Raw genomic sequence first — 230,686 nt, 5'->3', positions numbered from 1 at the left:
CTGCGTTTGCAGCCGGGCGATCCCCTTGTCGAACGCAGACTGATGTCGCCCGGCGCGGCGTGGATCATCCGGCGTATTTTGGCCGATGAAGCGCAGCCGCTGCCGGATAGCGCGCTTCCCCGGGTGGCCCCGCTGGCGTGGAAAACGGGCACCAGCTATGGTTATCGCGATGCGTGGGCGATTGGCCTCAATGCTCGCTATGTCATCGGTATCTGGACGGGCAGACCGGACGGTACGCCCGTTGCCGGACAGTTCGGTTATGCCAGTGCAATCCCGCTGCTCAATCAGGTAAACAACCTGCTCTTAGCCCGTGGCGCCTCGCTGCCGGAAGATCCGCGCCCGCAGTCGGTCACCCGTGGCGTTGTGTGCTGGCCTGGCGGGCAATCTCTTCCTCCTGGTGACAGCAATTGTCGGCGTCGTCTGGCCACCTGGCTGCTGGAAGACGTGCAGCCGCCCACGCTGTTGCTGCCGGAGCAGGAAGGGGTGAGCGGTATTCGTTTCCCGATCTGGCTGGATAAGGCAGGCCGACGCGTTGCCGCTGATTGTCCGCAGGCGCAAGAACAAATGCTGATTGTCTGGCCGTTGCCGCTTGAACCGTGGTTGCCCGCCGCTGAGCGTCGCCGTGCGCGCTTGCCGTTATCCTCAACGGTGTGTCCGCCGCACGGGCAGGATCCCGCATTACCACTGTTGCTGTCTGGCGTGCGTGATGGCGCAATCGTCAGACGTTTACCGGGGGCTACAGAGGCGAGCGTAACGCTTCAGAGCAGCGGCGGCACAGGAGAGCGCTGGTGGTTCCTTAATGGCGAACCGCTACAAGAACGTGGGCGCGGTGTCACGTTACGTCTGCGCGAAAAAGGTGACTATCAGCTACTGGCGATGGATGAGAGCGGGCAGGTTGCGACGGTGAGGTTTACGTTGCAGTAGACCAGGTTGACACTTTTTGTTGCTAATGCTCATCTTATTTTAAAAAAATGTTACCTTCATCCATATGCAATAGCCGGGATGCTCTTTATAATCCGCGCCAGGTAAAACACAACAGAACATCTTTCAGAGGTAATCATGGCTATTGAACGTACTTTTTCCATCATCAAGCCAAACGCGGTGGCAAAAAACGTTATTGGTAATATCTTTGCGCGCTTTGAAGCAGCAGGGTTCAAAATCGTCGGTACCAAAATGCTGCACCTGACCGTTGAACAGGCGCGCGGTTTCTATGCTGAGCATGATGGCAAACCGTTCTTTGACGGTCTGGTCGAGTTCATGACCTCTGGTCCTATCGTGGTGTCCGTGCTGGAAGGCGAAAACGCGGTACAGCGTCACCGCGATCTGCTGGGTGCAACCAACCCGGCTAACGCCCTGGCGGGTACGCTGCGTGCCGACTACGCCGACAGCTTCACTGAAAACGGGACTCACGGTTCGGATTCCGTGGAATCCGCCCAGCGCGAAATCGCCTATTTCTTCGGTGAAGGCGAAGTGTGCGCTCGCACTCGCTGATCCCTTCGGGAATAATTTTCGGTAAATGCCGCGTGCAAACGTGGCATCCTTGCGCCAGACTTTGTACAATGCAACGCCCCGGATGAGCACTGCTTACCGGGGCGTTTCTTTTCAACCTCCCATGGGCCATAACGTGTAACAACGAGGCCGGAAAAAATTATGTCTGAATTAGTTAACACTTCCGAAATCATCACCCCTGCGGTTCCTGCGAAAAATGGCAAAATCAACCTGCTGGATCTGAACCGTCAGCAGATGCGCGAATTCTTTAAAGAGATGGGTGAGAAGCCGTTTCGCGCTGACCAGGTGATGAAATGGATGTACCACTATTGCAGCGACAACTTTGATGAGATGACTGACATCAACAAAGTGCTGCGCAACAAGCTCAAAGAGGTGGCGGAAATCCGCGCACCGGAAGTGGTTGAAGAACAGCGCTCCTCCGATGGCACCATCAAATGGGCAATTGCCGTGGGCGATCAGCGCGTCGAAACGGTGTATATCCCGGAAGATGATCGCGCTACGCTGTGCGTCTCTTCGCAGGTGGGTTGTGCGCTGGAATGTAAATTCTGTTCAACCGCACAGCAGGGTTTTAACCGTAACCTGCGCGTTTCTGAAATTATTGGTCAGGTCTGGCGTGCGGCGAAAATTGTCGGCGCGGCGAAAATCACCGGTCAGCGTCCAATCACCAACGTGGTGATGATGGGGATGGGGGAACCGCTGCTCAACCTGACTAACGTTGTGCCAGCCATGGAAATCATGCTTGATGATTTCGGCTTCGGTCTGTCCAAGCGTCGCGTCACGCTGTCGACTTCCGGCGTCGTGCCTGCGCTCGACAAATTAGGTGACATGATTGACGTCGCGCTGGCGATTTCGCTGCACGCGCCGAATGACGACATTCGTGACGAAATTGTACCAATCAACAAAAAGTACAATATCGAAACCTTCCTGGGCGCGGTTCGCCGCTATCTGGAGAAATCCAATGCCAACCAGGGACGCGTCACTATTGAATACGTCATGCTGGATCACGTTAACGATGGCACAGAGCATGCGCATCAACTGGCAGAGTTGCTGAAAGACACGCCTTGTAAAATCAACCTGATCCCATGGAACCCGTTCCCGGGGGCACCTTATGGACGTAGTTCTAATAGCCGTATTGACCGTTTCTCTAAGGTGCTGATGAGCTACGGCTTTACCACCATTGTGCGTAAAACGCGCGGTGATGATATTGACGCTGCCTGCGGACAACTGGCGGGGGATGTGATTGACCGGACTAAACGTACTCTACGTAAGCGTATGCAGGGTGAGGCTATCGACGTTAAAACCGTCTGATGCACATTGCGCCAAAGCCGGATTTTTGTGCTGTGGCGCAATGTAATTTGCATGAGGGCCAGGGTTGTACTTGTCCGGTCAATAATAACGGTGCGTTTTTGTCGACTTTAAGGCAGTATGTACGGCGCGACAATAGTTTAGCCCTCAGGCTTAAGCTGTTTTTGTTAAGAGTCAGCAGAGAGGTTTATACTGTTTGACTCAGGTTGACTGAACCGATTTTCGCGGTGTGGGTGGGCATTGTGACTCACCGGCGCCTGAACCCTAATTTTCACCAGCAGCTGTAGCGAATGAATACTGAAGCCACTCACGACCAACATGAAGCACAATCCACCGGCGTTCGCCTACGTAATGCCCGTGAACAACTCGGACTCAGCCAGCAGGCTGTCGCTGAGCGACTTTGCCTGAAGGTATCCACCGTACGCGACATTGAAGACGATAAGGCGCCTGCCGACCTGGCATCAACGTTCCTGCGCGGATACATTCGCTCTTATGCACGTCTGGTCCATATTCCTGAAGAAGAACTGTTACCGGCTCTGGAGAAACAGGCTCCGGTTCGTGCGGCGAAAGTGGCACCGATGCAGAGCTTCTCATTAGGCAAGCGTCGTAGAAAGCGTGATGGCTGGTTGATGACGTTTACCTGGCTGGTGCTGTTTGTGGTGGTCGGCCTGACGGGCGCATGGTGGTGGCAAAACCACAAAGCGCAGCAGGAAGAGATCTCCACGATGGCCGATCAATCCTCTGCTGAGCTGAACGCCAACAGCGAAAACACACAAAGCGTGCCGCTGGACACCAGCGCGACGGCAACTCAGGACAACACACCAGCGGCAACCGGTCCGGCGGAGACGGTGCAAACGCCTGCGCCGACGACGGCACCTGCGGTTGACCCGCAGCAGAACGCCGTAGTCGCGCCTTCTCAGGCCAACGTTGATACCGCTACAACCTCTCCTGCGACACCGGCGACACCGGCAACGCCGGATGGCGCTGCACCGTTGCCGACCAATCAGGCGGGTGTGGAAGCCGCTGCGGATCCAAACGCGCTGGTGATGAACTTTACTGCCGATTGCTGGCTGGAAGTCAGCGATGCGACAGGTAAAAAGCTGTTCAGCGGAATGCAGCGTAAAGATGGTAATTTAAACCTGACCGGTCAGGCACCTTACAAGCTTAAAATTGGCGCGCCGGCTGCGGTGCAGATCCAGTATCAAGGAAAACCTGTCGATCTGAGCCGTTTTATCAGAACTAACCAGGTTGCGCGTCTGACCCTAAATGCCGAACAATCACCGGCGCAGTAATAGACGGGTAACGCGGGAGATTTTTCATGCATAACCAGGCTCCAATTCAACGTAGAAAATCAACGCGAATTTACGTTGGGAATGTGCCGATTGGCGATGGGGCTCCCATCGCCGTCCAGTCGATGACCAACACGCGGACCACGGACGTGGAAGCGACGGTTAATCAGATCAAAGCGCTGGAACGCGTTGGCGCTGACATTGTTCGTGTCTCCGTACCCACGATGGATGCCGCAGAAGCCTTCAAACTGATCAAGCAACAGGTTTCTGTTCCGCTGGTCGCCGACATTCACTTCGACTACCGTATTGCGCTCAAAGTGGCGGAATACGGCGTTGACTGCCTGCGTATTAATCCAGGCAACATCGGCAATGAAGAGCGTATCCGCATGGTGGTGGATTGCGCGCGCGACAAGAATATCCCGATTCGTATCGGAGTTAACGCCGGATCGCTGGAAAAAGATCTGCAGGAAAAGTACGGCGAACCCACGCCGCAGGCCTTGCTGGAATCGGCAATGCGCCATGTGGATCATCTCGATCGTCTGAACTTTGATCAGTTCAAGGTCAGCGTAAAAGCGTCTGATGTTTTCCTCGCCGTTGAATCCTATCGCCTGCTGGCGAAGCAAATCGATCAACCACTGCATTTAGGGATCACCGAAGCCGGTGGTGCGCGCAGTGGTGCGGTGAAATCGGCAATCGGTCTTGGTCTGCTGCTGTCCGAAGGGATTGGCGATACGCTGCGCGTTTCGCTGGCTGCCGATCCGGTGGAAGAGATTAAGGTTGGCTTCGATATCCTGAAGTCTCTGCGCATTCGTGCTCGCGGGATAAACTTCATCGCCTGTCCGACCTGCTCGCGTCAGGAGTTTGACGTGATCGGTACGGTCAACGCCCTGGAGCAGCGTCTGGAAGACATCATTACGCCGATGGACGTTTCCATCATTGGCTGTGTCGTTAACGGACCGGGTGAAGCACTGGTTTCGACGCTGGGCGTGACGGGCGGTAACAAAAAAAGCGGCCTCTATGAAGACGGCGTGCGAAAAGATCGCCTGGATAACAGCGATATGATTGACCAGCTTGAAGCCCGTATCCGCGCCAAAGCGACGATGCTCGACGAAGCGCAGCGGATTAACGTGCAGCAGGTTGAAAAATAATAACGTGATGGGAAGCGGCGTGCTTCCCGTGTATGATTGAACCCGCATGGCTCCCGTATCGCTCGGGGAAGCGCTGAGGGTTCATTTTTATATTCAGAAAGAGAATAAACGTGGCAAAAAACATTCAAGCCATTCGCGGCATGAACGATTATCTGCCTGGCGAGACCGCCATCTGGCAGCGCATTGAAGGCACACTCAAAAACGTGCTCGGCAGCTACGGTTACAGTGAAATCCGCTTGCCGATTGTAGAGCAGACCCCGTTATTCAAACGCGCGATCGGCGAAGTGACCGACGTGGTTGAAAAAGAGATGTACACCTTTGAGGACCGCAATGGCGATAGCCTGACGCTGCGTCCGGAAGGCACGGCGGGCTGTGTACGCGCCGGCATCGAGCATGGTCTCCTGTACAATCAGGAACAGCGCCTGTGGTACATCGGGCCGATGTTCCGCCACGAGCGTCCGCAGAAAGGGCGCTATCGTCAGTTTCATCAGTTGGGTGTCGAAGCCTTTGGTCTGCAAGGGCCGGATATTGATGCCGAACTGATTATGCTTACCGCGCGCTGGTGGCGTGCGCTGGGTATCGCTGAACATGTCAATCTTGAGCTGAACTCCATCGGATCGCTGGACGCGCGTGCAAACTACCGCGATGCGCTGGTGGCATTCCTGGAGCAGCATGTTGAGAAACTGGACGAAGACTGCAAACGTCGCATGTACTCCAACCCGCTGCGCGTGCTGGATTCAAAAAATCCGGACGTACAGGCGCTGCTCAACGATGCTCCTCAGCTTGGCGACTATCTGGATGACGATTCCCGCGAACACTTTGCTGGCCTGTGCAAACTGCTGGAAGCCGCAGGGATTGCCTACACTGTCAACCAGCGTCTGGTTCGTGGCCTCGACTACTACAACCGCACCGTGTTTGAGTGGGTCACCAGCAGCCTGGGCTCACAGGGCACCGTCTGTGCGGGCGGTCGTTATGACGGACTGGTTGAGCAACTCGGCGGTCGCGCGACGCCGGGAGTGGGCTTTGCAATGGGCCTGGAACGCCTTGTTTTACTGGTTCAGGCAGTTAATCCGGAATTTAAAGCCGATTCTGTTGTCGATATATACCTGGTCGCTTCAGGTGCGGATACGCAGTCTGCGGCAATGACACTGGCTGAGCGCGTGCGTGATGAAATCCCGGGCGTGAAGCTAATGACAAACCACGGCGGCGGCAACTTTAAGAAACAGTTTGCCCGAGCTGATAAATGGGGTGCCCGCGTTGCACTGGTGCTTGGCGAGTCCGAAGTGGCTGCCGGTACTGTTGTAGTGAAGGATTTGCGCTCCGGTGAGCAAACTGAAGTTGCACAGGATAGCGTTGCAACGCATTTGCGCACGTTAATGGCTTAAGGAGAAGGACTGCGTGGAAATTTACGAGAACGAAAACGATCAGGTTGAGGCGATTAAACGCTTCTTTGCCGAGAACGGCAAAGCCCTGGCTGTTGGGGTTATTTTAGGTGTTGGTGCGCTGGTAGGCTGGCGCTACTGGAACAATCATCAGATTGAGTCCGCACGCTCTGCTTCTCTGTCATATCAAACCGTGGTGAGTTCGCTCAGCGCGGGTAAAGCGGAAGACCTGTCAGCCGCAGAGAAATTTGCTGCCGACAATAAGAACACCTACGGCGCGTTAGCGTCGATGGAACTGGCGCAGCAGTTTGTCGATCAGAATCAACTTGAGAAGGCCGCAGCCCAGCTTCAGCAGGGACTGGCCGCCACGAGTGATGAGAATCTTAACGCAGTGATCACGCTGCGTCTTGCTCGCGTTCAGATTCAACTCAAGCAGGCGGATACGGCGCTGAAAACCCTGGAGAGTGTGAAGGGTGAAGGATGGGCGGCGATTGTTGCCGATCTGCGCGGCGAAGCGCTGCTGAGCAAAGGTGATAAACAAGGTGCGCGTAGTGCGTGGGAAACGGGCGTGAAAAGTAACGCCTCCCCGGCACTGAGCGAAATGATGCAGATGAAAATCAATAATTTGTCCATCTGAGAGGGACCCGATGCAATTGCGTAAATTACTTCTGCCAGGGCTGCTTTCCGTTACCCTGTTGAGCGGCTGTTCACTGTTTAGTGGCGAAGAAGACGTTGTTAAAATGTCCCCATTACCGGTGGTTGAAAATCAGTTTACCCCGTCTACGGCCTGGAGCACGTCTGTAGGCAATGGTATCGGCGATTTCTATTCCAACCTCCACCCGGCGTATGCCGATAACGTGGTCTACGCAGCCGATCGCGCTGGCGTGGTGAAAGCGTTAAATGCTGATGACGGCAAAGAAGTCTGGTCGGTGAACCTGGGTGAGAAAGATGGCTGGTTCTCGCGTTCGTCAGCGCAGTTGTCTGGCGGCGTAACGGTTGCAGGCGGTCACGTCTATATCGGCAGCGAAAAAGCGCAGGTTTATGCGCTGAACGCAGCGGACGGTACGGTTACGTGGCAAACCAAAGTGGCTGGCGAAGCGCTTTCCCGTCCGGTAGTCAGTGACGGCATGGTGCTGATTCATACCAGCAACGGTCAGTTGCAGGCACTGAACGAAGCCGATGGCGCCATTAAGTGGACCGTGAACCTGGATATGCCTTCGCTGTCACTGCGTGGCGAATCTGCGCCGGCAACCGCCTTTGGTGCGGCCATTGTCGGTGGCGATAACGGCCGCGTGAGCGCCGTACTGATGCAGCAAGGCCAGATGATTTGGCAGCAGCGTATTTCTCAGGCGACCGGTTCTACAGAGATTGACCGTCTGAGCGATGTGGACACCACCCCGGTCATCGTCAATGGCGTCGTTTACGCCCTGGCTTATAATGGTAACCTGACCGCGCTGGATCTGCGCAGTGGTCAGATCATGTGGAAACGTGAACTGGGCTCGGTGAATGACTTTATCGTCGACGGCAACCGTATCTATCTGGTGGATCAGAATGACCGCGTACTGGCGTTGACGACCGATGGCGGCGTTACGCTGTGGACGCAAAGCGATCTGCTGCACCGTCTGCTGACTTCCCCGGCGTTGTATAATGGCAACCTGGTGGTGGGTGACAGCGAAGGGTATCTGCACTGGCTTAACGTCGAAGATGGCCGTTTTGTGGCTCAGCAGAAAGTAGACAGCTCCGGCTTCCTGACTGAACCGGTCTCAGCCGATGGCAAGCTGCTGATCCAGGCCAAAGACGGTACCGTGTATTCCATTACACGTTAATCGTCCTGGTCGTACGCTTTAAAAAACGGCTCCTGGTGCAGGGGCCGTTTTCCTGTTTTTAACAACAGCGCAAAAATCGCGTCTGTTGTCTGATGATTTTTAAAATGAGGCTTTAAACATGGTACCTGTGGTCGCGCTTGTCGGGCGCCCTAACGTCGGAAAATCCACGTTATTTAACCGTCTAACTCGCACCCGAGATGCGCTGGTGGCGGATTTCCCGGGTCTGACTCGTGACCGTAAGTACGGTCGTGCGGAGATTGAAGGCCGTGAGTTTATCTGCATTGATACCGGCGGGATTGATGGCACCGAAGATGGCGTAGAAACCCGTATGGCGGAACAGTCGCTACTGGCAATTGAAGAGGCGGATGTGGTGCTGTTCATGGTGGATGCGCGCGCTGGCCTGATGCCTGCCGATGAAGCGATCGCCCAGCATTTACGCTCTCGTGAAAAACCGACGTTCCTGGTCGCCAACAAAACGGACGGACTCGATCCGGATCAGGCTATCGTTGATTTCTACTCGCTGGGCCTGGGTGAAATCCATCCGATCGCCGCGTCTCATGGCCGTGGCGTGCTCAGTCTGCTGGAACACGTTCTGCTGCCGTGGATGGACGATGCCGCGCCGCAGGAAGAGGTGGACGAAGACGCCGAATACTGGGCACAGTTTGAAGCTGACGAGAACGGTGAAGAAGAGCCTGAAGATGACTTCAATCCGCAGGATCTGCCGATTAAGCTGGCTATTGTCGGTCGTCCGAACGTCGGTAAGTCCACACTGACTAACCGTATCCTGGGTGAAGACCGCGTGGTCGTTTATGATATGCCGGGCACCACGCGTGACAGTATTTATATCCCGATGGAACGTGATGAGCGCGAATACGTGCTGATCGATACCGCCGGGGTACGTAAACGCGGGAAAATCACCGATGCGGTAGAAAAATTCTCCGTTATCAAGACGTTGCAGGCGATAGAGGACGCTAACGTGGTGTTGCTGGTGATTGATGCCCGCGAAGGTATCTCTGACCAGGATTTGTCGCTGCTGGGCTTTATCCTCAATAGTGGGCGCTCACTTGTTATCGTAGTGAACAAGTGGGATGGCCTGACTCAGGAAGTGAAAGAGCAAGTGAAAGAGACGCTGGACTTCCGTCTGGGCTTTATCGATTTCGCGCGTGTGCATTTTATCTCTGCGTTGCATGGCAGCGGTGTCGGCAACCTGTTTGAATCCGTCCGCGAAGCCTATGACAGCTCCACCCGTCGCGTTAGCACGGCGATGCTGACCCGAATCATGACGATGGCGGTTGAAGATCATCAGCCACCGCTGGTCCGTGGTCGTCGCGTGAAACTGAAATATGCTCATGCGGGGGGCTATAACCCGCCGATTGTGGTGATTCACGGTAACCAAGTCAAAGACCTGCCGGATTCCTATAAGCGCTACCTGATGAACTACTTCCGTAAATCGCTGGAAGTGATGGGGACGCCGATCCGTATTCAGTTTAAAGAGGGCGAGAACCCGTATGCCAACAAGCGCAATACGCTGACCCCGACTCAGATGCGCAAGCGTAAACGTCTGATTAAGCACATCAAAAAAAGCAAATAATTCATTACGCCCTCTCCCGGCGGGGAGGGCGCCATCAACAGGAATATGAGGAGAAAGTGTGGAACTCATTTGTCCCGTTTGTCAGCATCCGCTCGATCGTCATGGCGATAACGCACATTGTGAAACCTGTCAGACAGACTTTAGCGTAGAAGCGCGTTGCCCGGACTGTCATCAGCCGCTCCAGGTTTTAAAAGCCTGCGGCGCAGTCGATTATTTCTGTCACAACGGTCACGGACTGATTTCGAAAAAACGCGTTGAGTTTGTGCTGTCGCAGGATTAATCGCAGATACAGGCTTCGCCCTTTTGCCAAAGATCGACCAGTGAGGCTGGCGCATCGTTTTCCGGTACCAGTACGATGATGTCGGTAACGCCTGCCTGATTATGCTGTGTCCAGATGATCTGTATGCGAAAGTAGCGCTGGTCGCCGCGACCCGGCGATCCCGTCTGTCCCGGAGGCATACCGACGGTCAGGCTCTGCCGGAGAATGTCGGCCACGCGCTGACGCTGAACAGTCGATAAGGTCGACAGCGCAATTTTGCGCTGCCGTGCCAGTTTGGGCATAAACGCGACGCCACCTTCCCGGGCCAGTTCTACCACGGCGTCATCAGTTAATTCTGGGATCTCCATTCACATCACTCCTGTGGCTTTCCAGGCCGCTTCTATCGCCTTCGCCGTTTCCGCGCCGCTGCGCTTGTCGCCGTGATAAACGGTTAAGCGGGCAAAATCAATGAAGTCTGCATCCTGTGCCAGTTGTCGATCGCAGACCGTATCATACCAGGCATAACCTGCTTTTTCCCATGCGTAGCCGCCGAGCGCGGTGGCTGCCAGATAAAACGCCCGGTTCGGGATGCCAGAGTTAAGATGAACACCGCCATTGTCTTCGCGTGTCTTAATAAAGTCCCGCATATGCGCAGGTTGTGGGTCTTTCCCAAGCAACGGGTCGTCATAGGCTGTGCCCGGTGCTGACATGGAGCGCAATCCCTTGCCATTAATGCTGTCCGCCAGCAATCCTTGCCCGATAAGCCAGTCAGCCTGATCGGCGGTTTGTTTGAGATGATACTGTTTAACCAACGCACCAAATACATCGGAAACCGATTCGTTGAGCGCCCCGGCCTGTTCAAAGTAAATCAACCCTGCTTCTGATTCGGTGATCCCGTGTGCCAGCTCATGAGCCACGACATCAATGGCAATCGTAAATCGATTAAATATCTCACCATCGCCGTCGCCAAAGACCATCTGCTGACCGTTCCAGAACGCATTCTGGTATTCATGCCCGTAATGCACGGTCCCGGTGAGAATTAAGCCTTTGTTATCCAGCGAGTCGCGGCGCCAGTTTTTCCAGAAAAAGTCATGCGTGACACCGAGGTAATCATAGGCTTCGTCCACTGCAACATCCCCGTTTGAGGGATGGCCTTCATAGCGCACCTGCGTGCCGGGTAATTCCTGCCTGTTTTTCGCATCGTAGATATCACGTTCAAGTTGACCGGGTTGATTCACATGCGGCGCCGCTGGTTTTCCGGGCATGTGCGCCATCAGGGTTTGTACGTGAGTCAGCGTCTGGCGTGCGCACTGTTGCTGCATCGCCGAACCGCTTTCAATAATGCGTCGCAGGATATAGGGCGGGATCACACTGTAAGCATGGGACATAAGGCTCTCCTGAGTCTGGCAATGCCGAAAAAGTAAGCATGTTAAGTGTAAATCATAGAAGCAAACCTGCAGGAAAGTCGGACAAATCAGCGCTGCTGAAAGTGGCGCAACTGACTATCAGGGTTTACGTTTTTAACGACGCATAAGGTGAGGGGAACAATGAATAAACATGTCGCGCTGGGGATGACGGGTTTCTCACTGATTGCTGTGACTTACGGAATGGCGCGATTTTCATGGGGAATCATGCTGCCTGATATCCGTCAGGCGATTCCCTTCACGCCAGAAGTTGCCGGGATAATTGCGGCCTGCAGCTATGTTGCCTACTGTTTATCCGTTTTTTTGGCCTCCTTTCTGACGGATCGCTTTGGTCCACGACTCCCGGCCGTTCTGGCGGGGATCACCGCAGCAATTGGATTAGTTATCCTGGCGTTGGCGTATTCCCCCCTTATTCTGGCGACTGGTCTTTTTATCGCCGGGCTCAGCTCCGGGCTAGCCTCACCGTCCCTTGCCGCAGCGGTGAGTAAGCGAATCTCAGCGGAACGGCAAACCCAGGTAAATACCCTTATCAACGCTGGAACGAGTGGGGGGATCATCCTGTCGGTTCTGGTGTTACGGGTTATGTCGGGCAACTGGCGCATGGCATGCATCGTCTTTGCAGTCATGGCGCTATTTTGCCTGTTTGCAGTACTGCGTACGTTGCCAGGGGAACGTGCGGAACAACTCCGATCGCCGCCGCGCTGGCGCGTTGTCCTTGCGAAATCGGGGATGTTTCGCCTGCTGGTGATAGCCTTTGTTAGCGGTGTCGCCAGCGCGGCATGGTGGAGTTTTGGCCCCGAATTGCTGCAGCGCCATACCGGGCTGGACAGTGCCATCACCCATATGCTGTGGCTGGTCAGCGGTGGTGCAGGAATTGCCGCTGTATTTACCGGAAGTGCGGCAAAGCGTATCGGTATGCGCGGGGTTTACTGTTGCTCGCTGGTGTTTATGGCGGTTTCGCTAGTGTCCCTGGCGCTAAGCCACGGTTTCGCCTGGTGGTTGTTTCCGGTCGCGGCGCTAAACGGGGCGGGATATGTCATTTTATCCGGTGTGCTGTTGGTGCGGGGCGCCGCGCTGGCGGAGCCTTCACCGGCGGCGGGCGTCAGTCTGGCTTTCCTGATGCTGGCCGTTGGGCAAATTGTTGGCTCAGTGGCATTTGGTCAGCTTTATGGCGCGATTGGCGCGGCGGGGGCACTGGTTGTTTTTTCTGGGCTGTCGGGGGCATTGCTGTTCATTTCACCTGAAGACGAACGCTAGCCTGATGTCAGGCTTTTTTTCGCGCGCGTTTTTTCACCGGCGTTATGCTTTTGACTTCACTTTCTACCCAGCCGTCTTCCAGCCGGGTCGTCATCACATCACCGGCTTTCACTTGTGTCACTTTTTTCAGCACTTTGCCGTCGGTGGCCGTAGAGACGCTGTAACCACGCGCCAGGGTCGAGAGTGGGCTGACCGCTTCCAGGTGGGTAACTGCGTTGCCAAAGCGTTCCCGCGTGGCGCTCAGACGGGAACGCACACTCTCCGCCAGACGATATTCCAGTTGCTGAATGCGGGTTTGCGCACGATGAATGCGTGGCTGCGGATTTTGCTGGTTCAGGCGTTGCAGCAGACGGGATTGCCGCTGGCTGGTGCGCTTCAACTGGCCGTCGATGGCCACGTTCATACGCTGATGCAACCTCTCCAGTGCCGTCTGCTGGCGAGCGAGACGCAACTGCGGATGTTGCTGTTGCAGGCGATGATAAATCTGAGTGAATCGACGACTGCGGTTCGCCAGAAAGTAATCCATCGCCATGCCGAGACGCTGCTGTGCAGACAGGATCTGACGCAGCAACTCCTGCTGATTGCGACTGACCATTTCAGCGGCGGCCGAAGGCGTCGGCGCACGCAGGTCGGCAATAAAATCGGCAATGGTGACGTCCGTTTCATGGCCGACGGCGCTGACCACCGGAATCGCGCTGGCAAAAATAGCCCGTGCGACACGCTCGTCGTTAAAACTCCATAAATCTTCCAGCGAACCGCCGCCGCGACCGACGATCAGGACATCACACTCCTGGCGCGCATTCGCCAGTTCGATTGCACGGACAATCTGTCCCGGTGCGTCGTCACCCTGGACGGCGGTCGGATAGATGATAACCGGTAAAGAGGGATCGCGACGTTTCAGAACATGGAGAATATCGTGCAGTGCGGCCCCGGTTTTCGAGGTAATCACCCCCACGCAGTGGGCGGGAGAGGGAAGTGACTGCTTATGCTGCTGATCAAAAAGCCCTTCAGCCTGCAGTTTAGCTTTTAACTGTTCATACTTTTGCTGGAGCAGACCTTCACCGGCAGGCTGCATGCTTTCGACGATAATCTGATAGTCGCCGCGCGGCTCGTACAGGGTGATATTGGCGCGAACCAAAACCTGCTGGCCGTGCTGGGGGCGAAAGGTCACCCGACGATTGCTGTTGCGGAACATGGCACAGCGAACCTGTGCCGTGTCATCTTTTAGCGTGAAGTACCAGTGCCCCGATGACGGCTGTGAGAAATTGGAAATCTCGCCGCTGATCCAGACCTGTCCCATTTCCTGTTCTAACAGCAGACGAACCGTCTGATTAAGGCGGCTAACAGTAAAAATTGCGGAGGTCTGAGAGGATAACATGTGAGCGGGATCAAATTCTAAATCAGCAGGTTATTCAATCGATAGTAACCCGCCTGAGCAGGAGCGCAAGCATTATTTGCAAAAAAGTGTGGATGCAACCGATTACGCTCTGTATAATGCCACGGCAATATTTATCCACCCCCAGGTTAGAGATATTGCCCATGCTACGTATTGCTAAAGAAGCTTTGACGTTTGACGACGTCCTCCTCGTTCCCGCTCATTCCACCGTTCTGCCGAATACTGCTGACCTCAGCACGCAGTTGACGAAAACGATTCGTCTGAACATTCCTATGCTCTCCGCAGCGATGGATACCGTGACTGAAGCGCGCCTCGCGATTGCACTGGCACAGGAAGGTGGCATTGGTTTTATCCACAAAAACATGTCGATTGAGCGTCAGGCAGAAGAAGTCCGCCGCGTGAAAAAACATGAATCTGGCGTAGTAACTGACCCGCAAACCGTTCTGCCGACGACTACCCTGCGTGAAGTGAAAGAACTGACTGAACGCAATGGCTTTGCAGGTTATCCTGTCGTGACCGAAGACAATGAGCTGGTTGGGATCATCACCGGTCGTGACGTGCGTTTTGTCACCGATTTGAGCCAACCGGTCAGCGTTTACATGACGCCGAAAGAGCGTCTGGTCACCGTTCGCGAAGGCGAAGCGCGTGACGTCGTGCTGGCAAAAATGCACGAGAAACGCGTCGAGAAAGCGCTGGTTGTTGATGACAGCTTCCATCTGCTCGGTATGATCACCGTAAAAGATTTCCAGAAAGCTGAACGTAAGCCGAACTCCTGTAAAGATGAGCATGGCCGTCTGCGCGTTGGCGCTGCGGTTGGCGCAGGCGCTGGCAACGAAGAGCGTGTTGATGCGCTGGTCGCGGCAGGTGTTGACGTGCTGCTGATTGATTCTTCTCACGGCCATTCTGAAGGTGTTTTACAGCGCATTCGTGAAACTCGTGCGAAATACCCGGATCTGCAAATCATTGGCGGTAACGTGGCGACCGGCGCGGGGGCTCGTGCCCTGGCGGAAGCGGGCGTGAGCGCGGTGAAAGTGGGTATTGGCCCTGGTTCCATCTGTACCACTCGTATCGTGACTGGCGTGGGTGTGCCGCAGATCACCGCAGTGTCTGATGCTGTTGAAGCGCTGGAAGGGATGGGGATTCCCGTTATCGCTGACGGCGGTATCCGTTTCTCTGGCGATATCGCCAAAGCCATCGCGGCTGGCGCAAGCGCGGTGATGGTGGGTTCCATGCTGGCGGGCACGGAAGAATCCCCGGGTGAAATCGAACTTTACCAGGGCCGTTCCTACAAATCCTACCGCGGCATGGGCTCTCTGGGCGCAATGTCCAAAGGTTCTTCTGACCGTTACTTCCAGAGCGATAACGCCGCAGACAAACTGGTGCCGGAAGGTATCGAAGGCCGCGTTGCCTATAAAGGCCGCCTGAAAGAGATTATTCACCAGCAGATGGGCGGCCTGCGCTCCTGTATGGGGCTGACCGGCTGTGGTACTATCGACGAATTGCGTACTAAAGCGGAATTCGTACGTATCAGTGGTGCGGGTATTCAGGAAAGCCACGTTCACGACGTGACCATCACCAAAGAGTCCCCGAATTACCGTATGGGCTCCTGATAAGTTTCCGCGCCCGGTTTTAACCGGGCGTTTTGTTATTGTTTCACTTGCCTCGGAATTAGCGTCAATGACAGACAATATTCACAAGCATCGCATTCTCATCCTTGATTTCGGATCGCAGTACACACAACTGGTTGCACGTCGCGTACGTGAACTGGGCGTTTACTGTGAACTGTGGGCGTGGGATGTAACTGAAGCACAGATTCGCGAGTTTAATCCTAGCGGCATCATTCTTTCCGGTGGCCCGGAAAGCACCACGGAAGCAAACAGCCCACGTGCACCGCAATACGTTTTCGAAGCCGGCGTTCCGGTCTTCGGCGTGTGCTACGGCATGCAGACGATGGCGATGCAGTTGGGCGGTCATGTTGAAGGGTCGACTGAGCGTGAATTCGGCTACGCGCAGGTTGAAGTTGTAACCGACAGCGCGCTGGTTCGCGGTATCGAAGACTCCCTGACCGCTGACGGCAAACCGCTGTTGGATGTGTGGATGAGCCACGGCGATAAAGTGACGGCAATTCCGTCCGACTTCGTCACCGTTGCCAGCACCGAAAGCTGCCCGTTTGCCATTATGGCGAACGAAGAAAAACGCTTCTACGGCGTTCAGTTCCACCCGGAAGTGACCCATACCCGTCAGGGGATGCGTATGCTGGAGCGTTTTGTCCGCGATATCTGCCAGTGTGAAGCGTTGTGGACGCCGGCAAAAATCATCGACGACGCCGTTGAGCGTATCCGCCAGCAGGTTGGCGATGACAAAGTGATCCTCGGCCTTTCCGGTGGCGTGGACTCTTCCGTCACGGCGATGCTGCTGCACCGTGCGATCGGTAAAAACCTGACCTGTGTCTTCGTCGATAATGGTCTGCTGCGTCTGAATGAAGCCGGGCAGGTGATGGATATGTTCGGTGATCACTTTGGTCTGAACATTGTGCATGTTCCGGCTGAAGATCGTTTCCTGACCGCGCTGAAAGGCGAGAACGATCCGGAAGCGAAACGTAAGATCATTGGCCGCGTTTTTGTTGAAGTCTTCGACGAAGAAGCGCTGAAGCTGGAAGATGTGAAATGGCTGGCGCAGGGCACCATCTATCCTGACGTTATCGAATCTGCCGCTTCTGCGACCGGTAAAGCGCATGTCATCAAATCTCACCATAACGTAGGTGGTCTGCCTAAAGAGATGAAGATGGGTCTGGTTGAGCCGCTGAAAGAGCTGTTCAAAGACGAAGTGCGTAAAATTGGTCTGGAACTGGGCCTGCCGTACGATATGCTCTACCGTCACCCGTTCCCGGGACCAGGTCTGGGCGTGCGCGTGCTGGGTGAAGTGAAGAAAGAATATTGCGACCTGCTGCGTCGTGCGGACGCTATCTTCATTGAAGAACTGCACAAAGCCGACCTGTACAACAAAGTGAGTCAGGCGTTCACCGTGTTCCTGCCGGTTCGCTCTGTTGGCGTGATGGGCGATGGCCGTAAATACGACTGGGTGGTTTCTCTGCGTGCGGTTGAAACCATCGACTTCATGACCGCGCATTGGGCACACCTGCCGTATGACTTCCTGGGCCGTGTGTCTAACCGCATCATCAACGAAGTGAACGGCATTTCCCGCGTCGTGTATGACATCAGCGGTAAGCCGCCAGCTACGATCGAGTGGGAATAATATCCCCACACGTCACTGACGTATAATCGACAAAACCCTCTGTTTAGACAGGGGGTTTTTGCTTTATTTGGGCGTATAAAAGACCAAATGGCGTCTGTCTGAAATAACAGGATTAACGTTGAGCAGGCGTTTCGACAGAAAGAGTAGACTGTTGCGCGTCTTTTTTGTCCTGATGATGATGCCAGGCGCCGATAGAAGAGTAGACAAAACGTCCAAAAAAGAAGATAAAGCTGATAAGCAATACGATACGGGTCATGCGACTGTTAAATCGATGTCGTTTTCGCATACTGGTTGCCTGACTCACAAAAGGTTCCTTAAGGGATGCCCATACGGGCGATAGATACATTAAGGCACACTGTGTCAGGCGGGTCAATTCTTGATTATGTAAAATTGCGTCAGTTGAATCATATCTCGTTGTTATGAAGAATAATGATATTATTTACATTAATAATATGAGAATGATAACACCGTGAAATAAAGGTAATAATTGATTAATGGGGACGGAATTATTTGATATACGTCAAAAATAACTTCCCGTTGATAACTAAAATCTGTGCGACATGTATGGTGAGTTTTTCATCTTAATTTTGACGTCAGGTGGGATGCCTGTCTGATTCACCCCTTAAGGATCCAGGGGTTCCGCTGAGCGTCTATGCGACTGAATAAAACTTATATTGCAATCAGAGATAAGTGGTGGGGACTGCCTCTGATTTTGCCTTCCCTGTTTTTACCGCTCGTGAGCCATACGAATACCTATGCGCATGTGGCCACCGGGGATGTCATCCTTTTCTACTTACCGTTATCACTCATGATGAGCCTGATGATTTTTTTCGGTTGGGCGGCATTACCCGGTATTGTTCTGGCGGTTTTTATTCGCAAATATCCGCAGGTAGGTCTGGCGGAAACATTGCCTGTTATTGCGCATTTTCTTATTGCTGTCGTGCTCAGCTGGGGCGGTTACCGTGTTTTTACGCCCCGACGTAACAACATCTCGCATGGTGACGCGCAGCTGGTCTTCCCCCGCATTTTTTGGCAAGTTTTTTGCCCCGCAACGCTATTTCTGGTGCTTTTCCAGTTCGCAGCCTTTGTGGGGTTGTATGAAAGCAAGTTGAGCTTAATGGGGGGAACACCATTTAACATCAACGCATTAATAAACTACCAGGGTATTCTGGTGGGCAATTTGATTGGTGTACCGCTCTTCTACTTTATTATTCGCGTTATTCGTAACCCGCTACATTTACGCGGCTATTATTCGCAATTAAAGTTACAGTTTGATGCCAAGGCCTCGCAAAAAGAGATCATTATTTGGTTGCTGGTATTGTCCGCTTTAATGTCTTTGCTTTGTATGCCACTGAATGAAAATAGTTCCATATTCAGCACGAACTATACTATGTCATTATTACTCCCGGTTATGTTATGGGGAGCGATGCGTTATGGCTATCGATTCATATCACTGCTATGGGCGCCAGTTTTAATTATTGCGATCCATAATTACAGAAGCTATACGCCCTATTATTCAGGTTACGATGTACAACTGGCGATTACCTCTTCCAGTTTCCTGGTTTTTTCTTTTATTGTGAATTACATGGCGGTGCTGGCGACGCGTCAGCGGATTGTGAGCAGTCGTGCCCGACGGCTTGCGTTTCTTGATCCGGTTGTCCATCTTCCCAATCTTCGTGCGCTCAACCGCGCGCTGAGAAATACGCCCTGGTCTGCGTTGTGCTTTCTGCGCGTTCCTGAACTCGAGTTTCTCGTGAAAAATTACGGAATAATGCTGCGTATCCAGTACAAGCAACAGCTCTCCCACTGGATTGCCGAAAAATTGGGTCCTGATGAACATGTTTACCAAATGTCCGGGCCTGACCTGCTGCTACGCTTAAATACAGAGTCACATCAGCAACGCATTGACGATCTGGATGAGCATATCAAGACGTTCCGGTTTGTCTGGGATGGCATGACGTTCCAGCCACAGGTGGGGATGAGCTATTGCTATGTGCGTTCCCCGGTAAATCACATTTACCTGTTGCTGGGGGAGTTGAGCACGACGGCTGAGCTGTCCATCATGACCAACACGCCGGAAAATTTAGAGCGTAGTGGTGCGATGAACATGCAGCGTAATCTGCGAGACAAAGTCGCAATGATGAACCGGTTACAGCATGCGCTGGAGCATGACCGTTTTTGTTTGATGGCGCAGCCAATCGAAGGGCTTCGCGGCGATGTTTATCATGAGATTTTACTGCGATTGCTGGATGATGACGGTGGCATGATCAACCCTGATGCCTTCCTGCCCGTCGCGCATGAGTTTGGTCTCTCCTCGAGAATTGATCTCTGGGTTATCGAACACACGTTACGCTTTATGGCGGAGAATCGTGCGCAGATGCCTGCCCGTCGCTTTGCGCTTAACCTGTCGGCGTCCTCGGTCTGTCGGGCCAGGTTTGCGCAGGATATCAGCAAACTGCTGAGCAAATACCAGATCGAAGCCTGGCAATTGATATTTGAAGTGACAGAAAGTCAGGCGCTGATGAATGCCGGACAGGCGGAGGCAACGCTGCAAAACCTGCAACAACTGGGCTGCCAAATCGCTATTGATGACTTCGGTACGGGTTACGCCAGTTATGCAAGGCTGAAAAACGTTAACGCCAATATTCTGAAGATTGACGGTAGTTTCATCCGCAATATCGTTTCGAATAGCCTCGACTATCAGATTGTGGCCTCAATCTGTCATCTGGCGCGTATGAAGAAAATGCAGGTGGTCGCTGAATTTGTCGAAAGCGAGGAGATTCGCCATGCCGCGATCTCTCTGGGGATTGACTATATGCAGGGATATTTAATCGGGGTGCCGCAGCCGTTAAGCGACACGCTGAAAGAGCAGGTGCCAGTGACTGGCACCTGAGTGTGCTTCACGCGGCGATTTCCGGTGAGCGTTCTTCTTCAATTTTCAGACGCCAGCCGGTCACCGCTTCCCAGTATTGCTGTTCTTTTTCCAGATCGAGCAAAACCAGCGCGTTCTGGCTGAACCAGTCGTGAGGGAAACGCAGGGTCCAGTGGTTGTCATCGGTGATGAGCGTCAGCGTAGGCGGTGTGGTCGTGGCCTGGCGCTGGTTGTTCAGCAGTACGCCAAGACGCAATAGCTGAATGAGCGGCAGGAACTGCTTCTTCTTAAACAGCGTAAAACGGGGGAGATCGTCCAGCTTCACCGCCTTACGATGGTAGCGAACCAGCGTGGCCATCATGGTTTGCTGCTCCTGATTAAAACCAGGCAAATCGCTGTTTTGCAGGATATACGCCGAGTGACGGTGCAGGCCGCTGTGATTAATGTTCAGTCCAACCTCATGCAACATCGCTGCCCATTTCAGCAACGCTTCAAGCTGCGGATGCGCCAGCTTCGGCTGCTGCGTTTGCCATTGGTCATACATCTGCATCGTGGTTTCCAGCACGCGTCGCGCCTGTTCGCTGTCGATATTGTACTGATTCGCCAGGCTGCTGGCGGTGCGACTGCGGACATCCTGATGGCGGAAGCGACCTTCCATTTCGTACAGCACGCCTTCGCGCAGCGCACCATCGGAAAGGCGTAACTCGCGGATCGCCAGCGCATCAAAGACACCGCATAAAATCGCCAGACCTGGAACAAAGACCGCTTTTCGCTCTTCAGATAACCCCGGCAGGCTTAGCGACTCGAAACTGCGGTGTTGCAGCAGTTCGGTTACCAGTCGGTCCAGACGTTCTGGGGTGATGAACCCGTCTTTCTCGCCCATTTCTAAGAGTACTTCGTGCGCGGCTTTGATGGTGCCAGAGGCCCCCAGCGCAACGTTCCAGCCCTGAATACGGAATTGCCAGGTCAGGGTTTCAAGCTTCTGCGCCGCCGCCATTCTGGCACGCTGGAAGTTTTCCTTGCTGATGACGCCGCCGGGGAAATAGATCTGGGCAAAACTGACGCAACCCATACGACGGCTTTCAACCAGCTTCGGTTCGAAGTTTTCGCCAATGACCAGCTCCGTCGAGCCGCCGCCAATGTCGATGACCAGCTTGCGGCCTTTTTCCGGTTGCGTATGTTCTACGCCCATAAAGATCAGACGCGCTTCTTCATTACCGGAAATGATCTCGATCGGATAGGGGATAACCTTTTCCGCTCGTTTGAGAAAATCGGTGGCGTTTTGCGCCTGACGAAGCGTATGGGTACCGACAATACACACGCTGGAGGGGGCGAACCCCTGAAGACGTTCAGCAAACAGTGACAGGCAGCTTAGCCCGCGCTCCATTGCCTCTTCGCTCAGCATGTTGTCTTCGCCGAGACCATCCGCCAGATGCACGCGCTGTTTCAGGCGACCGATAATCTGCATGGCGCCATCCACCACACGGGCAATCACCATGTGAAAACTGTTTGAACCGAGGTCGACCGCCGCAAACTCCTGCGGTCGTGGGGTCTTATCATGTATTGGCATAGCGTTAGTCAGATTGCTCGAGTGATTTGATATAGTCGTAAATAGCCAGTTGCGACTGCACTTTGCGGCGGTTTCCACGCGGCACGTAGCGATTACTCAGTTCTTTATCGATGTAGCGGGCTTTTACCGTATCGCTGAACAGGATGTCAATAATATCCAGCACCCGCTGCTTCAGGCGCGGATCAAGCAGCGGCGTCGCCACCTCAATGCGGTAGTCGATGTTACGCGTCATCCAGTCGGCGGAAGAGAGATACACCTGCTTATCGCCGCCGTTTTCGAAGATATACACCCGGTCATGCTCAAGATAGCGGTCCACAATACTGATGACGCGAATATTATCGCTGATACCTTCCAGATTCGGAATAAGCGAGCACATACCACGAATCAACAGATTGACCGGTACACCTGAGCTGGAGGCGGCATACAGCCGATCGACCAGCCCTTTGTCCACCAGGTTATTCAGTTTCAGTGTGATGCCGGAGGGGAGTCCCTGTTGAGCGTTGGCGATTTCACGATCGATCATCTCATACAGCAGGCGGCGCGAGTTTTGCGGCGAGACCAGCAGATAATCAAACGTCACCGGGCGATACGGGTTCTCGATAAAATTGAACACCCGACGGACTTCGTTAGTGATTCGCGCATCGGCGGTCAACAGCGAATAGTCGGTATACAGACGCGCGGTTTTTTCGTTGAAGTTACCGGTGCCGATATGGGCGTAACGCACCACCTCTTCGCCTTCTTTGCGCGAAATCAGGAACAGCTTGGCGTGAATTTTTAAGCCGGGCGCGGAGAAGATGACATGCACGCCCGCTTCCGTCAGGCGTTTCGCCCAGTGAATGTTGGCCTCTTCATCAAATCGTGCCTGTAACTCCACCACAACGGTCACTTTTTTACCGTTATGGGCGGCGTGGATCATTGAGTCGATGATCCGCGAGTCTTTTGCCACGCGGTAGATGTTGATTTTGATTGCCAGCACGCTCGGGTCAAACGAAGCCTGGCGCAGCAGTTCCAGAACGTGCTCAAAGGTGTGATACGGATAGTAAAGCAACACATCGCGTTCACGAATGGCGTCAAATCCGTTACGGAACTTCTCTTTATCAAACCAGATATGGCGTAAGCGCGGCAGCGGCTTATTCACCAGATTGGCTTTGCCGACATTAGGGAAGTTAATGAAATCTTTGAAGTTGTGATAACGCCCGCCGGGAACGATAGAGTCATAGCGTGAAATCGTCAGCTTCTCGCGCAGCACTTCGACCAGTGCATTAGGCATGTCGCGCTGATAAACAAAACGCACCGGCTCGGCGGTCAGACGCTGTTTCAGGCTGGAGGACATCAGCTCCATCAGGCTGGATTCCATCTCGTGCACCAGATCGTACTCGGCGTCACGGGTCATCTTCATGGAATAGGCATTCAGTGCGTCATAATCAAAGAAGCCCTTAAAGATGTCGTCCAGACAGTAGCGCAGAATGTTATCCAGCAGGATCATTGGTTTACGGCGACGCGGGGCTTCCGGCGGCAGATTCACAAAGCGTGGAACCTTGTCAGACGGAATTTCCAGCAGCGCATAGCGAATGGTGTCGCCGCGAATAATTTCGACTGCCAGATAGGTGTAGTCATCCTTCAGGAACTGTACCAGATCCGTTTCGCGGTTAATTAAAATAGGGGTGATGTGCTGGCGCAGATACTGCTTGAAATAGTGGCGCAGCCAGCTTTGCTGATTGACTGACAGTTGACGCTCGTTGATCAGGAAGATCTGATTACGCGCCATCTCCAGCAGCAGTTCGTTATACAGGCCATCGAATTCCTGGTCGGCTTTCAGTACGCGGGACTGGATTTTGCCTAACAAGTGGCGAGAATGTGAATTTGAACCCTGTTCTTCGCTGATGATGATGCGGCGTTTGAGCTCTGCGAAGCGAACTTTGTAGAATTCATCCAGGTTATTGGAATAGATGCCTAAGAAACGCATCCGTTCAATTAGCGGGTTTGATTTATCCGCGGCTTCCTGAAGCACACGTTCGTTGAACGCTAACCAGCTGAGCTCTTTCTCGATATAAAGCTTTTCCTGACCCATTAATACTTATACTCCGTTTTATTCACGGGACACTGCCTGATTATTATGGCGAGCATTGCGCTCAGATGTCCAACTGTGCCAGAAAAATATGACAATAAACCGTCTGATCGCAAAGGGGAAGGGGGACTGGAGGTCTGAAGAGAAGCGCTGGCCGGATAAGGGATGACATCCGTTATCCGGCACCGTTTTTACTCGTCGGCAGCGTAGCCCTGTGGCGGCAGGCGAACACCGTCCAGCCAGGCGGCGTTATCGCGCATTTTCAGCCGTCCGTCCACAAACCAACTGACGACCAGCGGGTAAATGGCGTGTTCCTGAACCTGAACGCGGGCGGTGATTTCATCTTCGTCATCGCCCTCAAAAACCGGAACTTTGGACTGCAAAATGACCGGTCCGCCGTCGAGCTCGTCAGTGACAAAGTGGACCGAGGTGCCGTGTTCCTCATCGCCGTTTTCCAGCGCCTGACGGTGGGTGTGCAAACCGGGATATTTGGGCAACAGGGAAGGGTGAATATTCAGCAGTCGACCGTTGTAGTGCGCGACGAACGCCGGGCTCAGAATGCGCATAAAACCGGCCAGCACCACCACGTCAGGCGCATACGCGTCGATCTCAAGGATCAGCTCGCGGTCAAATGCTTCACGGCTGGAAAACTGATCCGCAGTCAGCGTATGGGCCGGGATTGCCGCTTTTCTGGCACGCTCAAGGCCGAACGCGTCGGCCTTGTTGCTGAATACTGCCCGCAGGGTGCCGTTGATTTTCTTCTCTTTGCAGGCATCAATAATCGCCTGCAAATTGCTTCCGTTACCGGAAATAAGCACCACAATATTCATTATTCAATAACCACGCGCTGCGCGGAATCGGAAGCCTTGATGACGCCGAGCTTCCAGGCTTTTTCACCTTTTGCCTTCAGCAGGGTAAGGGCGTTGTCTACTTCTGCCGCCGGAAGAGCAATGACCATGCCGACGCCGCAGTTAAAGGTACGATACATTTCATGCTGGCTGACGTTGCCGGCGCTTTGCAGCCAGTTAAAAACAGCTGGCCACTGCCAGGAGGATTCATCGATCACCGCCTGCGTGTTGTCCGGCAGTACGCGCGGAATGTTTTCCCAGAAGCCGCCGCCGGTCAGGTGCGCGATAGCGTGCACATCAACCTTTTCAATCAATTCCAGAATCGATTTCACGTAGATGCGGGTCGGCGCCAGCAGGTGGTCGGCCAACGGTTTGCCTTCCAGAACCGTCGTTTCTGGATCGCAGCCGCTGACTTCAACAATTTTACGTACCAGTGAGTAACCGTTGGAGTGCGGACCGCTGGAACCCAGTGCAATCAACACATCGCCATCGGCCACTTTGGAACCGTCAATGATTTCTGATTTTTCGACCACGCCGACGCAGAAACCCGCGACGTCATAATCTTCACCGTGATACATCCCCGGCATTTCAGCGGTTTCCCCGCCGACCAGCGCGCAGCCGGATTGCAGGCAGCCTTCGGCGATACCGTTAATCACGCTGGCTGCGGTATCCACATCCAGTTTGCCAGTGGCGTAGTAGTCGAGGAAAAACAGCGGCTCAGCACCCTGAACGACCAGGTCGTTGACGCACATCGCCACGAGATCAATGCCGATGGTATCGTGACGCTTCAGATCCATCGCCAGACGCAGTTTTGTCCCGACGCCATCAGTACCGGAAACCAGCACTGGTTCACGATATTTTTGCGGCAATGCGCACAGCGCACCGAAGCCACCCAAACCACCCATCACTTCCGGGCGGCGAGTTTTCTTCACTACGCCTTTGATTCGATCCACCAGAGCATTACCCGCGTCAATATCAACACCGGCATCTTTGTAGCTAAGAGAGGTTTTATCGGTCACTGCCTGGTTCCCCACGTTTTCTTACGGTAAAAGTAAAATTCGGCGCAATTCTAGCAGGGAAAGCAAACGTTTGCGAGCCTGTGTTGCATCCGTTTTTATCTGTCGAGATTTGCTGCATTTTCTCCGCGGCGCGGTGTTTTTATGACCTGAACCACGAAAATGAAACCGGGTTCAGTTTCACCCTTGAAAGCAGTGCCGGGATTGCTCAGTATCATACTGAAACCGGTTTCTGTTTTGTCATAGCAAATTAACGAGGGAAACTATGTCTGGATTTAACGCGAATTTCATGTGGGGCGGGGCGGTCGCCGCTCATCAGCTTGAGGGCGGCTGGCAGGAAGGCGGAAAAGGGATCAGCGTTGCTGACGTCATGACGGCGGGCGCTCATGGCGTGGCGCGAGAAATTACCGATGGCGTGCTGCCCGGCAAAAACTACCCTAACCACGAGGCGATCGATTTTTATCATCGCTACAAAGAAGACATTAAGCTTTTCGCGGAAATGGGCTTTAAATGTTTCCGGACGTCCATTGCCTGGACGCGCATTTTCCCACTTGGGGATGAAACGCAGCCAAACGAGGCGGGACTGCAATTTTACGACGATCTGTTTGATGAATGCCTGAAGTATGGCATTGAACCGGTGATTACCCTGTCGCATTTCGAGATGCCTTACCATCTGGTGACGGAGTATGGCGGCTGGCGCAACCGGAAGCTGATCGACTTTTTTGTCCGCTTTGCGAAGGTCGTCTTTACCCGCTATCAGGGCAAAGTGAAGTACTGGATGACCTTCAATGAGATCAACAACCAGGCCAATTACCATGAGGATTTTGCACCGTTCACGAACTCCGGCCTGAAGTATCAGCCAGGTGAAGATCGTGAACCGGTAATGTACCAGGCGGCGCACTATGAACTGGTGGCCAGTGCGCTGGCGGTGAAGGCGGCACGAGAAATTAACCCGGCATTGCAGATCGGCTGCATGATCGCCATGTGCCCCATCTACCCACTGACCTGTGCGCCAAACGACATGATGATGGCGATGAACGCCATGCACCGTCGCTACTGGTTTACCGATGTGCATGTGCGGGGGAAATATCCGCAGCATATTCTCAACTATTTTACGCGCCGCGAGTTTGACCTCGATATCACGGAAGAAGACCGTGTTGCTCTGTCCGAAGGCTGCGTCGACTACATCGGTTTTAGCTATTACATGTCGTTTGTCACCAAAGCGACAGACGATAACCCGCAACTCGATTATGACGAGAGCAAAAGTCTGGTCTCCAATCCCTACGTACAGAAATCGGACTGGGGCTGGCAGATTGATCCGGTGGGATTGCGCTATTCGCTGAACTGGTTCTGGGATCACTACCAGTTGCCGTTGTTTATCGTTGAGAACGGGTTTGGTGCGATTGATGTTCAGTTGCCTGACGGCACCGTGGATGACAGCTACCGTATCGAGTATATGGCGGCACATCTTCGTGAAATGAAAAAAGCGGTGGAAGAGGATGGCGTGGATCTCATGGGGTACACGCCGTGGGGATGTATCGATCTGGTTTCTGCGGGAACGGGAGAGATGAAAAAACGCTACGGGTTTATCTACGTTGATAAAAATAATGACGGCAGTGGGACGCTGGCGCGCAGTCGTAAGAAATCTTTCGCCTGGTATCAGCAGGTGATAAAAAGTAACGGTGAATCCCTCTGATTTCAGCCACTTGATACTTGGCCCCGCACAGAATGCGGGGCGTGTTTTATACTCATCACCCAAACGTATACTACTTTGCTTGATCCAGGTCATGCATACGTTATGTTGCGCCAGAGAGGAAAAGCGGTATAATCCGGCGATTTTTTTTGTGGTTGCCACTCGTCTGAGGAAAGGAGAAGAGTATGAAGATCGTGGAAGTCAAACACCCACTCGTCAAACACAAGCTGGGTCTGATGCGTGAGAACGATATCAGCACCAAACGCTTTCGTGAACTCGCCTCGGAAGTAGGCAGTCTGCTGACCTACGAAGCGACTGCGGGCCTGGAAACCGAAAAAGTAACCATTGAAGGCTGGAATGGTCCGGTCGAAGTGGATCAAATCAAAGGCAAAAAAATTACCGTTGTACCTATCCTGCGTGCCGGTCTGGGCATGATGGAAGGCGTGCTGGAAAACGTACCCAGCGCACGTATCAGCGTGGTCGGCATGTACCGCAACGAAGAAACGCTTGAGCCGGTCCCGTATTTCCAGAAGCTGGTGTCCAATATCGACGAGCGCATGGCGCTGATCGTCGACCCGATGCTGGCAACCGGGGGTTCTGTTATCGCCACTATCGATCTGCTGAAAAAAGCGGGCTGCAGCAGCATCAAAGTGCTGGTGCTGGTGGCGGCCCCGGAAGGGATCGCCGCGCTGGAAAAAGCGCATCCGGATGTGGAACTCTACACCGCGTCGATCGACCAGGGCCTGAACGAGCACGGATACATTATTCCGGGGCTGGGTGATGCCGGCGATAAGATTTTTGGTACGAAGTAAGTGAATAACTGATAAATAGCCGACTTTAAGAGTCGGCTTTTTTTTGAATAAAACAACTCAACGATTCATAACAAACACACTCAGAGGAAAACACTATGACGCGCCGTGCTATCGGGGTGAGTGAAAGACCGCCACTTTTACAGACAATCCCGCTTAGTTTGCAACACCTGTTCGCCATGTTTGGCGCAACCGTGCTGGTGCCAGTTCTGTTTCATATCAACCCGGCTACCGTTCTGTTGTTCAACGGGATCGGGACCTTGCTGTATCTCTTTATCTGTAAAGGAAAAATTCCTGCCTATTTAGGTTCAAGCTTCGCGTTTATCTCACCGGTTCTGCTGCTGTTGCCGTTGGGATACGAAGTGGCGCTGGGCGGCTTCATCATGTGTGGTGTGCTGTTCTGCCTGGTTTCTTTCATTGTCAAGAAAGCGGGAACCGGCTGGCTGGACGTGATGTTTCCTCCTGCGGCAATGGGCGCAATCGTTGCCGTCATCGGTCTTGAACTGGCAGGCGTGGCCGCTGGTATGGCTGGATTGCTGCCTGCGGAAGGACAATCTGCGGATTCGAAGACCATCATTATCTCGATGGTGACGCTGGCGGTGACCGTGTTTGGCTCGGTGCTGTTTCGTGGTTTCCTTGCGATTATCCCGATCCTGATTGGGGTACTGGCAGGTTATGCACTGTCATTTGCGATGGGCGTGGTTGATACCACACCGATTGCCGAGGCGCACTGGTTTGCGCTGCCGACCTTCTACACGCCGCGCTTTGAGTGGTTCGCCATTCTGACTATTCTGCCTGCGGCGCTGGTGGTGATTGCCGAACACGTCGGTCACCTCGTGGTCACAGCGAATATCGTCAAAAAAGATCTGGTTCGCGACCCGGGCCTGCATCGCTCGATGTTTGCCAACGGTTTGTCGACGGTGATTTCTGGCTTCTTTGGCTCCACGCCGAACACCACCTACGGTGAGAACATTGGTGTAATGGCAATCACCCGTGTTTACAGTACCTGGGTAATTGGCGGCGCGGCGATTTTCGCGATTCTGCTGTCCTGCGTCGGTAAACTGGCGGCGGCGATCCAGATCATTCCGCTACCGGTGATGGGTGGGGTGTCATTGCTGCTGTACGGGGTGATCGGGGCATCCGGTATTCGCGTGCTGATTGAATCGAAAGTGGATTACAACAAAGCGCAGAACCTGATCCTGACCTCTGTCATTCTGATCATTGGCGTCAGCGGCGCGAAAGTGCACATTGGCGCGGCGGAGCTGAAAGGAATGGCGCTGGCGACGATCGTTGGGATCGGTCTGAGCCTGATCTTCAAGCTGATTTCTGTCCTGCGCCCGGAAGAAGTGGTGTTGGACGCGGAAGATGCGGATACGCCGAAGCCGTAAAATGGGATCCGGGCAGTGATGCTGCCCGGTTCTAACGCGACGGAATTCTGTGGTAAACTCATCACGATTTTAATGAAATCTGGGTTGAGGTCTCTCTGAACACACCGGCACAGCTCTCTTTGCCACTTTATCTGCCTGACGACGAAACGTTTGCAAGTTTCTGGCCGGGAGATAACGCCTCTTTACTGGCCGCACTGCAAAACGTGCTGCGCCAGGAGCATAGCGGATACATCTATCTCTGGTCGCGTGAAGGCGCCGGCCGCAGCCATTTGCTGCATGCTGCCTGTGCTGAATTATCGCAGCGTGGTGATGCCGTGGGCTATGTGCCGCTGGACAAGCGCACCTGGTTTGTACCGGAAGTGCTCGACGGGATGGAACACCTGTCGTTAGTCTGTATCGACAATATTGAATGTGTCGCGGGTGATGAAGAGTGGGAGATGGCGATATTTGATCTCTACAACCGCATTCTGGAATCCGGAAAAACGCGGTTACTGATCACCGGCGATCGTCCTCCACGGCAGTTAAAGCTGGGGTTGCCCGATCTGGCCTCGCGTCTGGATTGGGGGCAAATCTACAAGCTGCAACCGCTGTCGGATGAAGATAAGCTGCAGGCGCTACAGCTACGCGCCCGACTGCGCGGATTTGAACTCCCGGAAGACGTGGGGCGCTTCTTGCTCAAACGGCTCGACAGAGAAATGCGCACGCTGTTTATGACGCTCGATCAGCTTGATCACGCCTCCATCTCCGCGCAGCGCAAATTGACCATTCCGTTCGTGAAAGAAATTCTGAAGCTCTAGTCGAAATACAAGGTTACGCATCGCAGTCGGTCTGATAAGCGTAGCACCATCGGGCAGAACGGTACGGATGCCGGAGGGCGACGTCGCCTTATCCGGCCTGATTACCCAAACAAACGCCCTCACTCAGAGGGTGACTCCTCAACTGCCAGATCGTTAAGTAAATGCTGCATCAGCAGTGGAATCGGCCTGCCCGACGCCACGCTTCTTCCTCCTTCGCGCCACAACGCCGTACCGCTGACGTCGAGATGCGCCCATGGAATCGTCGCCGGACAAAAATGATGAAGCAGCCAGGCCGCCGATGCGCTGATTGCCGCGTTGTTAGTCGGCGTATTGCACAGATCGGCAATCGCGCTCTCCGTTTGTTTTTTCAGGTGAGCGTCCAATGGCAGCGACCAGACTCTATCTCCGCTCTGCTCACCGGCAACGGTTAACGCCGCACGCAGCGCGCTATCCTGGGTCATCAATCCACTCAGCTCATAGCCCAGCGCTTTCACCACGGCGCCGGTCAGCGTTGCTAAATCAATGATATAGCGAGTCTCTTTGTGGCGCTGGCTGGCCCAGGCAATGGCGTCAGCAAGTACCAGTCGTCCTTCGGCGTCGGTGTTGTTGATCTCCACCGTCATCCCGTTACAGGCGCGTGCTACGTTACCCGGTTGCATGGCGTCGGGACCAATGGCGTTTTCCGCCAGCGCCAGTACGCCCATGACTCGAACCGGCAGCGCCAGCCCGGCAATACTAAGCATCAGCCCAAGCACGTTGGCTGCGCCGCACATGTCGTACTTCATGGTGTACATGCCCGCGCCTTCTTTCAGCCACAAACCGCCGGTGTCGAAAGTGATGCCTTTCCCGACATAGCTGCGCACCGGGCCGCTGCTGACGCCGTCGTAATGAATCGCCAGCAGGCGGGACGGGCGGCTGGAGCCTTTCCCCACGGCGTGCAGCAAGCCAAGGCCTTGCGCTACGATGGCCTGTTCGTCCAGCACTTCGCAGCGCAGGTCAGGGTAAGCCGCGCATAGACGTTGGGCCTCTTCGACAACGACCTGCGGCGTACACTGCTCGGATGGCATATCCGCCAGGCGGCGGGCGGCGACCATGCCGTTGGCAATGGCCTGCTGCCGACGGAAAATTTCCTCTAACGCTTCCCGCTGTTCGAGTAAACAAAGCGCCGTTATGTGGTCGAGTCTTATCGTCGCGTTGTCTGTAGTTTTCAGTTGCAGGTCGTCAAGGCGATGTACCTGATTGAACAGAAAACGCAGAACCTGAAGCAGCACGGTTTCGTGTATTTCGCGAACATCAATGATCACGTGAGAACTGACCGGAGTGGTGAACAGTGGACGTAATGCGTTCAGCAAACCGTCGGTCAGGTTGTCCTGCCACAGTGCTAATGGAATGAGGGTGATGCGTTTGTAAGGGGCGCAGCCAAAACAGGTATCCGCCATGTTACCCGTGGCACGCATTTCGTTTATCAGCGCGGTGTCTGGTAACTGTTGGCTTGTGGGACGGGCAATCAGGTGCGCGTTGGGTTGCGCCTCTGAAAGGGACTGAATCAACTGATATGTCATCATTATTCTTCCTCTATTGGCGCACGGATCCGTGCCGCATAGGCCTGCATCCACGCCTCATCGACTGGCTGGTAATACGTCTTTTCGTGCCGACGTTCCGCGAGATAGACGGTAAGTGGATGACTGGCGGTGGCAACGGTAAACGAGAAGGTTTTGATATTAGTCGCCGCGCCAAATTCTCCCCGGTGATTCATACACACGACGGATAAATCGCCCACCCTGCCAAAGCGGGACATCAGGTTGTCCTCCAGTTCAAAAACCACTGAGTCCGCAGCCTGCTGCGGCGTCATGCCCTGTGCCATACGGCGAACGATTTCGTAGCTGGCGCACCCCTTCATCAGGTCTTCGCCAACGCCAGTGGCGGTCGCGGCGCCGATTTGACTGTCGCAGTAGAAGCCGGAACCAATAATCGGGGAATCTCCCAGACGACCGCGTTTTTTCATAAACAGACCGCTGGTGGAGGTCGCCACGCTCATCGAACCTTGTGTGTCCAGTCCGATAATGCCGACGGTATCATGGCCGTCATAAGGACTCAGTCCCTTATCCAGCGTCTCGCGGCAGCGTTTGCGATAGTGTTGGATGGCGCGGTCGGTAAGCATGGTTTTTTCTGCAAACCCCTGGCTTAACGCCCATTCTCGGGCACCCTGGCCGACAAGCAGGCTGTTATACCGTTGACGACTCAGGGCGTGCGCAACGCGTACCGGATTGGCGATATCCACGAGATTGCCCACGGCGCCGAACGCCAGCGTGTCGCCATCCATGAATGCGGCATCCAGTTCCACCTCACCCTTTTCGGTTGGCAGTCCGCCGTAGCCAACGGACTTGTATAATGGGAAGTCCTCAACTGCGGCAACGGCATCGACTACCGCACTGGCCGCTGTTTGGCCTGCAGCCAGCGCGGAAGCGGACTCAGTAACGCCTTCAAGCGCCATTCGCCAGGTGGCGATAATTCCCCACATGTTTTACTCCTGTTTAACGGGTGTACTCTCGTTTTGTGCCAGCGTGGTGACTTCCGCCGCGCGGTACTGTTTATCGACAATGCGCATAAATGGCAGATAGAGCATTGCGCCAATCAGTAAATTGATGATCTGCATGACGCTACCGCTGAGATGGCCTGTGACGATAAAACCACTGATAACCGGCGGCAGCGTCCATGGAATAAACACGCCCGTCGTGACGGCAACAGCGCCAATTTTCATTGCGACGTACTGGATGGTGACTAACACCAGAGGCACCAGGTTGAACGGTATTAGCATGATGGGGTTCATGATGACCGGCAGACCGAACAGAATGGGTTCGTTGATATTGAAAATCGATGCGCCAGCTCCCAGTCGGGCCACTTCCCGCATGTTTTTACTGCGGGCAAAAATCAGCATTGCGATAACCAGCGATAAGGTTGCGCCAGCGCCCCCCATCCAGATCATGTCAAAAAACTGCTCGGTGATAATATGCGGTGGCGTAACGCCCGCCTGAATGGCGGCGATGTTATCCGTCTGGTTCTCCATCCATAGTGGCCGGATAATGCCGTTGATCATTGAGCCAGAGTTAATCCCTACCGACCATAAAATCGTGATGCTGAAAACCGTCATCAGCGCGCCAAAATAGGAGGTGCCATAGTGACGAACCGGCGTCGCAACCACTTCATAGATAAAGCGGTGAATTGTCTGGTAGTGGGTATTTTCAAACAGGATGCGAATAATCAGCACCAGGATCATTACCAACAGGGCGGGGATCAGCGCGGCAAATGATTCCTGCACGGCAGGCGGAACCCCTTCGGGCATCTTGATAACCAGTTTTTTGCGTTTCAGCCAGCAGAACAATTCCGTCCACAGCAACGAGCCAATCATTGCCACAAATAGCCCTTTAGTGCCGATCCATTCTACTGGTATCACGGTGATGCCGCCGTTATCCGCAACTTTGATAAACGGGGTGAGGATCAGGAAGCAGACCAGCGCCAGGATGCCGCAGGAGATACGGTCTTCACCGTAATGTTCCGCCAGACGGTAGGCAACCAGGAAACTGATGAACAGTGACATCGTTGAGAACACCGCGTTAAACGGGATCTCGATAATACTGCTCCAGCTTTCACCAAACGCGCCAGACATAAATTGCTGATAGGTCTGGTTCGGAAAGGAGGAAATAACCAGCAGAATGGAGCCGACGATAATGAACGGCATAAAGGAAACATAAGCGCCGCGGATCGCGCCCAGGTGACGCTGCTGCGCCGTTTTGGCCGCAAGCGGCATCAGTTTTGCTTCAAGAAATCCCAGAACATTGTTCATTGTGAACTCCGTACAAGATCGGATGAGAGTATTTATGGTATGCCAGAGGATTATCAGGGAAGCTCCGCAGTCGAAAGGTGAATCTGGTCACAATGTGTTCGCCTTATAAATATAAATCTCATATCATTAGTTATCTCTTTGGAAAAGGATTTGGCGATGGAAATAAAACTGCATGCCAATGCCACCACGACACCGCGCATCCGTCGTTATCTGCAGCAGTCGGATAAAAGCGACAGAGCGCTGGCCGCTGAGCTGGGGATTTCCGTCACCACGGTCAGGCGCTGGCGACAACGTGAGCAGACTGCCGATCGGCAAACTACGCCGAAAGTGATACACAAAGCGATGAGACAAGAGCAGATTGCGCTGATTAACGGACTGCGGGATGCGACCGGCGCGCCGTTAGATGAGCTTTTGTTACTGGTCAATGAAGGGCTGGGCATTCACGTTTCCCGTGCGACGCTAAATCGTTATCTTAAACCTGCAAGGTTGATGCGTCAGGGGACACCTTTGCAGGGGAAAAAGGCACTGAAGGCCGGGCATTTCCCTCATGTGCTTGAGGTGCATCACCTCCCGCTTTCACTGCATATGGAGGATAGCGGGGAGCATCATGTGCTCTGGGCTCGTGAACCGGTGAGCGGCTGGTGCTACGCGCGACTGTATGCCGGGATTTCGCCGCATCTGGTAATGAAATGGCTGGATGCGCTGCTGACAGCCTGTCCGGCTGATATACAATCTATTGAGACATTCTTTTCTGACACCTATCTTGATGGGCTGGAACAGGGGCTGATAGCTCGAGGGATGACGCACAACATAAACCATAACGTGCAGAATGCGATTCAGGTTAACCTTCCGCTGGCGGCGATTGTGCCGCGGGTAAAGGACGTATCCGCCAGTCAACTGCTGGCAGAGATTTGCGAAAGTTATAATACCGGCAAGGCGCAGAAAAAACTGGGGGAGATGACGCCGCAGGCTTTTCTCGAAGCACTACGGCGGGAGTGATTAGCCGATGATTTCCAGCACGTGTTCCGGTGGACGGCCAATACGCGCCTGGCCGTTCGCCACCACAATTGGACGTTCCATCAGTTTCGGGTGTTCCACCATCGCCTGAATCAATTCATCTTCACTCAGACTGCTGTCAGCCAGGTTGAGCGACGCGTAGAGATCTTCTTTTCGGCGCATCAGTTCCCGGGCGCTTTCCATGCCCAGCATCTTCAACAACTGACGCAGCGTTGCGGCATCGGCAGGCGTTTCCAGGTAAAGCACCACTTCTGGCTCCACACCGTGCGATTGCAGCAGGTTCAGCGTTTCGCGGCTCTTGGAGCAGCGCGGGTTATGGTAGATTTTTACGGCCTTTGACATGGAGAATCCTTTTTACATTTTCGTGTACGGCTTAAAGCGTTCCTGCAACTGGCGCAGTTGGTCGATGCGCGCATCGTAACGCGCCTGTTGTTGGCTGCCCAGCTTCACTTGCGAACTGGCGCTGCTCAGTAACGAGATGGCCTGATCGAGACGGCCCGCCAACGCATACCCTTCCGCACGCGCGGCCAGTTCCTGATCGCGGTTATACAACGCGGCTTCCGCCTGCGCCAACAGATCCCAGCCGTTGGCGTCGTCCTTGTTGTTAAAGGTATAACGGTTAAGGATGGTTGCCGCTTCTTGTGGCTGACCGCCCTGTAGCAGGGCGTTCGCAAGGTTAAGTTGCAAAACCGGGTTGATTCGCAAATCACGCGCTTTTTTCAGTCGGGCAATCGCGTCACTGGTTTTCTTTTGCCCGAGGTCGATGTCGGTGGCCAGATCCAGATACCAGGCGTTATTGGGCTCTGCGGACAGCAGCGGTTGCAGCGCTTTGCGAGCCTCGTCGTATTTATTGGCTTCCATCGCCTGTAACGCACGACCGTACTGCGCCGCGCGCTGCTGTCGGACGTTACCTTTTGCCCACTCGTCGAGCATGTCGCTGGTCAGTTGGTTTCGCCCGGAGTTATACATCCCCAGAGTTCGCACTTTCGCCAGATAGAAATCTTCAGAGGATTGCACCACCACCGGACGCATCTGGTTTGCGCGATTGCGGGTATCTGAAAGACGACTTTCCGGCAGGGGGTGGGTCAGCAAAATTTCAGGCGGACGCGAGGAGTAACGCGCCTGGTCGAGCAGTTTTTCCAGGAAGGTCGGCATCGCCTGCGGATCGAATCCAGAACGTTGTAAAACCTGAATGCCGATACGGTCTGCTTCCTGTTCATTCTGCTGCGTGAAGCTAATCATTCCTTGACGCGATCCCGCCAGCGTGCCGGTGAGCGCGGCCATCCCGGCCTGAGGGCTCGCCATCGCCAATAGAATGGAGCCTAACGCGCCAACCCAGGTCAGCGGCGCGCTGCGTTTCTGATCTTCCATGGCGCGCGCAAGGTGGCGCTGGGTGACGTGCGAGATTTCGTGCGCCATAACTGAGGCGAGCTGACTTTCGTTATCGGAATAGCGAAACAGGGCAGAGTGCAGCACGACGTTACCGCCAAAAAAAGCAAAGGCGTTGATTTCGTCATTGTTAATCAAAAAGAAATGGAAGGGCGTCTTGACCGAATCGGCGTGTGAAACCAGACGCATACCCAACCCATTAATGTACTGAACCAGCAGCGGATCGTTAATCAGCGGCGCGCTGCCACGCAGCTGGCGTACATAATAATCGCCCATCTGCATTTCCTGGCCGATGGAAAGCGTACTTGCCGCCGAGGTTCCCATGTCTGGCAAGCTGTCCGCGGAGTTTGCGAACGCGGGAGCCACCTGACTCAGGGTCAGCGCGGCAATGAGGGTAGCAACCAGGTTCTTCTTAAACTGCCTGAACATAACCTCTGTCCTGTTTTCTTTGAGATAGTCATTTGACCGATGCCGGGTCGTATCGTTCCGTGTCTGCCGACACAGGCAGTGTAACGGCGAAATTTGTCGATGAATACCCTGCACAAATGACTTTTCAGTTTCCAGAATCAGCAATAAAAAGCGAAGTCTTTTTTGTGACATTTCGATACAATTCGGGATCGCAATCCCGCTATTGAGGTTCAGGGAAGGTTTTATGCTCGAAATGTTGATGCAATGGTATCGCCGTCGCTTTAGCGACCCCGAGGCGATTGCCTTGCTGGTTATTCTGGTTGCCGGGTTTGGCATTCTTTTCTTTTTTAGCGGATTACTGGCACCGCTGCTGGTTGCCATTGTGCTGGCGTACCTGCTGGAATGGCCAACGGTGCGCCTCGAAGCCATCGGCTGCTCGCGCCGCTGGGCGACCTCTCTCGTGCTGATCGTATTTGTCGGCATTTTGCTGTTGATGGCCTTTGTGGTGATGCCGGTGGCATGGCAACAGGGGATCTTACTGATTCGCGACATGCCAGGCATGTTGAACAAACTGTCGGATTTTGCCGCCACGCTGCCGCGTCGTTATCCAGCCTTAATGGATGCGGGCATCATCGATGCGATGGCGGAAAATATGCGCACCCGCATGCTGACGATGGGCGATTCGGTAGTGAAATATTCGCTGGCCTCTTTGGTCGGACTGCTGACTCTGGCGGTCTATCTGGTGCTGGTGCCGCTGATGGTGTTCTTCCTCGTCAAAGATAAAGAGCAAATGCTGAACGCCGTGCGTCGTGTGCTGCCGCGTAATCGCGGGCTGGCGGGGCAGGTCTGGAAGGAGATGAACCAGCAAATCACTAACTACATCCGCGGCAAGGTGCTGGAGATGGTGGTGGTGGGCGTGGCGACCTGGCTGGGCTTCCTGATGTTTGGCCTCAACTACTCACTGCTACTGGCCGTGCTGGTGGGGTTCTCGGTACTCATTCCCTATATTGGCGCTTTTGTAGTCACTATTCCTGTGGTAGGCGTTGCGCTGTTCCAGTTCGGTCTGGGGACCGAGTTCTGGAGTTGTTTCGCCGTCTATTTGATTATCCAGGCGCTGGACGGCAACCTGCTGGTGCCGGTGCTGTTTTCTGAAGCAGTCAATTTGCATCCGCTGGTGATTATCCTGTCAGTGGTGATCTTTGGCGGCCTGTGGGGATTCTGGGGCGTGTTCTTCGCCATTCCGCTGGCGACGTTAATCAAGGCCGTTGTCCATGCCTGGCCGGATGCGCAGGTCGTTGACGAGTCCTGATGCGTTTATGTAACAGGGAAGTGGTGAACTGTGTGTTAGTCGATGCGCTCTGAGCGAAAGGCAAAAAGGTAGCGCGAGATAAAAAGGCGAGTGTAAAAAAGGACGCTTAAACAGACAGCCGATTACCCGGCCTACACACGGTAGGCCGGACAGGGCGTCAGCCGTCATCCGGCAGCGTGAAAGTCAGGCGTTTTCTTTCAACCAGTTCAGCACCACATCGTGGTGATTACTGGTTTTGAAATCATCGAAAACGTGTTCAATCTTACCGTCAGCGTCAATCAAGAAGCTGATGCGATGGATCCCATCATAGGTTTTCCCCATAAAGGATTTCTCGCCCCAGACGCCAAACTGCTCGCAGACCTGATGATCCTCGTCGGACAGCAGGGTAAAGTTAAGCAGCTCTTTTTCGGCAAAACGGGAAAGCTTTTCAGGCTTGTCAGTGCTGATGCCCAGCACGTCTACACCTGCTTTTTTCAGCTCATCCATGTTATCTCGCAGGCCACAGGCCTGAACGGTACAGCCTGGCGTCATGGCTTTCGGATAGAAATAGACCAGCACACGCTGTCCCTGGAAGTCGGTCAAATTTACTTGTTCTCCGTCTTGATCCGGCAAGCTAAATTTCGGTGCGATGTCACCGGCTTTCAGTGGATTCATTACTTAACTCCATCCTGTTCATCATGTTGTGAATAATTAACAACGTTAATACTGCCTTGTGCATTGAGTTCTGTACATAGTGCTTTAAAGGCCTGTTCAATATTTGCGGCATCATCCGATGCCGGACTGTGGGCGGTAATCTGGATGTATAACTGCGCCGCCTTATCATTTTCAGCAGGTTGCGTGCGCGAAACCAGTTCCGCAATGTTCATTCGATGGTTATCAAACAGGGCTGTAAATCGTTCAATTAAATGTGGCGAATCCGGTACATCAACCTGAACCCATACCGTTGCCGGCATTGGCGGACGGGGATGCGCCGTCGTACGCTTCATCACAATCAGTAAATCCAGCTCTGCACCTTTCAACGGCAGGGTCGATTCGATCAGGGTGATGGCATTCCAGGTACCCGACAGCAGCATGATAAACGTAAACTCATCGCCCAACATGGCCAGGCGACTGTCTTCGATATTACAGCCGCAACTGCTGACATGGCGGGTGATCGTGTTCACAATTCCAGGGCGATCGGCACCCAGCGCAGTAATAACCAGATAATGTTGCGATGAAGGTGTCAAACCTGTTCTTCCTTTGAGAGGTGGGGTAATCATAAGGAAAGCATAAAAAAAACCTGCATACAACAATCAGAAGGGCTCTCGTCGCTTGCTTTTATTGTCGTACCAAACGTAACATTGAGACACTTGTTTGCACAGAGGATGGCCCATGTTCACGGGAAGTATTGTCGCGCTTGTTACACCGATGGATGAAAAAGGTAATGTCTGCCGGTCAAGCCTGAAAAAACTGATTGATTATCATGTCGCCAGTGGCACCTCGGCGATCGTTTCTGTTGGCACTACCGGTGAGTCCGCTACGCTGAGTCATGATGAACATGGCGATGTGGTGATGATGACGCTGGAGCTGGCTGATGGGCGTATCCCGGTGATTGCCGGTACGGGCGCGAACGCGACCGCAGAAGCCATTAGTCTGACGCAGCGTTTCAATGACAGCGGAATTGTCGGCTGCCTGACGGTAACGCCTTACTACAACCGTCCGACTCAGGAAGGTTTGTTCCAGCATTTCAAAGCCATCGCGGAACATACTGACCTGCCCCAAATTCTGTATAATGTGCCATCCCGTACCGGTTGCGATATGCTGCCGGAAACCGTTGGTCGTCTGGCGGAATTAAAAAATATTGTCGCAATTAAAGAGGCGACAGGGAACTTAAGTCGGGTTCACCAGATCAAAGAGCTGGTTTCCGATGATTTTCTGCTGCTCAGCGGCGATGACGCGACCGCGATGGACTTTATGCAGTTAGGCGGTCATGGCGTGATCTCCGTGACGTCTAACGTTGCGGCGCGTGATATGGCGGAAATGTGCAAACTGGCGGCGGAAGGGCGTTTTGCCGAGGCGCGTACCATTAATCAGCGTCTGATGCCGTTACATAACAAACTGTTTGTCGAACCCAACCCAATCCCAGTGAAATGGGCATGTAAGGCGTTGGGCCTTGTGGCGACTGATACGCTGCGCTTGCCGATGACACCCATCACAGACAATGGTCGTGAAATTGTCAAAGCGGCGCTCAAGCATGCCGGTTTGCTGTAAAGTTTAGGGAGATTTGATGGCTTACTCAGTACAAAAGTCGCGCCTGGCCAGGGTTGCGGGTGTTTCGCTTGTTTTGCTGCTCGCGGCCTGTAGTTCTGACTCGCGCTACAAGCGCCAGGTGAGTGGTGATGAATCCTATCTGGAAGCCGCACCGCTTGCTGAACTTCATGCGCCTGCCGGTATGATTCTGCCGGTGACCACGAGCGACTACAACATTCCGGTCACCAACGGCAGCGGTGCTGTTGGGAAAGCGTTGGATATCCGTCCGCCGGCACAGCCGCTGGCGCTGGTTTCCGGTGCCCGGACCCAGTTTGCGGGTGATACCGCCACGCTGCTGGTGGAAAACGGGCGTGGAAATACGCTGTGGCCGCAGGTGGTCAGCGTGATTCAGTCTAAAAACTACACGATTGAAAAACGTGATGATGCCAGCCAGACGCTGACAACCGGTTGGGTTGACTGGAACCGTCTGGACGAAGACGAGCAGTACCGTGGCCGTTATCAAATCTCGGTTAAACCGCAGGGCTATCAGCAGGCGGTGATGGTGAAACTGGTCAACCTTGAGCAGGCCGGTAAGCCTGTGGCGGATGCCGCTTCACTGCAGCGTTATAGCACTGAGATGATGAACGTGATTTCTGCGGGCCTTGATAAGACCGCGACTGACGCCGCGAATGCTGCACAGAACCGTTCTGCCGCCACGATGGATGTGCAGAGCGCCGCGGATGACACCGGTTTACCGATGCTGGTGGTGCGTGGCCCATTCAACGTCGTCTGGCAGCGCCTCCCGGCAGCACTGGAGAAAGTCGGCATGAAAGTGACCGACAGTACCCGTTCGCAGGGGAGTATGGCTGTTACCTACAAACCGCTGTCCGATAGCGGCTGGCAGGAGCTGGGCGCTCGCGACCCAGGGCTCTCTTCCGGTGACTACAAACTGCAGGTCGGTGATTTAGACAACCGCAGCAGCTTGCAGTTTATCGATCCGAAGGGGCATACCTTGACGCAGAGCCAGAACGACGCGCTGGTTGCTATCTTCCAGGCAGCGTTTAGCAAGTAAAAAACAGGGCTGGAGAAATCCGGCCCTTTTTATTTCCGTGCTACGCAAACGTGTGCGTGGCATAATATTCCCCGTTTTGAATACAAATGATCACACCCAGGAGTAATGAAGATGCAAAAGCAAGCTGAGTTGTATCGTGGTAAAGCGAAGACCGTATACAGCACGGAAAACCCGGACCTGTTGGTGCTCGAATTCCGCAATGATACGTCAGCAGGGGATGGCGCGCGCATTGAGCAGTTTGATCGTAAAGGTATGGTGAATAACAAGTTCAACTATTTCATCATGACCAAACTGGCCGAAGCGGGTATCCCGACGCAGATGGAGCGACTGCTCTCTGATACCGAATGTCTGGTGAAAAAGCTGGATATGGTGCCGGTCGAGTGCGTGGTGCGTAACCGTGCGGCAGGCTCTCTGGTTAAACGTCTGGGTATTGAAGAGGGCATCGAACTGAATCCGCCGTTATTCGACCTGTTCCTGAAAAACGATGCAATGCATGACCCAATGGTCAATGATTCCTACTGCGAAACCTTTGGTTGGGTGAGCAAAGAGAATCTGGCACGAATGAAAGAGCTGACCTATAAAGCGAACGATGTGCTGAAAAAAATGTTCGATGACGCAGGACTGATCCTCGTCGACTTCAAACTGGAGTTCGGTCTGTACAAAGGCGAAGTGGTGCTCGGCGATGAATTCTCTCCGGACGGTAGCCGTCTGTGGGACAAAGAGACCCTCGAGAAAATGGACAAAGATCGTTTCCGTCAGAGCCTGGGTGGTCTGATTGAAGCCTATGAAACCGTGGCGCGTCGTCTGGGTGTGAATCTCGACTAACTTACCTTTCGGGTCGGGGATGCTCTCCGACCCGCTCTTCGCACTTCAATCTTGTTTTCCTGTGGTAATCTTCCGCTGAACCGCCTACGATCATCATCATAACGAATAGAATGTTGAGGTAAGTATGCGCTGGCAAGGGCGTCGTGAAAGTGACAATGTGGAAGACAGGCGCAGCAGCTCAGGCGGTGGTCCCTCTCTGGGCGGGCCAGGATTTCGTCTGCCGAGCGGCAAAGGCGGGATTATTCTGCTCATCGTCGTGCTGGTTGCCGGGTATTACGGCGTCGATTTAACCGGACTGATGACGGGACAACCGGTCTCTCAGCAGCAGTCTCAGCGTTCCATCAGCCCGAATGAAGATGAAGCGGCAAAATTTACCTCGGTGATTCTGGCAACGACAGAAGACTCCTGGGGACAGCAGTTTGAAAAAATGGGGCGTACCTATCAACCGCCAAAGCTCGTGATGTACCGTGGTGCAACGCGAACTGGCTGCGGTACCGGACAATCCATCATGGGGCCGTTTTATTGCCCGGCGGATAGCACGGTCTATATCGATCTCTCCTTCTACGATGACATGAAAGACAAACTGGGCGCGGACGGTGATTTCGCTCAGGGGTATGTGATTGCTCACGAAGTCGGTCATCACGTCCAGAAACTGCTTGGCATCGAGCCGAAAGTGCGTCAGATGCAGCAGAACGCCTCGCAGGCGGAAATCAACCAACTCTCTGTCCGTATGGAACTACAGGCGGACTGCTTTGCCGGTGTCTGGGGCAACAGCATGCAGCAGCAGGGCGTACTGGAGTCCGGCGATCTGGAAGAAGCATTGAATGCCGCCGAAGCGATTGGCGACGATCGTCTCCAGCAGCAAAGTCAGGGGCGCGTCGTTCCGGACAGCTTCACCCACGGGACGTCAGAGCAGCGCTATCGCTGGTTTAAGCGCGGTTTCGATAGTGGCAATCCGGCGCAATGTAATACCTTTGGTAAAGGTTTTTAACTTCTGAGGCAGGGATGTCTGGTTACACCGCGCTGAATGCGTTAACCGCGCAAATGACCCGGGAGGGGATTCGCCGCCTGCTGGTGCTGAGCGGCGAGGCGTCCTGGTGTCATGAACAAGTACAGCACCTGCGCGACACGTTGCCCGGCGACTGGCTATGGGTTTCCCCTGATGCCGCCGCCGAACCCAGTTGCACGCCGCTGGCGCTGCAAACGTTACTGGGACGTGAATTCCACCATGCCGTTTTCGATGCTCTGGCCGGGTTTGATGCGGCGGCTTTTGCTGCCTTAAGCGGAACGCTGCGCGCGGGCAGTTGGCTGGTGTTACTCACGCCGCCACTGGCGCGCTGGCATCTCTGTCCTGATAATGATTCGCTGCGCTGGAGCGACTGCGCGCAACCTATTGCGACTCCCCATTTTATCCACCGCATTCGTCGCCTCATCGCGGCGGATGAACAGACGCTGTGCTGGCAACAGTCGCAGCCGTTTTGCGTACCGTATTTTTCAGAACGTCCTCACTGGCAGTCCGCAACCGGTGCGCCGCTGCCGGAACAGGCCGCTATTCTGACGCAACTGCTCCGGATGCCCGAAGGGATCGCCACGGTGACCGCCGCGCGTGGACGTGGGAAATCGGCGCTGGCCGGTCAGTTGATTTCACGTATTACGGGCAACGCCCTTGTGACGGCACCGGCGAAAGCGGCAACGGATGTGCTGGCGCAATTTGCCGGTGACCGTTTCCGCTTTATGGCGCCAGATGCGCTGCTGAGTGCGGAGGTTGATGCCGACTGGCTGGTGGTGGATGAGGCGGCGGCGATCCCTGCGCCGCTCCTTCAGCGTCTGGTTTCCCGTTTTCCGCGCGCCCTACTGACAACGACCGTACAGGGCTACGAAGGCACCGGACGCGGCTTTTTGTTAAAATTTTGCGCCCGCTTCCCGGAACGACAGCGTTATGAACTTCAGCAACCCGTCCGCTGGGCGCAGGGATGTCCGCTGGAGAAATGGGTTAGCGACGCGCTGGTTTTTGATGATGACGATTTTGCGACTACCCCGCAGGGCTGCATGGTGATTAGGCCTTTCGAACAGGACGCCTGGCAGACGCAACCGGAAATGCCTCTGGCGGTCTATCGGCTGCTTTCCGGGGCGCATTATCGTACCTCTCCGCTGGATCTACGCCGAATGATGGATGCGCCGGGGCAGCATTTTTTCCACGCCACCTGTGACAGGGAAATCGTCGGGGCACTCTGGCTGGTTGAGGAAGGCGGTCTTGCTCCCGAACTCAGCCAGGCGGTCTGGGCGGGATTTCGGCGACCGCGGGGGAATCTCGTCGCGCAGTCGCTGGCGGCACACGGTGGCGATCCGCTGGCGGCTACCCTGACCGGTCGTCGAATCAGTCGCATTGCCGTCCATCCGGGACGTCAGCGTGAGGGGATTGGACAACAGCTGATCGCGCAGGCTCATACGGCACACTGTGACTATCTTTCCGTGAGCTTTGGCTATACGCCGGAGCTGTGGCGCTTCTGGCAGCGCTGTGGTTTTATCCTGGTGCGGGTAGGCAACCACAAGGAGGCCAGTAGCGGCTGCTATACCGCAATGGCGCTCTTACCGCTAAGCGCGGCAGGCAGGCACCTGGCCGAATATGAGCACCACCGTTTGCGTCGCGATGCGGATATTCTTGCGCGGTGGAATGGGGAGGCGATCCCGGTTGAACCGCTGAAAGCGACTACGCTTAATGAAGATGACTGGCAGACGCTGGCAGGGTTTGCTTTCGCGCACCGTCCGTTGTTGACCTCTCTCGGTGGTCTGAACCGCCTGCTGTCGACCAGCGCGTTGCCGCTACCGGCGCTGCGGGGCAGCCTGCAAGCACGCCTCAGCGATGCGGAACTCTGTGTGACATTGCGCCTTTCAGGGCGCAAAGCACTGCTGAAGCGTCAGCGGGAAGAGGCGGCGCAGGCGTTAGCCGGGCTGGATCCCGCACGGACTGAGCATGACCGTAATCGCATTCTGCAATGGCAATTTTTTCACTAACTCCTTCAATTTTCTGGCATGGTCATTGCGATTGAGCAGCGTAGAATTAACGACATCAGTTAAGGAGATCGCCATGAAACATGACCATTTTGTTGTTCAAAGTCCGGCCCAACCTGCTCAACAGCTGTTGCTGCTGTTTCATGGCGTGGGTGATAACCCCGTTGCGATGGGAGAGATTGGTTCGTGGTTTGCCCCTCTCTTCCCGGACGCGCTGGTGGTCAGTATCGGCGGCGTTGAGCCGAGCGGACCGGCATCCGGGCGGCAGTGGTTTTCCGTGCAAGGGGTGACGGAAGAGAACCGTCAGGCACGGATTGACGCTATCATGCCGGTGTTTATCGAAACCGTACGTTACTGGCAAAAACAGAGTGGCGTAGGGGCAAATGCCACGGCGCTGATTGGTTTCTCGCAGGGCGCGATTATGGCGCTGGAGAGCATCAAAGCCGAGCCTGGGCTGGCCTCGCGGGTGATTGCGTTTAACGGACGCTACGCCAGCCTGCCGGAAACGGCATCGACCGCCACCACGATTCATCTGATTCACGGTGGGGAAGATCGGGTCATTGAGCTTTCGCATGCGGTAGCCGCCCAGGATGCGCTGTTAAGCGCAGGTGGGGATGTCACGCTGGATATTGTGGAAGACCTCGGTCACGCGATTGATGACCGTAGCATGCAGTTTGCACTCGACCATTTGCGCTATACCGTGCCGAAGCACTACTTTGACGAAGCGCTCAGCGGCGGTACGCCGAACGATGATGACGTAATTGAGATGATCTAAAAGACAAAGCCGGAATGGGGAAACCCCTTCCGGCTCTGGTTTATTTCTTCGGTTGGTCTTTCTTCGGCCAATCGTCGTCGTCATCCCACTTATCGTTAAAATCACGATGCGGGGGAAGTTCCGGTTTATTCGCGAGGAATTTTTTGTGGTCGACGCGTTTGAGATCCTTGATCACATTCAGCAGCACACCTACCAAAAACACCAGCACCAGAATCCACCAATATTTTGCCAGCCAGTCCATGCGCGTTACCTCTTGCAGGAACCTCGTCAGGCGACGAGTTGTTCCATTATACGTTGATACATACGGGCAAGCAGTTGCAGGTCGGCGGCGTTCACACATTCATTAATTTTATGAATCGTGGCATTCACCGGACCGAGCTCTACGACCTGCGCCCCCATACGAGCGATAAACCGTCCATCGGACGTACCGCCCGTGGTCAGTAACTGCGGTTTAATTTCATTATAGTGCTCGATGGCGTTCACGACTGCATCCACCAGTTTCCCGCGATCGGTCAGGAACGGCTGGCCAGAGAGCCACCAGTCAACGGTATAGCGCAACTGATGTTTCTCGAGCAGCGCGTGCACCCGCGCTTTGATCATCTCGTCAGTCAGTTCGGTACTGAAACGGAAGTTGAACTGCACAAACAGTTCACCGGGGATGACGTTATTGCTACCGGTACCCGCCTGGACGTTGGCAATCTGCATGCTGGTGGCCGGGAAAAACTCATTGCCCTGATCCCACTCAATATTCACCAGTTCATTGAGCATCGGCGCGGCGCGATGTACCGGGTTATCCGCCAGGTGTGGATAGGCGACGTGACCCTGCACACCGTGGATAGTCAGGTTACAGGTGAGCGATCCGCGACGGCCGTTTTTCACCACGTCACCCACGACTTCGGTACTTGAGGGTTCGCCAACCAGACAGTAATCCAGGCGCTCATTTCGCGCCATCAGCGCCTCAACCACCTTAACGGTGCCGTTTTTCGCGCTGGCCTCTTCATCGGAGGTGATCAGGAACGCCAGGCGCCCTTTGTGGTTCGGGTGCTGAGCGACAAAACGCTCTGCCGCCACCACCATGGCCGCCAGCGAACCTTTCATATCCGCCGCGCCGCGGCCGAACAACATCCCGTCGCGGATGGTTGGCTCGAAAGGTGGGTTGATCCAGCGATCGGCATCGCCCGCCGGCACGACGTCGGTGTGACCGGCAAACGCCAGCGTCTCACCTTGTCCGCGCCATGCCCAAAAATTCTGTGTATCCGCAAAATCCATGCGCTCAACGGTAAAACCGATCGCGCGCAGGCGTTCAATCATCAACGCCTGACATCCGGCATCATCCGGGCTCAGGGAAGGGCGGCGAATAAGCTGTTGTGTCAGCTCAATAACCGGGCACGACATAGACTACACCTCGTCAAAAAACTGCTGATAACTGGATTCACTAAAACCCAGCAGCATAGGCTTCCCGGGCGCACAGAGCAATGGGCGTTTGATGATTGCCGGCATTTCAGTCATTAATGCGGCGGCGGACGCGGCATCCGTGATGTGACTGCGTGTGGTTTCATCCAGTTTTCGCCACGTCGTCCCACGGGTGTTGAGAAGCGGTTCCCACCCTAATTCATTGATAAATGAAGTGAGAAGTGTGCTGTCCAGACCATCGACACGGTAATCATGAAAACGGTAGTCAATGCCGCGCGCTTCCAACCAGCGGCGGGCCTTTTTAATGGTGTCGCAATTTTTAATACCGTAGAGGGTAATCATGTGCATCCTTATTAACGTAAACTGATTATATAATCATCAATATCGTTACGTCCGATAATACATCTTGTCATTTAATCGTGATCGGTAAATATAACATTGTTGAAGTAATGTGAATAATAATTCCTGAATTTGTTGGAATTTTCTTCTTAATCAAAATTCGGAATTTTCTCCGACGCAGTCACTTGTTTTTAATCGAAATTGAAGAAGTACCAGATAAGGTATGATTGTTGCGAATTATTGCAGTAAGTCACATAAAATTTATGGTGACCGCGCCATAGTAATCACATCAACCACACCCCGGAGGATGTAATCACAGCAATCGGTTAATTTGTCTTCACCAGATGAGAATGTTTTTGTAGAATACCCATAATAAGAAGCAGAGGTTGTTATGATTGAACGCGAACTGGGGAACTGGAAAGATTTTATCGAAGTTATGCTTCGCAAATAAATTTCTGGAAGGATGACCAAATAACAGAACATACCGTGTGAGATTCATCACACAGAAAGGGCGACCCGTTGGCAGGTCGCCTTTTTTGTCTGTTATTCCGGACGCGGCTTCAGTGGGAAGCGGCGACGCACCAGCACGAAAAACAGCGGCACGAAGTAGATTGCCAGCACCGTTGCCGAGATCATCCCGCCCATGACGCCCGTCCCGACGGCGTGTTGACCGCCGGAGCCTGCGCCGCTGCTGATCGTCATCGGCAGTACGCCAAAGATAAACGCCAGTGAGGTCATCAGGATCGGACGTAAGCGCTGTCGACATGCATGTAGCGTCGCATCCAGCAGATCGTGTCCTTTCTCATTCATCTCATTGGCAAATTCAACGATCAAAATGGCGTTTTTCGCCGAAAGCCCAATGACCGTCAACAGCCCGACCTGGAAATAGACATCGTTTTCCAGGCCACGCATCCAGGTCGCAAGCAGCGCGCCGATGACCCCCAACGGCACCACCAGCATCACTGAGAACGGTACTGACCAGCTTTCATACAGCGCAGCCAGGCACAGGAATACCACCAACAGTGAAATGGCATACAGGGCCGGAGCCTGCGCTCCGGAGAGTCGCTCCTGGTAAGACATGGCGGTCCATTCCAGTCCAAATCCGGTCGGCAACTGACGCACCAGCGACTCCATCACATCCATCGCTGTCCCGGTACTCACTCCTGGTGCGGCTTCACCGACAATTTCGACGGCGGAATAGCCGTTGTAGCGCTCCAGACGTGGAGAACCCGTCTCCCAGCGAGAGGTGGCGAAGGCGGAGAAAGGCACCATACCGCCGCTGTTATTGCGCACGTACCACAGGTTGATGTCGTCTGGCAGCATACGGTATTTCGCTGCCGCCTGGACGTAGACCTTCTTGACGCGGCCACGGTCCATAAAGTCGTTGACGTAGCTCGATCCCCATGCGGTCTGCAACGTATCGTTGATGTCGTCAATGGATACACCCAGCGCCTGCGCTTTGCGTTGGTCGACATCAATTTGCAACTGAGGACTGTCGTCCAGACCGTTGTGTCGTACACGAGTCAGGGCGCTATCCTGCGACGCCAGGCGAAGCAGTTGGTCACGCGCGGCCATTAAGGCGTCATGACCGGCGCCGGCGTGATCTTGTAGTTCCATATCAAAACCTGCGGAACTGCCGAGACCGCTGATGGCAGGCGGACTGCTGGCGAACACGCGCGCCTCTTTGATTTTGTTAAACGCCTTCGTCGCACGTTCGATAATGGCAAACGAGGTGCCAGTCGTCGGGTCGCGTTCGCTCCAGTCTTTCAGGCGTACAAACATACGCGCCACGTTCTGACCGTTGCCCCCTGGGCCGGAACCGACCGTCGCAAAGACGGACTGGACGGTATCCTTTTCCTGGGTGAAATAATATTTCTCGACTTCCTGTACCACTTTTAAGGTTTGTTGCTGCGTTGAGCCGCTTGGCAACTGAACCGAGGTGATAAACATGCCGCGATCTTCCAGCGGCAGGAACGAGGTCGGCAGACGCAGGAACAGAACCACCATCGCGCCAAGCAGCAGCACATAAATCAGGAGCCAGCGCAGGCTGCGATGCAGAATTTTGGCAACGCCTTTTTCGTAGCGTTCGGCGTTACGGTTGAAGGTACGGTTAAACCAGCCGAAGAAACCGGTTTGCCCGTGATGCTCGCCTTTATGCAGTGGTTTAAGCAAAGTGGCGCACAGGGCAGGGGTAAGGATCATCGCCACCAGAACGGAAAGCACCATCGCCGCCACAATGGTAATGGAGAACTGACGGTAGATTGCCCCGGTGGTTCCGCCAAAAAAGGCCATCGGTACGAAGACGGCTGACAGCACCATCGCGATACCGACCAGCGCACCCTGAATTTGTCCCATCGATTTTCGCGTCGCCTCGCGCGGCGTGAGGCCTTCCTCACTCATAATACGCTCGACGTTTTCCACAACCACGATGGCGTCATCCACCAGCAGGCCGATTGCCAGTACCATCGCAAACATCGTCAGGGTATTGATGCTGTAGCCGAAGGCATAGAGCACCGAAAACGTCCCCATCAGCACCACCGGTACGGCAATGGTGGGGATCAGCGTGGCGCGGAAATTTTGCAGGAACAGGTACATCACGAGGAACACCAGCGCGATGGCTTCCAGCAGTGTTTTCACCACGTCTTCAATCGAGGCTTTAACGAAGGAGGTGGTTTCATAGGCCACCTTGTACTCAAGACCATGTGGGAAGTATTGCGCCAGTTCATCCAGACGCTTAATGACCTGGGTCGCGGTGGCCATTTCGTTGGCCCCCGACGCCAGTTTCACTCCAAGACCGGATGCCGCATTGCCATTGAAGCGGCTGAGATAGTCATACTTCTCAGCCCCCATTTCGACGGTGGCGACATCGCCCAGGGTTACTTCTGAGCCATCCTGATTGACACGTAGCGTAATGGCGCGAAACTGTTCCGGCGTTTGCAGCAGCGACTGGGCGTTAATGGTGGCATTCAGCGCCTGGGTATCAATGGAAGGGGTTCCGCCAAGCTGTCCGACGGCGATCTGCGCGTTCTGCGACTCAATGGCGTCGGTGACATCTTTCGCCGTCATCTGGAAGCTGTTGAGCTTTGCCGGATCCAGCCAGATGCGCATGGAATATTGCGAGCCGTAGGCATCGATGTCGCCGACGCCGCTCACCCGGCTGAGCGGATCCTGAATATTACTGGCGACGTAGTCCGCGATATCCTGCTTATCCATCGACCCGTCGGTGGAGACAAAAGCAATCGTCAGGATGTTGGTATCCCCGGTCTTACGGACCGTGACACCCTGGTTCTGTACCGCCTGCGGCAGTTTACGCATCGCCGACTGTAACTGGTTCTGGACCTGTTGTACGGCTTCATCCGGATCGGTGCCCGCCACGAAGCTCAGTGTAACTGACGCTTGCCCGGTGCCGCTGCTTTGCGATGACATGTACATCAGATTATCGAGGCCGGTCATGTTCTGCTCAATGACCTGGGTGACGGTGTTTTCCAGCGTTTGGGCGGAAGCGCCGGGATAGTTTGCCGTGATGCGCACGTTTGGCGGCGCCAGATCAGGATATTGCTCCACCGGCAAAGAGAAAATCGCCAGGGTACCTGTCAGACACAACAGAATAGCCAGCACCCAGGCAAATATGGGGCGATCGATAAAGAAATTCGCCATCAGAAAGAGGACCTCATTATTCTACATATCTTTATAGGTATGACTTGCTTCACTGTATCGGGAAGGTACGAGCCAAACGTGGAGAAAAAAAGGAGATAATGTAAATTATCATGCCTGATTACAGTGTTTGTCAGCTTCCCACATGCTCACGTCCGGTTTAGTGCGATTTTATGCCAGATGACTCGCATCCTCTTCTGATTCTGTCGAGCGAAAGCTAATGCTCACTAACGTCCCACCGCCGGAAGGCTGCGAAAAACTTAACGTGCCGCCAAGACGTTCCGCGCGCTCGCGCATAATGTTCAGGCCGTAATGCCCCGCCGGTTCTTTAGGTTCGCCAATGCCCACGCCGTTATCGCGAATATACACCGTGTGATTGCCATCCGGCGCTGTCACACAGCTGACGGCAATCTCACTGGCACTGGCGTGCTTCATCGCGTTGAGCACCGCTTCCCGGATAATCTGTAACAGATGGACCTGCATCTGCGCATCGAGCGCCAGCGTCGGCAACCGGCAGTCCAGAGTGAGTTTAGCGGCAGTTTGCCCTTGTAGCGCTTCGAGCATTTCATGCAGTGCGGAAGGTAAATCAGCCTGTTGCAGGGTCAGGCGGAAGGTGGTCAGCAGTTCACGCAACTGACGATAGGCGTCGTTCAGCGCCCGCGAGAAGTCATCCATAATGGCCTGCGCCGGGGCGTTATCCTCAGGAATGGCGCGTTTGAGCAGCGTCAACTGAATGCGCAGATACGAGAGCACCTGCGCCAGAGAGTCATGCAGTTCACGGGCAATAGTGGCGCGTTCTTCCATCAGCAACAGTTGCTGGAAGTGTTTCTGCGCATGGTTGAAGTACAGGCCGCGCCCCAGCATTGTCGATACGCTGTTTAACAGCGGGATCGCGCTGGCGACATGCTGACTTTGCCAGTGCAGCTCGCCGTAGACCGTCTCCTGCATGGTCACCGGCAGGATTTGCATCGGCAGGTCGGCCTGTTTTTCACCTTCACTGATACGCCAGTTTTCGCCGACGGTAAGCTCCAGAAATAGTGCCGCTTCATTATCACGGACAATCTGCAAAATATGGCGGAAGCAGTGCACATCAATCTGACTGGTATTTAGCGCCTGAGAACACTGGTACAGCACTTCCAGACGTCGCTTGGCTTCATGGAGATCGTGGGTCTTTTCTTCGACCTTCGCTTCCAGCGAGCGGTACAGCTTATGCAACTCGCTCGACATCTGATTAAAGGTCTTCGCCAGTAGCCCCAGTTCGTTGGGAAGGTGCGTATCCAGCGGCGGCGAATCAAACTGACCGTGTTCGATGCGCTGGCTGGCCATTACCAGTTGGTTCAGCGGGCGCACAACCTGATGACGAATACGGCGCAGGGTGAAAAAGACGAGGGTAAAAATCCCGATACCGCCCGCCAGCGAGATCCCCACCACCAGCATCACTTTGCGCTCGGCATAGTGCTGCAAGGCCAGCACGAAGAGATCGATCTTATCGACGTAGGCGTTAATGTTGTTCTGATACCACTGTAGATCCCCATCAATCAGGCGGGCATTCATCTCCAGCCAGTTGGCATGCAGTTGCGCGTAGCGACCTTTCACCGCCTGAGGCACATACCAGGCATTCAGATTGCTTAACGCCGATGAGTTGAGGGCCTGTTGAAAGAGCAGACGATGGGCGTTTAATTGCGGGCTGTGGCTTTGCAGATCGTACCCCAGACGATAGCTCTGCATACGTAATGAACCCGCCACGTTAATGGCTTCGGCATCCCGCAGGCTGCTGGCCAGCGTCAGTAACGCCACGCCGGTTGAGAGAATCGAGAGCAGGACAATGTAAAAAAAGGCCCGGGCCAGGCTGGCCGAGACGGGGCGTTTGACGATCACACGCGTAATTTCCTTTAAAAGTGCTTACGGTAAAAATCTCTCGCAGATCTGAAACGTAATTTCACTCTGGCTGAAATAAATTGATCTGCCACAGGTTCTGTAGAAATAGTTGTGCTTCCTGGGCAAATGAACATTGCCGACGTGTGGTCAGTCGGTTAATAACAACACTTATATAAAGAATAAGGTTTTTACAACCAAAAAAGAAGGTCGCCATGAACCGTTTTATTATGGCCAACAGCCAACAGTGCCTGGGATGCCATGCCTGTGAAGTCGCTTGCGTTTTGGCCCACAATGAAGAGCAACATGTCCTTAGCCAACGTCACTACCAGCCCCGGATCACGGTTATCAGGCATCAGCATCAGCGAAGTGCAGTGACCTGCCACCATTGCGAAGATGCGCCCTGCGCCCGCAGTTGTCCGAATGGAGCGATAAGCCACGTCAACGACAGCGTGCAGGTCAATCAGCAAAAGTGTATCGGCTGTAAATCCTGCGTGGTGGCTTGTCCGTTTGGCACCATGCAAATCGTCCTGACCCCCGTCGCCAACGATCAGGTCAAAGCCACAGCACATAAATGCGACCTCTGTCAGGGGCGGGAAAAGGGGCCGGCCTGCGTGGAGAACTGTCCTGCGGACGCACTGCAACTGGTGACGGAAGGGTCGTTAACCCGGCTGGCGAAAGCGCGACGTTTACGTACTGCCCGGCAGGAGAATCAGCCGTGGCATGCCGATGCCACAGCGACCGCTTTCCCCGCAATGAGCAAAATTGAGCAAATGCACGCGACGCCGGCGCGCGGTGAGCCGGATAAACTGGCTATCGACGCGCGAAAAGTCAGCTTTGATGAAATCTATCTGCCGTTTCGCACGGCTCAGGCGGAGCGGGAGGCCTCACGCTGCCTGAAGTGTGGTGAACACAGCATTTGCGAATGGACCTGCCCGCTACATAACCACATCCCTCAGTGGATTGAACTGGTGAAAGCCGGAAATATTGATGCGGCAGTGGAGTTGTCTCACCAGACGAATTGTCTGCCGGAAATCACCGGGCGCGTTTGTCCACAAGACCGACTGTGCGAGGGCGCCTGTACGGTGCGCGACGAGCACGGCGCGGTGACGATCGGCAACATTGAACGCTACATTTCTGACCGTGCGCTGGGTAACGGCTGGCGGCCGGATCTGAGTCATGTCCAGAAGGTCGATAAGCGTGTGGCGATTATTGGCGCCGGTCCGGCAGGGCTTGCCTGTGCCGACGTGCTGGCGCGTCACGGCGTCAGCGCCACGGTTTTTGATCGTCACCCTGAAATCGGCGGACTGCTGACCTTTGGCATCCCGGCCTTCAAACTGGATAAATCACTGCTGGCGCGTCGTCGGGAAATTTTTAGCGCGATGGGGATCCATTTTGAGCTGAACTGCGAAGTGGGCAGGGATGTGAAAATGGAGGCGCTGCTCGAGGATTACGATGCCGTATTTGTCGGCGTGGGAACCTATCGTTCGATGAAGGCCGACCTGCCTAACGAAGAGGCTCCGGGCGTCTATGACGCGCTGCCATTCCTGATCGCCAATACTAAACAGGTGATGGGACTGGACGAATGTCCTGAAGAGCCGTACATCAACACCGCCGGACTTAACGTGGTGGTGTTGGGCGGTGGCGACACGGCGATGGACTGTGTCCGTACCGCGCTGCGTCATGGCGCAAGCCAGGTCACCTGCGCCTATCGCCGTGACGAAGCCAACATGCCGGGTTCGAAGAAAGAGGTGAAAAACGCGCGTGAGGAAGGGGCGAAGTTCGAGTTCAACGTCCAGCCGGTCGATCTGGAACTGAGCGCGGACGGGCGCGTTTGCGGCATTCGTTTTCTGCGTACGCAATTGGGTGAGCCGGATGCCCAGGGACGCCGCCGTCCGGTGCCAATTGCTGGCAGTGAATTTGTGATGCCGGCAGATGCCGTGATCATGGCGTTTGGTTTCCATCCGCACGGGATGCCGTGGCTGGAGAGCCATGGAGTGCAAGTGGACAGCTGGGGTCGCATCGCGGCAAACGTGGAGAGTGCATACCGTTACCAGACCACTAACCCGAAAATTTTTGCCGGCGGCGATGCTGTTCGCGGCGCCGATCTGGTGGTCACCGCGATGGCGGAAGGGCGCCATGCGGCGCAGGGGATCATCGACTGGCTGGGGCGGTAAACGTTCGATTATCCCGTAGGCCGGATAAGGCGTAGCCGACATCCGGCTTGATAGCGCTGCGCTTATCAGGTCTACAATTCACCTCTGTCTGGCATAAATCAGCCTTATCTTACACAGACAAATCCGGCTTCACGGCGTAGTATAATTTCTCTTCTTACGCTGTGGAGTCGATATGTCGCAAAAAATCACCCTCGTTAAAGACAAAGTCCTTTCTGATAACTATTTCATCCTGCGCAATATTACCTACGATCTGACCCGCTCGAACGGCGATGTCATCCGCCACAAACGTGAAGTGTACGATCGCGGCAATGGGGCAACGATCCTGCTGTATAACGCAGAGAAAAAGACGGTGGTGCTGATTCGTCAGTTCCGCGTAGCGACGTGGGTGAACGGTAACGAAAGCGGGCAGTTGATTGAAACCTGCGCCGGATTACTGGACAACGACGAGCCGGAAGCCTGCATTCGCAAAGAGGCCATTGAAGAGACAGGCTATGAAGTAGGTGAGGTGCGCAAGCTCTTTGAGCTGTACATGTCTCCCGGCGGTGTGACGGAGCTGATTCACTTTTTTATCGCCGAATACAGCGAAAGCCAGCGTGCTAACGCGGGGGGTGGTGTGGAAGACGAAGACATCGACGTGCTGGAATTACCGTTTACTCAGGCACTGGAGATGATTAAAACCGGTGAAATACGAGACGGTAAGACCGTGTTATTGCTCAACTATTTACAATCCTCCCATTTAATGGACTGATAAATAAGGTTTATATTTCTTTACGAATGATTGAATCTATCCGACAAATCCGATTGAGCATGGTCAACAGCACAACGAAGATACGACCTGTGTTGTTCGTTTGACTTCTGGGGTTATTACCGTCCATGCGCTATCGCGTTATTTTCCTTTTCCTGCTCGGCCTGATTCCGGCCCGCTTGCTGTGGGCCGCGCCCGCGCAACAGGCCTTTTCTGACTGGCAGGTAACGTGTAATAACCAGAATTTTTGCGTCGCGCGTAACACCGGTGAACATGGCGGGCTGGTGATGACGCTGAGCCGCAGTGCCGGGGCGCATACCGATGCCGTCTTGCGCCTCGATCTTGGCGGACTGACCGCGCCCACCAACGAAGCGGATATCGCGCCACGCCTGTTGCTGGATGGCAAACCGTTGGCGCTGAGCCCAGATCACTGGAGAATGACGCCGTGGCACCTGATGACAGACGACCCGGCGACTATCGCTGAATTTCTGCTGACGATTCAGGACGGGAAGGCGATTACCCTGCAAAAGGGCAATCAAACCATTTCGCTGGCCGGGCTGAAAGCGGCGCTGTTGTTCATCGACGCGCAGCAGAAGCGGGTGGGCAGCGAAACGGCGTGGATTGAAAAAGGGGACGATCCTCCACTGAGCGTGCCACCGGCACCGGCGCTGAAAGGCGTAGCCGTCGTTAACCCAACACCCACACCGCTCTCCCTCGACGAACGCAACGACCTTCTTGATTACGGCAACTGGCGAATAAACGGCATTAAGTGTTCACTCGATCCTTCACGCCGTGAGGTGCGGGTGACCGCCCTTACCGATGACAAAGCCCTGTTGATGATCGCCTGCGAAGCCGGAGCGTACAACACCATCGATCTGGCGTGGATCGTGTCGCGGAAAAAACCACTGGCCTCACACGCCGTACGCCTACGTTTACCGTTTAACAGCGGCGCGGAAAGTAATGACATGGAGTTAATGAACGCCGTGTTTGATGAGAAGTCGCGTGAACTGGTTACCCTGGCAAAAGGGCGGGGATTAACGGACTGCGGCATCCAGACTCGCTGGCGTTTTGACGGTCAGCGTTTTCGTCTGGTGCGTTATGCCGAAGAGCCGAGCTGTGATGGCTGGCATGGGCCAGATGCCTGGCCCACGCTGTGGATCACGCGTTGATTTTTTATCGGATGACGACGCAGTCGTCATCCGGCGTTGCAGACATCAGGCGTTCAAAACCTTGTGTGCTTTTTCCACAATGTTCTCCACCGTAAAGCCGAAGTAAGGGAACAGCTTCTCTGCTGGCGCGGATTCACCGTAGCCGGTCATCCCGACAATCGCCCCTTTTAAGCCCACATATTTGTACCAGTAATCGGCAATACCGGCTTCGACCGCGACGCGCGCGCTGACGTTCGATGGCAGCACCGACTCGCGGTATGCCTCGTCCTGGGCATCGAAAATATCCGTTGAGGGCAGCGATACCACGCGGACGTTACGCCCTTCGCCGGTCAGTTTCTCCGCGGCCTGCAGGGTAATCTCCATTTCTGACCCGGTGGCAATCAGAATGATATCCGGTTTGCCGCCGCTGTCTTTCAGCACGTAGCCACCGCGGGCGATCGCTTTCACCTGCTCCGGCGTGCGTTCAACCTGTGCCAGGTTCTGTCGTGACAGGATCAGCGCCGTGGGACCATCATGGCGCTCGACCGCCAGCTTCCAGCCCACTGCAGCTTCAACCTGATCGCACGGACGCCAGGTGCTGAAATTGGGCGTCAGACGCAGGCTGGCCAGTTGTTCCACAGCCTGGTGGGTCGGACCATCTTCCCCCAGACCGATGGAGTCATGGGTATACACCATGATTTGTCGCGCTTTCATCAGTGCCGCCATGCGCGCGGCATTACGCGCATATTCAACGAACATCAGGAAGGTGGCGGTATAGGGCACGAATCCGCCGTGATGGGCGATGCCGTTGGCGATGGCGGTCATACCAAATTCACGCACGCCATAGTGAATGTAATTGCCCGCCAGATCCTCTTTCAGTGAGGTGGAACCTTTCCAGATCGTCAGGTTGCTCGGCGCCAGATCCGCCGAACCGCCTAACAGCTCCGGCAGAAGTGGGCCGTAGACGTTGAGAGTATTTTGCGATGCCTTGCGGGTGGCGATTTTGGCGGGGGTCGCCTGTAACTCGTTGATGTATTTCTGTGTGGTTTTTTCCCAGGACTCTGGCAGACCGCCGGTCATGCGGCGCGTGAACTCTGCGGCCAGTTGCGGGTGCGCTTTCTGGTAAGCGGCGAATTTTTCGTTCCAGTGCTGTTGCGCTTTCTCGCCTTTTTCGCGGGCGTCCCAGGCGCGATAAATCTCTTTCGGGATCTCAAATGCCGGATGGTGCCAGCCGAGTTTTTGGCGGGTCAGCGCCACTTCTTCTTCGCCCAGCGCCGCGCCGTGGGATTCCTCTTTCCCTGCTTTGTTCGGTGAGCCAAAGCCGATCACCGTGCGGCAGATAATCAGCGACGGTTTGTCCTTCACGCTCTGCGCTTCCTGAATCGCTCTCTTCACCGCTTCCGGGTCGTGGCCATCAATCTCGTGGACGACATGCCAGTGGTAGGCCTCAAAGCGTTTGGCGGTATCATCGGTAAACCAGCCGTCGGTTTCACCATCAATGGAGATACCGTTGTGATCGTAAAAACCGATCAGCTTGCCCAGCCCCAGCGTTCCCGCCAGCGAACAGACCTCATGCGAAATGCCTTCCATCAGGCAGCCGTCACCCATAAACACATACGTGAAGTGATCGACAATCTCGTGGTCCGGCTGGTTAAACTGTGCCGCCAGCGTGCGTTCGGCAATGGCTAAACCGACGGCGTTCGCCAGCCCCTGGCCCAGCGGCCCGGTGGTGGTTTCCACGCCTGGCGTATAGCCGATTTCCGGGTGGCCTGGCGTTCTGGAATGCAACTGGCGGAAGTTTTTCAACTCTTCAAGCGGCAGGTCATAGCCTGACAGATGCAGCAGGCTATAGAGCAGCATAGAAGCGTGACCGTTCGAAAGAATAAAACGATCGCGATCGTACCAGGTTGGATCGGTCGGGTTGTGCTTAAGAAAATCGTTCCACAGCACTTCGGCGATATCCGCCATTCCCATCGGCGCGCCGGGGTGACCGGAATTGGCTTTCTGAACAGCGTCCATACTGAGCGCACGAATGGCATTGGCAAGGTCTTTACGGGACATAGAACACTCCGTGGCAAGGTTTAGAGTTTGGCCGCAAGCAGGTCTTCCAGTTTGCGTTGGTCAACGGCGAACAGACGGATACCGTCAGAGAGTTTCTCTACCGCCATCGCATCCTGGTTATGCTCCCAGCGGAATTCAGCTTCGCTCATGGGGGCGGGACGATGGAAGGTTTGCGAAGACGGCACCAGCTTGCGCACGACCGGTTCTTCTTTTTCCTGTAATTCTTTCAGGAGATTGGGGGCAATCGTCAGGCGATCGCAGCCGGCCAGCGCGAGGATCTGCTCAGTGCGGCGAAAACTGGCGCCCATGACGATGGTGTCATAACGATGCTGTTTGAAGTAATCGTAGATATTGCGCACCGACTTCACGCCGGGATCTTGCTCGACAACGTACGGGTCCATCGGGCTGCGCGCCTGATACCAGTCATAGATGCGCCCGACAAACGGAGAGATCAAAAAGACGCCCGCTTCAGCGCAGGCGCGGGCCTGAGCAAAGGAAAACAGCAGCGTCAGGTTGCAGTTAATTCCCTCTTTCTCTAACGCTTCTGCCGCGCGAATGCCTTCCCATGTGGAGGCCAGTTTGATCAGTATGCGGGATTTATCGATCCCCTGCTGCTGGTACAAATCCACCAGGTGGCGGGCCTTGTCGATACTCTTTTGTTGATCGAAGGAGAGGCGGGCATCCACTTCGGTCGACACGCGTCCCGGAATGCTTTTAAGAATTTCCGCACCAAAATTGACCGCCAGTTTGTCGCAGGCTTCGGCAACCTGCTGTTCCTGGGTTTTACCCCGCTGCTTTCCCCAGCGGATCGCATCGTCAATCAGATGCGCGTAGTGCGCCAGGCCAGCGGCTTTCAGCAGCAGGGAAGGGTTGGTGGTGGCATCCTGGGGTTGGTAATGACGAATAGACTCAATATCGCCGCTGTCGGCCACGACAGTGGTGAATTGTTTGATGCCGTCTAACTGGTTCATAGGAAATACTCCTTGAAAAGTAACGTGTTAGGTGAGTGCTTAAAATCACACTTCTGAGAAATTCATGATGTGCACCACAAAAAAGCATAGCAGACAGGCATGGTATTGCTGGCTTAAGCAGGTAACATGGTTGTTATGAGTTGATTACGAAATCTTTATTTAAGTCGTGATAGTTTGGGGACCTTCAAAGTTTGCGTCCCGCAGTGCGGTGATAATGTGCGACGCACCTGGCTGCGCGTGACTTTTTTGAACGATACGTGAAAGGAACAACAAGATGGATGACCAGTTAAAGCAAAGCGCCCTTGATTTCCACGAATTCCCGGTACCTGGTAAAATCCAGGTTTCTCCGACCAAGCCCCTTGCCACGCAGCGCGATCTGGCGCTGGCCTACTCGCCGGGCGTCGCGGCACCTTGTCTTGAAATCGAAAAAGACCCGCTGGCTGCGTATAAATACACCGCGCGTGGCAACCTGGTTGCCGTTATCTCTAACGGGACGGCGGTGCTGGGCTTAGGCAATATCGGTGCGCTGGCCGGTAAACCGGTCATGGAAGGCAAAGGCGTTCTGTTTAAGAAATTCGCCGGTATTGATGTGTTCGATATCGAAGTCGATGAGCTCGATCCGGACAAATTTATTAACGTCGTTGCCGCGCTGGAACCGACGTTCGGCGGGATCAACCTGGAAGACATCAAAGCGCCGGAGTGTTTCTACATCGAACAGAAACTGCGCGAACGCATGAATATTCCGGTGTTCCATGACGATCAGCACGGCACCGCGATCATCAGTACCGCCGCCATTCTTAACGGCCTGCGGGTGGTAGAGAAAAATATCTCCGACGTGCGGATGGTGGTATCCGGCGCGGGCGCGGCGGCGATCGCTTGTATGAACCTGCTGGTGGCGCTGGGAATGCAGAAGCACAACATTGTGGTCTGCGACTCCAAGGGCGTTATCTACAAAGGTCGCGAGCCGAATATGGCTGAAACCAAAGCGGCCTACGCGGTAGATGATGACGGCAAACGGACGCTGGATGACGTTATTGACGGCGCGGATATTTTCCTTGGGTGTTCAGGCCCGAAAGTGCTGACCCAGGAGATGGTCAAGAAAATGGCCCGCGCGCCGATGATTCTGGCGCTGGCTAACCCGGAACCGGAAATTCTGCCGCCGTTGGCAAAAGAGGTGCGTCCGGACGCCATCATCTGTACCGGCCGTTCCGACTACCCGAACCAGGTCAACAACGTCCTGTGCTTCCCGTTCATTTTCCGTGGCGCACTGGACGTTGGCGCGACGGCAATCAACGAAGAGATGAAGCTGGCTGCGGTCCATGCCATTGCCGAACTGGCGCATGCCGAGCAAAGCGAAGTCGTGGCCTCGGCCTATGGCGACCAGGATCTGAGCTTCGGCCCGGAATACATCATTCCAAAACCGTTCGACCCGCGTCTGATTGTTAAAATCGCACCAGCGGTTGCCAAAGCAGCAATGGATTCCGGCGTGGCAATGCGTCCCATTGCCGACTTTGACGCTTATGTCGACAAGCTGACGGAATTTGTCTACAAAACTAACCTGTTCATGAAGCCGATTTTCTCGCAGGCACGCAAAGCACCGAAGCGTGTCGTGTTGCCGGAAGGGGAAGAGGCGCGTGTGCTGCACGCAACGCAAGAACTGATCACGCTGGGTCTGGCGAAGCCGATCCTGATCGGCCGTCCGGGCGTAATCGAAATGCGCATTCAAAAACTGGGGCTGCAGATCAAAGCAGGCGTCGATTTTGAGATCGTCAACAATGAATCCGATCCGCGCTTTAAAGAGTACTGGAGCGAGTACTACCAGATTATGAAGCGTCGAGGCATTACCCAGGAGCAGGCGCAGCGTGCGGTGATCGCCAACACCACGGTGATTGGGGCGATCATGGTACAGCGCGGTGAAGCGGATGCGATGATCTGCGGCACTATCGGTGATTACCATGAACACTTCAGCGTGGTGAAAGCGGTGTTTGGCTACCGTGAAGGCGTCCATACCGCCGGGGCGATGAACGCGTTACTGCTGCCGAGTGGCAACACCTTTATTGCCGATACCTACGTCAATGACGATCCTGAGCCGGAAGAGCTGGCGGAAATCGCCGTGATGGCGGCGGAAACCGTGCGTCGCTTTGGTATCGAACCGAAAGTGGCGCTGCTGTCGCATTCTAACTTTGGTTCGTCCAACTGTCCGTCTGCCGGCAAAATGCGCGCCGCGCTGGAGATTATCAAAGCACGTGCGCCTGACCTGATGATTGACGGCGAAATGCATGGTGATGCCGCGCTGGTGGAAAGCATTCGTAATGACCGGATGCCGGACAGCCCGCTGAAAGGCTCGGCCAATATTCTGGTGATGCCGAATATGGAAGCGGCGCGTATTAGTTACAACCTGCTGCGTGTTTCCAGTTCGGAAGGGGTCACTGTTGGGCCGGTACTGATGGGGGTCTCGAAACCCGTTCATGTATTAACGCCGATCGCCTCTGTTCGTCGAATTGTTAATATGGTCGCGCTGGCGGTGGTTGAGGCACAAACACAGCCGCTGTAATTTTACTTTAATTAATTCCGGCGCGGGTTTTTCCCGCGCCTTTTTATTTTCCGCGTATTAGTGATCCACTTCACCTTTTAAATCACCTTGCCGAATTTTGTTATTTACCCTGACAAAAAATTGCCACGATAAGCCCAGTCTTAACACAGGCGGTGAGCAATGGATAAAGAACGCATCATTCAGGAATTTGTGCCGGGCAAACAGGTCACGCTGGCGCATCTCATTGCGCATCCAGGTGAAGAACTGGCGAAAAAGATCGGCGTTCCCGAAGCAGGTGCCATTGGCATTATGACCCTGACGCCGGGTGAAACCGCCATGATTGCTGGCGATCTGGCGATGAAGGCGGCTGACGTACACATCGGTTTTCTCGATAGGTTCAGCGGCGCGCTGGTGATCTACGGCTCCGTTGGCGCGGTAGAAGAGGCCTTATTGCAAACGGTCAGCGGGCTGGGTCGGTTATTACATTTCACGCTCTGCGACCTGACGAAAAGCTAATTTTGAGGTGCTCATGAAACGTATTGCGTTTGTTGGCACTGTCGGCGCGGGAAAAACAACGCTTTTTAATGCATTACAGGGAAATTATTCCCTCGCCAGAAAAACCCAGGCCGTGGAATTTAATGAAAATGGCGATATCGATACGCCGGGGGAATATTTTAGTCATCCCCGCTGGTATCACGCCTTAATTACCACGCTGCAGGATGTAGATACGTTGATTTATGTCCATGCGGCCAATGACAAAGAAAGTCGCTTACCTGCCGGGCTGTTAGATATCGGTGCCAGTAAACGACACATCGCCGTGATCAGCAAAACGGATATGCCGGATGCCGACGTAACCGCAACGCGGGAATTACTGCGCGGAATTGGGTTCCAGGGGCCGATTTTCGAGCTCAACAGCCATGACCCGCAAAGCGTGCAGCACCTGGTGGACTATCTGACTGAGCTCAGCCAAAAGGAGGAAGGGGCAGGTGAAAAAACTTATCACAGCTAACGATATACGTGCGGCGCACGCACGAGGCGAACAAGAGATGTCGGTGGTGCTGCGCGCCAGCATCATCACTCCGGAAGCCCGTGAAGTCGCGGAGTTACTGGGCATCACGATTGTGGAGCGCGAGGGAGCCGCGCCAACGGCAGCCTGCAGTGTCGACGAGGCCAAATCTGAAACTCAGCGCATTCGTGAAACTATCATCGCGCAACTACCAGAAGGGCAGTTTACCGAAAGCCTGGTTTCACAGCTGATGGACAAGGTGCTGAAGGAAAAACAGTCGCTGGAACAGGGCGGGATGCAACCGGGATTTACCTCGGTGACCGGCAAAGGCGGTATCAAAGTGATCGACGGCAGCAGCGTTAAGTTTGGCCGCTTCGATGGCGCGCAGCCACACTGCGTAGGCCTGACCGATCTCGTCACCGAGCAGGACGGCAGCAGTATGGCCGCCGGGTTCATGCAGTGGGATAACGCATTCTTCCCATGGACGCTGAACTACGACGAAATCGACATGGTGCTCGACGGTGAACTGCATGTGCGCCATGAAGGCGAAACGATGATCGCTAAAGCCGGGGACGTCATGTTCATCCCGAAAGGCTCGAGCATTGAATTTGGCACGCCGACGACCGTGCGCTTCCTGTACGTTGCGTGGCCTGCGAACTGGCAATCGGTATGAAAGATTTCATCACCGAAGCATGGCTCAGAGCGAACCATACGCTCAGCGAAGGGGCGGAAATCCATCTCCCCGCTGACGCTCGCCTGACGCCCTCTGCCCGCGAACTGTTGGAAGGCCGTCATCTGCGCATCAAGTTTCTGGATGAGCAGGGCAGTCTGTTTGTCGACGACGAGCAACAGCAGCCGCAGCCGGTGCACGGGTTAACCAGTAGCGATACGCATCCCCAGGCCTGCTGTGAACTGTGTCGCCAGCCGGTGGCGAAAAAGCCTGACACCTTGACCCACCTGACGGCGGACAAAATGGTCGCCAAAAGCGATCCGCGTCTGGGCTTTCGCGCCGCGCTGGACAGCACCATCGCGCTGGCGGTGTGGCTGCAAATCGAACTGGCGGAGCCGTGGCAGCCCTGGCTGGCGGATATTCGTTCGCGGCTGGGCAACATTATGCGCGCCGATGCGATGGATGAACCCCTGGCGGCACAGTCCATCGTTGGGCTGAACGAGGATGACCTGCATCGTCTTTCCCATCAACCGTTGCGTTATCTGGAGCACGATCATCTGGTACCTGAAGCCCGTCATGGTCGTGAGTCCGCGCTGCTGAATCTGCTACGTACCAAAATTCGCGAGACGGAAACGATCGCCGCCCAGGTCTTTATCACCCGCGGATTTGACGTCCTGCGCCCGGATATTTTGCAGGCGCTGAACCGTCTCTCCAGCGCGGTCTACGTGATGATGATTCTGTGTGTCACCAAACACCCACTCACCGTCAACCAGATCCAACAGCGACTGGGAGGTGAACAATGATCATTGAACGCGCCCGTGAACGGGCTCAGCAGGCGCCAGCCCGGGTGGTCTTTCCGGATGCGTTAGACGAACGCGTGCTGAAAGCAGCGCACTACCTGCAACAGCACGGTCTGGCGCACCCCATTCTGGTGGCCAGTCCGTTTGCACTGCGCCAGTTTGCCCTTACGCATCGGGTGGCGCTGGACGGTATTCAGGTTATCGACCCATACAGCAATCTGGCGATGCGTGAAGCGTTCGCCCAGCGCTGGCTCGCCCGGTCTGGAGAGAAAACGCCGCCGGATGCCCTTGAGAAACTCAATGACCCGCTGATGTTTGCAGCGGCGATGGTAAGCGCAGGCCAGGCGGATGTCTGTATCGCTGGCAACCTTTCATCCACAGCTAACGTGCTGCGTGCGGGCTTACGCATTATTGGCCTGCAGCCGGGATGTAAAACGCTGTCGTCCATTTTCCTGATGCTGCCGCAGTATGTCGGACCCGCGTTAGGGTTTGCCGACTGCAGCGTGGTGCCGCAGCCGACGGCGGCGCAACTGGCAGATATCGCGATCGCCAGCGCCGACACCTGGCGCGCCATCACCGGTGAAGAACCGCGTGTGGCGATGCTGTCATTCTCCAGTCAGGGTAGCGCCCGTCATCCCTGTGTGGCGAACGTGCAGCAGGCAACGGAGATTGTTCGCGAACGTGCGCCCACGCTACTGGTGGATGGCGAATTGCAGTTTGACGCCGCCTTTGTGCCGGAGGTCGCTGCGCAAAAAGCGCCCGCCAGCCCTTTGCGCGGTAACGCCAACGTGATGGTTTTTCCGTCACTGGAGGCTGGCAATATTGGTTACAAAATCGCCCAGCGTCTGGGAGGGTATCGTGCCGTCGGGCCGCTGATTCAGGGGCTTGCCGCACCGCTTCATGACCTTTCGCGAGGCTGTAGCGTACAGGAAATTATCGAACTGGCGTTGGTGGCAGCCATGCCGCGCCAGACTGACGTGAGACGCGAACGTGACTCACAAACCCTGGTTGTATAAATGGTCCCGTTCTGGACCCCATGAGAGGAAAACACAATGGAAGCTTTAGGAATGATTGAAACCCGGGGCCTGGTTGCACTGATTGAGGCCTCTGATGCGATGGTAAAAGCCGCACGTGTGAAGCTGGTTGGTGTGAAACAGATTGGCGGCGGTCTGGTGACTGCGATGGTTCGTGGCGATGTCGCGGCCTGCAAAGCAGCAACAGATGCCGGTGCCGCAGCGGCACAGCGTATCGGCGAACTGGTCTCCGTTCACGTGATTCCGCGTCCGCATGGCGATCTGGAAGAAGTCTTCCCGATCAGCTTCAAAGGCGACAGCAACATCTAAGCAGGACTGGGGGCCGGATGGCGCTGCGCTTATCCGGCCTACAGGATCGCAGCACAACGTAACCCACGGAGGCGGGTATGAAACTGGCAGTCGTCACAGGACAAATCGTTTGTACCGTACGCCATCAAGGACTGGCACACGATAAATTGCTGATGGTGGAGATGATCGATGCCCAGGGAAATCCCGACGGGCAGTGTGCCGTCGCCATTGACAGCATCGGGGCGGGAACCGGGGAGTGGGTGCTGCTGGTTAGCGGCAGTTCTGCTCGCCAGGCGCATCGCAGCGAAGCGTCCCCTGTCGATCTGTGCGTGATTGGTATCGTCGATGAAGTGGTGGCTGGCGGTCAGGTGATATTCCACAAATAGGACTGAACATCATGAATCAACAGGATATTGAACAGGTGGTGAAAGCGGTACTGCTGAAAATGAAAGACAGCAGTCAACCTGCGACCGCCGTTCATGAAATGGGCGTCTTTGCCTCCCTGGATGATGCGGTGGCGGCAGCAAAAGTCGCTCAGCAGGGGCTGAAGAGCGTGGCGATGCGCCAGCTTGCCATTCACGCCATCCGTGAAGCGGGCGAAAAGCATGCCAAAGAATTAGCGGAACTTGCCGTCGCAGAGACCGGCATGGGACGCGTCGACGATAAATTTGCCAAAAATGTGGCACAGGCTCGCGGGACACCGGGCGTGGAGTGCTTATCGCCGCAGGTACTCACCGGCGATAACGGCCTGACGCTGATCGAAAATGCGCCGTGGGGCGTCGTCGCCTCAGTGACGCCATCTACTAACCCGGCGGCGACAGTGATTAATAACGCCATCAGCCTGATTGCCGCGGGTAACAGCGTCGTGTTCGCTCCTCATCCGGCGGCGAAAGGCGTTTCACAACGCGCTATCACACTACTTAACCAGGCGGTGGTGGCGGCAGGTGGCCCGGAAAACCTGCTGGTGACCGTAGCGAACCCGGATATTGAAACTGCGCAGCGGTTGTTTAAGTACCCAGGCATTGGTCTGCTGGTCGTCACCGGCGGCGAAGCGGTGGTCGACGCTGCCCGCAAACACACCAATAAACGTCTGATTGCCGCCGGTGCCGGTAATCCGCCGGTGGTCGTCGATGAGACGGCGGATCTGGCGCGGGCTGCACAATCCATCGTCAAAGGCGCTTCTTTCGATAACAACATCATTTGCGCGGATGAAAAGGTACTGATTGTCGTCGATAGCGTGGCGGATGAGCTGATGCGCCTGATGGAAGGCCAGCAGGCAGTGAAACTGAGCGCCGCACAGGCCGAACAGCTCCAGCCGGTGCTGCTGAAAAATATCGATGAACGCGGCAAAGGCACTGTCAGTCGTGACTGGGTCGGACGCGACGCGGCAAAAATCGCCGCCGCCATTGGCCTGCAAGTTCCGCCGCAAACCCGTCTGCTGTTTGTTGAAACGTCAGCCACGCATCCTTTTGCCGTCACGGAACTGATGATGCCGGTTCTGCCGGTGGTGCGGGTGGCAAATGTCGACGAGGCGATTGCGCTGGCGGTGCAACTGGAAGGCGGCTGCCACCATACCGCTGCGATGCACTCACGCAACATCGACAACATGAACCGGATGGCGAACGCCATTGATACCAGCATCTTTGTCAAGAATGGACCGTGCATTGCCGGGCTGGGGCTGGGCGGTGAAGGCTGGACCACCATGACCATCACCACGCCAACCGGGGAAGGGGTGACCAGCGCGCGTACGTTTGTGCGTCTGCGTCGCTGTGTATTGGTGGATGCGTTTCGAATTGTATAAGGGATGAATGATGGCGCACGACGAAGAAAATTGGCTCACGCCAAGACTGCAAAAAGCCGCTGACCTGTGTAATCAGGCGCCTGCGACGAGCGATTCCGCGCTGTGGCTGGGTGTTGATCTCGGCACCTGCGACGTGGTGTCGATGGTTGTCGACGGTGACGGACAGCCGGTCGCGGTGTGTCTTGACTGGGCTGACGTCGTGCGCGACGGCATCGTCTGGGATTTCTTCGGTGCGGTCACTATTGTGCGCCGCCATCTCGATACGCTCGAACAACAGCTCGGCAGCCGGTTTACCCACGCGGCGACGTCGTTCCCGCCGGGCACCGACCCGCGCATCTCCATCAACGTGCTGGAATCTGCCGGGCTGGAGGTCAGCCATGTGCTGGATGAACCAACCGCGGTCGCCGATCTGCTGCAACTGGATAACGCCGGTGTCGTGGATATCGGTGGCGGCACGACCGGGATCGCCATCGTCAAACAGGGCAAAGTGACGTACTCGGCGGATGAAGCGACGGGCGGCCACCACATTTCGCTGACGCTGGCCGGAAACCGGCGCATCGAACTGGAAGAGGCCGAGCAGGTCAAGCGCAGCAACGCGCAGGAGATTTGGCCGGTGGTGAAACCGGTCTACGAAAAAATGGCGGAGATCGTTGCTCGTCATATCGAAGGACAAGAAATAGCCGATTTATGGCTGGCGGGCGGCTCTTGTATGCAACCGGGCGTAGAGGCGTTGTTTCGCCAGCGCTTTCCTGAACTCCAGGTACATCTGCCCCGGCATAGCCTGTTTATGACACCGCTGGCGATCGCCAACAGCGGGAGAGAGAAAGCGGAGGGAATCTATGCAAGCTGAATTGCAGACGGCGCTCTTTCAGGCATTCGATACCCTGAATCTGCAACGCATGAAAACGTTCAGCGTACCGCCGGTCACGCTGTGCGGGCTCGGGGCGCTCAGTTCCTGCGGACAGGAAGCGCAATCGCGAGGCTTAAGCCATCTGTTCGTGATGGTCGACAGTTTCCTGCATCAGGCGGGGATGACCGCGTCGTTAGAGCGCAGTCTGGCGATGAAAGGCGTGGCGATGACGGTCTGGCCGTGTCCGATGGGTGAGCCGTGCATCACCGACGTCTGCGCAGCGGTCGCCCAATTGCGCGAGTCAAAATGCGACGGCGTTGTTGCCTTTGGCGGCGGTTCGGTGCTGGATGCGGCAAAAGCTGTCGCCCTGCTGGTGACGAATCCACATCAGACGCTGGCCCAGATGACGGAATACAGCAGCTTACGCCCGCGACTGCCGTTGATTGCTGTCCCCACCACCGCCGGAACCGGATCGGAAACCACTAACGTAACGGTGATTATCGACGCGGCGACAGGACGCAAGCAGGTGCTGGCACATGCGACGCTGATGCCGGACGTGGCAATCCTTGATGCCGCGCTGACTGAAGGCGTACCGCCTCATGTGACGGCAATGACCGGGATTGATGCGCTGACGCACGCGGTTGAGGCATACAGCGCGCTGAATGCCTCGCCGTTTACCGACAGCCTGGCGATTGGCGCAATTGCAATGATTGGCAAATCGCTGCCGAAAGCGGTGGGCTACGGTCACGACCTCGCCGCACGGGAGAGCATGCTGCTGGCCTCCTGCATGGCAGGAATGGCGTTTTCCAGCGCCGGGCTGGGGCTGTGTCATGCGATGGCGCATCAGCCTGGTGCCACATTGCACATTCCGCACGGCCAGGCGAACGCCATGCTGCTGCCAACGGTGATGGGCTTTAACCGTATGGTGTGTCGCGAACGCTTTAGCCATATCGGACGCGCCTTGACCAATAAGAAAGCAGACGATCGCGACGCTATCGCCGCCGTCAGCGAACTGATTGCGGAGGTGGGCCTGAACAAACGGCTCGCTGATGTCGGCGCAAAACCAGAACACTACAGCGTCTGGGCGCAAGCCGCGCTGGAGGATATTTGTATACGCAGCAACCCACGCACCGCCACGCAGAGCAACATTATCGAGTTGTACGCGGCGGCACAATAAAAGCATACCAGGACGTAGGCCAGATAAGGCGTTCGCGCCGCCATCCGGCAAAACGCGACATCATTGCCTGATGACGCTGCGCTTATCCGGTCTACGAAAAACCTGGCAAATGGAGATAAGGGTATGGGAATTAACGAAATCATCATGTACATCATGATGTTCTTTATGCTGATTGCCGCCGTGGACAGGATCCTGTCGCAGTTCGGCGGGTCGGCGCGTTTCCTCGGGAAGTTCGGCAAAAGTATTGAGGGATCCGGCGGTCAGTTCGAAGAAGGGTTTATGGCGATGGGCGCTCTGGGACTGGCGATGGTCGGTATGACCGCGCTGGCGCCGGTGTTAGCCAAACTGCTCGGGCCGGTGATTATTCCGCTGTATGAAATGCTTGGCGCGAACCCATCCATGTTCGCCGGAACGCTGCTGGCGTGCGATATGGGCGGCTTCTTCCTTGCCAAAGAGCTGGCGGGTGGCGACGTCGCGGCGTGGCTCTATTCGGGATTGATTCTGGGGGCAATGATGGGGCCCACCATCGTGTTCTCTATCCCCGTTGCGCTGGGCATTATTGAGCCGTCTGACCGCCGTTATCTGGCGCTTGGGGTGCTGGCAGGCATTGTCACGATCCCTATCGGCTGTATTGCCGGTGGTCTGGTCGCGATGTATTCGGGCGTTGAGATCAACGGACAACCGGTCGAATTCACCTTCGCGCTGATCCTGATGAACATGATCCCGGTGATTATCGTCGCCGTGCTGGTGGCGCTGGGATTGAAATTCATCCCGGAAAAAATGATCAACGGCTTCCAGATCTTCGCCAAATTCCTCGTTGCGCTGATCACCATTGGTCTCGCCGCGGCAGTCATCAAGTTCCTGCTGGGCTGGGAGCTGATCCCCGGTCTCGACCCCATCTTTATGGCACCTGGCGACACCCCCGGTGAAGTGATGCGCGCCATTGAAGTGATCGGTTCTATCTCCTGCGTGCTGCTCGGGGCGTATCCGATGGTGCTGTTACTGACCCGTTGGTTTGAGAAACCGCTGATGCGCGTCGGAAGCCTGTTGAAAATCAACAATATGGCAGCAGGCGGCATGGTGGCGACACTGGCGAATAACATCCCGATGTTCGGCATGATGAAGCAGATGGATACCCGCGGCAAAGTGATCAACTGCGCCTTCGCCGTCTCCGCAGCCTTCGCGCTGGGTGACCACTTAGGCTTCGCGGCGGCCAATATGAACGCCATGATCTTCCCGATGATTGTCGGCAAATTGATTGGCGGTGTTACGGCGATTGGCGTGGCCATGATGCTGGTGCCAAAAGATGAAAACGTTCCGGCAGAAACGGAAGTGGAGGCGCAATCGTGAACACGCGCCAGCTATTGAGCGTCGGTATCGATATCGGCACCACGACCACGCAGGTGATCTTCTCGCGCCTGGAATTGGTTAACCGTGCGGCAGTGTCGCAGGTGCCCCGTTACGAATTCATCAAACGCGACATTAGCTGGCAAAGCCCGGTCTTCTTTACCCCCGTCGATAAGCAGGGCGGGTTACGGGAGGACGACCTTAAAGCGCTGATCCTCGCGCAGTATCAGTCGGCGGGGATCGCGCCGGAATCGGTTGATTCAGGAGCCATCATCATCACCGGCGAGAGCGCGAAAACCCGCAACGCGCGCCCGGCGGTGATGACGCTCTCCCAGTCGCTCGGTGACTTTGTGGTTGCCAGTGCCGGACCGCATCTGGAATCGGTGATTGCCGGTCACGGCGCCGGGGCGCAAACCCTGTCTGAACAGCGGATGTGCCGGGTGCTGAACATCGACATCGGCGGCGGCACTTCGAACTATGCGCTGTTTGATGCCGGAAAGGTGAGCGGCACCGCCTGTCTGAACGTCGGCGGGCGTCTGCTGGAGACCGACGGTCAAGGGCGCGTCGTACATGCCCATCAACCCGGTCAGAAGATTGTCGATGAGGTATTCGGGGTGGGTACCGATGCCCGTTCACTGACCGTCGCGCAGTTAGGGCTGGTGGCGCAGCGGATGGCGAGTCTGATCGTAGAAGTGATCGACGGCGCGTTGTCGCCGCTGGCGCAAACGCTGATGCAAACCGGGTTACTGCCAGCGGACGCGAAGCCGGAGGTCATCACCCTGTCCGGCGGCGTGGGAGAGTGCTATCGCAATCTGCCTGCCGATCCGTTCTGCTTTTCTGATATTGGGCCGCTGCTGGCGACGGCGCTGCATGAGCATCCGCGTCTGCGTGCGATGAACGTGCAGTTTCCGGCGCAGACCGTGCGCGCCACGGTGATTGGCGCAGGGGCGCACACGCTGTCGCTCTCGGGCAGCACCATCTGGCTGGAAGGGGTTCAGTTGCCGCTGCGCAATCTGCCGGTGGCGATCCCGATGGATGACGCCGATCTGGTTGGCGCGTGGCAACAGGCGCTGATGCAGCTCGATCTGGATCCACAGACTGACGCATACGTACTGGCGCTTCCCGCCTCGTTGCCGGTGCGTTACGCCGCATTACTTACGGTCATCGACGCGCTGCTGGCCTTCATCGCGCGTTACCCGAATCCGCATCCCCTGCTGGTGGTGGCCGAGCAGGACTTTGGTAAAGCGCTGGGCATGCTGTTGCGCCCACAGTTACAGCAACTCCCGCTGGCGGTCATTGACGAAGTGATTGTCCGGGCGGGCGACTATATCGACATTGGTACGCCTTTGTTTGGCGGATCGGTTGTGCCGGTGACGGTGAAATCACTCGCATTTCCTTCCTGAGGGAACGACTTATGAAACTAAAGACCACATTGTTCGGCAATGTTTATCAGTTTAAGGATGTAAAAGAGGTGCTGGCAAAAGCCAACGAACTGCGTTCGGGGGATGTGCTGGCCGGCGTTGCGGCGCAAAGCTCGCAGGAGCGTGTCGCGGCGAAACAGGTGTTGTCGGAAATGACGGTGGCGGATATTCGCAACAACCCGGTGATTTCCTATGAAGAGGATTGCGTCACGCGCCTGATTCAGGACGATGTCAACGAAACGGCCTACAACCGCATTAAGAACTGGAGCATCAGCGAGCTGCGTGAGCATGTGCTGAGCGATGACACCTCGGTTGATGATATTGCCTTTACGCGTAAAGGACTGACCTCGGAAGTGGTGGCGGCAGTGGCGAAGATCTGCTCTAACGCCGATCTGATCTACGGCGGCAAGAAAATGCCGGTGATCAAAAAGGCCAACACCACGATCGGTATTCCGGGCACCTTCAGCTGTCGTCTGCAGCCGAACGATACCCGTGATGATGTGCAGAGTATTGCCGCGCAAATCTACGAAGGGCTCTCTTTTGGTGCCGGCGATGCGGTGATTGGCGTCAACCCGGTGACCGACGATGTGGAGAACTTAAGCCGCGTACTGGACACGGTTTATGGGGTGATCGACAAGTTCAACATCCCGACCCAGGGCTGTGTGCTGGCGCACGTTACCACGCAGATTGAAGCGATCCGTCGCGGTGCGCCGGGTGGACTGATCTTCCAGAGTATCTGCGGCAGTGAAAAGGGCTTAAAAGAGTTCGGCGTAGAGCTGGCAATGCTGGACGAAGCGCGTGCGGTAGGGGCGGAGTTTAACCGGATCGCTGGAGAAAACTGCCTGTATTTCGAAACCGGACAGGGCTCGGCGCTTTCCGCCGGGGCGAACTTCGGGGCGGACCAGGTAACGATGGAAGCACGTAACTACGGCCTGGCGCGTCATTACGATCCATTCCTGGTGAACACCGTGGTGGGCTTTATCGGGCCGGAGTATCTCTACAATGACCGCCAGATTATTCGTGCCGGTCTGGAAGATCACTTTATGGGCAAGCTGAGCGGCATCTCGATGGGCTGTGACTGCTGCTACACCAACCATGCCGATGCCGATCAGAACCTCAACGAAAACCTGATGATTCTGCTCGCCACCGCGGGCTGTAACTACATCATGGGTATGCCGCTTGGCGACGACATCATGCTCAACTACCAGACCACTGCCTTCCACGATACGGCGACCGTACGCCAGTTGCTGAATCTGCGTCCGTCGCCGGAGTTTGAACGCTGGCTGGAAACGATGGGCATTATGGCAAACGGTCGCCTGACCAAACGGGCGGGCGATCCGTCACTGTTCTTCTGATGACGCGGGGATGACAAACAATGGATCAAAAACAGATTGAAGAAATTGTACGCAGCGTAATGGCGTCAATGGGACAGACACAGCCGCAGACCGCCGCCCCGTCGCAGTCCTGCGACAAACCTCAGTGTGCGGCACCGTCGACTACAGAGAGCTGCGCGCTGGATTTAGGCTCCGCTGAAGCAAAAGCCTGGATTGGCGTGGAGAACCCGCATCGCGCAGAGGTGCTGACCGAACTGCGGCGCAGTACCGCAGCGCGCGTTTGCACCGGGCGTGCCGGTCCGCGTCCACGCACTCAGGCGCTGCTGCGTTTTCTCGCCGACCACTCACGCTCAAAAGACACCGTACTGAAAGAGGTGCCGGAAGAGTGGGTAAAAGCGCAGGGACTGCTGGAAGTGCGTTCGGAAATCAGCGACAAAAATCTCTACCTGACGCGCCCGGATATGGGCCGCCGTTTGAGTCAGGAAGCCATAGAGGCGCTGAAATCGCAGTGCGTCGCAAATCCGGATGTTCAGGTGGTGGTGTCTGACGGCCTGTCTACCGATGCGATCACCGCGAACTATGAAGAGATCCTGCCCCCGCTGCTGTCCGGTCTGAAGCAGGCCGGACTGAAGGTCGGGACACCGTTCTTTGTCCGCTATGGCCGCGTGAAGATTGAAGACCAGATCGGCGAGATCCTCGGAGCGAAAGTGGTGATTCTGCTGGTCGGTGAACGTCCAGGACTGGGGCAGTCGGAGAGTCTCTCCTGCTACGCGGTCTATTCACCGCGCGTGGCGACGACGGTGGAGGCCGACCGTACCTGTATTTCCAACATCCACCAGGGCGGTACGCCGCCGGTAGAAGCCGCTGCTGTCATCGTGGATTTGGCCAAACGCATGCTGGAGCAGAAAGCGTCCGGCATTAACATGACCCGTTAAGGAGGCATCATGCCAGCATTAGATTTGATTCGACCGTCGGTCAGCGCGATGCGCGTGATTGCTTCCGTGAACGACGGGTTTGCACGCGAACTTAAATTACCGTCGCATATACGTAGCCTCGGTCTCATCACGGCAGATTCTGATGACGTGACGTATATTGCCGCAGACGAAGCGACAAAACAGGCGATGGTTGAAGTGGTGTATGGCCGTTCGCTGTACGCCGGGGCGGCCCATGGGCCATCGCCGACAGCCGGTGAAGTGTTGATTATGTTGGGCGGTCCAAACCCGGCGGAAGTGCGCGCCGGGCTGGATGCGATGGTGGCGCATATCGAAGGCGGCGCGGCGTTCCAGTGGGCGAACGATGCGGAAAACACCGCGTTCCTGGCGCATGTGGTGTCGCGTACCGGCTCTTATCTGTCGTCAACGGCAGGGATCGCGCTGGGCGATCCGCTGGCTTATCTGGTGGCACCGCCGCTGGAAGCAACGTATGGCATTGATGCGGCAATGAAATCCGCCGATGTTCAACTGGTGACCTACGTGCCGCCTCCGTCAGAAACTAACTACTCGGCGGCGTTTTTGACCGGTAGCCAGGCTGCCTGTAAAGCTGCCTGTAATGCCTTTGCCGATGCGGTTCTGGACATCGCCCGTAATCCTGTTCAGCGCGCGTAACGGAGGTCATCAATGATCAATGCACTGGGGTTACTGGAAGTGGAGGGCATGGTTGCCGCCGTGGACGCGTCGGATGCCATGCTGAAGGCGGCTAATGTCAACCTGCTGAGTCATGAAGTGCTTGACCCGGGCAAAGTGACGCTGGTGGTGGAAGGCGATCTGGCGGCGTGTCGTGCGGCGCTGGATGCCGGAAGCGCCGCAGCACAGCGGACAGGCCGCGTCATCAGCCGCAAAGAAATTGGTCGGCCAGAAGACGACACCCAGTGGCTGATCGGCGGATTTAAGCGCGCGTCGAAATCCCCTGAGCAGAAGATAGCGCCGAAGCCTGAAGCACCTGTACGGTCTGAATACGCCGACGCGCTGCTGGCGCAGCTCGCTACAGCGCGTCAGGGAATGACGGCAGGAGAGGTCGCCGCGCACTTTGGCTGGCCGCTTGAAGAGGCCAGAAACGCACTGGAACAGCTCTTCACTGACGGGGCGTTGCGTAAACGCAGTAGTCGCTATCGCTTAAAAAATTAACCTGTCGGAGGGCCGGGCGTCTTACCAGGCGTCCGGCATAAAAGATCATGAAAAAGACCCGTTCAGCCAGTTTGCACCATCTTTATCATGAAGCGTTACCCGAAGACGTTAAACTCACGCCAAAGGTGGAAGTGGACAACGTTCACCAGCGGCGGACCACGGATGTTTATGAGCACGCCCTGACCATCACTGCCTGGCAGCAGATTTACGATCAACTGCATCCGGGGAAGTTTCATGGTGAATTCACGGAAATCTTGCTCGATGACATTCAGGTTTTTCGCGAATACACCGGACTGGCGCTGCGTCAGTCATGCCTGGTGTGGCCGAATTCGTTCTGGTTTGGCATTCCGGCCACGCGGGGCGAGCAGGGATTTATTGGCGCACAGTGTCTCGGCAGCGCCGAGATTGCGACCCGCCCGGGCGGTACGGAGTTCGAGCTGAGCACGCCGGATGATTACACGATTCTCGGGGTAGTGATTTCAGAGGATGTGATTTCCCGTCAGGCACAGTTTTTACATAATCCGGAAAGGGTGCTGCATATGCTGCGCAACCAGTCGGCGCTGGAGGTCAAAGAGCAGCACAAGGCGGCGCTGTGGGGCTTTGTCCAGCAGGCGCTGGCGACTTTTAGCGAGAACCCGGAGAATCTTCATCAACCCGCAGTGCGTAAGGTGCTGGGGGATAATCTGTTGTTGGCGATGGGCATGATGCTGGAGGACGCGCATCCTATCAACTCGGCGGAGAGTATCAGCCACCAGGGCTACCGCAAACTGCTCTCCCGGGCGCGTGAGTATGTGCTGGAAAATATGTCGGAGCCGCTGACGGTACTCGACCTCTGCAACCAGCTTCACGTCAGCCGTCGTACGTTGCAGAATGCATTTCACGCCATTTTGGGGATTGGACCGAATGCGTGGCTGAAAAGGATCCGCCTGAATGCGGTGCGACGGGAATTAATCAGCCCGTGGTCGCAGAGTACCACGGTCAAGGATGCGGCAATGCAGTGGGGGTTCTGGCATTTAGGGCAGTTCGCCACCGACTACCAGCAATTGTTTGCCGAGAAGCCGTCGCTGACGTTGCACCAGCGTATGCGCCAGTGGATGTGATGAACGCAGGCTGCAATGGATTGTAGGCCTGGTAAGGCGTAAGCCGCCATCAGGCAATTACACCCACTCACGCACCTGAATAAAATCGCTGAGAGCGGCCTCCGGGCTGCCAGCGTCCGGCTGCCAGTCGTATTCCCAACGCACCAGCGGCGGCATCGACATCAGGATGGATTCCGTGCGCCCGCCGGTCTGAAGCCCAAACAGGGTGCCACGATCCCACACCAGATTAAACTCCACGTAACGACCGCGACGATAGAGCTGGAAGTTACGCTCACGTTCACCCCAGCTCATCGCCTTGCGGCGCTCAACGATCGGCAGATACGCCTCGGTATAGCCTTCGCCGACGGCCTGCATGAAGGCGAAACAGTGGTCAAAATCTGGCGTGTTCAGATCGTCAAAAAACAGCCCGCCGATGCCACGCTGCTCGTTGCGATGTTTGAGGAAGAAATAGTCATCGCACCACTTTTTGTAACGTGGATAGACATCGTCGCCAAACGGCTGACACAGATCGCGCGCGGTGCGATGCCAGTGAATGGCGTCTTCTTCAAAGCCGTAGTAGGGCGTTAAGTCAAAACCGCCGCCAAACCACCAGACCGGGTCGGCACCCGGCTTTTCGGCAATAAAAAAACGCACGTTGGCATGGCTGGTGGGAATATAAGGGTTAAGCGGGTGCACGACCAGCGACACGCCCATCGCTTCAAAACTGCGTCCTGCCAGTTCCGGGCGATGAGCCGTGGCCGATGCTGGCATGGCGTCACCGTGTACGTGAGAAAAATTGACGCCAGCCTGTTCGAAGATGCCGCCGTTACGCAGCACCCGACTCCGTCCGCCGCCGCCCGCGTCACGCTGCCAGCTATCTTCGACAAACTCCGCGCCGTCAATGGCGGTGAGCTGCTGGCAAATGGCATCCTGCAAGTTCAGCAGGAACTGTTTTACGCGTAGAGCATCGGGTTTCATGATTACCGTTTCTTCGAATGGGCTTTCTGATTATCAAACCAATGGAAATAGCTGATCACACCATTAGCGATGGCGGTGGCGATCTTCTGACGAAATGCCGTGGTGCCCAGCAGTCGCTCCTCTTCCGGATTGGTGATGAACGAGGTTTCAACCAGTACCGACGGGATTGACGGTGATTTTAGCACCACAAACGCCGCCTGTTCCGTATTCCGGCTGTGCAGTTTATGTACCGGTTTGATCTTCCTGAGAATATGTGACCCCAGCGTCAGGCTGTTTTTGATGGTATCCGTCTGTACCAGGTCAAAGAGCACCTGTTGCAACAGGTGATCCTTGTCGGTCGTTTTCTTACCGGCGACTTCGTCGGCGCGGTTTTCGCGGTCGGAAAGGTATTTCGCCATGGCGCTACTGGCCCCGCGATTGGAGAGGGCAAACACCGACGCGCCCGCCGCACTGGGATTGGTAAAGCCGTCCGCGTGGATTGACATAAACAGATCCGCGCCGTGCTTGTGGGCGATTTCGACGCGGTCGTACAGGGGAATAAAGGTATCGCCCGAACGCGTCAGGCGGCAGTCGATCCCCTGACTGCGTAAAATGGAACGCACATTTTTCGCAATCGCCAGCACAACATGCTTTTCTTTGGAGCCGTTGCGGCCAATGGCGCCGGTGTCGATACCGCCGTGGCCAGGGTCCAGCACGACAATGCGCTTGCCACCTGATTTTTTCGTGGCAGGCTGACTGTGACCATTGCTGGTTTTCAGTGGGGCTTCTTTGGCTGTGGCATTCGCCATCCCTGTTAATGTCAGCGCCGCCAGTCCGGCTTTCAGCACCTGACGGCGCGATGTGAGAGTTTTTAGCGGTTTAAAAGTGCTCATACGGCCTGAGTTGTAAAAAAAAGAGTCCTGATGTTATATCGTATCGCGTAATCCGTTACGACGCTTGATGTTGAGAATTGTTTTACTTTTCATTTCAATACGTGACAATCCGCTATTATGCCATTTTTTCCGCCGTTTCGCGTCAGATATTGGCTAAATGGGGCGTTCGCGCCATAATCGGAGTTTTAACCTTGAAAAGGGCCTCAATACCATGGAGATACGCGTTTTTCGCCAGGAAGATTTCGAAGAGGTGATCACCCTCTGGGAGCGCTGCGATTTGTTGCGTCCGTGGAATGACCCGGAAATGGATATCGAGCGGAAGGTGAACCATGACGTTAGCCTGTTTCTCGTTGCGGAAGTAAACGGGGAAGTGGTAGGGACGGTGATGGGCGGCTACGACGGTCATCGCGGATCGGCCTATTATCTTGGCGTGCACCCGGAATTTCGCGGTCGCGGCATCGCCAATGCGCTGCTTAACCGGCTTGAGAAAAAACTCATTGCGCGCGGTTGCCCGAAGATTCAGATCATGGTGCGTGAAGATAACGACGTGGTGTTGGGGATGTATGAACGACTCGGCTATGAGCATTCCGACGTGCTGTGTCTCGGAAAACGCCTGATCGAAGATGAAGAATATTGAGTTTCATCCTGCAGATTACGATGGCCACGGCCATTTGCGTCTGCCCTTTTTGTTCTGGCTTGTGCTGCTGCTTCAGGCGCGGACCTGGGTGCTGTTTGTGATTGCCGGTGCTTCTCGCGAGCAGGGCACTGCGCTGCTGAATCTGTTTTATCCCGATCACGACAACTTTTGGCTGGGGCTGCTACCCGGCATTCCTGCCGTGCTCGCATTTTTACTGAGCGGGCGACGTTACACTTTTCCGCGTTTATGGCAGGCATTGCGACTGCTATTGATTGTTGCGCAGGTGGTGCTGCTCTGTTGGCAGCCCGTTCTCTGGTTCAATGGCGATCCTGTCAATGGCGCGGGTCTGGCGCTGGTGGTGGCGGATATCGTGGCGCTTTTGTGGCTATTGACCAACCGACGGATGGGCGCCTGTTTTACTCTGGAGAAAGAATAACGGAACTTTTTGGTGAAGCCGGACTCCAGGTAACGTTGATCATTAATGAAAGGAAGTGAGATGAAATCGCTGCGTGTAGTGTTATGTGCTATGCCGCTGGTGCTGGCCGGCTGTTCGACGCTGTCGTCGGTAAACTGGTCTGCCGCCAATCCGTGGAACTGGTTTGGTTCATCGACAGAAGTAACCGAACAGGGCGTTGGCGCACTCACGGCATCGACGCCGCTAAATGAACAGGCCATTGCCGATGCGCTGGACGGCGACTATCGCCTGCGCAGTGGCATGAAGACCGAGAATGGCAATGTGGTGCGCTTTTTCGAAGCCATGAACGGCGACAAGGTGGCGATGGTCATTCACGGCGAGCAGGGAAACATCAGCCGCATTGATGTCCTGGATAGCGGGATTCCTTCCAGCGCGGGCGTTGAAATTGGCACACCGTTTAGCGACCTCTACAGCAAAGCGTTCGGCAATTGTCAGCCTGCCAGCCACGCTGAGCAGAGCGCAGTAGAATGTAAAGCCGAAGGCAGTCAACACATCAGCTATCTCTTTACCGGTGAATGGAAGGGGCCTGAAGGGTTAATGCCGCCGGACGATACGCTGAAAGCGTGGAAAGTGAGCAAAATTATCTGGCGTCGTTAATTTGCGTCTGAACAAACCCTCGAACGTAAAAACAGGGTAAAATAACGCCCATCAATGCCACGATTGCGTGGCATTCTCATTTTTCAGGAGGAATGATGTCTCAGGTTCAGAGTGGCATTTTGCCAGAGCATTGCCGTGCGGCGATTTGGATTGAAGCGAATGTAAAAGGCGACGTTGATGCCCTGCGTGGTGCCAGCAAAGCGTTCGCCGATAAACTGGCGACCTTCCAGGCGACATTCCCGGACGCCCATCTGGGTGCGGTCGTGGCCTTCGGCAATAACACCTGGCGCACCCTGAGCGGCGGAGTGGGGGCTGAAGAGCTGAAAGACTTTATCCCTTACGGTAAAGGCCTGGCCCCGGCGACCCAGTACGATGTGCTGATCCACATTCTTTCTCTGCGTCACGATGTGAACTTCTCTGTCGCTCAGGCGGCGATGGAAGCCTTCGGCGATTGCATTGAGGTCCAGGAAGAGATCCACGGTTTCCGTTGGGTGGAAGAGCGTGATCTCAGCGGCTTTGTCGACGGTACGGAAAACCCGGCAGGGGAAGAGACGCGCCGCGAAGTGGCGGTCATCAAAGACGGCGTGGATGCGGGTGGCAGCTACGTCTTTGTTCAGCGCTGGGAACACAATCTGAAGCAGCTCAACCGCATGAGTATTCACGATCAGGAGATGATGATCGGGCGTACCAAAGAAGCCAACGAAGAGATCGATGGCGACGATCGCCCGGTAACGTCGCACCTGAGCCGTGTGGATCTGAAAGAAGATGGCAAAGGGCTGAAAATTGTTCGCCAGAGCCTGCCATACGGCACCGCCAGCGGCACTCATGGTCTCTATTTCTGCGCCTACTGTGCGCGTCTGCATAACATTGAACAGCAACTGCTGAGCATGTTTGGCGACACCGACGGCAAACGTGACGCCATGCTGCGCTTCACCAAACCGGTGACCGGCGGGTATTACTTTGCGCCGTCGCTGGACCGTTTGCTGGCACTGTAATTTTCCGCTTACGCACGTCGCTACGACCAGCATAAAAATAGTGTCCCCGCCCCGGCGGGGATGATTTTTATCTAAGATTTACCTTAATTAGTGAGCTGTTCCTCAGCACGTATCCTTTTTTCCTGTATTTTCAATGTTAATGGAGTGTGAGACTTCATATTCACAAGGAGAGCATTGAAATGGGTAAACTCACGGGCAAAACAGCATTGATTACGGGCGCATCACAGGGCATTGGCGAAGGCATCGCCAAAGTGTTTGCCCGGCATGGGGCGAACTTAATCTTGCTGGATATCTCCGATGAGATTGAAAAGCTGGCGGATGAACTCGGTGGCCGCGGGCATCGCTGTACGGCGGTGATTGCGGATGTGACCGATCCCGCCTCCGTGGCGGCGGCGTTGAAGAAAGCGAAAGAGGTGGAAGGCCGCATCGACATTCTGGTCAACAATGCAGGCGTCTGCCGTCTGGGCAGCTTCCTCGACATGAGCGACGAAGATCGCGACTTCCACATTGATGTGAATATCAAAGGCGTCTGGAACGTGACCAAAGCGGTCCTGCCGGAGATGATTAAGCGTAAAGACGGACGCATCGTGATGATGTCCTCGGTCACTGGCGATATGGTCGCCGATCCGGGCGAAACGGCCTATGCGTTGTCGAAGGCCGCGATTGTCGGGCTGACCAAATCGCTGGCGGTGGAGTACGCCCAGTCGGGGATTCGCGTGAATGCGATTTGCCCGGGCTACGTGCGTACCCCGATGGCGGAAAGCATTGCGCAGCAGTCTAACCCGGACGATCCGGAAGCAGTGCTGACCGAAATGGCGAAGGCGATCCCGCTGCGTCGACTGGCCTGCCCGCTGGAAGTGGGTGAACTGGCCGCCTTCCTGGCGTCGGATGAATCCAGCTATCTCACGGGCACGCAAAACGTGATTGACGGCGGCAGCACGTTACCGGAGACCGTCAGCGTCGGAATCTGACGACCACACAACCCCTTCTGACCATCAGGAGGGGTTTCTCTTATTCCCTTTTCAACTTTCAAATCAGTAAACGGTATATAAAACCGTTACTCCTTTCACACTCGTTATAAATATTATGGCTATTAGAAAGTCATCAAATTTATAAGGGTGCGCAATGGCCGTTAACTTACTGAAAAAAAGATATCTGACGCTGGTGGCGTCGTTGTTACTGGTCGGTCAGGCGCAGGCGACGGAGCTATTGAACAGCTCGTACGACGTCTCCCGAGAACTGTTTGCCGCCCTCAACCCGCCGTTTGAACAGCAGTGGGCGAAAGATAACGGCGGCGATAAGCTGACGATTAAACAGTCGCACGCGGGCTCCTCAAAGCAGGCGCTGGCAATTTTACAGGGACTGAAAGCCGACGTCGTGACCTACAATCAGGTGACCGATGTGCAGATCCTGCATGACAAAGGCAAGCTGATTCCGGCTGACTGGCAAAGCCGTCTGCCGAACAACAGCTCACCGTTTTACTCCACGATGGGATTCCTGGTACGTAAAGGCAACCCGAAGAACATTCGCGACTGGAACGACCTTGTCCGTTCTGATGTGAAGCTGATCTTCCCGAACCCGAAAACCTCCGGTAACGCCCGTTACACCTATCTGGCTGCCTGGGGCGCCGCCGATAACGCGGACGGCGGCGATAAAGCCAAAACCGAACAGTTCATGACCCAGTTCCTGAAAAACGTCGAAGTGTTTGATACCGGCGGTCGCGGTGCGACCACGACGTTTGCTGAGCGCGGACTGGGCGATGTGCTGATTAGCTTTGAGTCCGAAGTGAACAACATTCGCAAACAGTATGAAGCGCAGGGTTTTGAAGTGGTTATCCCGAAAACCAATATTCTGGCTGAGTTCCCGGTTGCCTGGGTGGATAAAAATGTGCAGGCCAACGGCACCGAGAAAGCGGCGAAAGCCTATCTGAACTGGCTGTACAGCCCGCAGGCGCAAACCATCATCACGGACTACTACTACCGCGTGAACAACCCGGAGGTGATGGACAAGCTGAAAGATAAATTCCCACAGACCGAACTGTTCCGCGTGGAAGAGAAATTTGGCTCCTGGCCTGAGGTGATGAAAACCCATTTCACCAGCGGTGGTGAACTGGACAAACTGCTGGCGGCGGGGCGTAAGTAATGTTTGCAGTCTCCTCCCGACGCGTATTGCCTGGCTTTACTTTAAGCCTGGGCACCAGCCTGCTGTTCGTTTGCCTGATTTTGCTGCTGCCGCTCAGTGCGTTAGTGATGCAACTGGCACAGATGAGCTGGGCGCAATACTGGGATGTGATTACCAATCCGCAGGTGGTTGCTGCCTATAAAGTGACGCTATTGTCGGCGTTTGTAGCGTCGATTTTTAACGGTGTGTTTGGCCTGCTGATGGCGTGGATTTTAACCCGCTATCGTTTCCCGGGGCGCACGTTGCTGGATGCGTTGATGGACCTGCCGTTTGCGCTGCCGACGGCAGTTGCCGGTCTGACGCTGGCTTCGCTGTTTTCCGTTAACGGTTTCTACGGCGAATGGCTGGCAAAATTTGATATCAAGGTGACATACACCTGGCTTGGCATTGCGGTGGCGATGGCGTTCACCAGTATTCCGTTCGTGGTGCGTACCGTGCAACCGGTACTCGAAGAGTTAGGCCCGGAATATGAAGAAGCGGCGGAAACCCTGGGCGCCACGCGGCTGCAAAGCTTTCGCAAGGTGGTCCTGCCGGAACTGTCACCTGCGCTGGTGGCCGGTGTCGCGCTGTCGTTTACCCGCAGCCTTGGCGAGTTCGGCGCAGTGATTTTCATCGCCGGTAACATTGCCTGGAAAACGGAAGTCACCTCGCTGATGATTTTTATTCGTTTGCAGGAGTTTGATTACCCTGCCGCCAGCGCGGTTGCCTCGGTGATCCTCGCGGCATCGTTATTGCTGCTGTTTTCAATTAACACCCTGCAAAGTCGCTTTGGCCGACGTGTGGTAGGTCACTAATGGCGGAAGTTACTCAATTGAAGCGTTATGACGCCCCCCGCATCAACTGGGGAAAATGGTTTCTGATTGGCACCGGCATGCTGGTGTCGGTGTTCATCCTGTTGGTGCCGATGATCACCATTTTCGTCCAGGCGTTCAGCAAAGGGGTGATGCCCGTGCTACAGAATCTGGCCGATCCGGATATGCTGCATGCCATCTGGCTGACGGTGTTGATCGCCCTGATTGCGGTGCCGGTGAACCTGGTGTTTGGCGTTCTGCTGGCCTGGCTGGTGACCCGTTTTAACTTTCCGGGCCGCCAGTTGCTGCTGACGCTGCTGGATATTCCTTTTGCCGTCTCGCCGGTGGTGGCGGGGCTGGTGTATCTGCTGTTTTACGGTTCCAACGGCCCGTTGGGCGGCTGGCTGGACGAGCATAATCTGCAAATTATGTTCTCCTGGCCGGGGATGGTGCTGGTGACCATCTTCGTCACCTGTCCGTTTGTGGTACGTGAACTGGTGCCGGTGATGCTCAGTCAGGGCAGTCAGGAAGATGAGGCGGCGATTTTGCTGGGCGCATCCGGCTGGCAGATGTTCCGTCGCGTGACGCTGCCGAACATTCGCTGGGCGCTGCTGTATGGCGTGGTGCTGACTAACGCCCGTGCGATTGGCGAGTTTGGCGCGGTGTCGGTGGTTTCCGGCTCAATTCGCGGCGAAACCCTGTCGCTGCCGTTACAGATTGAATTACTGGAGCAGGACTACAACAGCGTCGGCTCTTTTACCGCTGCGGCGCTATTGACGCTGATGGCGATTATTACCCTGTTTTTGAAGAGCATGTTGCAATGGCGCCTGGAGAATCAGGAAAAACGCGCGCAACAGGAGGAAAATCATGAGCATTGAGATTGCCAATATTAAGAAGTCTTTTGGTCGCACCCAGGTGCTGAACGATATCTCACTGGATATTCCTTCAGGTCAGATGGTTGCCTTGCTTGGGCCGTCCGGTTCCGGTAAAACCACACTACTGCGCATTATTGCCGGGCTGGAACACCAGTCCAGCGGACATATTCGCTTCCATGGTACCGACGTCAGCCGCCTGCATGCGCGCGATCGTAAGGTGGGATTTGTCTTTCAGCACTACGCGCTGTTCCGCCATATGACGGTGTTCGACAACATCGCCTTTGGCCTGAGCGTCCTGCCGCGTCGTGAGCGTCCCAATGCGGCGGCGATTAAAGCCAAAGTGACAACACTGCTGGAGATGGTGCAACTGGCACACCTGGCGGATCGCTTCCCGGCGCAGCTTTCAGGTGGGCAAAAACAACGTGTCGCGCTGGCCCGCGCGTTAGCGGTTGAACCACAAATTCTGTTGCTGGATGAGCCGTTTGGTGCCCTTGATGCGCAGGTGCGTAAAGAGCTGCGCCGCTGGCTGCGTCAACTGCATGAAGAGCTGAAATTCACCAGCGTCTTTGTCACGCATGATCAGGAAGAGGCCACTGAAGTGGCGGACCGCGTGGTGGTAATGAGCCAGGGGAATATTGAACAGGCCGATGCGCCGGATCAGGTCTGGCGTGAACCGGCGACCCGCTTTGTACTGGAATTTATGGGTGAAGTGAACCGCCTGCAAGGCACCATTCGTGGTGGGCAGTTCCACGTTGGCGCACACCGCTGGCCGCTGGGCTATACGCCTGCGTATCAGGGGCCGGTCGATCTGTTCCTGCGTCCATGGGAAGTCGATATCAGCCGCCGTACCAGTCTGGATTCGCCGTTGCCGGTTCAGGTTATTGAAGCCAGCCCGAAAGGTCATTACACCCAATTGGTCGTGCAGCCGCTCGGGTGGTATCACGACCCGTTGACCGTGGTCATGCAAGGGGACGATGCTCCGGTACGCGGCGAGCGTCTGTTTGTAGGCCTGCAAAACGCACGCTTGTATAACGGCAATCAGCGTATTGAACGTCATGATGATGTTGTTTTCGCAGAAATAGCGTAATCTCAGAGCGTTTTTTATGTAGGCCGGATAAGACAGTTATGCTGCCTCCGGCAATACACATTTGCCTGATGGCGCTGGGTTTATCAGGTCTGGGTTGTGGACTGAAATTGTGAACACATTAGAACAAACTATTGGCAACACGCCGCTGGTGAAGCTGCAGCGGTTGACGCCGGATAATGGCAGTGAAATTTGGGTCAAACTGGAAGGCAATAACCCGGCGGGGTCGGTGAAAGATCGTGCCGCGTTATCGATGATTGTTGAAGCGGAAAAACGCGGGGAGATTACGCCTGGTGATGTATTAATTGAGGCTACCAGCGGGAACACTGGCATTGCGCTGGCGATGATTGCGGCCCTGAAAGGCTATCGTATGAAGCTACTGATGCCGGACAACATGAGCCAGGAACGCCGCGCCGCGATGCGCGCCTACGGTGCTGAGCTGATTCTGGTGACCAAAGAGCAGGGGATGGAAGGGGCGCGCGATTTAGCGCTGGAGATGGCTCAGCGCGGCGAAGGCAAGCTGCTGGACCAGTTCAATAACCCTGATAACCCATACGCGCATTACACCACTACGGGGCCGGAAATCTGGCGGCAAACGTCCGGACGTCTCACCCATTTTGTTTCCAGCATGGGGACGACCGGTACTATCACCGGGGTTTCTCGTTTTCTGCGCGAGCAGGCCCGCGCGGTCACTATTGTGGGTCTGCAACCGGAAGAGGGCAGCAGCATTCCGGGGATTCGCCGCTGGCCAGCGGAATACATGCCGGGCATTTTTAATGCTCAGCTTGTCGATCAGGTCGTCGATATTCACCAGCGAGACGCGGAGAACACTATGCGTGAACTGGCGGTACGTGAAGGGATCTTCTGTGGCGTCAGCTCTGGCGGCGCGGTCGCCGGTGCAATACGGATTGCGAAAGCCAATCCGGGCGCGGTGGTAGTGGCGATTATTTGCGATCGCGGCGATCGTTATCTCTCTACCGGCGTGTTTGGCGAAGAGCACTTCAGCCAGGGCGCGGGGATTTAACCCCATTGCCCGGCGATGACCGGGCATGCGGATTAACCCTGACGTTTTTTCACCAGCAGATCCAGGAACTGCCAGAGTTTTTCATTCATTTCCTTATAATCCCATTCGCGCATTTCCGCCTTCGAGCGAATAAAGCGCTTCCCTTTGGCTTCCGCCAGCTCTTGCTCAGAATGTTGAATCAGTCCTTCCACCGCCTCGGCAGTAAATTCCATATGGCACTGGAAGCCGTAGACAAAATTGCCATATTGCACGATCTGTCGTGGACAACCGACGCTTGTGGCAAGCACCGTGGCCTGATCGGTAAGCCCTGGCATGTCGTTATGCCAGTGGCCGACCGTCAGCGGAGAGCCGAAGTGGGCAAGCAACGGATGCTGTTTTCCTGCTTCGGTCAGCGTAATGGGATAGTGACCAATCTCTTTTTCTGGACTCTGGCAGACCCTGGCTCCCAGCGCTTCGCCAATCAACTGTGAACCCAGACAGATCCCGACCACGATCCGACCCGCCGAGATAGCCTGGTTGATCAGGTGTTGTTCAGCCTTTGAGTCAAAATAAGGGCACTCTGCTAGCGTGGTGCGCGGTGACTGCGGGCCGCCAAACACGACCAGCATATCAAAGCCATCGGCGTTGGCCGGAACCGGTTCGCTGTCATAGACGCGGGTCCAGGTGATGTGATGACCGCGCGTTTCAGCCCACGGCAAATAAGCGCCTGCCGATTCAAATGATTCGTGAATAATAAAATGGACGTGCACGGATACTCTCCTGTTATTGGCTCAGCGCCTGATGAAGATGGGCGGCCAGGCGGTTGATGTCGTTGTCATTGAGTGTGGAAAGGGTGATACGCAGACCCTGTGCGGGCGTGTTAACGCCGAAAGCGTCGCCTTCACGCACCAGCCAACCGGATTTCGCCAGCGCGAATGCAACATTCTGGCTGGCTTCGGCAAGGGGTAGCCACAGGTTCAGACCATCGCCGGGGAAAATGTTGTTGATGCCTTGTGCGTGCAGTGCCTGCGCCAGTTTGCGCTGCTGATCGGCGTAAAACTGGCGGGATTCGGCGAGCGTTTGCTGCCAGACGGGGTCTGCCAGACAGGTGTAAACCAGATCCTGCAAAATGTGGCTGACCCACTGACTGCCGGCGTTTAGACGCAGGCGTAATTTTGCTGACGTCGCGGGATCGCTGGCGACAATGGCAAGACGCAGGTCTGGCCCCAGCGTTTTCGACATTGAGCGAACGATCGACCAGTGGAGTGTTTCTGCCGCAATCACCGGATGCCACGCGCAGGCGGAAAGCAGGGCAAAGTGGTCGTCAACAATCACCAGTACCTGTGGGTATCGTGCAAGGATGGCCTGTAATGCGCCAGCGCGTGCGGCGCTTAAACTGCATCCCGTCGGGTTGTGCGCTCGAGGTGTAACGATCACTGCCCGGGCGCCTTTACTCAGCGCCTGTTCGAGCCCCTCTGGTCGCATCCCTTCACTGTCGACGCGCACCGGGCTGGCGCTGAATCCGGCGTATCGCAGCATATTGATACTGCTTAAAAAGCAAGGGTCTTCAACCACCACGCTATCGCCGGGCAGCAGATGGACGCTCAGCAGGCGTTCAATGGCGTCAATTGTGCCGCTGGTGATATCAATTTCACCCGCAGCGGGAACGGCATCCTGCATCCACTGCGTGGCCCAGCGCTTTAGCTCCGGGGAAACCGGCGTGTCACCGTACAGGCGGTGGTCGTGATGACATTTTGCAAAGTAACGGCTCAGGTCCGGCAGGCGAGTCGGGTCAGGATTTCCGCTGGAGAGATCGTGAAGCGGCGTGTGGGGGTCGCCGCCTTCGCGTGCGATGGGCGTCGAGGCGCTTTTAATAACGGTGCCATTGCGGCCACGACTTTGCGCCAGTCCGGATGTCACCAGGCGTTTGTAGGCCGCTGCAACAGTATTGCGATTTACATTGAGTTGCGCAGCCAGTTCCCGTACCGGCGGCAATGTTTCACCTGCAGACAACACGCCGCTGGTGACGTGCTGCCGTATACTGTCAAAGATTTCGCTGGCGGTTTTTCCGTCGATCATTATTGACCTATGACAAAATGAATTTTAGCATATGACGATAATAGTGAGGCACCCGCCCGCTGTCCAGTGAGAGGAGAAGTTAATGGAGCAGGAGAGTGATATTCAGTCAGTGCTCTTCGACGATAAGCATCGGGCGTTGCAGACCGATATTGTCGCCGTTCAGTCACAGGTGGTGTATGGCAGCGTCGGCAATAGCATCGCTGTGCCAGCCATCAAAGCAAAGGGTTTGCGGGTGACGGCGGTGCCTACCGTCCTGTTCAGTAATACTCCGCACTATGACACGTTCTACGGGGGCGTTATTCCGGCCGACTGGTTCCGCGGTTATTTGCTGGCGTTAAGCGAGCGTGATGCGCTGCGCGAGTTAAAGGCTGTGACCACCGGTTATATGGGCAGCGCAGAACAAATCGTGCTGCTGGCGCAATGGTTGCAAAACGTTCGTCAAACGCATCCTGACATTCCTGTTCTGGTCGATCCGGTGATTGGCGATACCGACAGCGGAATGTATGTGAAAGCCGAGATACCGGATGCCTATCGACATCACCTGCTGCCGCTGGCGCAGGGGCTGACGCCGAATGTCTTCGAACTGGAGATGCTCAGCGGTATGCCGTGCCGCACCCTGGAGGAGGCTGTTATCGCGGCGAGATCGCTGCTGACCGACACGCTGAAGTGGATTGTCATCACCAGCGCGCCAGGACAGGACAGTGAAACCATCAATGTGGCGGTGGTCACGGCCCAAACGCTGGATGTGATTGAGCACCCGCGGGTAGAAACCGATCTGAAAGGGACCGGCGATCTGTTCTGTGCCGAGTTGATTAGCGGCATTGTGTTGGGGAAATCGTTGACGCAGGCAACGCAACAGGCCGCGGAACGCGTACTGGCGGTGATGACCTGGACGCAGCAATGCGGATGTGACGAACTGATACTGCCTCCGGCAGGGGAGGCGCGATGAAGAGTTATCGGTTAGTGGTTCGTCAGCAGGGACGTATCGTGGGACATTTTGAAACCAGCGGGCTGAATGCGCTGGAAGATATCTGCGTGGCGCGCGCAATGTTTGGCATCACGGGCGGCTATCAATGTGAACTGTTGGTTTCTGATTCAGAAAAGCGGATGCTGGAGAGCGGGCCGGAAGGGATGAAAATCCTGATGCGTGAAAAGTGTTATCGCCCGGTGACCTCACCATTGTAACCGCGAACTGATGCCGGATGGCGGCGTATGCGCCATCAGGCGGGTTTTGCCATCCGGTAGATAAAAAAATGGCGCCAGAAGGCGCCATTTTTCTCTGCGGCAAGAATTATTTCTTGATGCGGATAACCGGGGTTTCACCCACAGTCACGCTACCGGACAGTTTGATCAGTTCTTTGATTTCGTCCATGTTGGAGATAACAACCGGAGTCAGGGTTGACTTGGCTTTTTCTTCCAGCAGCGGCAGATCGAATTCAATTACCGGGTCACCCACTTTCACACGCTGGCCTTCTTCAGCGATACGCTTGAAGCCTTCGCCTTTCAGCTCAACGGTGTCGATACCGAAGTGAACAAACAGTTCGATACCGCTATCGGATTCGATAGAGAACGCATGGTTGGTCTCAAAGATTTTGCCGATGGTACCGTCAACCGGTGCAACCATCTTATTACCGGTTGGTTTGATAGCGATGCCATCACCCACGATTTTTTCAGCAAAAACGACATCCGGTACGTCTTCGATGTTGACGATCTCGCCAGAGAGCGGTGCAACAATCTCAATAGTTCCGGTGTCTTTCTTATCATCAGAAACCAGAGACTTCAGTTTATCGAACAAACCCATGATCTTCTCCTAAGCAGTAAATTGGGCCGCATCTCGTGGATTAGCAGATTGTTTTTTCTTCAATGAACTTGTTAACCAGCGTCATTAACTCGTCCGTTGTCGGTTGAGCAAGAGCCTGCTCTGCTAACACCTTCGCATCTTCGAAGTTCGTGTTACGGATAATCTTCTTAATGCGCGGGATAGAAATGGCGCTCATAGAGAATTCGTCCAGACCCATCCCCAGCAACAGAAGTGTAGCACGTTCGTCGCCTGCAAGCTCACCACACATGCCAGTCCATTTACCTTCAGCATGAGAAGCATCAATAACTTGCTTGATCAATGTGAGGACAGATGGCGACATTGGCTGGTAGAGATGTGAAATCATATCATTACCACGGTCAACTGCCAGAGTGTACTGCGTTAAATCATTGGTGCCGATACTAAAGAAATCAACTTCTTTGGCTAAATGACGAGCAATCGTTGCCGCAGCCGGTGTTTCCACCATCACGCCAATCTCAATGGTCTCGTCAAAAGCTTTACCTTCGTCACGCAGTTCCTGTTTGTAGATTTCGATCTCTTTACGCAGTGCGCGAACTTCTTCAACAGAGATGATCATCGGGAACATAATGCGCAGTTTGCCGAAAGCAGACGCGCGCAGGATAGCGCGAACCTGATCGCGCAGGATCTCTTTACGATCCATCGCGATACGCACAGCACGCCAGCCCAGGAACGGGTTTTCTTCTTTCGGGAAGTTCATGTACGGCAGCTCTTTGTCGCCGCCGATGTCCATGGTACGCACGATCACCGCCTGAGAGCCACACGCTTCAGCCACGGCTTTGTAAGCTGCAAACTGTTCTTCTTCAGTCGGCAGCGCGTCGCGATCCATAAACAGGAATTCAGTACGGTACAGACCCACACCTTCCGCACCGTTGCGCTCTGCGCCTTCAACGTCACGCACGGTACCGATGTTGGCGCACACTTCAACCTGATGGCCATCCAGGGTGATGGCAGGGAGATCTTTCAGTTTAGCCAGTTCCGCTTTTTCAGTGGCAACTTGCTCCTGAACGGCGCGCAGTTTTTCAATTTCTTCGTTGGTCGGGTTGACGTAAACCTGGTTGTTTACGGCATCCAGAATCAGATAATCGTCGTTTTTCACCTGAGAGGTGACGCTACCGGTACCCACGATGGCTGGCAGTTCCAGAGAACGCGCCATGATAGAGGTGTGGGAAGTGCGGCCGCCCACGTCGGTAATGAAACCCAGCACCTTTTTCAGGTTCAGCTGTGCGGTTTCTGACGGGGTCAGGTCAGCGGCAACCAGGATGACTTCATCCTGAATTGCGCTCAGGTCAATAATTGCCAGCCCGAGGATGTTGCGCAGCAGGCGCTTACCGATGTCACGTACGTCAGCCGCACGTTCTTTCAGGTATTCATCATCCAGTTCTTCCAGGGCAGTGGCCTGACCTTCGATAACTTCATGCGCAGCTGCGTCAGCCGTCATGTGTTTATCTTTAATCAGGGCTATGATTTCCTGCTCCAGCTCCTCATCTTCGAGCAGCATAATATGCCCTTCGAAAATGGCTTCTTTTTCTTCACCGAACGTTTCACCAGCTTTCGTTTTGATCGCTTCTAACTGTGCAGATGCCTTGGCACGACCGCTCAGAAAACGTTCAACTTCCTGATCAACCTTGTCGGCAGAAATTTTTTTCCGGTCAATGACGATTTCGTCTTCTTTCAGCAAAAGTGCTTTGCCGAAAGCGATACCCGGGGATGCTAAAATGCCTGAAATCATAACCCTACCTTACTTGTGACTGATTTTTAAAAGAACCCGGAAAAACTTATTCCAGTTCCGCCATCAGCTTGACCAGATGTTCTACGGCTTTCTGCTCGTCTTCACCTTCTGCAGAGATGGTCACGACGGTACCCTGAGTCAGACCCAGAGTTTGCAGTTTAAACAGGCTTTTCGCGCTGGCGCTTTTGCCGTTGGAAGTCACAGTAATCTCAGAAGTGAAGCCTTTCGCTTCTTTAACAAACTGAGCAGCAGGGCGGGTGTGCAGACCGTTCGGAGCGGTAATGGTAACTTCTTGCTGGAACATTGTATTTCCCCAACTTATAGGTTTAGTGTTGTGGAACTAAAGTCTAGCCTGGCGGTTTGACTTTAGCCTGTATTGTTAGCGCCGGCGTAAACGGGCGCGACACACCAGGTGTTTTACGCCATCCGTTGCTGTCAACCTCTGGCCGCTGACGTTTCGCTCGTCATTAAACATTATGCCGCTAAATCAATACTTGAACCAAATCATAAAATCGATTCAGCTAGCAGTTTTCCTGTAACGATTAATTTCGCGCTTCAAAATAATTAATCAGGTTAAATACCAGACCTGGCGGGGTGAAGCAATGGCAGGTGGGGTGAAAGTTTGAAGCAGGCCACAAAAAAGCACCTGAAAAGGTGCTTTTTTACGCGTTTTTAACATGCTGGCATTACTGTTGCAATTCTTTCTCTGTGAAGAGATCGGCAAACAGTGCAGTGCTCAAATAACGCTCACCCGATGACGGTAGGATAACCACAATATTCTTATTGGTAAAGGTTTCATCTTCCTGAAGCTTAAGCGCGGCAGCCACTGCGGCTCCGGAGGAGATACCGGCAAGAATGCCTTCCTCTTCCATTAGGCGGCGGGCGGTGGAGATCGCCTCTTCGTTGGTGATGGCGACCACTTTGTCGATCAGTTTCAGATCCAGGTTACCCGGAATGAAACCGGCGCCGATACCCTGAATTTTGTGCGGACCTGGCTTCAGCTCTTCGCCTGCCAGCGCCTGAGCGATGACCGGGGAATCCGTTGGCTCAACGGCAACGGTAATCAGGTCGGTTTTGCCTTTGGTGCCTTTAATATAGCGGGTGACGCCGGTTAGCGTCCCGCCAGTCCCCACGCCGGAGATGAAAACGTCAACCTGGCCGTCGGTATCTTCCCAGATTTCCGGACCGGTGGTTTTTTCGTGGATTTCTGGGTTTGCCGGGTTGCTGAACTGCTGAAGCAACAGATATTTCGCCGGATCGCTGGCGACAATCTCTTCTGCTTTCTGAATGGCGCCTTTCATGCCTTTTGCACCTTCGGTCAGCACCAGGTTGGCACCCAGCGCTTTCAGCAGTTTACGACGTTCGATACTCATGGTTTCCGGCATGGTCAGCGTCAGTTTGTAACCACGTGCCGCCGCGACATAGGCCAGCGCGATACCCGTGTTGCCGCTGGTGGGTTCGACCAGCTCGACGCCCGGTTTAAGCACGCCGCGTTTTTCAGCATCCCAAATCATATTGGCACCGATACGGCATTTCACGCTGAAGCTCGGGTTACGTGATTCCACCTTCGCCAGAATGCGTCCGTTACCGATACGGTTCAGTCGAACCAGCGGCGTATGACCGATAGTCAGCGAGTTGTCTTCAAAAATCTTACTCATGGCCTGTCCTTAACTGTATGAAATTGGGATACCTTCCCAGCATACCCTTCAGACGAATATGGGGAAGTAAGGATTTCGCATATCTATATGCTATGAAGAAATAATGGGTATCAGTATGGAATAAGAGGCGTTATAAACAACCTCTTATTTACACAAACTTTCGTTATTTCCATAACGCGTGCTTAGCACGATAGCAATCCACCCACATCGCCGTGGCGCCACAGACTGCCACTGGCATGATGAAGAGATTAAGAACCGGGATCAGGGTAAACAGGCTGGTGAGCGAACCAAACTGCATATTGGTGACCTTACGGCTGCGCAGAGCAGTGCGCATCTCTTTAAACGGCACTTTATGGTTGTCAAAAGGGTAATCGCAATACTGAATGGCCAGCATCCAGGCGCTGAACAGGAACCACAGTACGGGGGCGACGGTTTGCCCGATGCCGGGAATAAAGTAAAGGATCAGCAGTACGATGGCGCGTGGCAGATACCAGGCCAGCTTTTGCCATTCGCGTTTCATAATCCGCGGCACATCTTTCATGATCCCCAGAATGCCCGTGTCCGGCGGCGTTGCGCCGGTGAGTCGCGCTTCCAGTTGCTCCGCCAGCAGCCCGTTAAACGGCGCGGCAATCCAGTTGGCCAGGGTCGAGAAAAAATAGCCAAACACCAGCAGCACAGAGATGACCGCGACAGGCCACAGCAGATAGCTCAGCCATTGCAGCCAGTCCGGGACGTGACTCATAAGCGACGGGATCCAGACATCCAGCTGTGTGAACAGCCACCAGAACGCACTGCCCATTAGCAGGATGTTGACCAATAGCGGTAAAATGACATAGCGACGGATCCCTGGTTGCGAAACCAGTTTCCATCCCTGAGCAAAGTAGTAAAAACCGCTGCGTGGCGCAGTGACAGATGATGACACCATAGTCAGGACATGCTCCTTTTCGTATAAGTCCTAAGCGAACACGGGTATCTTACCGGGTTATCGCACACAGAACAGTTCGGAAATGTTCGAAAAAACAGCAAAAAGCACGATTTCGTTCATCTTTATGCTGTGAAAGCTAAGAGTACACTTGCACTTGACGTAATCGGCAAATACTCTTAGTGAGTAAATGTTTGCCGTGGTGGCAAGGTGTTAGAACAACAGAGAATATAATGATGCAGGATTTGCGTCTGATATTAATCATTGTTGGCGCGATCGCCATAATCGCTTTACTGGTACATGGTTTCTGGACCAGCCGTAAAGAACGATCTTCTATGTTCCGCGATCGTCCACTGAAACGCATGAAATCAAAACGCGACGACGACTCGTATGACGATGATGTCGAAGCAGACGAAGGCGTGGGTGAAGTTCGTGTTCACCGCGTGAATCATGCCCCTGGCAACCCGCAGGAGCATGAAGCTCCTCGCCAGTCGCCGCAACACCAGTACCAGCCGCCTTATGCGTCGGCACAACCGCGTCAGCCGGTTCAGCCATCGTCTGAAGTGCCGGTACAGCCGCAGCATGCCCAGCGTCCGCCGCAGCAGCCGGTACACCAGCCACAGCCTGCGCCGCAGCAATCCGCTCAGCCGCAGCCGGTGCATCAGCCTGCGCCACAGCAACCTGTGCATCAGCCGCAGCCGGTTCAACAACAGCCCGCCGCGCCGCAGATTCAGCCCGTTCAGCCGACTGCACCGCAGCCGTCGCCACAGGCTTTCCAGCCTGCAGAACCCGTGGTCGAGCCACAGCCTGAGCCCGTCGTTGAAGAAGCACCAGCCCCGGAAAAGCCTCAGCGTAAAGAAGCGGTGATCATCATGAACGTCGCCGCCCATCATGGCAGCGAGCTTAACGGTGAAGTGCTGCTCAATAGCATTCAGCAGGCCGGATTCAAGTTTGGCGACATGAATATTTTCCATCGTCATCTGAGTCCGGATGGCAGCGGCCCGGCGTTATTCAGCCTGGCGAATATGGTTAACCCGGGTACGTTTGATCCAGAAATGGTCGACTTCACCACGCCGGGCGTGACCATCTTTATGCAGGTGCCGTCTTACGGCGATGAACTGCAGAACTTCAAACTGATGCTGCAATCCGCACAGCATATTGCCGATGAAGTCGGTGGTGTGGTGCTCGACGATCAGCGTCGGATGATGACGCCGCAAAAATTGCGTGAGTATCAGGACCGTATCCGCGAAGTGAAAGACGCGAACGCCTGATACACTCAAGGCACGACAACTTCCTTTCTGAACCCCCGCCTGTCGGGGGTTTTTTATCATTGATGGTGCGATATGGAATCAATCGAACAACAACTGACCGAACTGCGAACCACGCTTCGCCATCATGAGTATCTTTACCATGTGATGGATGCGCCGGAAATCCCCGATGCAGAATATGACCGCCTGATGCGTGAGCTGCGTGAACTGGAAGCGCAACACCCGGAGCTGATTACTCCGGACTCTCCGACCCAGCGCGTGGGCGCTGCGCCGCTTGCGTCTTTCAGCCAGATTCGTCATGAAGTGCCGATGTTGTCGCTGGACAACGTCTTTGATGAGGAGAGTTTCCTGGCGTTTAACAAGCGCGTGCAGGACCGTCTTAAGAGTAGCGACAAGCTCACCTGGTGCTGTGAGCTGAAACTGGACGGTCTGGCGGTCAGCATTCTCTATGAAAACGGGGTGCTGGTGAGTGCAGCGACGCGTGGTGATGGTACGACCGGTGAGGACATTACCTCAAACGTGCGGACTATTCGCGCCATTCCGCTGAAACTCCACGGCGATAACATTCCGACGCGTCTGGAAGTGCGAGGCGAAGTTTTCCTGCCGCAGGCGGGTTTTGAAAAGATCAATGAAGATGCTCGCCGCACGGGCGGAAAGCTGTTTGCTAACCCGCGAAATGCGGCAGCGGGCTCGCTGCGCCAGCTCGATCCGCGTATCACCGCGAAGCGACCACTCACTTTCTTCTGCTATGGCGTTGGCGTGCTGGAAGGCGGCGAACTGCCTGATACTCATCTGGGGCGTCTGCTGCAATTCAAAGCATGGGGGTTGCCGGTCAGCGATCGCGTGACGCTGTGTGACTCGCCGGAAGCGGTGCTGGCGTTTTACCACAAGGTGGAAGAGGACCGTCCGACGCTGGGTTTCGACATCGATGGGGTGGTGATTAAGGTCAACTCGATGGCGCTACAGGAGCAACTGGGTTTCGTCGCACGTGCGCCGCGCTGGGCGGTGGCCTTTAAATTCCCGGCGCAGGAACAGATGACCTTTGTTCGTGACGTGGAGTTCCAGGTCGGACGCACCGGAGCAATTACTCCCGTTGCGCGTCTTGAACCGGTACAGGTCGCGGGTGTGCTGGTGAGTAACGCCACGCTGCATAATGCCGATGAAATCGAACGTCTTGGCCTGCGCATTGGCGATAAGGTGGTAATTCGCCGTGCTGGCGATGTTATTCCGCAGGTGGTCAACGTGGTGCTTTCCGAACGTCCGGACGACACGCGTCCGGTAGCATTTCCGACGCATTGCCCGGTATGCGGTTCAGACGTTGAGCGCGTGGAAGGTGAAGCGGTTGCTCGCTGTACCGGCGGTTTGATTTGCGGCGCGCAGCGTAAAGAATCGCTCAAGCATTTCGTATCTCGTCGGGCGATGGACGTGGATGGGATGGGCGACAAAATTATCGACCAACTGGTCGAGAAAGAGTATGTCCACACGCCGGCGGACCTGTTTCGGCTGACAGCCGGGAAACTGACCGGTCTCGACCGAATGGGGCCGAAGTCGGCGCAAAACGTGGTGGAGGCGCTGGAAAAATCGAAATCGACCACCTTTGCGCGCTTCCTGTATGCACTCGGTATCCGGGAAGTTGGAGAGGCTACGGCCGCCGGTCTGGCCGCTTACTTCGGTACTCTGGAAGCGCTGGAAGCGGCGTCTATTGACGAGCTGCAAAAAGTCCCCGATGTGGGCATTGTGGTCGCCACCCATGTGTTCAATTTCTTTGCTGAAGAGAGCAATCGCGAAGTCATCGGGCAACTGCTGGCGGAAGGCATTCACTGGCCTGCACCGGTAGTGATCAATGCGGAAGAGATTGACAGTCCATTTGCCGGGAAAACGGTAGTGCTGACGGGAAGCCTGAGCCAGATGTCGCGCGATGATGCTAAAGCGCGGCTGGTGGAGCTCGGTGCGAAAGTGGCGGGCAGCGTCTCGAAGAAGACCGATCTGGTTATTGCTGGCGAAGCGGCCGGTTCCAAACTGGCAAAAGCGCAGGAGCTGGGGATTGCAGTGATTGACGAAGCGGAAATGCTCCGCCTGCTGGGTGTCTGAGATGGAGAAAGAGCAGCTCGTTGAGATTGCCAACACGGTGATGCCGTTTGGTAAATATAAAGGGCGTCGGCTGATCGATGTGCCAGAAGAGTATCTGCTGTGGTTTGCCCGCAAGGATGAGTTTCCGGCGGGTAAACTGGGCGAGCTGATGCAAATTACGCTGCTAATCAAAACCGAAGGGCTGAGCCAGCTGGTTCAGCCCCTGAAGCGCCCGCTTTAAGCTTTGGCGGCGCGGCTGTCCTGCTGCGCCTGTAACTGTTCGGTCTGGCGCTTATAGCGGCGCGCCAATACCGCACAGACCATCAACTGAATCTGGTGGAAGATCATCAGCGGCAGCACCATCATCCCAATGACGGACGTCGGGAAAAGGATGTTGGCCATGGGGACGCCGTTTGCCAGACTCTTTTTCGACCCGCAGAAAACAATCGTGATTTCGTCGGCTTTGTTGAAGCCGCATTTGCGCGCCACAACGATGTTTACAGCAATCACGATGGCGAGCAACACGATGCTGACCACGACGATAAACAGCAGCGATCCCCAGCCCACTTTGTGCCAGATCCCGTTCACGACGGCTTCGCTGAAGGCGGAATAAACCACCAGCAAAATTGACGTTTGATCAGTTTTCGCAATCCATTTTTTATTTCGTGCGACCCACTTGCCGATCCACGGGCGGGAAAGGTGCCCGAGCACAAACGGCAACAGCAGTTGCAGCATGATTTTCCCGACCTGCTCCAGACTGCCTTCTGCGCCATGAATATTCATCACCAGACCAACCAACAGCGGGGAGAGGAAAATCCCCAGCAGGCTGGAGGCCGAGGCTGAGCAGACCGCCGCCGCAACGTTACCGCCCGCCAGCGAGGTAAAGGCAATCGCCGACTGTACCGTAGCGGGCAAAATGCACAGATACAGAAAGCCGGTGTACAGCATCGGATCAACGTTGATCGGCGCCCACCAGGCAAACAATACGCCGAGCACCGGGAACAGAATGAAGGTGCTACACATCACCCACAGGTGTAACCGCCAGTGACTGCCGCCCGCGATAATGGCTTCGCGCGAAAGCTTTGCTCCGTGCATAAAGAACAGGAGCGCGATGGCCGCGGTGGTGATGCCTTCAACAACAGGCACAAAATCTCCCTCAGCGGGGAAAAATGAGGCCAGCAGGACGACCGTAATCAGGGTCAGCGTAAACGGATCGAGGATACGAAAAATATTCATAAATACTCCAGGAATTCGGTGTCCTTATTTTGCGTTTTTCATTTTGAGAAATAAAATTGATTTATTGCATCTATATATGAATCGAATCGATGAATTATTCACTGCGTCAACTTCGGGTGTTTGTCACTGTAGCCCAGGAAAAAAGTTTTAGCCGTGCAGGCGAGTGCATTGGCCTGAGTCAGTCGGCAGTGAGCCACAGTATTAAAGAGCTAGAGCGCCAGACGGGCGTTAAACTGCTGGATCGCACGACGCGAGAAGTGGTGCTGACGGACGCCGGTCAACAACTGGCGGGTCGTCTGGAGCGACTGCTGGATGAACTACACATCACGCTGCGTGAAGCGGGTAGGGTGGGCACGCAACTCACCGGGACGGTCCGCGTGGCGGCAAGCCAGACGATCTCCGCCCATCTCATTCCGCAGTGCATTGCGCAAAGTAACTTGCGCTATCCGGCGATCGATTTTGTCCTGCACGATCGACCGCAGCAGTGGGTACTGGAGAGTATCCGCCAGGGAGAAGTGGATTTTGGTATTGTGATTGATCCGGGGGCGGTGAGCGATCTGCAATGTGAAGCTGTGCTCTCCGAACCTTTTCTCCTGCTTTGCCATGAGTCACACTCGCTGGCGACACGGGAATGGGTGAACTGGCAGGATCTCCGGGAGGAACGACTGGTCTTACAGGATTATGCATCGGGGAGTCGACCGCTCATTGACGCGGCGCTCGCGCACTTTGCGATAGAGGCCAATATTGTGCAGGAGATTGGTCATCCGGCGACGCTGTTTCCGATGGTAGAAGCGGGAATAGGTATCAGTATTCTGCCTGCGCTGGCCTTACCGTTGCCGCAGGGGAGCCACTTGCAGGTGAAGCGACTGACGCCGGTGGTGGAGCGGCAACTGATGCTGGCGCGTCGCAAGAATCGCTCGCTGTCGACAGCCGCCCATGCGCTGTGGGAAGTGGTCCGCACCCAGGCGAATGCATTAACAAATTTACGTGCGCAGGATCCGCTTTATCAGATATAAACATCAATCTGATGGTCGTCGGAAGGATGATTAACGCCTTGCGCGTTTACCTGGGCTTGTTCCTGCTTTTGCTGAGCTTCTTCGGCCTGCTGGTGCTGTAACTGCGCCAGTTGTGCCTGCAACACTTTGATCTGTGTCTGGAGCATTTCTTGTTGTTTTTTCTTCTCTTCCGCGCTGCCAGTGCTATCCGGCACCTCTTTGAGCTTCTGCGTCAGTTGGGTGATTTTCTCCACAATCTGGGCGATCTGCGCGGCGGTACTGTTACCTGAAGCGGTTTTTGCGCTACTCCCGCCGCTTTGAACGGAAGGGGTTGAGACGTTGATGGTGGTCATCGTGGTTTCCTTTTGCCATTAAACCTACGATATCGGCATAGAAAGACAGACCTTCAGTGCATCCTCCTATTTCTGGCAGGGACAATTAGCCTTCATTCGCGCCTGCCGGGCCCAGGATTGATATACATTTGCTATCGATCATCCGGGAAAACTGTATTGGTAATCGATTGCGTACTCTCGCTATAACCATTACCTCCCTCACTCAATGAGTGACTAGCTGATTATAAGGACATCTCATGACCGACTCCCACTTTTCCCAGAATCCCTGGAACAGCGCTGATATTATCCGCGGCTATAAACCTGACTTCACGCCGCGCGTCGCTTTTATCCTTGGATCGGGTTTAGGCGCGCTGGCCGAGCAGATAGAAGATGCGGTGGCGATCTCTTACGAGAAGCTGCCAGGGTTCCCGGTGAGTACCGTTCACGGGCATGCCGGCGAGTTAGTGCTCGGTCATCTGGCCGGGGTTCCGGTCGCCTGTATGAAAGGACGCGGGCACTTCTACGAGGGTCGCGGCATGACCGTGATGACCGACGCTATTCGCACAATGAAGCTACTGGGTTGCGAACTGCTGTTCTGCACCAATGCGGCAGGGTCTCTGCGTCCGGAAGTGGGGCCAGGGAGTCTGGTGGCGCTGAGTGACCATATCAACACCATGCCGGGAACGCCGATGGTTGGACCGAACGACGAACGCTTTGGTGAGCGTTTCTTCTCGCTGGCGAATGCCTATGATGCCGATTATCGTGCGATTTTACAGACCGTAGCTGCCGACGAGGGTTTTACGCTGAGCGAAGGCGTATTTGTTTCTTATCCGGGACCTAACTTTGAGACGGCCGCGGAGATTCGCATGATGCAGATTATTGGCGGCGATGTGGTGGGGATGTCGGTGGTACCTGAAGTTATCACCGCCCGCCACTGCGGACTGAAAGTGGTTGCCGTGTCGGCGATCACCAATCTGGCGGAAGGGCTGGGGGATGTGAAGCTCTCGCACGCGCAAACCCTGGCGGCGGCTGAACTTTCACGTCAGAACTTTATCGACCTGATTTGCGGGTTCCTGCGTAAACTGGCCTGAAACCGATAATAATAATGACCCCGCCAGCAGGCGGGGTTCGTACTCTACGGCAAGGAAGAAAAAAATGGGTATTGCGTCCCGATTAAAGATCATGTCGTTTATGCAATATTTTATCTGGGGAAGCTGGCTGGTCACCCTGGGTTCATACATGATTAACACCCTTCATTTTACCGGTGCCAACGTGGGTATGGTGTACAGCTCAAAAGGGCTGGCGGCGATTATTATGCCCGGCATTATGGGGATTATTGCGGACAAATGGCTGCGGGCAGAGCGTGCTTATATGCTTTGTCATCTGCTCTGTGCGGGCGCACTGCTCTACGCGACGACGGTGACCGATCCGGACACCATGTTCTGGGTGATGTTGATCAACGCAATGGCCTTCATGCCGACGATTTCGCTTTCCAACAGTGTCTCTTATTCCTGTCTGGCGCAATCAGGGCAGGATCCGGTGACGGCATTTCCGCCTATTCGCGTTTTTGGCACGATTGGTTTTATCGTTGCGATGTGGACCGTCAGCCTGATGGGCCTGGAGCTGAGCAATGCGCAACTGTACATTGCGTCTGGCGCATCGCTGCTGCTGGCTGCCTACGCACTCACGCTGCCGAAAATTCCGGTCGCCGAGAAGAAAGCGAGCGCGTCGTTTGCCAGTAAGCTGGGGCTGGATGCGTTCGTGCTGTTTAAAAATCCGCGGATGGCGATTTTCTTTCTGTTTGCCATGATGCTGGGTGCAGTGCTGCAAATTACCAACGTTTTTGGTAACCCCTTCTTGCACGACTTTGCCCGCGATCCGCAGTTTGCCGACAGTTTTGTGGTGAAATACCCGTCCATCTTACTCTCTGTCTCGCAGATGGCGGAAGTCGGCTTTATTCTGACTATCCCGTTCTTCCTCAAACGCTTTGGCATCAAAACGGTCATGCTGATGAGCATGCTGGCGTGGACATTGCGCTTTGGCTTCTTTGCCTTTGGCGACCCGTCTCCACTCGGATTTGTTCTGCTGCTGATGTCGATGATCGTCTACGGTTGCGCATTCGATTTCTTCAACATTTCAGGCTCGGTCTTCGTTGAACAGGAAGTGGATTCGAAAATTCGTGCCAGTGCGCAGGGGCTGTTTATGACGATGGTCAATGGCGTCGGCGCGTGGGTTGGCTCCATCCTGAGCGGTATGGCGGTGGATTACTTCTCAGTGGTTGGCGTGAAGGACTGGCAAACTATCTGGCTGGTCTTTGCGGCGTATGCCCTGGTGCTGGCGGTGATTTTTGCGCTGTGCTTTAAGTACAAGCATGAACCTGAAAAGCAGGCACAGCCCTCGCTAGCCCGTTAATCCCCCTTTGCGGCGGGCATATGTTGCCCGTCGTTCCTGTTCTGCGACGCAATGTGGTAATTTGGCGCATCAGTCCTCTCCCCAGGAGCGCATTACCCATGGAACGCACGCCTCGTATCGATCTCAAGTTACTGCGTTATTTTCTTGCTGTCGCCGAAGAGTTACATTTTGGACGCGCCGCCGCTCGTCTGAATATGTCGCAGCCTCCATTGAGTATTCATATTAAAGAGCTGGAACAGGAGCTCGGCACGCTGCTGTTTATCCGCCATTCGCGCAGCGTAGCGTTGACCCATGCAGGGAAAATCCTGATGGAAGAGTCACGACGTCTGCTTTCCAGCGCCAGCCAGGTGTTAGCACGCGTCGAACAGATCGGGCGCGGTGAGGCAGGGCGGATCGAACTGGGCGTGATCGGCACGGCGATGTGGGGAAAAATGCGCCCGGTAATGCGGCGATTCCTGAAGGACAATCCTAACGTTGAGGTGCTGTTTCGTGAAAATATGCCAGCGATGCAGATGGCCATGCTGGAGCGACGTGAACTGGATGCCGGTGTCTGGCGAATGGCGGTTGAGCCAGCGCCTGGGTTTACCAGCCTGCGCTTGCATGAATCCTCTTTTCTGGTGGCGATGCCAGAAGAGCATGCGCTGACTGTGCGGGAGGCCGTACCATTAGAAGCCCTGCGCAATGAATACTTCGTCACCATGCCTTCGATTCACACTGACTGGGCATTCCTGCAACGCGTTTGCCAGAGTGCGGGGTTCTCTCCGATGATCATACGTGAAGTGATGGAACCGCAAACGGTACTGGCGATGATCAGTATGGGAATTGGCATTACGCTGATTGCCGACAGCTACGCGCAGATGAACTGGCCGGGTGTGGTGTTCCGTCCATTAGAAGAGCGTATTCCGGCTGATTTGTACATTGTGTATGACCAGCAACAGGCGACACCCGCACTGGAACACATGATTAATGCCTTAACGGCGTAACGGGTACATCGCGTACTTTTTTGCTTCAACGTACCCGAACCGACCCCCGTTGTGGTGCCAGGACGTCTGGCAGTGGACCAATCATTGTATAGCATCACCAATTGATCCTATGCGGTTGATGGTGACGCTGGGAATATATGTTTGAACCAATTGCCGCAAGGATTATTCACAATTTCGGTAAATGAAAATGTAGCAATGTATATGCTGTAGGTGAAATTTAAATTTGTTCTTTTTTATTGAGTTTTTCCGTTCGGGGCGTATGCTGAAGTAAAATAAAAGGAGGTTGTTATGTGCGAAAGGATATTAAGAAACGCTTCTTTTGATCATGAAGGCACTATTCTGAGAGACTGTCAGGAACTATTCACAGAGCCAGAGTTATCTTCTGGGGCTGATCCTGTATTATTCAGATCGTTAACCTCCGGAGAGTTAAAACTGGCGCAAACTCTATTTAAGAATATCATCAACTACGACAGAGTAAAAATATATTGTGACCGCAATCATTCAAGGTATCAATCTAAAGTAATAACCAATACCAGAAATGGTGAGATTCTTTTGAGTGTAAACGAGTATAAATCTGATTTTTCAGCCGATTATACAAACTTCCATGATTCTGTAAAATATCCTCATTTGTTTATATTTGCCATGTCTTTTGTCTGGCAATATTATCGGCATGACTCTTCTTTTCATGATAATACCTATGCATCAACACGCTGGGATTCATATCATCTAGATGAGCCTCATTTTATTTTTTACTCTATGGAGCAACAGGCGGCAATGATTGCTGATTACTGGTTGCTGAAGAAACATGATTTTATGGAGTATGAAAAATTAAGCAGCTATAAAAAACATGAGCAATTTAATTTTAATATCAGAAAGGAGTTATTGGATAAATACCAATCTATTTTATGGATGCATATTCAAACTATGTAATCATCCTGGCAATTTAATAGGCATTTTGTTGGGACTATTACCTATCTCGTATGCATCCTTACCAAAACGTTCGAAAAACACTCTTATAGTTTTATTACTTTTCCACGCTTGCCACCGTCATCAATAAAATATGTTCCTAAACGCAATTTATCACTATCATCCTTTCTCATTAGAGTAAACTCCTCTACTAATGAATAATGTTTATAGGTTGAGCGATAAGTAAGCACCACCACATTAGAATTAATAACATTACTGGATATTAAATCAGACATTATGAAATCGCCTAGGATTTGTTTTTTTCTTCTCATCAACATAAAAAATCTTCTTTGCTTGTAATTTTCGGGAAATCATTAGCTCCATTTGCATACATATTGGAGAAATCATTTTTATTATATAAACTTTGAAAGTAAACAACCTTTTCTTGAGCCTCGTTTCTTACCTCCGCATACAATCTGTATACCATTATAAGCACTGCTCAATTTCTCATGAGATGCAAACTACCATAAAATCAGCGCTGCTATTATCAATCACCAAGACCACATTAATTTTATCTTTTCCTTAAGTGAATTGAGGAATACATGGATATTAAATTTATTACCTTTACATCATGCTAATCATAATTATCGATATATTGAGGTAGTAAAAAATTTATGCTACCAATCCATAGATTCACAAAGGATATCTGGCGGCAACGATGTTATGCTCTTATCTGTTCGGTGAACAAACTCATTGTGTATTTAAGCATGATACTGGATACGTTGTTTCCCAACAACCTACGGATTGGAGGTATAGCCGAATTCTTATTTTTATTCTCCGGTTCACAGGAGTACATTGTAATTCGAATTCAGGAATTTTTAATAAATTTGCACAGACAGTATATTCCCAACCGCTCAACAATCAAGACTGCCGACAAAAACCAAGCATATAATGCAATATATGGCAATAATGAACCAATTATAATACTCGACCACAAATCATTTATTACAACATGAGGTGATGTTTTTATAGAAACATAAAAAAACTTATCACTGATGAAATATAAGGGGTGATAACACAGAAAACCGCATCCATGAAAATAGTTTTCTTCAAAAAGGACACAATTCCAGAAATCAAAAACAAAACATAAAAAACCGTCAAGTAATCGTAAGTGTAATGATTTAATGTTTTAAACACATATGTCTTCACAATAAAGAAATGAATAATTATTGAGAAAATAAGTAGAGATAGGCGTGCTATTCTCATAATTAACACCGACTAATATGCTGGAGATATAAACCATGAACCCCATGGTTTATTTGGCTTAGGGTAACGGATATTTGACATAGCATCTTTCATTCCCCACGGCGTCTGAATTTTTCCCAGATTTTTAAAAGGGCCAATGCCATTTAAAACACTACTGGAACATGATGCACAAAAAAATGGTGAACATCCACCTTGTTCATCTATAGCCTCTCTAATTTTCCTGTCCTCATCTGGAGTTATTTCGAAACTATAAACGTTCACATCCGAACCATCTTCAAATTGATATTTTAAAAAATTATTCAAATTAGCGTCACTTCCCGAGAAAGTACCACCACTTCCCGAGAAAGTACCACCACTTCCCGATGGTATTCTTTCGGGGGTCATATAAGATCCACCAGGATCATATAATAACTCGTTATCACCACTTCCCATATGCAAACCAACATGACCTATCCCATTATTATTAACAATAACATCCAGGTTATTTAACCCATAGGGATCTATAACTAATACTGGATTCAGCGGATATTTATAAAGGTTCCACCCTCCCTGCAATCCAATCGGATCCTGCGTGATATACCTTCCCTGTGCAGGGTCGTAGTACCGGTGCCGGTTATAGTACAGCCCCGTCTCTTCATCGTATTGTTGCTCCGGCAGGCGAATAAGCTATTCCAGGTTCTGCGGGTTATCTTTTAGCAATAGGTTCCCACGCTCATCAAATTCTGCGAACGAATGATTAGCTGCACTTCCCTATAGGCGCAGTGGAGTTTTTTACTAACTTAACTCTGCCAGGCCAATTTGAACAATCAGCCTGGACTTTCTTTATTCTCATTTCTTACTTTTCGAATGTCGAAGTTTTCTTACTATTAGTGTGCATCCTCCTCCAATCCCACCTAAAGCAGCGCCAGTTGATATGCCTTCAAGAAGCAAAATATAGTCATTTGGTCCTACGCCTGAAAGTAAAAAAGTATACATAACACCTAAAGCTACGACTAATGAAGAATGAAATATACTTTTTTTTTGTATTAAATGGCCAGCAATGCAACCACACCAAAATAACATGGAGTAAGCTATTGCATTTGAAATTTTTATTAGCCAGATGTTTTGGAAAGAATCATTAAAAATATACCACATAATAATTCTAAAAGAGTTCCTCATAAATGCAATTAGATTTATACATATGATATAAGAAAGTGTCAATCCTATTCGTGATGGCAATTCAGAAATCTTGTTTATATATTTATTCATTATGGTTTTACTCAGTCTCTCCGCATAATTTATTCCCTAACTCTGGGGTCGCAACTGTATCCATGAAGCATTCATAACCATTTTTTGAACCGCACGTTAATGCCCTTGAATGAGCTTTTACGAGATTCTCAATGCAATCTGCAGCGGTGTTTACAGGAGCTGATTTACTTCCAATATTTTCGCTAGGGTCAGGTATCCCTTTCCCTGCTTCAATTTCATTCAACGGAAACAAACCGGTTTGAAAAACTTTTGCAGCAACAGACTTTGTGTTATCAAATTGATCCTTACACATTGCATACACATTTATATAATTAGTCCCGAGATGATTACTTCCTTTAACCACATTCCATCCGGAAAATTCCCATTCGGATATAGGTTTTGCAATTGAACCTTCGGCTTCACCTGCTGCATGATTATAAGCCTCTTTCATACCTGGCTGGCTGAGCCAATTGCCTAATCCATCCCAGCCAGATAACCCTAAAGGATCTATTATTTGTATCGGATCCAGCGGATATTGATACAAATTCCAACCTCCCATTAATCCAATCGGATCCTGCGTGATATATCTTCCCTGCTCAGGGTCGTAATACCGGTGCCGGTTATAGTACAACCCCGTCTCTTTATCCCACTGCTGCCCCGGCAGACGGATGAGCTGTTCCAGGTTATGCGGGTTATCTTCCCGCAGCACATTTCCCCATTCATCAAACTTTGCGTGCCACGCAACCCGTCCGTTAATGTCAATCAGCGCCAGCGGCAGTCCCCGGTGGTCGCAGTGGTACAGGTGGATTTTGCGTTCCGGCGTGTATTCCGGCTCCAGCTGATTTTTCATCTGTTCCGGCGTCAGCCCGCACTGTGTCAGCCACTGTTGATTTGCTTCGCTGAGTTCCCCGCGCCGTAGCTCTGCTTCCAGATTATCCACCCTCGCCACCAGTTCCGGCGGGAAGGTCACGTTTGCTTCCTGCTGAAATTTCTCGGCCAGCGTGCGGCGGGTGGCTCTGGTCAGTTCTCCGGTTGCCGTTTCAATACGGATGAGCGGCGTGAAGCTCCCAGGCAGGTACACAGTCTGAATGCGGGTTTCGTCCGTCTGCGTGGTGGTCAGCCGGTTGCCATCCCAGGCGTACCACACGGTTTCCTGCAGCGCTGGCTGTGAACACGAACCATCGTGAAAAACCGTACATGCCCACACCCGTTTGCTGATGCGGCGGCCCGGCGGGTCGTAAAGATAACGACTTTCCGTCAGCACGTTGCCCTGTTGCATCCGGCGGTAGTGCGTCAGCCGGTGCTGGTTATCATAGCGGTAATGATGCACGACGCTGCCGTGCGGGCGTATCCGGCGCTCGTCTTTCTCTGTCAGCCTGCCGTGTTCGTCATAATGGTAAAAATTCTCCACATCCTGGCTGATGCGGTTATCCGGGAAGCGTTCCGGCAGCATCGGGTATTTATCCCGTTGCGCTGTCCGGTTGCCCGCCGGGTCGGTGAACGTCCACTGCGCCAGGTCGTGGTGGGGCGACTGAATGTGTGTGCCGAGGAGCCTCCCGGCGTCGCCGTACTGATAATCCCGCTGCTCATGCTGCCCGCGGATGCGGACCAGCTGTCCGCCGCTGTTCCAGGTGTAGTCACGGTTAAGCTGGTGAATGTTGAGATGATGGCGCTGTAGCTGACCGGCCGGGGTGTATGCCGTGGTCAGGTCGTATTCGCCGAAGCGGCGCTGCGTTTCCCGGTGCAGGCGGTCGCGGGTGAACTCAACAAGCGGCGTGTCGCCGAGCTTCATGCCGGTCAGATAACCGCTGCCGTAAGTGAGCCATTCTACCGGCGGCAGATTATCGGGGATAGTCCGGGTCGCCAGCCCCTTCGTATAATCGTGCCGGGTGATGTGCTGCCACAGCAGCTCTCCCGTTTCGGGATGCTGCACCGTCTGGCGTTCAAGGTTCATCCGTCCCTGTTTATCGTACTCATACTGCACGGCGACGCGGTGGCCGTCGCTGAGATGGCTGACTTCGGCCAGCCAGCCGCGCGCGTTGTACTGCCAGCGTTCTGCCTCCTCGTCATTCACCGTTCGGTATGTCAGCCGGTCTGACGCATCGTAATGCCACAGGGTGATGAGGCTTTCGTCCTCACTGCGGATAAGCTGCCCGGTAATACCGTACTGATAACGCTGTGTTCTGCCGTCAAAGCCCGTTTCCTGTACCAGCCGGTCCAGCACATCATAAGCGAAGGTGGTGTGGCTGCCGTTTTCGTTGTTCAGTTGCGTCACACGGCCTGCGGCATCGTATTCTACCCGGCGAGTCAGGCCGCCAGTGGTGGTGCTCACCGGGTGTCCTGCGGCATCATACTGCGTCTCCGTGCGTACGCCGTCCGGGCCAGTGACCGCCATCAGGTCGCCCGCGATGCTGTACTCATAGCGGGTCTCATGGCCCTGTGCATTTTTCTGGCTGACCAGTCTGCCCCGGTCATCGTAAGCACGGTACTGGCTGAGGCCTTCTTCCTGATGAAGGGCAGTGACCTGACCGAAGCGGTCATATTCGTAACGGGTCTGGTAGCCTGAGCAGTCGGTGAAGGTGAGCAACTGCCCGTAGCGGCTCCACGTCATCTGCTTCCGGCTGCCGGTGGCGTCTTCGGTGGCAGACGGGTATTCGCTGTGCGGGTTGTCATAAAACCAGCGGGTGGTGCTGCCGTCGCGCAGGGTGTCGGCGGTGAGTCTGCCCTGAACGTCGTATTCCTGCCGGTTTTGCAGGCCGTCCGGGTATACGGTGTCCGTCAACTGGCGCTGGCTGTTGTAGTAAAACTCAGTACGCCTGCCGTCTGGCGCGATGATTTCTTTTAACTGGCCGGAGCCGGGACTCAGACGGTATTCCGTCTTACGGCCCGCCGCATCGGTCTGTGCAATAAGTCTGCCAGCCGGGTCGTATTCACTGTGGATGGCGCTGCCATCGGAGCGTTCCTGTCTGACCACCCGTTTCAGCCCGCCTTCGCCTTCGGTGTGCAGCACCTCGCGGCGGTTCAGGCTGTCGGTGATAATGACGCGGTTCTGTTCATACGCATAGGCATAGCTTAAGCCTTCCGGGTTACGCTGTTCCGTTACCCGCCCGGCGATGTCATAGCGATAGCGTATCTCTGGTCTGCCCGCATAACGGTGTGCCACCATGCGTCCCGGATGCGGCGGGTCATACGTAAAATGGCGTACTGCCGTGCCGCTGCGGTCGTATACCGTTGCCAGTTCGCCACGCGGGGAATAGTCGTATCGCGCCAGCGGCGCGGCGGGCAGAATATCCGGGTATTCCGGGTCGTGGGTCAGCCACACGGCCTCAAGACGAATACCGCTGTCTGCGCCGTACGCGGTGGCGGGCAGAGTGTCCGGGAAGGGCAGATGTTTTGTGCCAGCGGCGGCTGTCTGTTTCCGGTACTGTGCGGCCCGCTGCGCCTGCGTGGTCAGCACCAGCCGGAAGCGGCGGCCTGCACCGTCCGTCACGGCGGTGATTTCCCCGGTTGCATCACCGGTAGCGGCACGATGGAAGACCATTCTCCGCCCTAAATTGTCCACCAGAGCCGTCAGCGTCCGGTACGGCGGCAGCGGGGCAGGTAAGGGTTCCTCCGCTCCCGGTACGCGCGCAGACCAGCCCAGGATCCACCACGGCCCCTGTGCGCTGTTGGTTGCCAGATACACGTGTGGACTGGTGCGAATGTCTTCCGGCAACGACTGCCACAGTGTGTGCAGCGGATTGCTTTCATGCAGCACCGGCACGCCGCCCCGCGCCAGCCAGAGCGATTCGCTGCGGCTGAAGGCCGTTTCACCGGGAAACAGCGGCTCGAAATGAATACTGCGCCCGCCGTTGTCGTTGAGTATCAGTTCTTCATCGCGGATTTGTAAGCGGATATCGAAGGGCGCTTTCCAGCCGGGGCCAAAAATACCCACCGGTGCAGGCGTTTTCGTCCGGTAGCTGTTGTAAGTCCTCGAGAGCACAAACGGCAACGGGCCGGGCAGGGCGAAATCGGTTTCGCCGGGCAGCACCTTTGCACCCAGCAACGGATTGACCGGGTTACCGGAAGTCATCCCTCCCGGGCAGACCGAACAGGCCACACCGGTGGGTGCGCCAATCATCACACCCGCTGAGCCCTGGATTATCAGGCCACCCTTCATGGTGCCGTCGCCCTGACGCGCCGCTGGTTTTCCGCTCATAGACAAATCCTTCTGAAATGCTGAATGTACTGTTATCGTTTTACATAAACGCAAATGCGCAGCCGTTGACTCAGTACTTACGCATATCCGGCGGCTGACTGCTGCTTTCTTCCGGCACCTTCGGCGGGGCTTCCGCTGCGCCGCAGTTCCAGTTAATCATCAGCGCGTCGCCACTGAGTGTTTGCACGCCCTGAAGATTAATATCCGTGCCGTTAAGGAAGATTTTGCCGTCCTGCGTCAGCACCAGCCGCGCCTGTCCACAACGCAACTCCAGATGTTCTCCGGCAGAGTACACCGCCACCTTTCCGGCGCTTTCTGTCCGGGTTTTGCCTACCGTGAAGTTGACGTTTTCCCCCACGCTGACGTCATACCCTTTGCCAACTAGCAGGGATTTCTGAATACCGACCTGTGAGGACTGCATCAGCGCCACCGAGGTGTTCATCACCCCACCCACCGTAGTCTGGTATGCCACCCCCACGCTCAGGGCGCGGACAATCCCCACCGTTTCCGCCTGATTCATGCCCACGGTGACACTCTGATTCTGGCCCACGGTCTCTTTCTGGTTCTGCACCACTGTCTGTATCTGGTTTTGCTTCACGGTGATAAGCTGATTACCGCCGATCGTTTCCCGGTGGTTTGCCGTCACGTCAGTGGTGCGGTTATTCAGTACATCGGTGTCCATGTCTTTCTGCGCATGGATATACACCTGCTCCTGCCCGGTCGCATCCTCAAAACGCAGTTCATTAAACCCGCCGCCCTTATAGGTTTTTGAGCGAATGATCATCTGTGTTTTCGTGCCGGGCAGGCTGCCCGGGGAGCGGTTATCGTCGTGATAGGTACGGCCCATAATGATGGGCTGGTCGGGGTCGCCATTGAGAAAGTCCACGATGACCTCCTGACCCACGCGCGGAATGGCCAGATTGCCGAACCCGGCACCCGCCCACGCCTGCGACACCCGTATCCAGCAGGAACTGTCCTCATTGCTTTTATGATAACGGTCCCAGTGAAAGCGCACCCGCACACGACCATGCTCATCGCAGAAGATTTCTTCGCCCGACGGCCCAGTGACAATGGCACTTTGTGGACCATCCACTTTTGGCTTTATCAACGGCTGCGGTCGCCAGGTTCTGTCGGCGGGGATCACTTCAAACTGATTATTCAGCGTGGTGCCCATACCCTGTCCGCCTTTCATCGCCTGTGGCTGTTTTCCCGTCAGAACGCTGCTGACAACCTGCCACTTTTGGTTAAGCGTGTTTACCGGATGCCCGGTAAGTGAGAAGGTTGTGCCCGGCCACAGTAGGGGAGAGTTGCTGATACAGGCGGCGGTTTCCGCATTGTTACGCCAGCCCTCTATCTGGTAGCGGGCGAAATCCTGCCCGTGTTGTTCATCCTTAAAACGCCCCGGCCAGTCAAAGACTTCATACTGCTTCCTCTGTCCGTTCAGATTTTCACCAGAATGTCCGTAATACCCGGGCCACTGCGGCATTTTAAAGGTGTAGTCCTGAGTTTCTACGGAATAGGGGCGGATTTGCGCCTGGTAACTGAAGGTACTGACACTCGGAATGGTAATTTCTAATGAACAGTTTGGATTGAATGGCAGTTCACCGGCATCGGATAATCCGGCAACGTTATCGCATAGCGTCAGTGTCTGCGCCGGGCTGTCAGGAGCAAAACGATCAAAAAAGAAAATACCTTCCTCTGACCACAGCCTGGTAAGAAACGTAAGGTCCGTCTCACCATACTGAACGCAGAATTCTCGCGCCGGGTGGTCTTCATAAAACCAGGGCTTCCAGTCAGTAATGCCGTTCTCCTCCAACAAGGTGGCGGAAATGGTCTGAATGTCCTGTTGCTGGAAGATGCGAAAATTCTGTCGCAGCCCGCTGCGCCAGAGGGGCGGAGTGATAGTCAGGCAGTAGCACATCTGCCAGCCGTTGTACTCTTTCATCCCAAAACGGGTAACGATACCGCTGACATAGCGTTGAGGGGTATTGCCTTGCCAGATGGTCAGAGTGGCATTTTTCTCCAGTAGCTGTTCCGCGGTCTCTCCGAAAGAATCGCTGGCAACATCAATATCCAGCACAAACGGAAATGAGTGGCGCTGCCTCAATACAAAATTCACCACGGCGAAGGTTTTTGGCCCCAGCCCGTCCACGTCCAGCGTAAAACGCAGTCCTTTCAAAGACACAACGACCTCCCCTGATGCAGATAAAAGTATCCTGCGGGAACCGATAGTGCGGCGGAGGATAAAGCGAACCTGGCGACACAATACCGAACGGAATAATAACAACTGTTATTGTATGAAACGGAATACTCTCTTTCGGGACTGTTTTTTTTTGATGGATATCAATGGAATGGACAGACGGGGAAAGTATTTTCCCGAAACGGGCTATATTTTGCGCTATTTATTTTTATTCTGAATTTATATTATTTTTAATATTTACAGCGTGCTTGATTTGGCATGAAATTCCCCAGACTCGGTACAGGCTCGAATCTGACAAACAGTACATAGCAAAAAGGCGCCTTTAGGGCGCCTTTCTACATTGGTGGGTCGTGCAGGATTCGAACCTGCGACCAATTGATTAAAAGTCAACTGCTCTACCAACTGAGCTAACGACCCGAAGTGGTGGGTGATGACGGGATCGAACCGCCGACCCCCTCCTTGTAAGGGAGGTGCTCTCCCAGCTGAGCTAATCACCCACTTCGGTACTTCACAATAAGAAATTTAGCTGGCGAGAAAGTGGTGGGTGATGACGGGATCGAACCGCCGACCCCCTCCTTGTAAGGGAGGTGCTCTCCCAGCTGAGCTAATCACCCACTTCTCAATTTCTTATCGACACGGCGGAGACTACATAAAGTAGTTGGTGGGTGATGACGGGATCGAACCGCCGACCCCCTCCTTGTAAGGGAGGTGCTCTCCCAGCTGAGCTAATCACCCCCGCTGTGTGGAGTCGCATTATAGGGAGAGTTGAAAATGAGTCAACGCATTTTCTAAAGAAATTGTTTGTTCGTCGTAATTTTAAGCAAAACGATCGTGAAACGGTCTCTGGCGCATGATTTCTAAACAAAAAGGGTTCTGTACGGCGTTTACCCGGTAACAACATTGAGGATTTACTTCACAGTGATAGAATATCGGCCATTCCATTTTTCCCGGATTTGCCGGTTGTCGGCATCTTTATAAACGTAAGGCCATTTCATGAAAATCAAAACTCGCTTCGCGCCAAGCCCGACAGGCTATCTGCACGTCGGTGGTGCGCGTACTGCTCTCTATTCCTGGCTTTTTGCACGTAATCACGGCGGTGAGTTTGTGCTGCGTATTGAAGACACCGATCTCGAACGTTCCACGCCGGAAGCTATCGAAGCCATTATGGACGGTATGAACTGGCTGAGCCTGGAATGGGACGAAGGTCCATACTTCCAGACTAAACGTTTCGATCGTTATAACGCAGTGATTGATGAGATGCTGGAAGCGGGCACGGCCTATAAATGCTACTGCTCCAAAGAGCGCCTGGACGCACTGCGTGAAGAGCAGATGGCGAAGGGTGAAAAGCCGCGCTACGACGGTCGTTGCCGTCATGGTCATGAACATCACGCTGATGATGAGCCTTGTGTTGTCCGTTTTGCCAACCCGCAGGACGGCTCTGTCATTTTTGACGACCAGATCCGTGGCCCGATCGAATTCAGCAATCAGGAGCTGGACGATCTGATCATCCGCCGCACCGACGGTTCCCCGACCTATAACTTTTGTGTAGTGGTGGACGACTGGGATATGGAGATCACCCACGTCATTCGTGGTGAAGACCATATCAACAATACCCCGCGCCAGATCAACATTCTGAAAGCGCTGAACGCGCCGGTGCCGGTGTACGCCCACGTCTCTATGATCAACGGCGACGACGGTAAAAAACTGTCCAAACGTCACGGCGCGGTGAGTGTAATGCAGTATCGTGATGACGGCTATCTGCCGGAAGCGCTGCTGAACTACCTGGTGCGTCTGGGCTGGTCCAGCGGCGATCAGGAGATCTTCACCCGTGAAGAGATGATCAAGCTGTTCTCCCTTGGAGCGGTCAGCAAATCCGCCAGTGCGTTCAACACGGAAAAACTGCAGTGGCTGAACCATCACTACATTAACTCGCTGGCGCCGGAGTATGTGGCAACGCATCTGCAGTGGCACATCGAGCAGGAAAACATCGATACCCGTAACGGCCCGGAGTTGGCTGAACTGGTGAAACTGCTGGGCGAGCGTTGCAAAACACTGAAAGAGATGGCGCAGAGCTGCCGTTACTTCTACGAAGATTTTGCCGAGTTTGATGCCGATGCCGCGAAGAAACACCTGCGTCCGGTGGCGCGTCAACCGCTGGAAGTGGTGCGTGACAAACTGGCAGCCATTACCGAGTGGACGGCTGAAAACGTGCATCACGCGATTCAGGCTACTGCTGATGAGCTGGAAGTGGGGATGGGTAAAGTCGGTATGCCGTTACGTGTGGCGGTAACCGGTGCGGGTCAGTCTCCTGGCTTAGACGTAACGGTGCACGCGATTGGAAAAACTCGCAGCATTGAGCGCATCAATAAAGCTCTGGCTTTTATTGCGGAGCGTGAAGCGCAACAGTAAGCGATCGCCGCATTAATGAAACGGCAGGGGAGACTCTGCCGTTTTTCTTTGCATTACTCAGAATCGTTCAGACCCAGGCGTGTAAGGAAACCACGGATACCTTCACGTGAAAGGAATAGCGCTAACTTTTCCTGTTCCGCAGCGGACATATTTTCCACGGCATCAATAATTTGCCTATAGGCATGACTGCGTACGACGGGATTGTACTCGGCCAGCGGCTCTTCAGCCTGATAAAATGCAGAATGGTTACGAAACGCCGGGATGTTCAAAATAAACTCCCGCACGCGTGTATCGATATGAACGAGTCTTGCCCGACCACCTTTAACACCTGGAAATTTTTCCGTTTCCCATTTTTGTTCACGTATCCAACGATTCACGGTTTGCTTAGCGACACCGAGGCAATCTGCCAGTTCTTCGGTGGTCATTTTGCTGCGTAATCTTTTCATATTATTTGCTGTCGCGGATCCCTAAGCGTTGTAATAAACCGGTAATCCCTTCCCGCAGTAGCAAAGAGGTAAAGTGTTTTTGTTCGGCAGACGTCATCTCTTTCACCAGCTTGATCAGGAGTGCTTCCAACGAGGCATCGCCAGGGGGTGAAAAGGTGTCAGACAATCCTTCCGCTGAGCGTTCTGCGCTGCGGATATATTCACGAACCTGTTCGTTAACATGCACCAGTCGCGCTTTACCGCCCTGAACGCCTGGTTTTGGTGATGTCGCCCAACCTTCTTTTCGCACCCATTTATTAATAGTCTGTCGGCTGTAACCCGTCAGATTCGCGAGTTCTTCTGGCGTCATCCGTTCCTTGAACATAACGATTCCCTGAATAGTCGTGTGGTTAATTAGTGGTTCATTTTATAGCACCATTTTAGTGGAAACCGTGACGTGTTTAACTACTGAATGCGAGTTGTTGCGCATTGTTCTTCATTTGTCTGCTTTTTCAGCGATTAGAATCGGCGCTTTCAATTTGCCGTTGACACATGCGAAGGGAATTCATATGATGCCGCCCGTCAACTCGACAAGCTTTACGTAATGGGGCTATAGCTCAGCTGGGAGAGCGCTTGCATGGCATGCAAGAGGTCAGCGGTTCGATCCCGCTTAGCTCCACCAAAAATTGAACCCAACAATTTTGGTACGTAAACGCATCGTGGGGCTATAGCTCAGCTGGGAGAGCGCTTGCATGGCATGCAAGAGGTCAGCGGTTCGATCCCGCTTAGCTCCACCAAATTCAGAACCCTCGCTGCAAAGCGGGGGTTTTTTTATCTCTGCGCGCCTTTCATTTTTGTAATACAGTTTCTATTAAGCCAGAATCTGTGCTCACAAATTCGGTGGATTTATCTGGCGGGTATAGGTTTGCTTCGCGGTGCGAATAAACTTATCATTTATGTGACAAATAGTTCGTTCCGTGAGAGCAGTTAATTCATGCCACCCAAGCATAACCTGATAAATAATATAAGAATATTCGCTCTTGCGATCGTGCTCTCCATCGCAGCCATCCAGTTTTCACGTTTGATTTCCCCGCGGACCATAGTGGACTCCAGCGATATCTATCTTTCGTGGCTACCGCTGTGCGTTCTGCTGTCGATGCTGCTGCTGTTTGGTCGACGCGCTGTTCTGCCCATTGTGCTGGCGTTATACCTGACCAATCACTGGAATCTTCATCTGCCGTTTGCGCAAGGTATCGTGTTGCTCTTTTGTCAGATGTTTGCCGTACTAGGAACGAGCGCGCTTGTTCGCTGGCATATTGGACCGCGCTGGCGTTACGGCTTGCCCGATCGCAATATCTGGCGCAGGGTGATTTGGTTTGGCTTTGTGGCTCCTGTCGGGATGAAGATCAGCATGTATCTCGCCGGGCATTATCTCGACTTCCCGGTCGCGGTGTCGACATTCTTTGGTGCTGCGGCAGCCATCTTCACGATTGTCGATATTCTGAGTCTGATCTCGGCGGCGCTGATCTTCACCTTGCTGTTTTATTATCCGCTACGGATGATTGTGAATCCACGGTATGCCCGAACGTTCTGGCGCAGAGACATTGCCCCGTGTTTCGATAAAGAAAAGCGCTTATTTACCGTCAGTTGGCTGGCCTGTATTTCGGCCCTTCTTGTCATTATGTGTTCTCCCCTGGAGAGCGGATACATTGCAGGGTATCTGGTGCCGGTCTTCTTCATTATTTTTACCACCGGCGTGGGTAAACTCACCTATCCGTTTATTAATCTAAGCTGGGCGATTAGCACGCTGTTCTTGTTGACCTATAACCGCAATTTCTTACAAGGCGTGGGGTCGGAGTATTCGCTGGCGTTTATCCTGTCGGTTCTTGTTTCGTTCAGTATTTGCCTGATGTATATGATGCGCATCTTTCAGCGTAGTGAATGGCTTAATCGCCGCTGGCATATGCAAGCGCTTACCGACCCCTTAACTCGTTTACCGAATCTGCGTGCGCTGGAGCAGTTCCTGAAAAAAGAGTCAGGGCAGAGCGTCTGCTGTCTGCGGCTGGAGAATCTGGAGTTTCTGAGCCGTCACTACGGCATGTTAATGCGCGTGCACAGCAAACGCACGGTGCACCGTATGCTGCAACCGTTGATGCTTGAGAATGAAAAAATCTTTCAGTTGCCGGGGAGTGAATTATTACTGGTGCTTAACGGGCCGGAAATGGACGCCCGTCTGCAACATATGCTCGACCTGTTGAACAGTCGTAAAATTTACTGGAACAACACCGGGCTGGACATGGGCTACGGCGCATCCTGGGGGCAATGGGATGGGAAGCAGGAGACGCTGCAACCGCTGTTGGGTCAGTTAAGCTGGCTGGCGGAACAATCCTGCGCCAATCACCGGGTACTGGCGCTGACGCATAGCCAGGAAGTCGCGACGGGCCAGACGACCGAACGGGTGCTGCTGCTCAATAAAATTCGTAAAGCGCTCGATAACGGCGATCTCCTGCTTTATGCGCAGCCTATCCGCGACGCTCACGGCAAAGGGTACGACGAGATTCTTGCGCGGCTGAAAAGCGATGAAGGTATCATGACGCCGGATCAGTTCATCCCGCTGATCGCGCAATTTAACCTCAGCGCCCGTTTTGATTTGCAGGTGGTGGAAGCCTTGCTGAACTGGCTATCTGCGCATCCTTCTGGCGAGGCGGGACCGCTTTTCTCGGTGAATCTCATGCCGCTGACCCTGCTGCAAAAAGAGACGGCGCCGCGCATTATTCGCCTGTTCACCCGCTATGGTATCGCCCCGGAAACGGTGATCATTGAGATCACCGAAGAGCAGGCATTTTCCAATTCGGAAACCAGCATGCAGAACCTTGAACAGTTGCATAAATTCGGCTTCCGGATTGCGATTGACGATTTTGGTACCGGGTATGCCAATTACGAGCGCCTGAAGCGTTTGCAGGCTGACATCATCAAAATCGACGGCGTGTTTGTAAAAGATATTCTGACAGATTCACTGGACGCGATGATTGTGAAGTCGATAACCGATCTGGCAAAGGCGAAGTCGTTAAGCGTGGTGGCGGAATACGTGGAAACCCCTGCGCAGCGGGAGCTGCTGTTAAGCCTGGGCGTGAACTACCTGCAAGGATATCTGATTGGACGACCGAGGCCGTTAGGGGAATCACAGGTATAAAAAAACGGGGATGCGCTCCCCGTTTTGTGTGTCAGTGCTGTCTTACAGAACCAGTGCGGCGATAGAGGCAGACAAGACGCTCACCAGCGTAGAGCCGTAAACCAGTTTCAGACCGAAACGGGATACGACATTACCTTGCTCTTCGTTCAGGCCTTTAATCGCGCCTGCGATGATACCGATAGAAGAGAAGTTGGCGAAGGAGACCAGGAATACAGAAAGGATACCTTCCGCGCGCGGAGAGAGCGTGGCGGCGATTTTCTGCAGATCCATCATTGCAACGAATTCGTTGGAAACCAGTTTGGTCGCCATGATACTGCCTACCTGCAACGCTTCGCTGGACGGCACACCCATCACCCAGGCAATCGGGTAGAAAATGTAGCCCAGGATGCCCTGGAAGGAGATGCTGTAGCCGAACCAACCGGTGACGGTGGCGAACAGGGCGTTCAGCGCGGCGATCAGGGCGATAAAGCCGATCAGCATGGCGGCAACGATAATCGCAACTTTAAAGCCCGCCAGAATGTATTCACCCAGCATTTCGAAGAAGCTCTGGCCTTCGTGCAGGTTGGACATCTGGATGTTTTCTTCGCTGGCATCAACGCGGTACGGGTTGATTAGCGACAGCACGATAAAGGTGCTGAACATGTTCAGAACCAGCGCCGCAACCACGTATTTAGGTTCCAGCATGGTCATGTATGCACCGACGATAGACATGGAAACGGTGGACATTGCTGTCGCGGCCATGGTGTACATACGGTTGCGGGACATTTTGCCGAGAATATCTTTATACGCGATAAAGTTCTCAGACTGACCGAGGATCAGCGAGCTGACGGCGTTGAAGGATTCCAGTTTGCCCATGCCGTTGACTTTGGATAACAGGAAACCAATGGCACGGATGATAATCGGCAACACGCGAATATGTTGCAGAATACCGATCAACGCTGAAATGAAGACGATAGGGCAGAGAACTTTCAGGAAGAAGAAGGCCAACCCTTTATCGTTCATGCTGCCAAAGACGAAGTTCGTCCCTTCATTGGCGAATCCGAGCAGTTTTTCAAACATTTCGGAGAAGCCTCTCACGAAGCCGAGGCCGACGTCAGAGTTCAGGAAGAACCACGCCAGTAACACTTCGATAACAAGCAGTTGAACGACATAACGAATGCGAATTTTTTTACGGTCACTGCTTACCAGCAATGCGAGGATCGCAACAACGGCAAGTGCCAGGACAAAATGAAGGACGCGGTCCATATTTGCTCCAAATATGAGGCAGGTTAAGTTTTCGTGCACATTCTATGCAACGTGTACAAAGAAAACGAGATCTAACACACACTATAATCAGGACCTGTGACGAGATTCAAAAATAGTGATCCGGCATACACTTCTGTTATGTCTAATGCGAAAGTAAATAGTTAAGTTATTGTGCTAATATAATAACAATTATTAAACATGCCACGCGCATTCCTGTACCCACACTTTTATCGTTCCCGCCTATTAGAGAAATCAAGGTTACCTTTTTTACATGCACTTGATAACCATTCTCATCAGGCATACTATAAAACATAGCAAAGGCTATGTTTCCGAGGCAGAAGATGACAAACGATCGCGTTGAGAGTAGCAGTGGAAGAGCAGCGCGCAAGTTAAGGCTCACATTAATGGGACCTGCGTTTGTCGCGGCTATCGGCTATATCGACCCGGGCAATTTTGCGACCAACATTCAGGCCGGTGCCAGCTTTGGTTATAAACTGCTGTGGGTGGTGGTCTGGGCAAACCTGATGGCGATGCTGATTCAGGTCTTGTCTGCGAAACTGGGTATTGCGACGGGTAAAAATCTGGCTGAACAAATTCGCGATCACTATCCGCGGCCGGTAGTCTGGTTCTATTGGGTGCAGGCGGAGATTATCGCGATGGCGACCGATCTCGCGGAATTCATCGGGGCGGCGATAGGATTCAAACTGATCTTCGGCGTTTCGTTATTGCAGGGGGCGGTGCTGACCGGGATCGCCACCTTTCTGATCCTGATGCTCCAGCGGCGTGGACAAAAACCGCTGGAAAAAGTGATCGGCGGCCTGCTGCTGTTTGTCGCCATGGCTTATATCGTTGAACTGATCTTTTCCCAACCCAACTTTGCACAGTTGAGTAAAGGCATGATAATCCCTGACTTGCCCAACTCTGAAGCGGTATTTCTGGCCGCCGGGGTGCTGGGCGCTACCATCATGCCACATGTAATCTACCTGCACTCTTCGTTAACACAGCACCTGCATGGCGGCACGCGTCAGCAGCGCTATGCGGCGACAAAATGGGATGTAGCTATCGCCATGACCATTGCGGGGTTCGTCAATCTGGCGATGATGGCGACTGCCGCCGCCGCGTTTCACTTCAGTGGTCACACCGGTGTTGCCGATCTGGATCAGGCTTATCTGACGCTGGAGCCGTTATTAAGTCACGCGGCGGCAACGGTCTTCGGACTGAGCCTGGTGGCGGCGGGGTTGTCGTCAACGGTGGTTGGTACGCTGGCGGGGCAGGTCGTGATGCAGGGGTTTGTCCGCTTTCATATCCCCTTATGGGTGCGGCGTACCATCACCATGATGCCGTCCTTTATCGTGATTCTGATTGGCCTTGATCCGACGCGGATTCTGGTGATGAGCCAGGTGCTGTTAAGCTTTGGTATTGCACTGGCGCTGGTGCCGCTGCTGATATTTACCAGCGACAGCAAACTGATGGGCGATCTGGTGAATACCCGCTGGGTTAAACAGACTGGCTGGATGATTGTGGTGCTGGTGGTGGCGTTGAACCTGTGGTTGCTGGTCGGCACGGTGCTGGGGTTGTGATCTAACCCGCCGTGACACGCAACAGGTCACGGTTTTAGTCCTGGATTTCCGTTATCCTGCATCTTGCATTATCCACTGGCGAGCGTTCATGAATCACTTTGATCTCTCTTTCCTGAAGTATTTACAGGATAACAGCCCGCTGTCGATTGACGAGGCGGTTCAGCGTTTCGGTAAGACTCTCTCCACGCTAAAACGCACCATGAAAGAGCTCAATGAACTCTTGCCGGAAGACGTCCAGCTCCATCAGGATAATCAGTTTATTACGACCCGGATTGGCTATAGCGAATACCGGCAATTTTTAGCGCGTATACGTTTTAATCGCTATATCACTACGTCGGAAGAGCGTGTGAGGGATCTCCTCGTGGCGCTCTGTTTGCATGATGTGGTGAATAAAAACGAGTACTACAAAAAGTTTTATGTCAGCGCGGGGACGGTCAAAAATGATAATCCCGTGATGTTGCGTCTGGCGCAAGAACACGCCCTGACGGTACAAAGCATCCCACGTACCGGGTCGCGGCTTGTCGGCGATGAGTTCTCGTTGCGCCTGGCGGTGTGCATATTAATACTCAAAACCGTTGAGATTGGTGAACACCACCAGTTGATAGCCCATCAGGCGAATGAGCCCGTCAGTCGTTCGATTGCCGATCAGTTTCTGAGTGAATGTGCTTCGGAGATTACCCAGGCTGCACGTTGCTATGAAGACGTTATCCGGCCGATTAACACGCTGGGTTACAATGGTCGGAAATACTTGCTGGTGTATTTGAGCCTCGCGTTACATCGCATCCGCCGGGGACATGTAATCAAAGAGAGTACGACGACGCCGTTTTTGACGACGTTCCCTTTTGAGGCCATGACCAATCCGCAGGAAAACCGCTGTCTGGATCTCCTGATTGCTTCGCTGACGTTTACGTATCGCCCTTTCACCTTATATGACGCCAGCCTGGTGGCGCATGTGAAACGGACCTGTGAACGTTTAGCCGCTAGCCTGAACAACACCATTCACAATCAGCATGCCTGGTTTGCCGAGGTTTATCACTTTATCTATGCCGCCATCATCCAGAATAAATTTCATCTCTGGTTTGATGATAAAAAACTGCATAACGTCCAGAATCGTTACCCTGAACTCTGGGACGACGTTCAGTCTGCGGTGAGCGAGATTGAAAAAGGCTGGCAAACGACGTTTTCCGCCATTCATCTGGCGACACTGGTGTTGATCACGAAAAAATATGAGCTTAAAAACCGGGTAGTGAGTGAGCCGAAAAAGCGGGTCATTATTGTGACGAACTCTTCGGAAAGTAAGGTCGGGTATTTCAAAGAGGTCCTGTCCTCACGTTTTCATATCGATATCCCGGTATGTATTAATATCAATGAGATTGAACAGCTCCAGTCACGTGAGTTTGATCTGCTGATCACCTTTACCAATAAGATCTCAAGCCATTTGCGGTATGCCGGACTGGATTACGTCAAAGTTAACTTCTGGCTAACGCAGGATGACTTCCAGTTGCTTCGTGAGCGGGGACTTGCCTCCGCGCGCAAAAAAATACCTGCTGAGCAGTTTGTTCAGCAGGTACAGGGTATGAGTCCCGAGGCGCTCAGGGATTTCCTCGAACGCCATTATGGTGATGTGTTTATTTAGCCAGTGGTTGTAAGACGCCGCGACACCAGACGGCTTCAAGATCTAACGCCTCATCAAGGACCAGAATATCGGCATCTTTTCCGGGCGTCAGGCTGCCCTTACGCTGTTCAACACCGGCGAGAATCGCCGGATTCAGGCAGGCAATCTGCGCTACGGAAACCCAACTATCCTCCAGACGATCAACCACATTTTTCACTGAATCCAGAAAGCTCATCTCCAGTGTGCAGACGTCCGCCCAGTCATCAGGCGAGACCGTGCGGATATTGCCGTGGCGATCGGTAATTTCCAGAAGATGATGGCGAATACGAAACGTCTCCTGACGCAGGTAATGGTGAAATTCAAACCCTTCCGGGAAATCCACATATCCCAGACAGTCGCTGACCATGACCAGACGACGATCTTTTTTCAGACGATAGAGAATATCGAACACTTCCGGGCGCAGAGTGATGCCGCTTTGTTTTGCCACTTCGGCGAAGGTGTCCTGGTGGTACATCAGCGCGCCGACAACGCCTGGCTCACGATGATGTAATCCGCGCATGGCGCTGAAGGCGTGGGTAAAGTGGCATAGCCCTGCTTCAATCGCCCGGGTGGTTTCGTCAAACGTCGCATCGGTATGCCCTGCGGATACCGTGACGCCAGCCTGGTGCAAATGACGGATCAGCGGCAGCGCATCCGGCAACTCTGGCGCCAGCGTCATTAAGCGAATATGCCCCCGTGCAGCCTGCTGATAGCGTTCAAAGCCCTCAATGCTGGGGAGCTGAATAGACTCCTTGCGCTGCATCCCGCTGTATTTGGCATTGATAAACGGTCCTTCCATGTGAATGCCGACGGCTTCAGCCCCGTCTTCCGCTTTCGCGTGCGCAATCCAGTCGGCGGCCGTGGTCAGACTCTCCAGTAAGAACGCGTCCGGCTGGGTGGCGGACGTAGCAAGCCACGCGGTGACCCCGGCATTGACCAGATCCCGGCTCATCGCCTGTAAAGAGTGACGCTCCCCCTTCCAGGCAAACGAACCTCTTCCCCAACCGTGGACGTGGATATCGACAAAACCCGGCATCAGCATCGCATGTTGGTAATCAACCACCTGGCCGCGAGGAGAATTATCCAGGCCAACAATCTGTCCCTGTTTGATATGCAGATAACCGCGTTGTATCCCGTCGGGTGTGATGATTCGGTCGCTTGCCAGAGAGAGCAGGGGGTCAGACATCCTCTTTCTCCCATACGCGTGCTGCCGTTTCGGCGGCGATCTCCGCACACAAACCGAGGTAGTGGGCGGGATCGAGCAGGGCGTCGATTTCTGTATCGCTAAAATGCTGGCGAATCAGGGGGTCGGCGCGCAGCACGTCGGCATAGGGCAATCCCTCGTGGGTGCTGCGCATCGCCAACTGGTACACGCGCTCGTGCGCCGCGTCTTTGCCTAACCGCTCCACCAGTTGCATCATGATTTTTTCGCTATTGATCAAGCCATGGGTTAAGTGGACGTTCTGGCGCATACGTTCAGGATTAATCACCAGCGTACGGGTCAACTCTTCCGCGCGCATCACGATCTCCGCCATCAACTCCATGCTTTCCTGAATATTTCCGTCGAAGATAAAGTAGGCTGAACTGTCTGCTTCAAATGGGCGAGGGCTGACATACAGGCAGGAAGTGAGCACGGAATACAATTTTTGCGCGTTGGCGATAATCCCTTTAGCCAGTTTGGGGTTCACTTTTTGCGGCATAGTGCTGCTGCCAACCGTTCCTTTGGTAAACGCTTCAGAGACTTCAGCGAACTCTTCGCTGGAAGTCTGATACACCTCTTCGGCGATTTTATGCAGCGTGGTGGCGAGCAGGCACAAATTGCTGATGTATTCCGTGCGATAAACGCGGGAGTTACGCGAAGGGATCGCCATGGAGTGCATTCCCAACCGTTGTGCGACGCGATCCTGCACCCGACGTCCAGTTTCGCCAGTGGCGTGAAACGCCCCCACAGCCCCCCCCATCATCACCGTGAAAACGCGTTTTTCTGCTTCCTGCATGCGCTGTTGGGCACTCAACAGTTCGTCAATCCATACGGCAGCTTTATAGCCCCAGGTCACCGGTAAGGCATGCTTACCGTGGGTGCGACCTGGCATCAGGGTGGCCTGATGATCGGATGCCATTTTCGCCAGGTTGCGCAGAATATCATTCACAAAACCCTGCATGATGTCATCGAACTGCTTTGCCAGGTAAAGCTGTGCGGTTTGCTGGATATTCTGGGTGGTGACGCCATAGTGCACATACTTCCCGCTTTCGCTGTCGCAGGCTTTGACCAGTACTTTAATCACCGGGACAAAGCCGTGGCCTATCTCGCGGAGCAGGCGTTCCATTTCTGTCAGGTCGATTTTATCGACGCGACAGTTGGCGGCAATATTTTCTGCCGCACGGGTGGGAATCATCCCGTATTCAGCCTGTGACAGCGCCAGAGCAGCTTCGACATCCAGCCAGGACTGGACCCGCGCAGGTTGAGCGAGCAGCGTTTTCATTCCCCGATCGTCGATGGTTTTACTTTTTGAATCATACAATGCGCGCATTCCTGTCTCCTTAAGCTTATTTCGCGCCGACAAGGCGGTCATCTACCGCATTGCGGACAAATTCGACGTGTGGGCCAAAGACCACGTGGACATGGTTGCTGGAGGGGATAAAGGTACCCAGCGATCCCGATTCTTTCAGCACGGTCATGTCCATTTTTTTCTGATCCTTTACATCGACACGCAAACGCGACACGCAGTTTTCAACATGTTTAATATTATCGGATCCGCCTAGTCCCTGAATAACCAGTTCAGCGACCTTGTCGTACTCTTTATTATTCAGCAAGGTACTGTCTGACGTTTCACTTTCGCGTCCCGGCGTTTTTATATCAAAGCGAGCGATCGCGAAGCGGAAAACGACGTAGAAAACGACAAAGTTAATGGCGCCAAGAAGCAGTAAATTTACCCAGTGCGTCTGTTCATACATCAGACCAAAAATACCGAAGTCGAAGATCGTGCCGCGAATATAGCCGATGGACACGTCCAGCATTTGCAGTGGAATAGTCAGCAAGCCGCAAAGTATGGCGTAAACAATAAAGAGCTGTGGAGCAATAAACAGGAAGGAAAACTCCAGCGGTTCGGTGATATTCCCCAGCATGGCGGTGAGCACCACGGTCAGAATCATCCCTTTGGCAAATTTCTTATTCTTAAAATAGGCCATGTGATACATCGCCAGCCCAATCGCTGGCACGCGGAACAGCGTGGTGAGCATTTGCGACGACGCCAGATAACTGGTGAGCGTCGGCATATATTCCTTCCAGGCAGGATGGGAAGGGCCAAGCTCAAACAGGATCTTATTAATCGCAGGCAAAATGCCGACGTACGTTTGTCCGTCAATGAGATAGGTACCCCCAGCTGCGGTAAAGCGGACGGTAGAACTCAGGACATGGTGTAAACCAAATGGAATTAACAGACGGTTGAGCGTCATGTAAATCCCGGCACCGATATTAGGAGCCATCATAATGGTTGAAATGGCGCGCATACCGGCAGTAAACAGATCCCAGATAAAAGGGATAATTAACCCCACGGGAATCGAAAAGGCGATAGCCAGAATCGCTACGGATTTCTTACCGCTGAAAAAAGCAAAGGCGAGAGGAAGTTGCAATCGGTAAAACCGGTCGGTGACTTTGGCCGCCAGTAGCCCGGCAATAATGCCGCCAAGCGCTTCGATTTTCAGCGTCTGAATACCGAGTACCATTCCTTGCCCAACGAGCGCCAGCTCATCTTTTGCCAGTGTACCCGCCAGTTTGAGGTGAACATGCATGGCGATAAGTAGCGTCAGATAGGCCACCACGGAGGCAAAAACCGCAATCCCTTTCTCTTTTTTGGACATGCCGTACGCCACACCCATCGCGAATAATAACGGGATATTGTTGAATACGACGCTACTGATTAATCCCAGTGAAGAAAGAATGGCTTTAAATATATCGTTCCCGAGAAACGGGAGTTTTTCTATCATATAGCTCTGGCCTAACGCAGAGCTAATTCCCATGACCATCCCCACGGGCGCCAGTACGGCAATCGGCAATAACAGCGATCGACCGAATGTCTGAATTTCATTCTTAAAATTAGCATTCATAAGTTAATCCTGACGTGAATTCTCATGAGGATAAGATACGTTCAGGATATTTTTGCTCAAGGGCAAATGGTGCAGGATAAAAAGCGCAGGATTTGACCATAAAAAAGAGCCCGAAGGCTCTTTTTTTTAATGATGGTGACCGTGGCCTTTTTTCCCGCGCCCGCGATGGTCGTCGCGATCGCGCCAGCCTTCCCGGTATCCGCGCTCGTAAGCATTACGCTTATCCCAGCCACGGTGATAGCCATTGTCATGTCGCCACCAGCGATTTTTACGCCATTCATAATTGCGATGCCAGTAGTCACGGTCACGCCAGTGTCCGCCGTCCCAGTAGTTACCGTAATTATCGCGATCGCCAATTTGTAATTTTATCGATGGCAACAGGGTGATTTCGCCCGCGTTTGCGGCAAGCGGTGTAAAAGCCAGTAGGGCTGCCGCCAGAATCAGTGACCTGAACATTCTTTATCTCCTTCACGATCGAAGCCGTAGTCGGCCTGTTAACGTAATATTACGGGGCCGTAAAGCCCCATTTCATCGCCTTAACTCTTAAATCATGAATGAGAGCACGAATTGCTAAAAACGCTGCTCACGCTTACTGTTCAGAATGTTGTCGATATCGACGCATTCCTGGTCAGTGAAATGACGATTGGCCAGCATGCCGACCGCATCCTCAATCTGCGAGGTTTTACTGGCACCAATCAGGACCGAGGTGATGTTATCGTCGCGCAGTACCCATGCAAGCGCCATCTGCGATAATTTTTGTCCGCGCTTTTCAGCCAGTGCATTGAGCTGGCGAACGGTTTCCAGCTTTCCGGCGGTAAGTTGATCAGCATTCAGAAAACGGCTTCCGCTTGCCGCTCTGGAATCAGCCGGGATCCCGTTCAGATAGCGATCGGTGAGCTGTCCACCCGCCAGCGGGGAAAAGGCAATGCTGCCCACCCCTTTTTCCTGCAACATCGTCAGCAGTTCCTCCTCCACCCAGCGTTCAAACATCGAATATTTAGGCTGATGGATCAGACATGGCGTGCCCAAATCATTGAGGATATCGATAGCTTCACGAGCGCGATCGGCCGGGTAATTGGAAATCCCGACATACAGCGCTTTCCCCTGGCGTACGAGGTGATCGAGCGCTTGCATTGTCTCCCGCAGGGGCGTTTCAGGATCGGGACGGTGGTGGTAGAAAATATCTACGTACTCCAGCCCCATTCGCTTCAGGCTTTGATCAAGACTGGCAATCAGATACTTGCGGGATCCCCAGTCGCCGTAAGGGCCGTCCCACATGGTATATCCCGCTTTGGTGGAGATAATGAGCTCATCGCGCCACGGTAAAAAATCTTCCTGCAGGATGCGGCCAAAGTTGCGTTCCGCTGAACCCGGCGGGGGACCGTAGTTATTGGCGAGGTCGAAGTGGGTAATCCCCAGATCAAATGCGCGCTGAAGCAGTGCCCGGCTGTTTTCCACCAGGGTGGTATCGCCGAAGTTATGCCACAGGCCAAGCGAAATGGCGGGTAGCTTCAGGCCGCTCTGACCGCAACGGCGAAATGCCATTCTCTGATAGCGATTTTCATCAGGCTGGTAAACCATTGTCTTCCCTCGCAGTGAATTCAGCTCCCCAGTGTATACGTTTACACTGGTGATTTTTCAATGACATTTTCACTCCGGAAACTGTAAATCCTGCTTTCCACCCTCATCGCCGCCTCTTTCTGGACAGCCCCGACGCTTCTTCAATACTCAACATGAGGTTACCGTCAGAAGGAAAGCTGTCATGCAAACCCCTTACACCGTTGCGGATTACCTGCTCGACAGAATTGCCGGGTGCGGCATCGGGCATCTGTTTGGCGTGCCGGGTGATTACAATTTGCAGTTTCTTGACCATGTGATCGACCATCCGCACGTGCGCTGGGTTGGGTGTGCCAACGAGCTTAACGCTGCCTATGCGGCGGACGGTTATGCCAGGGTCGCCGGATCCGGAGCGCTGCTGACTACCTTTGGGGTCGGGGAGCTGAGTGCGATGAATGGCCTGGCGGGCAGCTATGCGGAATATGTCCCCGTTCTGCATATTGTTGGCGCCCCATGTAGCGGCGCGCAGCGTCGGGGAGAACTGATGCACCACACGCTGGGCGACGGCGATTTCCAACACTTCTACCGGATGAGCCAGTCCCTTTGTGCGGCCAGCGCAGTGTTGGATGCGCAAAACGCCTGTCATGAGATTGACCGTGTACTGAGTACGATGTTGACCGCCCATCGCCCGGGTTACCTGATGCTGCCTGCTGACGTGGCGAAACGTCCCGCGTTGCCTCCTTCAGCGGAACTGATCCTCTCTGCACCGGAATCGCAGGGGAGCGTGGTGACGGCATTTCGCTATCATGCCCGACAAAAGCTGATCAACAGTCCCCGCGTGGCGCTGCTGGCCGATTTTCTCGCCCACCGTTTTGGTCTACAACCGGTCCTGCAACGCTGGATGGCCGAGACGCCTATCGCCCACGCCACGCTGTTGATGGGAAAAGGACTTTTCGATGAACAACAGCCGGGATTTGTCGGCACCTATAGCGCGGGGGCCAGCAGTGACGACGTCCGTCAGGCGATAGAAGAGGCGGATACGACGATTTGTGTGGGTACCCGATTCGTCGATACGCTAACGGCTGGCTTCACCCAGCAACTGGCGCTGGAACGCACAATTGAGGTGCAGCCGCAGGCATCGCGGGTGGGAGGCATCTGGTTCAGTGGACTGTCTATGGAGCAGGCGGTTACCACGTTACGTGAGCTATGCCTGGAACTCTCCATTGCGCCGCCGCCCGTTAAACCTGCGACCGTACAGCTGCACATCGAACGAGGTCCACTGACCCAGGAGAACTTCTGGCATACCGTGCAGCAGGCGCTGGCACCCGGCGATCTGATCCTGGCCGATCAGGGAACGGCGGCATTTGGGGCCGCGTCCCTGTTGTTGCCTACGGGGGCGGAACTGATTGTCCAACCGCTCTGGGGATCGATAGGCTATTCGCTGCCCGCCGCGTTTGGCGCGCAAACGGCGGCGCCTGAGCGTCGGGTTATCCTGATAACCGGCGACGGCGCGGCGCAACTGACCATCCAGGAAATCGGCTCCATGTTGCGCGACGGGCAAACGCCGGTAATTCTGGTACTCAACAACGACGGCTACACCGTCGAGCGAGCTATCCACGGGGAGAAACAACGGTACAACGATATTGCTTCCTGGAACTGGACGCAGATCCCTCGGGCATTCAGCCTTGCGGATCAGGCTGAATGCTGGCGGGTGACTCAGGCCATCCAGCTCGAGGAAGTTCTGGCCCGGCTGGCACGTCCACAACGGCTCTCGCTGATAGAGGTCGTGCTGCCAAAAGCCGATTTACCCGTGTTATTACGTAAGGTCACCCAGGCGCTGGAGTCGCGTAACAGCGGATGACTATTTGTCCTCCCGGTTGGCGACCATCATGGGTTTGCCCGCCAGCAACAGCCAGGCCGGAAGCATCACAATACACAGCAGCGGCAGCAGGGTGGTATCCGGTACCACCACAGCAGCCATAAACAGGCTAAGCCAGCCGTCACGGGTGACGACCAGCACCAGGCCAAGAATAGCGCAGGAAACGGTAATCGCGGCCGGAACGGCTTCAACGTGGGCGTGTAGCATCAAACCTAATGCCACGCCGATAAACACGGCCGGGAAGATCCGCCCGCCGCGAAAACCACTGGCCGCAGCAATGACCAGCGCAGCGAGTTTTATCACCGCGAGCATAAAAAAATCTGTGGTGCCGAGCGTCTGACTGAACGCCATTTGCTGCATTTCATCCAGACCTTTAAACAGCGTCAGTGGTCCACCCATCACGCCGAGTAACCCTAACAGGAAACCTCCAACGCCGAGGATCAGCACCGGATTCTTCAGGCGATGCAGTAAAGCGTGCAGCCGGGGTAAGCACCAGACCGCCACCATCCCCGCGGCAATAGCAATCGCCGCCACCACGGCTCCAGAGAAAATGTCCACGATGCGCATCTGGGTGTAATGGGCGATCGGGAGCGAGAAATGCGGGTGAAAAAACAGGCTGGTGGTCAATGAACCTGCCGCCGCCGCCATTAACGGCGCAAAGAGGCGATCCCACAAAGGGGTATCGTTAGAGCCACTCAGGGTTTGCGAGAAAATCAGCGCGGCGGCGACCGGCGTGCCAAACAGGGCGCCGATGGTGCCGGCCGAGGCCAGAATGGTCCAGTCGAGGGCGCCAATCCGTGGGAAAAACCGACGTCCCAGCGCAACGGCTAGCGCGATGTTAACGGCCATAATCGGATGTTCGGGACCAAGGCTGACGCCACCCGCCAGACCCAGCACCAGTGCGATGATTAGGCCTGGCAATGCAACAGGAGAAATTGGCGCACCGATCAGCGGTTCGGTGGCCGGATCAGGGCCAGCGTGCCCGGTGCTGTAACGAATCACCAGCCCCACCAGAACCCCGGTTAACGTCAGGGTGAGCATGATCCAGAGCGGGGAATCGGCGGCAATCCCCACACTTCCCGGCAGACGTTGCCAGAGTATGCTCTGTAAGATGGAAGCAAACTTCATGACCACAATCAGGACTAAACTGGATGCAACCCCCAGAATCAGCGCGGGGATCGACAATAACAACATGGTTCTGGCTCGCGGATGGAGCATGTTTTTTTCCTTAATACCGTGTCTTACGTTCAGTTTGCCGCGTCAGCCAGATGGCATCGCTGCAAATGGTGCTGAAACGATAAAGTTATTGTGTGACCTGGATCGATATTTTCAGGGGACTCGCTTTTCTGAGATTGTTGTTATGCCCCCGTATATTTACAGTGTGGCAAAGACTTATTTTGACTTTAGCGGAGCAGTAGAAGAATGACAAAGTATGCTTTAGTAGGTGATGTCGGCGGCACCAACGCTCGTCTTGCTCTGTGTGATATCGACAGTGGTGACATCTCGCAGGCTAAAACCTATTCCGGTCTGGACTATCCCAGTCTGGAAGCTGTCGTGCGTGTTTACCTCGATGAGCACAAGGTGAAAGTGGACGCTGGCTGTATCGCGATCGCCTGTCCGATTACGGGTGACTGGGTGGCTATGACCAACCATACCTGGGCGTTTTCTATTGCGGAGATGAAAAAAAATCTCGGTTTCAGTCATCTGGAAATCATTAATGATTTCACTGCGGTGTCGATGGCGATCCCGATGCTGAAAAAAGAGCATTTGATCCAGTTTGGCGGCGCGGAACCGGTTGAAGGTAAACCTATCGCAGTGTATGGCGCGGGCACCGGTCTGGGGGTATCGCATCTGGTTCATGTTGATAAACGCTGGGTTAGTCTGCCGGGCGAGGGTGGTCATGTCGACTTCGCGCCGAACAGCGAAGAAGAGGCGATCATCCTGGAGGTCCTGCGCGCTGAGATTGGTCACGTCTCTGCAGAACGCGTGCTTTCTGGTCCGGGTCTGGTAAATTTGTATCGTGCAATCGTCAAATCTGACGGACGTCTGCCAGAAAATCTGCAGCCAAAGGATATTACCGAACGTGCGCTGGCCGACAGCTGCACGGACTGTCGCCGCGCGCTGTCGCTGTTCTGTGTGATTATGGGGCGCTTTGGCGGCGATCTGGCGTTAACGCTGGGCACCTTTGGCGGCGTCTACATTGCCGGTGGTATCGTGCCGCGCTTCCTGGAGTTCTTCAAAGCCTCGGGGTTCCGTGGCGGTTTTGAAGATAAAGGTCGCTTTAAGGCCTACGTTCAGGATATTCCGGTGTATCTGATTGTTCACGATAACCCCGGTCTGCTCGGTTCCGGCGCGCATTTGCGCCAGACGTTAGGCCAGATTCTGTAAGTCTCGTTCCACAGGAAAACCGCGTGTCCCACGCGGTTTTTTGGTCTCTGCTCTCTGCGTCGCACGGGTTCACAGTTTATGACCAGGCGGCATCCGTAACCCTGTCCGAGCATAACGAGACCCGTAAACCACGTCCACCAACTGGTATCGTCGCAAAAATTGCAGGTATAATCTCAGACATCATTCCACAGGTTTATAAGTAAAGATGACGAAACTTACCTTACAAGAGCAGATGCTAAAAGCGGGTTTAGTAACCAGCAAAAAAATGGCGAAAGTCCAGAGAACGGCTAAAAAATCACGCGTGCAGGCTCGTGAGGCAAGAGAGGCAGTTGAAGAGAATAAAAAGGCACAGCTTGAGCGTGACAAGCTGCTCAGTGAGCAGCAAAAGCAGGCGACGCTGGCGAAAGAATTTAAAGCCCAGGTAAAGCAACTGATTGAAATGAATCGTATCACTGTCGCAAAAGGCGACATTGGCTTTAACTTCACCGATAACAATCTCATCAAGAAAATCTACGTCGATAAACTGACCCAGACGCAGTTGATTAACGGACGTCTGGCGATTGCGCGTTTGTTTACCGATAACAGCGCCGAGAGCGAATACGCGATTATCCCGGCCAGCGTCGCCGATAAAATTGCGCAGCGTGACGCAACCAGCATCGTATTGCACAGCGCGTTGAGTCAGGAAGAGCAGGATGAAGACGATCCGTATGCTGATTTTAAAGTGCCTGATGATCTGATGTGGTAAGTCGTATTCAGAACGGCGCGGCGTGATGCACGTTGATGCGCTCCCCGCTAATGGGGTGAGTAAAGCGTAATTCGCTGGCGTGTAGCATCAGCCGTGCGGTTTGTTCTGTACCGGGCAGCAGGCGACCGCCATACAGGTCGCAACCCAGAATAGGGTGCCCCAACAGCTGGCAGTGAATACGTAGCTGATGCGTACGTCCGGTCTCCGGCGTGAGCTGGACCCGCGTCAACGGCAGTATAGTTCCGTCGTCCTGCGGTTGGTTAATACGTGCGACGACCTGATAACGTGACCGCGCGGGTTTGCCATTGACCGGGCTAATTGACATCAGCGGGAACCGTGCCGGATCGTTGGCTATCGGCGCATCAATCACTCCTTCGTCAGCGTTCAGATGGCCGCAGAGCAATGCGCTGTAGACTTTACTGACGGTGCGCTGGCTGAACTGGTGGCAGAGGGCGGCATTGACGGCCTTATTACGCGCCACGACCATCAGTCCGGACGTGCCGAAATCCAGACGGTGGACCAGCGTGCAGCCAGGATATTGCTGAACCAGCCGATAGTGTACCGAATCGAGATTTTGTGGATTTTTCCCTGAAAGACTGAGCAGCCCGCTGGGTTTATTGATCAACAGCAGGTGATCGTCCTGATAGAGCGTCTCTATCTCGTCGTTGCACGGTGGGGCAATAAAGGTATCAATAATCGTAGACATCAGGCTGCCCGACGGGAAAGTGGGTGCGGATGATAACCCATTTTCAGCCGACCGGCGAATGACGGCGGCTTTACTTTCTCTCATGTCGCTAAAATTTATCATCCAGACTTAAGCCAAAGACGTGGCCTGCGCAGGCAATGTGCTTTACACTGCGCGCTGCAAAAAATTGAGTGGATTAACCAGACGGTAATGGCGATGAACGGAACAATCACAACGTGGTTTAAAGATAAAGGTTTTGGATTTATCAAAGATGAGAACGGCGATAATCGCTATTTTCATGTGATTAAGGTTGCCAACCCTGAGCTTCTCAAGAAAGATGCGGCGGTAACCTTTGAGCCCACCACCAACAACAAAGGTCTTTCTGCGTATGCGGTGAAGGTCGTGCCGGACAGCAAATATATCTATATCGCGGGCGAGCGTCTTAAGCTCACCTCGATTAAGTCCTTCGTGGTATTCAGTGAAGAGATCCCGGCCGACACGCCGATTGATAAAGAAAATGCAGTGCTCTCTGTCGGGCTACTGATGAGCAACATCCGACCGAAAACTACGGCGACACCGGGTGAAATGCGCACGGTAAAAAAACTGGCGATCACCACTTTCCAGGGCACGACATTAATCTTCTCGGAAGATGAGATTGATATCGAGTCCACGGTTAAAATGCTCAAAGTTTGATTTTTTGTGCTGCCGCGCAGCAGCACAGTTCAGCCGACTACAGATGCATTAACTGGCGGAATTCTTTCACCTTACTGCGGCTTACGGGAATTTCAAATTCCAGATCCTTGAGCCGCAGAATATAGGTATTGTTGAACCACGGCTCGATCTCGCGAATCTTGTTCAGGTTGACGCAGAACGAGCGGTGACAGCGGAAAAAATGCGAAGGCGGCAGTTTGTTGCAGAACTCGGTGATGTTGATGGGCATCACGTACGATTCCCGCCGCGTATAAACAAACGTCATTTTCTCATGCGCTTCGGCATAATAGATATCGTTGATCGGGGTAACGATGATCCGCTCATCTTTAATTAGATTGATGGTGTCATTTTCACGCGCCACGGGCCCAACCCCAGCAGCGCCAGACTGTTGCTGCTGCCAGGCCGCCTCCAGTTTTTGCAGCATTCCGACAATTCGCGATTCCTGATACGGCTTGAGAATATAGTCAAACGCTTCCAGTTCGAACGCTTCAACCGCATGTTCTTTCCACGCGGTAATAAACACAATAAACGGCTTATGGGCGAACTGGCTGATATTTTGCGCCAGCAGAACGCCGTCCAGAGACGGAATATTGATATCGAGAAAAATGGCGTCAACGCGCTGATGCTGCAAAAACTTCAGCACATCCAGACCGTCGTCAAACGTCCCGACAATCTCCATCTGGCTATGTTCTTTAATCAGCCAACTGAGTTCCTGTTGGGCGAGGAATTCATCTTCAACGATGATGACTTTCACAGTGTTACTCCGGCTTAAAGCAATAACGTGGCGGGCGTAGCCGTTGCCGAACGCTGGTTGGGGACATAAAAGGCAATTTCGGTGCCTGGTTCCAGGCGGCGTATATGCAGGCCTTCACCAAATAACAGCTTAACGCGATGATGGACATTAAGCAGGCCAATTTTATTGCCCGGCATTTCGTTGGACTCCACGCGCTCGATCACTTTCGGATCGATACCGTGGCCGGTGTCCCTTACCGCAATGCGCACCCGGTTGCCGCACTCGGCGACGCTAATCGTTACCACGCCTTTCCCTTTGCAGGGCTGAATGCCGTGGACAATGGCGTTCTCCACTAACGGTTGTATCAACAGGCTGGGAATGGAGCAGTTGACCTCTTCATCAATATCATAAATCACGGTCAGCTTGTCGCCAAAACGGGCCTGTTCAATGGCAATGTAATCCTTGATTTGATACAGCTCTTTTTTGATGTCGATCTGCTCGTCGTCCTTTAACTCAATGTTATAGCGTAGATAACGCGACAAATTAAAAATGAGCTGACGGGCAGTGTCCGGATTAAGTCGAATCGATGACGAAATCGCGTTCAGGGCGTTAAACAGGAAATGAGGATTAATTTTGCTTTGCAGCGCACGTAGCTCTGCCTTATTTGCCATTTCCCGCAATTGCTCGGTACGGGAGACTTCGAGCTGGGTTGAGATAATTTGCGACAGACCCACCGCCATCTCCTGCAATGATGAGGTGATTTGATGGGCGTGACAATAGTAAATTTTTAGCGTACCGGTCACCACGCCTTTTTCCCATAATGGAATGACCAGCATGGAGTGGATCTCCGGCGTGCGGTGCGCTTCATCATTGTTTTTAATAATGATTTCACCGTGATTGATCGCCTGCTGAGTGGTCGGACTGACGAAGTCATCGTGGTTGCGGTAATTTGCTTCCCCGACGCCGACGTAGGCCAGCACATGCTGGGTATTGGTAATGGCGACCGCATCGGCGTGGATATCGTGACGAATGATGTCGCAGATCTGGCGCAGCGATTCGCTGTTGACCTTGCGAAACAGGGGCAGGGTTTTATTGGCGATATCCAGCGCCAGCTTGGCTTGCCGCGCGGCGCTCGCTTCTTTTTCCCCCTCAACGCTCTGAACCAGCAGCACGATAAACCCGATACAGACGCTACCGAGGATCATCGGAATACCGATTTTCGAGACAATATCCAGCCCCAGTTCAGTGGTTGGCGCCCAGAGGACCACCAGGATCATCGTCAGCGTTTCGCAAAGCATGCCGCCTAAAATCCCGGCGCGCCAGTGTTGGGCTTTGGGGATCCTGCGGTTAATCCAGCCCGCGAGGCAGCCCGCCAGAATGCTGGTAATAAAGCAGGGGATTGCCGTCACGCCGCCAATGTCGATCAGGTAACGGTGCGTTCCTGCGATCACCCCCGTAATAATGCCGACCCACGGACCAAACAGGATGCCGCCGGACATTACGGCAATGATCCGCACGTTCACCAGCGATCCTTCTACCGGTACACCAGACCAGGTACTGAACAACGCGAACATCGAAAAAATCGCGGTGACAGCAAGCAATTCCTTTGGCGTATGGGCAGATTTATGCAGCAGCTCGCGAAACAGGCGGATGCGGATGAGAAAGAACAGGCAAAATAGCATCAGCGCTGCGCGGTCAAACACGGCCAGCAGCATGGTAAATATTTCGTGCACGGGGGGACTCTTGCCAAAGGATTAAAGCCCTATGATAGGTAACCTCAGAGGGGATGACCAGCCTGCTGAGATCTTGCGGCTAATGAGGAAAAACCATAATTTTAAAAGGGGATTGATGGTTGGTTGGTGTATTTACAATACATCTCATAAAATGCCCGCTTTCATAGTTATCATCATGGCAACAAAATGTTATTGGAAGGTAATATTGAGCGGTGTCGAAAACCTGTTATTTCCCCTTTTAAAATTGTTATTCCTCTTTTGGTGAACGAAAAAATATTTTCCTTTCCCTCTCGACAGAAGGATTTTAATCAGGCTATTTTCTAAACGTGCCACCATCGTGGCAGCGTCGCTCGGACGGTCCGGGCGCTAACGTGAATCTGAGGAAATTATGGCTGACTCTCGCCCTGAACGTCGCTTTACGCGTATTGATCGTCTTCCCCCTTACGTTTTTAACATCACCGCTGAACTGAAGATGGCTGCGCGTCGGCGCGGCGAAGATATTATCGACTTCAGCATGGGGAACCCGGACGGCGCGACGCCGCCTCATATCGTCGAAAAACTGTGTACCGTGGCGCAGCGCCCGGATACGCACGGTTATTCAACTTCTCGCGGTATTCCGCGTCTGCGTCGGGCCATCTCCCGGTGGTATCAGGAACGTTATGATGTCGATATCGACCCGGAATCCGAAGCGATTGTCACCATCGGCTCAAAAGAGGGGCTGGCGCATCTGATGCTGGCCACGCTCGATCACGGTGATACGGTGCTGGTGCCGAACCCCAGTTATCCCATTCATATTTACGGTGCGGTGATCGCCGGCGCGCAGGTCCGTTCTGTTCCGCTGGTGGAAGGTATCGATTTCTTCAACGAGCTGGAACGTGCGATTCGCGAAAGTTATCCAAAGCCGAAGATGATGATCCTCGGCTTCCCGTCTAACCCGACGGCACAGTGCGTTGAGTTAGAATTTTTTGAGAAAGTGGTCGCGCTGGCGAAGCGTTACGATGTGCTGGTGGTGCACGATCTGGCTTATGCCGACATCGTTTACGACGGCTGGAAAGCGCCGTCCATCATGCAGGTGCCTGGCGCTCGCGACGTGGCGGTGGAGTTTTTCACCCTGTCGAAAAGCTACAACATGGCCGGCTGGCGTATTGGCTTTATGGTCGGTAACAAAACGCTGGTCAACGCGCTGGCGCGGATTAAGAGCTATCACGATTACGGGACGTTTACCCCGTTGCAGGTTGCGGCGATTGCGGCGCTGGAAGGCGATCAGCAGTGCGTACGGGATATCGCCGAGCAGTATAAGCGTCGCCGTGACGTGCTGGTGAAAGGCCTGCATGAGGCCGGATGGATGGTCGAAATGCCGAAGGCTTCGATGTACGTATGGGCGAAGATCCCGGAACAGTATGCCGGCATGGGGTCGCTGGACTTCGCGAAGAAACTACTGAACGACGCCAAAGTATGTGTATCGCCAGGCATTGGTTTTGGTGATTACGGCGATACCCATGTCCGCTTCGCGCTGATTGAGAACCGCGATCGCATTCGTCAGGCGATCAGAGGGATTAAATCAATGTTCCGCGCCGATGGCTTGCTGCCAGCCGGGACGAAATCACCCTCTGAGACACTTGAGTAAAACCCAGTCCTTCCAAACGCAAACAGGAGCCATCGGCTCCTGTTTTTTTGCTGCATTGTTGTCTTTAGATCATCAGAGCAAACGTACCGGCCCAAACGATGACCATAAAAGAAATGCCCATAAAGAAATATTTCACTTTCATCTCTCCGCGCAATAACTGATACGCCTGAATGAATTTCATCTCATCTGATTATAGAGAGCTGATACCGGTAAAAACGAAACCCAGAATATTCCTCATTTCGTTTACGGCACCACCTCAGAATTCTGTGCGTTGATTGCTCCAGACGGCGCTAATGTACGCCTAAAAATGAGGCGAGACAAGAGGGATTTTTTTATTTACTTTTAGTAACTTACAACTGTCGTGATTCGGCGACAGTATAATTGCAGAGGGTAATAAATCACTTTTGAGCGACGCGAGTGACGACCCGAAAAACGAGGATAAAAACCATAACATAATCAAGGTTATTAGCGGGTAACAGGCAATAAAAAAGGCCTTGCGGCCTTTTTTAAATGTAGAGTGAGGTTTCACCCATTGGACGGGTTTTAAAGCGGCGATGGATCCAGAGATACTGTTCGGGTGCGCGCATGATCTCTTTCTCGATAATCTTGTTCATATAGGCAGCAGCCTGATTTTCATCCGCCGGGTAGCCTTGCATCTCTGGTGAGATATACAGACGGTAGCCGCAATTACCGGCTTTTCTGACCATCGTTACGGTGAGCATCGCGGAACCTGACAGGCGCGACAACACATAGGTACCATTAGTGGTCGCTACGTTTTTAACGGCGAAGAACGGCGCGAAAGAACTGCCTTTCGGGCCGTAATCCTGGTCGGGGGCAAACCAGACGGCTTCCCCTTTTTTCAGGGCACCGACGATACCGCGCAGATTGTTTCTGCCGATCATCGCTTTATTCGAACGCATCCGTCCGCGGGTCTGTACCCATTCCATCAGCGGATTGTTGTGTGGACGATAGGTTGCCATCATCGGCTGGCAAAGCCCCATTACCCGGCCACCCAGTTCCAGTGACATAAAGTGAACGCCAACGACCATCACGCCGCGGTTTTGCGCCTGCGCGCGCTGTAGGTTTTCCAGTCCCTCAACATCAAACCATTTACGCACGCGACGGTCAGGCCAGAACCAGGCCATACCGGTTTCCAGCAGCGCCATCCCGAGAGAACGGAAATTCTCTTCAATCATCTTTTCTCTCTGTTCCGGAGAATAAGACGGGAAGCAGAGCTCAAGATTTTTGCGGGCAATAGACTCGCGACGTTTCAGTAAGGGGCGCGCCAGTGTGCCCGTCCGGGTGCCGAGAAAGCACAGAACAGGGTAGGGCAGTTGCACCAATAACCAAAGCACACCGAGGCCAAACCAGGTGAGCCAGTAACGCGGATGCAGAAACGCGCGGGAAAATTTGCATGTTGGGAACATAAACACCTTCTATAGATACCCATTTTTGTATCGCAGAAGATGAATTCTCCAACGCGGTACACTCAATGTCTTAGGCCATCATGTACGACAATGGTTCCTGCTAAGAGTGTAAAACTGCGTCAGGATAAAACCACGAGGGGCATGAATGCTGGACGTATAATGTACCATCAGGGGATTAATGTCAGCCACAAATAATTAATCAAGAAGCGTAAATATTTGCATGGCGTATAAAGGATAATGGCGTGTTTTTTAATTATTTGTTTTTAATAAGGTTAGAAAAGCACAATGCGGAATATTCGTATAATTAGACTTGTTATAAAAAAGTTGTGAAATTTGCTGGTGGTGGCGCTTTAGTTTATGATGAAAAGTATAAGGAGAGTAAGGATTTAGGTTTGGAGTTCACGCAAAAAGGAGGTACAGCGATGATCTTTTTTTTAGCCTTTCTGCTCGCGAGTATGCTGGGTGTCAGCGGGTATATCGCGCAGGTTTTAGGTTGGATATCAGCCATTAGCGCGCTTCTTGGCATGGTCGTTCTGGCAGTGCTGATATACTACACCACGATGTGGTTGACTGCGGGTGATGAAATGGTCACAGGATTGTTTCTTTTTCTTTCACCTGCCTGCGGCCTGATCATTCGTTTTATGGTGGGTTACGGTAAGCGTTAATTTGCACGGCAATAAATCATTATTATTGATGATTGCCATTTTTATATTGGGTTGTCGCGTCCTGTGGGAAAGTGCCAGCCAACTGGCACTTTCGTTGTCAGCCCCCCCGAAACGACCCGGTTAATCCTCTGTTCTTCCGTTCGTGCCTTACTCGGCGACTGACCACTCCTGTGGATAGCGTGCGGGAACGAAACGCACTGTGAGCGCCATCAGTCCGGCGATACAGAGGGCATGGAACGTCCAGTCAAGCCAGTAATTGCCGCTCAGACTGCGCAAGAGACCAGAGAGCCAGGGAGAGAGGCCAGCAATAATAAAACCAATCCCCTGCATGAAAGCGACTAATTTACCGGAGATTACCGGATGTCGGGCATGGTCGAGCGCCAGCACCAGACATAAAGGAAACGCGCCGCCCAGGCCGATACCGCACACCACCGCCTAGAGAATCGGCAATTGCGCAGGCCAGAGGATAAAACCACAAAAGCCGAGCATCTGTAGTGCCAGCGTGAAAAGCAGCAATTTACGGCGATCCTGATGATGCGCGAGCATAGGCAATATGAGCGCTCCCGCCGTTTGACCGACGGTCATCAGCGCCAGCAGCGTGCCGCTGAACTGCGCACTTTTGCCCAGTTGAATATAGTACGGCGGCAGCCAGGCAATCAGACTGCCGTAACCGCCATTGATCACGCCAAAATAAAGCCCCAGCGTCCAGGCACGCGGGTTGAGGACGACGCGCACGGCGGCACCTTTCGGGTGAGTGATCGGCATCTCTGCGGAGCGGCGTTGTGCTAGCCAGCCAACCAGAGCAATCAGCGCGGGCAAGGCCCACCATGCCAGCGAGCGATGCCAGAGTTCGCTGTGTTGCGCGATCCACGGCGTCAGCGCCGCCCCGAGTCCCCCGCCCCCCATCAATGCGGCCGACCAGAGTCCTATCACCTGCGGCATGCGGCGATGAAAAAGACGCTTAATCACCGTGGGCATCACCACCTGAATGATCCCGATACCAATGCCGCCCAGCAGAGCGCTGCTGAGCAGCACAACGCTGTGCGGCGCCAGTTCACGAAGCAACGCGCCGGTCATCACCATCAACAAACTCAAGGCGACACTGATATGCTCGCTGATATGGCGATTGATCCACCCGCCAGCCAGCGCCAACGCGCCCATGGCGATCATCGGTAGCGCCGTGAGCAGCGACGCCACGGCAAAGCTCATGCCGCTGGCGGCGCGCAGCTGTGGCAGAAGCGGGCCGACAGAAGTCAGCAGCGGACGCATGTTCAGGCCTATCAGCACCAGAACCAGCAGCATCAGGCCAACGCGGGGAGTTTTGTTCATGACTGTTTTTCAGCCCAGCGTTGATACACCGCCAGACCGTTAGGCTGCGGAAGATGATGAACGGGCAGGGTTTGCTGCTCGAGAGGCTGCTGTAGTTGCTGATAAATGGCAGCCGTAGAAAGACGGAACGTTTCGCCGTCGCCATTGCTGTTAGCGAACCAGACCTCTTTCACCCCGGTGAGATACATCGCGCTAAGGCACATTGGGCACGGTTGTCCGCTGGCGTAAACCACGCATTCGCGGAGCGCTGCACTGCCTGAATGGGCAGCAATCGCCCGAATGGCATTGAGTTCCGCATGTCCGGTGGGATCATCATCCAGGTGCAGCGTATTGACGGCTTCGGCGATCGCGACGTCGTTGCGGACAATGACCGCGCCAAACGGGCGTCCACCCTGTTCAACGTTACGGGCCGCCAGGGCCAACGCCTGTTGCAGATAGTTATCATGTGCAGACATGCTTTACTCCTGTGAGCAAATAAAAGAAGAACGATACGCCTGCGCGTACCGTTCTGATGGATTAAAAAGGCTTCGTTGGCAAGTACTTACCATCCAGAGTAATCACGGCGCGCTCGCCACCTTCTGGATCCGCCACTTTTTTTACATCCAGCCTGAAATTTATGGCGCTGATAATGCCGTCGCCAAATTTTTCGTGGACCAGCGCTTTTAGCGTGGTGCCGTAAACCTGCAACATCTCATAGAAGCGGTACATCGTCGGGTCTGTCGGTACGCGATCGTCAATACTGCCGCGCAGGGGAATGGTCTGTAACAACAGGACTGCATCGCTGTCGAGGGCCAGCTTCTCGCCGATGAGACGCGCAGCATCGGCCGGGAGGGCATGTTGACCGAGCAGTGCGGCGGTGACAAAGGCTTCGGATAAGCCGGTACCGTCCGCAAGCTGGGCAAATGTGAGATCCTTTTTGGCTTTGCTCAGCAGGATCTGGTCAGCCAGGACCAGGCGAATATCACGGTTAATTTGCGACTGAATCATGATGAATCCTCATTGATACGTTAAAAAATAGCTCAGGCTGCGGATGGCTGGCGGTAAGGCATCGCGCAGGTGTCTGGGTTTTTCGCCAAAGAGACGAACTGTCTGCTGGCACCGTCGTAAGCGGCAATCTCTGCACTTTCGATGTCGTAAACCCAGCCGTGTAGCGCGATGCGCCCCTCTTCGAGCGCGAGGCGCACGGAGGGATGGGTCTGGATGTTGGCGAGTTGCGCGATGACGTTTTCACGCACCATTGAGGCCGTTTTCTCAGCCAAAGAGGTGTGCATTCGTGACTCGTTAACGACGCGAGCGGAGTCCGCATAACGCAACCAGTGGTTGACGGCAGGCATATGATCCAGGCAGTGACAGCCGGCAATGGCGGTCATCGCACCGCAGTCTGAGTGTCCGCAGATCACAATGTCGCTGACGCGAAGCGCAGAGACGGCGTATTCCACCGAGGCGGTTACCCCGCCGGGCTCCGGCCCGTATGATGGCACAATATTTCCGGCGTTGCGGATCACGAACAGATCGCCAGGCTCGCGCTGCGTGACCAGTTCGGGAACTAGGCGGCTGTCCGAACAGGAGATGAATAACGCCCGGGGATTTTGCTGGGTGGCAAGGCGTCTGAACAATTCCGCGCGTTCAGGAAAGACCTTGCGCTGAAACTTCAGGAAGCCATCAATAATCTCTTTCACGAATAATCCTCTGTCTCGCTATGCGATGGACACAGGCTACGCACTTCATGTCATAAGATAAAAGACTCATTTATAATGGAGGCTATTGGAAAATCTTATAGGTAATGGCGATGCTGGATCGACACACTCACTATTTTCTTGCCGTCGCGGAACATCACGGATTCACTCGTGCAGCGGCGGCGCTGCACGTTTCGCAACCGGCGCTATCACAGCAAATCAGGCAACTGGAGGAGGCGCTGGGCGTTCAGTTGTTCGATCGTAGCGGGCGTTTGACCCGGTTGACCGATGCGGGAGAGGTTTATTTGCGCTATGCGCGTAGCGCGCTACAGGCGCTGGAAGAGGGCAAACGTGCCATTCATGATGTGGAGGATCTGAGCCGGGGGGCCCTGCGCGTCGCGGTGACGCCTACCTTTACCGCCTGGTTTATCGGCCCGTTACTGGCCAAATTCTATACCCGCTATCCTAATGTGACTTTACAGTTGCAGGAGCTCTCGCAGGACAACATCGAAGAGAGGCTGGTCAACGATAAACTGGATGTTGGCATTGCTTTTGATGAGATTCACTCTGCGGATATCGATGCACAGCCGTTGCTGACTGAAAATCTGGCCCTGGTTGTGGCAAATCATCATCCGCTGGCGGCACAAGCGTCGGTGGATTTAAGCGTGCTCAATAATGAAAAGTTGATTTTATTGAGCGCGGAGTTTGCTACCCGGGAACAGATTGATCGTTACTGTCGTCAGGCTGGACTGCAACCGCAGATCCACATGGAGGTTAATTCCATCAGCGCGGTGCTGGAACTGGTGCGGCGCACGGGATTATCCACGCTATTGCCTGCGCCTATCGCGTTGCAAAGCAACGATCTGCGGGCCATTTCACTGACGCCACAACTGCTCGAACGCACGGCCGTATTATTGCAGCGCAAAGGCGCCTGGCGAAGCGCCGCCGCCAGGGCGTTTGTCGCGATGGCGCAAGAAGGCGTTAAGACGGTGAAAGCGACACGCTAAGCGGCGTTTCGGCGAGGTAAGCCGCGGAGCAGATTGTGATTGCATAAGGAAAGTAGTTTGGGTATTTTTATGCAGTAAATGTGCATAAAAATAACAGGAGAAGGGAATGTTCAGTCAGTGGATAAAAGCAGGATGTTTGATGATGGCGTTGACCGGGGCCGCTTTTGCAGCACAAGAAACCTACGTGGTCGGCGCGGGTGGCACCTATCGCCCATTTGAATTTGAAAACAGCCAGAAACAACTGGAAGGCTTTGATATCGATATTATTAAAGCCATTGCTAAAGCAGAAAATTTTGATGTCAAACTGGTCAACACGCCGTGGGAAGGTATCTTTGCGACGCTGGGTTCCGGGGATCGCGACATCATTATCTCGGGGATCACCATCACGGATAAACGTAAGCAGATGGTGGATTTTTCTCTTCCTTATTTCCCGGCGGAGCAGTCCATTGTCGTTCCGGCTGATTCAAAAGTGAGTTCTCTGGACTCGCTGAAAACGGAAAAGGTTGGCGTCGTTAACTCCAGCACCGGCGACATTGTGGTTTCTGGCGTTCTCGGGAAAAACAGCACCGCAATTAAGCGTTTCGACAACACGCCGTTAATGCTGCAGGAATTGTTTGAAGATGGCGTCAGCGCGGCGGTTGGCGATGTTGGCGTGGTGAAATACTACATCAAGCAGCATCCGGAAAAACAGTTCAAGCTTGTGCCGGATGCCAAGTTTGAGCGCCAGTATTTTGGTATTGCGGTCGCCAAAGGGAATACCGAATTACAGCAAAAGATTAACGCGGGATTGAAGAAAATCATCGCTGACGGTACCTACGATAAAATTTATAAAACCTGGTTTGACAGTGAAGTCCCGACACTTCCGTCAGAGTAATTTGCATTATTAATTTATTTTTAGGCTGACACGCGGTCTGTGTCAGCTTTTTTGCAGGGGAAAACCATGACGGGATTTCGTTGGGAAATCATCCAGGAGTATGCGCCATTATTTATGGAAGGCGCGTGGATGACCATAAAATGCACCATCATCTGTGTCTGTCTTGGCACACTCTGGGGGCTGACGCTGGGGCTCGGCCGCATGGCGAAAGCCGAGCACGGTTTCTGGAAATACGCACTCCGCTATTTTGTTCAATATCCCGTTCGTTTCTACGTCAGCGCCTTTCGCGGAACGCCACTGTTTGTTCAGATCATGGTCGTCCATTTTGCGCTGGTACCGCTGTTCATCAATCCCCGTGACGGAATTCTGGTCACCAGCGGGCTGATGAGCGCCGATTTTGCCCGCGAATTGCGCTCGGGCTACGGGGCTTTCTTATCCTGTATTGTGGCGATCACGCTGAATGCCGGGGCTTATGTTTCTGAGATCTTCCGCGCGGGGATCCAGTCGATTGACCCCGGTCAGATGGAGGCCTCGCGAGCGCTGGGGATGCCGTGGTGGAAAACCATGCGCAAAGTCATTCTGCCTCAGGCTTTTCGCCGTATTCTTCCACCGCTGGGCAATAACGCCATTGCGATTGTCAAAGATTCCTCACTCGCCTCGGCGATCGGTCTTGCCGATTTGGCCTACGCGGCGCGTACGGTTTCAGGCGCTTACGCCACCTACTGGGAACCCTACCTGACCATTTCACTGGTGTACTGGGTACTCACCTTCCTGCTGGCGCAGCTGGTTAACCGTCTGGAAAAAAGGTTTGGTAAAAGTGATCCACATTAAAAATTTACATAAACATTTTGGTGACAACCACGTTCTGCGCGGGATTGACTGTGATATCAAACCGCAGGAAGTGGTGTGCATCATTGGCCCGTCAGGGTCCGGGAAAAGCACCTTTTTACGCTGTATGAATGCGCTTGAGACAGTCACCGAAGGCGAAGTGATGGTGAATGGTTTTGCCGTTCACGATCGCAAAACCGATCTCAATAAAATGCGCGAAAGCGTGGGGATGGTGTTCCAGCGTTTTAATCTGTTTCCGCACATGACGGTGCTGGACAACCTGATGATGGCACCGCAAATGTTGTTGGGGCTCTCGCGTCGCGATGCGACCAGCCGGGCAGAAATGTTGCTGGAAAAGGTCGGATTAAGCGATAAACGCGACGCCTGGCCTTCACGCCTGTCGGGCGGTCAACAGCAACGTGTGGCGATTGCCCGCGCGCTGGCAATGAACCCCTCGATCATGCTGTTCGATGAGCCAACCTCGGCGCTGGATCCAGAGTTAGTGGGGGATGTGCTGGAGGTTATGAAGAATCTGGCCAATGAAGGCATGACCATGGCGATTGTCACCCACGAAATGGGGTTCGCCCGTGAAGTGGCTGATCGGGTCATCTTCATCGATCACGGTATTATCCAGGAAGAGGGATCGCCTGACGTGCTTTTTACGTCGCCAGTGAATCCGCGAACGGCTGAGTTTTTAAGTAAGGTTCTTTAATATTAGAGGCCAGATCGGTATTTCCCGATCTGGCCAATTACGTCAAAATCCGATCTGCTCTTTTATCGTTTTGCTACTGCCGTTTGTTTTTACTGGCGCGATGCCCGCATCACGCGATTGCACGGAGGCATACATCTGGCTGGCGCTAATAATCTGATGATTACCTGCTTTCAATACAAAACGGAATTGATCGTTTGTACTCTTACTCAATTTAAACCAACCGGCCATCATTATCGCCTTTTTGAAAAGAGAGGAATTACCGGACCGTATTGAGCATCGTTTAGTGATAATTTATCAGGCACTATTCGAAGGGAACTGTAAAGTCTCAAACTAGTCGCGATGCAGAAGGAGAGAAATGAAACAGATCAATGTGCGTCTCGCAAAGCTCAGAAGTCGGTTTCCGCCGCCGGTCATTTTGTTAATCTTTGTGGTCGGGGATTGTTTGACCGCAAATCCGCGTTTTACCTTTGGCCTGGTCACCCAGGTGCTGAGTCTGGCGTTTGCTGCAGTCAGTCTCGGCGTCATTCTGACGACCGCGTGGCACATGCATGTGAGTCGCACTACCCTCAATCCACTACAGGCGGATAAAACAACGACGCTGGTTACGCACGGATGTTATGCCTGGAGTCGAAATCCTATTTATCTTGGACTGACCGGTGTGCAATTTGCCGTTGCGCTCTGGATGGGCAGTCTGCCTGGCATGATTGCCGTGCCGCTCTTTATGCTGGTGGTGGCCCGGTTGCATATCGATTTTGAAGAGTTCGAGTTACATAAGCGCTTTGGTGCACAGTGGGAGCACTACACTAAACAGGTTCGCCGCTGGCTATAAAGGCAGGATGTCGACTATCCGCAGACCGCGTCAACAAATGCGATGGCATCAGCGACAGCATGGCGCGCCTGCCACGCAAGGTATCCGGGGCTGTCTGCGTCACAAAAGCCGTGCTGTGCATCGTACATATGACATTGCACCAGGGGCAATGTTTCCAGCTTCTGTTGTAGCGCCGTAGGGTCGAATGACGGCTCATGGCGAGCCATGATCATCAGCGCAGGGCAGTGCGGTAACTCATCGCTGTACTGGCGAATGCGAGAGCCATAATGACAAATAACCCCGTCACACAAGCCGCTTCCTGCGACCCGCCATGCGAGCGTTGCCCCGGTGCTGTAGCCGATGACAATCAATTTGCGATGTTGCGCACGCAGTGTGGTAAGCAACGTTAAGATGGGTTGTGGATCAAAACCAACGTGGTTTGAAAAATAGCGATACGCCTCGTCCTGCTGAGCATAGCTGTACGGCGCGTCATGCGGAAAAAGTGCGGGGGCGTAGACATCGAAACCACGCGCCCGCCACATTTCCCTGGTGCGATGTATATGCGCATTGATGCCGTAGATTTCATGCAGGATCACGACGGCATCTGACCGTTGGGTTGGCATCGGCGGTTTAGTCGTCTGCTTTGTGTGCCCAGGCAGGCATGGATGTCAGGTAACGGATTGCGCGCTTACGTGACTCCTCAGGGCCCACTTTTTGCCAGGAATCCAGAAATCCTGCCAGACCGGAAACGGCGTCATCCCAGGGCTTCAGATTGCCTTCGGCATCGCTGCAATAGGCACAGTATTTATCGCTCGCCCCTTTGGCATCGGGTGCGGAAAGTGGCATTCCGCAGGCATGGCAAAACTGTTCTTGCTGTGACATTTCACGCTCCTTGTATCCTGTGGTTGATGAATGAATATACGGTTATTTTTCGAGAAGAATCCGATGCCAGATCAAATAACCCTGATAGTAGTGTCACAAATATTGATTTGATTTATGTATTGAGAGGCCTGGGGTCTGTTAGTCTTGCTGGCCTATCGGTAACTCAAGGGATTGTTGTGCTGGAAATCTTTTCTTAACCCACTGAAAAATATCTTCAAATATTTTTCGCATAGCAAAATTCATGGTTCGTCCAGGACGAATCCGTTTTTGTATGGGTTAAAAAAGGGTCAACATGCACGTCACATGGACTGTCAGTCCCGTGGGATATCAGCGCATTGCGAAGCGCTGTCCTGCCTGCAATATCAAACGCGATTTCATCCCTTCCGGGGCTTTCAGAATGAATTCGCAAAAGAAGCTGCTTGATGTCTGGAGCATCTATAAGTGCCTTCATTGCGATTATACCTGGAATATCAATCTGTTCTCTCGACTCCCTGTCAGCCGTATTGACCGCGATCTTTTTGCGCGGATCGTTGGCAATGACGCAAGCGCGATCCTGTTTTTCGCTCACGATCGCCAGGTTTTGAAGCGAAATAATGCTGAGCTTTCCGGTAGCCCGGAGTTTGCTGTTCGCGAACAGTGGCGGATGACGCTTGCCCGGCATCAACAGGTGAAGGTCACTATCCACTTAACGACCGCCTTTCAGGTCAGTCTGTTGTCGGTGATGAAAAAGCAGTTACGACTCAGTACGGGGGAGGTCGCGCGACGGATTGCAGAAGGGAAGATTCGCGGCATTACGCTGCGTGAGCTAAAAAATCGCAAAATTCATGATATGGCGTATGAGTTTTGGATGAGCCCCGACGCGTTCTACGCGACCCGAAAAATACACATCGGAGTGAAACGCTAAACCAGACGACGCCCGCCAGTATGGCGGGCGTCACCGTCCAACGAGTCAATCCTGCGAGGGATATCGCGTTTCCGTGATGAGGTCTTTTTATTTTACGGACAATTTCTCCTGAAATATCAATCTTCAAGTGAGATAAATTCTTCGCAAAAAGGCGTATAGGGACGCAGATTCGCGTAATTCCGCGAGAAGCGAAGTCTGCGGTCAATATTTTTGACCAGCCTGTTTGTGGAATCTTCATTCAGGAGTTTACACACGTGCCGTGTATCCAGACGTAATATTTTGCACGCCTCCAGCGTTGGACAGAAATTCATGGAATGGAACGTGATCTGTTTTTCACTTCTCGCCACCACAGGCATTTCATCAACTGTGGTGTGAAATCGACTTACCAGCAAGCGATGGGCCGCTTCTAACAGATTGCTGTGTTCAGCACGCAGTATCGCGCTATTCTCACAGAACCAGGCCGTTCGACGCGCAATGGAATCGGCATTCAGCGCCCTAAGATCGTCATCGGTCGCCGAACGTAGTCTATTGATTTCATTTCGAACATCCGCGCGATAAAGAGTTGCGCATTCTCGCTGAAGAATACCTTTATGTACGGTAATATCCATTCCTGCTTTATCAAACGCTTCAGTACAGAGGAATAAAATCCGCCGCCGCCCCTGGGCCAGCGCATCCTGAATAGAGTATCCAAAGGCTATCTCTTTGATACCTGACCACGCAATGGCGAAGGCACACATCGGACAAGGTTCACTGGTTGAGAGAAGAAGACAACCGGATAAATCTTTGCCGATCTTTTTCCCGGCGAGTTTAATGGCATTAATTTCCGCGTGCGATGTCGGGTCTGATTCTGTTTCCTCACCATCATGCGCAGAGGCAATGATTTCCCCATCCTTGATGATGACTGCGCCAAAACCTTTATTTCCTTCACGCAGACTTTCTTCCGCTTCACGAATGGCGTGGCGCATATAGGATTCAAGTTGAATAATATCATCCATAAGTTATTTATTCCGTGGCGTATTTTTATGAATTATTACACCGCCGTTATTCCGCTGGCAAGGAACAATAACAGAATTTACTGCCACACAAAAAAGCGTTATTTACGTAAGGTTTGGTGACTCATTATTTATTTGAAAAGAGATTTCTGCATAAACGCGCCGATCCCCTGTGCGATGCCGCCGAATAAAAACATCAGTATTCCCGGAACGACTGACGCCGTGCCAAACGGCTGCGCGTTTTTTCGCAACCGTCTTTTTTTGCAAAACACAATTAATGCGTTCTTATTACAAAAATAGTTTCTATTCGCATCTTATCTATTCCTGCGGTCGCTGTAATTCCATACTTTTTATCTGGTTATCTGTGAATGCTTTCACAACATCCATTCAGTCATAAGCCTAGCCTCATAAGTAGCTATTTGTACTCAGTTTGCCTTACGTAAACTTATTATTAAGGAATGGCATATGTCGCAACGAGACTACCTTGATGAACTGATTCCTGGCTTCACGCCCTTGTTGGCTATCAAAGAAGCTTCCCGCTGTTTGCTGTGTCACGACGCACCGTGCAGCCGATCCTGTCCGGCGGAAACAGACCCGGGGAAATTTATCCGCTCTGTTTATTTCCGTAACTTTAAGGGCGCGGCCGAAACCATTAGAGAAAATAACGCGCTTGGCGCCGTCTGCGCCCGGGTATGTCCCACGGAAAAACTCTGCCAGCACGGCTGTTCCCGTTCCGGAATTGATAAACCTATCGATATTGCCCGTTTGCAACGGTTTGTCACCGACTTTGAACGACAAACGCAGATGCAGATTTATCAGCCAGGTCGTAAAGATAAGGGCAAAGTTGCCATCGTGGGGGCGGGCCCTGCCGGCTTGCAGGCCAGTGTCACGTTGTGCAATCTGGGCTATGACGTCACTGTGTTCGAAAAAATGGCCCAACCCGGCGGTTGGTTGCGCCACGGCATTCCTGAATTCCGTCTGCCGCAATCGGTGCTGGACGCTGAAATTGCGCGTATTACGGAAATGGGGGTGACAATCCGCTGTGGCTGCGAGATTGGCAACACTGTCACGCTGGAGGCGCTCAAAGCTGAATATCGCGCTGTCCTGCTGACGGTCGGCCTGTCAAAAGGCATGTCGCTGCCGTTGTTTAATGACGCGGGGACGGCAGAAATCGCCGTCGACTTTTTAAAACGCGCGCGTGGCAAGGCGGGTGGCATATCCGTGCCGCAAAGCGCGCTGGTGATTGGCGGCGGCGATGTCGCCATGGACGTGGCCAGTACGCTCAAAATTCTCGGCTGTGAATCGGTTACCTGCGTGGCGCGTGAAGAGCTTGCGGAGTTCCCGGCCAGTGAAAAAGAGTTCACCACCACCCAGGCGCTGGGCGTCTCTATCATTGATGGCTTTACGCCAACGGCAGTTGACGGAAATAAGGTCACCTTCAGGCACGTGCGCCTGCCTGGCGAGCTATCTCTGACCGCAGAAAAAATTATCCTCGCCGTCGGTCAGCATGCCGGGCTGGAAGCCTTCTCCGGCATTCGGGTACAACGCAATACCGTCGACACTCAACATTACCAGACTGCAGTTCCGGGACTGTTCGCCGCTGGCGATATCGTCCAGGGAGATAAAACCGTGGTGTATGCCGTTAAAACCGGGAAAGAAGCCGCTCAAGCCATTCATCACTATTTAGAGGAGGCGTCATCATGCTAACCAAAGATCTCTCTATTACCTTCTGCGGCGTGAAGTTTCCCAATCCGTTCTGCCTCTCTTCTTCCCCGGTCGGCAATTGCTATGAGATGTGCGCTAAAGCCTACGATAGCGGCTGGGGCGGCATCGTTTTTAAAACCATCGGTTTCTTTATCGCCAACGAAGTTTCTCCCCGCTTCGACCATCTGATTAAAGAAGACACCGGGTTTATCGGCTTTAAAAACATGGAGCAGATTGCTGAGCACCCGCTGGCAGAAAATCTTGCGGCGATTCGTCGGCTCAAACAAGATTACCCGGATAAGGTGCTGATCGCCTCGATCATGGGGGAAAATGAGCAGCAGTGGCAGGATCTGGCGCGTCTGGTCGAAGAGGCTGGCGCGGATATGATTGAATGCAACTTCTCCTGTCCGCAGATGACCTCTCACGCCATGGGGAGCGATGTGGGGCAAAGTCCTGAACTGGTGGAGAAATATTGCCAGGCGGTGAAACGCGGCTCTTCTCTGCCGATGCTCGCTAAAATGACGCCCAATATCGGCGATATGTGCGAGGTTGCGCTGGCGGCGAAACGCGGTGGTGCCGATGGTATTGCCGCCATCAACACCGTCAAGTCAATTACCAATATTGACCTCAAGCGTAAATTGGGTCTGCCAGTCGTCAATGGCAAATCCAGTATTTCGGGCTATTCAGGTAAAGCGGTGAAACCGATTGCCCTGCGCTTCATTCAGCAGCTACGCACCCATCCTGAGCTGAAAGATTTTCCGATTAGCGGTATCGGTGGAATTGAAACCTGGGAAGATGCTGCCGAGTTCTTGCTGCTGGGCGCCGCAACACTTCAGGTGACAACCGGCATTATGCAGTACGGTTATCGCATTGTTGAAGATATGATCAGCGGCTTGTCGCACTATCTTAACGATCAGGGTTTCGACTCGCTGGATGAGATGGTGGGGCTGGCAAATGCCAATATCGTTCCGGCAGAAGATCTCGACCGCAGTTATATCGTTTACCCGCATATTAATCAGGAAAAATGCGTCGGCTGCGGTCGTTGCTACATTTCCTGCTTCGACGGTGGTCATCAGGCGATGGAGTGGAACGAACAGACGCGGACCCCGCACTGCAATACCGAAAAATGCGTCGGCTGCCTGCTGTGCGGCCATGTTTGCCCGGTCGCGTGTATCAGCCTCGGAGAGGTAGTATTCAAACCCGGCGAAAAAGCGCATTCGGTCACCCTTTAACGCCTGGACGTTTTCCGGCTCGCCACGGTGGGCCGGATGGTGTCCCCTGCAGGAATCGAACCTGCAACTAGCCCTTAGGAGGGGCTCGTTATATCCATTTAACTAAGGGGACGAGGCGGCACGAGTATACCGGTTTTTGTTTGCCCCGGTAAGAGAGTGACCGCCTGACTGTTCAAACCGTCGCCATTCAGGACTGTTTTTCCTCCTTTTTCTGCGCATTGTCTCTTTTTTGTGCCGCGATTCTGGCTTCTTCTTTGCGGGCGTTGCTCATATCGTTGCGGATCTGCGCGTGGCTCATCAGGGCAAAGATAAAGGTGCCGCCGCAAATGTTTCCGGCAAGCGTGGGTAAGGCAAACGGCCAGAGGAAGTCGCTCCAGTGCAGCGTGCCGTTAAATACCAGATAGAGAATTTCGACCGACCCGACGACGATGTGGGTGGTATCGCCTAACGCAATCAGCCACGTCATCAGGATGATCACCACAATTTTCGCTGCACCCGCCGCCGGGAACATCCAGACCATGGTGGCAATCAGCCAGCCGGAAATAATGGCATTGGCAAACATCTCCGTAGGTGAATTTTTCATCACGTCCATGCCGATCTTCACGAACGCATCGCGGGTCTCTTCGTTGAAAATGGGCATGTATTCAAAGGCCCACGCCGCGACGCCGGTGCCCAGCACGTTCCCCAGCAGTACGATACCCCACAGTCGCATCAACAGGCCCGCGTTACTGAGCGTCGGATTCTGCATGACGGGCAGCACGGCGGTGACGGTGTTTTCAGTGAACAACTGCTGACGAGCCATGATGACGATGATAAAGCCAAAGGTATAGCCGAGATTCTCCAGCAAGAAACTGCCGGGTACCCCCTCCAGTTCAACGTGGAAGATCCCTTTTGCCAGCAGCGAAGCCCCCATCGAAAGCCCGGCGGCGATGGCAGACCACAGCAATGCCATCGCGTCCCGTTCCAGCTCTTTCTCCCCGTCCTGACGAATATGCTCATGAATCGCCATCGCCCGCGAGGGGAGGCGATCCTCATCCAGTTCTATCTTCTTCCCATCCTGTTTTTCTTCACTTTCGACGGCAAGCTCGTCGCTATGTTTATCTAATTTGTCGTTTTCATGATCGACCATTATTCGTCTCCGGTATGAGCACTGACACGTTAAAGCGTAGCGGTTTTTAGCCTGCTCCCGTCAGGACATGTTCTGAAAACGCAAAAATGGTAACGTTTGTTTTTCTTCATCCCGCTAAAATAGAAGCGCGACGATTCTGGTGTGACCAGGCTATGATCAAATCAACAAGTTCGGTGATATAGACATCGTTTGACGTACTGTTACAATCGCTCACACCTTTACAGGCGGATACGATAGCGTTCCGTCATGGATGGCAATCAGCGATAGCCATAATTAACAGGGAGACATTTATGAAGCTTCGCCTGTCGGCGCTTGCGCTGGGAACCACACTGCTGGTGGGGTGTGCGAGTTCCGGCACAGAACAGCAGGGGCGTTCAGACCCGCTTGAAGGGTTCAACCGCACCATGTACAACTTCAACTTTAATGTGTTGGATCCGTATATCGTTCGACCGGTGGCCGTCGCATGGCGTGATTATGTTCCGCAGCCTGCCCGTAATGGTCTGAGCAACTTCACTGGCAACCTGGAAGAGCCGGCGGTGATGGTGAACTATTTCCTGCAGGGCGATCCGTATCAGGGGATGGTGCATTTCACCCGCTTCTTCCTCAACACGATCCTGGGGATGGGGGGCTTTATTGACGTCGCCGGTATGGCGAACCCGAAACTGCAGCGTGTTGAACCGCATCGCTTCGGCAGCACTTTAGGTCACTATGGCGTAGGTTACGGTCCTTACGTGCACTTACCGTTCTATGGTAGCTGGACGATCCGTGATGATGGCGGCGATATGGCGGATACGTTATATCCGGTGCTCTCCTGGCTGACCTGGCCGATGTCTATCGGTAAATGGACGGTTGAAGGGATTGAAACCCGTGCCCAGTTGCTGGATTCCGATGGTCTGCTGCGTCAGTCTTCCGATCCCTACATTATGGTTCGTGAAGCTTACTTCCAGCGTCATGATTTTATCGCTGATGGCGGCAAGCTCAAGCCGCAGGAAAACCCGAACGCGCAGGCGATTCAGGATGAACTCAAAGAGATCGATTCCGAGTAAGCCAGATTGAGCAAATAAAAAGGTGAGCTAAAAAGCTCACCTTTTTTACATCTGCAAGAAATCAGAATGCGTAGTTGAAGTTGGTACCGAACAGCCAGGCTTTACCTTCAGACTCGAACTGGTACGGACCTTCGTTAATCTTAACGCTCTGACCGTGCATGTAAGAGACACCAACGTCCACAGACGCATCTTTATTGAAGGCGTAGGTGGTACCGGCGCTCAGCCAGAAGCGGTCTTGATCCGGAATCGAGATAGAGCGGTTTTGTGATGGAACCGGGCTATCATCGAAGGCGATACCGGTACGGAACGTCCAGTTATCATCGTAGTAGTAGGTGGTTCCCAGTGCGATGCGGTAAGCGTCTTTAAAGCCTTCATGTTTCTGGAACAGCGTATCACCACTGGTGGATTTTGCTTTCAGCTCCTGGAACTGACTCCAGCTGGTATAGGCCAGGCTGTAGTGGATAGCCCACTGCGGCGCTACGCGGTTATAACCGGACACTTCCCACATTTCTGGCAGGTTAAGCGTCAGGTAACCTGACTGAGTGGCGCCGCCGGTAGCGGTCGGGATACCCAGGTTGTAGTTGTTGATCGCCGGAGGCAGATCGCTGCTGTAATTACCTTTAAAGTCAATTTTGACTTCAGAACGGTAGGTCAACGCGTAGCGGTTGTTTTTATCCAGTTCATACAGGATCCCGGCGTTCCAGCCGAAGCCCCATTGGTTACCATTCAGATGAGCAATTTTGGTATCGCTTGGGATGCCATTTGCGGTGGCAGCCAGTTGCTGACCCTGCGGCGTTTGTCCGGCTGGAGAGTTCATCACCTGACCGGCGACCAGTTGCCCCAGGTCACCGGCGAAGCGTTCGATTTTCGCACGCGCATAAACGGCGTTCAGACCAAGACCGAAGCTCCAGGCATCGTCTAAGCGATAGGCGCCGCTTAAGTTGAGGTTCATGGTTTCGAGGTCGGTGGTACCGCCAACAGAACCGCCTGCGTAGGTATCGTTGAACTCTGTTGCCAGACCGTAGTTAGAGGTAATTGATGCCCCCCAACCGAACTGATCGTTAATTGGCGCAACAAAGTGTGCGTTTGGCACCCATGCCGTTGGCGCGATGTTATCGGCATCAAGGCTACGGCCAGACGGAGAGCGTCCGCTGATGTTGACGTCCGGATCGATATAGACCGCACCCGCAGAGAACGTCGGGCGATCGAACATTGTGATCAGCGCTGGGTTACGGCTGACGTTACCTGCATCGTCTGCGATAGCGCCTTCACCCGAATAGGCCCGGCCGAGGCCAGAGGAAGAAAATTCGTTTAACTGAAAGCCTGCAGACCAGGCCTGGGTGGAGATAATTGCCACTGCGACTGCGAGAGCAGACTTTGTTAACAGGGTTTTCTGGCTCATGACCATAACCTCAATTGATTTATTTTTATACAAACTATGTTACATGGTGTAACAGGAGCGCGAAGTGTAGGGTCTGTGGTACAACATAGAAATCAGACCAGTGGCGTGAGTATAGGTCTGACCAGCTGAAATGTTGCAAGTATGTTTATAACTTTTTTCAATTGTGATCTTAAAAACGCGATCCAGCTGGCAAAATTGACGGTTTGCGCACTCACCCTTTTAGGTGAAATTTGTTTTAGATCATTTTTAATTGTGATTTCGGTCACTTATCGCATTTCGCACAATTAACAACTGGAGAGGTGAATGTGGGGGGCGTAAAATATCCCCATCGTTTATCTGGCACCCTGGGTGCGAAATACAGAGGAAATCTACAATGAGTAAATGCAGTGCTGATGAAACCCCGGTTTGCTGCTGTATGGATGTTGGTACCATCATGGACAACTCCGATTGCACCGCATCATACAGCCGCGTGTTCGCTAACCGCGCAGAGGCTGAAGAGACGCTGGCGGCGCTGACCGAAAAAGCCCGTAGCGTGGAATCTGAACCGTGCAAAATCACCTCGACCTTCACTGAAGAGTCTGACGGCGTGCGGCTGGATATCGATTTTGTCTTCGCCTGCGAAGCCGAAACCCTGATTTTCCAGCTGGGTCTGCGTTAATCCCGCCTCGTTGTTTCTGATGCCCCGGTGAGTTTTCCCCGGGGCATTTTCGTTTCAGGCAGTGATTATTCACTGTGTCGTAGCTCTCACTTTCTTTGCGCTCCGCTTGGCTAAATGTAAAAAATTGGTTAAGACTATGATCAGGTCAGACCACTTATTTATTTTTTACAGGGGAGTGTTATGAGTCAGGCATTACCGCTGGTCACCCGTCAGGGCGATCGCATCGCCATCGTGAGCGGATTACGTACGCCTTTTGCCCGTCAGGCGACCGCATATCATGGCATTCCCGCCGTCGATCTCGGCAAAATGGTGGTTGGCGAACTGCTTGCACGCAGTGAAATCCCTGCTGATGTGATTGAACAACTGGTTTTTGGCCAGGTGGTACAGATGCCGGAAGCGCCGAACATCGCGCGTGAAATTGTGCTCGGGACCGGGATGAATGTGCATACCGATGCCTACAGCGTCAGTCGTGCCTGTGCAACCAGTTTTCAGGCAGTGGCTAACGTCGCAGAAAGCCTGATGGCCGGCACCATTCGTGCGGGTATCGCCGGTGGGGCTGATTCATCTTCGGTGCTGCCCATTGGCGTCAGCAAAAAACTGGCGCGGGTGCTGGTCGATGTCAACAAAGCCCGCACGATGGGGCAGCGTCTGAAACTCTTTTCCCGTCTGCGCTTGCGCGATCTGATGCCCGTCCCGCCTGCTGTGGCGGAATACTCAACCGGTCTGCGAATGGGCGATACCGCTGAGCAGATGGCGAAAACCTACGGGATTACCCGTGAACAACAGGATGCCCTGGCGCATCGTTCTCATCAGCGGGCCGCCCTGGCGTGGGCAGAAGGTAAGCTCGCCGATGAAGTCATGACCACTTACACACCGCCTTTTAAAGAGCCCCTGTCTGAAGATAACAATATTCGCGGCAACTCCACGCTGGCAGATTACGCCAGACTGCGTCCGGCATTTGACCGCAAGCATGGCAGCGTTACGGCGGCAAACAGCACTCCGCTGACCGATGGCGCGGCGGCAGTCATCCTGATGACGGAATCTCGAGCGAAAGAGTTGGGGCTGGTTCCGCTCGGCTATCTGCGCAGCTACGCGTTTACCGCGATCGATGTCTGGCAGGATATGCTGCTGGGTCCGGCCTGGTCTACGCCGCTGGCGCTGGAACGTGCGGGCATCACAATGGCCGATCTGACGCTTTTCGATATGCACGAAGCCTTTGCCGCGCAGACGCTTGCCAATCTCCAGTTACTTGGCAGTGAGCGTTTTGCCCGCGAGGTGCTCGGTCGAAGCCATGCCACTGGCGAAGTGGATGACAGCAAATTTAACGTACTTGGCGGTTCAATTGCCTTTGGACATCCATTTGCCGCGACGGGCGCGAGGATGATCACGCAAACGCTGCACGAATTACGTCGTCGTGGTGGCGGCTTTGGCCTGGTCACCGCCTGCGCAGCGGGTGGGCTGGGTGCGGCAATGGTTCTGGAGGCGGAATAATGGAAATGACATCGGCTTTTACGCTTAACGTGCGTCTGGACAACGTCGCGGTCATCTCTGTTGATGTCCCCGGAGAAAAGATGAATACCCTTAAGGCGGAGTTTGCCTCGCAGGTACGCATCATTCTTAAACAGATTCGCGAGAACAAGGCGATTCGCGGCGTCGTCATTATTTCTGCAAAAGCGGACAATTTTATTGCCGGGGCGGATATCAATATGATTGGCCGCTGCAAAAGCGCCCAGGAAGCAGAAACGCTGGCGCGACAGGGGCAGCAACTGATGGCCGAGATTAACGCGCTGCCGATTCCGGTGGTGGCCGCCATTCACGGCGCTTGCCTGGGTGGCGGACTTGAACTGGCGCTGGCCTGTCATACTCGCGTTTGCACGGACGATGCAAAAACCGTACTCGGTTTACCGGAAGTGCAACTCGGGCTGCTGCCGGGGTCGGGCGGTACCCAACGGCTACCCCGACGGGTGGGTGTTAGTACGGCGCTGGATATGATCCTCACTGGTAAGCAACTTCGCGCGAAGCAGGCGCTGAAAGCGGGGCTGGTGGATGAGGTAGTCTCGCAGACGATCCTGCTGGATGCTGCCGTGGAATGGGCGAAAAAAGATCGTCCCGTTCACCGCGCTTTACCGGTTCGTGAACGTATTCTGGCGGGCCCGCTCGGACGGGCGTTGCTGTTCCGCATGGTCAGCAAGAAAACAGAACAGAAAACCCAGGGAAATTACCCGGCGACAGAACGTATTTTACAGGTGATTGAAACCGGACTGGCACAGGGGAGTAGCAGCGGCTATGACGCGGAAGCGCGCGCGTTTGGCGAGCTGGCGATGACGCCGCAATCGCAGGCGTTACGCAATATCTTTTTTGCCAGTACGGACGTGAAAAAGGATCCGGGCAGCGAGGTGCCGCCAGGGCCGCTTAACAGCGTCGGCGTTTTAGGTGGTGGACTGATGGGAGGCGGTATTGCGTACGTCACAGCCTGTAAAGGTGGCTTGCCAGTTCGTATCAAAGACATAAATACCAAAGGAATCAATCACGCGCTGAAATACAGCTGGGATCAGCTTGAAACGAAGGTACGTCGTCGGCATATCAAAGCCAGTGAACGTGACAAACAGCTGGCGCTAATATCGGGTTCGACCGACTATCGCGGCTTTTCCCATCGCGACCTGGTGATTGAAGCGGTATTTGAAGATCTGTCGTTAAAACAACAGATGGTGGCGGAAGTTGAGCAGAATTGCGCATCCCACACCATTTTTGCCTCCAACACGTCATCTTTACCGATTAGCGATATTGCGGCCAAAGCGGCCAGGCCTGAGCAGGTGATTGGTCTGCACTTCTTTAGCCCGGTAGAAAAAATGCCGCTGGTGGAGGTGATTCCGCATGCTATGACGTCGGGGCAAACCATCGCCACTACGGTTAAGCTGGCGAAAAAACAGGGCAAAACGCCAATTGTGGTGCGTGATAAGGCTGGGTTCTACGTAAACCGCATTCTTGCGCCGTATATCAATGAAGCGATTCGCCTGCTGACCGAAGGTGAGCGGGTCGAGCAGATCGACAGCGCACTGGTAAAGTTTGGTTTTCCGGTTGGGCCAATCCAACTTTTGGATGAGGTCGGAATCGACACAGGCACTAAAATTATACCGATACTGGAAGCCGCTTATGGCGAGCGTTTTAGCGCCCCTGCAAATGTTGTTTCATCAATTTTGAATGACGATCGCAAAGGTAGAAAAAATGGTCGGGGTTTCTATCTTTATGGGGCGAAAGGGCGTAAAAGCAAAAAACAGGTCGACCCTACAATTTATACGCTTATAGGCGCTCAGGGGCAGAGCCGGCTCTCCGCTTCGCAGATTGCGGAACGCTGCGTCATGTTAATGCTCAATGAGGCGGCGCGCTGCTTCGATGAGCAGGTGATCCGTAGCGCGCGCGACGGTGACATTGGCGCAGTGTTTGGTATTGGTTTTCCTCCGTTTCTCGGTGGCCCGTTCCGTTATATGGATTCTCTCGGGGCGGGTGAAGTGGTTGCGGTATTGCAACGTCTGGCTTCGCTGTATGGTCCGCGGTTCACGCCGTGCGATACGTTGTTACAGATGGCGGAGCGGGGTGAAAGTTTCTGGAAAGCAGATGCAACTGACCTGAAAGAACAAGGTCAAATGTAAGGTATATCCGCACTGAATGGCTGTGGGTTGGTTAAATTGTAAACACAGATTGACTATACTTACGCCATTGAGGTAAAACACAGCGTTTCATTCAGTGAACGGATAAGGCACAATGCCGGCCACTGCATTACAGCAACCCTGAGGGGTTTTGGCTGGGGTGCGTGTGATTCTGGTTAACAAAAGCGGTGCAATATGCAAGTTTTTATCATGCGTCACGGCGACGCGGCCCTCGATGCCGCCAGTGATTCGGTTCGTCCCTTAACCCCCTGCGGTTGTGACGAATCACGCCTTATGGCGAACTGGCTGAAAGGTCAAAAAGTGGATATCGAACGTGTTCTGGTGAGCCCGTTCCTGCGAGCCGAACAAACGTTGGATGTGGTAGGGGGATGCATGAACCTGCCACGCGACGTGGATGTTTTGCCGGAGTTGACTCCCTGCGGCGATGTCGGTCTGGTCAGCGCCTATTTGCAGGCTCTGGCCAATGAAGGCGTAGCCACCGCGCTGGTAATCTCCCACCTTCCGTTAGTGGGGTATCTGGTGTCCGAGCTGTGTCCAGGCGAAACGCCGCCGATGTTTACCACCTCCGCGATTGCCAGTGTGACGCTGGATGAAAGCGGAAAAGGGGTGTTCAACTGGCAGATGAGCCCGTGCAACCTCAAAATGGCGAAAGCGATTTAACCGCTGTATTCTCTGTAAAGAACCGCTGATGCGGCTCTTCAGACTGCTGACAAAGAAGAAAAAACGTGGTTTTTCCTTCTTTGTGGTTATCAGCCGAAAATCAATAAATTGATTTTTCCTGGTTTTTTAATGAGGTGCTCTCTGCTTGTCGGGGGGCCGGAATCAGGTTTATCAGTACGCTAAAGAGCCGCTGATGCGGCTCTTGTTGTTTCTGTGCTCAGGGCAGTTCCGGCGGCGCCCACTCTTCCACTTCGATTAACACCAGCAGCGCGGCATCGCCGCCGTACTCTTTCGGTGCCTGATGGAAGGCCATGACGTGCGGATGCTGCGCCAGCCACAGCGGCGTCTGTTGTTTCAGCACATGTTTGCCGTGACCGTGCATCACGCAGGCGCAAAACACATGTTCCCGGCGGCAGGCGGCAATCAGCGCGCCCAGTTCCTGCTTTGCCTGAAGCTGCGTCAGACCGTGTAAATCGAGAAACAGCTCCGGAGAGTAATCGCCACGGCGCATTTTCTTCAGCTCGAAATGGCTCACGTCAGGACGGACATATTTGACCGGGCCTTCCGTATTCAGCAGCGGCTGAAACTCATCAGAGAAATAATGGCTGGCATCGGCCTGCTCCGAAAGCAGCCGCTTAACCGGCACCTCGGTGATCTTTTTACGCAGCGGGCGATGAACAATGGTGTCCTGTTTAATCTGACGGGTGCCGGTCATCAGCTGCCGGAACAGCGCCTGGTCCTCCTCGCTCAGCGATGTTTTCTTTTTCATTCTGCGATCTCATCTTTTTTTATTGTCCGTTAGTTTACCCGACTCGATGCGGATGCGAATGCTCAAAACGCAATTTTCACCCGCAACCCCTGCGTGATTGCTGATTTATCGCCGTCTTCATGGCAAACTAGCCGCCGAAATTAATGCGAGCATGCCCTGGAGGAACAGGTGGATAAAATTTTCGTTGATGAAGCAGTGAGTGATCTGCATACCATTCAGGACATGTTGCGCTGGGCGGTCAGCCGTTTTAGCGCGGCGAACATCTGGTACGGTCACGGTACCGATAACCCGTGGGATGAAGCCGTGCAACTGGTGTTGCCATCGCTGTATCTGCCGCTGGATATTCCAGAAGATATGCGTACCGCGCGCCTGACCTCCAGCGAACGCCACCGTATTGTTGAGCGCGTAATCCGCCGTGTGAACGAACGTATTCCGGTGGCCTATCTGACCAACAAAGCCTGGTTCTGCGGCCATGAGTTTTATGTTGATGAGCGCGTGCTGGTGCCGCGTTCTCCAATTGGTGAGTTGATCAACAACCGCTTTGCGGGGCTGGTCAGTGAGCCGCCTCAGCTAATCCTTGATATGTGTACCGGTAGCGGCTGTATTGCGATTGCCTGCGCCTATGCCTTCCCGGAAGCGGAAGTGGATGCGGTAGATATCTCGGCGGACGCGCTGGCCGTGACCGAACACAACATTGAAGAGCACGGTCTGATCCATCATGTCACGCCGATTCGTTCCGATCTGTTCCGTGACCTGCCGAAGGTTCAGTACGATCTGATCGTAACCAACCCGCCGTACGTTGATGCGGAAGATATGTCCGATCTGCCTAATGAATATCGTCATGAGCCGGAACTGGGTCTGGCGTCCGGCACTGACGGCCTGAAACTCACCCGTCGCATTCTGGGCAACGCGCCGGATTACCTGTCTGATAACGGCATTCTGATTTGTGAAGTCGGTAACAGCATGGTACATCTGATGGAACAATATCCGGATGTGCCGTTCACCTGGCTGGAATTTGACAATGGCGGCGATGGCGTCTTTATGCTGACCAAAGCCGAGTTGATTGCTGCCCGCGAGCACTTCAGCCTCTATAAAGATTAAACCACAACGACAACAACGAGACCGCAATGGCAGGAAATACAATTGGACAACTCTTTCGTGTAACCACCTTCGGCGAATCGCACGGGCTGGCGCTCGGTTGTATCGTCGACGGTGTGCCGCCAGGCATTCCGCTGACAGAAGCTGACCTGCAGCACGATCTCGACAGACGTCGCCCTGGCACGTCGCGTTACACGACGCAGCGTCGCGAACCGGATCAGGTGAAAATCCTCTCCGGCGTGTTTGAAGGCGTAACGACGGGGACCAGCATAGGTCTGCTGATTGAAAACACCGATCAGCGCTCGCAGGACTACAGCGCTATTAAGGACGTGTTTCGTCCGGGACACGCAGACTACACTTACGAACAAAAATATGGCCTGCGCGATTATCGTGGCGGCGGGCGTTCTTCCGCGCGAGAAACCGCGATGCGCGTGGCGGCAGGTGCCATTGCTAAAAAATATCTCGCTGAAAAATTTGGCGTAACCATTCAGGGCTGTTTGACCCAAATGGGCGACATTCCGCTGGCAATCAAAGACTGGTCGTTGGTCGAGCAAAACCCGTTCTTCTGTCCTGACCCTGATAAAATTGAAGCGTTGGACGAACTGATGCGCGCGCTGAAAAAAGAAGGCGATTCCATTGGCGCGAAAGTGACCGTGGTCGCCAGCGGTGTGCCAGCAGGCCTGGGTGAACCCGTCTTTGACCGACTTGATGCCGATATCGCCCACGCGCTGATGAGCATCAATGCGGTGAAAGGCGTCGAAATTGGTGACGGCTTTGAGGTCGTGGCGCTACGCGGCAGTCAGAATCGTGATGAAATCACCAAAGACGGCTTCCAGAGCAATCACGCCGGCGGTATTCTGGGCGGGATCAGTAGCGGCCAGCAAATCGTGGCCCACATGGCGCTGAAACCGACGTCCAGTATTACCGTTCCGGGTCGCACAATTAACCGTTTTGGCGAAGAGGTGGAGATGATCACGAAAGGTCGTCACGATCCGTGCGTGGGGATCCGTGCGGTACCCATCGCGGAAGCGATGCTGGCGATCGTGCTGATGGATCACCTGTTACGTCAACGGGCGCAAAATGCGGATGTCAAAACGGATATTCCACGCTGGTAAGAGATGAAAAAAACCGCGATAGCACTGCTGGCTCTGTTTGCCAGCGCGGCCAGTCTGGCGGCGACGCCGTGGCAGAAAATTACCCAGCCCGTGCCGGGCAGCGCACAGTCAATTGGTGGTTTCTCGAACGGCTGCATTGTGGGGGCGGACACGCTTCCCGTGCAGTCGGATCACTATCAGGTGATGCGCACCGATCAGCGCCGCTATTTTGGCCATCCCGATCTGGTGATGTTTATCCAGCGACTGAGTACGCAGGTGAGCAATCTGGGGTTGGGAACGGTGCTGATTGGCGATATGGGAATGCCCGCCGGTGGTCGATTTAACGGCGGACATGCCAGCCATCAGACCGGTCTGGATGTAGACATTTTCCTGCAGTTGCCAAAAACACGATGGACTCAGGCGCAACTGTTGCGTCCCCAGGCGCTGGATTTGGTCACCCGTGACGGTAAACATGTTGTGCCTTCGCTCTGGAAACCGGAAATCTCCAGCCTGATTAAGCTGGCGGCGAAAGATAACGACGTCACGCGTATTTTTGTGAATCCTGCCATAAAACAACAGCTCTGCCTGGATGCCGGTACCGATCGCGACTGGTTACGTAAAGTGCGACCCTGGTTCCAGCATCGTGCGCATATGCATGTCCGATTACGTTGCCCTGCCGACAGCCTTGAGTGCGAAGATCAACCTTTGCCTCCTCCGGGCGACGGTTGCGGCGCTGAGCTACAAAGTTGGTTTGAACCGCCAAAACCTGGAACAACAAAGCCTGAGAAGAAGACACCGCCTCCGTTGCCGCCTTCCTGCCAGGCGCTTCTGGATGAGCATGTACTCTAATGGATAATTTTGCGGACCTGTTTATGGTCTCTCCGCTGCTGTTGCTGGTGCTGTTTTTTGTGGCAATGTTGGCTGGATTTATCGACTCACTGGCGGGCGGCGGCGGCCTGTTGACCATCCCCGCGCTGATGGCGGCAGGGATGTCTCCCGCGCAGGCGCTGGCAACCAATAAACTGCAGGCCTGCGGCGGTTCGATTTCATCTTCAATTTATTTTATTCGCCGTAAAGTGGTGAACCTCGCCGAGCAAAAACTCAATATCGCGATGACGTTTATTGGTTCGATGAGCGGCGCACTGCTGGTGCAGCATGTGCAGTCAGGCGTGTTGCGACAGATCCTGCCTGTTCTGGTGATCTGCATTGGTCTCTACTTTTTGCTGATGCCGAAAGTGGGCGAGGAAGACAGACAGCGTCGCCTGTACGGTCTGCCGTTTGCCCTGGTGGCCGGTGGCTGCGTAGGCTTCTACGATGGTTTTTTTGGCCCGGCGGCAGGTTCATTTTACGCGCTGTCGTTTGTCATGCTGTGCGGCTATAACCTTGCTAAATCGACGGCTCACGCCAAGGTGCTGAATGCCACCTCCAATATTGGCGGCCTGCTGCTGTTTGTCATCGGCGGGAAAGTGATTTGGGCCACCGGATTTGTCATGCTGATCGGGCAATTTCTCGGGGCGCGGATGGGCTCCCGACTGGTACTGAGCAAAGGACAAAAGCTGATTCGGCCCATGATCGTCATTGTCTCGGCGGTGATGAGCATGAAACTTCTTTATGATAACCATGGACAGGAGATTCTCCACTGGCTGGGGATGAATTAATGAACAGTACGCACCGCTACGAACAATTGATTGAGATTTTTAACGGCTGCTTTGCCGATGATTTTAATACCCGTCTGATTAAAGGCGACGACGAACCGATCTATCTTCCTGCTGATACGGAGATCCCGTATCACCGGATTGTTTTTGCGCATGGCTTTTACGCCAGCGCATTGCATGAGATTTCGCACTGGTGCATTGCCGGAAAAGCGCGCCGCGAGCTGGTGGATTTCGGCTACTGGTATTGTCCGGATGGTCGCGATGCGGTGACACAGGGGCAGTTTGAAGATGTGGAAGTGAAACCGCAGGCATTCGACTGGTTGTTTTGCGTGGCGGCGGGATATCCGTTTAACGTCAGTTGCGACAACCTGGAAGGCGATTTTGAACCGGACCGCGTGGTGTTTCAGCGTCGGGTTCATGCACAGGTGATGACGTATCTGGAGGAGGGCATTCCCGAACGTCCGGCGCGCTTCATCAAAGCATTACAGAATTATTATCACACGCCTGAACTTACGGCGGAACAATTCCCGTGGCCAGAAGCGCTCAACTGAAGCCAGTGCCACGTTACAATGAGGAAAGAAGATGATCGCGGAGTTTGAATCACGCATTCTGGCATTAATCGACGACATGGTAGAGCATGCAAGCGATGATGAGCTGTTTGCCAGTGGATATTTGCGTGGCCACCTGACGTTAGCCGTCGCAGAACTGGAAGGTACTGATGACCATTCTGCTCAGGCCGTCTATGCCAACGTCACCCGCAGCCTGGAAAACGCTATCGGTGCCGGTGAGTTGTCGCCGCGCGATCAGGCGTTAGTCAAAGAGATGTGGGACGCGCTGTATCAGAAGGTGGCGCATCAAGGCGTTTAATAATGACTCAACAGAGGGTCAATTAGACATCTAAGCGAAAGTGTCTCATTGTGGGTCCGATAGTGAATTCTTTATTGGACCCAAATTCTGGCAGGTCGCAAAAAAACAAATCTATTTAAATATATTGCATTATATTATCTCATGTGTAATTTAATTTAAATTAATCAGAAACGCCTCAAAAAAAGAAGAAAAAACGCACGATATAATTCCCACAAATTCAAATCAATCGTTTTGATGAATTGTAATCTGACAATTCAATCCCCTTCGCTATATAAATATAATCTTAAAAAAAAATCATAGGGTTATATTTTAGAAATCCAAAGTTCATAATGTTTCCAGCTTGAGCCATATACGAATTCAGGCTGCAGACTGTGTATACGCGCGACTAGCTATCAGGGTTGTTAGCTACTAAATGTATCATAATAGGGACTAAGAAAATGAATGAGCTACTCATCAAAGCTTATGTTAAGGGGTTAAATGGAGCCGGACGTGTCCATAACTACTTTAAAGATGAGCGAGGCGTGACAGCTGTAGAATATGCAATTGTACTTGCTGGCGTTGCAGCCGTAGTCGCAGTGATCTTCGGTAAAGATGGTACAGTACAGACGTTGTTAGAAAGTATTTTCAAAACGGTATCGCAACAGGTCTTGGATTCTATCTCTTCCAATGCCAATCCATAAACAGCGTTGAGATAATGCGGGCAGGGAATATTCTGCCCGTACAGTTTAATAAAATAAGTATAAATAAATGGTGTGAAAACATCATTTTTTATGTGTAAGTAAAATATGGTAATCCCTTTGTAGACTTCGCAATCAGCAAAGTCCGTGCGGTAGCTATGTCCTAAATAAATGTATATCATGTACGTATTCCTCAATATACATTTACTTCTATTATAGAACTTAACTCTTATATTCAATTTTTCCATAATATGCGGACGATGATGGCATCATAAATCATAGTTTTCGTCATATAAATTATGACGTCACACATATTAGCCTGATAACGTTGAGGATATCAATGAGCAAAAAATACTCATTAATAATTAATATTGCCATGATCGTTATTGGTATCATTGGTATGCTTTTTTATTATATGGCGAGCAAGAAACCCCAGTACAAGCCCAGTCAGGTGCAGAAAGTTGTTCAAACAAAAGTTATCGAAGCGCCTACGGAAAGTATTACCGTCGCCGTTGCGAAGAAAAATCTGCAAAAAGGGACGCGATTAACCTCTGGGGATTTTCAACTCGAAACCCTCAAGATAAAAGAGGGGGGGAATGAAAAAAGTACACTTTCTGTGGGCGATATTGATAACTGGATGCTGAAAAGTGATATTTCAGAAGGCGCAAAAATTCCCCAGGCAATTTTAGTTAAGCCAGGTAGCGAAGAATATATAAAAATGTCAGCAAAACCTGGAAGTATAGTCTACGGATTCTCTATTAAAAAAAATGATAGCTATCTCTTCAACAATGCGCAAGCTGGCGGCGGAGTAGATATTTATCTGGCCTATAATTTGAGAGTAACAAAAGACGAATCCGGAGAGATAAAGACCGCGCCAGTAACAGATGCAACGGATCATATTAATGGTCGGCATTTTAAAATGTTAATGAAAAATAAGAAGATACTGTCCATTCAAACAGTTACATCGAAAGTTAAAGCAGTAGTAAATGAACAAAACCCCATGATAAATGAAGGATATGTTTTAGTGGAGCTTACGCCTGCAGAAGTGATAATGCTAAAAGGTTTAGAGGATGCAAAACTGTATATTTTCCCTACGAGTGAAAATATTGCTGAATTTGATCCTGCTCATTCTGTCTTAGTGGGGGATGAAGGTCAGTGGCCGATTGATAATAGAAATATTTTATCGACAGCGGTTCAAAGTGCGACAACGATTCAAAATGACAGTGAGTTTATAAGAGAGTTTCGCGGTGAGAATAGTGCTAACAGTTCGATAAATAGCAAATAGCGCTAAAAGTATTAATAATACGGATGCTTAAAAATAAGGATAGATTTATGTCGAAAACAGCAAAAGTGCTCGTTTTATTTTGTTTATGTCCATTATTACTATCGTCTGCCTTTGGAGAAGATTTAACACTGAAGGAAGGGCAAGCAAAAAATATTTCATCGCAGCAGAAAATAGAGACTGTTTTCATCTCAAACCCAGAAGTTGCAGATTACAAAGTCATTGATAATAAAAAAATTGTCCTGTTCGCCAAGCAACCAGGTGTGGCTGACCTAACGATTTACGGAGTGAAAGGTAAAGTATTAAAAAAAATCAGCGTTGCCGTTGATGAAATCGGAAGCTCCTTGGCCCAAAAGGTGAATAAAAAATACCCTGGCACCAAAATTAGCATTGAGCGCTACATGAGTAAAGATAAGGCAACTTATATTATTCAAGGTGAAGTGGCGACAGAAGAATTAAGAGATGAGATCTATAACACTGTAGGTAGTCTTGTTGGCAGCGATAAAAAAGAAGAAGACGTCACCTGGAATGAAAGCTCGCAAGGCGGCGGCACGGGCGGCACCAAAATTGACCATTTAAGTAAAAAAAGATGGGACAATATCATCGATCGCATGACTGTACTATCATCGCCGCAACAGGTTAATGTGAAGTTAACCGTTGTTGAAGTGACTAAGCAATTCACCGATGCGTTGGGCATTGAATGGAGCAGCTTAACACTTGACAGTATCATCAACGGTGGGAGTACAGCAAACAGCGCGGGAGTCTTCAGTTTAATAGGCTTTAAAGGCGGATTTGATGCAGGAAACATTAGTACTGTTATCAACGCCGTCAAAAACGACAGCATTGCGAAAGTGTTAGCACAACCGAATTTAACCGTTCTCTCAGGAGAGTATGCCAGCTTTTTGGTAGGAGGGGAGATTCCAATTGTTGTCGACAGTGGTGGCAACAGTACGGCATCTGTGGAGTATAAGGAATACGGCATACGTCTTAATATTGGCGCAAAGGTGAATCGCACTGATAAAATCCGTCTTTTCATATCTAACGAATTAAGTAATGTTACAGGGAGCTACACTTACAACTCCTATGCTATCCCGACCATTAACACCAGAAGAACACAATCCACAATAGAATTAGCCGATGGAGATAGTTTTGTCATCGGTGGATTACTGACTGAAACTGACCGAGAGTCTTTATCTAAAGTGCCGTATGCCGGCGATATCCCAATCCTTGGGGCTTTTGCCCGCAGCTCACAGACTGAAAGAGAGAAGAGTGAGCTGGTCGTATTCGCAACTGTAAAATTAGTAAAACCATTTTCAGCAGAAAATAGCTATAAAATCCCCACTCCCCAATACCATAAAACTTCAGTAGACAAACTTTTCTTCAATGTCGGCGTTGCTGATGAACATACTAATAGACTAGAAGAAGACGCAAGAAGTTTCATTTCACGCGGTGGATTTATCCGATAAGGAACGGGAGGGGAAATGCTGGATCTTACTAAAATTAACAAAAGAAATATTGAAAATAAAAATAACAATTCCACCATTGGAACTGTTGCTGTCATCTCATCACGTAGTCATGTTTCTGCTGGGGTAATGACCCAAATACGCGTGAACGGCTGCCATGACATTATCCAGGTAAATAAATTTTTCAATGATATTATCGATGATAAAGAATTAACATCGTCAGAGTATCTCATCGTTGATATTGAAGATTTTAACGATGTAGACGCTATACAGCAAAAGATAAAATATCTCTTTCCAGCTGCAACGAAAAAAATATTTATTGGTGATGTTGATTCAATTACCTTCAGCAATGAGATGAAGCGAATTGGGGCTGTATATTTGCATCTTGATTCACAAATTACATTGCTCGGTGTAACATTGAAGAATTTTGAAACTGATGTTACAAGTGTGAGCTATACACAACGCATCAGTATCCTGGGCTGCAAAGGGGGAAGTGGAACTTCTTTTGTCGCATACCAGTTTTTTAAATCAATTTGTGGATTAAGTCATTTACCTGTATTGCTTGTTCAGGGGCATACAGGCACACCCGATCTTGATCTCATATCAGATACCGCTCTACAACATGACGGTGTAATATCCTATATTGACGCAAATCGCGGAATGAAGATTGCTACTGATGAAGAGCAATGGCAGTTTGATTCGGACGAATACAAAAATTATAATATTGTTGTTTTTGACCATAACGTTACAACACAGGTGAGAGATAAACTTGCCTACATTGTCCCTGGTTCCGATTTTATCTTTATTGTTGTAACCAGAGAACTCTCATCAGTACGCAATGCCCGTCTTATCATTGATGAATTAGAAAGAACAACCACCACGTCAGACAATCAGAAGAAAAATTCAAAAAACATTATCATTCTGAATGAAAATCATCATTCAAGGCCGAATGAGTTGAATAAGGAAGATATAGAAAATTACCTGGGTAAGAAAATTGACATTGTACACCCTTACATTAAAGATGTAAAAAAGACTGATAACAAATCAGAACTTTATTTCTTTACGGCCAAAATGTTGGGTAAAAATATGAAAGGTGAGAAACCTGATGGCAATAAGAAAGGTCTATCACTATTTTCAATATTTAATAAGAAGAAAAATAATTAATGACCAGGTTATCATCGTGGCTATCCCTCGTCAAGGCACTATATTAATCATGGGCCTTATATGAATAAATCAATTTCCTTTATCTATTTCAGACAAGAAGTACTTAAAAACATAGATCTGGAACAAATTGAAAGTATCAAAGAAAACCGTGCGGAACTCATTAACGAAGTTAATACGGTTATTCGTAATGTTATTAATAACAATCGCACAGAGAATTATCTCTCTGCACCGGAGCGACAGGAGCTGTGTGAGTTAGTTGTTGATGAAATTACTGGCTATGGTCCATTGCGCGAGTTAATGGAAGATGAGTCGATTAGCGATATATTGGTCAACGGCCCGGATCGTATCTTTGTAGAACGTAAAGGTCGCCTGGAACTCTCTGATAAGCAGTTCATCAATAATGAGCAGTTAACAGATATTGCCCGACGTTTGGTGGGTAAAGTAGGAAGGCGAATTGATGACGCGCAACCGCTTGTGGATGCGCGTATGCCTGATGGTAGCCGACTCAACGTAGTTATTTCTCCAATATCTATTGATGGCACTTCAATGTCCATTCGTAAATTTGGTAAGGGAAATATAACTCTGGGAGAGCTAATCAAATATGGCAGTATGAATGAAATGATGGCCAATTTCCTGGTAATTGCAAGTCGCTGTAGAGTCAATATCATTGTCTCCGGGGGGACAGGCTCGGGTAAAACAACTCTACTAAATGCGATGTCCCAATATGTTGACGAAACTGAACGTGTCTTGACACTTGAAGATGCAGCGGAACTTCGTTTACAACAAGCACATGTATTAAGACTAGAAACGCGATTGGCAGGTTCAGAAAACCAAGGGCAAATCACGATGCGAAATTTGGTTATCAACTCACTTCGTATGCGCCCGGATCGTATTATTATTGGGGAATGCCGCGGACCTGAAGCCTTCGAAATGCTGCAGGCAATGAACACCGGACATGATGGTTCTATGTCAACGCTGCATGCAAATAACCCGCGTGATGCATTAGCTCGTCTTGAGAGCATGGTAATGATGGCCAATTCAGCATTACCCCTAGTAGCAATACGGAGAAATATTTCAACTGCTGTGAATATCATTGTTCAAGCTTCACGTCTTCCCGATGGGTCCAGAAAAGTAATAAATATATCCGAAGTCATGGGGATGGAAGGTGAGAATATTATTCTACAGGATATCTTTTCTTATGCTGCTAATCCTGAAAGAGATAATAATGGTATGATCACGGGTACGTTTACATGTAACGGTCTTTTGCAGCGGTCAGCAGTTTATCGGCAAGCTTTAATTCATGGTTATCTTGATCCGTTACGGCAACTATTTGGGAATAAAGTCTCATGATAATGGCAATGATTTTTATTGTTATCTCTATTTGTGGTGTTCTTCAAATATATTTATCATTAAAAAAACGAAAGAAATAAAAGGAAAAATACTCTCAACGAACATCATTGCCAGCCAGGAAGTAGCAAATAAAAAACAACCATTCAAAGATTCAATGGCAGGAGTTTTTATTTTTATTGAAAAGCTTCATGCTAATCTAATTGGAAAAAAACACGAGCACATTTTTAAGCATGTAGCGATAATACTGGTGGCATGTGCCGCAGCATTATATGTAAACATGGAATATCTGAATTTCAGCAATGTCGTAATAACAAATATAACGTTACTTGCTACCATCTATATTTTGTATATGCGACAAGTAAAAAAGTACCGGCGAGAGTTTGAGAGGGATTTCTCCGAGGCACTCAATATAATTAATAGCGCGGTACGAGTAGGGCGCCCGGTATTGCAGGGCTTTGAAGAATGCTCGCGTGTGATAGACAGCGATTTCGGAAGAGAGTTCAAACGTATTCTCATGCGACTGGATATCGGAGATGATCCTGAGCGCATATTTATGGATTCTTACGAAAAATTTCCCTATAGTGAATATTTTTCATTCGTTATTACGGTACTTATAAATATGAAAGGCGGAGGGCAAGTTAGCGAAGTGATGTCTCGCCTGACAATGTTAATCTCAGCAAGTAAGACGTTGGACAGAAAAAAAATCGCAATGACTGCTGAGGCAAGAATGTCGGTTAAAGTACTTGTCATTATTCCTGTCTTTTTTTTCTTTTTCTTGAAATTTGTGGCACCAGATAATTTTGAAATTCTTATTGGAACAGATGCAGGGAAATATATCCTTTATTACGCATTAACAAGTATATTAATAGGGCTATTTATCGTTTGGTCTATGATGAATAAGGTTGGGTGAAATGATATATATTATTTCTTTTATTGTTTTTCTGACTTGAATGAGAAGTATATTACTCCTTATTTATCGCAAGCAGCGAGCTAATAAAGTTAAGAAGTTAATCAATTTTTCTAAAGTAGATAGTAATAAAAAGAATATATTAACATATGGAACAAATTTGATAGAGACGCAACTGGATAAAACATTCAGGAAAAATAGTAAACTTGTTTCAATTTCATCTGAGTTAGATAAGAATGTTAAAGTTAAGGCGTTTTTATTTGTTGTGATAGCTTCACCAGTGCTCATAGCGAATTATATGGGATGGATGAAGCTTGATAATCAGATGCTAATGATTGCACTGTTAGCTATACTCGGAGTGATTGTTATCGTACCTTCGAGAGTGCAAACAGCTATTTCTCAGCGGCGATTTAGAAGAATATCTAATGACATTCCTTACTGTATAGATCTTTTAGCCGTATGCATCCAGTCAGGTATGACAGTCGAAGCTTCGCTTGCTTATATTTCTCATAAGATGGAAGTGATCAATAAAGATCTGTCTTCGTTGCTTATCCGCACTGTTTTGAGAGCTGATGTTAGTGGCATTAACGCTGCACTTGAACAACTTTCAGGTGAAGTGGTTAATGAAGAAGTAAGAATGATGTGTTCAGCATTATTGCAGAGCACAAAATTTGGCTCGTCGATATATGCTGTACTTATAGATTTATCTAAAGAAATTAGACAGATGCAATTACTTGCAATGGAAGAAAAAGTTGCAGCACTTTCTGCAAAGATGACATTCCCAATGATTGCTTTTATTCTCTTTCCCCTGATCGCAATTGTTGCCGGTCCGGGCCTGATTAAGATGACTTCGACATGGTAAAAAGATTATTACCCCTATTAATGCTTGCTGTGCTATCTGGCTGTACAGGTGGACCTACGAATGCATCTGATGAAGAACAAAAGGAATATATCCTAACTCAACTGAATGATTATCAAGGGCTTATTGAGATATACAGAAATAAACTCAGTGTTAAAGATAATGATGATGAACGATACTATCTATCACAGCTATATAATAAAATTGGCGACTATAGCTCATCAAATATTTATCTGGCACCATTGGTAGAAAAAAAAGGAAGTAAAGAATATTTACTGCTTAAGACACAGAATCTGCTTGAGTTAGGAAAGGAAAATGAAGCCCAGGCCATTCTAAATGAAATGCTTGCACATGATGACTCAAACGGGGAATTATGGAATTTACAGGGTATTTTACTGGCTCAAACAGGAGACTATCCTAAGGCAACGTTATCTTTTGAAAAAGCAAGAGGGCTTTTTTATGATGAAGAGGTCGTCGTCAATAATCTGGCCATGATGGCTATTCTGCAAGGAGATTATATTACGGCAAGAAATTATCTTCTCCCTCTTTATTCCAGGAAAGAATATAAACCACAAACTGCGTATAACCTAGCCTATGCTCTGGTAAAATCCGATGATTACGAGAGTGCGAAAAAAATTATTATTGATGATAAACTCTCAACATCACAACCTGATGCGCTAATTGCATCTTTGGCAAAATTATCACCGCGAGAACATTTTAAAATAGAAGGACAAAAAAACGATGTTGCAGTGACTGCAAGCACAAGCGTTGGCCTTAATCAAAATAAGCCCCTGACAATACCTGTATCGGATATGCAGAATAATATAAAATCTGATGATTCCTCTCAACTGGTGAACAGTGGACTATCCCAGAATTGTACATTTGATAAAAGTATATCTGATGCTGTCCTTCCTTTTTCTGGAGAAATACCACATGCTAAATTAATAGCCAATGTGACATCTGCCAGTATTCCGGGTGGCGATAGAATTGCTCTTTATTCTGCCTACCCACTTAATTATAGTGTGATGCCCAAACGTTATGACAATATAGTTGAAATAGAGATATTTAACGCTCAGCCTATGAAACGTATTTATGATTCGCTCCTCGCAAATATACAAAAACGGCAAAATATTAAAAAAATAGAAATCATGAATAATGGCAATGGGAACTCGAAACTGCAAATAGTAACTAACAAATGTATTACAACTAAAAGTGTTTCACGTTTATCAGTTAACGGTCAATATAAAGAGAAAGTAATAGTTGATATTAACTATTAGTATATTGCTTACTTAATCTTCTCGCTTATGCTTGCGAGGCTGTAGATTGTCTGTCCTGGATATTTAAGAGTTAATAGTCATAGTGCACTCTTTTACTGTCAATATTATTGGGGTAAAGAGTGAATGGAGCGAGTATGGAACATAAAATTAATAATTTGCTAGATACCTTATCTGGGATTGATGGAGTTCTGGGCGTTGCTTTAATAGATAACACAATTAAAGAAATTGTACACAGCAAAAATATCAATGATAGGTTTGGTTTTTTGAGTACAGGTATGAGCGATATTATCAGGGCGAATATAAAATTCAGTAAACTCTCTGCGCAACAAAAGACTATGGAAGATATATTAATTACCTATAGTGATGATATATTTCTTTTAAAACAAGTTCCTGAAGCAGCAAAATATTTTATTTTTATTCGTATTGCACGTGATGCAAATATTGCATTAACTCGCCTGCGATTAAATGAAAAATTTTCTAATTTGTCTGTGCAATAATCTTTAAAAGTTATTGTTGCATACAGTCCAGGTAATTTGCTTTATCGGAAAGCAAATTGGTGTTGAAAAATTTACGATGGTTAATGACGATGGATAAAATTATGTTACCGTTTGGTATGAATGACGTTGAGTCTGACCCCTCCGAGCCAGAATTAGAAGCGCATGATCAATCCGATTCAATGGAACAGCATAGTGATACAGATGTTAATACTATATCTGATTTGTTGATCAATGAATTAAAAGCCGAGCTTGAACGCTTCTCTGAGGGGAATGCAGTATTAAAAAATTTGCTCATATCTACAGCAGATGGCTTTGAAATTGCCTCTCTTCTCACGCCAGGCTATGAACTCCATATTCGAAAAGTATCAGCATTAACCAGTTCCCTGCTGGGGATCAGCTCTGCGATGTTAACTGAAGTGGGGGGCGGTGAGCAAAATGCCGTTTTTATGGAGAGCGACCAAAACATGATTCTTTTTAATCGCATCCCGGCCGCACAGAAGATGTTATGTTTGATGGCAATAACATCAAAAGATGAGTCAATAGGTCAAATTTTCTGGCGTGTAAGGCAGCTTTCGGAAAATATAATTGAGATTTGTAATAAACATTTATAAACACGGTGAGGTAATGTAATGAATAGTTCGTTTAGCTTTGAAGCCGCAGTAGGCTTGTGCGCTTCTGATTTTATCAGCGGTTTTATTTCAGCGAAGCCTGTCATTGAATCGCGTGAGAATATTACGGTAAATCGAATTTCACAGCTTCATGAGATGGTATCACAGATCAGAAAAGACCTTTTAGATAAAATGTCTGATGAACCTGTCGAGAGAATAGATTATTGCCTAAAGAAGGCTATTCATCTTACTCGTGCTGATATTACCTGTGGTGTTATTGCAATTGAACCGATTCTTTGCGATCGTGACACGCTGATCCGTGACACAATTAGTAACTATTTTAATATGATATGGTCTCTTTTCGAAAAACACGACATTCGACTCATTAAGAATGAAAGCATAACAGTTTGTCACCAGCAAATTTCTTCAGCAGAAGTAGCTGTTAAACATCAGGATGTGGTTATTCCTGTGTATCACAAAATGAAGAGTGCTAAGAAGAAAAAGGGTAAAAGGTGATTTCTCTTTTTTATCTTGTCTGAAAACAAATTGTCATGGTATGAACTAATGATCTTATTGCAGAGAGGTTTGATAGTATTAATTGCCATTCAATTGATATATTGCTGTTATACGGACATTTTTGAGAGGAAAATTAGAAATAAAGTGGTTTTTACTATTTTGCTTCTCTCGCTTCTTCTCTCATTCGTCGTACAAGATATTAATATAAAAATTCCTCTCTCTATTATGATTGTTGGTTTTTTCATAAATCTTTTAGGGGTAATAGGTGCCGGGGATATAAAACTAATCGCATCTTTATCTTTTAGCATTCCAGCCAGCCAATTTATTGACTTTGCAGTTTTTGTCAGTTTACCCGGCGTATTTTGTGCGCTTTTAATCTTATTGTTCACTCGATGTGTACTACATCATAATGAAACCTCTGTCCCATTTGGTGTTGCGATTACTATTGGTTATATCATGACCATGTGGAGGTTTGTTTATTAAAATGTCAAGACTCAGAAGATTATTTGCAGAGGAAGATGGTGCTGCAGCAATCGAATTTGCATTTGTTATCGTACCATTCATTGTTTCTATTCTTTTTATAATGGAGTTGTGCCGTGTAATTTTTATCATGGCTTCTCTGGACGCTCTCCTGGCAAATAGTGGGAATGCGTCAGCAAATATACAGGATCCCTCAAATCCGGATGTGGTACATGAGTATTTTCAAAATGCAATCAATGAAAGTGCCAACGGGTGGGCTTTATTGACTTTAGGTAAAGAGGTTGAAATAAAGACTGAAATAGCTTCATGTGGTTATGACCACAATGAAAAGGAACCATTTGTTAATTGTAGTGAACTGAGTAACACGAAAAATCCAATTTCCATATATAAAATTGAAGTTCCCTATGAACCGCTATTTTTTGTGTTCCCTGTTGATATTATGCAGGAAAAAATGACTCGCCGAATTGTCTATATACAAGAGGCCAATATTGACAGAAGCTTTAAGGATGGTTATTAACGGGAGCGATGTTTGCGCTTTGTGAATCAGTGAACTATTTAGCAAATAATAAACGCTTGCATTAATAATTCTTCTGGTGCAGAAGGTGCGAAAATACTTAGAGCAAGTTTTCATACGTATCATGATAACAATAAATAAAAACAGTTTTACCTATAAATTAGACATAGTCACTCTTGTTAAGTGAATCCTCTATATACAGGATGTTGCGATGAAACGTTACGGTTTATGGAAAAGATTATATTCTGAGAAAGGAACCTCAAGCATCGAGTTTGCTTTTTATTTACTGATTTTCGCGTTGATGTGCGGATTCCTGATTGATATGAGTTTTTCACTCATTAAAAAAAGCCATATGGAGCGCGTTAATTATTCATTAACAATGATTTTTCGTGAGCGAAACGGTCTGTTTGCTGGCGGTAACGCTTCCGATATTAGCAAAAGCGATCTGGATACCTTAAAAGCAACGCTGGACGAGATGTTGCGCCAAAAAGATGGTTCCGTCGAGCCCTATCAGCTCGGTATACAAATTCTACAGCCTATAGCCCAACAATGTAGTATTCAAAGTAGTATTCAAAGTAGTCGCCTAAATAATTGCCCAAGCTCGCATCCCGTTAAACCAGACGGGCCACTTTCAAGATATACATCAACCTCTTTTAATACCATGTTCATTGAGGGTTGTGATGTTAGACGTAAGTATTCCCGTCGTGAGGATCTTGCGAAGCTTTCGGTCTGGGGTCATCGCCCGGATAGATCTCCTGACGCTGATCAAGATTGGTTTCCGGTTTATGAAGTGATTTTGTGTGTTCCCGGAGCAGAAAGTTATTTTAATCGAGCTTTGGGCATCTTTAATAAGGACCTCGGTAGTCTTTATATTCGAAATGTCGCGCTGCCGCGGTAAACAAAGCTATCATTTCTGCTGGTAACTCAGGTAGATATAAATGAAATATTTAATCAAACGATTTTTGTTATTCATTATTTGCAGGGAAGGCGCTGTAACAATAAGTTATGCGCTTATGTTGCCTACGCTTATCGGTTTCTTTTCATTAGCAATTGATGGGGCTCGATTTATCACTGAGCGGTCTCGTTTATCAGATGCTATTAATCAGGGCGTCTATTCAATTGCGATGTCATATGACAGTGACGATAAAAATGCAGATACTGAAAAAACAGTAATGTATTTATCTTATTATCTCCCTGGTGAGGAAATAGACAAAAACAAAGTCTATATAAATGTTGATAAAGAAAAAGATAAAAATGGTAAGGTGGTGTCGACAGATTTTTCCTTAGATTCTGATGTCATCACCCATCCGTTACTTTCTTTATACAAAGAGGGTTATAGTGGTTTTCATTCGAACATAACTTTGCATGGCGGGCGGTCGTCGGGTCATATCCGCAAATCACTTGAAGATCTTTCCGTCCCTGCAGATTATACGTTTGTACTCGACTTTTCAGGTTCTATGAATAGTAGTTCAGCAGAGAGAGGCTACACTCGTATTGAATTATTAAAAAAAGTGTTTACCGATCTTGGTAACCGAATATTCGATAATGACAATGGTAGTACGATTGGTATTGTACCGTTCTCTACGGGAATTCCTGCCGTATTAGACAAGACGAATTACGCAAGTACGACAAGTAAAGAGGTTGGGTGTACTTATATTGGTAAACTTAAGGATAAGTATTCAGGGTTGGACTGGAGTTTTTGGTATAACAAACAACCACCGGGACGCACGACAGGTAATACCTTTATAAACAATACAGACGCCTATCTTAATAGTTATTATAAGGATGTAATCGCGAAAGCAAATGGTTATACGACAACCTCTGCGGAGACATGGTTAATTGATGAGGGGTATTGTAGAAAAGATAGTGGCAAGTTAACCTGTGATGCAGACCCTAATTCTGATATTCATAACCCAGATAATTATGAGGAATTTACCAATAATTTTAATAAGTTTAATTTGCTAACAGCATCAGTAAGTAATTTTTATTCTATCGCTAATACTGAAACAATGGATTACGAAGGTACAGTTGCAGATGATTATCTATTTACCGATGATAATGTTGTGACTTTTATTAATTATCTGAATGCTCCCTCGGATTCTTCTTCTTCTTCTGCTCATGCTATCCCTTTTAGTTCTCTTTGCGCCTACGCTATTTCGGGGAGCCGTGACCATGGCAATGTTGTTAAGTTTATTAAGACAATCGAAAAACCTAATTTCTACCTGGTGGAGCTTACAAATAACCGTTCCATAATAGACGATTTTAACATCATGGGACCTCCAGGTGGAGGTACGGATAGTATTAGTGGATTATTACGAGCAGTGCCACTCATCACCAAAGGAAAAAATGACGTTAAAATGATTTTCGTCATCTCTGATGGTGAGGATGATAACAATTCAGGACAAGTTAGAAAGACACTAATGGATAAGTATCATCTCTGTGATGTAATCAGAAACGGTCTAAAAAAATATCCTGCTGGAACGACGACGACAGATGTTGAAATATATTATATTTCTTTAGTAAGTAATGATTCTGATTTAGACTGGCAAAACTCTTGTGTCGGTCCTGGACACGCTTTTATAGCAACTAATTACGATGCGCTTTATGATGTCATTGCCGGAGCGATGGCAAGAGAAACGACCCGCTATGTAAACCCGGATGAATAGTCAAAATTCCCGTAGTGCAAATAAACGTCGCTACATTTTTCTCTATTTTCTGAAAGGGTTTGTGAATGTTTGACTTGCCCGCTATTACGGCACAATGTGGTGCGGAAGTGTACACTGAGGCTATACATCGAATTATCAGCGTTGAGTCTTCTTTTAACCCTTATGCCATAGGCGTGGTAGGGGGAAGACTGGCTCGTCAGCCTGTAAATAAGGAAGAGGCTATTGTTACTGCACGCTATCTTGCTAACGCTGGTTGGAATTTTTCAATGGGGCTGGCGCAGATAAATCGGTATAATTTGTCCAGATATGCCCTTGATTATGAAACTGTATTTGAACCGTGTTCAAACCTCCGCGCTGCGGCTTCTATTTATCAGGAATGTTACGATCGCGCGTTAAAAGTATCTGATGCGGAAACCGCCCGGCTGAAAGCGTTCTCTTGTTACTACAGTGGTAACTTTAGTCGGGGTTTCATTGCCGATGCTGGAGGAAGTTCCAGCTATGTGCAACGGATTGCAAATGTGAAGATGGATAATCAGGCAATCAATAACGTGCTGCCTATACCTGTGTTAGGGCACGGAGATAAGGATAGCCATACTGCTTCGAGCCAACATAAAGGAACACGAGGTGAGTCGAATAAGAATACTGTTGATTCACGACGTATGCGAAGCCTTAATTCTCATCATGATGCAGCTCAGGGAATTAAACAGCTAAGAGGTGATTAATGGGTAAAGCATGGATTTCAGAACAATTTTTAATTCTTTTTTGGGAAAATCAGTAACTCTTGCCTGAATTGTATCTTACCTATTCAATCTACTCATCGTTTAAATGGAACTATATTATTATAAGCATATCTTAGTTCTATTGTTTGCCATGTTTTTTTACTCTGATGAATATTATGCACATGACCTTTTGGAAGGGCGGTTTATATTCATGTGTCGATGGTGTATTATAATGCTGGCAATTTTTTCTGGTTATTTCCTTTTTTATGCTTATAATGTATTTCATACGGTGAGCCTCTGAATGTTGCAAAAACACACTAATTTGCTATCTGGTGTTTTTATATATGAATGAATTAAAAATAGTGTTCGTGGGTCCAACAGGGGCTGGTAAAACGACAGCCATAAATGCAGTTAGTGAAATATCTGTTGTGAGCACGGAGGTTATGCGTTCCTCATTAGATACAGAGTCTTTGAATAGTCAGCTGGTTCCAAAGAAGACAGTCACTGTTGGCATTGATTATGGTGAGTTTAGCTTTAACAATGATACCCGTGTGAGACTCTATGGTGTCCCTGGTCAGATGAGGTTCGAGTTTCTCTGGGAGTTTATGAGTAAAGGATCAAGAGGCACTGTAATACTTTTTGATATTACCAGCAAGACATTTACAGATGAAATTAATTTTTTCATCAATAGGTTTCGTGATGTGTTGTTGACCAGTAAATGTATTGTAGGAATTAGTAAGTATAGTGAGTCTTATTCCGATAGAGTCATTGAAATATTAGATTTAATTAATGATTCAAATGTTCCTGTTATTGCTGTTGATATCAGGAATAAGGAGGATGTACTGAAGTTATTGGCGTTGTTGATCGAGTAGTTTTATTGGAATTAATCTATTTTTTTATAAAGGACTTATCATGAGTAATATTTCTGAATCATTAAATTCGCTGATGCAGGTTTCTGGTGCGATCGTCGCTTCTGTTGTTGACTCTAATAGCGGTATGATGCTAGGTCAGGCTGGCTCAGGCATTAACCTGGAACTGGCTTCTGCAGGTAACACCGAAGTAGTGCGTGCAAAAATGAAAACGATGGAAACCCTTAAGCTCAACGATAAAATTGATGATATTCTGATTACATTAGGTAAACAGTATCATATTATTTGCCCTATTGATAAGAATCCAGGGCTTTTTATCTATTTTGTTCTTGATAAGGCGAAAGCTAACTTAGCCCTGGCTCGTCACCATGTAAAAGAAGTTGAGTCCCAGTTAGTTGTATGATTATTGATTGAGTAAAGAGTTTTGTCATTGTCATACTATGTCAATGACTGTAGGCTCAACAAATTCATTAATACCCTACCGGCATTTTGCTTGTAGGGTATTTTATTGTTTTATGTTTATAAAACATTCATTATGAATAATATACTTATGGGAAACAGTTGATAAATAATTTTCTATGACGTCAGCATTTCTAATGCCTGAGATTTAAAAGGATGCGGTTTATTATGGAAATGGGGAATGAGAGTTGGTCTTTTTTAGCAGCATTGCTTTATTTGTCTGCTTTCTTTTTTTTCTTTAAAAGCCACAGTCGAGGTATCGCCGGCTCGATCATTGCTACCTGTTTTATCCTTATTACAATAATTTTTAGTTTATTGACAGGGTGCTATTTAGTCGCTAATTGGTTTACGGGTATAGGTTTTGATGATTCTGTTTTCTACCATCTTCGATTCGGAGTCGAAGGGGGAGATTTTAGTGATTTTTACTTTTTAATATTTTACTTCTTATTGTCGCAAGCTATTTTTGCAGTTCTTATTATTATCTATTTGAGGTCTTTTTTACAAAGCAAAAATACCAAATTCAAAATTGTGCCGGTGGTTGAAGGCGTGATAATGGTGTTATGCGCATTCTTTTGTACTCCTGCAACCTCAAATTTAATTTCGTATTCGTTGACATCGCAATCCTCAGGTGATTTTTCTGATTATTTTATAAAGCCGCAAGTCATATCATCGACTCAAAAGCCTAAGAATATCATTTATTTTTATCTGGAGAGTCTGGAAGGGAATTATATGGATGAAAGTCTTTTCCCTGGATTACTTCCTGAGTTGCATAAAATTGAAAAGGATAGCGTTACATTCACTAACATTGGTCAAACTATTGGTAGCAGTTGGACAATGGCCGGAATGGTTTCCAGTCAATGCGGTTTGCCGTTATTATCTGTGTTCACCAATGATAATTTCCAGATGAATAATTTTATGCCCAATGCTGTATGTTTAGGGGATATTTTAAAATCGAAAGGCTATCACCTGGAGTTTATGGGCGGAGCCGAAACTGAATTCGCAGGAAAAGGGCAGTTTTATAAGGATCATGGTTTTTCTGATGTGAAAGGTAGGAAAGAGTTTATTGATCAACATGTAGCCAAAGATTACATAAACAACTGGGGGCTGTATGATGATACCCTTTACGAACAATTACTGACGCGCGTTGCTTCTTTGCGACAGACCCAGGCGCCCTGGGGACTCTTTTCAATCAATATCGGAACCCATCAGCCGGAAGGGTATCTGGCACACGAATGCGCGACTATGAAGTATGGTGATGGTAATGATCATCTGCTGAATGCGGCGCATTGTACCGATTTCCTTATTGGTAAAGTGTATCAGTCCTTGAAGAAGAAAGGTCTTCTGGATGATACGTTACTGGTTTTTGGTTCAGATCATCTCGCTCCAGTAATGGTAAAGACACTAGAGACGTTGAAGAAGAAGGAGCGCCATAATTTATTGATGATCACTGGCGCGGGTATCAAACCAACTCAAAATCCTCGTCATGGTACAACTCTTGATGTTTCTCCGACCATTCTCAATTATCTGAACTATGGTTCTCACCCTGTAGGGCTTGGCCGTGATTTAAATGGCAATATGGCGACGCTCGCGGAAAATTTCTCGGGGCAAATGTTCCTGGACAGAAAACTACTTTCCTGGCGAACGACTATTGATATGGCATTCTGGGGTTACCCTGATATTAATGGCAGCGTTGAAATTGATTCCCACAAAAAGCAAGTTAAGGTAGGCGATAAGTCATTTAAGATCCCTTCTCTTATCCGTTACACGAAAACCGGTAAAATAGAAGATGTTGTCTTTAGCAGCGATAATATCATCTCTGTCGGGAATAACAGCTATCTTCCCGCTTTTTTCCTTGTGAATCTTATTAGCAACAATCAAATGTTTTTGTGGATAGATACTTGTCGTGAGTTATCAACACTGAATCCTGAGTTGCGTAGTTTTGGCAATCAGTATTGCTATTACAATGGTTCTCTGGCTTCCGTTCATTCGACATCAGGTCTTATTTCTAAAACACCCATGGCAGTTAAGGTCAATCTGAATGAAGATAATGCTTATTCTTCCTCACGAGCGAATGATTTACGTAATGCGTTGAAGGATAAAAATCTAATGGTCTGGACAGAGACGCTGTTAAAATCTGAAAAAACACATAGTTTTCCGCCTGTTAATATCATGTCTGCCGGACATCATTCACTTATTCAGCCTTCAATACTTGCTAACCGCTTTCTGGAAGGCGATGGTTTGTTTTTGACCCGTTTTACCTATACAAATCTCCCTTCGGTGGGGGTTACCATCTACCCGGAAGTCATTGGAAAACTGGCGGTTTGCGATAAAAAACAGGGGGGAATCTCCCTTTCCCGGATGATTAAAGATGCCCCGCCTGCAAAAGGAAAAACGAATCTGTTTTATGCCATTATGGGTAATGTTGATCCGGAGTGTTCAAAAGGGGTTGCTAACCGCATTGATCTCGATTTGACTCAGTTCGCTGCATTGACTGCGGAGAAGCCTTATATCGCTATTCTTGATGATAATCTGAGGCCTCTTACTGAGAACGCTGGTCGTCCTGATCAGTCTATAGCCATACAGGTCAAGTTTAATGATGATGAATAACCGCACGAGTCAGCGTAATGCTTGAGCCGTTTACCGCGTAAAGCTACATGATACGCCTGCGTTGACTGCTTTAAGACGAGGCGTATTGATACCTTCTACGCGATATGGTCTGTTCTCGTTGGGTTTAGCTCATCATGCCGGAACTGATTTGATGGGCTACTCAACAGGCCGACCTTTCAGGAGTTTACGGATCCACAGTCGATTCGGGTTCAGTGCAGCCAGTGTCAATTTGTCGAGGGGAAGAGGTTCACTGCTCATTTGGGAAGCCAGAATTTCAGCTGCAAGTGGCCCAGAACAAAGTCCGCGAGCACCCAAGGCACCAATCATATACAGGTCCGGATAATATGGGGCTAAAACGGCATCTTTAGTCTGTTCATTGAGTGTTGCATAGCATGAAAGCGTCGACGCGTAGTCCGGAACGCTTCCCACCATCGGTAAATGATCGCGGGTGGCACAACGCACGCCGCAGCGAGCATCTTTGCCGCTCACATCGACTTCTTTGGCCCAGTCTACTGCCGGGAAGCAGTCAATCAGGCGCTGCCTATTTTGCTGCTGATCGTCTTCCCGATACTGCGTCTCTTCGCTGCCGCGATGGTAGCTGGCGCCGATACAGTGTTGTTGATTCGTCGGATTTTGCGGCGTCAGATAACCGTCATAGCACAGCACCTGACGGATCCCGGAAAGCGCTGGCGTCGTCGGAATATGACTGACCTGGCCGGCGACAGCGTAGACGGGTAACGGCTGCGTTTGGGCAAAATGGTTAATCTGATGACCATTGGCCAGCACTACCGCGGCATGTTCTGCGTGACTGCCGTGCGTAAAGTGCAGATCCCAGCCGGAAGCTGAACGGTGAAGAGCTGCCAGAGAGTGTTGGTAATGGCAGCGTAGCCCTTGCTTTTCCGCGAGTTTCAGCACGGCAGCGGTCAGTTGCGCCGGGCACAGCCAACCGCCTTGCGGATAGGTTATGCCACCGCACCCAGTGTCTACCCCGGTAAGTTTTTGTGCCTGGGTGATATCCACCGCGCTTGCCAGCGCAGACGGCAATGCCAGCGACAGCATTTGTTGGATCTTGTGCTGGCTCTTGTCGTCATAGCCAAACTGCGTGACGCCACACCAGTCATGATCAAATTCTACGGGCAGGGCGTCATACAAGCGACGGGCAAAGGTAAATGCCGCCGGGAAGAAAAGGGTGAGCGCCGTGTCGTGCTTGCTGAGCAGGGGATAAAGTGCTCCCTGACGGTTGCCGGATGCGCCCAGGGCGGGGGCGTCATCGGCACAATAGAGTGTCACTTGCCAGCCCCGGCGTAACAACGAAAGCGAAAGCAGTGCACTGGCGATCCCGCCGCCAATGATTGCGACGTCACGTTTTTCGCTTCCCTGACGAGCAAACCACGGCGTTGAGGACGGGATTTTCAGCGTCTGTTCCATGGTTCCGCGCAGCATTTCGCGCTTGCGGCCAAAACCTTTGCATTTCTGCATAGTAAAGCCGGCATCCTGCAAACCACGACGAACAAATCCCGCAGATGTAAAGGTTGCCAGCGTACCGCCAGGACGAGCCAGACGCGCCATGGCGTTAAACAGATTTTGCGTCCACATGTCCGGATTTTTGGCCGGGGCGAAGCCGTCGAGAAACCAGGCGTCAACTTTTTGATTCAGGCTGTCGTCGAGTTGATCGGTGAGTTCATTAATATCGCCAAACCAGAGGTCGAGCGTGACGCGTCCTTCTTCCAGCAGCAGGCGGTGGCAACCCGCCAGCGGCAACGGCCACTGGGCCTGAAGTGGCCCGGCAAATTCGGCCAACTCCGGCCAGTGCTGATGCGCCGCTGTGAGATCGTCACGACTCAACGGAAATTTTTCAAAACTGATGAAATGTAATCTTTGTAGCGTAGCATCGGGCTGAGTGGCGCGAAATGCGGCGAACGCCTGCCAGAGCGTGAGAAAGTTCAGACCCGTGCCGAAGCCGCTCTCAGCCACCACAAACAACGGGCGAGGATGTTCCACAAAGCGTTCAGCGATCCGGTTGCCTCCGAGGAAGACATAGCGCGTCTCTTCCAGACCGTTGTCGTTGGAAAAGTAGACGTCGTCAAAATCTCGGGAAACAGGTGTACCCTCAGCGTTGAATTCGAGGTTGGCGGGTTGTATAGCGTATTGTTTCACGTAAGTTACTCGTCTGACAGGCAGTGTCACGATATTAGCGATGTGTGCCAGGCGGCGCAAATTTCAGTATAAATTGGCTGATCGGACTTGTTCGGCGTACAAGTGTACGCTATTGTGCCAATCGAAACTTACTATAGTGCGACTGACAGAGGTATTGAATGAAACGTGCAGTGATTACTGGCTTGGGCATTGTTTCCAGCATCGGTAATAACCAGCAGGAAGTCCTGGCATCTCTGCGTGAAGGACGTTCAGGGATCACTTTTTCTGAAGAGTTTAAAGATGCGGGAATGCGCAGCCACGTATGGGGTAACGTCAAACTGGACACCACTGGTTTGATCGACCGTAAAGTGGTGCGTTTCATGAACGATGCCTCTATTTATGCCTATCTCTCCATGCGTGAAGCTATCGCAGACGCTGGTCTGAGCGAAGAGGTTTATCAGAATAACCCGCGCGTTGGCCTGATTGCAGGTTCCGGTGGATCGTCTAAAGCGCAGGTTTTCGGTGCTGACGCCATGCGCAGCCCGCGTGGTCTGAAAGCAGTTGGCCCGTATGTGGTCACCAAAGCGATGGGCTCTGCCGTTTCGGCCTGCCTCGCTACACCGTTTAAAATCCATGGCGTAAACTATTCGATTAGCTCGGCCTGTGCGACGTCTTCTCACTGCATCGGCAATGCGGTTGAACAAATTCAACTGGGTAAACAGGACATCGTATTTGCGGGCGGCGGCGAAGAGCTGGGCTGGGAAATGGCCTGTGAGTTCGACGCGATGGGCGCACTGTCCACCAAATATAACGATCAGCCTGCTAAAGCTTCCCGTACCTATGACGCGCACCGTGATGGTTTTGTTATCGCGGGTGGCGGCGGTATGGTGGTGGTTGAAGAACTGGAACACGCCCTGGCGCGTGGCGCGCATATCTACGCGGAAATCGTGGGCTACGGCGCGACCTCTGATGGCGCGGATATGGTGGCTCCGTCCGGCGAAGGCGCAGTGCGCTGCATGCAGATGGCGATGCACGGTGTAGATACGCCGATCGACTATCTGAACTCCCACGGTACTTCAACGCCGGTGGGCGACGTGAAAGAGCTGGGCGCGATTCGCGAAGTGTTTGGCGATAAGAGTCCTGCGATCTCTGCGACCAAAGCGATGACAGGTCACTCTCTTGGCGCCGCGGGCGTACAGGAAGCAATTTACTCTCTGTTGATGCTGGAGCATGGCTTTATTGCACCGAGCATCAATATCGAAGAGATGGACGAGCAGGCTGCAGGCCTGAACATCGTGACCGAAACTGTCGATTGCGAACTGAACACCGTTATGTCTAACAGCTTCGGTTTCGGCGGTACTAACGCCACGCTGGTGATGCGTAAGCTGAAAGCGTAAGACAATTATTGACGGAAAAGGGAGCCATAAGGCTCCCTTTTTACTTTTTAAGCGGTTCGTATTCCGGCGCAATTTCTGCTGACCACGCCCTGGCACGGGCAATGGCACCGGCGCTGTAAATGGGATGTTCAAACTGGTTTCCGACATCCCTGACACGATAGATTTTCCAGTGTTTTTCTTCCCAACGCGTATAGACCTCCAGTTGAACGGGCGCTATGTTGGCGGGTCCACCCAGTTTGACATCCACTTTTTCGCCGCCGAGGAAGGGACGTGCTTGTCCAACCTGTAACAGTGGGATCCACTCAGGGGCATAATCCTGCACATACATAAAGTAGTCTGAGTCGACGATGTCTTGCTCATAATAGCTATCGATCAACGTCAGGCGATCGATAACCTCTTTAGTAACATAACGTTGCATTACCCCGCGGGTATCGTGAGGCTTATCTGGTGCATCGATAAATGCCGCCATCCACGCGAGATAGAATTGTTTAACGTCTTCTGTGCTGTCGTGCCGGGGCGTGGAGCAACTGCAAAGCAGCAGGACAAGTGCTAAAAAAGAGAAGGCTCTCATCGCTATTTCCTGTAGATGATATAGGCCGGTTTTGCCGCCCGGTAACCAGGGCCTGCCCACATGTCGCGTTGTCTGAAATCTGAGTACCACTCTGAACGACTCATTGCGGCTGTTTTAGCCCAACTCATCATAACCCCTGTAAGTGATGTGCATAGAAAAATAAATGCAGCATTAACAAAATTATGTTTGGATGTGTAACCGTTAAGACTGTTCATGCTATTTTTGTCTATTTATTAATTACAGTGAATAATAAAACAACTTGAATCATTCATTTGCTTTTTTAATATGATTCTACAATGCAGAATAAATATCATTTTCTCTTGTCAACTAAATATGCCACCAATAACGCCTGGGTGACATTGGGAAAGCTATTTTTATGTCATTGGCGAAAGGAAGGAAATGATTTTTTCGCCATGGTTTACGATACAGGAATGTATTAGCGTACCTGGATTTTCGGCAGCGTCCACGCTGTTTACCTTCGACTCAAGATACCGAGTCCATATAAAAAGAGTATCAGGTACAAACAGGGCAAGTGCCGTATTCCTTCATGCTTTAGCAACAAACCATCATTACGTAACGCAGGGTTACTGTTGACAACGTGAGTCACTCGCAGGCAGACTTCAGGCCCATCATTATCTTCCGGATAATGCGTAAGCGTTTGACGTTATCCAACGCACCTTAATCCTGACGGTCAGGTGGAGGGGGCGTGGCGTTTCCTCGCCTTACTCTGCATTCTGGAGTAACGCATGACAGCAGTAACCCATAAAGAAAAAACATCTGCAGCGAACACATCGCTTTTTCGTATCGCGTTTGCGGTCTTTTTGACCTACATGACGGTCGGCCTGCCGCTACCCGTCATTCCACTTTTTGTTCATCATGAACTGGGCTATGGCAATACGATGGTCGGTATCGCCGTGGGGATTCAGTTTCTCGCAACCGTCTTAACGCGCGGCTATGCCGGGCGACTCGCCGATCAGTACGGCGCCAAGCGTTCTGCGCTGCAGGGCATGTTTGCCTGCGCGCTGGCGGGCGGCGCGTGGCTACTGGCAGCACTCTTACCCGTTTCTGTACCGTTCAAATTCGCGTTATTAATCGTCGGACGGCTGATCCTCGGCTTTGGGGAAAGCCAGTTACTGACCGGAACCCTGACCTGGGGGCTGGGTCTGGTGGGGCCGGCACGTTCCGGTAAAGTGATGTCGTGGAACGGGATGGCAATTTACGGTGCGCTGGCGGCAGGGGCGCCGCTGGGTCTGCTGATCCACAGCCATTTTGGGTTTGCGGGTCTTGCGGGCACGGCAATGGTGTTACCGCTGCTGGCATGGGCATTTAACGGAACGGTGCGTAAAGTACCGGCACATGCGGGTGAACGTCCCTCACTGTGGAGCGTAGTAGGGCTTATCTGGAAACCGGGTCTGGGCCTCGCGCTGCAAGGCGTGGGATTTGCCGTGATCGGCACCTTTATCTCTCTCTATTTTGCCAGCCACGGTTGGGCGATGGCGGGCTTTACGCTGACTGCGTTTGGCGGAGCCTTTGTGATCATGCGCGTGCTGTTTGGCTGGATGCCGGACCGCTTTGGCGGGGTCAGGGTGGCTATCGCTTCTCTGCTGATCGAGACCGTTGGGCTGGTCTTGCTCTGGCTGGCGCCGACGGCCTGGTTTGCGCTGCTCGGTGCGGCATTAACCGGAGCGGGGTGTTCGCTGATCTTCCCGGCGCTCGGCGTTGAAGTGGTGAAACGCGTACCGTCACAGGTCCGCGGGACCGCGCTGGGGGGGTATGCCGCATTTCAGGATATCTCTTACGCGGTCACTGGTCCGCTGGCGGGGTTGCTTGCCACGTCCTGTGGCTATCCATCCGTGTTTCTTGCCGGTGCGATTTCAGCGGTGCTGGGGATTGTGGTGACGCTACTGTCGTTTCGCCGGCGCTAGATGACCAGCCAGAAAATCAATAACGCGACCAGCAGGGCGATAAACAGCAGTCCTGGACGCGCGGTGAACGAGCGCAGCGTATCGATAACCGGTGTAAACGGACTATAAATCGGTTGAATGTGGCGGGGATCGTTTAATTCCCGATCGCGCTCGACGCGGCGCAGGAAGATCTGATTCAGGAGATCCTGCACTTGCGCGGTGGTCAGCACCGTCTGCGGTTGAATTTGCCAGGTCTGCTGGGCGTAATCTTTCAGGTTGAGCAGTTCATCGGCTTCCAGCGGTTGCTTGAGCGCCGCCTGTAGCGATTGCAGGGTAGGGGCGTGTTGCAGACTCAGGGTTTGACGCGCCTGCAGCCAGGTCGCCAGATGGGTGAACTGTTTTGCCGGGATCAGCTCACCGCTTTTCACGCCAGAAAGTTCCAGCATTGATTGCCAGATCAGCTTGCTGGATTCCCCCGTTGCGGCGGCCAGTTTGGTAACCAGTTGATTTAACGTATTGTGTTCGGCTGGCAGTAGCGGGCGATCGGTCGCCGGGCGCTGCTGCGGCTGCGGGATCGACAACTGTCCCTGCTGTAAAAGCGTTAGCACGTTCTTAAGCTGTTCCGGTTTGAGTTGGCTGAGCGCCGTTTGTCCGTACTGCTGACGAATAAAATCGCTGACCGCCTGGCGGTTATTTCCCTGAGTCAGTAATTCTGTCAACTGTGAAAGCACCTGGCGGTTGGCATGATTTTGTTGGGCCACACCGAGGCGCTGGTTGAGATTTTGTTCCGCCGCAGGGAAATGGCGCGACAGCAGTGGAGTATCGCTTTTTACGCCGAGATCGTGCTTCATACCTGCCCACACTTCCGCACTTTGCTGTTGCGTCAGTGAAATCAGGCGCGTTATCAGGCGTTCCAGTACGGTCCGCTGTTGCGTGGAGAGCGGTTGTTCGCCCGCCGTGGAAACCGCAGGTTGCCCTTCACCGGGAGGGCGTGCGGGAGTACCGGAAATGGGTTGCATCATCACTTATCCTTAAACCATCAATCTTAGCAAAGTATGCCTGGCGGCCAGATTATGGCACACTTGCCCGGTTAACTCTCGTTCTCAAACAGGTACGACAGACGTGAAAATTCTCGTTGATGAAAATATGCCTTATGCCCGCGAATTGTTTAGTCGTCTGGGTGAGGTCAAAGCGGTTCCCGGACGTCCCATCCCTGTCGCTGAGCTGGATGATGCCGATGCGTTAATGGTGCGTTCGGTCACCAAAGTGAACGCGTCGCTGCTGGAAGGGAAAGCCATCAAGTTTGTGGGTACCGCAACTGCGGGTACCGACCATGTGGATGAGGACTGGCTCAGGCTGGCGGGCATCGGATTTTCAGCGGCACCAGGCTGTAACGCCATTGCGGTGGTGGAATATGTGTTCTCCGCGCTACTGATGCTGGCAGAACGTGACGGATTCGCGCTGCGCGATCGTACAGTCGGGATTGTCGGTGTAGGTAACGTCGGTGGACGCCTGCAGGCGCGACTGGAAGCACTGGGGATCCGCACGCTGTTATGCGATCCACCCCGTGCGGATCGCGGGGACGAGGGCGACTTCCGCTCGCTTGATGAACTGGTTCAGGAAGCGGATGTCCTGACATTCCACACGCCGCTGTTTAAAGAAGGGCCTTACAAAACGCTGCATCTGGCCGATGATGCGCTGATTTCTCGTCTGAAACCGGGCTCTATTCTGATTAATGCCTGTCGTGGCGCCGTGGTGGATAACGCCGCGTTGCTGGCGCGTCTTAACGCCGGACAGGATCTGAGTGTGGTTCTGGATGTCTGGGAAGGCGAGCCGGATCTGAATGTCGACCTGCTGAACACGATCGATATCGGCACCGCGCACATTGCGGGCTACACGCTGGAAGGCAAAGCGCGCGGCACCACGCAGGTCTTTGAAGCATATAGCGCATTTATCGGTCATGAGCAGCGTGTCGCGCTGGATACCTTGCTGCCGGCCCCGGAATTTGGCCGTATTACGCTGCATGGTCCGTTGGATCAGCCGACGCTGAAAAGACTGGTGCATTTGGTGTATGATGTGCGCCGCGACGATGCGCCGCTGCGCAACGTTGCCGGAATACCGGGTGAATTTGATAAACTGCGCAAAAATTACCTCGAGCGTCGTGAATGGTCCTCACTGTATGTGATGTGCGACGACGCAGATGCGGCGGCGTTACTGTGTAAACTGGGTTTTAACGCAGTTCATCACCCGACACGTTAATGTCTTCTTAATGCCCCCTGACGAATAATCGGCAGGGAGGCTTATGCTTTTCTGGAGTAAACCACCATGTCTGAAGGCTGGAATATTGCCGTCCTCGGCGCGACGGGCGCCGTTGGCGAAGCGTTGCTTGAAACCCTGGCTGAACGTCAGTTCCCGGTAGGGGAAATTTTTGCGCTGGCACGTAATGAAAGCGCAGGCGAACATCTGCGCTTTGGTGGTAAGTCAGTGATTGTGCAGGATGCGGCCGAATTTGACTGGACGCAGGCGCAACTGGCCTTTTTCGTTGCTGGCGTTGAGGCCACGGCGGCCTGGGTTGAAGAGGCGACAAACGCGGGCTGTCTGGTCATTGATTCCAGCGGTCTGTTCGCGCTTGAACCCGACGTTCCGCTGGTGGTGCCGGAAGTGAACCCGTTCGTGCTGGCGGACTATCGCAATCGCAATGTGATCGCCGTGCCGAACAGCCTGACCAGCCAACTGCTGGCCGCGCTGAAACCGCTTATCGATCAGGGTGGGCTTTCTCGCATCACCGTAACCAGTCTGCTTTCGGCATCTGCGCAGGGTAAAAAAGCGGTCGATGCACTGGCCGGACAAAGCGCGAAACTGCTGAACGGGATCCCCATCGATGAAGATGATTTCTTTGGTCGCCAACTGGCGTTCAACATGTTGCCGTTGTTGCCGGATCGCGAAGGCAGCGTGCGTGAAGAGCGGCGGATCGTCGATGAAGTACGCAAAATCATGCAGGATGATGGGTTGTTGATCTCGGCAAACTGCGTACAGTCACCGGTGTTTTACGGTCACGCGCAGATGGTGGCATTTGAAGCGCTGCGTCCACTGGCTGCCGAAGAGGCTCGTGATGCCTTTTCCCGTGGCGAAGACATTGTACTGTCAGAAGAGAGTGAATTTCCGACCCAGGTGGGCGACGCTTCAGGCAGCGCGCATCTGTCTGTGGGCTGCGTGCGTAACGATTACGGCATGCCGGAACAGGTTCAGTTCTGGTCTGTGGCGGATAACGTCCGCTTTGGCGGCGCGCTGATGGCGGTGAAAATTGCGGAAAAACTGGTGCAGGAGTACCTGTACTGATGTCTGACCAGCTACAACCGCCGGTGTATAAAATTGCGCTGGGCATCGAGTATGACGGCAGCAAATATTATGGCTGGCAGCGTCAGAATGAAGTCCGCAGTGTGCAGGAAAAGCTGGAAAAGGCGCTTTCACTGGTCGCCAATGAGCCGATTAACGTCTTTTGCGCCGGGCGCACCGATGCCGGTGTGCACGGCACCGGACAGGTTGTGCATTTTGAAACCACCGCGCTGCGTAAAGATGCGGCCTGGACATTGGGTGTAAATGCGAATTTGCCTGGTGACATTGCGGTGCGATGGGTGAAAGCTGTACCGGAAGATTTTCACGCGCGATTCAGCGCCACGGCTCGCCGATATCGTTACATCATCTACAATCACCGGTTACGTCCGGCGGTGTTAGGCAAAGGGGTGACGCATTATTACGAGCCGCTGGACGCCGAACGCATGCATCGTGCGGCGCAGTGTCTGATTGGCGAAAATGACTTTACGTCGTTTCGCGCCGTCCAGTGCCAGTCGCGCACGCCGTGGCGCAACGTGATGCATATTAATGTGTCGCGCCATGGGGCGTATGTGGTGGTCGATATCAAAGCGAATGCCTTTGTACATCATATGGTCAGGAACATTGTTGGCAGCCTGATGGAAGTAGGCGCCCACAACCAGCCGGAGAGTTGGATAGCAGAGTTGTTAGCGGCAAAGGACAGAACGCTCGCAGCGGCAACGGCGAAGGCCGAAGGACTGTATCTGGTTGCGGTGGACTACCCTGACCGGTTTGACCTTCCTAAACCGCCTATGGGCCCGCTCTTTCTGGCGGACTAATTCGAGTCGTATAAAGGCACAATTATGGACCTGATTTACTTTCTCATCGATTTTATCCTGCACATTGATGTGCACCTGGCGGAACTGGTCGCAGAGTACGGCGTCTGGGTTTACGCAATTTTGTTCCTGATTTTGTTCTGTGAAACCGGACTGGTGGTCACGCCGTTCCTGCCAGGGGACTCCCTGCTGTTTGTGGCGGGAGCGCTGGCGTCGCTGGGCACCAACGATCTCAATGTGCACCTGATGGTGGTGTTGATGCTGATTGCCGCGATTGTCGGGGATGCGGTGAACTACACTATTGGTCGCCTGTTCGGCGAGAAGTTATTCAGTAACCCGGACTCGAAGATTTTCCGCCGTAGCTATCTGGACAAAACACACCAGTTTTACGAAAAACACGGTGGAAAAACCATCATTCTCGCCCGCTTTGTGCCGATTGTCAGAACATTTGCACCGTTTGTGGCGGGAATGGGACATATGTCGTATCGTCATTTTGCGGCGTATAACGTGATAGGTGCGCTGTTGTGGGTTCTGCTCTTTACCTATGCCGGTTACTTCTTCGGCACCATTCCGATGATTCAGAACAACCTTAAGTTGCTGATCGTCGGGATAATTGTGGTATCGATCCTGCCGGGCGTGGTGGAAATTGTTCGCCATAAACGCGCAGCGTCACGTGTAACAAAATAGAAACTAACTCAGCGGTTCGACCACTTTTTTGTCCAAAGTTTCGGGCTGTTATGTTTTAATGTGCAACATTCATGGTCTGTTGGGGGCAAAAATGGCATTATGCGCCCCCACGGCAAAACTGGAACACACCAGGTTCAGGCAGAAAGGTCATAAATGAGCTGGATTGAACGAATTAAAAGCAACATTACTCCCACCCGCAAGGCAAGCATTCCTGAAGGGGTGTGGACTAAGTGTGATAGCTGCGGTCAGGTTTTATACCGTGCTGAGCTGGAACGTAATCTTGAGGTCTGTCCGAAGTGTGACCATCACATGCGTATGTCGGCGCGTAACCGCCTGCATAGCCTGTTAGATGAAGGAACGCTGGTGGAGCTGGGTAGCGAACTCGAGCCGAAAGACGTGCTGAAGTTCCGTGACTCCAAGAAATACAAAGACCGTCTGGCGTCCGCGCAAAAGGAAACCGGCGAGAAAGATGCGCTGGTCGTGATGAAGGGTACGCTTCACGGCATGCCGGTTGTGGCAGCGGCATTTGAGTTTGCTTTCATGGGCGGCTCGATGGGTTCTGTGGTCGGCGCACGTTTTGTCCGTGCCGTTGAACAGGCGCTGGAAGATAACTGCCCGCTGGTATGCTTCTCCGCCTCCGGCGGTGCGCGTATGCAGGAAGCGCTGATGTCGCTGATGCAGATGGCGAAAACCTCTGCAGCGCTGGCAAAAATGCAGGAGCGTGGTCTGCCGTACATCTCCGTGCTGACTGACCCAACAATGGGCGGCGTCTCTGCAAGCTTCGCGATGCTCGGCGATCTCAACATTGCTGAACCGAAAGCGCTGATCGGCTTCGCGGGTCCGCGCGTTATCGAGCAAACCGTACGTGAGAAACTGCCGCCGGGATTCCAGCGCAGTGAGTTTCTGATCGAAAAAGGCGCTATTGATATGATCATCCGCCGTCCGGAGATGCGCCTGAAACTGGCGAGCATTCTGGCGAAGCTGATGAATCTGCCGGCGCCAAATCCGGATACCCCGCGTGAAGGCGTGGTGGTGCCGCCGGTGCCGGATCAGGAACCCGAGGCCTGATAACTGAAAAGGGCAGGGCCACAGGCGCTGCCCTTTTGCTTTTCTCAACGTAACGATTTCACGGGCATCATGAATAACAAACGTATTCCTAAAGCCACGTCGCCCCTGGCCTCGTGGCTTTCTTATCTGGAAAACCTCCACGCGAAAACGATCGATCTGGGCCTTGAGCGCGTAAGCCAGGTGGCTGCGCGACTGGGCGTACTGAAGCCTGCGCCGTTTGTCTTTACCGTGGCTGGCACTAATGGCAAAGGCACGACCTGCCGGACGCTGGAGTCGGTATTGACGGCGGCGGGATATAACGTCGGGGTATACAGTTCGCCGCATCTGGTGCGTTACACTGAACGTGTGCGTGTACGTGGCAATGAACTGCCCGAATCGGCTCACACTGAATCCTTTGCCGAGATCGAAGCGGCGCGTGGGGACATCTCGCTGACCTATTTCGAATACGGCACTTTGTCTGCATTGTGGCTGTTTAAGCAGGCACAACTGGATGTGGTGATCCTGGAAGTTGGGCTGGGTGGACGACTCGACGCGACAAATATCGTCGATGCCGATGTTGGCGTAGTCACCAGCATCGCGCTGGATCATACCGACTGGCTGGGGCCGGATCGTGAAAGCATTGGCCGTGAAAAGGCCGGTATTTTCCGTGCGGGAAAACCGGCGATTGTCGGCGAACCCGAAATGCCTTATACCATTGCCGATGTCGCACTGGAGAAAGGCGCGCGGTTACAGCGTCGTGGCGAGGACTGGCAGTTTACGGTAACGGAGACGGGCTGGTCCTTTAGCGATCGCCACGGTAGCCTGGTGGATTTACCGCTGCCACAGGTGCCTCAACCTAATGCGGCGACTGCGCTGGCGGCACTGCGCGCCAGCGGCCTGAACGTCAGTGAGCAGGCGATTCGCGACGGGATTGCCCGGGCGATTCTACCAGGACGTTTCCAGATTGTGAGCGAGTCGCCGCGCGTCATTCTTGATGTCGCGCATAATCCTCATGCGGCGGAATATCTCACCGGACGGCTGAAAATGTTGCCGAAAAAGGGGCGTGTTCTTGCCGTTATCGGTATGCTACATGATAAGGATATTGCGGGAACGTTGGCCTGGTTGAAAAGCGTGGTCGACGACTGGTATTGTGCTCCGCTGGAAGGCCCCCGGGGCGCAACGGCAGAACAACTGCTGGAACATCTCGGTAAAGGCAGTGTCTATGACAGTGTCGCGCTGGCATGGCATGCGGCGCTGGCAGACGCGAGACCAGAAGATACCGTACTGGTGTGCGGTTCATTTCACACGGTTGCACATGTCATGGAAGTGATGGACGCGGGGAGAATCGGTGGCGAGTAAGTTTCAGAATCGTTTAGTCGGCACGATCGTGCTGGTCGCGCTGGGCGTCATTGTGTTGCCCGGGCTGCTCGACGGGCAGAAAAAACATTATCAGGATGAATTTGCGGCGATCCCGCTGGTCCCGAAACCGGGCGATCGCGATGAGCCGGATATGATGCCAGCGGCAACGCAGGCTTTGCCGACTCAGCCGCCAGAAGGGGCGGCGGAAGAGGTACGGGCAGGCGATGCGGCGGCACCGTCGTTGGATCCGTCACGCTATGCATCAGCGAATAATCCTGAGCTTGATTCGACGCCAGCGCCGGTAGAGCAGCCCAAACCAAAACCGGTTGAAAAGCCGAAGCCGCAACCGAAGCCGCCTGTAGAGGCAACGCCTGCTCCGGTTCCCGCTCCTGCGCCAAAACCGGCGACAGAAGAGAAATCGGCGCCAACGGGTAAAGCCTACGTTGTGCAGTTAGGGGCGCTGAAAAATGCCGATAAGGTCAATGAGATCGTGGGTAAACTTCGTGCCGCAGGTTTCCGGGTATATACTTCTCCGTCAACGCCAGTACAGGGTAAAATAACCCGTATTCTCGTGGGGCCGGATGCATCACGCGACAAGCTGAAAGGCTCGCTCGGTGAGCTACAGCAAATCTCCGGATTAAGCGGAGTGGTGATGGGGTACAGCCCGAACTAAGTGAGGGTTGCCTGATGACAGCGCTCGGCGTCTTATCAGGCTTCCCACCTTGTTGTATGTCGGCCGGATAAGGCGTTTACACCGCCATCCGGCAGTGCCCGAAGAGGCATAAAACGGTATGGCGTTGAAGTTTTTTTCAGCGCCATTTTTATTTACGCGCGGGAAGGAAATCCCTACGCAAACGTTTTCTTTTTCTGTTAGAATGCGCCCCGAACAGGACGACAGGGCGTAAAATCGTGGGACACATATGGTCTGGATTGATTACGCCATTATCGCGGTGATTGGTTTTTCCTGTCTGGTTAGCCTGATCCGTGGCTTTGTTCGTGAAGCGTTATCGTTGGTGACATGGGGTTGTGCTTTCTTTGTCGCCAGCCATTACTACACTTACCTGTCTGTCTGGTTTTCGGGCTTTGAAGACGAACTGGTTCGAAACGGGATTGCCATCGCGGTGCTGTTTATCGCGACGCTGATCGTCGGCGCCATTGTGAACTACGTGGTAGGGCAACTGGTTGAGAAAACCGGTCTGTCAGGTACCGACCGGGTTCTGGGGGTCTGTTTCGGGGCTCTGCGCGGCGTGTTGATTGTGGCTGCTATTCTGTTCTTTCTCGACACCTTTACCGGCCTGTCGAAAGGTGAGGACTGGAGTAAGTCACGGCTGATCCCGGAGTTCAGTTTCATCATCAGATGGTTCTTTGACTATCTGCAAAGCTCGTCAAGTTTCTTGCCCAGAGCATAAGCGTTGGGTTGTAGCTTAACGAGGAAAAAGACGTATGTGCGGTATTGTCGGTATCGCCGGTGTTATGCCGGTTAACCAGTCGATTTATGACGCCTTAACAGTGCTTCAGCATCGTGGTCAGGATGCCGCTGGCATTATCACCATCGATGCAAATAACTGCTTCCGTTTGCGTAAGGCAAACGGTCTGGTGAGTGATGTTTTTGAAGCTCGCCACATGCAGCGTATGCAGGGCAACATGGGCATCGGTCATGTGCGTTATCCAACGGCTGGCAGCTCCAGCGCCTCTGAAGCTCAACCTTTCTACGTCAACTCCCCGTATGGCATCACGCTTGCCCACAATGGCAACCTGACCAATGCCCACGAACTGCGTAAAAAGCTGTTTGAGGAGAAGCGCCGTCACATCAATACCACCTCAGATTCTGAGATCCTGCTCAATATCTTCGCCAGTGAACTGGATAACTTCCGTCACTACCCGCTGGAAGCAGACAACATTTTTGCCGCGATTGCCGCGACCAACCGCCAGATCCGCGGCGCGTATGCCTGTGTGGCGATGATTATTGGTCACGGTATGGTTGCCTTCCGTGACCCGAACGGTATCCGTCCGCTAGTGTTGGGTAAACGTGATGTCGGCGACGGTCGCACCGAATATATGGTGGCGTCTGAAAGCGTCGCGCTGGATACCCTGGGCTTTGAATTCCTGCGTGACGTTGCGTCGGGCGAAGCGGTTTATATCACGGAGAAAGGGCAGCTATTCACCCGTCAGTGTGCCGAAAACCCGGTCAGCAATCCGTGCCTGTTCGAGTATGTTTACTTCGCGCGTCCGGATTCCTTCATCGACAAGATTTCCGTTTACAGCGCCCGTGTGAACATGGGTACCAAGCTTGGCGAAAAAATTGCTCGTGAGTGGGAGGATCTGGATATCGACGTGGTCATCCCGATTCCAGAAACCTCCTGCGATATCGCGCTGGAAATTGCGCGTATTCTCGGCAAGCCGTACCGTCAGGGGTTTGTGAAAAACCGCTACGTTGGTCGTACCTTTATCATGCCGGGACAGCAGCTGCGCCGTAAGTCCGTACGCCGCAAACTGAACGCCAACCGCGCGGAGTTCCGCGATAAAAATGTTCTGCTGGTGGATGACTCCATTGTGCGCGGCACCACCTCAGAGCAGATTATTGAGATGGCACGTGAAGCCGGGGCGAAAAAGGTCTATCTGGCCTCTGCGGCACCAGAGATTCGCTTCCCGAACGTGTACGGCATCGATATGCCTACTGCAAACGAACTTATTGCGCATGGTCGTGAAGTGGATGAGATTCGCCAGATCATCGGCGCAGACGGTCTTATCTTCCAGGACCTGGATGATCTGATCGACGCGGCCCGTACCGAAAACCCGGATATCCAGCAGTTTGAATGTTCCGTGTTTAACGGCGTATACGTTACGAAGGATGTAGATCAGCAGTATCTCGATTTTCTCGATTCCCTGCGTAATGACGATGCCAAAGCAGTTCAGTTGCAGAACGAAGTTGAAAACCTCGAGATGCACAACGAAGGGTAATCTCTGACCTGCCAGGGGGCGAATCCCGCCCCCTGACTTGCAACTCCCCATAAAATCCTGCAAAGTCAGCCCAGAAGTCAGACAGGGCGATAAATCATGAAGCGACTCATTATTGGTATTTCGGGTGCCAGCGGCGCCATTTACGGCGTGCGGCTGCTCCAGGTGTTGCGCGATGTACCGGATGTTGAAACGCATCTGATCATGAGCCAGGCCGCCCGCCAGACGCTTTCTCTCGAGACTGACTTATCGCTGCGTGATGTTCAGGCGCTCGCGACCGTGACGCACGATGCGCGCGATATTGCCGCCAGCATCTCCTCCGGCTCTTTTCAGACCGCCGGAATGGTCATTCTGCCGTGCTCAATTAAAACGCTTTCTGGCATTGTCCATAGCTATACCGATGGCCTGTTGACCCGCGCGGCAGACGTGGTGTTAAAAGAGCGCCGCCCACTGGTGCTGTGCGTTCGGGAAACGCCGCTCCATCTGGGGCATTTGCGCTTAATGACCCAGGCAGCGGAAATTGGTGCGGTCATTATGCCACCGGTTCCGGCGTTTTATCATCGTCCACAGACGCTGGATGATGTGATAAATCAGACAGTTAATCGCGTCCTCGATCAGTTTGATATCGCCCTTCCGCAGGACCTTTTTACCCGTTGGCAGGGTGCATAATATTGCCCCGTCGGCGGGCCTTTTTGCATCAATTGCCCTGAAACAGGGCAATTTTGTAACCGCGATCATATCCTCAACATTTAATTCGCTAAATCCATCTGAAACGCTGCGGTTCATCCGTCAGACCTGCTATCTTCAACATCAGGACAATATTGCAACGTTTTATTAACATATTTAACGTCGAATATCCCGAGCGGCGCGAAAATGGCATAAGACCTGCATGAAAAAGCCTGCAAACGCACAACACAACGTAAAACATAATAAAGTCATTCCACTTGAGGGTTATGTATGAAGAAGTCAATTCTCGCTCTGTCATTGCTGATTGGTCTATCTGCTACTGCATCCAGCTATGCAGCGCTGCCGCAAACGGTGCGCATTGGCACGGATACCACCTACGCTCCGTTCTCTTCAAAAGATGCCAAAGGCGACTTCATCGGCTTTGATATCGATTTGGGCAATGAGATGTGTAAGCGTATGCAGGTCAAATGTACCTGGGTCGCCAGTGATTTCGATGCACTGATCCCGTCGCTCAAAGCGAAGAAAATTGATGCCATTATCTCTTCGCTCTCCATAACCGATAAGCGCCAGCAGGAAATTGCCTTCTCCGACAAACTGTACGCGGCGGATTCGCGTCTGATCGCGGCGAAAGGCTCCCCGATTCAGCCAACGCTTGACGCGCTTAAAGGTAAGCACGTTGGCGTGTTACAAGGCTCCACTCAGGAAGCCTATGCCAATGACACCTGGCGTAGCAAAGGCGTGGATGTGGTGGCCTACGCAAACCAGGATTTGATTTACTCTGACCTGACGGCGGGCCGTCTTGATGCGGCATTGCAGGACGAAGTTGCCGCCAGTGAAGGTTTCCTCAAACAGCCTGCGGGCAAAGACTTTGCTTTTGCCGGCCCTTCCGTGAAGGATAAAAAGTACTTCGGCGACGGTACAGGCGTCGGTTTACGTAAAGACGATACGGAACTGAAAGCTGCCTTTGATAAGGCGCTGGCCGATCTGCGTCAGGATGGCACTTACGACAAGATGGCGAAAAAGTATTTTGACTTTAACGTCTACGGCGACTGATACCTGAATACGGGGGACCTGACTGCACCGTTTGGGTTAGCCATAGCGGTGCGTGACGGGTTGAATGCACCATTATGGTGCAATTATGGCGGTTGAACAGAGCGGAAGTGCATATTTAAGCGCTTTTCATGCAAAATAAACCGGGGACAGGGCAGAATGTTTTGCCTTGTCGACCCGATTAATGGCACGATAACTGCACCTGGTCCTGTAAACATCCCCTATAAAAGACAGTCTGTTGAGGATAGTTATGAAAAAACTGGTGTTATCTCTTTCTCTGGTCCTGGCTTTCTCCAGTGCTACCGCAGCCTTTGCCGCCATTCCGCAAAAAGTTCGTATTGGTACCGATCCAACCTACGCCCCGTTTGAGTCGAAGAATGCGCAGGGTGAATTGGTGGGTTTTGATATCGATCTGGCGAAAGAGTTGTGCAAACGTATTAATACGCAATGTACCTTCGTTGAGAACCCGCTGGATGCGCTGATCCCGTCGTTAAAAGCGAAGAAAATCGACGCGATCATGTCCTCGCTTTCGATCACTGAAAAGCGTCAACAGGAAATCGCCTTCACCGACAAACTTTATGCAGCTGACTCGCGTCTGGTCGTGGCCAAGTCATCAGACATTCAGCCGACCGTTGAGTCGCTGAAAGGCAAACGCGTCGGTGTGCTGCAGGGCACCACTCAGGAGACGTTTGGTAACGAACACTGGGCGCCAAAAGGCATTGAGATTGTGTCGTATCAGGGGCAGGACAATATTTACTCTGACCTGACTGCGGGGCGTATTGATGCTGCATTCCAGGACGAAGTTGCCGCAAGCGAAGGCTTCCTGAAACAACCCGTTGGCAAAGATTACAAATTCGGCGGCCCGTCTGTGAAAGACGAGAAACTGTTTGGTGTAGGGACCGGCATGGGTCTGCGCAAAGAAGATAACGAACTGCGTGAAGCCCTGAACAAAGCGTTTGCAGAAATGCGCGCTGACGGAACTTACGAGAAGCTGGCGAAGAAATACTTTGATTTTGATGTTTATGGCGGCTAATCCCCGCAGGTGCAGATAAAGCCCAGGACGTGATGATGAACCGGTTTTATGCCTGATGGCACTGCGCTTATCCGACCTACAGGTGATTGCTGTAGGGCGGATAAGGCTACGCCGCCATTCGGCATAACAGGTAGCACCATCACGTCAAAAGAGGCTTCTAACTCGCCACTCACGACAGGACAGGCAGCATGTTGTACGGGTTTTCAGGTGTTATTTTACAGGGCGCAATTGTCACGCTGGAACTGGCTCTCAGTTCCGTGGTGCTGGCCGTTCTGATCGGCCTCGTCGGTGCGGGGGCTAAACTCTCGCAAAACCGGGTGACGGGGCTTATTTTCGAAGCTTATACCACCCTCATTCGCGGGGTGCCGGATCTGGTGCTGATGCTGCTGATTTTTTATGGCCTGCAGATAGCACTCAACACATTAACCGATGCGATAGGCATCAGTCAGATTGATATCGACCCGATGGTCGCTGGTATTATTACGCTCGGTTTTATCTATGGCGCGTATTTTACAGAAACCTTTCGTGGCGCTTTTATGGCGGTACCAATAGGACATATTGAAGCCGCTACCGCTTTCGGTTTTACCTCTTCACAAATTTTCCGCCGTATTATGTTTCCGGCAATGATGCGCTACGCGCTGCCGGGGATTGGGAATAACTGGCAGGTGATCCTCAAAGCGACGGCGCTGGTCTCGCTGCTCGGTCTGGAAGATGTGGTCAAAGCCACGCAACTGGCCGGAAAGAGCACCTGGGAGCCATTCTATTTCGCCATCGTCTGCGGGCTTATCTATCTGGTATTTACTACGGTTTCCAATGGTGTGCTGCTGTTCCTTGAGCGCCGTTACTCCGTCGGTGTGAAGAGGGCTGACCTGTGATTGAGATAATTCAGGAGTACTGGAAATCCCTGTTGTGGACGGATGGCTACCGGTTTACGGGGGTGGCGATTACGCTGTGGCTGCTGATTTCCTCCGTGGTGATGGGCGGCATTCTGGCCGTTTTTCTGGCCATTGGTCGTGTTTCCAGCAACAAATTCATCCAGTTTCCCATCTGGCTGTTTACCTATATTTTTCGCGGGACGCCATTGTACGTTCAGCTACTGGTGTTCTATTCAGGGATGTACACGCTGGAGATAGTCAAAGGCACCGATTTTCTGAACGCTTTCTTCCGCAGCGGTCTGAACTGTACCGTTCTGGCGCTGACGCTGAACACGTGCGCCTATACCACAGAGATTTTCGCCGGGGCCATTCGCTCGGTTCCGCACGGTGAAATTGAAGCCGCGCGCGCGTATGGCTTCTCCTCATTCAAAATGTATCGTTGCATTATTCTGCCTTCGGCGTTGCGTATCGCGTTACCCGCGTACAGCAACGAGGTCATTTTAATGCTGCACTCCACGGCGCTGGCGTTCACGGCAACGGTTCCGGATCTGCTGAAAATCGCCCGTGATATTAACTCGGCGACCTATCAGCCCTTTACCGCTTTCGGTATTGCCGCCGTGCTGTACTTAATCATATCGTATGTCCTGATAAGCCTGTTCCGCCGTGCGGAAAGGCGCTGGTTGCAGCATGTTTCCTCTAAATAATTCGGGTAACACGATGTCTGAGAATAAATTAAACGTTATCGATTTGCACAAACGCTACGGCGAACACGAAGTGCTGAAAGGGGTTTCACTGCAGGCCAACGCCGGAGATGTGATCAGTATTATTGGCTCATCCGGCTCCGGGAAAAGTACATTTTTGCGCTGCATAAACTTCCTCGAAAAACCGAGCGAAGGGTCGATTGTGGTCAACGGCCAGAACATCAACCTGGTGCGTGACAAAGACGGTCAACTGAAGGTGGCGGATAAAAATCAGCTTCGTTTACTGCGTACCCGCCTGACGATGGTGTTTCAGCACTTTAACCTGTGGAGCCACATGACGGTGCTGGAAAACGTCATGGAAGCGCCAATTCAGGTGTTGGGTCTGAGCAAACAGGAAGCCCGTGAACGGGCGACCAAATACCTGGCGAAAGTCGGCATTGATGAGCGTGCACAGGGGAAATACCCGGTGCATCTTTCCGGTGGTCAGCAGCAGCGAGTGTCGATTGCACGCGCCCTGGCGATGGAGCCGGAAGTGTTGCTCTTTGATGAACCAACCTCGGCGCTGGATCCTGAACTGGTCGGCGAGGTGCTGCGTATCATGCAGCAACTGGCCGAAGAGGGGAAAACGATGGTGGTGGTGACGCACGAAATGGGCTTTGCCCGCCATGTCTCCAGCCACGTGATTTTCTTGCATCAGGGGAAAATCGAAGAAGAGGGCAATCCAGAGCAACTCTTCGGTAACCCCCAAAGTCCACGCCTGCAACAGTTCCTGAAAGGATCGCTGAAGTAACGGGTTCAGGCGTATCGTTAAGGTAAGCCGGGAAAGGCAACAGCCTCCCGGCTTTTTTTGCGAGTGACTTTCCGTAAGCCCTGAAAATATTGCAGACCAGCGCATTTACCCTGGATTCATCACCGCAAAGCGCAACGTCTGTTGGTGTCGCAGACGATTAATGCGCGTAACGTCATGTCATCGACTCACAGGGATGATGGTATGGCCATGACAACAGCTAAGGTTACAGCGCATGATGCGGTGTTTAAAACGTTCATGTGCCACCCGGACACTGCCAGAGATTTCCTGGAATTCCATCTGCCTGCTTCATTGCGGCAACTTTGCGATCTGGACTCGCTGAAACTCGAGTCAGGTAGCTTTATTGAAGAGAATCTCCGTGCGTATTATTCCGATGTTCTTTGGTCGTTAAAGACGGCGGAAGGAGAGGGCTTTATCTATGTGGTGATTGAACATCAAAGTTTACCCGATGCTCATATGGCATTCCGACTGATGCGCTATGCCATGGGGGCAATGCAACGTCATCTCGATGCCGGACATAAAAAACTGCCATTGGTGATCCCGATGTTATTTTATCACGGCGCGGTGACGCCCTATCCCTTTTCCTTGTGTTGGCTGGACGAGTTTGCCGATCCCTTCACGGCAAGACAACTCTATACCGCCGCCTTTCCTCTGGTTGATATTACGGTTGTGGCGGATGATGACATTATGCAGCATCGACGGATAGCGCTCCTGGAGTTAATGCAAAAGCATATCCGCAAGCGTGATTTAATGGGCTTGATGGAGCAATTAGTTGCCCTGTTGATTAAGGGTTACGCTAATGACAGCCAGTTGAAAACGCTGTTTAATTATATGATGCAAACCGGTGACGCCGCGCATTTTAGTGAGTTTCTTGCCGAGGTTGCCCAGCGTTCACCCCACCACAAGGAGAGACTAATGACTATCGCCGACAGATTGCGTCAGCAGGGGTTAGATCAGGGGATTCAACAGGGCAAACGCGATGAAGCCCAGCGGATTGCACGTATGATGCTGGCAGATGGGATTGATGCCCACACCGTCGCCAGGATAACCGGTCTTCCCGTTGACGAGCTTACCGCTACGCGCGCCTGAGACTTTCTTGCGTCGATGAACGGTTAACCTCACGCCATCTCCAGACGGTATCCCCAGTCGTCATAGTGGATACCGTTGATCTCAAACGCTTTCTCCAGCACCTGCGTACGCACAAATCCCAGTTTTTCCAGCAGGCGGACTGAACCCCGGTTCTCGGCAAGCACCCAGGCGTTGATGGCTTTCACGCCAGCTTCGCGGAAGGCATAGTCGCAGACGGCACGAACGGCCTCACTGGCGATACCGCGTCCCTGGACGGCGGGGATAACGCAATAACCGATGTCAGCTTCCTGCGGAAAATGATGGCTGATTTGTAAGCCAATGTCGCCCAGCGGTGTGGCATCGTGATGCTGGCGGATCACGAAGGTGTGTTTTGAGGTAAGACGACGCGCAAACAGCAAACGCGTTTCGCGTTCCGGGCAGAGGTTGCCCATAAAACGCATGATGTCCGGATTTTCACGAAGCGCGAGGAAAAAGGGCCAGTCTGTGGGTTGAAACGGGGAAAGCGTCAGTCGTTCGGTTGTGAGTCGTGCCATAAAATCGCCATTCCGGGAGCCAGTGAGACTACCTTACCACCGGAACGGCGAGAGTGAACAGGGAAGACGTTAGCGAACGACATCCGACAGCGCTTCTTCAAGGTCATACCAACGGAAGGGAAATCCGGCGGCTTCCAGTCGTTTGGGCAGGGCGCGTTGCCCACCCAGCACCAGTACCGATGATTCGCCCATCAGCAGGCGAATCACGGTGGCTGGTACGCGAAGAATGGCTGGCCGTTGCAGGGCATGTCCCAGCGCATGAGCAAACTGCTCATTGCGTACGGGATAGGGCGAGACCATGTTGAACGGCCCACGCAGGTCGTTATCCAGCAGCCAGAGAATCGCATTGACCATATCATCAATGTGGATCCAGGCCAGATACTGGCGACCGTTGCCAATGGGGCCACCGAGACCCAGACGAAACGGTGGAACCATTTTACCGAGGATCCCGCCCTTTGGTGCCAGCACCACGCCGGTACGCAGCAGGCAAACACGCGTTTTGTCGCTTTGCGCTTCGCAGGCAATTTGCTCCCAGCGTGCGCAAAGTTTATGGGTGAATTCGTTATGCGGCGGTTCTTCCTCAGTGACGACCACTTCGCCCAGATCGCCATAATAACCTGTGGCAGAACCTGAAATCAGGACTGACGGCGGGGTTTCACTGGCATTAATGAGGTCCGCCAGTTTCTGGGTGATGCGCCAGCGGCTCTGACACAAGCGATCTTTTTGCTCCGTCGTCCAGCGCTTGTCAGCAATGGGCTCACCGGCCAGGTTAATCACCGCGTCAAAACCGTCGAGATTTTGCTTATCTTCCAGCGAGTCCCACAGTTTCACCCGGTCATTGAGCTTTTCCCGGGCAGTATCGCGGTGGCGGGTCAGTACGGTCACCTGATGACCCAGTTCCTGCAGGCGCGGGACCAGGTGTCCTCCAATAAGGCCAGTCCCTCCAGTTACCAGTATCTTCATGCAGCCTCCCGTGATGGCGGTTAGCGCTGCCAGCTCAACGTCATGGAGACGGAATCGGCATAACGCAACGCGTGTAGTTTGTCGACTTCCACTTCAGCATAAGTGACCCAGTGGTGTTCGCGTGCGATATCGAGCACATCCTGGGTTAATTTTTCTAACAATGAGAAGCGATTGTTCTCAACGTGCAGGATGATATTTTTAGTGATCGTGCGGTAATTCAACGCATCATTGATATCTTCGCTGACGCGAGCCTTGTCCGCCGGATAGTGAATCGCAACGTTGATGACAATATCCTGTCGGTTATTGATCTCTTCCTCTTTGATGCCAATGAAAGTGCGTAAGCGAAGGTTTTTTATACGAATTATAGCGTCATGATGTGACATTGCAGGTCTCCTCCATGTATGAACTCTCGCATGATACACGAGAACCCGGTCGCGTTATCCTCTTGCTCACGCAGGATCCTGATACGCCAGCATCATTGCGCGTTCTGTGGCGGGCCGACTGCGAATGCGCTCAAACCAATTCTTCACGGCGGGAAACATGTCCAGGTCGACGCGCTGACGCTGCCAGGCGTTCACCCACGGCCAGCAGGCGATATCGGCAATGCTGTAATGCTCGCCGCCCAGCCACGGCGACATCTCCAGCCGTTTATTGAGAACGTTATACAGCCGTTGTGTTTCAACCTGATAGCGCTCAATAGCGTAGGGGATGGACTGTGGAGCAAAATGGTTGAAATGGTGGTTTTGACCAAGCATTGGGCCCAGCCCGCCCACCTGCCAGAACAGCCATTGCAGCGTGCTATGGCGCTCGCGTAATTCACCGCTAAGCAACAGGCCGCTCTTTTCCGCCAGATAGAGCAAAATGGCACCGGACTCAAACAGGCTCAGCGATGTGCCGCCATCGAGCGGGTTATGATCGACGATCGCGGGAATTTTATTGTTGGGTGAAATGGCGAGGAAATCGGGGCGAAACTGATTACCCTTACTGATATCCACTTTAATTAATCGGTAGTCCAGCGCGGCTTCCTCAAGGAAGAGGGTAATCTTGTGCCCATTGGGTGTCGGGGCGTAATAGAGGTCGATCATTTCTGCTCCACAACGTGTTTATCGGATAAGCCAACCACAAGTATAGAAAGCCTGTCGTGCTGTGTGAGTTTTCATCAGGTGACAGCGAGCGAAAGACCCTCTATGTTGGGAGAAAAGCCTAATAAAGACGAGGATGCCATGAGTAAACCCACTATCACGCTGTGGTCCGATGCAAACTATTTCTCCCCCTATGTGCTCTCCGTGTATGTCGCTTTGCAGGAAAAGGGACTGCCGTTTAGTCTGAAAACCGTCGATCTTAACAACGGTGAGCATCTACAACCGGGCTGGCAGGGGTATGCACTGACGCGTCGGGTACCGTTGCTGAACATCGATGGTTTTGAGTTGAGCGAGTCCTCCGCGATTGCTGAATACCTGGAAGACCGCTTTTCGCCACCCACCTGGGAGCGAATCTATCCTCACGACCTGCAAAAACGCGCGCGTGCGCGGCAGATACAGGCATGGTTGCGCAGTGATTTACTGCCCATTCGAGAAGAACGTCCGACGGATGTCGTTTTCGGTGGGGTAAAAAAAGGACCGCTGAGCGAGGCGGGGAAAATCAGCGCAGACAAACTGTTCTCCATAGCGGGGAATCTGCTGGCACATGACATGCCAAATCTTTTCGGTGAATGGTGTCTGGCCGATACTGATTTAGCCCTGATGCTCAACCGTCTGGTTCTCAACGGCGACGACGTCCCGGAGCGACTGGCGGAATATGCAGCATTTCAGTGGCAACGCGCCTCTGTCCAGCGTTATATTGCGCTTTCCGCGAAGCGTTCAGGCTGATAAAACGTTTGTAATCCAGTATCATAATGCGGTTTTTGATGACACGGAGCATGTGATGAAACTGATGTTTGCATCCGACATTCATGGGTCCCTGCCCGCTACAGAACGCGTGCTGACCCTGTTTTCACAGAGCGGCGCGCAGTGGCTGGTGATACTGGGCGATGTCCTCAACCACGGACCGCGAAATGCGTTACCCGAAGGCTACGCGCCCGCTCAGGTCGCTGAGCGGCTCAATGAACAGGCGTCGCAGATTGTCGCGGTGCGGGGAAATTGTGATAGTGAAGTGGATCAAATGCTGCTGCAGTTTCCAATAACCGCGCCCTGGCAGCAGGTGCTACTGGAAAATCAGCGACTGTTTCTGACTCACGGTCATCTCTTTGGGCCGGATAACCTGCCGGCACTGCGGGCCGGTGATGTCCTGGTATACGGGCATACGCATCTGCCGGTGGCAGAAAAAAGAGGCGATATTTATCACTTCAACCCGGGTTCAGTAAGCATTCCGAAAGGTGGCTATCAGGCAAGTTATGGCCTGCTGGACGATAATGTTTTGAGCGTTATCGCACTCAATGATCAAAGTATCATTGCGCAGGTGGCGATTAATTCGTAATTTACCCCCACATATGTAAATGCGCCGTAAGAGCGCCAGAAAAAGAAGGTTTCCTGATGGTGGAACAGCGTCGTTTGGCAAGTACGGAATGGGTGGATATTGTGAATGAAGACAACGAAGTCATTGCACAATCCAGCCGGGAACAGATGCGAGCGCAGGGCCTGCGTCATCGTGCGACCTATATTGTTGTACACGACGGAATGGGCAAAATACTGGTGCAACGTCGTACCGAGACAAAAGACTTTTTACCCGGAATGTTAGATGCCACTGCCGGTGGCGTTGTGCAGGCTGACGAACAGTTGCTGGATTCTGCCCGCCGTGAAGCGGAAGAAGAGTTAGGCATCGCCGGTGTGCCATTCGCCGAACATGGTCAGTTCTACTTTGAAGATAAGAACTGTCGCGTCTGGGGTGCGCTGTTCAGCTGTGTGTCGCACGGCCCGTTCGCCTTGCAGGAAGAAGAGGTCAGCGAAGTTTGCTGGTTGACGCCGGAAGAAATTACCGCCCGTTGTGATGAATTCACGCCCGACTCGCTGAAAGCGCTGGCGCTGTGGATGACCCGTAACGCTAAAAATGAAGCGGCAAGGTCAGAGTCGCAACAGGAGAAGCAGGAAGAGGCGGAGTAGCGTCCTTTCTGAACTAACCGTAAAAAGGAGCCATAAGCGGCTCCTTTTGTCTTTTAGTGGTATCCCATGATTTGTGCGCCAATCACCACCACGCTGGACATAATGAATAGCAGCCCCAGCAGCGTCGCACCCACTTTCAACCAGTTACGGAAATCCACCCGACAGACGCCTAATGTCGCCATCAGTGATGCAGAGGTCGGATAGATGATGTGGCTAAAGCCATCGCCAAACTGGAACGCCAGTACGGTGACCTGACGGTTAACCCCCACCAGATCGCCGAGCGGCGCTAACAGCGGCATGGTCAGCGCCGCCTGGCCCGATCCCGACGTTACAAAGAAATTAAACACTGCCTGGAAGAGCAGCATAAACCACGCGGCAACGGCGTTGTCCAGTCCGCTGATGCCGTTGGCGATGCTGTGTAACAGCGTATTGAGCACGCTGGCGTCACCCGCTTCGCCGTTGCCTACCAACAGTAAAATGCCTTTGGCAAAACCTACCAGCAGGGCGGGGGCAATCATCATGCGTGCGCCTTCGGTGAATGAGGACGCCATAATGTTGACCGTCATGCCGTTAAGACGGAAGACAACGGCGATAATGCCAATGACCAGGCCCATGGTGAAGAACTGGCTGGCTATCTCCGGAATAAACCATGCGTTGACGATAACGCCCCAGACCACCCAAACCATCACCCCGGTCAGTACCAGCAGCACCAGCCAGTCGCCGATTGTGAAGCGGCGCTCGACAACGTCATCCTGCTGTTCGCGAAAGAAACGGTCAGATTCATGCACACGTGACAGAAGCGGATTCTTTTTCACCCGCGAGGCATAGACCAGGGTAAACGTCAGACCGATCAGTGTCGAAATAACCCATACCACGATGCGCAGACCGGAACCGGAGAGGACCGGTACGCCGGCAATGCCCTGCGCGACCACCACGCAGAAAGGGTTCATCCATGAACTGGCAAAGCCAATTTGTGTCGCAATATAGGTCACTAACACCGTGGTGATACTGTCATACCCCAGTCGCACCATCAGCGGCGCGATGATGATCGCGAAGGCAACCGCCTCTTCTCCCATGCCGAACACCGCACCGCCCAGCGAGAAGAGAATAAACAGTACCGGGATAAACAGAACCTCGTTGCCTTTGGTATGACGGATGAGCGCAAGGATGCCGTTATCAATAGTTCCCGTGCGCATAACGATGCCAAACGCACCGCCAATTACCAGCATAAACATGATGATACCGACGGCGGTACCGAATTTAGAGCCGGAGGTCAGCCCTTCGAACGGGAAGTTCATCAGTCCCGGGCTTTCATCGCCGGTAGTGAAGAATTTAACCGGATGATACTGCGCTTCACCGGCCTCGTTGGTCAGAATACGGAAAGAGTGGGGGTCAACCACTTTACGGGTTTTTGTCTGACCATCTACCTGGTATTGCACCTCCTGGCTGTCGAACATCCCGACGGGGACAACCCAGGTCGCAAGGCTGGTTAAAATGGCGACAAAGAAAATAATGACCAGCGTATCGGGCATGGCCCATTTTCTGGCTGGCTGTGTTTCGGTTACTGCAGACATGAAAGACTATCCCTGTTGCAAAGCAAAGAGGCTAAGTATGCAAACAGGCGAATGGTTATTCATTGATGCAGCGCAGTTAAGCAAATAAATCCGTTTTTGCATTGCCAGAAACGGCAATAAAAAAGCCGGAAATCAGGGTGATTTCCGGCTTTTGACCGGGCCCGTCTGGACCCAGCGGAGACAACTTACTGCTGTTGTGAAGACTGAATCGCGGTCAGAGCGATGGTGTAGACGATATCGTCAACCAGCGCGCCACGGGACAGGTCGTTCACCGGCTTGCGCATACCCTGCAGCATCGGCCCGATGGAGATCAGGTCGGCAGAACGCTGTACCGCTTTGTAAGTGGTGTTACCGGTGTTCAGATCCGGGAAGATGAACACGGTAGCGCGACCCGCAACTGGAGAGTTCGGCGCTTTGGATTTTGCCACGTCAGCCATCACGGCGGCATCGTACTGCAGCGGACCGTCGATCATCAGGTCAGGACGTTTTTCCTGTGCAAGACGAGTTGCTTCACGCACTTTCTCAACGTCGCTACCCGCACCAGAGGTGCCGGTGGAGTAGGAGAGCATTGCGACGCGCGGTTCGATACCAAAGGCAATGGCAGAGTCGGCAGACTGGATAGCGATTTCAGCCAGCTGTTCTGCGGTCGGATCCGGGTTGATCGCGCAGTCGCCGTAAACGTAAACCTGTTCTGGCAGCAGCATGAAGAAGACGGAGGAAACCAGTGAACTGCCTGGCGCAGTTTTGATAAGCTGCAGCGGCGGACGAATGGTGTTAGCCGTGGTGTGAACAGCGCCTGATACCAGACCGTCAACTTCGTCTTGTTCCAGCATCAGCGTACCGAGAACCACGTTGTCTTCCAGCTGTTCGCGGGCAACGGTTTCGGTCATGCCTTTGCTCTTACGCAGTTCAACCAGACGCGCGACATAGCTTTCGCGAACCACTTCCGGGTCCACGATTTCGATGCCAGCGCCGAGCTCAACGCCCTGAGAGGCCGCAACGCGGTTGATCTCTTCCGGGTTACCCAGCAGTACGCAGGTTGCGATACCACGTTCAGCACAGATGGCTGCCGCTTTCACGGTACGCGGTTCGTCGCCTTCTGGCAGCACAACGCGTTTACCGGCTTTACGCGCCAGTTCGGTCAGCTGATAGCGGAAGGCTGGAGGAGACAGACGACGGCTACGCTCAGAGGTCGCGGTCAGGGACTCGATCCAGTCAGCGTTGATGTAGTTCGCCACGTATTCCTGAACTTTCTCGATGCGTGCGTGATCGTCAACCGGCACTTCCAGGTTGAAGCTCTGCAGGCTCAGAGAAGTTTGCCAGGTGTTGGTGTTCACCATGAATACCGGCAGGCCGGTAGCGAAAGCGCGTTCACACAGTTTAGAGATGCGCGCATCCATTTCGTAGCCACCGGTCAGCAGCAGGGCGCCGATTTCAACGCCATTCATCGCGGCCAGACACGCGGCAACCAGCACGTCTGGACGGTCAGCGGAGGTGACCAGCAGGGAACCGGCGCGGAAGTGTTCCAGCATGTGCGGAATGCTACGCGCACAGAAAGTGACAGACTTCACGCGACGCGTATTGATGTCGCCTTCGTTGACGATGGTGGCATTCAGGTGGCGCGCCATGTCGATCGCACGGGTCGCGATCAGCTCAAAGCTCCACGGCACTGCGCCGAGAACCGGCAGCGGGCTGCTCGCGGTGAGCTGTGCCGGATCGACTTTTACGACCTGCGCTTTGGAAGAGTCGTCGAAAATCTCAGACAGATCCGGACGGGTACGACCTTGTTCATCAACCGGAGCGTTCAGTTTGTTCACGATAACGCCGGTGATGTTGGTGTTTTTTGCGCCGCCGAAGCTGCTGCGAGTCAGTTCAATACGCTCGTTCAACTGTTCCGGCGTATCGGTGCCCTGAGACATGACGAAGACGATTTCCGCGTTCAGCGTTTTGGCGATTTCGTAGTTCAGAGACTGCGCGAACTGGTGTTTACGGGTTGGGACCAGGCCTTCAACCAGTACCACTTCTGCGTCTTTGGTGTTCGCATGGTAGTTTGCGATGATCTCTTCCATCAGCACATCTTTCTGATTGCTGGACAGCAGAGACTCTACGTGGCTCATCTTCAGCGGTTCAGCCGCGGTGACAGAAGAGTTTGCACGAACGATAGCGGTGGTCTGGTCTGGCGCATCGCCACCGGCGCGTGGCTGGGCGATGGGCTTAAAGACACTCAGACGAACGCCTTTGCGTTCCATAGCACGGATGACGCCGAGGCTGACGCTGGTCAGGCCGACGCTGGTTCCGGTAGGGATCAGCATAATAATACGGGACACGGTTTATCCTCTTTCGTTACCGCCCGTTGGGCGGGTTACAAAACAGCACCGCCAGCTTAGCTGGCGGTGTGATATCAGGCAGTCAGACGGCTCGCGTCTTGCGCGATAACCAGTTCTTCGTTGGTTGGGATCACCACCGCAGGACGGGTACCTTCTTTGTTGATGAAACCAGATTTGCCGAAACGGGCAGCCAGGTTACGTTCATGATCAACTTCAAAGCCCAGCACGCCCAGTTTACCCAGGGACAGCTCGCGAACCATGGCCGCGTTCTCACCGATACCGCCGGTGAAGACAACCGCGTCCAGACGACCGTCCATCAGCGCCGTGTAGGAACCGATGTACTTCGCCAGACGGTGGCAGTAAACGTCCATTGCACGTTTTGCGTCTTCTTTGGTGGTGTAGTTGTCTTCAACATAACGGCAGTCGCTGGTCACTTCGGTCAGACCCAGTAGGCCGGATTCTTTGGTCAGCATCTTGTTGATCTGATCAACGCTCATGCCCAGTGTGTCGTGCAGGTGGAAAATGATTGCCGGGTCGATGTCACCAGAGCGGGTACCCATCACCAGACCTTCCAGCGGAGTCAGGCCCATAGAGGTATCAACACATTTACCATTGCGGATAGCAGAAACAGAACCCCCGTTGCCCAGGTGGCACGTGATGATGTTCAGCTCTTCTACCGGTTTGTTCAGCATTTTTGCCGCTTCCTGGGTAACGAAGAAGTGGCTGGTACCGTGCGCGCCATAACGGCGAACGCCGTGTTCTTTGTACAGGCTGTACGGCAGGGCATAGAGGTAAGACTCTTCCGGCATGGTCTGATGGAACGCGGTGTCAAACACAGCCACGTTTTTGTCTTTCAACTGCGGGAAGGATTTCAGTGCTTCTGCAATCCCGATCAGGTGAGCCGGGTTATGCAGCGGTGCGAAAGAGGCAGAATCTTTGATGCCCTGAATAACAGAGTCATCGATAACCACGGAGCTGGTATACTTCTCGCCGCCGTGTACGATACGGTGACCGATTGCAGTCAACTGCGCAGACAGTTCTGGTTTTTGTGCCAGAATAGTATTAACGATAAAGTTCAGCGCTTCACTGTGAGCGGCGCCTGCACCTAAAGCCGCTTCTTGTTTACCGCCGTCCATTTTCCATTTGATACGTGCTTCAGGGAGATGGAAACATTCGGCTAAACCAGAAAGGTACTCTTCACCGTTAACTGCATCGATGATTGCAAATTTCAGTGAGGAGCTACCGCAGTTCAGAACCAGTACTAACTTACTCGACATGGAAGTACCTATTATTGATACGTGGCTAAAAAAACGTCAGGGAGCCATAGAGCGTAGCGCAGTGTGACGCTGACATTTATGATTAACATCATGCCAGTTGTCTTTTTTGGCATGATGGAAGAAATACCTTTGAGTCTATGCCATTTTGCGTATTTTTCAGCCAATGGCATACTATATGTAAATTTGACGACTCAATGATTTTGGACTACAGGCCTTTTACAGGCCGCTACAGGATACCCGATAGTGGGTATCAATGACAAAATGTTTTGAACGTTGTCCCGTATAGTTGTTGTTTTGCACAAATATTTGAAATTTTATATGTGAAGTTGAGGTAAGCCATGTCGACGCCGGATCATCGCTCCGTAAATTTTTTTAGCCTTTTTCGTCGGGGGCAACATTACTCAAAGACGTGGCCAATGGAAAAGCGCCTTGCACCCGTCTTTGTTGAGAACCGCGTGATTCGGATGACACGTTACGCTATTCGCTTTATGCCGCCGATCGCTATCTTTACCCTGTGCTGGCAGATAGCACTGGGCGGCCAGTTAGGGCCTGCCGTCGCCACCGCGTTGTTCGCGCTCAGCCTGCCGATGCAGGGGCTGTGGTGGTTAGGGAAGCGTTCCGTCACGCCGCTGCCGCCCTCGATCCTGAACTGGTTTTATGAAGTCAGAGGCAAATTACAGGAGGCGGGGCAAGCGCTCTCCCCGGTTGAAGGGAAGCCGGATTACCAGGCGTTAGCTGACACGCTTAAGCGTGCCTTCAAACAACTGGATAAAACTTTCCTTGATGATTTGTAATTGCCGCCTGATTACGCATATAAAAGAAGGCATATTAATGCCTTCTTTTTTTTCACCGTTGTAGAGTGATACAGGAGTCCCAAATGGAAATGACCAACGCTCAACGTCTTATTTTGTCTAATCAATACAAAATGATGACTATGCTCGATCCGACTAACGCCGAGCGTTATCGTCGTCTGCAGACGATCATTGAACGCGGTTACGGTTTGCAAATGCGCGAACTGGATCGGGAATTTGGCGAGCTGAAAGAGGAAACCTGTCGTACGGTTATCGACATCATGGAGATGTATCACGCTCTGCATGTCTCCTGGGCCAACCTGAAAGATGCGCAAAGTATTGATGAACGTCGGGTAACCTTCCTGGGCTTTGATGCCGCAACGGAAGCGCGCTATCTCGGTTATGTTCGCTTTATGGTGAATGTGGAAGGACGTTACACCCATTTTGATGCCGGCACGCACGGTTTCAACGCGCAGACCCCAATGTGGGAAAAATACCAGCGGATGTTAAGCGCGTGGCATGCCTGCCCGCGTCAGTATCATTTGAGCGCCAACGAAATCAACCAAATCATCAATGCCTGAGGAGGTGAACGTGCAATGCAAGGGCTTTCTGTTTGACCTGGATGGAACGCTGGTTGACTCGTTACCTGCTGTGGAACGTGCATGGTGTAACTGGGCCGATCGTTTTGGGCTGACGCATGACGAAGTGTTGAGTTTTGTTCATGGCAAGCAGGCGATTACCTCTTTGCGCCATTTCATGGTGGGCAAACCTGAGGCGGAAATCGCTGCGGAGTTTACGCGTCTGGAGCAAATAGAAGCGACAGAAACGGCGGGCATCACCGCGCTGCCTGGTGCGGTTGCGCTGCTTAACCATCTGAACAAGGCCGGGATCCCGTGGGCGATTGTAACATCAGGGTCGATGCCGGTTGCGCGCGCACGTCATCAGGTGGCCAACCTGCCAGCCCCGGAGGTTTTCGTGACCGCTGAGCGGGTCAAACGTGGTAAGCCGGAGCCGGATGCTTATCTGCTCGGCGCGCAACTGCTTGGTTTAGCGCCGCACGAATGTGCGGTGGTGGAGGATGCCCCTGCGGGCGTGCTCTCGGGACTCGCCGCAGGCTGCCATGTTATCGCAGTAAATGCCCCGGCGGATACGCCGCGTCTGGATGAGGTCGATTTCACCCTGACCAGCCTGGAGCAGCTTTCGGTGACCAAACAACCGAATGGTGATGTGGTTGTATTAAGAAATACCTGATCATGATTTAGCCCCGGCTTGTCGGGGCTTTTTTATGGCAGAATCATTCCATCTTCTCATCTGACAAGGATAGGTTGTGAACGGTGAATTGATCTGGGTTCTCTCGCTGTTGGCGATTGCTGTGATTTTGTTTGCGACGGGCAGAGTGCGTATGGACGCGGTAGCTCTGTTTGTCATCGTAGCCTTTGTTCTCAGTGGCACACTGACCCTTACTGAGGCCTTTTCAGGATTCAGCGACCCTAATGTGGTGTTGATTGCCGCGCTGTTTATCATCGGCGACGGGCTGGTACGCACCGGCGTGGCGACCGTCATGGGCACCTGGCTGGTGAAAATGGCGGGCAGTAGCGAAATCAAAATGCTGGTCCTGCTGATGCTGACCGTTGCCGGGCTGGGCGCGTTTATGAGTTCAACCGGCGTCGTTGCTATCTTTATTCCCGTGGTACTCAGCGTCTCGATGCGTATGCAAACGTCGCCGTCGCGCCTGATGATGCCGCTCAGTTTCGCCGGGCTTATCAGCGGCATGATGACGCTGGTGGCCACCCCGCCCAACCTGGTCGTTAACAGTGAATTGTTGCGCGAAGGCTATGCCGGTTTCAGCTTCTTCAGCGTCACGCCTATCGGCCTCGTCGTGCTGGTGCTGGGCATTATCTATATGCTGCTGATGCGCTTTATGCTCAAAGGCGACAATCCACAACAGCAGCGAGATAGCTGGAAACGTCGCACCTTTCGCGATCTGATCAAAGAATATCGCCTGACAGGGCGCGCGCGTCGACTGGCGATTCGTCCGGGGTCACCGATGATCGGTCAGCGCCTCGACGATCTTAAACTGCGTGAGCGCTATGGCGCCAACGTGATCGGCGTCGAACGCTGGCGGCGTTTTCGGCGGGTGATCGTAAACGTGAATGGGGTATCGGAGTTTCGCGCCCGTGACGTGTTACTGATTGATATGTCCGCCGCCGATGTCGATCTCCGTGAATTTTGTAGCGAGCAATTGCTGGAGCCAATGGTGCTGCGTGGGGAGTATTTCTCTGACCAGGCGCTGGATGTGGGAATGGCGGAAATCTCGCTGATCCCGGAATCGGAGTTGATTGGCAAGTCGGTGCGGGAAATCGGTTTTCGTACCCGCTATGGGCTGAATGTGGTTGGCCTGAAACGTGACGGCGTGGCGATCGAAGGTTCGCTTGCCGATGAGCCGCTGCTGATGGGCGATATTATCCTGGTCGTCGGTAACTGGAAACTGATCGGGATGCTGGCAAAGCAGGGGAGAGATTTTGTCGCGCTGAACCTGCCAGAAGAGGTAAGCGAGGCTTCCCCGGCGCACAGCCAGGCCCCGCACGCGATTTTCTGTCTGGTGCTGATGGTCGCGCTGATGCTGACTGACGAAATTCCTAATCCCATCGCGGCGATTATTGCCTGTCTGTTGATGGGAAAATTTCGCTGTATTGATGCCGAAAGCGCCTACAAAGCCATTCACTGGCCCAGTATCATTTTGATCGTCGGCATGATGCCTTTTGCGCTGGCGCTGCAAAAAACCGGTGGTGTGGATCTGGTCGTGAAAGGATTGATGGACGTGGGCGGCGGTTATGGCCCGTACATGATGCTGGGCTGTCTGTTTGCGCTGTGCGCGACCATTGGTCTGTTTATCTCGAATACCGCGACGGCGGTATTAATGGCGCCGATTGCGTTGGCGGCGGCGAAGTCGATGGGCGTTTCTCCCTATCCCTTTGCGATGGTGATCGCGATGGCGGCCTCGGCGGCCTTTATGACGCCGGTTTCATCACCGGTCAACACGCTGGTGTTAGGACCAGGGAATTACAGCTTTAGCGATTTTATTAAGTTGGGCGTACCGTTCACCATTATCGTTATGGCGGTATGCGTGGTGATGATCCCGATGTTGTTTCCGTTTTAATGTTGTATCGCATTGCCGGATGGTGCATACGTGCATCCGGCAAACCGTTACAGCGGAGAGTCCTGGCTAATTTCATCGAGAGACAGGTGAAAACTGGGGACGAAGACTTCCATAAAGTAATCCATCTCTGGGCTGCGGCGTGACTCCAGCGTTTTTTCCAGTCGCGTCTTTGCCAGCAGGAATTCATTATTCCCTGCCGACAACTCTTCCAGACACTTCAGATACGCACACAGCGCATCGGCCTGTTTCACAATCGACTTTTCTTCTTCGCTATATGCATGCTCATCAATCAGCGGGGCAAAAATATCCCGCAGCTCATCGGGCACCATATCGACCAGTTTCTGCTGAGCGATTTTCTCAATAGCCTTATATTCCTGGGCGATTTGCGAATTGAAATATTTTACCGGCGTGGGCAGATCCCCGGTCAGCACTTCTGACGCATCGTGATACATCGCCAACAGCGCAATGCGTTCGGCATTAACCTGACCGGCAAACTTACGGTTTTTGATCGCCGCCAGCGCGTGGGCCACCATTGCGACCTGGAGACTGTGCTCAGAGACGTTTTCTGTGCGCACATTGCGCATTAAAGGCCAGCGGTTAATGAGTTTGAGGCGGGAGAGGTGGGCAAAAAAATGGCTCTGCTTCATAGTGACCTTTTCATGATGACAACCTGGAGGTCATTGTGCGCAGAGAAGGCCGCCGGATGCAAATGCTCGTCATACTTCACGTTGCAGGACAAAACACCCAGGGTGTTTTGTCCTGCAACGCATTTTGGATTAAAGCTGGTGATATCCCGACAAGAAACGTGCAAATTTGCTCAGCGACATCTCTATGTCGTCGATGCGGGGCAGGGTGACGATGCGCACGTGATCCGGCCACGGCCAGTTAAATGCCGTCCCCTGAACCAGCAGGACTTTTTCCTGTAACAGAAAATCGAGCACCATTTTCTGGTCGTCATGAATATTGAAGCGCTTCGCGTCAATTTTCGGGAACATATACAGCGCACCGCGCGGCTTCACGCAGGAGACGCCCGGAATATCGTTGATCAATTCCCAGGCGCGATTGCGCTGCTCATACAGACGACCGCCGGGCATGATGAATTCACTGATACTCTGGTAACCGCCCAGCGCCGTCTGAATGGCATGCTGTGCCGGCACGTTGGCGCAAAGACGCATCGATGCCAGCATTTCCAGCCCTTCGATATAACCTTTCGCATGCTTCTTCGGCCCGTTGAGAACCATCCAGCCCTGACGGAAACCGGCCACGCGATAGGTTTTGGACAGGCCGTTAAAGGTCACGGTCAGTAGATCCGGTGCCATCGCGGCGATGGAATGGTGCTCGGCGTCGTCATACAGGATCTTATCGTAGATCTCATCGGCAAAAATAATGAGATCATTCTGCCGCGCGATCTCGACGATCTCCATCAACAGCTCTTTGGAATAAACCGCGCCGGTCGGGTTGTTCGGGTTAATGATGACGATCCCACGGGTACGCGGCGTGATTTTGGCGCGGATGTCATCAAGGTCCGGGAACCAGTCGGATGATTCATCGCACAGATAATGCACCGCATTGCCGCCGGAAAGCGCGACCGCCGCCGTCCACAGCGGATAATCCGGCGCGGGCACCAGCATTTCGTCCCCACTGTTCAGTAATGCCTGCATCGCCTGCACGATCAGCTCTGAAACGCCATTACCGATGTAGATATCTTCGACGGTGACGTCACGCATGCCACGCGCCTGATAGTGCTGCATGATGGCTTTACGCGCGGAATAGAGGCCTTTGGAATCGGAATAACCTTGTGCAGTAGGCAGATTACGGATGACATCCACCAGAATTTCATCGGGGGCGTCAAAGCCAAAAGGGGCGGGGTTACCAATGTTCAGTTTCAGAACCTTATTGCCTTCTTCTTCAAGGCGTTTCGCTTCCTTCAGAACAGGACCGCGGATGTCATAACAGACGTTATCTAATTTGCTGGATTTCTCAATGGGGGACATGAACCTTGACCTTTATGCTGTTATCACCACTTCCTGCCGTGGAAGTCAGTTTGGAACAATGTACTCCCCCAGCGGGGCGTTTTGAAGGCTTTGCAGAAGAAGATTTTGCTGAATGGTGACGTGCTATTGTGCTGTCATTAACTGATTTTTACGTAATATATAGAGATAAAAATAGGTTATTCCGATTTTTATAGCATGATATTGCGATTTTTACGTTCGCGGGTGGCCGATTCTCTTGCTTACAAAAAGGTTCAGCGCCCGTGAAATTTCGGGGAGAATTCTGACGTCATTTAATAATTCGTAAATACTGAAAGATTAATCACTGCCCGAGTTATCGGGATGTACGGGAACCCTGGCGGTGTAAATCTAATGTTAAGCAGGATTTATGAATGACCTGGAATCTCATTAATTATTATTTAATAATTAAAAAGGCTTTACGCAAGGCGCGAATAATAGCGAGTTGATTTGAGAAACATAACAAAACTTTGCATCAGATTATTCGCATTAATGCTTATAAATAAAAAGGTTTTAGGTTAAGATACGCATGATGAAATGACATGTGGCCGCATGATTTGTTAATATCCCGAATGGGTTTTTGTGGCTAACTTACTGCCATGTATGCTTATTTCTCGTTGATGTATGCCCGGTTCCATTCTTTACATTTACACTTTTTACATCCAGAAAATGGCAGAAATCTACATAGGCTTTAATAGGTCAGCCCGTTCTTAACGAAATAACCTGAGAGTTCGCGTAAGGTATTATTACGTAAGAAAGAGGGTAGCATTTCGCCAGTCACATGATATACCTATTTACTTTCACCTGCTGTCAGCGGGTGACTCTGCTAAGGAAGCGCATTACAAACGGAATTGCTTGATTTTGTATGCACAGCATTAACAAGCTCAGTATGAGCCGCCAGTAAGTGAAAAATTATGATAAATGCAAATCGTCCGATAATTAACCTCGACCTCGATCTGCTGAGAACATTTGTTGCTGTTGCCGATCTGAACACATTTGCAGCAGCAGCTGCAGCGGTGTGTCGTACTCAGTCTGCGGTGAGCCAACAGATGCAGCGCCTCGAACAGCTCGTGAGAAAAGAACTCTTCGCTCGTCACGGTCGTAACAAACTGTTGACTGAACACGGCATTCAGCTTTTGGGTTACGCCAGAAAAATCCTACGTTTCAATGATGAGGCCTGCTCATCATTGATGTTCAGCAATCTTCAGGGAGTATTAACTATCGGGGCTTCGGATGAATCCGCCGATACGATACTGCCTTTCCTCCTGAATCGCATTAGCTCGGTTTATCCGAAGCTTGCGCTGGATGTCAGAGTGAAGCGAAATGCCTTCATGCTCGATATGCTGAAATCGCAAGAGGTGGATCTGATCGTCACCACTAACCGTCCCGGACCGTTTGAGAGCCTGACGCTGCGTACCTCGACGACACACTGGTATTGTGCCGCAGAGTATGTGCTGCAAAAGGGCGAACCGGTTCCGCTAGTATTGTTGGATGATCCCAGTCCGTTCCGTGATGTGGTCCTTGCCACCCTGAATGCGGCGAACATCCCCTGGCGACTGGCCTATGTGGCGTCGACATTGCCGGCCGTGCGCGCGG

The 230,686-nt window shown here is 52.6% G+C and carries 216 protein-coding genes, 7 tRNA genes and 3 pseudogenes (2 of these 226 only partly in view); 145 read left to right on the top strand and 81 right to left on the bottom strand.

Going from position 1 to position 230,686, the window contains the following annotated elements; genetic code table 11:
* From pbpC to ACQ0PY_RS17185, 10 genes are all read left to right on the top strand, one after another.
* A protein-coding gene (pbpC, locus tag ACQ0PY_RS17230) for a peptidoglycan glycosyltransferase PbpC (RefSeq protein ID WP_109740507.1) crosses the window boundary here: on the top strand, positions 1-924 show its end. It extends 1,389 nt beyond the left edge of the window; the window shows 924 of its 2,313 coding nt (coding positions 1,390-2,313); its start codon lies beyond the left edge, outside the window; it ends in the stop codon at positions 922-924.
* Between the two features lie 135 nt (positions 925-1,059).
* A complete protein-coding gene (ndk, locus tag ACQ0PY_RS17225; RefSeq protein WP_042999829.1) occupies positions 1,060-1,491 on the top strand; it encodes a nucleoside-diphosphate kinase in 432 nt (143 codons plus the stop codon).
* Positions 1,492-1,650: 159 nt separating this feature from the next.
* Positions 1,651-2,817, top strand: a complete 1,167-nt coding sequence (gene rlmN / locus ACQ0PY_RS17220; protein ID WP_042999830.1) for a dual-specificity RNA methyltransferase RlmN — start codon at positions 1,651-1,653, stop codon at positions 2,815-2,817.
* Positions 2,818-3,104: 287 nt separating this feature from the next.
* The gene (rodZ, locus tag ACQ0PY_RS17215) at positions 3,105-4,106 is read left to right on the top strand and encodes a cytoskeleton protein RodZ (protein WP_109740506.1); all 1,002 of its coding nucleotides are present in this window, start codon (positions 3,105-3,107) and stop codon (positions 4,104-4,106) included.
* A 26-nt stretch (positions 4,107-4,132) separates the two neighbouring features.
* Positions 4,133-5,251, top strand: coding sequence for a flavodoxin-dependent (E)-4-hydroxy-3-methylbut-2-enyl-diphosphate synthase (gene ispG / locus ACQ0PY_RS17210; protein WP_042999832.1), 1,119 nt, complete (start codon positions 4,133-4,135; stop codon positions 5,249-5,251).
* A gap of 110 nt (positions 5,252-5,361) precedes the next feature.
* Positions 5,362-6,636 carry a histidine--tRNA ligase gene (gene hisS, locus ACQ0PY_RS17205; RefSeq protein ID WP_042999833.1) on the top strand — a complete coding sequence of 425 codons (1,275 nt, stop codon included), beginning with the start codon at positions 5,362-5,364 and terminating at the stop codon, positions 6,634-6,636.
* 13 nt (positions 6,637-6,649) lie between these two features.
* Positions 6,650-7,270, top strand: a complete 621-nt coding sequence (locus ACQ0PY_RS17200) for a YfgM family protein (RefSeq protein ID WP_109740505.1) — start codon at positions 6,650-6,652, stop codon at positions 7,268-7,270.
* Positions 7,271-7,280: 10 nt separating this feature from the next.
* Entirely contained in the window at positions 7,281-8,459 is a 1,179-nt protein-coding gene (bamB, locus tag ACQ0PY_RS17195; protein WP_044264887.1) for an outer membrane protein assembly factor BamB, read from the top strand.
* A 118-nt stretch (positions 8,460-8,577) separates the two neighbouring features.
* On the top strand, positions 8,578-10,050 hold the full coding sequence (gene der / locus ACQ0PY_RS17190; RefSeq protein WP_042999836.1) for a ribosome biogenesis GTPase Der: 1,473 nt from the start codon (positions 8,578-8,580) through the stop codon (positions 10,048-10,050).
* A 58-nt stretch (positions 10,051-10,108) separates the two neighbouring features.
* Entirely contained in the window at positions 10,109-10,330 is a 222-nt protein-coding gene (locus tag ACQ0PY_RS17185; protein ID WP_042999837.1) for a zinc ribbon domain-containing protein, read from the top strand.
* Here the strand turns inward: ACQ0PY_RS17185 and ACQ0PY_RS17180 are convergent.
* The gene (locus ACQ0PY_RS17180; protein ID WP_042999838.1) at positions 10,327-10,677 is read right to left on the bottom strand and encodes a protealysin inhibitor emfourin; all 351 of its coding nucleotides are present in this window, start codon (positions 10,675-10,677) and stop codon (positions 10,327-10,329) included. The genes ACQ0PY_RS17185 and ACQ0PY_RS17180 overlap by 4 nt on opposite strands.
* Complete coding sequence (locus ACQ0PY_RS17175) at positions 10,678-11,697, bottom strand: M4 family metallopeptidase (RefSeq protein WP_044253068.1); 1,020 nt, start codon at positions 11,695-11,697, stop codon at positions 10,678-10,680. It abuts the gene before it with no gap.
* 159 nt (positions 11,698-11,856) lie between these two features.
* Here ACQ0PY_RS17175 and ACQ0PY_RS17170 point away from each other — a divergent pair, with 159 nt between their 5' ends.
* Positions 11,857-12,990 (top strand): MFS transporter, encoded by a 1,134-nt coding sequence (locus tag ACQ0PY_RS17170; protein ID WP_109740504.1) that lies wholly within the window; start codon positions 11,857-11,859, stop codon positions 12,988-12,990.
* Positions 12,991-12,997: 7 nt separating this feature from the next.
* On the opposite strand, the gene xseA is transcribed toward ACQ0PY_RS17170, so the two are convergent.
* Positions 12,998-14,368, bottom strand: a complete 1,371-nt coding sequence (xseA, locus tag ACQ0PY_RS17165; protein ID WP_109740503.1) for an exodeoxyribonuclease VII large subunit — start codon at positions 14,366-14,368, stop codon at positions 12,998-13,000.
* Between the two features lie 161 nt (positions 14,369-14,529).
* On the opposite strand from xseA, the gene guaB reads away from it, so the two are divergent.
* Both guaB and guaA read left to right on the top strand, forming a co-directional pair.
* Complete coding sequence (guaB, locus tag ACQ0PY_RS17160) at positions 14,530-15,996, top strand: IMP dehydrogenase (protein WP_042999842.1); 1,467 nt, start codon at positions 14,530-14,532, stop codon at positions 15,994-15,996.
* A gap of 67 nt (positions 15,997-16,063) precedes the next feature.
* Positions 16,064-17,641, top strand: coding sequence for a glutamine-hydrolyzing GMP synthase (guaA, locus tag ACQ0PY_RS17155; protein ID WP_042999843.1), 1,578 nt, complete (start codon positions 16,064-16,066; stop codon positions 17,639-17,641).
* 112 nt (positions 17,642-17,753) lie between these two features.
* On the opposite strand, the gene ACQ0PY_RS17150 is transcribed toward guaA, so the two are convergent.
* The gene (locus tag ACQ0PY_RS17150; protein WP_042999844.1) at positions 17,754-17,945 is read right to left on the bottom strand and encodes a YfgG family protein; all 192 of its coding nucleotides are present in this window, start codon (positions 17,943-17,945) and stop codon (positions 17,754-17,756) included.
* Between the two features lie 348 nt (positions 17,946-18,293).
* On the opposite strand from ACQ0PY_RS17150, the gene ACQ0PY_RS17145 reads away from it, so the two are divergent.
* Positions 18,294-20,534, top strand: coding sequence for a bifunctional diguanylate cyclase/phosphodiesterase (locus tag ACQ0PY_RS17145; RefSeq protein ID WP_061069783.1), 2,241 nt, complete (start codon positions 18,294-18,296; stop codon positions 20,532-20,534).
* 7 nt (positions 20,535-20,541) lie between these two features.
* On the opposite strand, the gene ppx is transcribed toward ACQ0PY_RS17145, so the two are convergent.
* From ppx to purM, 4 genes are all read right to left on the bottom strand, one after another.
* Positions 20,542-22,083, bottom strand: coding sequence for an exopolyphosphatase (gene ppx, locus ACQ0PY_RS17140; protein ID WP_042999846.1), 1,542 nt, complete (start codon positions 22,081-22,083; stop codon positions 20,542-20,544).
* 4 nt (positions 22,084-22,087) lie between these two features.
* Positions 22,088-24,154, bottom strand: a complete 2,067-nt coding sequence (gene ppk1 / locus ACQ0PY_RS17135) for a polyphosphate kinase 1 (RefSeq protein WP_042999847.1) — start codon at positions 24,152-24,154, stop codon at positions 22,088-22,090.
* Between the two features lie 188 nt (positions 24,155-24,342).
* Positions 24,343-24,984 carry a phosphoribosylglycinamide formyltransferase gene (gene purN, locus ACQ0PY_RS17130; protein WP_044328044.1) on the bottom strand — a complete coding sequence of 214 codons (642 nt, stop codon included), beginning with the start codon at positions 24,982-24,984 and terminating at the stop codon, positions 24,343-24,345.
* Positions 24,981-26,018 carry a phosphoribosylformylglycinamidine cyclo-ligase gene (purM, locus tag ACQ0PY_RS17125; protein WP_109740646.1) on the bottom strand — a complete coding sequence of 346 codons (1,038 nt, stop codon included), beginning with the start codon at positions 26,016-26,018 and terminating at the stop codon, positions 24,981-24,983. The genes purN and purM overlap by 4 nt, the downstream gene beginning before the upstream one ends.
* A 262-nt stretch (positions 26,019-26,280) precedes the next feature.
* Here purM and ACQ0PY_RS17120 point away from each other — a divergent pair, with 262 nt between their 5' ends.
* From ACQ0PY_RS17120 to ACQ0PY_RS17105, 4 genes are all read left to right on the top strand, one after another.
* A complete protein-coding gene (locus ACQ0PY_RS17120) occupies positions 26,281-27,711 on the top strand; it encodes a 6-phospho-beta-glucosidase (protein ID WP_042999849.1) in 1,431 nt (476 codons plus the stop codon).
* A gap of 182 nt (positions 27,712-27,893) precedes the next feature.
* Entirely contained in the window at positions 27,894-28,520 is a 627-nt protein-coding gene (gene upp, locus ACQ0PY_RS17115; RefSeq protein WP_003037929.1) for a uracil phosphoribosyltransferase, read from the top strand.
* A gap of 95 nt (positions 28,521-28,615) precedes the next feature.
* Positions 28,616-29,905 carry a uracil permease gene (uraA, locus tag ACQ0PY_RS17110; protein WP_042999850.1) on the top strand — a complete coding sequence of 430 codons (1,290 nt, stop codon included), beginning with the start codon at positions 28,616-28,618 and terminating at the stop codon, positions 29,903-29,905.
* A 95-nt stretch (positions 29,906-30,000) separates the two neighbouring features.
* Entirely contained in the window at positions 30,001-30,702 is a 702-nt protein-coding gene (locus tag ACQ0PY_RS17105) for a DnaA inactivator Hda (RefSeq protein WP_061069784.1), read from the top strand.
* 119 nt (positions 30,703-30,821) lie between these two features.
* On the opposite strand, the gene ACQ0PY_RS17100 is transcribed toward ACQ0PY_RS17105, so the two are convergent.
* From ACQ0PY_RS17100 to celB, 3 genes are read right to left on the bottom strand one after another with little or no spacing between them, the layout of a single operon-like run.
* Positions 30,822-32,267 carry a leucyl aminopeptidase family protein gene (locus tag ACQ0PY_RS17100; protein WP_109740464.1) on the bottom strand — a complete coding sequence of 482 codons (1,446 nt, stop codon included), beginning with the start codon at positions 32,265-32,267 and terminating at the stop codon, positions 30,822-30,824.
* Positions 32,267-33,223, bottom strand: coding sequence for a glycosylasparaginase (locus ACQ0PY_RS17095; RefSeq protein WP_109740463.1), 957 nt, complete (start codon positions 33,221-33,223; stop codon positions 32,267-32,269). The genes ACQ0PY_RS17100 and ACQ0PY_RS17095 overlap by 1 nt, the downstream gene beginning before the upstream one ends.
* A 3-nt stretch (positions 33,224-33,226) precedes the next feature.
* Positions 33,227-34,546 (bottom strand): PTS cellobiose transporter subunit IIC, encoded by a 1,320-nt coding sequence (celB, locus tag ACQ0PY_RS17090; RefSeq protein WP_042999854.1) that lies wholly within the window; start codon positions 34,544-34,546, stop codon positions 33,227-33,229.
* 156 nt (positions 34,547-34,702) lie between these two features.
* On the opposite strand from celB, the gene ACQ0PY_RS17085 reads away from it, so the two are divergent.
* On the top strand, positions 34,703-35,545 hold the full coding sequence (locus ACQ0PY_RS17085; RefSeq protein ID WP_109740462.1) for a helix-turn-helix domain-containing protein: 843 nt from the start codon (positions 34,703-34,705) through the stop codon (positions 35,543-35,545).
* On the opposite strand, the gene arsC is transcribed toward ACQ0PY_RS17085, so the two are convergent.
* Positions 35,546-35,905 (bottom strand): arsenate reductase (glutaredoxin), encoded by a 360-nt coding sequence (gene arsC, locus ACQ0PY_RS17080; protein ID WP_042999856.1) that lies wholly within the window; start codon positions 35,903-35,905, stop codon positions 35,546-35,548.
* Between the two features lie 12 nt (positions 35,906-35,917).
* A complete protein-coding gene (gene bepA, locus ACQ0PY_RS17075) occupies positions 35,918-37,381 on the bottom strand; it encodes a beta-barrel assembly-enhancing protease (RefSeq protein ID WP_042999857.1) in 1,464 nt (487 codons plus the stop codon).
* Between the two features lie 223 nt (positions 37,382-37,604).
* Here bepA and ACQ0PY_RS17070 point away from each other — a divergent pair, with 223 nt between their 5' ends.
* Positions 37,605-38,669, top strand: a complete 1,065-nt coding sequence (locus tag ACQ0PY_RS17070; protein WP_042999858.1) for an AI-2E family transporter — start codon at positions 37,605-37,607, stop codon at positions 38,667-38,669.
* A gap of 183 nt (positions 38,670-38,852) precedes the next feature.
* Here ACQ0PY_RS17070 and bcp read toward each other — a convergent pair whose 3' ends face one another.
* A complete protein-coding gene (bcp, locus tag ACQ0PY_RS17065) occupies positions 38,853-39,323 on the bottom strand; it encodes a thioredoxin-dependent thiol peroxidase (protein ID WP_042999859.1) in 471 nt (156 codons plus the stop codon).
* Positions 39,323-39,895 (bottom strand): glycine cleavage system transcriptional repressor, encoded by a 573-nt coding sequence (locus ACQ0PY_RS17060; RefSeq protein WP_042999860.1) that lies wholly within the window; start codon positions 39,893-39,895, stop codon positions 39,323-39,325. Before ACQ0PY_RS17060 ends, bcp begins: the two co-directional genes overlap by 1 nt.
* Before the next feature lie 145 nt (positions 39,896-40,040).
* Here ACQ0PY_RS17060 and dapA point away from each other — a divergent pair, with 145 nt between their 5' ends.
* From dapA to ypfH, 6 genes are all read left to right on the top strand, one after another.
* A complete protein-coding gene (dapA, locus tag ACQ0PY_RS17055; protein ID WP_042999861.1) occupies positions 40,041-40,919 on the top strand; it encodes a 4-hydroxy-tetrahydrodipicolinate synthase in 879 nt (292 codons plus the stop codon).
* Between the two features lie 16 nt (positions 40,920-40,935).
* Positions 40,936-41,970, top strand: a complete 1,035-nt coding sequence (bamC, locus tag ACQ0PY_RS17050) for an outer membrane protein assembly factor BamC (RefSeq protein WP_042999862.1) — start codon at positions 40,936-40,938, stop codon at positions 41,968-41,970.
* Between the two features lie 111 nt (positions 41,971-42,081).
* A complete protein-coding gene (gene purC / locus ACQ0PY_RS17045; RefSeq protein ID WP_042999863.1) occupies positions 42,082-42,795 on the top strand; it encodes a phosphoribosylaminoimidazolesuccinocarboxamide synthase in 714 nt (237 codons plus the stop codon).
* A gap of 124 nt (positions 42,796-42,919) precedes the next feature.
* Entirely contained in the window at positions 42,920-43,786 is an 867-nt protein-coding gene (gene ypfJ / locus ACQ0PY_RS17040; protein ID WP_042999864.1) for a KPN_02809 family neutral zinc metallopeptidase, read from the top strand.
* A gap of 14 nt (positions 43,787-43,800) precedes the next feature.
* Positions 43,801-45,810 carry a tRNA(Met) cytidine acetyltransferase TmcA gene (locus ACQ0PY_RS17035; RefSeq protein WP_090050516.1) on the top strand — a complete coding sequence of 670 codons (2,010 nt, stop codon included), beginning with the start codon at positions 43,801-43,803 and terminating at the stop codon, positions 45,808-45,810.
* A gap of 73 nt (positions 45,811-45,883) precedes the next feature.
* Positions 45,884-46,582 (top strand): esterase, encoded by a 699-nt coding sequence (ypfH, locus tag ACQ0PY_RS17030; protein ID WP_044256912.1) that lies wholly within the window; start codon positions 45,884-45,886, stop codon positions 46,580-46,582.
* 40 nt (positions 46,583-46,622) lie between these two features.
* On the opposite strand, the gene ACQ0PY_RS17025 is transcribed toward ypfH, so the two are convergent.
* The 3 genes from ACQ0PY_RS17025 to ACQ0PY_RS17015 are packed head-to-tail and all read right to left on the bottom strand — an operon-like array spanning position 46,623 to position 48,337.
* The gene (locus tag ACQ0PY_RS17025) at positions 46,623-46,823 is read right to left on the bottom strand and encodes a YpfN family protein (RefSeq protein WP_012906607.1); all 201 of its coding nucleotides are present in this window, start codon (positions 46,821-46,823) and stop codon (positions 46,623-46,625) included.
* A gap of 26 nt (positions 46,824-46,849) precedes the next feature.
* Positions 46,850-47,977 carry a succinyl-diaminopimelate desuccinylase gene (dapE, locus tag ACQ0PY_RS17020; protein WP_042999867.1) on the bottom strand — a complete coding sequence of 376 codons (1,128 nt, stop codon included), beginning with the start codon at positions 47,975-47,977 and terminating at the stop codon, positions 46,850-46,852.
* A 3-nt stretch (positions 47,978-47,980) separates the two neighbouring features.
* The gene (locus ACQ0PY_RS17015) at positions 47,981-48,337 is read right to left on the bottom strand and encodes an ArsC family reductase (RefSeq protein ID WP_042999868.1); all 357 of its coding nucleotides are present in this window, start codon (positions 48,335-48,337) and stop codon (positions 47,981-47,983) included.
* 388 nt (positions 48,338-48,725) lie between these two features.
* Here ACQ0PY_RS17015 and ypfM point away from each other — a divergent pair, with 388 nt between their 5' ends.
* Positions 48,726-48,785 carry a protein YpfM gene (ypfM, locus tag ACQ0PY_RS17010; protein ID WP_001386977.1) on the top strand — a complete coding sequence of 20 codons (60 nt, stop codon included), beginning with the start codon at positions 48,726-48,728 and terminating at the stop codon, positions 48,783-48,785.
* Between the two features lie 92 nt (positions 48,786-48,877).
* On the opposite strand, the gene acrD is transcribed toward ypfM, so the two are convergent.
* Together acrD and narQ are read right to left on the bottom strand one after the other, a co-directional pair.
* The gene (acrD, locus tag ACQ0PY_RS17005; protein ID WP_054176573.1) at positions 48,878-51,991 is read right to left on the bottom strand and encodes a multidrug efflux RND transporter permease AcrD; all 3,114 of its coding nucleotides are present in this window, start codon (positions 51,989-51,991) and stop codon (positions 48,878-48,880) included.
* A 168-nt stretch (positions 51,992-52,159) separates the two neighbouring features.
* Positions 52,160-53,866, bottom strand: coding sequence for a nitrate/nitrite two-component system sensor histidine kinase NarQ (gene narQ / locus ACQ0PY_RS17000; protein WP_044256907.1), 1,707 nt, complete (start codon positions 53,864-53,866; stop codon positions 52,160-52,162).
* 212 nt (positions 53,867-54,078) lie between these two features.
* On the opposite strand from narQ, the gene aegA reads away from it, so the two are divergent.
* The 3 genes from aegA (at position 54,079) to ACQ0PY_RS16985 (ending at position 57,954) form a co-directional block, all read left to right on the top strand.
* Positions 54,079-56,040, top strand: coding sequence for a formate-dependent uric acid utilization protein AegA (gene aegA, locus ACQ0PY_RS16995; protein ID WP_042999871.1), 1,962 nt, complete (start codon positions 54,079-54,081; stop codon positions 56,038-56,040).
* Between the two features lie 172 nt (positions 56,041-56,212).
* Positions 56,213-56,788, top strand: a complete 576-nt coding sequence (nudK, locus tag ACQ0PY_RS16990; protein ID WP_044256903.1) for a GDP-mannose pyrophosphatase NudK — start codon at positions 56,213-56,215, stop codon at positions 56,786-56,788.
* Positions 56,789-56,913: 125 nt separating this feature from the next.
* Entirely contained in the window at positions 56,914-57,954 is a 1,041-nt protein-coding gene (locus tag ACQ0PY_RS16985; RefSeq protein WP_042999873.1) for a DUF1176 domain-containing protein, read from the top strand.
* A gap of 45 nt (positions 57,955-57,999) precedes the next feature.
* On the opposite strand, the gene tkt is transcribed toward ACQ0PY_RS16985, so the two are convergent.
* Positions 58,000-59,994, bottom strand: coding sequence for a transketolase (gene tkt / locus ACQ0PY_RS16980; protein WP_090050519.1), 1,995 nt, complete (start codon positions 59,992-59,994; stop codon positions 58,000-58,002).
* A 20-nt stretch (positions 59,995-60,014) separates the two neighbouring features.
* A complete protein-coding gene (gene tal / locus ACQ0PY_RS16975; protein ID WP_044256900.1) occupies positions 60,015-60,965 on the bottom strand; it encodes a transaldolase in 951 nt (316 codons plus the stop codon).
* 274 nt (positions 60,966-61,239) lie between these two features.
* On the opposite strand from tal, the gene maeB reads away from it, so the two are divergent.
* From maeB to eutR, 18 genes are all read left to right on the top strand, one after another.
* A complete protein-coding gene (gene maeB, locus ACQ0PY_RS16970; protein ID WP_044264854.1) occupies positions 61,240-63,519 on the top strand; it encodes an NADP-dependent oxaloacetate-decarboxylating malate dehydrogenase in 2,280 nt (759 codons plus the stop codon).
* A gap of 159 nt (positions 63,520-63,678) precedes the next feature.
* Positions 63,679-64,014, top strand: a complete 336-nt coding sequence (eutS, locus tag ACQ0PY_RS16965; protein ID WP_042999878.1) for an ethanolamine utilization microcompartment protein EutS — start codon at positions 63,679-63,681, stop codon at positions 64,012-64,014.
* A gap of 13 nt (positions 64,015-64,027) precedes the next feature.
* A complete protein-coding gene (gene eutP / locus ACQ0PY_RS16960) occupies positions 64,028-64,507 on the top strand; it encodes an ethanolamine utilization acetate kinase EutP (RefSeq protein WP_061069792.1) in 480 nt (159 codons plus the stop codon).
* Positions 64,485-65,177, top strand: coding sequence for an ethanolamine utilization acetate kinase EutQ (gene eutQ / locus ACQ0PY_RS16955; protein ID WP_109740460.1), 693 nt, complete (start codon positions 64,485-64,487; stop codon positions 65,175-65,177). The genes eutP and eutQ overlap by 23 nt, the downstream gene beginning before the upstream one ends.
* A complete protein-coding gene (eutT, locus tag ACQ0PY_RS16950) occupies positions 65,174-65,977 on the top strand; it encodes an ethanolamine utilization cob(I)yrinic acid a,c-diamide adenosyltransferase EutT (RefSeq protein WP_054176578.1) in 804 nt (267 codons plus the stop codon). Before eutQ ends, eutT begins: the two co-directional genes overlap by 4 nt.
* Positions 65,974-66,990, top strand: coding sequence for a phosphate acetyltransferase (gene pta / locus ACQ0PY_RS16945; protein WP_042999882.1), 1,017 nt, complete (start codon positions 65,974-65,976; stop codon positions 66,988-66,990). The genes eutT and pta (ACQ0PY_RS16945) overlap by 4 nt, the downstream gene beginning before the upstream one ends.
* Positions 66,991-67,026: 36 nt before the next feature.
* A complete protein-coding gene (gene eutM, locus ACQ0PY_RS16940) occupies positions 67,027-67,317 on the top strand; it encodes an ethanolamine utilization microcompartment protein EutM (RefSeq protein WP_000387720.1) in 291 nt (96 codons plus the stop codon).
* A 77-nt stretch (positions 67,318-67,394) separates the two neighbouring features.
* Positions 67,395-67,682: an ethanolamine utilization microcompartment protein EutN gene (gene eutN, locus ACQ0PY_RS16935; RefSeq protein WP_042317652.1), complete on the top strand. Its 288-nt coding sequence runs from the start codon at positions 67,395-67,397 to the stop codon at positions 67,680-67,682.
* A gap of 11 nt (positions 67,683-67,693) precedes the next feature.
* On the top strand, positions 67,694-69,097 hold the full coding sequence (locus ACQ0PY_RS16930; protein ID WP_042999883.1) for an aldehyde dehydrogenase family protein: 1,404 nt from the start codon (positions 67,694-67,696) through the stop codon (positions 69,095-69,097).
* A 10-nt stretch (positions 69,098-69,107) separates the two neighbouring features.
* Positions 69,108-69,947 (top strand): ethanolamine utilization protein EutJ, encoded by an 840-nt coding sequence (gene eutJ / locus ACQ0PY_RS16925; RefSeq protein ID WP_042999884.1) that lies wholly within the window; start codon positions 69,108-69,110, stop codon positions 69,945-69,947.
* Entirely contained in the window at positions 69,937-71,124 is a 1,188-nt protein-coding gene (gene eutG, locus ACQ0PY_RS16920) for an ethanolamine utilization ethanol dehydrogenase EutG (protein ID WP_042999885.1), read from the top strand. Before eutJ ends, eutG begins: the two co-directional genes overlap by 11 nt.
* A 123-nt stretch (positions 71,125-71,247) precedes the next feature.
* The gene (gene eutH, locus ACQ0PY_RS16915; RefSeq protein WP_042999886.1) at positions 71,248-72,474 is read left to right on the top strand and encodes an ethanolamine utilization protein EutH; all 1,227 of its coding nucleotides are present in this window, start codon (positions 71,248-71,250) and stop codon (positions 72,472-72,474) included.
* Positions 72,471-73,874, top strand: a complete 1,404-nt coding sequence (gene eutA / locus ACQ0PY_RS16910; RefSeq protein ID WP_109740459.1) for an ethanolamine ammonia-lyase reactivating factor EutA — start codon at positions 72,471-72,473, stop codon at positions 73,872-73,874. The genes eutH and eutA overlap by 4 nt, the downstream gene beginning before the upstream one ends.
* Before the next feature lie 11 nt (positions 73,875-73,885).
* Positions 73,886-75,247 (top strand): ethanolamine ammonia-lyase subunit alpha, encoded by a 1,362-nt coding sequence (eutB, locus tag ACQ0PY_RS16905; RefSeq protein ID WP_042999888.1) that lies wholly within the window; start codon positions 73,886-73,888, stop codon positions 75,245-75,247.
* 20 nt (positions 75,248-75,267) lie between these two features.
* Positions 75,268-76,161 (top strand): ethanolamine ammonia-lyase subunit EutC, encoded by an 894-nt coding sequence (eutC, locus tag ACQ0PY_RS16900; RefSeq protein ID WP_042999889.1) that lies wholly within the window; start codon positions 75,268-75,270, stop codon positions 76,159-76,161.
* Between the two features lie 9 nt (positions 76,162-76,170).
* Positions 76,171-76,830, top strand: a complete 660-nt coding sequence (gene eutL, locus ACQ0PY_RS16895; protein WP_042999890.1) for an ethanolamine utilization microcompartment protein EutL — start codon at positions 76,171-76,173, stop codon at positions 76,828-76,830.
* Between the two features lie 12 nt (positions 76,831-76,842).
* A complete protein-coding gene (gene eutK, locus ACQ0PY_RS16890; RefSeq protein ID WP_044258365.1) occupies positions 76,843-77,349 on the top strand; it encodes an ethanolamine utilization microcompartment protein EutK in 507 nt (168 codons plus the stop codon).
* A gap of 47 nt (positions 77,350-77,396) precedes the next feature.
* A complete protein-coding gene (gene eutR / locus ACQ0PY_RS16885; RefSeq protein WP_042999892.1) occupies positions 77,397-78,449 on the top strand; it encodes an HTH-type transcriptional regulator EutR in 1,053 nt (350 codons plus the stop codon).
* Positions 78,450-78,506: 57 nt separating this feature from the next.
* On the opposite strand, the gene hemF is transcribed toward eutR, so the two are convergent.
* Positions 78,507-79,406, bottom strand: coding sequence for an oxygen-dependent coproporphyrinogen oxidase (gene hemF / locus ACQ0PY_RS16880; protein WP_058586934.1), 900 nt, complete (start codon positions 79,404-79,406; stop codon positions 78,507-78,509).
* A gap of 2 nt (positions 79,407-79,408) precedes the next feature.
* Positions 79,409-80,278 (bottom strand): N-acetylmuramoyl-L-alanine amidase AmiA, encoded by an 870-nt coding sequence (gene amiA / locus ACQ0PY_RS16875; RefSeq protein WP_042999894.1) that lies wholly within the window; start codon positions 80,276-80,278, stop codon positions 79,409-79,411.
* A 211-nt stretch (positions 80,279-80,489) separates the two neighbouring features.
* Between amiA and ACQ0PY_RS16870 the strand changes: the two genes are divergently transcribed.
* From ACQ0PY_RS16870 to cysM, 10 genes are all read left to right on the top strand, one after another.
* Positions 80,490-80,915: a GNAT family acetyltransferase gene (locus ACQ0PY_RS16870; RefSeq protein WP_042317665.1), complete on the top strand. Its 426-nt coding sequence runs from the start codon at positions 80,490-80,492 to the stop codon at positions 80,913-80,915.
* Complete coding sequence (locus ACQ0PY_RS16865; protein WP_109740458.1) at positions 80,902-81,351, top strand: DUF2919 domain-containing protein; 450 nt, start codon at positions 80,902-80,904, stop codon at positions 81,349-81,351. Before ACQ0PY_RS16870 ends, ACQ0PY_RS16865 begins: the two co-directional genes overlap by 14 nt.
* A 60-nt stretch (positions 81,352-81,411) precedes the next feature.
* Complete coding sequence (locus ACQ0PY_RS16860) at positions 81,412-81,987, top strand: RpoE-regulated lipoprotein (protein ID WP_109740457.1); 576 nt, start codon at positions 81,412-81,414, stop codon at positions 81,985-81,987.
* A gap of 95 nt (positions 81,988-82,082) precedes the next feature.
* Complete coding sequence (locus ACQ0PY_RS16855) at positions 82,083-82,982, top strand: Dyp-type peroxidase (RefSeq protein ID WP_061069799.1); 900 nt, start codon at positions 82,083-82,085, stop codon at positions 82,980-82,982.
* 179 nt (positions 82,983-83,161) lie between these two features.
* Positions 83,162-83,953, top strand: a complete 792-nt coding sequence (gene ucpA / locus ACQ0PY_RS16850; protein ID WP_044327215.1) for an SDR family oxidoreductase UcpA — start codon at positions 83,162-83,164, stop codon at positions 83,951-83,953.
* Between the two features lie 154 nt (positions 83,954-84,107).
* Positions 84,108-85,124, top strand: a complete 1,017-nt coding sequence (gene cysP / locus ACQ0PY_RS16845) for a thiosulfate/sulfate ABC transporter substrate-binding protein CysP (RefSeq protein ID WP_044258375.1) — start codon at positions 84,108-84,110, stop codon at positions 85,122-85,124.
* Positions 85,124-85,957 carry a sulfate/thiosulfate ABC transporter permease CysT gene (cysT, locus tag ACQ0PY_RS16840; protein WP_042999900.1) on the top strand — a complete coding sequence of 278 codons (834 nt, stop codon included), beginning with the start codon at positions 85,124-85,126 and terminating at the stop codon, positions 85,955-85,957. Before cysP ends, cysT begins: the two co-directional genes overlap by 1 nt.
* Entirely contained in the window at positions 85,957-86,832 is an 876-nt protein-coding gene (gene cysW, locus ACQ0PY_RS16835; protein WP_042999901.1) for a sulfate/thiosulfate ABC transporter permease CysW, read from the top strand. The genes cysT and cysW overlap by 1 nt, the downstream gene beginning before the upstream one ends.
* Positions 86,822-87,916, top strand: coding sequence for a sulfate/thiosulfate ABC transporter ATP-binding protein CysA (cysA, locus tag ACQ0PY_RS16830; RefSeq protein ID WP_044258378.1), 1,095 nt, complete (start codon positions 86,822-86,824; stop codon positions 87,914-87,916). The genes cysW and cysA overlap by 11 nt, the downstream gene beginning before the upstream one ends.
* Before the next feature lie 109 nt (positions 87,917-88,025).
* A complete protein-coding gene (gene cysM / locus ACQ0PY_RS16825) occupies positions 88,026-88,937 on the top strand; it encodes a cysteine synthase CysM (protein ID WP_044268303.1) in 912 nt (303 codons plus the stop codon).
* 32 nt (positions 88,938-88,969) lie between these two features.
* On the opposite strand, the gene ACQ0PY_RS16820 is transcribed toward cysM, so the two are convergent.
* Both ACQ0PY_RS16820 and ptsJ read right to left on the bottom strand, forming a co-directional pair.
* Positions 88,970-89,686, bottom strand: coding sequence for a type 1 glutamine amidotransferase (locus ACQ0PY_RS16820; RefSeq protein ID WP_058586930.1), 717 nt, complete (start codon positions 89,684-89,686; stop codon positions 88,970-88,972).
* 13 nt (positions 89,687-89,699) lie between these two features.
* On the bottom strand, positions 89,700-90,995 hold the full coding sequence (gene ptsJ / locus ACQ0PY_RS16815; RefSeq protein WP_109740456.1) for a MocR-like B6 salvage transcription factor PtsJ: 1,296 nt from the start codon (positions 90,993-90,995) through the stop codon (positions 89,700-89,702).
* Between the two features lie 82 nt (positions 90,996-91,077).
* Between ptsJ and pdxK the strand changes: the two genes are divergently transcribed.
* Together pdxK and ACQ0PY_RS16805 are read left to right on the top strand one after the other, a co-directional pair.
* A complete protein-coding gene (pdxK, locus tag ACQ0PY_RS16810) occupies positions 91,078-91,944 on the top strand; it encodes a pyridoxine/pyridoxal/pyridoxamine kinase (protein WP_042999905.1) in 867 nt (288 codons plus the stop codon).
* The gene (locus ACQ0PY_RS16805; RefSeq protein ID WP_042999906.1) at positions 91,941-92,180 is read left to right on the top strand and encodes a hypothetical protein; all 240 of its coding nucleotides are present in this window, start codon (positions 91,941-91,943) and stop codon (positions 92,178-92,180) included. Before pdxK ends, ACQ0PY_RS16805 begins: the two co-directional genes overlap by 4 nt.
* Before the next feature lie 106 nt (positions 92,181-92,286).
* Here the strand turns inward: ACQ0PY_RS16805 and crr are convergent, their stop codons facing one another.
* The 5 genes from crr to cysZ form a co-directional block, all read right to left on the bottom strand.
* Positions 92,287-92,796 (bottom strand): PTS glucose transporter subunit IIA, encoded by a 510-nt coding sequence (gene crr / locus ACQ0PY_RS16800; RefSeq protein WP_000522253.1) that lies wholly within the window; start codon positions 92,794-92,796, stop codon positions 92,287-92,289.
* A gap of 40 nt (positions 92,797-92,836) precedes the next feature.
* Complete coding sequence (ptsI, locus tag ACQ0PY_RS16795) at positions 92,837-94,564, bottom strand: phosphoenolpyruvate-protein phosphotransferase PtsI (RefSeq protein ID WP_042999907.1); 1,728 nt, start codon at positions 94,562-94,564, stop codon at positions 92,837-92,839.
* Positions 94,565-94,610: 46 nt separating this feature from the next.
* On the bottom strand, positions 94,611-94,868 hold the full coding sequence (gene ptsH / locus ACQ0PY_RS16790; protein ID WP_000487600.1) for a phosphocarrier protein Hpr: 258 nt from the start codon (positions 94,866-94,868) through the stop codon (positions 94,611-94,613).
* 382 nt (positions 94,869-95,250) lie between these two features.
* Positions 95,251-96,222: a cysteine synthase A gene (gene cysK / locus ACQ0PY_RS16785; RefSeq protein ID WP_042999909.1), complete on the bottom strand. Its 972-nt coding sequence runs from the start codon at positions 96,220-96,222 to the stop codon at positions 95,251-95,253.
* 163 nt (positions 96,223-96,385) lie between these two features.
* Positions 96,386-97,147 (bottom strand): sulfate transporter CysZ, encoded by a 762-nt coding sequence (gene cysZ, locus ACQ0PY_RS16780; RefSeq protein WP_044258382.1) that lies wholly within the window; start codon positions 97,145-97,147, stop codon positions 96,386-96,388.
* Between the two features lie 230 nt (positions 97,148-97,377).
* On the opposite strand from cysZ, the gene zipA reads away from it, so the two are divergent.
* The 3 genes from zipA (at position 97,378) to ACQ0PY_RS16765 (ending at position 100,723) form a co-directional block, all read left to right on the top strand.
* A complete protein-coding gene (gene zipA / locus ACQ0PY_RS16775) occupies positions 97,378-98,415 on the top strand; it encodes a cell division protein ZipA (RefSeq protein WP_042999911.1) in 1,038 nt (345 codons plus the stop codon).
* A gap of 72 nt (positions 98,416-98,487) precedes the next feature.
* Complete coding sequence (ligA, locus tag ACQ0PY_RS16770) at positions 98,488-100,503, top strand: NAD-dependent DNA ligase LigA (protein ID WP_042999912.1); 2,016 nt, start codon at positions 98,488-98,490, stop codon at positions 100,501-100,503.
* Position 100,504: 1 nt separating this feature from the next.
* A complete protein-coding gene (locus ACQ0PY_RS16765; protein ID WP_042317684.1) occupies positions 100,505-100,723 on the top strand; it encodes a DUF3820 family protein in 219 nt (72 codons plus the stop codon).
* Here the strand turns inward: ACQ0PY_RS16765 and ACQ0PY_RS16760 are convergent.
* Positions 100,720-101,718, bottom strand: coding sequence for a bile acid:sodium symporter family protein (locus ACQ0PY_RS16760; protein WP_042999913.1), 999 nt, complete (start codon positions 101,716-101,718; stop codon positions 100,720-100,722). The genes ACQ0PY_RS16765 and ACQ0PY_RS16760 overlap by 4 nt on opposite strands.
* 89 nt (positions 101,719-101,807) lie before the next feature.
* Here ACQ0PY_RS16760 and ACQ0PY_RS16755 point away from each other — a divergent pair, with 89 nt between their 5' ends.
* Positions 101,808-102,734, top strand: coding sequence for a LysR family transcriptional regulator (locus ACQ0PY_RS16755; protein ID WP_109740455.1), 927 nt, complete (start codon positions 101,808-101,810; stop codon positions 102,732-102,734).
* Here ACQ0PY_RS16755 and ACQ0PY_RS16750 read toward each other — a convergent pair.
* Entirely contained in the window at positions 102,725-103,066 is a 342-nt protein-coding gene (locus tag ACQ0PY_RS16750; RefSeq protein WP_042999915.1) for a FlxA-like family protein, read from the bottom strand. The genes ACQ0PY_RS16755 and ACQ0PY_RS16750 overlap by 10 nt on opposite strands.
* A 236-nt stretch (positions 103,067-103,302) precedes the next feature.
* Between ACQ0PY_RS16750 and xapA the strand changes: the two genes are divergently transcribed.
* The 4 genes from xapA to ACQ0PY_RS16730 all read left to right on the top strand — a co-directional run bounded on the left by xapA (position 103,303) and on the right by ACQ0PY_RS16730 (position 107,370).
* Positions 103,303-104,136: a xanthosine phosphorylase gene (gene xapA / locus ACQ0PY_RS16745; protein WP_042999916.1), complete on the top strand. Its 834-nt coding sequence runs from the start codon at positions 103,303-103,305 to the stop codon at positions 104,134-104,136.
* A gap of 64 nt (positions 104,137-104,200) precedes the next feature.
* Positions 104,201-105,457: a nucleoside permease gene (locus ACQ0PY_RS16740; RefSeq protein ID WP_109740454.1), complete on the top strand. Its 1,257-nt coding sequence runs from the start codon at positions 104,201-104,203 to the stop codon at positions 105,455-105,457.
* 98 nt (positions 105,458-105,555) lie between these two features.
* Positions 105,556-106,440 carry a LysR family transcriptional regulator gene (locus ACQ0PY_RS16735; RefSeq protein WP_044268272.1) on the top strand — a complete coding sequence of 295 codons (885 nt, stop codon included), beginning with the start codon at positions 105,556-105,558 and terminating at the stop codon, positions 106,438-106,440.
* A gap of 288 nt (positions 106,441-106,728) precedes the next feature.
* Positions 106,729-107,370, top strand: a complete 642-nt coding sequence (locus ACQ0PY_RS16730; protein ID WP_224788338.1) for a hypothetical protein — start codon at positions 106,729-106,731, stop codon at positions 107,368-107,370.
* Between the two features lie 83 nt (positions 107,371-107,453).
* On the opposite strand, the gene ACQ0PY_RS16725 is transcribed toward ACQ0PY_RS16730, so the two are convergent.
* The 9 genes and pseudogenes from ACQ0PY_RS16725 to ACQ0PY_RS16685 form a co-directional block, all read right to left on the bottom strand.
* The gene (locus ACQ0PY_RS16725) at positions 107,454-107,684 is read right to left on the bottom strand and encodes a hypothetical protein (protein ID WP_054176584.1); all 231 of its coding nucleotides are present in this window, start codon (positions 107,682-107,684) and stop codon (positions 107,454-107,456) included.
* A 1,375-nt stretch (positions 107,685-109,059) separates the two neighbouring features.
* Positions 109,060-109,338, bottom strand: a pseudogene (locus tag ACQ0PY_RS16720) (RHS repeat-associated core domain-containing protein); the annotation flags it as partial.
* Between the two features lie 102 nt (positions 109,339-109,440).
* A complete protein-coding gene (locus ACQ0PY_RS16715) occupies positions 109,441-109,860 on the bottom strand; it encodes a hypothetical protein (protein ID WP_082010100.1) in 420 nt (139 codons plus the stop codon).
* A gap of 7 nt (positions 109,861-109,867) precedes the next feature.
* On the bottom strand, positions 109,868-114,037 hold the full coding sequence (locus ACQ0PY_RS16710; protein ID WP_109740453.1) for an RHS element core protein: 4,170 nt from the start codon (positions 114,035-114,037) through the stop codon (positions 109,868-109,870).
* A 70-nt stretch (positions 114,038-114,107) separates the two neighbouring features.
* Positions 114,108-116,222, bottom strand: coding sequence for a type VI secretion system Vgr family protein (locus ACQ0PY_RS16705; protein WP_099433010.1), 2,115 nt, complete (start codon positions 116,220-116,222; stop codon positions 114,108-114,110).
* Between the two features lie 356 nt (positions 116,223-116,578).
* A tRNA-Lys gene (locus tag ACQ0PY_RS16700) sits at positions 116,579-116,654 on the bottom strand.
* A 4-nt stretch (positions 116,655-116,658) separates the two neighbouring features.
* Positions 116,659-116,734 (bottom strand) — tRNA-Val (locus tag ACQ0PY_RS16695).
* Positions 116,735-116,775: 41 nt separating this feature from the next.
* Positions 116,776-116,851: transfer RNA gene (locus ACQ0PY_RS16690), tRNA-Val, on the bottom strand.
* Between the two features lie 45 nt (positions 116,852-116,896).
* Positions 116,897-116,972: transfer RNA gene (locus tag ACQ0PY_RS16685), tRNA-Val, on the bottom strand.
* A 258-nt stretch (positions 116,973-117,230) separates the two neighbouring features.
* Between ACQ0PY_RS16685 and gltX the strand changes: the two genes are divergently transcribed.
* Positions 117,231-118,646: a glutamate--tRNA ligase gene (gene gltX / locus ACQ0PY_RS16680; protein WP_044258398.1), complete on the top strand. Its 1,416-nt coding sequence runs from the start codon at positions 117,231-117,233 to the stop codon at positions 118,644-118,646.
* Between the two features lie 53 nt (positions 118,647-118,699).
* On the opposite strand, the gene ACQ0PY_RS16675 is transcribed toward gltX, so the two are convergent.
* Positions 118,700-119,092, bottom strand: a complete 393-nt coding sequence (locus tag ACQ0PY_RS16675; protein ID WP_042999922.1) for a MerR family transcriptional regulator — start codon at positions 119,090-119,092, stop codon at positions 118,700-118,702.
* 1 nt (position 119,093) lies between these two features.
* A complete protein-coding gene (locus ACQ0PY_RS16670) occupies positions 119,094-119,456 on the bottom strand; it encodes a YfeC-like transcriptional regulator (protein WP_044267769.1) in 363 nt (120 codons plus the stop codon).
* 221 nt (positions 119,457-119,677) lie between these two features.
* On the opposite strand from ACQ0PY_RS16670, the gene ACQ0PY_RS16665 reads away from it, so the two are divergent.
* The 3 genes from ACQ0PY_RS16665 (at position 119,678) to ACQ0PY_RS16655 (ending at position 122,264) form a co-directional block, all read left to right on the top strand.
* Positions 119,678-119,753 (top strand) — tRNA-Ala (locus ACQ0PY_RS16665).
* A 39-nt stretch (positions 119,754-119,792) separates the two neighbouring features.
* Positions 119,793-119,868, top strand: a tRNA-Ala gene (locus ACQ0PY_RS16660).
* Between the two features lie 197 nt (positions 119,869-120,065).
* Positions 120,066-122,264, top strand: coding sequence for an EAL domain-containing protein (locus ACQ0PY_RS16655; protein WP_042999924.1), 2,199 nt, complete (start codon positions 120,066-120,068; stop codon positions 122,262-122,264).
* Between the two features lie 42 nt (positions 122,265-122,306).
* On the opposite strand, the gene nupC is transcribed toward ACQ0PY_RS16655, so the two are convergent.
* On the bottom strand, positions 122,307-123,509 hold the full coding sequence (gene nupC / locus ACQ0PY_RS16650; protein WP_042999925.1) for a nucleoside permease NupC: 1,203 nt from the start codon (positions 123,507-123,509) through the stop codon (positions 122,307-122,309).
* Positions 123,510-123,780: 271 nt separating this feature from the next.
* Here nupC and ACQ0PY_RS16645 point away from each other — a divergent pair, with 271 nt between their 5' ends.
* The 3 genes from ACQ0PY_RS16645 (at position 123,781) to ACQ0PY_RS16635 (ending at position 126,725) form a co-directional block, all read left to right on the top strand.
* A complete protein-coding gene (locus tag ACQ0PY_RS16645) occupies positions 123,781-123,870 on the top strand; it encodes a hypothetical protein (RefSeq protein ID WP_418219731.1) in 90 nt (29 codons plus the stop codon).
* Positions 123,851-125,089 carry an Nramp family divalent metal transporter gene (locus tag ACQ0PY_RS16640; RefSeq protein WP_099434037.1) on the top strand — a complete coding sequence of 413 codons (1,239 nt, stop codon included), beginning with the start codon at positions 123,851-123,853 and terminating at the stop codon, positions 125,087-125,089. The genes ACQ0PY_RS16645 and ACQ0PY_RS16640 overlap by 20 nt, the downstream gene beginning before the upstream one ends.
* An 88-nt stretch (positions 125,090-125,177) precedes the next feature.
* Entirely contained in the window at positions 125,178-126,725 is a 1,548-nt protein-coding gene (locus ACQ0PY_RS16635; RefSeq protein WP_044258402.1) for a BglG family transcription antiterminator, read from the top strand.
* On the opposite strand, the gene nagA is transcribed toward ACQ0PY_RS16635, so the two are convergent.
* The 5 genes from nagA to mgrA all read right to left on the bottom strand — a co-directional run bounded on the left by nagA (position 126,718) and on the right by mgrA (position 132,431).
* Positions 126,718-127,929: an N-acetylglucosamine-6-phosphate deacetylase gene (gene nagA, locus ACQ0PY_RS16630; protein ID WP_109740452.1), complete on the bottom strand. Its 1,212-nt coding sequence runs from the start codon at positions 127,927-127,929 to the stop codon at positions 126,718-126,720. The two genes, ACQ0PY_RS16635 and nagA, sit on opposite strands and share 8 nt — an antisense overlap.
* Entirely contained in the window at positions 127,922-129,274 is a 1,353-nt protein-coding gene (locus ACQ0PY_RS16625) for a class-II fumarase/aspartase family protein (RefSeq protein ID WP_042999929.1), read from the bottom strand. Before ACQ0PY_RS16625 ends, nagA begins: the two co-directional genes overlap by 8 nt.
* 16 nt (positions 129,275-129,290) lie before the next feature.
* Positions 129,291-130,850: a PTS transporter subunit EIIC gene (locus ACQ0PY_RS16620; protein ID WP_044258408.1), complete on the bottom strand. Its 1,560-nt coding sequence runs from the start codon at positions 130,848-130,850 to the stop codon at positions 129,291-129,293.
* Between the two features lie 126 nt (positions 130,851-130,976).
* Complete coding sequence (ypeC, locus tag ACQ0PY_RS16615) at positions 130,977-131,306, bottom strand: DUF2502 domain-containing protein YpeC (protein ID WP_042999931.1); 330 nt, start codon at positions 131,304-131,306, stop codon at positions 130,977-130,979.
* A gap of 114 nt (positions 131,307-131,420) precedes the next feature.
* Positions 131,421-132,431 carry an L-glyceraldehyde 3-phosphate reductase gene (mgrA, locus tag ACQ0PY_RS16610; protein ID WP_109740451.1) on the bottom strand — a complete coding sequence of 337 codons (1,011 nt, stop codon included), beginning with the start codon at positions 132,429-132,431 and terminating at the stop codon, positions 131,421-131,423.
* Positions 132,432-132,612: 181 nt separating this feature from the next.
* Between mgrA and ACQ0PY_RS16605 the strand changes: the two genes are divergently transcribed.
* Positions 132,613-134,268, top strand: coding sequence for an alpha-keto acid decarboxylase family protein (locus tag ACQ0PY_RS16605; protein ID WP_044258410.1), 1,656 nt, complete (start codon positions 132,613-132,615; stop codon positions 134,266-134,268).
* Here the strand turns inward: ACQ0PY_RS16605 and ACQ0PY_RS16600 are convergent, their stop codons facing one another.
* Positions 134,269-135,504: an ion channel protein gene (locus tag ACQ0PY_RS16600; protein WP_044258412.1), complete on the bottom strand. Its 1,236-nt coding sequence runs from the start codon at positions 135,502-135,504 to the stop codon at positions 134,269-134,271.
* 204 nt (positions 135,505-135,708) lie between these two features.
* On the opposite strand from ACQ0PY_RS16600, the gene glk reads away from it, so the two are divergent.
* Positions 135,709-136,674 carry a glucokinase gene (gene glk / locus ACQ0PY_RS16595; protein WP_042999936.1) on the top strand — a complete coding sequence of 322 codons (966 nt, stop codon included), beginning with the start codon at positions 135,709-135,711 and terminating at the stop codon, positions 136,672-136,674.
* A gap of 205 nt (positions 136,675-136,879) precedes the next feature.
* The gene (locus ACQ0PY_RS16590) at positions 136,880-137,419 is read left to right on the top strand and encodes a DUF2058 domain-containing protein (protein ID WP_099434033.1); all 540 of its coding nucleotides are present in this window, start codon (positions 136,880-136,882) and stop codon (positions 137,417-137,419) included.
* Positions 137,420-137,426: 7 nt separating this feature from the next.
* On the opposite strand, the gene ACQ0PY_RS16585 is transcribed toward ACQ0PY_RS16590, so the two are convergent.
* Positions 137,427-138,125: an RluA family pseudouridine synthase gene (locus ACQ0PY_RS16585; RefSeq protein WP_044258416.1), complete on the bottom strand. Its 699-nt coding sequence runs from the start codon at positions 138,123-138,125 to the stop codon at positions 137,427-137,429.
* 189 nt (positions 138,126-138,314) lie between these two features.
* Between ACQ0PY_RS16585 and ACQ0PY_RS16580 the strand changes: the two genes are divergently transcribed.
* On the top strand, positions 138,315-138,797 hold the full coding sequence (locus ACQ0PY_RS16580; protein WP_042999939.1) for a cold-shock protein: 483 nt from the start codon (positions 138,315-138,317) through the stop codon (positions 138,795-138,797).
* Between the two features lie 37 nt (positions 138,798-138,834).
* On the opposite strand, the gene ACQ0PY_RS16575 is transcribed toward ACQ0PY_RS16580, so the two are convergent.
* Positions 138,835-139,569, bottom strand: coding sequence for a LytR/AlgR family response regulator transcription factor (locus ACQ0PY_RS16575; protein ID WP_042999940.1), 735 nt, complete (start codon positions 139,567-139,569; stop codon positions 138,835-138,837).
* 14 nt (positions 139,570-139,583) lie between these two features.
* Positions 139,584-141,281, bottom strand: a complete 1,698-nt coding sequence (locus ACQ0PY_RS16570) for a sensor histidine kinase (protein WP_090049569.1) — start codon at positions 141,279-141,281, stop codon at positions 139,584-139,586.
* Positions 141,282-141,669: 388 nt separating this feature from the next.
* Here ACQ0PY_RS16570 and alaC point away from each other — a divergent pair, with 388 nt between their 5' ends.
* The gene (gene alaC / locus ACQ0PY_RS16565) at positions 141,670-142,908 is read left to right on the top strand and encodes an alanine transaminase (protein WP_042999942.1); all 1,239 of its coding nucleotides are present in this window, start codon (positions 141,670-141,672) and stop codon (positions 142,906-142,908) included.
* Between the two features lie 64 nt (positions 142,909-142,972).
* Here the strand turns inward: alaC and ypdK are convergent, their stop codons facing one another.
* On the bottom strand, positions 142,973-143,044 hold the full coding sequence (gene ypdK, locus ACQ0PY_RS16560) for a membrane protein YpdK (protein ID WP_010723117.1): 72 nt from the start codon (positions 143,042-143,044) through the stop codon (positions 142,973-142,975).
* A gap of 370 nt (positions 143,045-143,414) precedes the next feature.
* On the bottom strand, positions 143,415-144,335 hold the full coding sequence (gene lpxP, locus ACQ0PY_RS16555; RefSeq protein WP_044258423.1) for a kdo(2)-lipid IV(A) palmitoleoyltransferase: 921 nt from the start codon (positions 144,333-144,335) through the stop codon (positions 143,415-143,417).
* Positions 144,336-144,757: 422 nt separating this feature from the next.
* Here lpxP and ACQ0PY_RS16550 point away from each other — a divergent pair, with 422 nt between their 5' ends.
* The gene (locus ACQ0PY_RS16550) at positions 144,758-145,000 is read left to right on the top strand and encodes a DUF2545 family protein (RefSeq protein ID WP_042999944.1); all 243 of its coding nucleotides are present in this window, start codon (positions 144,758-144,760) and stop codon (positions 144,998-145,000) included.
* A gap of 147 nt (positions 145,001-145,147) precedes the next feature.
* Here ACQ0PY_RS16550 and ACQ0PY_RS16545 read toward each other — a convergent pair.
* From ACQ0PY_RS16545 to ACQ0PY_RS16530, 4 genes and pseudogenes are all read right to left on the bottom strand, one after another.
* Positions 145,148-146,329: pseudogene (locus tag ACQ0PY_RS16545) on the bottom strand (cyanate transporter).
* A complete protein-coding gene (locus tag ACQ0PY_RS16540; RefSeq protein WP_109740449.1) occupies positions 146,326-146,784 on the bottom strand; it encodes a nucleoside deaminase in 459 nt (152 codons plus the stop codon). The pseudogene ACQ0PY_RS16545 and the gene ACQ0PY_RS16540 overlap by 4 nt, the downstream one beginning before the upstream one ends.
* Before the next feature lie 61 nt (positions 146,785-146,845).
* The gene (gene cynS / locus ACQ0PY_RS16535) at positions 146,846-147,316 is read right to left on the bottom strand and encodes a cyanase (RefSeq protein WP_044258425.1); all 471 of its coding nucleotides are present in this window, start codon (positions 147,314-147,316) and stop codon (positions 146,846-146,848) included.
* Between the two features lie 32 nt (positions 147,317-147,348).
* Positions 147,349-148,008, bottom strand: coding sequence for a carbonic anhydrase (locus ACQ0PY_RS16530; RefSeq protein ID WP_042999948.1), 660 nt, complete (start codon positions 148,006-148,008; stop codon positions 147,349-147,351).
* A 110-nt stretch (positions 148,009-148,118) separates the two neighbouring features.
* Here ACQ0PY_RS16530 and cynR point away from each other — a divergent pair, with 110 nt between their 5' ends.
* From cynR to ACQ0PY_RS16510, 4 genes are all read left to right on the top strand, one after another.
* A complete protein-coding gene (gene cynR, locus ACQ0PY_RS16525; protein ID WP_043001867.1) occupies positions 148,119-149,012 on the top strand; it encodes a transcriptional regulator CynR in 894 nt (297 codons plus the stop codon).
* A 106-nt stretch (positions 149,013-149,118) separates the two neighbouring features.
* Complete coding sequence (locus ACQ0PY_RS16520) at positions 149,119-149,886, top strand: basic amino acid ABC transporter substrate-binding protein (RefSeq protein WP_042317722.1); 768 nt, start codon at positions 149,119-149,121, stop codon at positions 149,884-149,886.
* A gap of 66 nt (positions 149,887-149,952) precedes the next feature.
* Entirely contained in the window at positions 149,953-150,717 is a 765-nt protein-coding gene (locus tag ACQ0PY_RS16515) for an amino acid ABC transporter permease (protein WP_042999949.1), read from the top strand.
* Positions 150,704-151,426, top strand: a complete 723-nt coding sequence (locus ACQ0PY_RS16510) for an amino acid ABC transporter ATP-binding protein (protein ID WP_044327364.1) — start codon at positions 150,704-150,706, stop codon at positions 151,424-151,426. Before ACQ0PY_RS16515 ends, ACQ0PY_RS16510 begins: the two co-directional genes overlap by 14 nt.
* Positions 151,427-151,468: 42 nt before the next feature.
* On the opposite strand, the gene ACQ0PY_RS16505 is transcribed toward ACQ0PY_RS16510, so the two are convergent.
* Positions 151,469-151,654 (bottom strand): YegP family protein, encoded by a 186-nt coding sequence (locus ACQ0PY_RS16505; RefSeq protein WP_044327358.1) that lies wholly within the window; start codon positions 151,652-151,654, stop codon positions 151,469-151,471.
* A gap of 127 nt (positions 151,655-151,781) precedes the next feature.
* Here ACQ0PY_RS16505 and ACQ0PY_RS16500 point away from each other — a divergent pair, with 127 nt between their 5' ends.
* The gene (locus tag ACQ0PY_RS16500) at positions 151,782-152,255 is read left to right on the top strand and encodes a methyltransferase family protein (protein WP_044327357.1); all 474 of its coding nucleotides are present in this window, start codon (positions 151,782-151,784) and stop codon (positions 152,253-152,255) included.
* Positions 152,256-152,269: 14 nt separating this feature from the next.
* Here ACQ0PY_RS16500 and ACQ0PY_RS16495 read toward each other — a convergent pair whose 3' ends face one another.
* Positions 152,270-152,857, bottom strand: coding sequence for a dienelactone hydrolase family protein (locus tag ACQ0PY_RS16495; protein WP_109740688.1), 588 nt, complete (start codon positions 152,855-152,857; stop codon positions 152,270-152,272).
* 7 nt (positions 152,858-152,864) lie between these two features.
* On the bottom strand, positions 152,865-153,116 hold the full coding sequence (locus ACQ0PY_RS16490) for a zinc ribbon domain-containing protein (RefSeq protein ID WP_042999953.1): 252 nt from the start codon (positions 153,114-153,116) through the stop codon (positions 152,865-152,867).
* Positions 153,117-153,408: 292 nt separating this feature from the next.
* On the opposite strand from ACQ0PY_RS16490, the gene ACQ0PY_RS16485 reads away from it, so the two are divergent.
* On the top strand, positions 153,409-154,020 hold the full coding sequence (locus tag ACQ0PY_RS16485) for a DUF1062 domain-containing protein (RefSeq protein ID WP_109740447.1): 612 nt from the start codon (positions 153,409-153,411) through the stop codon (positions 154,018-154,020).
* Between the two features lie 116 nt (positions 154,021-154,136).
* Here the strand turns inward: ACQ0PY_RS16485 and ACQ0PY_RS16480 are convergent, their stop codons facing one another.
* Positions 154,137-155,015, bottom strand: coding sequence for a nucleoside deaminase (locus tag ACQ0PY_RS16480; RefSeq protein WP_044258443.1), 879 nt, complete (start codon positions 155,013-155,015; stop codon positions 154,137-154,139).
* Positions 155,016-155,477: 462 nt separating this feature from the next.
* Between ACQ0PY_RS16480 and ACQ0PY_RS16475 the strand changes: the two genes are divergently transcribed.
* Both ACQ0PY_RS16475 and preA read left to right on the top strand, forming a co-directional pair.
* Positions 155,478-156,719 (top strand): NAD(P)-dependent oxidoreductase, encoded by a 1,242-nt coding sequence (locus ACQ0PY_RS16475; protein ID WP_109740446.1) that lies wholly within the window; start codon positions 155,478-155,480, stop codon positions 156,717-156,719.
* Complete coding sequence (gene preA, locus ACQ0PY_RS16470) at positions 156,713-157,948, top strand: NAD-dependent dihydropyrimidine dehydrogenase subunit PreA (RefSeq protein ID WP_042999957.1); 1,236 nt, start codon at positions 156,713-156,715, stop codon at positions 157,946-157,948. The genes ACQ0PY_RS16475 and preA overlap by 7 nt, the downstream gene beginning before the upstream one ends.
* A gap of 37 nt (positions 157,949-157,985) precedes the next feature.
* Here preA and ACQ0PY_RS16465 read toward each other — a convergent pair.
* Together ACQ0PY_RS16465 and ACQ0PY_RS16460 are read right to left on the bottom strand one after the other, a co-directional pair.
* Positions 157,986-158,060: transfer RNA gene (locus ACQ0PY_RS16465), tRNA-Arg, on the bottom strand.
* A 75-nt stretch (positions 158,061-158,135) separates the two neighbouring features.
* Entirely contained in the window at positions 158,136-159,077 is a 942-nt protein-coding gene (locus tag ACQ0PY_RS16460) for a formate/nitrite transporter family protein (protein WP_044258449.1), read from the bottom strand.
* A 290-nt stretch (positions 159,078-159,367) separates the two neighbouring features.
* Here ACQ0PY_RS16460 and mlaA point away from each other — a divergent pair, with 290 nt between their 5' ends.
* Positions 159,368-160,123 carry a phospholipid-binding lipoprotein MlaA gene (mlaA, locus tag ACQ0PY_RS16455; protein WP_044258452.1) on the top strand — a complete coding sequence of 252 codons (756 nt, stop codon included), beginning with the start codon at positions 159,368-159,370 and terminating at the stop codon, positions 160,121-160,123.
* 61 nt (positions 160,124-160,184) lie between these two features.
* Here the strand turns inward: mlaA and fadL are convergent, their stop codons facing one another.
* A complete protein-coding gene (gene fadL, locus ACQ0PY_RS16450; protein ID WP_042999959.1) occupies positions 160,185-161,525 on the bottom strand; it encodes a long-chain fatty acid transporter FadL in 1,341 nt (446 codons plus the stop codon).
* A gap of 373 nt (positions 161,526-161,898) precedes the next feature.
* Between fadL and ACQ0PY_RS16445 the strand changes: the two genes are divergently transcribed.
* The 4 genes from ACQ0PY_RS16445 to sixA all read left to right on the top strand — a co-directional run bounded on the left by ACQ0PY_RS16445 (position 161,899) and on the right by sixA (position 166,511).
* Positions 161,899-162,183: a YfcZ/YiiS family protein gene (locus ACQ0PY_RS16445; protein ID WP_042317736.1), complete on the top strand. Its 285-nt coding sequence runs from the start codon at positions 161,899-161,901 to the stop codon at positions 162,181-162,183.
* Positions 162,184-162,363: 180 nt separating this feature from the next.
* Entirely contained in the window at positions 162,364-163,674 is a 1,311-nt protein-coding gene (gene fadI, locus ACQ0PY_RS16440; RefSeq protein WP_099434018.1) for an acetyl-CoA C-acyltransferase FadI, read from the top strand.
* Positions 163,674-165,833, top strand: a complete 2,160-nt coding sequence (fadJ, locus tag ACQ0PY_RS16435; protein ID WP_109740445.1) for a fatty acid oxidation complex subunit alpha FadJ — start codon at positions 163,674-163,676, stop codon at positions 165,831-165,833. The genes fadI and fadJ overlap by 1 nt, the downstream gene beginning before the upstream one ends.
* A 192-nt stretch (positions 165,834-166,025) precedes the next feature.
* Complete coding sequence (sixA, locus tag ACQ0PY_RS16430) at positions 166,026-166,511, top strand: phosphohistidine phosphatase SixA (RefSeq protein ID WP_042999962.1); 486 nt, start codon at positions 166,026-166,028, stop codon at positions 166,509-166,511.
* 217 nt (positions 166,512-166,728) lie between these two features.
* Here the strand turns inward: sixA and smrB are convergent, their stop codons facing one another.
* Positions 166,729-167,280: an endonuclease SmrB gene (gene smrB, locus ACQ0PY_RS16425; RefSeq protein WP_042999963.1), complete on the bottom strand. Its 552-nt coding sequence runs from the start codon at positions 167,278-167,280 to the stop codon at positions 166,729-166,731.
* A 168-nt stretch (positions 167,281-167,448) separates the two neighbouring features.
* Between smrB and prmB the strand changes: the two genes are divergently transcribed.
* The 25 genes from prmB (at position 167,449) to ACQ0PY_RS16300 (ending at position 190,908) form a co-directional block, all read left to right on the top strand.
* Positions 167,449-168,381 (top strand): 50S ribosomal protein L3 N(5)-glutamine methyltransferase, encoded by a 933-nt coding sequence (gene prmB, locus ACQ0PY_RS16420; RefSeq protein WP_042999964.1) that lies wholly within the window; start codon positions 167,449-167,451, stop codon positions 168,379-168,381.
* A 26-nt stretch (positions 168,382-168,407) separates the two neighbouring features.
* On the top strand, positions 168,408-169,493 hold the full coding sequence (gene aroC / locus ACQ0PY_RS16415; protein WP_054175943.1) for a chorismate synthase: 1,086 nt from the start codon (positions 168,408-168,410) through the stop codon (positions 169,491-169,493).
* A 3-nt stretch (positions 169,494-169,496) separates the two neighbouring features.
* The gene (gene mepA / locus ACQ0PY_RS16410; RefSeq protein ID WP_109740444.1) at positions 169,497-170,321 is read left to right on the top strand and encodes a penicillin-insensitive murein endopeptidase; all 825 of its coding nucleotides are present in this window, start codon (positions 169,497-169,499) and stop codon (positions 170,319-170,321) included.
* Positions 170,321-171,130, top strand: a complete 810-nt coding sequence (locus ACQ0PY_RS16405; RefSeq protein ID WP_042999967.1) for a sulfite exporter TauE/SafE family protein — start codon at positions 170,321-170,323, stop codon at positions 171,128-171,130. The genes mepA and ACQ0PY_RS16405 overlap by 1 nt, the downstream gene beginning before the upstream one ends.
* The gene (locus tag ACQ0PY_RS16400) at positions 171,130-171,678 is read left to right on the top strand and encodes an elongation factor P hydroxylase (protein ID WP_044258458.1); all 549 of its coding nucleotides are present in this window, start codon (positions 171,130-171,132) and stop codon (positions 171,676-171,678) included. The genes ACQ0PY_RS16405 and ACQ0PY_RS16400 overlap by 1 nt, the downstream gene beginning before the upstream one ends.
* A 31-nt stretch (positions 171,679-171,709) precedes the next feature.
* Positions 171,710-171,994 carry a YfcL family protein gene (locus tag ACQ0PY_RS16395; protein WP_042999969.1) on the top strand — a complete coding sequence of 95 codons (285 nt, stop codon included), beginning with the start codon at positions 171,710-171,712 and terminating at the stop codon, positions 171,992-171,994.
* A 437-nt stretch (positions 171,995-172,431) separates the two neighbouring features.
* Positions 172,432-172,674 (top strand): Flp family type IVb pilin, encoded by a 243-nt coding sequence (locus ACQ0PY_RS16390; RefSeq protein WP_082366160.1) that lies wholly within the window; start codon positions 172,432-172,434, stop codon positions 172,672-172,674.
* A gap of 337 nt (positions 172,675-173,011) precedes the next feature.
* A complete protein-coding gene (locus tag ACQ0PY_RS16385; protein ID WP_061069817.1) occupies positions 173,012-173,956 on the top strand; it encodes a CpaB family protein in 945 nt (314 codons plus the stop codon).
* A gap of 47 nt (positions 173,957-174,003) precedes the next feature.
* Positions 174,004-175,419 (top strand): type II and III secretion system protein family protein, encoded by a 1,416-nt coding sequence (locus ACQ0PY_RS16380; protein ID WP_109740443.1) that lies wholly within the window; start codon positions 174,004-174,006, stop codon positions 175,417-175,419.
* 15 nt (positions 175,420-175,434) lie between these two features.
* Entirely contained in the window at positions 175,435-176,580 is a 1,146-nt protein-coding gene (locus ACQ0PY_RS16375) for a CpaE/TadZ family protein (RefSeq protein WP_109740442.1), read from the top strand.
* A gap of 60 nt (positions 176,581-176,640) precedes the next feature.
* Complete coding sequence (locus ACQ0PY_RS16370; RefSeq protein ID WP_042999974.1) at positions 176,641-177,930, top strand: TadA family conjugal transfer-associated ATPase; 1,290 nt, start codon at positions 176,641-176,643, stop codon at positions 177,928-177,930.
* On the top strand, positions 177,881-178,840 hold the full coding sequence (locus ACQ0PY_RS16365; RefSeq protein WP_109740441.1) for a type II secretion system F family protein: 960 nt from the start codon (positions 177,881-177,883) through the stop codon (positions 178,838-178,840). The genes ACQ0PY_RS16370 and ACQ0PY_RS16365 overlap by 50 nt, the downstream gene beginning before the upstream one ends.
* Before the next feature lie 157 nt (positions 178,841-178,997).
* The gene (locus ACQ0PY_RS16360) at positions 178,998-179,699 is read left to right on the top strand and encodes a type II secretion system F family protein (RefSeq protein WP_157959979.1); all 702 of its coding nucleotides are present in this window, start codon (positions 178,998-179,000) and stop codon (positions 179,697-179,699) included.
* Positions 179,693-180,973, top strand: a complete 1,281-nt coding sequence (locus ACQ0PY_RS16355; protein ID WP_109740439.1) for a tetratricopeptide repeat protein — start codon at positions 179,693-179,695, stop codon at positions 180,971-180,973. Before ACQ0PY_RS16360 ends, ACQ0PY_RS16355 begins: the two co-directional genes overlap by 7 nt.
* Before the next feature lie 134 nt (positions 180,974-181,107).
* The gene (locus tag ACQ0PY_RS16350) at positions 181,108-181,470 is read left to right on the top strand and encodes a hypothetical protein (protein ID WP_042999976.1); all 363 of its coding nucleotides are present in this window, start codon (positions 181,108-181,110) and stop codon (positions 181,468-181,470) included.
* 89 nt (positions 181,471-181,559) lie between these two features.
* Entirely contained in the window at positions 181,560-182,081 is a 522-nt protein-coding gene (locus tag ACQ0PY_RS16345; protein ID WP_150546940.1) for a roadblock/LC7 domain-containing protein, read from the top strand.
* A gap of 18 nt (positions 182,082-182,099) precedes the next feature.
* Complete coding sequence (locus tag ACQ0PY_RS16340; RefSeq protein ID WP_042999978.1) at positions 182,100-182,594, top strand: hypothetical protein; 495 nt, start codon at positions 182,100-182,102, stop codon at positions 182,592-182,594.
* 48 nt (positions 182,595-182,642) lie between these two features.
* Positions 182,643-183,077, top strand: a complete 435-nt coding sequence (locus ACQ0PY_RS16335; protein ID WP_109740438.1) for an A24 family peptidase — start codon at positions 182,643-182,645, stop codon at positions 183,075-183,077.
* Between the two features lies 1 nt (position 183,078).
* Entirely contained in the window at positions 183,079-183,591 is a 513-nt protein-coding gene (locus ACQ0PY_RS16330) for a TadE/TadG family type IV pilus assembly protein (RefSeq protein ID WP_044258470.1), read from the top strand.
* 208 nt (positions 183,592-183,799) lie between these two features.
* On the top strand, positions 183,800-184,486 hold the full coding sequence (tadF, locus tag ACQ0PY_RS16325; protein WP_109740437.1) for a tight adherence pilus pseudopilin TadF: 687 nt from the start codon (positions 183,800-183,802) through the stop codon (positions 184,484-184,486).
* A gap of 40 nt (positions 184,487-184,526) precedes the next feature.
* Positions 184,527-186,254, top strand: a complete 1,728-nt coding sequence (locus ACQ0PY_RS16320) for a vWA domain-containing protein (RefSeq protein WP_109740436.1) — start codon at positions 184,527-184,529, stop codon at positions 186,252-186,254.
* A 65-nt stretch (positions 186,255-186,319) separates the two neighbouring features.
* Positions 186,320-186,976, top strand: a complete 657-nt coding sequence (locus tag ACQ0PY_RS16315; RefSeq protein ID WP_109740435.1) for a lytic transglycosylase domain-containing protein — start codon at positions 186,320-186,322, stop codon at positions 186,974-186,976.
* Between the two features lie 341 nt (positions 186,977-187,317).
* Positions 187,318-187,845, top strand: a complete 528-nt coding sequence (locus tag ACQ0PY_RS16310) for a GTP-binding protein (RefSeq protein WP_042999984.1) — start codon at positions 187,318-187,320, stop codon at positions 187,843-187,845.
* 40 nt (positions 187,846-187,885) lie between these two features.
* Positions 187,886-188,245 carry a hypothetical protein gene (locus ACQ0PY_RS16305; RefSeq protein WP_042999985.1) on the top strand — a complete coding sequence of 120 codons (360 nt, stop codon included), beginning with the start codon at positions 187,886-187,888 and terminating at the stop codon, positions 188,243-188,245.
* A 224-nt stretch (positions 188,246-188,469) separates the two neighbouring features.
* On the top strand, positions 188,470-190,908 hold the full coding sequence (locus ACQ0PY_RS16300; protein ID WP_157959980.1) for a sulfatase-like hydrolase/transferase: 2,439 nt from the start codon (positions 188,470-188,472) through the stop codon (positions 190,906-190,908).
* A 156-nt stretch (positions 190,909-191,064) separates the two neighbouring features.
* Here the strand turns inward: ACQ0PY_RS16300 and mnmC are convergent, their stop codons facing one another.
* On the bottom strand, positions 191,065-193,065 hold the full coding sequence (gene mnmC, locus ACQ0PY_RS16295) for a bifunctional tRNA (5-methylaminomethyl-2-thiouridine)(34)-methyltransferase MnmC2/FAD-dependent 5-carboxymethylaminomethyl-2-thiouridine(34) oxidoreductase MnmC1 (protein ID WP_109740433.1): 2,001 nt from the start codon (positions 193,063-193,065) through the stop codon (positions 191,065-191,067).
* Positions 193,066-193,223: 158 nt separating this feature from the next.
* Between mnmC and fabB the strand changes: the two genes are divergently transcribed.
* Positions 193,224-194,441, top strand: a complete 1,218-nt coding sequence (fabB, locus tag ACQ0PY_RS16290; RefSeq protein ID WP_044258478.1) for a beta-ketoacyl-ACP synthase I — start codon at positions 193,224-193,226, stop codon at positions 194,439-194,441.
* A 40-nt stretch (positions 194,442-194,481) separates the two neighbouring features.
* On the opposite strand, the gene ACQ0PY_RS16285 is transcribed toward fabB, so the two are convergent.
* Positions 194,482-195,012 carry a YqhG/Tai3 family protein gene (locus tag ACQ0PY_RS16285; RefSeq protein ID WP_042999989.1) on the bottom strand — a complete coding sequence of 177 codons (531 nt, stop codon included), beginning with the start codon at positions 195,010-195,012 and terminating at the stop codon, positions 194,482-194,484.
* A 2-nt stretch (positions 195,013-195,014) separates the two neighbouring features.
* Positions 195,015-195,107, bottom strand: a pseudogene (locus tag ACQ0PY_RS16280) (hypothetical protein); the annotation flags it as partial.
* A 651-nt stretch (positions 195,108-195,758) separates the two neighbouring features.
* Between ACQ0PY_RS16280 and ACQ0PY_RS16275 the strand changes: the two are divergent.
* The gene (locus ACQ0PY_RS16275; protein WP_109740432.1) at positions 195,759-196,937 is read left to right on the top strand and encodes an MFS transporter; all 1,179 of its coding nucleotides are present in this window, start codon (positions 195,759-195,761) and stop codon (positions 196,935-196,937) included.
* Here the strand turns inward: ACQ0PY_RS16275 and flk are convergent.
* The gene (gene flk / locus ACQ0PY_RS16270) at positions 196,934-197,935 is read right to left on the bottom strand and encodes a flagella biosynthesis regulator Flk (RefSeq protein WP_043001872.1); all 1,002 of its coding nucleotides are present in this window, start codon (positions 197,933-197,935) and stop codon (positions 196,934-196,936) included. The genes ACQ0PY_RS16275 and flk overlap by 4 nt on opposite strands.
* Before the next feature lie 103 nt (positions 197,936-198,038).
* Between flk and pdxB the strand changes: the two genes are divergently transcribed.
* The 16 genes from pdxB to ACQ0PY_RS16190 all read left to right on the top strand — a co-directional run bounded on the left by pdxB (position 198,039) and on the right by ACQ0PY_RS16190 (position 213,358).
* Positions 198,039-199,175 carry a 4-phosphoerythronate dehydrogenase PdxB gene (gene pdxB / locus ACQ0PY_RS16265; protein ID WP_044258488.1) on the top strand — a complete coding sequence of 379 codons (1,137 nt, stop codon included), beginning with the start codon at positions 198,039-198,041 and terminating at the stop codon, positions 199,173-199,175.
* Positions 199,176-199,241: 66 nt separating this feature from the next.
* Complete coding sequence (locus ACQ0PY_RS16260) at positions 199,242-200,255, top strand: aspartate-semialdehyde dehydrogenase (RefSeq protein WP_042999992.1); 1,014 nt, start codon at positions 199,242-199,244, stop codon at positions 200,253-200,255.
* Positions 200,255-201,067, top strand: a complete 813-nt coding sequence (truA, locus tag ACQ0PY_RS16255; protein ID WP_042999993.1) for a tRNA pseudouridine(38-40) synthase TruA — start codon at positions 200,255-200,257, stop codon at positions 201,065-201,067. Before ACQ0PY_RS16260 ends, truA begins: the two co-directional genes overlap by 1 nt.
* A 24-nt stretch (positions 201,068-201,091) precedes the next feature.
* Entirely contained in the window at positions 201,092-201,751 is a 660-nt protein-coding gene (locus ACQ0PY_RS16250) for a DedA family protein (protein WP_042999994.1), read from the top strand.
* Positions 201,752-201,904: 153 nt separating this feature from the next.
* Positions 201,905-202,819 (top strand): acetyl-CoA carboxylase, carboxyltransferase subunit beta, encoded by a 915-nt coding sequence (accD, locus tag ACQ0PY_RS16245; RefSeq protein ID WP_042999995.1) that lies wholly within the window; start codon positions 201,905-201,907, stop codon positions 202,817-202,819.
* Between the two features lie 69 nt (positions 202,820-202,888).
* Positions 202,889-204,157 (top strand): bifunctional tetrahydrofolate synthase/dihydrofolate synthase, encoded by a 1,269-nt coding sequence (gene folC, locus ACQ0PY_RS16240; protein WP_044327710.1) that lies wholly within the window; start codon positions 202,889-202,891, stop codon positions 204,155-204,157.
* The gene (gene dedD / locus ACQ0PY_RS16235) at positions 204,147-204,830 is read left to right on the top strand and encodes a cell division protein DedD (RefSeq protein WP_090049625.1); all 684 of its coding nucleotides are present in this window, start codon (positions 204,147-204,149) and stop codon (positions 204,828-204,830) included. The genes folC and dedD overlap by 11 nt, the downstream gene beginning before the upstream one ends.
* A 247-nt stretch (positions 204,831-205,077) precedes the next feature.
* The gene (cvpA, locus tag ACQ0PY_RS16230) at positions 205,078-205,566 is read left to right on the top strand and encodes a colicin V production protein (RefSeq protein ID WP_042999998.1); all 489 of its coding nucleotides are present in this window, start codon (positions 205,078-205,080) and stop codon (positions 205,564-205,566) included.
* A gap of 34 nt (positions 205,567-205,600) precedes the next feature.
* On the top strand, positions 205,601-207,118 hold the full coding sequence (gene purF, locus ACQ0PY_RS16225; protein ID WP_109740431.1) for an amidophosphoribosyltransferase: 1,518 nt from the start codon (positions 205,601-205,603) through the stop codon (positions 207,116-207,118).
* Positions 207,119-207,214: 96 nt separating this feature from the next.
* Complete coding sequence (locus ACQ0PY_RS16220; RefSeq protein ID WP_109740430.1) at positions 207,215-207,784, top strand: UbiX family flavin prenyltransferase; 570 nt, start codon at positions 207,215-207,217, stop codon at positions 207,782-207,784.
* A 288-nt stretch (positions 207,785-208,072) separates the two neighbouring features.
* Positions 208,073-208,855 (top strand): lysine/arginine/ornithine ABC transporter substrate-binding protein ArgT, encoded by a 783-nt coding sequence (gene argT / locus ACQ0PY_RS16215; protein WP_043000001.1) that lies wholly within the window; start codon positions 208,073-208,075, stop codon positions 208,853-208,855.
* A gap of 247 nt (positions 208,856-209,102) precedes the next feature.
* Complete coding sequence (gene hisJ / locus ACQ0PY_RS16210; protein WP_044258497.1) at positions 209,103-209,885, top strand: histidine ABC transporter substrate-binding protein HisJ; 783 nt, start codon at positions 209,103-209,105, stop codon at positions 209,883-209,885.
* A gap of 188 nt (positions 209,886-210,073) precedes the next feature.
* Positions 210,074-210,760 carry a histidine ABC transporter permease HisQ gene (locus ACQ0PY_RS16205; RefSeq protein ID WP_043000003.1) on the top strand — a complete coding sequence of 229 codons (687 nt, stop codon included), beginning with the start codon at positions 210,074-210,076 and terminating at the stop codon, positions 210,758-210,760.
* Positions 210,757-211,464 (top strand): histidine ABC transporter permease HisM, encoded by a 708-nt coding sequence (gene hisM, locus ACQ0PY_RS16200; protein WP_043000004.1) that lies wholly within the window; start codon positions 210,757-210,759, stop codon positions 211,462-211,464. The genes ACQ0PY_RS16205 and hisM overlap by 4 nt, the downstream gene beginning before the upstream one ends.
* Positions 211,465-211,477: 13 nt before the next feature.
* A complete protein-coding gene (hisP, locus tag ACQ0PY_RS16195) occupies positions 211,478-212,251 on the top strand; it encodes a histidine ABC transporter ATP-binding protein HisP (protein ID WP_043001873.1) in 774 nt (257 codons plus the stop codon).
* 207 nt (positions 212,252-212,458) lie between these two features.
* On the top strand, positions 212,459-213,358 hold the full coding sequence (locus ACQ0PY_RS16190) for an Rpn family recombination-promoting nuclease/putative transposase (protein ID WP_371811615.1): 900 nt from the start codon (positions 212,459-212,461) through the stop codon (positions 213,356-213,358).
* Positions 213,359-213,387: 29 nt separating this feature from the next.
* Here ACQ0PY_RS16190 and ACQ0PY_RS16185 read toward each other — a convergent pair whose 3' ends face one another.
* The 4 genes from ACQ0PY_RS16185 to yfcG form a co-directional block, all read right to left on the bottom strand.
* On the bottom strand, positions 213,388-213,891 hold the full coding sequence (locus ACQ0PY_RS16185; RefSeq protein WP_043000005.1) for a GNAT family N-acetyltransferase: 504 nt from the start codon (positions 213,889-213,891) through the stop codon (positions 213,388-213,390).
* Positions 213,892-213,960: 69 nt separating this feature from the next.
* Positions 213,961-214,854 (bottom strand): TIGR01777 family oxidoreductase, encoded by an 894-nt coding sequence (locus ACQ0PY_RS16180; protein WP_109740428.1) that lies wholly within the window; start codon positions 214,852-214,854, stop codon positions 213,961-213,963.
* Between the two features lie 20 nt (positions 214,855-214,874).
* Positions 214,875-215,237 carry a dihydroneopterin triphosphate 2'-epimerase gene (gene folX / locus ACQ0PY_RS16175; protein ID WP_043000007.1) on the bottom strand — a complete coding sequence of 121 codons (363 nt, stop codon included), beginning with the start codon at positions 215,235-215,237 and terminating at the stop codon, positions 214,875-214,877.
* Positions 215,238-215,303: 66 nt separating this feature from the next.
* Positions 215,304-215,939 carry a GSH-dependent disulfide bond oxidoreductase gene (gene yfcG, locus ACQ0PY_RS16170; RefSeq protein WP_061069830.1) on the bottom strand — a complete coding sequence of 212 codons (636 nt, stop codon included), beginning with the start codon at positions 215,937-215,939 and terminating at the stop codon, positions 215,304-215,306.
* A 138-nt stretch (positions 215,940-216,077) separates the two neighbouring features.
* Here yfcG and yfcF point away from each other — a divergent pair, with 138 nt between their 5' ends.
* From yfcF to yfcD, 3 genes are read left to right on the top strand one after another with little or no spacing between them, the layout of a single operon-like run.
* On the top strand, positions 216,078-216,722 hold the full coding sequence (gene yfcF, locus ACQ0PY_RS16165) for a glutathione transferase (protein WP_109740645.1): 645 nt from the start codon (positions 216,078-216,080) through the stop codon (positions 216,720-216,722).
* Between the two features lie 55 nt (positions 216,723-216,777).
* Positions 216,778-217,329: a phosphodiesterase gene (yfcE, locus tag ACQ0PY_RS16160; protein WP_054175965.1), complete on the top strand. Its 552-nt coding sequence runs from the start codon at positions 216,778-216,780 to the stop codon at positions 217,327-217,329.
* Between the two features lie 56 nt (positions 217,330-217,385).
* Entirely contained in the window at positions 217,386-217,952 is a 567-nt protein-coding gene (gene yfcD / locus ACQ0PY_RS16155; RefSeq protein ID WP_042317782.1) for an NUDIX hydrolase YfcD, read from the top strand.
* 53 nt (positions 217,953-218,005) lie between these two features.
* On the opposite strand, the gene yfcC is transcribed toward yfcD, so the two are convergent.
* The 3 genes from yfcC to ackA form a co-directional block, all read right to left on the bottom strand.
* Positions 218,006-219,526, bottom strand: a complete 1,521-nt coding sequence (gene yfcC / locus ACQ0PY_RS16150; RefSeq protein WP_043000011.1) for a putative basic amino acid antiporter YfcC — start codon at positions 219,524-219,526, stop codon at positions 218,006-218,008.
* A gap of 185 nt (positions 219,527-219,711) precedes the next feature.
* Positions 219,712-221,853: a phosphate acetyltransferase gene (pta, locus tag ACQ0PY_RS16145; protein ID WP_043000012.1), complete on the bottom strand. Its 2,142-nt coding sequence runs from the start codon at positions 221,851-221,853 to the stop codon at positions 219,712-219,714.
* Between the two features lie 74 nt (positions 221,854-221,927).
* Positions 221,928-223,130, bottom strand: coding sequence for an acetate kinase (ackA, locus tag ACQ0PY_RS16140; protein WP_042317795.1), 1,203 nt, complete (start codon positions 223,128-223,130; stop codon positions 221,928-221,930).
* 338 nt (positions 223,131-223,468) lie between these two features.
* Between ackA and yfbV the strand changes: the two genes are divergently transcribed.
* From yfbV to ACQ0PY_RS16120, 4 genes are all read left to right on the top strand, one after another.
* Complete coding sequence (gene yfbV, locus ACQ0PY_RS16135; RefSeq protein WP_042317796.1) at positions 223,469-223,924, top strand: terminus macrodomain insulation protein YfbV; 456 nt, start codon at positions 223,469-223,471, stop codon at positions 223,922-223,924.
* Between the two features lie 83 nt (positions 223,925-224,007).
* Complete coding sequence (locus ACQ0PY_RS16130; protein ID WP_042290698.1) at positions 224,008-224,502, top strand: YfbU family protein; 495 nt, start codon at positions 224,008-224,010, stop codon at positions 224,500-224,502.
* Entirely contained in the window at positions 224,495-225,172 is a 678-nt protein-coding gene (locus tag ACQ0PY_RS16125) for a sugar phosphatase (protein ID WP_044326791.1), read from the top strand. The genes ACQ0PY_RS16130 and ACQ0PY_RS16125 overlap by 8 nt, the downstream gene beginning before the upstream one ends.
* Before the next feature lie 76 nt (positions 225,173-225,248).
* Positions 225,249-227,081: an SLC13 family permease gene (locus tag ACQ0PY_RS16120; RefSeq protein ID WP_043000014.1), complete on the top strand. Its 1,833-nt coding sequence runs from the start codon at positions 225,249-225,251 to the stop codon at positions 227,079-227,081.
* A gap of 47 nt (positions 227,082-227,128) precedes the next feature.
* On the opposite strand, the gene yfbR is transcribed toward ACQ0PY_RS16120, so the two are convergent.
* Positions 227,129-227,728, bottom strand: a complete 600-nt coding sequence (yfbR, locus tag ACQ0PY_RS16115; protein ID WP_042317802.1) for a 5'-deoxynucleotidase — start codon at positions 227,726-227,728, stop codon at positions 227,129-227,131.
* A 129-nt stretch (positions 227,729-227,857) separates the two neighbouring features.
* The gene (gene alaA / locus ACQ0PY_RS16110) at positions 227,858-229,075 is read right to left on the bottom strand and encodes an alanine transaminase AlaA (RefSeq protein ID WP_043000016.1); all 1,218 of its coding nucleotides are present in this window, start codon (positions 229,073-229,075) and stop codon (positions 227,858-227,860) included.
* A gap of 929 nt (positions 229,076-230,004) precedes the next feature.
* Here alaA and lrhA point away from each other — a divergent pair.
* On the top strand, positions 230,005-230,686 hold the 5' portion of the coding sequence (gene lrhA / locus ACQ0PY_RS16105; RefSeq protein WP_150546942.1) for a transcriptional regulator LrhA. 257 nt of this gene lie beyond the right edge of the window; only the first 682 of its 939 coding nucleotides appear in the window; the start codon lies at positions 230,005-230,007; the stop codon falls past the right edge of the window.

This window comes from Citrobacter sp. LST-B2 (assembly GCF_057983045.1).
The sequence above is the reverse complement of the archived record's forward strand: the minus strand, read 5'-3'. Positions and strand labels throughout refer to the sequence as shown.

Coding starts and splice junctions, on each gene's coding strand:
- ACQ0PY_RS16385 (WP_061069817.1), top strand. CDS start 173,012: ATGAGCAAAAAATACTCATTAATAATTAATATTGCCATGATCGTTATT.
- ACQ0PY_RS17145 (WP_061069783.1), top strand. CDS start 18,294: ATGCGACTGAATAAAACTTATATTGCAATCAGAGATAAGTGGTGGGGA.
- ACQ0PY_RS16320 (WP_109740436.1), top strand. CDS start 184,527: ATGAAATATTTAATCAAACGATTTTTGTTATTCATTATTTGCAGGGAA.
- nudK (WP_044256903.1), top strand. CDS start 56,213: ATGTCGCAAAAAATCACCCTCGTTAAAGACAAAGTCCTTTCTGATAAC.
- ACQ0PY_RS16480 (WP_044258443.1), bottom strand. CDS start 155,015: ATGGATGATATTATTCAACTTGAATCCTATATGCGCCACGCCATTCGT.
- ACQ0PY_RS16390 (WP_082366160.1), top strand. CDS start 172,432: ATGAATGAGCTACTCATCAAAGCTTATGTTAAGGGGTTAAATGGAGCC.
- fadI (WP_099434018.1), top strand. CDS start 162,364: ATGAGTCAGGCATTACCGCTGGTCACCCGTCAGGGCGATCGCATCGCC.
- ypfH (WP_044256912.1), top strand. CDS start 45,884: ATGAAACATGACCATTTTGTTGTTCAAAGTCCGGCCCAACCTGCTCAA.
- pdxK (WP_042999905.1), top strand. CDS start 91,078: ATGGAGCAGGAGAGTGATATTCAGTCAGTGCTCTTCGACGATAAGCAT.
- preA (WP_042999957.1), top strand. CDS start 156,713: ATGCTAACCAAAGATCTCTCTATTACCTTCTGCGGCGTGAAGTTTCCC.
- ACQ0PY_RS17085 (WP_109740462.1), top strand. CDS start 34,703: ATGGAAATAAAACTGCATGCCAATGCCACCACGACACCGCGCATCCGT.
- ACQ0PY_RS16130 (WP_042290698.1), top strand. CDS start 224,008: ATGGAAATGACCAACGCTCAACGTCTTATTTTGTCTAATCAATACAAA.
- maeB (WP_044264854.1), top strand. CDS start 61,240: ATGGATGACCAGTTAAAGCAAAGCGCCCTTGATTTCCACGAATTCCCG.
- ACQ0PY_RS16485 (WP_109740447.1), top strand. CDS start 153,409: ATGCACGTCACATGGACTGTCAGTCCCGTGGGATATCAGCGCATTGCG.
- eutM (WP_000387720.1), top strand. CDS start 67,027: ATGGAAGCTTTAGGAATGATTGAAACCCGGGGCCTGGTTGCACTGATT.
- ACQ0PY_RS17120 (WP_042999849.1), top strand. CDS start 26,281: ATGTCTGGATTTAACGCGAATTTCATGTGGGGCGGGGCGGTCGCCGCT.
- purC (WP_042999863.1), top strand. CDS start 42,082: ATGCAAAAGCAAGCTGAGTTGTATCGTGGTAAAGCGAAGACCGTATAC.
- eutK (WP_044258365.1), top strand. CDS start 76,843: ATGATCAATGCACTGGGGTTACTGGAAGTGGAGGGCATGGTTGCCGCC.
- ACQ0PY_RS16865 (WP_109740458.1), top strand. CDS start 80,902: ATGAAGAATATTGAGTTTCATCCTGCAGATTACGATGGCCACGGCCAT.
- rodZ (WP_109740506.1), top strand. CDS start 3,105: ATGAATACTGAAGCCACTCACGACCAACATGAAGCACAATCCACCGGC.
- ACQ0PY_RS16505 (WP_044327358.1), bottom strand. CDS start 151,654: ATGGCCGGTTGGTTTAAATTGAGTAAGAGTACAAACGATCAATTCCGT.
- xseA (WP_109740503.1), bottom strand. CDS start 14,368: ATGTTATCCTCTCAGACCTCCGCAATTTTTACTGTTAGCCGCCTTAAT.
- eutJ (WP_042999884.1), top strand. CDS start 69,108: ATGGCGCACGACGAAGAAAATTGGCTCACGCCAAGACTGCAAAAAGCC.
- ispG (WP_042999832.1), top strand. CDS start 4,133: ATGCATAACCAGGCTCCAATTCAACGTAGAAAATCAACGCGAATTTAC.
- cysW (WP_042999901.1), top strand. CDS start 85,957: ATGGCGGAAGTTACTCAATTGAAGCGTTATGACGCCCCCCGCATCAAC.
- ACQ0PY_RS16370 (WP_042999974.1), top strand. CDS start 176,641: ATGAATAAATCAATTTCCTTTATCTATTTCAGACAAGAAGTACTTAAA.
- uraA (WP_042999850.1), top strand. CDS start 28,616: ATGACGCGCCGTGCTATCGGGGTGAGTGAAAGACCGCCACTTTTACAG.
- tkt (WP_090050519.1), bottom strand. CDS start 59,994: ATGTCCCGTAAAGACCTTGCCAATGCCATTCGTGCGCTCAGTATGGAC.
- xapA (WP_042999916.1), top strand. CDS start 103,303: ATGACCGACTCCCACTTTTCCCAGAATCCCTGGAACAGCGCTGATATT.
- ACQ0PY_RS16625 (WP_042999929.1), bottom strand. CDS start 129,274: ATGCGCGCATTGTATGATTCAAAAAGTAAAACCATCGACGATCGGGGA.
- ACQ0PY_RS16670 (WP_044267769.1), bottom strand. CDS start 119,456: ATGTTCAAGGAACGGATGACGCCAGAAGAACTCGCGAATCTGACGGGT.
- hisJ (WP_044258497.1), top strand. CDS start 209,103: ATGAAAAAACTGGTGTTATCTCTTTCTCTGGTCCTGGCTTTCTCCAGT.
- ACQ0PY_RS16520 (WP_042317722.1), top strand. CDS start 149,119: ATGTTCAGTCAGTGGATAAAAGCAGGATGTTTGATGATGGCGTTGACC.
- upp (WP_003037929.1), top strand. CDS start 27,894: ATGAAGATCGTGGAAGTCAAACACCCACTCGTCAAACACAAGCTGGGT.
- folX (WP_043000007.1), bottom strand. CDS start 215,237: ATGTCACATCATGACGCTATAATTCGTATAAAAAACCTTCGCTTACGC.
- eutN (WP_042317652.1), top strand. CDS start 67,395: ATGAAACTGGCAGTCGTCACAGGACAAATCGTTTGTACCGTACGCCAT.
- gltX (WP_044258398.1), top strand. CDS start 117,231: ATGAAAATCAAAACTCGCTTCGCGCCAAGCCCGACAGGCTATCTGCAC.
- yfcF (WP_109740645.1), top strand. CDS start 216,078: ATGAGTAAACCCACTATCACGCTGTGGTCCGATGCAAACTATTTCTCC.
- eutT (WP_054176578.1), top strand. CDS start 65,174: ATGAAAGATTTCATCACCGAAGCATGGCTCAGAGCGAACCATACGCTC.
- ACQ0PY_RS16580 (WP_042999939.1), top strand. CDS start 138,315: ATGGCGATGAACGGAACAATCACAACGTGGTTTAAAGATAAAGGTTTT.
- aroC (WP_054175943.1), top strand. CDS start 168,408: ATGGCAGGAAATACAATTGGACAACTCTTTCGTGTAACCACCTTCGGC.
- folC (WP_044327710.1), top strand. CDS start 202,889: ATGAATAACAAACGTATTCCTAAAGCCACGTCGCCCCTGGCCTCGTGG.
- ACQ0PY_RS17035 (WP_090050516.1), top strand. CDS start 43,801: ATGTCTGGTTACACCGCGCTGAATGCGTTAACCGCGCAAATGACCCGG.
- ACQ0PY_RS16730 (WP_224788338.1), top strand. CDS start 106,729: ATGTGCGAAAGGATATTAAGAAACGCTTCTTTTGATCATGAAGGCACT.
- ACQ0PY_RS16600 (WP_044258412.1), bottom strand. CDS start 135,504: ATGCTCCATCCGCGAGCCAGAACCATGTTGTTATTGTCGATCCCCGCG.
- ACQ0PY_RS17095 (WP_109740463.1), bottom strand. CDS start 33,223: ATGTGGGGAATTATCGCCACCTGGCGAATGGCGCTTGAAGGCGTTACT.
- yfcE (WP_054175965.1), top strand. CDS start 216,778: ATGAAACTGATGTTTGCATCCGACATTCATGGGTCCCTGCCCGCTACA.
- glk (WP_042999936.1), top strand. CDS start 135,709: ATGACAAAGTATGCTTTAGTAGGTGATGTCGGCGGCACCAACGCTCGT.
- ACQ0PY_RS16540 (WP_109740449.1), bottom strand. CDS start 146,784: ATGTCTGCACATGATAACTATCTGCAACAGGCGTTGGCCCTGGCGGCC.
- ACQ0PY_RS16495 (WP_109740688.1), bottom strand. CDS start 152,857: ATGCCAACCCAACGGTCAGATGCCGTCGTGATCCTGCATGAAATCTAC.
- ACQ0PY_RS16460 (WP_044258449.1), bottom strand. CDS start 159,077: ATGGTCGATCATGAAAACGACAAATTAGATAAACATAGCGACGAGCTT.
- ACQ0PY_RS16715 (WP_082010100.1), bottom strand. CDS start 109,860: ATGAATAAATATATAAACAAGATTTCTGAATTGCCATCACGAATAGGA.
- ACQ0PY_RS17180 (WP_042999838.1), bottom strand. CDS start 10,677: ATGGAGATCCCAGAATTAACTGATGACGCCGTGGTAGAACTGGCCCGG.
- eutC (WP_042999889.1), top strand. CDS start 75,268: ATGGATCAAAAACAGATTGAAGAAATTGTACGCAGCGTAATGGCGTCA.
- mepA (WP_109740444.1), top strand. CDS start 169,497: ATGAAAAAAACCGCGATAGCACTGCTGGCTCTGTTTGCCAGCGCGGCC.
- yfcC (WP_043000011.1), bottom strand. CDS start 219,526: ATGTCTGCAGTAACCGAAACACAGCCAGCCAGAAAATGGGCCATGCCC.
- yfbR (WP_042317802.1), bottom strand. CDS start 227,728: ATGAAGCAGAGCCATTTTTTTGCCCACCTCTCCCGCCTCAAACTCATT.
- ACQ0PY_RS16395 (WP_042999969.1), top strand. CDS start 171,710: ATGATCGCGGAGTTTGAATCACGCATTCTGGCATTAATCGACGACATG.
- ACQ0PY_RS16315 (WP_109740435.1), top strand. CDS start 186,320: ATGTTTGACTTGCCCGCTATTACGGCACAATGTGGTGCGGAAGTGTAC.
- flk (WP_043001872.1), bottom strand. CDS start 197,935: ATGCAACCCATTTCCGGTACTCCCGCACGCCCTCCCGGTGAAGGGCAA.
- tadF (WP_109740437.1), top strand. CDS start 183,800: ATGAAACGTTACGGTTTATGGAAAAGATTATATTCTGAGAAAGGAACC.
- ACQ0PY_RS16260 (WP_042999992.1), top strand. CDS start 199,242: ATGTCTGAAGGCTGGAATATTGCCGTCCTCGGCGCGACGGGCGCCGTT.
- ACQ0PY_RS16750 (WP_042999915.1), bottom strand. CDS start 103,066: ATGACCACCATCAACGTCTCAACCCCTTCCGTTCAAAGCGGCGGGAGT.
- der (WP_042999836.1), top strand. CDS start 8,578: ATGGTACCTGTGGTCGCGCTTGTCGGGCGCCCTAACGTCGGAAAATCC.
- ACQ0PY_RS17025 (WP_012906607.1), bottom strand. CDS start 46,823: ATGGACTGGCTGGCAAAATATTGGTGGATTCTGGTGCTGGTGTTTTTG.
- bepA (WP_042999857.1), bottom strand. CDS start 37,381: ATGTTCAGGCAGTTTAAGAAGAACCTGGTTGCTACCCTCATTGCCGCG.
- fadL (WP_042999959.1), bottom strand. CDS start 161,525: ATGAGCCAGAAAACCCTGTTAACAAAGTCTGCTCTCGCAGTCGCAGTG.
- eutH (WP_042999886.1), top strand. CDS start 71,248: ATGGGAATTAACGAAATCATCATGTACATCATGATGTTCTTTATGCTG.
- arsC (WP_042999856.1), bottom strand. CDS start 35,905: ATGTCAAAGGCCGTAAAAATCTACCATAACCCGCGCTGCTCCAAGAGC.
- ACQ0PY_RS16585 (WP_044258416.1), bottom strand. CDS start 138,125: ATGTCTACGATTATTGATACCTTTATTGCCCCACCGTGCAACGACGAG.
- ACQ0PY_RS16635 (WP_044258402.1), top strand. CDS start 125,178: ATGAATCACTTTGATCTCTCTTTCCTGAAGTATTTACAGGATAACAGC.
- ACQ0PY_RS16375 (WP_109740442.1), top strand. CDS start 175,435: ATGCTGGATCTTACTAAAATTAACAAAAGAAATATTGAAAATAAAAAT.
- celB (WP_042999854.1), bottom strand. CDS start 34,546: ATGAACAATGTTCTGGGATTTCTTGAAGCAAAACTGATGCCGCTTGCG.
- fabB (WP_044258478.1), top strand. CDS start 193,224: ATGAAACGTGCAGTGATTACTGGCTTGGGCATTGTTTCCAGCATCGGT.
- fadJ (WP_109740445.1), top strand. CDS start 163,674: ATGGAAATGACATCGGCTTTTACGCTTAACGTGCGTCTGGACAACGTC.
- zipA (WP_042999911.1), top strand. CDS start 97,378: ATGATGCAGGATTTGCGTCTGATATTAATCATTGTTGGCGCGATCGCC.
- ACQ0PY_RS16365 (WP_109740441.1), top strand. CDS start 177,881: ATGGTTATCTTGATCCGTTACGGCAACTATTTGGGAATAAAGTCTCAT.
- ptsJ (WP_109740456.1), bottom strand. CDS start 90,995: ATGATCGACGGAAAAACCGCCAGCGAAATCTTTGACAGTATACGGCAG.
- nupC (WP_042999925.1), bottom strand. CDS start 123,509: ATGGACCGCGTCCTTCATTTTGTCCTGGCACTTGCCGTTGTTGCGATC.
- ligA (WP_042999912.1), top strand. CDS start 98,488: ATGGAATCAATCGAACAACAACTGACCGAACTGCGAACCACGCTTCGC.
- hemF (WP_058586934.1), bottom strand. CDS start 79,406: ATGAAACCCGATGCTCTACGCGTAAAACAGTTCCTGCTGAACTTGCAG.
- eutL (WP_042999890.1), top strand. CDS start 76,171: ATGCCAGCATTAGATTTGATTCGACCGTCGGTCAGCGCGATGCGCGTG.
- ACQ0PY_RS16805 (WP_042999906.1), top strand. CDS start 91,941: ATGAAGAGTTATCGGTTAGTGGTTCGTCAGCAGGGACGTATCGTGGGA.
- alaC (WP_042999942.1), top strand. CDS start 141,670: ATGGCTGACTCTCGCCCTGAACGTCGCTTTACGCGTATTGATCGTCTT.
- ACQ0PY_RS16655 (WP_042999924.1), top strand. CDS start 120,066: ATGCCACCCAAGCATAACCTGATAAATAATATAAGAATATTCGCTCTT.
- eutR (WP_042999892.1), top strand. CDS start 77,397: ATGAAAAAGACCCGTTCAGCCAGTTTGCACCATCTTTATCATGAAGCG.
- ACQ0PY_RS16765 (WP_042317684.1), top strand. CDS start 100,505: ATGGAGAAAGAGCAGCTCGTTGAGATTGCCAACACGGTGATGCCGTTT.
- ACQ0PY_RS16740 (WP_109740454.1), top strand. CDS start 104,201: ATGGGTATTGCGTCCCGATTAAAGATCATGTCGTTTATGCAATATTTT.
- ACQ0PY_RS17070 (WP_042999858.1), top strand. CDS start 37,605: ATGCTCGAAATGTTGATGCAATGGTATCGCCGTCGCTTTAGCGACCCC.
- yfcG (WP_061069830.1), bottom strand. CDS start 215,939: ATGATCGACCTCTATTACGCCCCGACACCCAATGGGCACAAGATTACC.
- cysK (WP_042999909.1), bottom strand. CDS start 96,222: ATGAGTAAGATTTTTGAAGACAACTCGCTGACTATCGGTCATACGCCG.
- ACQ0PY_RS16445 (WP_042317736.1), top strand. CDS start 161,899: ATGAGTAAATGCAGTGCTGATGAAACCCCGGTTTGCTGCTGTATGGAT.
- smrB (WP_042999963.1), bottom strand. CDS start 167,280: ATGAAAAAGAAAACATCGCTGAGCGAGGAGGACCAGGCGCTGTTCCGG.
- ACQ0PY_RS16755 (WP_109740455.1), top strand. CDS start 101,808: ATGAATTATTCACTGCGTCAACTTCGGGTGTTTGTCACTGTAGCCCAG.
- ACQ0PY_RS17100 (WP_109740464.1), bottom strand. CDS start 32,267: ATGATGACATATCAGTTGATTCAGTCCCTTTCAGAGGCGCAACCCAAC.
- ppx (WP_042999846.1), bottom strand. CDS start 22,083: ATGCCAATACATGATAAGACCCCACGACCGCAGGAGTTTGCGGCGGTC.
- ACQ0PY_RS16550 (WP_042999944.1), top strand. CDS start 144,758: ATGATCTTTTTTTTAGCCTTTCTGCTCGCGAGTATGCTGGGTGTCAGC.
- ACQ0PY_RS16250 (WP_042999994.1), top strand. CDS start 201,092: ATGGACCTGATTTACTTTCTCATCGATTTTATCCTGCACATTGATGTG.
- ACQ0PY_RS16350 (WP_042999976.1), top strand. CDS start 181,108: ATGGAACATAAAATTAATAATTTGCTAGATACCTTATCTGGGATTGAT.
- ACQ0PY_RS16675 (WP_042999922.1), bottom strand. CDS start 119,092: ATGAAAAGATTACGCAGCAAAATGACCACCGAAGAACTGGCAGATTGC.
- ACQ0PY_RS16860 (WP_109740457.1), top strand. CDS start 81,412: ATGAAATCGCTGCGTGTAGTGTTATGTGCTATGCCGCTGGTGCTGGCC.
- ACQ0PY_RS16405 (WP_042999967.1), top strand. CDS start 170,321: ATGGATAATTTTGCGGACCTGTTTATGGTCTCTCCGCTGCTGTTGCTG.
- accD (WP_042999995.1), top strand. CDS start 201,905: ATGAGCTGGATTGAACGAATTAAAAGCAACATTACTCCCACCCGCAAG.
- eutG (WP_042999885.1), top strand. CDS start 69,937: ATGCAAGCTGAATTGCAGACGGCGCTCTTTCAGGCATTCGATACCCTG.
- ucpA (WP_044327215.1), top strand. CDS start 83,162: ATGGGTAAACTCACGGGCAAAACAGCATTGATTACGGGCGCATCACAG.
- crr (WP_000522253.1), bottom strand. CDS start 92,796: ATGGGTTTGTTCGATAAACTGAAGTCTCTGGTTTCTGATGATAAGAAA.
- ACQ0PY_RS16985 (WP_042999873.1), top strand. CDS start 56,914: ATGCGCTATCGCGTTATTTTCCTTTTCCTGCTCGGCCTGATTCCGGCC.
- ACQ0PY_RS16380 (WP_109740443.1), top strand. CDS start 174,004: ATGTCGAAAACAGCAAAAGTGCTCGTTTTATTTTGTTTATGTCCATTA.
- eutS (WP_042999878.1), top strand. CDS start 63,679: ATGGATAAAGAACGCATCATTCAGGAATTTGTGCCGGGCAAACAGGTC.
- ACQ0PY_RS16725 (WP_054176584.1), bottom strand. CDS start 107,684: ATGTTGATGAGAAGAAAAAAACAAATCCTAGGCGATTTCATAATGTCT.
- cysT (WP_042999900.1), top strand. CDS start 85,124: ATGTTTGCAGTCTCCTCCCGACGCGTATTGCCTGGCTTTACTTTAAGC.
- ACQ0PY_RS16285 (WP_042999989.1), bottom strand. CDS start 195,012: ATGAGAGCCTTCTCTTTTTTAGCACTTGTCCTGCTGCTTTGCAGTTGC.
- cysA (WP_044258378.1), top strand. CDS start 86,822: ATGAGCATTGAGATTGCCAATATTAAGAAGTCTTTTGGTCGCACCCAG.
- ACQ0PY_RS16190 (WP_371811615.1), top strand. CDS start 212,459: ATGACAACAGCTAAGGTTACAGCGCATGATGCGGTGTTTAAAACGTTC.
- ndk (WP_042999829.1), top strand. CDS start 1,060: ATGGCTATTGAACGTACTTTTTCCATCATCAAGCCAAACGCGGTGGCA.
- ACQ0PY_RS16340 (WP_042999978.1), top strand. CDS start 182,100: ATGAATAGTTCGTTTAGCTTTGAAGCCGCAGTAGGCTTGTGCGCTTCT.
- guaB (WP_042999842.1), top strand. CDS start 14,530: ATGCTACGTATTGCTAAAGAAGCTTTGACGTTTGACGACGTCCTCCTC.
- purF (WP_109740431.1), top strand. CDS start 205,601: ATGTGCGGTATTGTCGGTATCGCCGGTGTTATGCCGGTTAACCAGTCG.
- bamB (WP_044264887.1), top strand. CDS start 7,281: ATGCAATTGCGTAAATTACTTCTGCCAGGGCTGCTTTCCGTTACCCTG.
- ACQ0PY_RS16305 (WP_042999985.1), top strand. CDS start 187,886: ATGAGTAATATTTCTGAATCATTAAATTCGCTGATGCAGGTTTCTGGT.
- ACQ0PY_RS16275 (WP_109740432.1), top strand. CDS start 195,759: ATGACAGCAGTAACCCATAAAGAAAAAACATCTGCAGCGAACACATCG.
- cynS (WP_044258425.1), bottom strand. CDS start 147,316: ATGATTCAGTCGCAAATTAACCGTGATATTCGCCTGGTCCTGGCTGAC.
- ACQ0PY_RS16855 (WP_061069799.1), top strand. CDS start 82,083: ATGTCTCAGGTTCAGAGTGGCATTTTGCCAGAGCATTGCCGTGCGGCG.
- ACQ0PY_RS16205 (WP_043000003.1), top strand. CDS start 210,074: ATGTTGTACGGGTTTTCAGGTGTTATTTTACAGGGCGCAATTGTCACG.
- ACQ0PY_RS16490 (WP_042999953.1), bottom strand. CDS start 153,116: ATGTCACAGCAAGAACAGTTTTGCCATGCCTGCGGAATGCCACTTTCC.
- eutP (WP_061069792.1), top strand. CDS start 64,028: ATGAAACGTATTGCGTTTGTTGGCACTGTCGGCGCGGGAAAAACAACG.
- ptsI (WP_042999907.1), bottom strand. CDS start 94,564: ATGATTTCAGGCATTTTAGCATCCCCGGGTATCGCTTTCGGCAAAGCA.
- yfbV (WP_042317796.1), top strand. CDS start 223,469: ATGTCGACGCCGGATCATCGCTCCGTAAATTTTTTTAGCCTTTTTCGT.
- ACQ0PY_RS16605 (WP_044258410.1), top strand. CDS start 132,613: ATGCAAACCCCTTACACCGTTGCGGATTACCTGCTCGACAGAATTGCC.
- ACQ0PY_RS16335 (WP_109740438.1), top strand. CDS start 182,643: ATGATCTTATTGCAGAGAGGTTTGATAGTATTAATTGCCATTCAATTG.
- ACQ0PY_RS16300 (WP_157959980.1), top strand. CDS start 188,470: ATGGAAATGGGGAATGAGAGTTGGTCTTTTTTAGCAGCATTGCTTTAT.
- truA (WP_042999993.1), top strand. CDS start 200,255: ATGTCTGACCAGCTACAACCGCCGGTGTATAAAATTGCGCTGGGCATC.
- hisP (WP_043001873.1), top strand. CDS start 211,478: ATGTCTGAGAATAAATTAAACGTTATCGATTTGCACAAACGCTACGGC.
- ACQ0PY_RS16220 (WP_109740430.1), top strand. CDS start 207,215: ATGAAGCGACTCATTATTGGTATTTCGGGTGCCAGCGGCGCCATTTAC.
- eutB (WP_042999888.1), top strand. CDS start 73,886: ATGAAACTAAAGACCACATTGTTCGGCAATGTTTATCAGTTTAAGGAT.
- alaA (WP_043000016.1), bottom strand. CDS start 229,075: ATGTCCCCCATTGAGAAATCCAGCAAATTAGATAACGTCTGTTATGAC.
- ACQ0PY_RS16515 (WP_042999949.1), top strand. CDS start 149,953: ATGACGGGATTTCGTTGGGAAATCATCCAGGAGTATGCGCCATTATTT.
- ypeC (WP_042999931.1), bottom strand. CDS start 131,306: ATGTTCAGGTCACTGATTCTGGCGGCAGCCCTACTGGCTTTTACACCG.
- nagA (WP_109740452.1), bottom strand. CDS start 127,929: ATGTCTGACCCCCTGCTCTCTCTGGCAAGCGACCGAATCATCACACCC.
- ptsH (WP_000487600.1), bottom strand. CDS start 94,868: ATGTTCCAGCAAGAAGTTACCATTACCGCTCCGAACGGTCTGCACACC.
- ACQ0PY_RS17015 (WP_042999868.1), bottom strand. CDS start 48,337: ATGATTACCCTCTACGGTATTAAAAATTGCGACACCATTAAAAAGGCC.
- argT (WP_043000001.1), top strand. CDS start 208,073: ATGAAGAAGTCAATTCTCGCTCTGTCATTGCTGATTGGTCTATCTGCT.
- ACQ0PY_RS17170 (WP_109740504.1), top strand. CDS start 11,857: ATGAATAAACATGTCGCGCTGGGGATGACGGGTTTCTCACTGATTGCT.
- bamC (WP_042999862.1), top strand. CDS start 40,936: ATGGCTTACTCAGTACAAAAGTCGCGCCTGGCCAGGGTTGCGGGTGTT.
- ACQ0PY_RS16185 (WP_043000005.1), bottom strand. CDS start 213,891: ATGGCACGACTCACAACCGAACGACTGACGCTTTCCCCGTTTCAACCC.
- pta (WP_042999882.1), top strand. CDS start 65,974: ATGATCATTGAACGCGCCCGTGAACGGGCTCAGCAGGCGCCAGCCCGG.
- ACQ0PY_RS16310 (WP_042999984.1), top strand. CDS start 187,318: ATGAATGAATTAAAAATAGTGTTCGTGGGTCCAACAGGGGCTGGTAAA.
- bcp (WP_042999859.1), bottom strand. CDS start 39,323: ATGAATCCACTGAAAGCCGGTGACATCGCACCGAAATTTAGCTTGCCG.
- tal (WP_044256900.1), bottom strand. CDS start 60,965: ATGAACCAGTTAGACGGCATCAAACAATTCACCACTGTCGTGGCCGAC.
- dapE (WP_042999867.1), bottom strand. CDS start 47,977: ATGTCGTGCCCGGTTATTGAGCTGACACAACAGCTTATTCGCCGCCCT.
- ypfJ (WP_042999864.1), top strand. CDS start 42,920: ATGCGCTGGCAAGGGCGTCGTGAAAGTGACAATGTGGAAGACAGGCGC.
- ACQ0PY_RS16475 (WP_109740446.1), top strand. CDS start 155,478: ATGTCGCAACGAGACTACCTTGATGAACTGATTCCTGGCTTCACGCCC.
- ppk1 (WP_042999847.1), bottom strand. CDS start 24,154: ATGGGTCAGGAAAAGCTTTATATCGAGAAAGAGCTCAGCTGGTTAGCG.
- acrD (WP_054176573.1), bottom strand. CDS start 51,991: ATGGCGAATTTCTTTATCGATCGCCCCATATTTGCCTGGGTGCTGGCT.
- ACQ0PY_RS16180 (WP_109740428.1), bottom strand. CDS start 214,854: ATGAAGATACTGGTAACTGGAGGGACTGGCCTTATTGGAGGACACCTG.
- ACQ0PY_RS16735 (WP_044268272.1), top strand. CDS start 105,556: ATGGAACGCACGCCTCGTATCGATCTCAAGTTACTGCGTTATTTTCTT.
- mlaA (WP_044258452.1), top strand. CDS start 159,368: ATGAAGCTTCGCCTGTCGGCGCTTGCGCTGGGAACCACACTGCTGGTG.
- ackA (WP_042317795.1), bottom strand. CDS start 223,130: ATGTCGAGTAAGTTAGTACTGGTTCTGAACTGCGGTAGCTCCTCACTG.
- ACQ0PY_RS16125 (WP_044326791.1), top strand. CDS start 224,495: ATGCCTGAGGAGGTGAACGTGCAATGCAAGGGCTTTCTGTTTGACCTG.
- ACQ0PY_RS16400 (WP_044258458.1), top strand. CDS start 171,130: ATGAACAGTACGCACCGCTACGAACAATTGATTGAGATTTTTAACGGC.
- ACQ0PY_RS16930 (WP_042999883.1), top strand. CDS start 67,694: ATGAATCAACAGGATATTGAACAGGTGGTGAAAGCGGTACTGCTGAAA.
- guaA (WP_042999843.1), top strand. CDS start 16,064: ATGACAGACAATATTCACAAGCATCGCATTCTCATCCTTGATTTCGGA.
- ACQ0PY_RS16330 (WP_044258470.1), top strand. CDS start 183,079: ATGTCAAGACTCAGAAGATTATTTGCAGAGGAAGATGGTGCTGCAGCA.
- ACQ0PY_RS17175 (WP_044253068.1), bottom strand. CDS start 11,697: ATGTCCCATGCTTACAGTGTGATCCCGCCCTATATCCTGCGACGCATT.
- ACQ0PY_RS16645 (WP_418219731.1), top strand. CDS start 123,781: ATGCACTTGATAACCATTCTCATCAGGCATACTATAAAACATAGCAAA.
- mgrA (WP_109740451.1), bottom strand. CDS start 132,431: ATGGTTTACCAGCCTGATGAAAATCGCTATCAGAGAATGGCATTTCGC.
- aegA (WP_042999871.1), top strand. CDS start 54,079: ATGAACCGTTTTATTATGGCCAACAGCCAACAGTGCCTGGGATGCCAT.
- ACQ0PY_RS16870 (WP_042317665.1), top strand. CDS start 80,490: ATGGAGATACGCGTTTTTCGCCAGGAAGATTTCGAAGAGGTGATCACC.
- ACQ0PY_RS16640 (WP_099434037.1), top strand. CDS start 123,851: ATGACAAACGATCGCGTTGAGAGTAGCAGTGGAAGAGCAGCGCGCAAG.
- sixA (WP_042999962.1), top strand. CDS start 166,026: ATGCAAGTTTTTATCATGCGTCACGGCGACGCGGCCCTCGATGCCGCC.
- cynR (WP_043001867.1), top strand. CDS start 148,119: ATGCTGGATCGACACACTCACTATTTTCTTGCCGTCGCGGAACATCAC.
- ACQ0PY_RS16345 (WP_150546940.1), top strand. CDS start 181,560: ATGGATAAAATTATGTTACCGTTTGGTATGAATGACGTTGAGTCTGAC.
- ACQ0PY_RS16500 (WP_044327357.1), top strand. CDS start 151,782: ATGAAACAGATCAATGTGCGTCTCGCAAAGCTCAGAAGTCGGTTTCCG.
- ACQ0PY_RS16590 (WP_099434033.1), top strand. CDS start 136,880: ATGACGAAACTTACCTTACAAGAGCAGATGCTAAAAGCGGGTTTAGTA.
- rlmN (WP_042999830.1), top strand. CDS start 1,651: ATGTCTGAATTAGTTAACACTTCCGAAATCATCACCCCTGCGGTTCCT.
- yfcD (WP_042317782.1), top strand. CDS start 217,386: ATGGTGGAACAGCGTCGTTTGGCAAGTACGGAATGGGTGGATATTGTG.
- ACQ0PY_RS16620 (WP_044258408.1), bottom strand. CDS start 130,850: ATGAATGCTAATTTTAAGAATGAAATTCAGACATTCGGTCGATCGCTG.
- ACQ0PY_RS16710 (WP_109740453.1), bottom strand. CDS start 114,037: ATGAGCGGAAAACCAGCGGCGCGTCAGGGCGACGGCACCATGAAGGGT.
- ACQ0PY_RS16760 (WP_042999913.1), bottom strand. CDS start 101,718: ATGAATATTTTTCGTATCCTCGATCCGTTTACGCTGACCCTGATTACG.
- dapA (WP_042999861.1), top strand. CDS start 40,041: ATGTTCACGGGAAGTATTGTCGCGCTTGTTACACCGATGGATGAAAAA.
- cvpA (WP_042999998.1), top strand. CDS start 205,078: ATGGTCTGGATTGATTACGCCATTATCGCGGTGATTGGTTTTTCCTGT.
- cysP (WP_044258375.1), top strand. CDS start 84,108: ATGGCCGTTAACTTACTGAAAAAAAGATATCTGACGCTGGTGGCGTCG.
- ACQ0PY_RS16355 (WP_109740439.1), top strand. CDS start 179,693: ATGGTAAAAAGATTATTACCCCTATTAATGCTTGCTGTGCTATCTGGC.
- amiA (WP_042999894.1), bottom strand. CDS start 80,278: ATGAGCACTTTTAAACCGCTAAAAACTCTCACATCGCGCCGTCAGGTG.
- cysZ (WP_044258382.1), bottom strand. CDS start 97,147: ATGGTGTCATCATCTGTCACTGCGCCACGCAGCGGTTTTTACTACTTT.
- lpxP (WP_044258423.1), bottom strand. CDS start 144,335: ATGTTCCCAACATGCAAATTTTCCCGCGCGTTTCTGCATCCGCGTTAC.